A 228,305-nucleotide genomic window follows, 5' to 3' on the forward strand; every position below is an offset into this window, starting at 1 on the left:
AGCCGGCGTCGGCCCCGGTCAGCAGCGGTCGCCACACCGCCCGGGCCGAGCCGACCGAGCCGGTTGAACGGCCGGAGCGATCGGAGCCGCGTGGGCTGCGGGAGCCGGCCGGAGCGCCGGGGCGGGCCGGGCTGTCCTCGGAGAAGGTGCTGGCGCCGCCGGGGGTGGTCGGTGCGGAGAGGCCGGGCAGGATCCGGCCCCGCCGGACCAGCTCGACCGCGAACTCGGCGAGCCCGGCGAGGTGGCGCAGCGACCCGCCCCGGACCGCCGGGCCCGACCCGTCGGGTTCCCGGTCGGCAGACCGCTCCGCGGCGGTCGTCCGGCGGGCGGGCGAGGGCCGGCGGGCGGGCCGTTCCGGGCCAGCGGGCGCCCCCCGACCGCCAAGCGGCTCACTCTCGCCGAAGGCGAGCAGCACCGGCAGCGCGTGGTCGGCGTCGTACTCCAGCACCGGCACCCGCCACGGCGCCAGACCGACCGGGCCGCGGCCCGGCTCGACCGGCTCGGTCCGGACCAGCTCCGCCGAGTCGACAGGTGCGCCGGCCCGGGTGGGTAGGGCGAGCAGGGCACTGCCGGTGGTCGCCTTCGCGGCCAGTTCGCCGAGCGCACCGGCCAGCCCGGCATGTCCCGTCGCGAACGGGTGCGGCCGGTGCCGGGGCGGGCGGCCGGGCCGGCGTGGCGGCCGGACGGGCAGTGTGGAGTCCTCCCCCCACACCGCGAGCCGACCGCCGGCCAGCCACAGGGCGTGGACGACCAGCACGCACAGGTCCCTTCTCGGGCGTGGGGTCAGCGGGCGGATCCCTTTCTAGCACCCCGTCCGGCACCGCCGCCGGTCCCCGTGCCGGCATTCGGCTACGGATCGACGCCGTACAGCGGGGTGATGGCCGCCGCACACCGCTCCAGGAGTTCCCGCTCGGCCGCGCCGAACGCGGCGAGATGCTCGCTCTCCAGGTCGAGCGTGCCGAGTACGGCGCCGGTGCGCGGGTGCAGCACCGGCACGACCATCTCGGAGCGGGTGGTGCCGAACACGGTGCGGTAGCGCGGGTCAGCGGTCACGTCGTCGACCACCACGCTGCGGCCGGTCGCCACGGCCGTGCCGGTCAGCCCGCTGTCCGGGGAAAACGTCGGGTACGCCGGCTCACCCGGTCCGGAATAGCCGAGGATCCGCACCTCGGTTCCGGTCACCCGGTACACCCCGACCCACCGGTGCCCGGTCTGGCTCCGTACGGCGGCGGCGATCTGGGCACTCCGGCGCCCCGCGTCGTCGTCGGCGACCGCCGTGCCGGTGATCCCGTCGGGTCCGCCGGCACCGGTGGCGCCATCTCCGTCGGCGAGGGAGGCGACGACCGCGGTCAGTTCGTCTGGCGTCATTCCGGCAGAGTATGGGCTCGACCGCCCTGGCAGAGCGAATATCCGCGACCGCCGGGCGGTAGTTCCTGGCGATTTTCGGCCTTACCCCAGTCACGAATCGAACAGTTCCGCCCCGGCGGCCGTACTAACGGAGAAGATGACGACAGGCATGGATGCGTCGGCATCACGAGCGAGGCGGTGAGCATGGACTTCCCCATCGTGAAGCGGGCCACGCCAGGGCGCTACCTGCTGCGCGGGCTGATCTCCTGCGGGCCCTGCGACGAACTGCTGATCCCGTCCTTCTCGTCGAGCGGGCGCCGCTACTACGGCTGCCCCCGGCGGCAGTGCCCCCGCCCCTGGATCCCGGCTGAGCAGGCCGAGCAGGCCGTCTGGGCGCACGTCGCGGCGACGTACGGGGACGCGGCCCGGGACCTGCCGCAGGACCGGCGGCAGGCGCTGCTGACCGCCGTACTGGCCCGGGTCAGCATCGGGGTGCGGGTCGCTGACCTGCACTACCAGTGGCGGTGACCGGCCGGGTACGCCGATCCGCTGCGCCGGGGCGGCTCCGGCGGCAGGATGACCACATGGAGGCCACCACGGAGATCCCGCTGGTCGGCGGCGTGGGTGACGGCGGCAGCGTGATCGTCGACCTCGACGTGCACGGCCGCCCGCCGCTCACCCACCACCACCTGATCGACGGCGGACTCGCCCGGGCCGAGATCTACGAACTGGAGGCGGTAGTCGGCGAGGGGCCGCCCTGGCTGTACCGGTGGCGCGGGCCGGCCCCGTCCTGAGCCGGTTCCGGCCCGCCGAGGACGCTTCCGGCCCCGCCGAGGACGCTTCCGGCCCCGCCGAGGACGGTCCCGACCCCGCCCGCGTCGGCGAGTCCGCTACTTGCCCCGGAACACCCGGACCGTGGCGATGCCGCCCAGGGCCAGCGCACCGAGCAGGACCGCCCAGATGACCGTGGTGTTCAGGCCGGTGCCGAACTCCGCGTTCGCCTTCGCGTTGGCGGCCAGCGAGTTGTCCTGCGGGACGGGCACCACCACCGGGGGAAGCTCGGCGTAGCGCACCAGGCCGGTGCTCTCCAGCAGGGTCATGTGGGTCTGCACGAAGCCGTTGGCCTGCTCGGCGAGCGTGCGTACGGTCTCGTTCCGGGTCCCGGCCCGAACCGCCCCGATGACCGGGAAGATCGCGCCGTGCGCCGCCCGCAGCCGGTCCACGAAGATCCGGTCGAACCGCGCCCCGGAGGCGTTGGTCATCTCGTCGAGCCAGCCCTTCTGCTGGGCCGTCGGGTCGGTGGGCAACTGGACGCCGAGCTTGTTCGCCGCCTCGACGGTGAGCTGGTCCAGCTCCACGTGCTGCTTGGCGATCTCGGCCCCGATCTCCCGGACCCGCGCACTGTCACCCTTCTCGGCCGCCATCTGCCCGGCCGGCATCTCCCAGAGCCCGGCCAGCCGTACCCCGCTGAGCAGTGCCATGTCGGCGGCGCCGAGCTGGGTCGGCCCGGCCGGTGCGGCGATCGCCGCCCCGGGCAGCACGAGCAGCCCGACGACCAGGCCAGCCAGCAGAGCAGCCGTCCGGCGCATTGCCTTTACCGCAGATCGGGCCGTGGCCACGTACTCAACCTCCCAGAAAGCGGCGCCAGAGTGGCAATGGAGTTGTCGGCCAGGACGGTATTGCGGTGCGCGCTTATGAGTCAATCTCGGATGCCCGAGGAGAGCGAAGCTTAGGCCACATTTAAAGGAAACCTATACCGGCGGGTAGCGCCGACCCCGGTGGCGGCGGAGCCACGGGTACGAAAGGACCTGCGGTTCTGGTTCGGGAGTTCGGGACGCCGGTCGGTGCGCTCGGCGATCGGCGGCGCACCGGGATTCGGGCCGATCGCGGCACACCGGGATTCGGGCCGGTCGACCACGATCGGCGACCCGGCGTTGACAGCAGGTGAGACCTCGGGCGAGGTGGAGACGGATCGGTGGTGGGCGCGGCAGGTTTCGAACCTGCGACCCCTCGCTTGTAAGGCGAGTGCTCTCCCACTGAGCTACGCGCCCGGAGCGCCTGACGGCCTACCGGCGGCGGCAAGCTTACCCTGCCGCCCCGGCACCCGCTCCACCCAGTTCGCCGATCCGGGTGTCCGCGACGGCGGCCGCCCCGCCCCGCTCGGCTCCGGTGCCGGGCTCAGGCTCGCGCCGCGGCCAGGGCCTTGCGCCAACCCGCCTGGTCGCGCGGCTCACCGGGTCCGTTGCACTCGGCGAAGCGCACCGTACCGGTTTTGTCGATCACGAAGGTGCCCCGGTCGGCGAACCCCGCGGTCTCGTTGAAGACGCCGTACGCCTTCGCCACCGCCCCGTGCGGCCAGAAGTCGGCCAGCATCGGGAACTGGTAGCCCTCCCGGTCGGCCCAGACCTTGTGCGCGTACACCGAGTCGACGCTGACCGTCAGCACCTGCACGTCGTCGTTCTGGTATTCGTCGAGGTTGTCCCGCAGCTCGGCCAGCTCACCCTGGCAGGTGCCGGTGAACGCCAGCGGATAGAAGACGAGCAGCACGGCTCGCCGCCCCCGGAAGTCGGACAGGCGTACCTGCTGGTTGTTCTGGTCCTTCAACACGAAGTCCGGCGCTGGCGCGCCAACCTCGATCGGCATCCGGCTCCCTTCCTACTTCCTGCCCTTGGCGCCACGGCGGAGGACCAGTCGCGCGCCGCTCCAGTCCTTGCCGGCGTTGACGGTCGACGTCTGCTGGAGGCCGGCGGTGACCGCCGTCTCGCTGATCTCGCTCGGCTCGACGTGGCCGTCCCGCCCGGCCTTGGGCGTCAGCAGCCACACCACGCCGTTGTCAGCCAGCGGGCCGAGGGCGTCGACGAGCATCTCGAACAGGTCACCGTCGCCGTCCCGGTACCAGAGCAGCACCGAGTCCACGACCTCGTCGGTGTCCTCGTCTACCAGCTCTCCGCAGCGATCGGTCAGGGCGTCCCGGAGATCCTGGTCGACGTCGTCGTCGTAGCCCATCTCCATGACGACCATCCCCGGCTCGATGCCGAACCGGTCCGCCAGGCTCCGTACGCCGTCGGCGGCCTGACCAGCGGTCGCGCTCACTGTCACGTGCCTCCTCATCTCCACTGCCAGCGGCATCCGTGCGACGCCGATGACGCAAAGTCCACACAGTTGTCCCGCCGCGCGCAAGTGGCGCACCGAGTCGAAGGGAATTTACCGTGCCAGCAGCGTTCGGGCACCCTGGGTAATGGCCTCTTCGGAGACCAGTACGTGACGGGCGGCCGGACCCAACGGGACAAAGGTATCGATAGAAGCTACCCTACGGGCAGATCCGACAAAACCGGCATCGACCAGTGCCGCCACCACTCCCTCGCCGACCCCGCCGGACCGGCGTGTCTCGTCCACGACCAGCACCCGGCCGGTCGCCTGGGCCTCCCGGATGATGTCCGCCACCGGCAGCGGAGCCAGCCAGCGCAGATCCAGCACCCGGACCCCGACATCCTCCTCGGCCAGCTTCGCGGCGGCCCGCAGCGACATCCGAACACCATTACCGAACGTGATGATCGTGACGTCCTCCGCCGAGCCGACGCCGTACACCCGGCCCCGGCCGATCGGTACGTGGCTGGCCGTCCAGCCGCCCGGGCCGAGGTAGGGGGCGAGCCACTCCCCGTCGCCCTCGGCATGCAGGTCCCGGGTGTGGTAGAGCGCGATCGGCTCCAGGAAGACGCAGACGCTGCCGTCGACCGCCGCGCTGGCCAGGCAGGAGCGCAGCATCGGGGCGGCGTCGTCGGCCCGGGCCGGCACCGCGAGCACCAGCCCCGGAACGTCCCGGAGTACGGCCAGCGAGTTGTCGTTGTGGAAGTGCCCGCCGAACCCGTCCTGGTACGCCAGCCCGGCGATCCGGGCCACCATCGGATTGCGGTAGGCGCCCCGGGAGAAGTACTGCATCGTCGCCGCCTCGCCCCGGAGCTGGTCCTCGGCGTTGTGCAGGTACGCCAGGTACTGGATCTCGGGCACCGGCAGCATCCCGCTCAGCCCGGCGCCGAGACCGAGCCCGAGGATCGAGGTCTCGTCCAGCAGCGTGTCGAAGACCCGGGGGGCACCGAACCGCTCCCGCAGGCCCTTGGTGACCCCGTACACCCCGCCCTTGGCCGCCACGTCCTCGCCGAAGACCGTCATGCTCGGATAGTCGAGCAGCCCGTCGGCGAGCGCGGCGTTGATGGTCTGGGCCAGGGTGAGCGGGCCGGCCTGCTCCGGCAGCTTGCCCTCGAAGGCGGCGCCGCGGGCGGCGGCGCCCGGCCCGGCGGCCCGGCCGGCGGCGTCGGTGATCGCCCGAGCGACCCGGACCGGGCGCCTCGGCGCCAACGGCGCCACGATGTCCGCCGCGCTGTCCAGCTTGCGCTCGCCGAGCACCTCCTCGGCGACCTTGCGGACCTGCCAGCCGACCTCGTCGTAGCGGGCGATCAGCTCCTCGGGCGTGCCCAGACCGGCCTCGGCGAGCAGCCGGGCGGTGGCCACCACCGGATCCCGGGCCACGTCCCGGGCGATCTCGGCGGCGCTCCGGTACGCGATCTCGGCGTCCGCCCCGGCGTGTCCCATCAGCCGCACCGTGGACAGGTGCAGTACGGCGGGCCGGCGGTGCCGGCGTACCCAGGCGGCCGCCTCGACCGCCACGTCGTACGTCTCGACCAGGTCGCAGCCGTCCGCCGAGAAGTACCGGATCCCCGGCTTGGCCCGCAGCGCCTGCGCCACCCAGCCGTCCGGCGACTTCACGCTGATGCCGAGCCCGTTGTCCTCGCAGACGAAGAGCACCGGGATGCGCAGTCCGGTGTGGTCGCACCAGCCGGCGGTGTTGAACGCGGCGACGGCGGTGGCGTGGTTGACCGAGGCGTCGCCGAACGAGCAGACCACGATGGCGTCGCTCGGCCAGGCCGACTCGGCCTCGCCGCGCTGCCAGGTCGCGCCGCCGGCCGCCCGTCGCCCGGTCGGCCGCCCCCGGCCGTCACCGAGCCGGCGCAGCCGTTCGATGGCGAAGCCGATCCCGACCGCCCGGGGCAGGTGCGAGGCGATGGTGGAGGTGGTCGGTACCACCGCGACGGCCGCGTTGCCGAAGACCTTGTGCCGGCCACCGGCGATCGGCTCGTCGGCGGAGGCCACCACCCCGCGCAGCACGTCCCGGGCGGCGTCGAGGACCGCCTCGGGTGCGGCGGCCCCGTCGTCGTCCCCACGGTCGCCGGAGTTGCCGTTGCCGTCCTGACCGCGCATCGCCTCGGCCACCCGTTCGGCGACCCCGACCCGGTGCGCCGCACCGCCGGCCTGCTCGGCCCGCGCGGCGGAGCCCTCGGCCTCGGCCTGGGCGACCCGGGCGCAGTAGAACGCGCCGGACCGGTAGTGCAGCAGGGCCGGATCGGTCGGCCGGACCGCGAGCGCCACCGCGGCGTTGCCCTCGTGTCCGGAGGAGCCGATGGTGTAGAACCCCTCGCCGAAGCTGCGCAGCCAGCGAGCCGCGAGATCAAGATGCCGGCTGACCAGTTGGGCGTCGAACAGTTCCAGGGCCGTCCGGCCGTCGAGCGTGCCGCCGTCCCGGACCGGCTCGGCGGCCGTGCGCCCGGGCGCCGACACCTCGATGGCGCCGACCGCCTCCCGGAACCGTTCGTCGAGATCTTGGGGGGTGGTCACGTCCGACAGCATTACCGACGCCGGCCACCCGTGACCACTCAGACACGTCACAACCGCCCGTGGCATCCGCGACGCCCCGCGCGGTCCGCCGGGCGCAGCCCGCCCAGGCCGGACCCTTCCGGTACGCGGGAGACGCCCTAAACTGAAAGTTCAGAACTTCTTGAATGTTCGAACAGGATAGGCGGTATCGGTGACCGAACTCTCCCCGGAACGGCGCTATGCGGAGGAGGCGGCCGTCGTCCTCGCCGGGATGGGCCTGACCCCGGCGTACGGCAAGCTGCTCGGCTGGCTGCTGATCTGCGACCCGCCGCACCAGACCAGCGGTGAGCTGGCCGCCGCGCTCGACCTGTCGAAGGGTTCGGTGAGCACCGGGATGCGGCTGCTGGAGCGCAGCGGCTTCGTCCGGCGGGTACCGATCCCCGGGCGGCGCGGCCACGCCTACGAGGTCGCGCCGGACGCGATCATCCACACCGTCGTCCAGCCGTTGAAGTTCCGGGTGTTCCGCGAGCTGATGGACCGGGGCGTGGACCTCGCCGGTGGCCAGGACTCCCCGCGGGCCGACCGGGTCCGGATCACCCGTGACTTCTACGCCTACGTCGAGCGGGAGTTGCCCGCCCTGGTCGAACGCTTCAAGGCCGAACACCTCGGGAAAGGAGAGGCCGATGGCTGACCCGGCCATCAGCACCGAGCAACTCGTCAAGCGGTACGGCCGCAGTCGTGGCCTGGCCGGGCTGGACCTGCGGGTCGAAACCGGCGAGGTGTACGGCTTCCTCGGGCCGAACGGGTCCGGCAAGTCCACCACCATCCGGCTGCTGCTGGACCTGATCCGCCCGACCAGCGGCCGGGTGAGCGTGCTCGGCCAGGACCCGCGCCGGCACGGGGTGGCGCTGCGGCGCCGGATCGGCTACCTGGCCGGCGACTTCGTCGTCGACGGCCGGCAGACCGGCCGGGAACTCCTCGGCTACCTGGCCCAGCTGCGCGGCGGGGTGCCGCGCGGCCGGATCGAGGAGCTGGCCGAGCGGCTCGACCTCGACCTCGGCCGGCGCATCCGCAGCCTCTCCAAGGGCAACCGGCAGAAGGTCGGGGTGGTGCAGGCGTTCATGCACTCCCCCGAACTGCTGATCCTCGACGAGCCGACCAGCGGGCTCGACCCGTTCCTGCAACAGGAGTTCGTCGCGCTGGTCCGCGAGGCCCGGGCGGCCGGGCAGACCGTCTTCATGTCCTCGCACGTGATGAGCGAGGTGCAGCAGACCGCCGACCGGGTCGGCATCGTCCGCCAGGGCCGGCTGGTCACCGTCGAACGCGTGGAGGAGCTGCGCGAACGGGCGGTCCGCCGGGTCGAGATCTCCTTCGACGACCCGGTCGAGCTGGCCGAGTTCGCCGAGCTGCCCGGGGTCAGCGACGCGACCCTGGAGCGCGGCACCCTGCGCTGCCGGCTGGCCGGCCGAGCCGACGCGCTGGTCAAGGCCGCCGGTCGGCACTCGGTGCTGAGCCTGCTCTCCGAGGAACCCGACCTGGAGGAGCTGTTCTTCGACTACTACGCGACCGGGGAGGTCGAGCATGCTGCCGGGTAACCCGTTCGGCAAGGCCCTCTTCGACGCCCGGCGTTCGCTGCTCGGCTGGACCCTGCCAATCGTCGGCGTGGCCGCCATGTACGCGGCGTTCTGGCCGACCATGCAGGCCCCGGAGATGCAGGAGGCGCTGGCGGCGTACCCGGAGGGGCTGCTGGAGGCGTTCAACTACAGCGACTTGACCAGCGCGGCCGGCTATCTCGGCAGCGCCGTCTACGGGCTGCTGGTGCCGCTGCTGGTCACCGTCTTCGCCATCACCGCCGGCACCCGGGCGGTGGCCGGCGACGAGGAGGCCGGCACCCTCGACCTGGTACTCGCGCATCCGGTCGGGCGGGTCCGGCTCGCGGTGCAGCGGTTCGCCGCGCTACTGGTCGGGCTGGCGGTGATCGCCGTACTGCTCTGGCTGGCGATGCTGGCGCTGGCCGGGCCGGCCCAGCTCGACGGGGTGGGTGCGGGCGAGTTCGCCGCGGTCAACCTCCAGCTCGCCCTGCTCGGCGCCACCTTCGGCGCGCTGGCGTACGCGGTCGGCGCGGCGACCGGCCGCCGGGCCGTCGCGCTCGGCGTCAGCGCCGGGGTGGCCGTGCTGGCGTACCTGGCGAATTCCGTGTCGCCGCAGGTCGAGGGGTTGGAGTGGGGGGCCGAACTCTCCCCGTTCCACTGGTATCTGGGCGGTCAGCCGCTGGTGCACGGGGTGCAGGCCGGCGATGCGCTGCTCCTGCTCGGCACCTCGGCGCTGCTGGTCGCCGTCGGCACCTGGGCGTTCACCCGACGGGACGTCGCAGTCTGAACCGGGCAACCCGCCCCCTTCCTTCACTTCTTGTTCGACCGGGCGTTATCGGGACGATCGGCCCGATGAACCGCTGCTCGCCAGGCTGCTCAGAGCCTGTCCACCGGATCTTGGGAGATCTCGATGGCTCTGTCCCGCCGTACCCTCCTGCTCACCGGCGCCGCGGTCGGGGCCGCCGGCGCGGTGACCGGCCTGCCCAGCGCGGCCGCCGCCGCCCGGCCGCTGGCCGCCGACCCCTTCACCCTCGGCGTCGCCTCCGGCGACCCGGACTCCGACGGCTTCGTGCTCTGGACCCGGCTCGCGCCGACCCCGCTGGCCTCCGACGGCCTAGGCGGCATGCCGAACCGGGTCGTGCCGGTGCGCTGGGAACTCGCCGCCGACGAGCGGTTCCGGCACGTGGTACGCCGGGGCACGGCGGCGGCCCGCCCGCAGTCCGGGCACACCGTGCACGTCGAACTGAACGGGTTGCAGCCGGGACGCGAGTACTTCTACCGGTTCCACGCCGAGCGGCACACCTCGCCGGTCGGCCGGACCCGTACCGCCCCGGCGGCCTGGGCCCTGGGCGGCGCCCTGACGATGGCCTTCGCCTCCTGCTCGCAGTTCGAGCACGGCTACTTCACCGCCTACCGACGGCTCGCCGAGGAGCACCCGGACCTGGTCCTACACCTCGGCGACTACCAGTACGAGTACACCAAGGACAGCTACAACATCCCGGGCGGCAACCCGCGCGACCACGAGGGGCCGGAGACGGTCACCCTGGCGAACTACCGGCAGCGGCACGCGCAGTACAAGTCCGACCCGGACCTCCAGGCCGCGCACCAGGTCGCGCCCTGGGTGGTGGTCTGGGACGACCACGAGCTGGACAACAACTGGGCCGACGAGATCCACGAGCGGCCCGACATCCCGCAGCCGGACTTCCTGGCCCGCCGGGCGGCGGCGTTCCAGGCGTACTACGAGAACATGCCGCTGCGCCGCACCTCGATCCCGAACGGCATCGACATGCAGCTCTACCGGCGGATCCGCTGGGGGCGGCTGGCCAACTTCCACATGCTCGACACCCGGCAGTACCGGGACGACCAGGCCTGCGGCGACGGTACGAAGGACTGCCCGGCGGCGCTCGACCCGGCCCGCTCGATCACCGGCGCCGAGCAGGAGCGCTGGCTGATCGACGGGTTCCGCCGCTCCGACGCCCGCTGGGACGTCCTCGGCCAGCAGGTCTTCTTCGGCCAGCGGGACACCGACGCCGGCCCGGCGAAGTTCACCTCGATGGACAGTTGGGACGGGTACGTCGGCTCCCGGGACCGGATCACCCGGGGCTGGGTGGAGGCGAAGGTCCGCAACGCCGTCGTGCTCACCGGTGACGTGCATGCGCACTGGGCCACCGACCTCAAGCTCGACTACGACGACCCGACCTCGCGGACGGTCGGCAGCGAGCTGGTCTGCTCGTCGATCACCTCGGGCGGCAACGGCGCCGACTCGGTGACCGGCAGCCACCCGTACTTCCCGCACAACCCGCACCTGAAGTTCCACAACAACCAGCGCGGCTACGTGCTGACCCGGTTCACCGAGCGGGAGCTGCGGGCCGACTTCAAGGTGCTGCCGCACGTCACCACGCCGGGGGCGCCGGCGTACACCCGGGCGTCGTTCGTGGTCTCCGACCGGGTGCCGGGGCTGCACCAGACGTACGACCGGCCGGTCGACCCGGCCACCGCCACCGCCCGGTCCCTGGTCGACCAGGCGGCGGAGACCGCGGCAAGGGAGAACCTGCGGCCCTGAGGCCGCACCGCACCGCATCGACGGAGATGGTCCCGCCGGGTAGACCCGGTTCCTGGCCGGCCCGGTTCGGGTCCGGGCCGGCCAGGGCCGCCTACTCGCCGCGCCGGCCGGCCCACGTAGGTGCCGGTGCGCTACTCGCGATCCGGTGCGTGCCCGCGCGACGCGCGCGTGGCTGGCCTACTCGCGCCAGCCGAGCAGTTCGACCCCCTTGGCCAGTTCCACCCGCAGCCCGGTGACGATCTCCCGGGAGCCGCCCGGCGGCAGCTCCACCCGCCAGATCAGCTCACCGAGCGCCGCCCGCTCGTCCGGCGGCGGGTCGAGCCGCAGCTCCCGGACCGTGATCCCGTCGCTCTGCGAGACCGGAAGCTGGTCGCGCACCGTCAACCGGGCCGGCCGGGGCGTGTGGTTGGCCAGGGTGATCCGGTACTCGACCTCCCGGCGCCGGGTCGAGCCCAGGGTGGCCTTGGTGTCGCTGCGCCGCACCAGCTCCCGCTTCACCCGGATCCGGTCGTCGAGCCCGAGCGCCACCTCGACCTCCTCGCCCGGCGCCCAGGTCGGCAGCGTCGTGCCGCCGACGAAGTCGCCGCCGTGGAACACCGACGCCGGCCCGGGCAGCAGGGTGTGTTCGGAGCCGTTGACGGCGGTGGCCCGCAGGTGCACCCCGGGGGTACGCACCGGCGCGGTGACGTGGTCGAGCCGGGCCGCCAGTTCCAGTACGGCGACGACGGCCCGGTGTGCGCCCCCGTCCGCCGGTACGGCCACCGGGCGGGCCGGCTCGTAGGTGGCGGCCTGCGCCCCCTGGGTGAGGGTGGCGGTGGGCTGCGCCACCGGCGCGGGCGGGCGGGGAGCGGCGCCGAACGACTGCGCCTTGCCGGCGGCGCCCGGTGCCGGCATCGCCGCCGGGGAGAGCGGCCCGCCGGCCGCCCTCGCCCGGACCGGCCCGCCGCCCCAGCCGCCCTCCTGCTCCATCCAGACCGTCGGCTCCGCCTGGCGCAGATACCACGGCTCCAGCTCCGGCAGCTCGGTGCCGGTCGCCGGGCGGGCGGTGGAGAGCAGCAGCGCACACTCCGGCCAGTCCTCGCCGGTCCGCTGGCTGACCAGCCCGAACCAGGTGAGCGTCAGGGTCTCGTCGACCAGCCGCAGGTCGTACGAGGAGGTCCAGCCCGCGCCCTCCACCACGTACGACAGCTCAAGCTGGACCTCGGCGGACGGCTCCGGCGCGGTCGGCTCGTCGTGGCCGCCCGGCTCGATCCGCAGGCTCACCTCGGCGGCCAGCCGGTCCGGCGACCGCCGGCCGGACAGCGCGGCGATCTCCCGCTCGACCGCGGCCAGCCGTTCCCGGGCCTCCTCCTGGCGGCGGGCCAGCTCCCGCCGCCGGGCCTGGCTGGCGGCGGTCTGCTCGGCCACCGAGTCGGTGAAGCCGGCGACGTCACCCGGGGTGGCCTCGCCGGCGGCGAGCGCCCGGGCGTAGCTGGCACCGGCCCGCTGGGTGAGCAGCGCCAGGAAGTCGGCGCGCTGCCCCTCGACGGCTTCGGCGTCGGCCAGCTCGGCCAGCTCGGCGGTGATGCCGCGACGCCGCTGCGCGAGTTCGGCGGCGGTCCCCTCGGTGGCCCGGGGCAGCACCTCGGTCGACACGTCCACCCCGAGTACGGTCGCCGGCCCGCGCCCGCCAACCCGCAGCGAGTCGCGGAGCAGGCCGAGCGGCAGTGGCCCGATCCGGACCCGGTGCTCCCCGGGTGGCAGCCGCAGATCTGTTCGGCGGGTCACCCGGGCCCGGTCCGGATAGACCGTCACGGCGACGATCGGCGCGTCGATTCGGGATGGCGTCATTCGCGCGAGGTTACCGATCCGCCGCCACACCGGGGCGCCTGGAAGTGCCCTACCGGCACCCGGGGAGCTGTGGTCAGCCGGGCAGGAAGGAGAACCGGACCTGGCGGGTGCTGTTGTCGCCGTTCGGGTCGACCAGGCAGATCGACTGCCAGGTGCCGAGCGCGAGCCGGCCGTCCAGCACCGGCAGCGTGGCGTACGGCGGCAGGAAGGCGGGCAGGACGTGGTCCCGGCCGTGCCCCGGCGAACCGTGCCGGTGCCGCCAGCGGTCGTCGGTCGGGAGCAGCTCGTCCAGCGCGGTCAGCAGGTCGTCGTCGGAACCGGCTCCGGTCTCGATGATCGCCAGGCCGGCGGTGGCGTGCGGCACGAAGACGTGCAGCAGCCCGTCGCCCCGACCGGAGAGGAACTGCTCGGCCTCCCGGGTGATGTCCCGGACCACGGGGCGGGATCCGGTCCGAATGGTGATCACCTCACTCTGCATCCCCCCAGTCTTCCCGACCGCCGAACCGATCTTGAATCTCCCGGGGCGAAGAACGCCGCGTTGCCGGAAAGTTACCGCCTGGTACCTGTGTCGCGCATCGCCTCTACCGGGTCTAGACGTGACGGAGCCAGGCATGAGGGGGCAGGATGGCGCTAGAGACCTATCCCACACACAACCTAGGGAACGCCTGTGGCCACGGAACGCAAGCGCCCGGTGATCAGCGACGGCCTGCCGAGCCAGCTTCCGGACATCGACCCCGAAGAAACCAGCGAGTGGGTCGAGTCACTCGACGGTGTCATCGACGAGCGCGGCGCCAAACGCGCCCGCTACGTCATGCTGCGCCTGCTGGAGCGGGCCAGGGAGCGCCAGGTCGGGGTGCCGCCCCTGACCACCACCGACTACATCAACACCATCCCGCCGGAGCAGGAACCCTGGTTCCCGGGGGACGAGCACATCGAGCGGCGGATCCGGGCGTACATCCGGTGGAACGCCGCGATGCTGGTGCACCGGGCGCAGCGACCGGAGATCGGCGTCGGTGGGCACATCTCCACCTACGCCAGCTCGGCGTCGCTCTACGAGGTCGGGTTCAACCACTTCTTCCGGGGCAAGAACCACCCGGGCGGAGGCGACCAGATCTTCTACCAGGGCCACGGCTCCCCCGGCATGTACGCCCGGGCGTTCATGGAGGGGCGGCTGACCGAGGACCAGCTCGACGGCTTCCGGCAGGAGCTGTCGCACCCGGGCGGCGGGCTGCCGTCGTACCCGCACCCGCGGCTGATGCCGGACTTCTGGGAGTTCCCGACCGTCTCGATGGGGCTCGGCGGGATCAACGCGATCTACCAGGCCCGGTTCAACCGCTACCTGCAGCACCGGGGCATCAAGGACACCTCCGACCAGCACGTATGGGCGTTCCTCGGCGACGGTGAGATGGACGAGGTGGAGTCGCTCGGCGCGATCGGCGCGGCCGCCCGCGAGGAGCTGGACAACCTCACCTTCGTGATCAACTGCAACCTGCAGCGGCTGGACGGGCCGGTGCGGGGCAACGGCAAGGTGATCCAGGAGCTGGAGGCGTTCTTCCGGGGCGCCGGCTGGAACGTGATCAAGGTGGTCTGGGGCCGGGAGTGGGACCCGCTGCTCGCCGCGGACACCGACGGCGCGCTGGTCAACCTGATGAACACCACGCCGGACGGCGACTACCAGACCTACAAGGCGGAGTCCGGGGCGTACGTCCGGGAGCACTTCTTCGGCCGTGACCCGCGTACCCGCAAGATGGTCGAGGGGCTCTCCGACGACGAGATCTGGAACCTCAAGCGGGGCGGGCACGACTACCGCAAGCTCTACGCGGCGTACCAGGCGGCGCTGAACCACACCGGTCAGCCCACCGTGATCCTGGCCAAGACGATCAAGGGTTGGACGCTGGGGTCGAGCTTCGAGGCCCGCAACGCCACACACCAGATGAAGAAGCTCACCCTGGACGACCTGAAGAGCTTCCGCGACCGCCTCTACCTGGACATCCCCGACTCGGCGTTGGAGAGCAACCCCTACCTGCCGCCGTACTACCACCCGGGCGAAAAGTCCGAGGAGATGGAGTACCTGCGCGAGCGGCGGCAGCAGCTCGGCGGCTACCTGCCGAGCCGGCGGACGGAGTGGGCGCCGCTGCCGGTGCCGGGCAAGGAGCGGTTCGCCGACGTCAAGAAGGGCTCCGGCAAGCAGAAGATCGCCACCACCATGGCGTTCGTCCGGCTGCTCAAGGACGTGATGAAGGACCGGGAGTTCGGCAAGCGGTTCGTGCCGATCATCCCGGACGAGGCGCGGACCTTCGGGATGGACTCGCTCTTCCCGACCCAGAAGATCTACTCGCCGCACGGCCAGAAGTACACCTCGGTGGACCGGGAGCTGTTCCTGTCGTACAAGGAGGCGATCACCGGGCAGATCCTGCACGAGGGGATCAACGAGGCGGGTTCGGTGGCCTCGTTCACCGCCGCCGGTTCGTCGTACGCCACGCACGGCGAGCCGATGATCCCGCTGTACATCTTCTACTCGATGTTCGGCTTCCAGCGCACCGGCGACGCGTTCTGGGCGGCGGCCGACCAGATGGCCCGGGGCTTCGTGCTCGGCGCCACCGCCGGCCGGACCACGCTCAACGGCGAGGGCCTGCAGCACGAGGACGGCCACTCGCACCTGATCGCCGCGACCAACCCGGCCGTGGTGGCGTACGACCCGGCGTTCGCGTTCGAGATCGCGCACATCTTCGAGAACGGCCTGCACCGGATGTACGGCGAGCGGCCGGAGAACGTCTTCTACTACCTGACCGTCTACAACGAGCCGATCCTCCAGCCGGTCGAGCCGGAGAACGTCGACGTGGAGGGGCTGCTCAAGGGGATCTACCGGTACTCGCCGGCTCCCCCGGTCGGCGGCACGGACGGCGGCGACGCGCCCCGGGCCAACATCCTCGCCTCCGGCACCGGGATGCAGTGGGCGCTGAAGGCCCAGCACCTGCTGGCCCAGGACTGGGGCGTGGCGGCCGACGTCTGGTCGGTCACCTCCTGGACGGAGCTGCGCCGGGACGCGGTGGAGTGCGAGGAGTACAACCTCCTGCACCCGGGCGACGAGCCCCGGGTGCCGTACGTCCAGCGCAAGCTGGCCGACGCCGACGGACCGGTGGTGGCGGTCAGCGACTGGATGCGCGCGGTACCCGACCTGATCTCGCGGTGGATCCCCGGCGACTACACCTCGCTCGGCACCGACGGTTTCGGGCTCTCGGACACCCGGCACGCGCTGCGCCGGCACTTCCACGTGGACGCCGAGTCGGTGACCGTCGCGACGCTGCGCCAGCTGGCGCGGCGCGGCGTGGTGCCGCCGTCGGTGCCGGCCGAGGCCGCGAAGAAGTACGCGATCGACGACATCGCGGCGGCCCCGGTGGGCGAGACCGGCGGGGACTCCTGACCGTCCACCGCTGATCCGCGACCCGGAGGGGCGGGACGTCGCCACCGCGACGGCCCGCCCCTCAGCCGACCGTGGCCAACCCGGTGAGCCGGGCGAGCGAGCCCTCCAGGTCGGCACCGACCCGACGCATTCCCCAGCGCAGCAGCGCCCCGCTGACCGGGCCGGCGGGCCAGCGGACCATGATCAGGCGTACCGAGGTGCCGTCCTCCTCCGGTGCGAGTTCGACGTAGACCTCGGTGCGTGCCTCGGCCCGCGCGCCCGAGCCCTCGGCCCGCTCGCGCCACGCGATCAGGGTCGGCTCCTGATACGCGATCACCTCGGCGTCCAGCGCCCGGCCCGCCGCGTGTACCCGCTGACGGCGGCCGATCCCCTCCCCGGAGAGCACCTCCGCCTGGCGTACCCCGGCCAGCCAGCCCGGCAGGTGTTCAGCCCGCTGGACCAGGTCCCACACCGCCTCGATCGGTGCGGAGACCCGCGTGCTGCGTTCGATGAGCATCATCCTCAGTCGCCTCCATTGCGGACAACCCATGACCATTGGCAGCTTATTCACGATTACGGACGAAACCGGACGATTGGCCGCCGACACGCCGGAAGAAACTACCGCCGTGGAATTCGCCGCCTCGGGCGCACCGGGACGGACGGCGGGGAAACCTGGTGGCGGGCCGCCCCAGGGGCGTGCGTAGGCTGGAGACCGTGACGGTACGCGTACGCTTTGCCCCTTCCCCGACTGGTATGTTCCACGTCGGCGGTGCCCGCTCGGCCCTACAGAACTGGATCTTCGCGAAGCAGCAGGGCGGCGTTTTCGTGCTGCGGATCGAGGACACCGACGCGGCCCGCAACCGGCCGGAATGGACCGAGGGGATCCTCTCCGCGCTGGACTGGATCGGGATCGCCCGGGGCAGCTACGAGGGACCGTACTTCCAGTCCGCGAACGCGGGCGAGCACCGCAACGCCGCGACCCGGCTGCACACCACCGGCCGGGCGTACTACTGCGACTGCACCCGGGAGGCGATCCAGGCCCGCACCGGCTCGCAGTACCAGGGCTACGACGGCTTCTGCCGGGACCGCGGCCTGGAGCCCGGGCCGGGGCGGGCGCTGCGGTTCCGTACCCCGGACGAGGGCGAGACCGTGGTGGTCGACCTGGTCCGCGGCGAGCCCACCTTCGAGAACAAGCTGATCGAGGACTTCGTGATCGCCCGGGGCGACGGCTCGGCGGTCTTCCTGCTGGCCAACGTCGTGGACGACCTCACCATGGGCATCACACACGTGATCCGGGCCGAGGAGCACCTGCCGAACACGCCCAAGCAGCAGCTCCTCTGGGACGCGCTCGGGGTCAAGCCGCCGATCTGGGCCCACGTGCCGGTGGTGGTCAACGAGAAGCGGCAGAAGCTCTCCAAGCGGCGCGACAAGGTGGCCCTGGAGGCGTACCGGGACGAGGGCTACCTCGCCGACGCGATGCGCAACTACCTGATGCTGCTCGGCTGGGCGCCCTCCGGCGACCGGGAGATCGTGCCGTGGTCGGTGATCGAGTCCGAGTTCCGGCTGGCCGAGGTGAACCCGTCACCGGCGTTCTTCGACGAGAAGAAGCTGCGGGCCTTCAACGGCGAATACATCCGGGCGCTGCCGGTCGACGAGTTCGTCGCGGCCTGCCAGCCCTGGCTGACCGGTACCGAGACCATCGCCCCGCCGCCCTGGCAGCCGGCCGAGTTCGACCCGGCCGCGTTCGCCGCGGTGGCGCCGCTGGCCCAGACCCGGATCGCGGTACTCAGCGAGATCGTGCCGAACGTCGACTTCCTCTTCCTGGACTCGCCGCTGGTCGACGAGGCGGCCTGGGCGAAGAGCATGAAGGAGGGCTCCGCCGACCTGCTGGACGAGACGATCGCCGCCTTCGACGCCCTGCCGGAGTGGGCGGCGGAGCCGCTGAAGGCGACCCTGGAGGAGGTCGGCGCCCGCCGGGGGCTGAAGCTCGGCAAGGCGCAGGCGCCGGTCCGGGTGGCCGTGACGGGGCGCAGCGTCGGGCTGCCGCTCTTCGAGTCGCTGGCCGTACTCGGCCGGGAGCGCACCCTGACCCGACTCCGCGCGGCCCGGCTCCGACTGGTCTGACCGGCGGCCCGTTGACGCCGTCCGGACCACCGGCCGGGCACACCGCCGCGACGGTCAGTTCGCGGCACCGGATCGGCGCGAACTCCGGCGCCGGAGCAGCAGTCCGCCGGACAGCGCGGCCAGCACAAGTACGGCACCGAGGACCCACGGCCACCACGCCGGTCCACCGGAGTCGGCGGCCGGGGTAGGTGTTCCGGCCGCGGCCGGCGGCGCGGTGGCCGGCGCCGAGCTGGCCGGGGTGACCGGGGTCGGCGCGGCGGCCGACGGCGAGGCGGTCGGGGTGGCCCCCACGGTGAGGGTGAACCGGACCTCCCCCTTGACCGGGTGCCCGTCGCCGGACGCGACCTGGTACTGGACGATGTAGAGCCCGGCGGCGCCCGGCCGGATCGGTACGGTCACCCGGGAGCCGGCGAAGGAGGGCTTTCCGGCCGCCGCGTCGACGTTGTCCGGGCCGGTTACCGTGACCCGCGTGGTGCCGGGGTCGAGCTTGTTCAGGAAGGTCAGCCGCACGCTGGCCGGCGCCTTGCCGAGCCGGGCGCCGTTGCGGGGATCGCTGCCGGTCAGCGAGTTGTGCGCGGCGGCGGGACCGGCCGGCAGCAGTACGCTCAGCGCCACCAGAACGACGCTCAGCACCAGTGTTCCGACACGGGTGACCCGAGCCCCCATGATCGCCTCCATCCCGCTACGATTTCGCCCAACTGATCAATGGCTCGCCACTTGGTCGACCCTAGATCGCAGATAGTTCCAATAACTGCTCGTTCAGGTGCAACCGAGCGGCGTTCTGCGGAGTCTTTGTAGTGAGTACGGCAGGTCCATCCGGGACAGTGCCGTGCGCTCCACCGACCAACCAGCGCGTGACCTGCATCATGGCCACCATCGAGACGGGGCGAGGAGGTCGGCGATGGCCGGAGAGGTGAGTCGTCGACTTGTCGGCGTGGCCACGCTGTTGGTCGCTGCGGCGAGTTGGCTCGGGATCGCGGGCGCCGCCCAGGCGAAGCCGGCCAAGCCGACATCGGTCGTGATCACCGGCAAGGACCTGTCGGCCCCGCTGACCGTCCAGGCCCAGGACAAGCCGGAGCTCGTCGCCGCGCTCGTCGACCAGGTGGGCTTCCTGAAGACCGGCGGCGGCAACACCCGTGGGTTGAAGGCCGCCGACCTGGGTCCGAAATACACCGTCGTGGTGCACGTCGGCAACGCCGCCCAGCAGTCGTACGACCTCTACCCGCTGGCCAAGGGCGGGCCGCGGGTCTACCGACCGGCCCGGCAGCCGGACAAGAGCCGGCCCGGCGCGGCCTGGTTCTTCGGCCGGCTGACCATGGCCGAGACCCTGCTGGCGGCCGGCGCGCCGCTGCCCGAGCAGAACGTCAGCAGCCTGCACGGCGGCGGGGTCGGCGGTGGCGAACGGGTGATCCCGGACGACGCGATCGGCACCGGCAAGGACGTCGACCGGCTGCTCGGCGAGCTGCGGCAGTTGATGCTGCTCAACGGTGCCGTGCTGCTCGCCATCACACTGGGGCTCGCCGGCATCGCCCTGCTGGTCCGGCGCCGCACCCGCTGACCCGACCGGCCAGTTAGCGCCCGGGAAGCATCCGGTTCGCCACCGGCCGGCCCCGACCACCGGCAGGGCCCCGACGGGTAGCGGTCAGCACCAGCGGCGCGGCGGGCGGTCGCGCCGGACGGAGCGCCGCGACGGGCGTACCGCGCCGTGCCGGTGCGCCCCGGCCCAGCCCGGCAGATCGGTCTGGCAACCCGGGGTACGCCGGCCAGCCGGCTCGACCGGCGTCTCCGGCGAGCCGTCCGGCCTGCCCGGTGAGGTGCTGGCCTGGGCGGGCCGGTCCTGGACCTCGCCGTCCGGCTCGCCCGGGCGGGGCCGGGGAACCAGCCTCGACCGGTCGCCCAGCCGCCCCGGATCGGTCACGGAGTGCTCCGTGCCGCCCGGGTCGGACGCCAGCACGGCGCCCTCCCCGGGATCCGTGGGCCGGCACATCCCGGCCTGGTCGTCCGGTGCCGCCGGTCCGGCTGGCCGTGCCGCTGTCCTCGCCGCCGCCGGACGGGACACACCGGACGGGTCGACCGGATCCGCGGCCGACTGCGGATCGTCGAGGCTGTCCGGGAGCCCGGCGACCAGCGGCTCGGCGCCGGGCCGGCCGGGCGCCGACCCGTCGAGCGGACCCGCCGGAAGCCCCGCACTGGCACCGCAGACCCAGCGGAACCGGCCGACCGGGCCAAGCGGGGGTAACGGGGGCAGCGGCCCACGATCGCCAAGCAACGAGTCCGGCTCGTCCTCCGAACAGCCACGCTCGGCGTCATGCGCCATCCAGGCCTCCTCACACTCGCCGCCGGGTGGGCGGTCGCCCCGGGGTGCGGTGGCCACCCACACGGTTGACGGTGAGCAAGTGCGGGAAAGCGCATCACCGGGACCATGTCACCGTACTGGTCTCCGACGAGGAGTTCGACGCCGCCGTGGCGAGAAACTGCAGCATTCCGTTCTGCGGAAGATCCAGGTCACGAACCGGTTAACCTCCGGCCGGCGGGACACCGCCGGTGGTCACTCCTGCCCGGCGGGCTTCGGAAAGACGGTCGCCCAGAGCGGGAAGGCGACGAGCCAGATCACGATCGCCACGGTCAACCGCGCGATCCAGGCCAGCAGTTCGGCGGTGCGGTCCGGGTCGCCGACCATGAGAATGCCGAGGCCGAGCAGCCCGCAGGCGATGAACCAGCCCAGCAGCCCCTTTGCCCACTCCCGCCACTCGTACCGGGCCCGGGCCCAACCGCCGCTCGGCGGCTTGGTGGGCGGCGGCCCGCCCGCGAACCGGTACGCGAACCGCTGGTCGGCCCAGCGAATCATGCTGTGCCCGAAGGCGACCGAGAAGCCGAGGTACGCCGCCGCCAGCCCGTGCGTGAAGTCGGCGGTGGCACCCCGACGCAGGTCGAGTACGGTGGCGGCCAGGATCACGAGATCGATCAACGGGGTACCGAGCAGCAGCACCGCGCCGAGCCGGGGCATCCGGAGCGGATAGCGGGCGATCAGTCCGGCGCCGAGCAGCACCCAGAACCCGATCTCGCCTGCGGCGATCACCGCCAGCATCCCGTACCCCCGATCCTCCGCCCGGCCACCCGGGTCTGTTCCGGCGCGGCGGCGCTGCCTGGAGCCCGTCGCCCGGTCACTACCACCAGTCTCGGCGGGCCGACCGGCTGTGCCCTCGGCACCGGTACCGAGATCCGGGTCCGCCGAAAGAGGTACGCCTACACCCTTCGACGGACCCTGACCGGGGCGGCCTCGTCGTCGGGGCCGACGGGAAGGGCCCGCCGGTGTGATGGGATCGAGGGGTGACCGCACGGCTGAGCCTGGAGCGCGGGTCCCTCGCCCGGGACATCGCGCTGGCGTCCGCGTCCCTGGCGGGCGGGCTGCTGATGATGGTGCTCGGGGTCTACCACCCGCTCAATCCCGGCCTGCTGGACGCCCCGCCGGTGCTCTTCGTCGGCACCCTCGCCCTCGCCTGCCTGGCCGTGGCGCTGCGCCGGGTGGCGACCCGGCTCGGCCTGGCGCTGGGTACCGTCGCCATCGTCGTCGACCTCGCCTACGGATCGTCGCTGGCCACCAGCCTGGTCTACACCCAGGTGCTCTTCGACTCCTGCGTCTACGGGTCGGCGCGGCTCTGGCGTCGGCTGCTCCGGGTCAACCTGGCGCTGACCGGGGTCGCCGCGCTGACCGGTGTCTTCCTGGCGTCCCCGGCCTGGCAGGGCATCGGGCTGGCAATTCCGGTGGTACTGATCGGCGTACTGCCGGTGGTCAGCGGCATCAGCGTCCGGCAGTACCGCGACCAGGCCGCCGCCGAGCGGGCCCGGGCCGAGCAGACCGCCCGGCTGGCCGAACTCGACCGGCGCCAGGCGGTGGCGGCGGAGCGGAGCCGGATGGCCCGGGAACTGCACGACGTGATCGCCAACCACCTGAGCGCGGTCGCCATCCACGCCACCGCGGCGCTCTCGGTCTCCGGGCTGGACCGGGCCCAACTCGACCAGGCGCTGCGGGTGATCCGGGAGAACAGCGTGCAGGGGCTCGCCGAGATGCGACAGATGATCGGCCTGCTCCGGGAACCGGCCGACCCCGGGGCCGTACCGCCACCGACCGAAACCGAGCCCGTGCCGCCCGGGGTCGACCCGCACCGGCCCGCCACCCCGGACCGGTCGCCGGACAGCCCGGGTGGGGGTGGAAGTTCCGCGTGGGGCAACCCGCCCGGCACCGGATCGGCGCCGGGCGCAGTACCGGGGCGCGGCAGCCTCCCCGCCGCCGGACCGACCCGGCTGGGCACGGTCGACGGTCCGGTCCGGGCCCGGCTCGCCGAGGTGGGCCGGCTGGTCGGCCAGGCCCGGGACGCCGGCCTGGCGGTACGGTTCTCCACGACCGGCGAGGTACGCCCACTGCCGGTCGGCGTGGACCTGGCCGCGTACCGGATCGTCCAGGAGTCGCTCACCAACGCGCTCAAGCACGGCGCCGGCCCGACCACCCTGACCATCTGCCACGAGCGCCGGTCGGTCAGCCTCACCATCGAGAACCCGCTCGCCCGCTCCGGCGAGCCCCGGGGCGCCGGGGCCGGCCTGCCCGGTGCGGGCGCCGGACTGATCGGGATGCGGGAACGGACCGCCCTGCTGGGCGGCCGGTTCGAGGCCGGCCCGAGCGGATCGAGCTGGCGGGTGCACGCGGAACTGCCGACCGCCGAGTCCCCCGGCCCGCCGACCCGGCCGGCAGCCGAGCCCGCCGCGCCGCCCGGCTCCGCCGGGGCGGCTGGCCGGCCGGCGGTGCCGCCGACGGTCCGGCCGTGACCGGGCCGGACGACCACCTGGCCGGCGGCGTCACCGCCGTCGGCGCCCTGGCCAGCGGCGACCGGCCCGGTGGTGCCGGATCGGGGGCGGGCCGGGTGATCCGGGTGGTGGTCGCCGACGACCAGGACGCGGTCCGGGCCGGTCTGGTGCTGATCCTCGCCGGTACGCCAGGGCTGGACGTGGTCGGCGAGGCGGCCGACGGCGAGGAGGCGGTAGCACTGTGCCGGCGGCTCCGGCCGGACGTGGCGGTGCTCGACGTCCGGATGCCCCGGCTCGACGGTGTCTCGGCGACCGCCGAGATCGTCGCCGAGCGGTTGGCCGATGTCCTGGTGCTGACCACGTTCGACCTCGACGAGTACGTCTTCGGCGCGCTCCGGGCCGGCGCGTCCGGGTTCCTGCTCAAGGACACCGACGCCAACGGGCTTGTCGACGCGGTGCGTACCGTCGCCCGGGGCGAGGGGATCATCGCACCGGCGGTGACCCGTCGGTTGATCACCGCCTTCGCCGCCGCCACGCCGACCACCCCGGCAACCGCCCGGACCGCGGTGGCCGACCTGACACCCCGGGAGCGGGACGTGCTGGCCTGTCTCGGGCTGGGGCTGTCCAACCAGCAGATCGCCGAGCGGTTGGCGATGGCGGAGAGCACCACCAAGACCCACGTGAGCCGGATCCTCGGCAAGCTCGGCCTGCGCAGCCGGGTGCAGGCCGCGATCCTGGCGCAGGAACTGGGTCTGCCGCCGCCCTGACCGGTCCATCCCGGTCCGCCGCGGACGGTCGCCGTCCGACTCGGGCCGACCTGGTGCGCCGGCCTGCTGCGGGTCCACCGGTCCGCCACCGGACCCACCCGGTCCGCCACCGGTCGCGCTGGCGGCCACCACCGGTCGGGCTGGCGGCCACCACCGGTCGGGCTGGCCGCCACCACCGGTCGCGCTGGCGGCCGAGCCGTCGACGACCGGAGCGGGAGGCGCTACCGGACGGCCTGGTCCGGCCGGCGGTCGGGAGCCGGCAGACTGCCGGCCGGGGGCGGCGCCGCCCGGGCGGCCAGCGGGACGACGGCGAGCGCGAGCAGCCAGCCGCCGAGCACGTCGGTCGGCCAGTGCGCCAGCAGGGCCAGCCGGGTCAGCCCGACGAAGGCCGCGAAGGCCACGGCCAGCGCGACGATGAGCACCCGGGCCGGGCTGCCGAGCCGGTGCCAGAGCAGGAGTACGGCGACCAGCGCCGCCGCCGCCGCGTTGCTGGTGTGCCCGCTCGGAAACCCGTTGCTGGTGATCACGACGAAGCCGTCCTCCGGCCGGGGATGGTGCACCAGCCAGTGCATCAGCCCCCAGAGCACCGGTATCAGCACCGTCACCACGGCGCAGAGCGCGGCCGCCCGGCGCCCGCCCCGGACAGCCAGCCCCACCGTGACGGCCAGGCCGGCGACCAGGAACGGCACCGTGGCGGCGACGTCGGTGGCGATCCGCAGCACGTCGACCACCCGGGGGCTGGTGTCGCCGTACCCCCGGAAGGTGTCGCTGACGGCGGTGTCGAACCGGTCCAGCGGCGCCCAGCCGGCCACGGTCAGTGCGAGCAGCACCAGGAAACCGGCGAGCGCGAGCAGCGGGACCACCAGCGGCGGGCGGGCGACCATCGGGCCATGATGCCACGGCCGATGGTGGTGTCCGGGATTCCGCGTGGCACGCTGGGCCGATGGCGAGCAAGGCGGGCGACGGCGAACTGGCGGCCACGCTGCGCAAGATCGAGCGGGCGGCGGGCAGCCTGGCCAGCGCCAGCGTCACCCGGATGGACGAGACGCTGCCCTGGTTCCGCGACCTGCCGGCCGAGCAGCGGTCCTGGGTGATGCTGGTCGCCCAGGCCGGCGTCCGGTCACTGGTCGAGTGGCTGCGGTCGCGGCCGGACGCCGACGACCGCAGCGGCGCCGACGCGCTGGCGGACAGTCCGGACGAGGTCTTCGCCGCCGCGCCCCGGGCGCTGGCCCGGTCGATCAGCCTCCAGCAGACGGTGGCCCTGATCAAGGTGACCATCGACGTGGTGGAGGAGCAGGTACCGCACCTCGCGGCGCCCGGCGAGGAGCGGCTGCTGCACGAGGCCGTACTCAAGTTCTCCCGGGAGATCGCCTTCGCGGCCGCCCGGGTGTACGCGCGGGCCGCCGAGTCGCGCGGCTCCTGGGACGCCCGCCTCCAGGCGCTACTGGTGGACGCGCTGCTCCGGGGCGACTCCCCGGACGTGCTGGCCAGCCGGGCAGCGGCGCTGGGCTGGTCGGACGCCCCACCGGTGGCGGTGGCGGTGGGCCGGTCCCCGGGCGGCGAGGTCGCCGCCGTGCTGCACACCATCTACCGGGTCACCCGGCGGCTCGGCCTGGAGATGATCGGCGGGGTGCACGGTGACCGCCTCGTCCTGGTGCTCGGCGGCGCGACCGACCCGCTGGCCGCCACCGCGAAGATGCTCGCCGGGTTCGGCCCCGGTCCGGTGGTGGTCGGGCCGGCCGTGCCGAGTTTGGACGCGGCGACGGACTCGGCCCGGGCGGCGCTGGCCGGCTTCCGGGCCGCACCGGCCTGGCCGGCCGCGCCCCGCCCGGTGGCCGCCGCGGACCTGCTCCCCGAGCGGGCCCTGGCCGGTGACCCGGAGGCCCGGCGGGCGCTGCGCCAGGACGTCTACGCCGCGCTGGTCCGGGCCGGCGGCGAGCTGCTGGAGACCCTGGACGCGTTCTTCGCGGCCGGCGGTGTGCTGGAGAGTGCCGCCCGGACGCTCTTCGTGCACCCGAACACGGTGCGGTACCGGCTGCGTCGGGTCGCGGATGTGACGGGATTCTCCCCACTCACCGCCCGGGACTCCTTCGCGTTGCGGATGGCGTTGACGATCGGACGGCTGGATCCGTCCGCCCCGGTCGGACCAGGGACGGGACAGTAGCCCCGGATCGGACAGACGGAACGAGAAGTCCGTGATCGCCATGGATCTTTGTAGGGTCCTCACAAAGCTGGTAGTGCGGATTGGTACATCACGGCAACCACGCTGGGACGGATGATCCAGGAGAGTCGTAAGCGTGCTCGCCGTACTCTCGCCCGGCCAGGGTTCCCAGAAGCCCGGCTTCCTGACCCCGTGGCTCCAGGTCCCCGGCACAGCCGCCCGGCTGCGCTGGTGGTCGGTGCTGGCCGGCGTCGACCTCGTCCGGCTCGGCACCGAGGGTGACGCCGACGAGATCCGGGACACCGCGCGTACCCAGCCACTGCTGGTCGCCGCCGCCCTGCTCGCCGCGGAACAGCTTCCGATGCACGACGTGACGGTAACCGCCGGGCACAGCGTCGGTGAACTGGCCGCGGCGGCGCTGGCCGGCGTACTGACCCCGGAGACGGCGGTCACCCTGGCCGGCGTACGGGGTCGGGAGATGGCCGCCGCCTGCGCACTCGAACCGACCGGAATGTCGGCAGTGATGGGCGGCGACCGGGACGAGGTGCTGGCCGCCCTCGCCGCGCACGACCTGCACCCGGCCAACTTCAACGGCGCCGGCCAGATCGTGGTGGCCGGCGCGGTCGACCGGCTGGCGAAGTTCGCCGCCGACGCGCCCGCCGGCACCAAGGTGATCGCCCTCAAGGTCGCCGGGGCTTTCCACACCCCCTACATGGCACCGGCCGAGCAGGCCCTCGCCAGCATCGCGGCCGGGATCATCCCGACCGACCCGACCCGGATCCTGCTCTCCAACGCCGACGGCGCCGCCGTCGACCACGGGCGGGAGATGCTGCACCGCCTGGTCCGCCAGGTGACCGCCCCGGTCCGCTGGGACGTCTGTGTCCGCCGCCTCGTCGACCTCGGTGTGACCGCGGTGATCGAGCTTCCTCCGGCCGGCACCCTCGCCGGGCTGATCAAGCGGGAACTCAAGGGCACCGGCCAGGTCCCCGAGATCGTCACCCTGAACACCCCGGACGACCTGGCCGCGGCCCGCGACCTGATCGCCCGGCACGGCGCACCGTCCGGGCACCGCCCGGCCACGCGGTTCCGGGTGGTGGTGGCCGGCACCGCTGGCACCTTCGCACCGGTCGAGGGCCTGGCCGAGGGCACCGCCATCGAGTCCGGGCAGGTCGTCGGCCACGTCGCCACCCGGCAGGGCGCGGTCGAGGTCACCGCGCACGGCACCGGCGTACTCACCGAATGGCTCGCCCACCACGACGACCCGGTCGCCCCGGGCCAGCCCCTCGCCCGCATCGGAGGACAGCTTTCATGACCGGTCACCGGGAGAACCCGGATCACCGCCCGGCGGTGGTCCGGTGAGCAGGATGATCGCGCTCGGCCACTATCAGCCGTCGCGGGTACTCACCAACGACGACCTGGCCCAGCTCGTCGACACCAACGACACCTGGATCCGCGAGCGGGTCGGCATCGCCACCCGGCGGATCGCCGACACCGAGACCGTCGCCGACATGGCCGCCGCCGCGGCCGACAAGGCTCTGGCCAACTCGGGGCTGGCCGCCTCCGACATCGACCTGGTCGTGGTGGCCACCTGCTCGGCCGTGGACCGCAGCCCGAACACCGCCTGCCGGGTCGCCGCCAAGCTCGGCATCGACGCACCAGGCGCCTTCGACATCAACACCGCCTGCTCCGGCTTCTCCTACGCGCTCGGCACCGCCGACCACGCGCTCCGGGCCGGCGCCGCCCGCAACGCGATCGTGATCGGTGCGGAGAAGCTCTCCGACTTCACCGACTGGACCGACCGGTCGACCTGCATCCTCTTCGGCGACGCCGCCGGGGCGGCCGTACTCACCGCCACCGGGGACGACGAGCCGGACGGCATCGGGCCGGTGGTCTGGGGCTCGGTTCCGGAGCGCAGCGAGGCGGTCCGGATCGAGGGCTGGCGCCCGTACATCCAGCAGGAGGGGCAGTCCGTCTTCCGCTGGGCCACCACCGCACTGGCCCCGCTCGCCCTGAAGGCGTGCGAGCGGGCCGGCGTCGCCCCGTCGGAGATCGCGGCGTTCGTGCCGCACCAGGCCAACCTGCGGATCATCGAGGGCATCGCCAAGCGGCTCGACATGCCGCAGGCGGTGATCGCCAAGGACATCGTCGAGTCCGGCAACACCTCGGCGGCGAGCGTGCCGCTGGCCCTCTCCAAGCTGGTCGAACGCCGGGAGGTGCCGTCCGGCGCCCCGGTGCTGCTGTTCGGCTTCGGCGGCGGCCTCACCTACGCCGGACAGGTCGTCCGGTGCCCCTGATCCGGTGCTCCGGGGCCGGCACGACGCAGCCGCCGGCCCGGCTCCACCAACATCCACCGGTCGGACGCTGACCAGCGGTGGCGGACGGATCCGCCACCGCAGATATCCATCCATGGAGAGGAAAGAACCACAATGACCCGTGACGAGATCACCGCCGGCCTCGCCGAGATCCTCGAAGAGGTTGCCGGAGTGAGCCCGGACGACGTCGCCGAGGAGAAGTCGTTCACCGACGACCTCGACGTCGACTCGCTCTCCATGGTCGAGGTCGTGGTGGCCGCCGAGGAGAAGTTCGGCGTCAAGATCCCGGACAACGACGTCCAGAACCTCAAGACCGTCGGCGACGCCGTCGCCTACATCGAGGCGCAGTCCTGACCATGAGTCGTCCCGACGTCGTCGTCACCGGGCTCGGCGCGACGACCCCGCTCGGCGGGGACGTCGCGTCGACCTGGGAGGCCATGCTGGCAGGCCGCTCCGGGGTGGGTCCGCTCACCCAGGAGTGGGCCGGGCAGCTCCCGGTACGCATCGCCGCCCAGCTCGCGGTCGAACCGACCGAGAAACTGGACCGGGTCAAGCTGCGCCGGCTCGACCGGTCGGAGGCGATCGCGCTGATCGCCGCACACGAGGCCTGGGCGGACGCCGGCCTCGCCGACTCGCCGCCGGATCCGGAGCGGCTCGCGGTGAGCGTCGGCTCCGGCATCGGCGGGGCGCAGACCCTGCTCGCCCAGGACGACATCCTGGAGGCCTCCGGGCCGCGGCGGGTCTCCCCGCACACGGTCCCGATGCTGATGCCGAACGGCCCGGCCGCGTGGGTCGGGCTGGAACTGGGTGCGCAGGCGGGAGTCCACTCGGTGGCCAGCGCCTGCGCCACCGGGGCCGAGGCGATCGCGCTCGGACTCGACATGATCCGCTCCGGCCGCGCCGACGTGGTGCTGGCCGGCGGTACCGAGGCGGTCGTGCACCCGCTGCCGATCGCCGGGTTCGCCTCGATGCGGGCGATGTCGACCCGCAACGACGACCCGGAGCGCGCCTCCCGGCCGTGGGACAAGGGCCGGGACGGCTTCGTACTCGGTGAGGGGGCCGGCGCGGTCGTCCTGGAGCGGGCCGACCACGCCGCCGCGCGCGGGGCCCGGGTCTACGCCCGACTGGCCGGCGCCGCGCTCACCTCCGACGGGTACGACATCGTGCAGCCGCACCCCGAGGGGCGCGGCGTGATCCGGGCGATCAACATGGCGATCGCCGACGCCGGCATCGACCGCTCGGACATCGTGCACGTCAACGCGCACGCCACCTCCACCCCGGTCGGTGACATCGCCGAGATCGTCGCCCTGCGGTCCGCGCTCGGTACCCACCCGGTGCTGACCGCGACCAAGTCGATGACCGGGCACCTGCTGGGTGCCGCCGGCGCGCTGGAGTCGATCGCCACCATCCTGGCCATCCGGGACGGGGTGATCCCGCCGACGATCAACCTCGACGACCCCGACGACGCCCTCGACCTGGACGTCGCCGTGCACAAGGCCCGGCAGATGGACGTGCCGGCGGCGCTGAACAACGGATTCGGATTCGGTGGCCACAACGCGGTCCTCGTCTTCGCCCGGGCCTGACCGTCCGACGGATGTCCCGCTCCACCACCGGCGGTGCCGGCCGGGTACGCCCGGAGCGCGTACCCGGCCGGCACCGTCCGGTCGGCGGCCGATGGTAGATTTCGGTCGTTCTGGCGCCTGCCGCGCCACCGGTTGCGGCGGGCGCCGTTTCGCAGGACGGCGAGCCGAGGAGAGGCGCGGATGCTGGCGGCGTTGAAGGGGTTGCTCGGGCACGAGGCGCTGTACGTGGCCCTGCAGAAGGGCCTGGGCGCGGACCGGCTCCGCTACCGCTGCCTGGACGAACTCGCGCTGGTCGACGGCGACACGATCATCGACGTCGGCTGCGGCCCGGCCTACTACTTCGGGCGGCTGCCGAAGGTCCGCTACTACGGCTTCGACACCAGCGAGAAATACATCGCGCACGCCCGCAAGCGCTGGGGCGGTGACGGCGTCGAGTTCCGCTGCGAGGTCTTCGGCGAGCAGCACCTGGCCCAGATCCCGCCGGCCAACGCGATCCTGCTGCTCGGGCTGCTGCACCACCTCTCCGACGACGAATGCCGGCACCTGTTGCGGGTCTCGGCCAAGGCGCTCGCCCCGGGCGGCCGGGTGATCGCCGTCGACCCCACCCTGGTGCCGGGCCAGCATCCGGTCTCCCGGTGGATGTCGCGCAACGACCGCGGCGAGTACGTCCGCACCCCCGAGGCGTTCATGGCACTCGGCCGGGCGACCTTCGCGGACGTCGACGGCGAGGTGGTGGACGACGCCACCCGGATACCGACCAGCCACTGGATGATGCGGATGCGAACTCCGGCGCTCGTTCCCGACGCCAACTGACGGCCGCGATGACCACCCCGCTGCGCAACTGGGCCGGCAACGTCGACTTCCGGGCGCGCCGGCTGCACCGGCCGGGCTCGCTCGCCGAGCTGCGCTCGCTGGTCGCCGGCAGCGACCGGATCCGCGCCCTCGGCACCGGGCACTCCTTCAACCGGATCGCCGACACCACCGGCGACCTCGTCTCGGTCGCCGGCCTGCCGCCGGTGCTGGAGATCGATCGGGCGGCCCGCACCGTCACCGTCTCGGCGGCGCTCCGCTACGGCGACCTGGTCGACGAGCTGCACCGGGCCGGCTTCGCCCTGCACAACCTCGGCTCGCTGCCGCACATCTCGGTGGCCGGCGCCTGCGCCACCGGCACCCACGGTTCCGGCCCGGGCAACGGCAACCTCGCCACCGCTGTCGCCGCGCTGGACGTGGTCACCTCCGACGGCGGCCTGGTGACGCTGCGCCGCGGCGCCGACGACGACTTCCCCGGCGCCGTGGTCGGGCTCGGCGCGCTCGGCGTGGTCACCCGGCTCACCCTCGATCTCGTCCCCACCTTCGAGATCGCCCAGTACGTCTACGACGCCCTGCCCCGCGACCAGCTCGACGCACACGCCGCCGAGATCCTGGGCGGCGGCTACAGCGTCAGCCTCTTCACCGACTGGACCGGTCCCCGGATCAACCAGGTGTGGGTGAAGCGCCGGGTGGACGCGGCCGGCGGGGGTGCCGCCGAGCCGCACTGGTACGGCGCCACCCTGGCGGCCGAGCCCCGGCACCCGGTGCCGGGGATGTCGGCGGTGCACTGCACCGGGCAGCTCGGCGTGCCGGGGCCCTGGCACGCCCGGCTGCCGCACTTCCGGCTCGAATTCACGCCGAGCAGCGGCGAGGAACTCCAGTCGGAATACTTCGTGCCGCGTGAACACCTGGTCGCGGCGCTGGCCGCGCTGGACGGCATCGCCGACCGGATCGCCGCCGTGCTGCAGATCTCGGAGATCCGCACCATCGCCGCCGACGAGCTGTGGCTGAGCCCGAGCTACCGGCGGGACAGCGCCGCTCTGCACTTCACCTGGGTCAAGGACACCGAGGCGGTGCTCCCGGTGCTGGCGGCGGTCGAGGAGCGGCTGGCGCCGTACGCGCCCCGGCCGCACTGGGGCAAGCTCTTCGTCACCCCGCCGGAGCAGCTCCGCGACCGCTACGACCGGTACGCCGACTTCGCCAAGCTGGTCCGCCGGTACGATCCGAGCGGCAAGTTCCGCAACGAGATGCTGGACCGCTACTTCCCCGCCGCCGGCTGAGCGCGGCCGTCGGCTGCTCAGCGAATCTGGTAGGACAACTCAGGGAATCTGGTAGACGGCCATCCGGCCGTTCTCGTAGCGCAGCCGGGCCAGTCGGCCCAGCTCCGGGGACTCCGTACCCACCGACCGGTCCACCACCAGCCAGCGCACGGCGTGCCGGTCCCGCAGTTCACGCAGCCCGGCCTCGGTCGGCTCGGTGAACGCCGCGTCGTTGCGCCGCAACAGCTCCTGGTCCCAGAACGGGGTGTACGGGCCCGACGCCGCCACCCGGGGCGCGAATCCCCAGCCCTCGACGAGTACCCGGCGCTCGGCGTAGGCGCTGAGCCAGAACGAGCGGGCGTCGCACCAGCCGTTCACCACCGCCAGGCAGTGCACGTTGGTCGCCAGCACGTCGCCGGGTTCACTGTGCTCCCGGGCCCACCGGGCGGCGTCGATCCGGCTCTTCGGCAGCGCGATTTTGGTGTACGCGCCGCCGTTCGGGGAGCGTTCCGACTTGCGCATGTCCATCAGCAGGCCGGGCGCTCCGACCACCAGCACGGCGGTGAGCAGCGCGATCGCGCCGCGCTTGTGCAGCGCGGCGATGCCGAGGCTGGCCGGCAGCCAGATCCCGGCGGCGATCACCGCCAGCACCGCGAGACCCGACGACCACCAGAGCAGTGGCCGCAGCCAGTCGAACATGGCCTGCCCGGCGACCGGCTGGGCGTACCGGAACTGGAACGCGACCAGCGCGGCAGCCACGGCGAGCGCGCAGAGCCCGAGCACCGTGCCGGAGCGCCGGGTCAGCTTGGCCCGCTCGGCGACCATCACGTACCCCCAGGCGGAGAGGACCACCGCGAAGGTGAACCCGGCCCGGGTGAAGTACTGGTTCGCCCCGCCGGGCTGGCGCAGCAGCAGGTAGAGCACCGGGCCGGCCAGCGCGCCACCGAGCAGGAACCACTGCACCGGTTCGAGCCGGCCCCGGCGTAGCCAGAGCAGCGGGCCGATGCCCACCACCCGGAGCTGCATGTTCACTCCGAAGGCGGCGACGACGGCGAGATACACCAGCGGGGTGGGCCAGCCTCCCGGCGGCGGTGTCCAGTACGGCTCCAGGCTGTTGGCCAGCGGATCGACCTCCATCCCGTACGCCTTGAACCGGTAGAGCACGGCGGTGGCGAAGAGTTGCGCGGCGGCGGTGGCCAGCCCTGCCCCGACCACCGTCCACGGGATCCGCCGGGTGGCGACCAGCAGCGCGACCGCGGTGAACGCCAGCGCCAGCCCGACCACCGGCAGCGAGCTGGCCTTCGCCCCGCTGGAGGCGAGCATCAGCAGCGGGGCGAGCACGAACGCGCCCCGGCCGATCGCGGCCACCGGCCGGTCCGGGCGCCGGTCCACCACGTCGGCGAGGACCGCGATCAGCGCGATCAGCAGCACCCAGCTATAGATCATCGACATGCCGTGCCAGATCACGAACGACGCCTGGGTGCCGAACGGCATCGTCACCGGATCGGTGAAGTTGGTCTCGCCGATCACGAAGAAGAGCACCGCGGCGATCGCGCCGACCGCCGGCCGCCCGCTGACCCGCCAGCCCAGTACGGCGGTGAGCACGATCGCCGCCGCGCACAGCGCCGGGATGGTCAGCCGGAGCGCCACCACCGGCAGGTCGATCCCGCCGATCAGGCTGGTCGCGGCCATGTGCACGTAGCCGAACCAGTGGTAGTCGAGCGGTTCGGCGGCGACCTGGGGCAGGTGGATCGGGAACTGGTGCTTCGCCTCGCCGGCCAGGGAAAGCTGGTAGGCGAGGTCCAGGTATTGGCGGGTCCCCTCGGAGGTGGGCAGGATCGGGTTACGTTCCAGGAAGGTGCTGGAGAGATAGGTGGTGAAGAACGCCACCGCCCCGGCCACCGACCACGACCAGCCGACCGGGGTGGGCCGGTAGTCCCGGACCAGCCAGTGCCGGCGCAGCCGGGGCACCGCCAGAAAGAGCGCGACGATCGCCGCCGGCCAGGTCCAGAGCCAGTCGGCAAGGCCGAGCCAGGCGTACAGCGCCCAGGCCGGCAACTCCAGCACCAGCCCGACGGCGGCGCCCATCGCCACGTCCTCAACCAGCGTGTGCGGCCGGCGGCGCAGCGCCCGGTAGACCAGGGTGCCCGGCAGGATCAGGGCCAGCAGCAGGTAGCCGGCGTACCGGGCGAGGTCGGCGGGATCGGTGTCGGCAGCCAGCAGTACCACGGCGACGTGGCCGGCGCCGACCAGCAGCGGTGCCCAGCGGAGCAGTGCGGGTGCCGGTGGCGGTGCGGCCGGGGCGGCAGAGTCGGCCACCGCTACTTCGGTAGCGGTCACCGTCCCGCCCGAACGCCGTCGTTGCGGCGGGCAGGGCCTTCGGAGTCCCGTCTGGCCGGGGCCGCCACCGGCTGTTCGGCGGCGCCCCGCCCGGCCGGGGCGCTCGGGGCGGGCTCGTCGCGCTCGGGCAGGTCGGGCGCGACCGCGGCCGACGTACCGGTGGGTGCCTCGGTGGCCGGGGGCGGCTCCTCGACCACATCGGCGGTGTCCGAGCCGACGAAGTAGGCCGGTCGGCCCTGCACCGCCGCGTAGATCCGGGCGATGTACTCGCCGAGCAGCCCGAGGCAGAGCAACTGGACGGCGCCGAGGAAGAGCACCGCGACGTAGAGCGAGGCCCAGCCGGTGACGGTCGAGTCGCGGAAGTACTCGACGACCGCGAAGACCACCATGACCAGGCAGAGCAGCATGCCGCCGGCACCGAGCCAGGTCGCCACCCGCAGCGGCGCCGCGGAGAAGCTGGTGATGCTGTCGGTGGCCAGCCGGAACATCCGGGACAGTGAATATTTGGTGCTGCCCGCGGCTCGTGCCTCGCGGACGTAGCTCACCTCGCCGCTGGGGAAGCCCAGCCAGGGCACCACCAGCCGAAGCACCGGGCGGCGTTCGGGCAACTCGCGCAGCGCCTCGACGGTCGCCCGGCTGAGCAGCCGGAAGTCACCCGCCTGGGCTGGTACGGAGTTGCCGACCAGCCGGCGCACCAGCCGGTAGTAGAGGCCCGCGGTGGAGCGCTTGAACCTGGTGTCGGTGGAGCGGTCCGCGCGTACCCCGTAGACGATGTCCAGGCCCTCGTCCCGGGCCAGCCGCAGCATCTCGACCAGGACCTCCGGCGGATCCTGGAGGTCGGCGTCGATGCTGGCGACGTAGCCGCCCCGGGCCCGGAACAGCCCCGCGAGCAGCGCCGCCTGGTGACCACTGTTGCGGCGCAGCCGGATGACCCGCAGGTGCGGCCAGCCGCGTCGCATCCCGACCAGGATCGCCGGGGTGGCGTCGCTGCTGCCGTCGTCGACCGCGACCACCTCGTACGGCTCGCCGAGCCCGTCGAGCACCGGCCGCAGCCGTTCGACCAGCAACCGGAGGACACTCTCCTCGTTGTAGATCGGTACGACCACGGAGAGGGTCGGCTCCCGGCTCGTCACCGCCCGCACACCCCCCGTCTCCAGCTCACCGGACAGCCGAACGCTACCAGCCAGCCCAGTGACTGATCTCACCAGCGGCCGGGCTCCCCGGCCCCGGTCAGGAGCAGCTCGTCCTGGGCAGCCCGCCCACCGGCACCGGGGACCGCCCGGTCGGTCGGGCCCGGCCGGCCAGCACCTCCGCGAGCGCGGTCAACGAGGCCGAATTCGACGAGTACGTCGCCAGCAGGACCTTGGAGCCGGCCCGGCCGAGCAGGTACGGGGTGTCCATCGCCACCGTCACGGCCGCGTCGCCGCGCAGGTCGGCGGCGGCGTCGCCGTACCCGACGAGGTGCACCACGGCCCCGCCGGACGGTGTCACCTCGACCCCGGCGGCGCGCAGCGCCTGGCTGAGCCGGTCCCGGCTCCGCTCCCGGCCGCTCGCCGCGGTCACCGTCACCGGCCCGGTCAGCAGCGGCCCGCCGCAGCGACCGCGCAGCATGGTGATCGCCGATGCCGCCGCCCGGCGGGCGGCCTCCTGGTGGCCGGCGCTGTTCAGCGTGCCCATCTCCGGCCTGGGCCGCTCGGCCAGCCGGAACTTGAGCGTCAGCACCCGGGTCACCGCCTCCACCAGCCGGGCCCGGGGCAGCGAGCCGTCCCGCAGCGCGGCCAGCACCCCGTTGTACGCCTCGGTCACGTTCGGCGGCATCAGCACCAGGTCGTTGCCGGCGTTCAGCGCCCGGACCGCGGTCGTACCCGGCGACTGCTTCGCCACCGCCGCCATGTCCATCGCGTCCGTCACCAGCACACCGGTGAAGCCGAGTTGCCCGCGGAGCAGGTCGGTGAGGAGCTTGCGGGAGAAGGTGGCCGGCACCTCCGGGTCGACCGCCCGTACGTCGAGGTGCCCGGCCATCACCAGCCAGGCCCCGGCGGCGATCCCGGCCGAGAACGGCGGCAGGGCGGTGGACTCCAGCTTCTTCCGGTCGGCGGTGACCACCGGCAGGCCCTTGTGCGAGTCGGCGGCGGTCTGCCCATGCCCCGGGAAGTGCTTGAGGGTGGCGGCGACGCCCGCGCCCTGCAATCCCCGCACGGCGGCGCCGACCTGCGCCCCGGCGGCCTTCGGGTCCGACCCGTACGAGCGGGAGCCGATCACCTTGCTGTCCGCCTCCAGTACGTCGGCGCTGGGGGCGAAGTCGACGTTCACCCCGAGCGCGGCGAGTTCGGTGCCGGCGGCCCGCCAGGCCGACTCGGTGATCGCCGGGTCACCGGCCGCGCCGAAGGCCATCGGGCTGGGCAGGTTGGTCACCCCGTCGGAGATCCTGGTGACCACGCCGAACTCCTGGTCGATGCCGATCAGCGCGCCGGCGGCACCGGCCGGCAGTTTTCCGGCCGCGGCCTGTAGCCCGGCGGTCAGCTCGCGTACCTGCGCCGGGTTGTCGACGTTGGTGGTCGGCTGGGTGTCGCTGGTCGGGTCGTCGGCGGAGAAGCCGACCAGGATCAGCCCGCCCAGCCGGTACTTGGCGATCATCTCGGCCGGGGTCTCCACCCCGGCCAGCTTCCGGTTGCCGGCCGCCGAACCGCCGGACACCTTGGTTGCCGAGTTGCCGTAGGCGTACGGCATCAGCACCTGGCCGACCAGGTCCTCGTCGGCCAGGGTGCCGACCAACTGGGCGGCCCGGGTCGCCGGGTCCGGCGTCGGGGCGGCGCCGGTCGACGAGGGCGACGGCGACGCGGCCCCGGGGGCCGCCTCCGGTTCCCGCGAGCCGGCGCAGCCGGAGACGATCAAGGCGGTGACGAGGGGAAGCACGACCAGAGCGCGCCGGAGGGGAGACGACACGCCCGCTATCCCACCAGCCCGGCACCACCCGGGCAACTTGACCAAGGGCCCGGAACGCGGGGTCCGGACGTCGTCCGACCGGCGCCGTCGACCCGACGGCGCCGCCCGGACGACGTGACCGATCCCACGGGTACGCCGGACCGAGCGAACGGGCTCCGGGCCGAGCGAACGGCCTCCGGGCCGAGCGAACGGCCCCCGGGCCGAACGGGCGGGCGTCGCTCAGCCGACCCGGGTGAGCAGGGTGACCGGGGCACCGTCCCCGGCGTACCGGTACGGCTCGAGTTCGGCGTCCCAGGCGGTGCCCATCGCCTTGTCGAGCGCGTGCGCGAGCGCCTCCGGCGCCCGGGCCGACTCCATGATCGATCGCAGCCGGTCCTCGCCGAGCTGGATGTCGCCGGCCGCTCCGGCGGTGGCCCGGAAGAGCCCCCGGCCGGGGACGTACATGAACCGCTCACCGTCGACGCCGGGACTCGGCTCCTCGGTGACCTCGAAGCGGATCATGGGCCACTGTCTCAGGGCAGCCGCCAGTTCCGCGCCGGTCCCAGGCCGGCCGGACCACCCGCACTCCGCCCTACGGGCGCCCGGATCGACCGGCTGGGCCGTCCAGTGCAGGGTGACCGGCGCGGTGAGGACGCGCGCGATCGCCCACTCGACGTGCTGGCACACGGCGAGTGGGGTCGAGTGGACGTATACGACGCCACGCGTTGGCACGGTGACCTCCCGGAGAGCGAGGTGCGTCTTCCCCTACGACCTCGACCTCGGCGGGCTGATCCCCCGTGCGATTACTGGAACACATGATGACTTGTGTGACGGATGGTACGCCAGGGATTCACGAAACTGGCCGGGGGGAATAGCCGTACCGGTGACGGTAGTTGGACCGCACGTCAGCGGCGGTAGCCGTCCGGCCATCACCGTTGTCGTGTAAAATTTGCCCGGCGGCGTCTGCTGCCCAGGCTGTCCCCTCGGACTACCCAGTCCTCCCGTACGTCTTCAAGGAGTACCTCCGTGGCGAGCAACACCTCCAAGACCGCGCGCGCATCCGTCCGTGCCGGCCAGGCAGGCCAGGGTGGCGCCCTGAGCGTGCTCGGTGAGTTCAAGTACCTCATCCCGCTCAACGGCGGCAAGCACGCCTACGTGCGGAACCTGACCAACGGCAAGACCTCGCACCTGCGCACCGACTCCGAGGCTTTCGTCGAGGAGATCCGGACGCTGGCCGGTGCCGGCCACGCCGTCAAGATCCGGGCCGAGCTGAACAACCTGGCCGCCACGTACCCGGCCGACGGTTGGGACACCACCGAGAAGCGGCTGGTCGAGGCCGGCGTCTTCGAGGCCTGAGCCCACCGGCACGATCAGCTTCATCACCCGTAACGCCCCGACCCGGATCGTCCCGCGTCGGGGCGTTCACGTCTGTGCCCGGCGTTTCCGCACCGCTCCCGCCGGCCCGTCCCGGCCAGGGCGGATGATTCGCCGGTACGCCGCGCGGGTATCCACCGTTGCGGCGACGCGTTCCGGCAGTGGCGTGGACGTCGGCGCCGCGCCGGCCCGACCCGTCGGCGCCGCCCCGGCCGGAGCGCCCATTCGTTACCCGTGGGTACGGCTACCCCGGCTGACGCGGAGGTGAGCATGCCCGACCCGGTCCTGGTACGCCTCTCCGACGGCGTACGGCTGCATGTCGACGTCTCCGGCCCGGACACCGCCCCGCTGACCGTGGTGCTGCTGCACGGCTGGACCCTGGACGGGCGCACCTGGCACCGGCAGCTCGCCGCGCTGCGCGAGACGTACGGCGCCACCGTCCGGGTGGTCTGCTACGACGCGCGCGGACACGGCCGGTCCGGCCCGACCACGCTGCGCTCGGCCACCCTCGCCCGGCTCGGCGACGACCTGGCCGAGGTGCTGGCCCAGGTGGCGCCGACCGGGCCGGTGGTGCTGGTCGGGCATTCGATGGGCGGCATGACGGTGATGGAGTACGCCCACCGGCACCCCGCCGACTTCGCCCGCCGGGTCGCCGGGCTCGTCTTCGTCGCCACCACCGCCGAGGGCCACACGCACACCGGGTACGGCGTACCGGCACCGCTGGCCCGGCTGATCCGGGTCACCGAGACCACCTGCGCCGGGCTACTGGCCCGGTGCGGCGGCTGGCGTACCCCGGCACCCCTGCTGCACGCGCTCCGCCCGACCCTGCGCTGGCTGCTCTTCGGCGACGTCTGCGACCCGGCCGACATCCGGCTGACCACGTCGGCGGTGGCCCGGGCCTCGCTCGTCTCGATCGGCGGGTTCCGGCCCTCCATCGGGGCGCAGCAACGGCTGGAGACGCTCGCCACCCTCGGCGACCTGCCGGTGGCGGCCCTGGTCGGCGACCGCGACCGGCTCACCCCACCGCCCTGCACGCTGTCGATCAGCGAGGCGCTGCCCTCGGCCGCGCTGACCGTCTGCCCCGGCGCCGGCCACATGCTGATGCTGGAACGCCCCGACGAGGTCACCGCCGCGCTCCGCTCGGTCGTCGACCGGGTCCGGCCGGCGACGAAGATCACCCGGAAGGCGACCGCCGCCGCCCGGGCGCGACGCGCCGTGACCATCCTCGAACAGCCCAGACGGGTCGCCGCCCGGCGCGGCGCTCCATGCCCCTGAGCCGGATCGGGGCGCTGCGCGACTGGCGCGGCCGAGCCGGGACGCGCGGGCACGGCGTACCCTCGCTTCCTGGCAATTCGGCGCGCGGCCGTCCGGACCTCCGGTGCCGGACGGCCGCGTCGCCGCAGATCGATCTCCGGGAGCAGACGCGTTGACCGACCACACCACGCTGCGGCAGGAGATCGAAGCCGAACAGCGCCACCTGGACCGGGTCTACGCCCGGCTGGCGCAGTTGCGGCACTCCGCCGTGCTGGCCGAGCGGGAGGGCTACCAACTGGCCCGGGTCGGCAACTTCGGCGCGCTGGTGGAACGGGACGCGATGGTCTTCCACGCCGCCCGGCGCCGGCACACCCTGGACGCCGAGCACGAGGGGCTGGTCTTCGGCCGGCTGGACCTGACCACCGGGCAGGTGCTGCACGTCGGGCGGCTCGGCGTACGCGGCGAGCATGCCGAACCGCTGGTGATCGACTGGCGGGCACCGGCCGCCGCCGCGTTCTACCAGGCCACCGCGGCCGATCCGCAGGGGGTCGTACGCCGCCGCGTGATCACCTCCAGCGGCGAGCGGGTGACCCGGATCTCCGACGACCTGCTCGACCCGGCGGCGGCACCGGACGGGATGCGGGTGGTCGGCGACGGCGCCATGCTCGCCACCCTGTCCCGGACCACCGGCCGGGAGATGCGCGACATCGTCGCCACCATCCAACGGGAACAGGACGAGGCGATCCGCTCTCCGGCCGGCGGGGTGACCGTGGTCTCCGGCGGTCCGGGCACCGGCAAGACGGCGGTGGCCCTGCACCGGGCCGCCTACCTGCTCTACTCCGACCGCAACCGGTTCGCCGGCGGCGGGGTGCTGGTGGTAGGCCCGTCCGCCGTCTTCGTCGACTACATCGCCTCGGTGCTCCCCTCGCTCGGCGAGAACGCCGCCACCCTGCACTCGCTCGGCTCGCTCTTCGACGGCGTGCAGGCCACCCGCACCGATCCGGTGGCGGTCGCGGCGGTCAAGGGCTCGCTGCGGATGCGCCGGGTGCTGGAGCGGGCGGTCCGGGACCAGGTGCCGGACGCCCCCACCGAGCTGCGGCTGCTCTACCGGGGCGAGCTGCTCCGGCTGCACGGCGCCGAGCTGGAGCGGATCCGGACCCGGGCGCTGCCCCCGGGCGCCCGCCGCAACGAGGTACGCCGGGCCGGCTTCGACGGCATCTTCGCCGCGCTCTGGGCACAGGCCCAGGAGCTGCGGGTCGGCCGGCTGCCCGACCAGCGGACCTTCGAGGACGACATCGCCGAGCGGCCCGAGTTCCGGGACTTCCTGCGCGCCTGGTGGCCTCGACTGCACCCCCGACACGTACTGCCCTGGCTGGCCGAGCCGGAGCGGCTGCGCCGGTACACCGCCGGGATCCTGTCCCGGGCCGAGACCCGGCTGCTCGCCGAGGCGTACCGGACGCTGGGCAGCGCGGGGCCGACCGTCGCCGACGTCGCACTCCTGGACGAACTCGACCACCTGCTGGGCCGGCCGCCCCGACCGGCGCGGCGCAACCGCGACCCGTACCAGTTGGCCGGCGGGGTCCGCGAGGTGACCACGTACGCGGACCGGCAGCGCTCGGCCCGGACCGGCCGGGACGCCACCGCCGAGCGGCCGGCCGACTACCGCGAGTACGCCCACGTGGTGGTCGACGAGTCCCAGGACGTCTCCCCGATGCAGTGGCGGATGCTGGGCCGCCGGGGCCGGCTCGCCTCCTGGACCGTGGTCGGCGACCCGGCCCAGACCGCCTGGACCGGCGACCCGGCCGAGCTGTCCCGGGCCCAGGACAAGGCGCTGGGCCGGCGCCCCCGGCACGAGTTCACCCTCACCACCAACTACCGCAACTCGGCGGAGATCTTCGCGGCGGCGGCCCGGGTGATCCGCCAGGTCTTCCCCGACCTGCCGCTGCCGGTCGCGGTGCGGGCCACCGGGATACCCCCGGTCGAGCTGGTGGTGCCGGCCGCCGAACTACCGGACGCGGTCCGGGAGGCGGTGGCGAAGCTGCTCACCGAGGTCGAGGGGACGGTCGGGGTGATCAGCGCGGTCGACCGCCGGGCCGAGGTCGCCGGCTGGCTGGAGCCGGCCGCCGACCCGCGCCTCCAGGTGGTCGACACCATGCAGGCCAAGGGCCTGGAGTACGACGGCGTCGTGCTGGTCGGCCCGACCGAGATCCGGGCGGACTCGGCCGCCGGGGTACGCACCCTCTACGTCGCGCTCTCCCGGGCCACCCAGCGGCTCACCACCGTCGACCCGGCGTGACGGCTCCCGGGCTCGGCCGCCCCCGGTCCGACGGCTTTTCGGGTTGGGCCGGTGCGAGTCGGGCGCCGGAGCGGTGTCGGTTGCCGGGTCGGGCGGCCGGGCCGCCCCCTGGCGGCGGCCTCCGAGATGGCGAAGCCCCCGGACCCGGGTCTACCCCGGGCCGAGGGCTTTGCGCCGTTCTGGGGCCGGCTGTGGCCGGTCCTGGGGCTGGTTCGTCGGTACGTCGTCGTCAGGCGTGCGTCTTCGCCAGGCTGACGAACGCCCGCCAGGCGGCCGGACCGAAGGTCAGCGTTCCGCCGTCCCGGTCCTTGGTGTCCCGGACCAGTACCCGGCCGGGGAGGTTGTCGGCAACCTCTACGCAGTTGCCGGCGTTGCTCCCAGAGCGGGACGACTTACGCCACTTCGGGGTCATGATCATCAATCGCCTTCAAAATGAGGTCGCGGGATATCTCACAGGGTAGTGCGCGCGCGTTGACCGACTCCCACGCGATGACCGCGTGCCGGACATCGCGCACCTGTGATCCGACGGTACCCTCTCGAAGCGCGTCCATGTAGACCACCGTCGCCCCATCCGGCAGGGTGGCGAGGGCAAACGCACCTGTCATCCCCGAATGAAGCCCGGCGGAGAATGGCACCACTCGGACGTGGACGTTCGGGCGGCACCCGACGTCTACAAGGTGCTCAAGCTGCGCCTTCATGACCGCACCACGGGGGCGCAGGACACCCTCTCCGATGATCGCCGTCAGAATGGCCGGATCGGGTCGGTCGAGAACCCTGGCTTGTCGCGCCAGTCGGATCCTCACGGCCTCCTCGACCTGTTCCAGGGTGTGTCCGCCGATCTCAATGATCGCCCGCGCGTACGCCTCCGTTTGGAGCAATCCGGGAATGACAGAGTGCTCGAAGGTTCGGAGCGCAATCGCGCGACTCTCGTTGTCCGCACACGGGCGCAGCCACGGTGCGACAGCCTCACCCCGGGATCGATTGGCGCTGGCCCGAAGTTCGCCGCTGGCCTGAAGTACCCCGTCCAGCCGTTCGGCCATGTCATCGCGCGGGACGCTCCGACCCGACTCGTAGTGGCCCACCTGAGAGCCACTGACGTGCACCGCAGCGCCCACGGCATCCTGAGACAGTCCTTGCTCTGTCCGAAGCTTGCGCAACAGATGACGAAACTCGTTCGTGTCGGCCAACTGCGCCCCTCCGTCCGGATGTAGGCCACGAGTGTCCTTAGTACATCTTCCGTTATCGCAACGTCACGGTCCAGGGTGGAGGGCAGACGGAAAAGCCATTACAGCGGCCCGCTTCAACAATGCCGGGGGCGTGGCCCGCAAGATCCGCCCCGGCAGTGGGTTGTCTTTCCGTCAACGGGGGCGGTTGCTCGTACGGGACACGAGCACCGCCCCCTTTCCTGTTGTTTACCGGAACGGGAGGGCAAAAGAATGGGACAGGTTCGTGGGACCAGATTCCGCCATCGTCGGGTCTGGTGGCGCTTGTGGCGCTATTGCTGGTGCGGACATCGATGGATCTGCCCCGACTCGGATCCCGGCGTGTGCTCCTACTACCCCCGGCGGGGTAGCAGGAGCACACGATCGGCGGGTGCCGACACCGCACCCGCCGAGAGTGCGTCCCTGACGGGTGCCGAGTTCCGCCGGGCGGTCCGGGCTGCCACGGTTGACGCCAGGATCGCCCGGGAAGCACAGGTCGGGCACGAGGAAGCACCGCCACCACCCTCACAGCCGGCGGAGCCACAGCGCCCGTGGATCGACTTCCCCGACTCCCGCAACGCAGGCCGGTACGACGGGTGGAACGGGCCGACCCGGGCGCACCTGGCCAACGGCCGGGCGGGCGGCCTGACTCCGGCGCAGCAGCACCGAGCCCGGCACGCCGAGCGGGTGTAGACCGTGATCGGGCCATGGGCGCGATGGGAACGGCACATCGCCCGACGGCGGGTGCGTGACCGCCAGGTGGCCGGGCAGCACCGCTGCCTCATGGTCAGTCCACAACCGTCCATGATTGATGGTGGCCGCCGGAGTAGCTATGGGTGTGCCCAAGCGGCGGGGGTCGTCCAGGTCCCACCCCAACTTCCCTTGTCAGACAAGGATGTTCAGTGAGCGACACACCGCATCTCGGTCCCCCGCCCCAGCGCATTGCCGTCGACGCGGAACAGGTGCGTCGGCTCGTCGCCGGCCAGTTCCCGCAGTGGGCCGACCTTCCGGTTCAGCCCGTAGCCAACGGTGGCTGGGACAACTGGACCTTCCACCTCGGCCCGCAGATGTTGGTGCGTCTGCCGAGCGCATCCGAGTACGCCGAGGCGGTCGACAAGGAACACAAGTGGCTTCCGGCGCTCGCCCCCCGACTCCCGCTGCCCATCCCCGCCCCACTGGCGAAAGGCGAACCTGACGAGGCTTATCCCTACCCGTGGTCGATCTACCAATGGCTCGACGGCGAACCTGCGAGCACGGACCGTATCGCCGACCCCGTCCGATTCGCGCTCGACCTGGCCGAGTTCCTGGCGGCCTTGCAGAGCGTCGATACCACTGACGGTCCCCGCCCCGGACAGCACAACTGGTACCGGGGCGGCACGCTGCGTACCTACGATGGGCAAGCGCAACGCGCGCTCACAACACTCGACGGCCATGTCGATGTCGACCTGGCCCGCGAGATCTGGAAGAGCGCACTGGACGCACGCTGGGACGGTGTGGAGAGCTGGTTCCACGGTGACGTCGCCCAGGGAAATCTCCTGCTCAACGACGGCGAGCTGGCGGCTGTCATCGACTTCGGGACATGCGGCGTCGGCGATCCGGCCTGTGACCTGGCGATCGCATGGACATTGCTGACCGCCGACGGCCGGCAGGCGTTCCGGGAGCGACTGTCCGTCGACGATGCGACATGGGCGCGCGGGCGCGGCTGGGCCCTCTGGAAGACGCTCGTCACCTGCTCCTACACCCTGGGCGATGCCGACGAGTCGGCCGCGAACGCACTGCGCGTCCTCGGCGAGATCTTCTCCGAATACGTCGGCGGCGCCGTCACCACGCCCCAAGCCATGACCAGCCGCTACGCCCGGCAAGCCCGCAGCGATCCATGATCGTAATCCCCGGCCGGAGTATTCAGTCAGGTCCGGAGCGAGCGCGACGTTGCGGAGTCCCATCCCGCCCGCGTACAGGGCGAGGGTGTGTCCGTTCTCCTCGTCGGCGGGCCGGCCGGGCGCGCGGCAGCCCGCGTACGTCGGGCCGGCGCCGAGCTGTCCGCATCTCGACAGCTCGGCGCCGCCGCGCCCCGCCTCCGGCGACACTGGCCCGATGCGCCCCGTCGAACCGGTGCACGCCGTCGCCCGCCCCGGCGGATGAACCGCCCGCTGCTCCGCCTCGCCCTGGCCGGGCTGCGCGCGCACGCCGTACGGGTGGTGCTGACCGGGTTCGCGGTGGTGGTGGCGGTCGGCTTCCTCGCCGGCACCCTGGTCTACGGCGACACCGCCCGGGCGGCGTTCTACACCGACCTGGCCCGGTCGGCCCGGAACGTGGACGTGGTGGTGGAGCCGGAGCACGGGCTGCTCACCCCGGCGACGGTACGCCGGGTGGCGGCCGTCGATGGTGTGGCGGCGGTGGACGGGCGGGTGGTGGCCTGGCTGGGCGTACTCGACCGGAACGGCAAGCTGATCACCAGCCAGGACCACATCGGGTACGCCCTGTCGGTGCCGGGTGACGCCGCGCTGGCCCCGTACGACGTGGCGGCCGGACGGCTGCCGCACAGCGCTGGCGAGATCGCCCTGGACCGGGCCACCGTGGCCGGCGCCGGTTTCGCGCTCGACGGCCCGGTGACCGTGCTGGACCGGGCCGGTACGGCGCACCGGCTGCGCCTGGTCGGCGTGCTGGACCTCGGGGTGAACCGGCTCTTCGGCGGCTCCGCCGTCGCCGCGCTGACCCCGGCCGACCTCGGCACGCTGACCGGTACCGCCGACTACGCCCAGGTGGTGGTCCGGGCCACCGAGGGCACCGACCTGGCCCGGCTGCGGGACCGGATCGCCGAGGCGGTCGGCCCGGGCACGCGCGCCCTGACCGGGGCGGCCCTGCGGGACCGGCTCGCCCGGCAGGCGGCCAAGTACGTCGACGGCTTCCTCGCCGTACTGCTCGGCTTCGGCCTGGTCTCGCTCACCGTCTCGGCGTTCGTCATCTACAACACCTTCGCCATGCTCGGCGCGCAGCGGGTCCGGGAGGTCAGCCTGCTCCGCTGCGTCGGCGCCTCCCGGGCGCAGGTGCGCGGCGCCGTACTCCTGGAGGCGGGCATCCTCGGCCTGCTCGCCTCGGTCGGCGGGCTGCTGGCCAGCCTGCTCGTCGGGTACGGGCTGATCCGGGGTCGTGAGCTGGTCGCCTCGGAGATCCCGCTGCACGCCCCGGTGGTGCGCTGGCCGACCGTGCTCGTCGCGCTCGGCTTCGGCACCCTGGTCACGGTGCTGGCCGCGCTGGTGCCGGCGGTGGAGGCGAGCCGGGTGGCGCCGCTGGCCGCACTGCGGTCCCGGGACGCCGTCGAGGCCGGCGGCGGCCGGCGCCGCCGTACCCGAATCGCCGTCGCGCTCGGCCTGGCCGGGGTCGGCGGGCTGGCCGTACTGGTCGGGCTGCCGCTGGCCTTTCCCGGGCTGCCGCTGGTGCTCGGCGGCGGCATGGTCGCCTTCCTCGGCGCGGTGGTGGCGGCCCCGCTGCTGGTCCCCCGGGCGGTCCGGCTGGTCGGCTGGCTGCCGGCCCGGGTCTTCGGGCCGGTGGTACGGCTGGCCGTGGCGAACGCCCGACGCAATCCCCGGCGGGCGGCGGCGACCAGCACGGCGCTGACCATCGGGGTGGCCCTGATGGCGATGTTCAGCGTGCTGCTGGCGACCGCCCGGGAGCAGGCCGGACGGGAGCTGGCCGAGAACTTCCCGGTGGACTTCGTACTCGACCGGGTCCGCACCGACGGCTCCCCGGCGGCGGTACGCGGCCCGCTGCCGCCCGGGCTGGCGCAGCGGCTCCGCCCCGATCCGGCGTTCGGCACCGTCGCCGAGGTACGCCTGGCCAACTCGCCGCTGGACGACCGGATCCGGGTCTGGGCGGTACCGCCCGAGCGACTGCACGGACCGATCCGCCCCGAGGTGACCGCCGGCAGCCTGGCCGGGCTGGCCCCGGGCACGGTGGCGGTGAGCCGGCAGCTCGCCGCCGACCGGGCCATCGGGGTCGGCGACCGGATCGCGCTCGGCCTCGGCCCACCGGGGCCGCTGACCGTGGTGGCGGTCTACGACGACAGCCCGGTCGACGGTGCCGCCCTGGTCCCCTGGGCGTCGTTCGTCGCCGCGTACGGCCCCGGGGAGCCGGACCGGCTGCTGGTCGACCTCGCTCCGGGGGTGTCGACGGCGGCCGGCAGGCAGGCGCTGGACGCGGCCCTGGCCGACCAACCGGCGGTCCGGGTACGCGGTCTCGCCGACCAGGCGGACGCGCTGTCCCGCACCCTCGACGAGCTGCTGGGGATCTTCGCGGCCCTGCTCGGCATGTCGGTGCTGATCGCCGTGCTGGGCATCGGCAACACGCTCGCGCTCTCGGTCGTCGAGCGCCGCCGGGAGTCGGCGACGGTCCGGGCGCTGGGCCTGTCCCGCCGGCAACTGGCGACCATGCTGCTGACCGAGGCGGGCCTGGCCGGTGCGGTCGGGGCACTGTCCGGGATCACTCTCGGGCTCGGCCTCGGCTGGACGGCGGCGATGGGCCTGATCAGCAGCTACGGGCACGGGCTGCCGGCCGTACCCGTCGGGCAGCTCGCCCTCTGCGCCGCGCTGGCCGCCTCGGCGGCGGTGCTGGCCAGCCTGCTGCCGGCCCGCCGGGCCGCCCGGGCCCCGATCGTCGCCACCCTCGGCGACGACGGGTGAGCCGGGCACGCCCGTCCGTCGTTCTCCGGTAGGGACGGGTCACCGTCGTTCTCCGGTAGGACGGGTCACCGATTCCGCACAGGACGGGTTCCCGCCGCCGCCCGCCCGGCAGTATCGACGGCGGGGGCGACGCGGCGGAAGGAGGGGGCGTTGGGGGCCGGGCACGACCACGGGGGGCAGTTGACCCGGGCGGCGGAACGGCACCGGGGACGGCTCTGGGCCGCCTTCGGGCTGCTCGCCGTCCTGATGGTGGTCGAGACGGTCGCCGCGCTGGTCACCGGCTCGCTCGCGCTGCTCTCCGACGCCGGGCACATGTTCACCGACGTGCTCGGGATCGGGATGGCGCTGGCCGCGATCACGGCGGCCCGGCGGGCGGCCGGCGACCCGCAGCGGACCTTCGGGCTCTACCGCCTGGAGGTGCTGGCCGCGCTGGCCAACGCGGTACTGCTGTTCGGGGTGGCGCTCTACGTGCTGGTCGAGGCGGTACGCCGGTTCGACGACCCGCCCCGGGTCGCGGCCGGCCCGATGCTGCTGGTGGCCGTGCTCGGCCTGCTGGCCAACGCCGCCGCGTTCGGCCTGCTCCGGGCCGGGGCGCGGGAGAGCATCAACGTGCGCGGCGCCTACCTCGAAGTGCTCGGGGACCTGCTCAACTCGGTAGGCGTGATCGTCGCCGCTGTGGTGATCATCCTGACCGGCTGGCGCTGGGCCGATCCGATCGTGGCCCTGGCGGTCGGGCTGCTCATCCTGCCCCGCACCTGGCGGCTCGGCCGGACCGCCGTACGCATCCTGGTGCAGGCCGCGCCCGAGCACCTCGACGTGGCCGCCGTACGCGCCCGGCTGGCCGGCGTACCCGGGGTCTGCGACGTACACGACCTGCACGTCTGGACCCTCACCTCCGGCATGGAGGTGGCCTCGGCGCACCTGAGGCTGGACAGCGACGCGGAGGTCGGTACCGTACTCGCCGCGGCCCGGTCGGCGTTGCGCGAGGACTTCCACATCTCGCACGCCACCCTCCAGGTCGAGCCGAACACCGCCCCCGGGGGCTGCGGGCCCACCGACTGGTGACCGGTCGCGACGCTGCGTCACAGCGCGGCCGGCCGGAAACTGTCGGAATTCCGCCTCAGCAGACGTCGAGGCTCACCGATAGTTAGCGGCATCTTAAGTTTCGACCCGGTGCTTGAGGTTTTTGTCCGGATACATCCTTGCGGAGTAGGAGAATTGCGAATCTAACTCCGGCAACGCCACGTATCCCCGGGCGGCAACTGCCGGTAGGCTCGGCTCCGGTCTCCGCCGGGCGGCGCCCTCCGGCGCCTGCGGAGGCCGTCGCCTAATCGCACACGCGAGCCGGGGAACCACGTACCAGGGGTGCATCCGCTCCAGCGGTAGGGATCTTCCGTCCCGAACCCGTCAGCTAACCCGGTCGGCGGCTGACGGAAGGACATTGTCATATGCCGTTCCTGGCACCCACCCGACAGGCTCCGGCGTCCGCGCGGAGAGCCACGAGACCGCCCCGGAAGGCCGCGACGACCGTGGCCGTCGCCCTGGGCATGGTCCTCGCGGCACTCGGCGGCGCACCCGCCGCCGCGGCACCGGAGTACGCGACCCCCGGGACGCTGGCCGCGGCACCCGGCGGGGACGACATCGACGGAGGCACCGACAGCCTGCGCGAGCAGCTCCAGGCCGCCAGCAAGGGCTACCTGACCGCCAAGAACAGGTTGGCCAACTCCGTCAAGCGGCAGAATGAACTGAACCAGCAGCTCGCCGCGCTGCGTACCGAGGTGGCGACCCGGAGCGAACGGGTCGCCGAGATGGCCGACATGGCGTACCGGACCGGTCGGCTCGGGCAGGTCTCCGCCCTGCTCAACAGCGGTTCTCCGACCAGCCTGGTGGACCGGGCCGCCGCACTCGACACCATCTCGGCGAACGAGAGCCGGGAGTTGCGCGGGTTGCGGGAGAGCCTGGACAAGGAGACCCAGGCCAAGGCGGCGCTCGACAAGGAGGTCGGCGAGCAGCGCAAGCAGGTCGAGGTGATGGAGACCCGCAAGAAGCAGGCCGAACGGGCCTTGGCGGCGGCGAACAACAGCGGCGGCGCCGGCTCGGGGATCAGCGGCAGCGGCGGCGGGTCGGCGCGACCGGCACCCCGCAATCCCGACGGCTCCTTCCCCGACGAGTCGTGCAGTCTCGACGACCCGACCACCAGCGGCTGCATCACCGCGCGGACGCTGCACGCGCTGAAGCAGGCCCAGGCGGCCGGCTTCACCCGGTTCGTCTCCTGCTTCCGCAGTGGTGGCAGCGGCGAGCATCCGAAGGGGCAGGCGTGCGACTTCGCCGCCCAGCGGAACGGGTTCGGCGGGGTGGCGACCGGCGGCGACCGGACGTACGGCAACAACCTGGCGGCGTACTTCGTGCGAAACGCCGATCGACTGGGCGTGCTGTACGTGATCTGGTTCAAGCAGATCTGGCTGCCGAGCAGCGGTTGGAAGACGTACAACGGGGGCAACGGTGACCCGTCCAGCGACCACACCAACCACGTGCACCTGTCGATGAACTGATCGACCGCACCTGAGGCACCGATCGCGGACCGCCGGCACCGCCCGCCACCCCTGGGCAGTGCCGGCGGTTCTCGGTTCGCACCCGGCCGGAACCCCGACCGGGTGCGCCGGTCAGCAGCCGATCCGGGTCGAGCCGAGCGCCACGTCGTCGAACCAGAGCGTGTCGGCGCCCTCGCCGTAGCTCTCCCAGCCCAGCCGCAGGTCGGTGAGGCTCGGCCGCCAGTTGGCCCGGTTGTACCACTGTCCGTCGACGTCGTGCGTGGGCGTACCGTCGGCGGTCAGCCCGGTCACCGCGGTCCCGTTGACCCAGGTGGAGAGCCGGCCCTGCGTGCCGTCCACCATGAACTCCAGGCAGGTCCACTGGTTGACCGGCAGCGGCGCGCTGAGCGCGACACCGTTCGGGCTCTGCTCCGGGAGGGTGGCGTCGTCCGAGGCCCGGTTCCACTGTAGGGCGGCGTTCTGGCCGCCCATCCGCAGGTCACGGTTGCCGTCGTTGGCGTCCCGCATGGCCAGGAAGGTCACGTGCGAGGTCGGCAGCGCGGTGGTGTGCCGGACCCAGAGCCGGGCGTAGCGGACCGCCCCGACGGCGCCGAGGTCCCGGGTGGAGCCGACGAAGACGTGGTTGCAGTAGCCGACGGCGCCGTTGATGCGTACCGACCGGGTGCCCTGGTGCGCGACCGAGGTGTCGATGCTGGCGGTGCCGCTGCCCGAGCAGTCCGGATAGCTGACGCTCCAGTCGCCGGAGGGCGCCGTGCCGGTCTGGTTCTCGAAGCCGTCGCAGAGCACCGCCGTACCGCAGCCGCTCGGTGGCGGGGTGACCGTCGGCGGGACGCTGGTGGGCGGAGTCGTCGGCGGCGCCGTCGTGGGCGGAGTGGTCGGCTCGGCACCGTTGCACGGCTCGCCGTTGAGGGTGACCCCGGTCGGTGCCGCCGAACTGGCGGCGTAGCTGCCCTGCACGCCGAACTCGGTGGAGCCACCGGCCGGCAGCGACCCGTTCCAGGCCACGTTCCGGGCGGTCACGGTCGCACCGGACTGGCTGACCTGGGCGTTCCAACTGTTGGTGATCCGCTGGTCGCCACCGTAGGTCCAGGTCACGGTCCAGCCGTTGACCGGGGTGTCCCCGGCGGTCACCCGGATTGCGGCGGTGAAGCCACCGGTCCACTGGTTGGCCGTGTAGTCGACCAGGCAGCCGGCGGCGGCCCGCGCGGTCGGCGTCAACCCGGTGCCGAGCACGGCGACGCTGCTCGCGGCGATCGCGGTCACCGTGGCCAGGGCCAGGGAGACGCGACGGTACGGTGCGGAGATCCGCATGGGAGTTCCTCTCGGACGACTGCCGGCCCCGTCGCCGCCTCTGGCGCGTGCCGGCAGTGCTGTTACGACGACGAGTGGCCGGCGCGCGCGGCGCGTACCGCCCTCGTTGGACTCCCGTGACCAGCTCCCATGATCATCGATCCACCACGACACCCCGGCCAGCCCGTACCGGTCGCGTGACGACGCCGACCAAGCTTAGAGACAACCATCGATACGAGCAACCGACGCGCTCGCCCGCCCGGCCGGGCTCCCCCGTCAACTCAGGCACTCCGGCCAGCGACAATGACCGAGTGACGATCGCGCGCTCGCTGCTGCTGTTCCTGCTCGCCGCCGTCGCCGAGATCGGCGGGGCGTGGCTGGTCTGGCAGGGCGTACGCGAGAATCGGGGCCTGCTCTTCGTCGCCGCCGGCATGCTGGCACTGGCCGGGTACGGCTTCGTGGCGGCGTTCCAGCCCGATCCGCACTTCGGTCGGGTGCTCGCCGCGTACGGGGGCGTCTTCGTGGCCGGCTCGCTCGGCTGGGCCGTACTGGTGGACCGGTTCCGCCCGGACCGCTACGACCTGGCCGGCGCCGCCGTCTGCCTCGTCGGGGTAGCCATCATCATGTACGCCCCCCGCGGCTGACCCACCCTCGGCGTTTCACGATCAGCGAGCCCGCACCGGGTCGATCGGTCGATCGCCTTCCGGGCGGTCGCGCGCCGGGACGCGACCGCCCGTACGTCGAGTTGCGTACCCGGGCCGTCCACATCCGCACGACGCCACGGCGCGGTTCCGCCGGCACCATCACTGGCATGACGCTCTCTCCGCCCTGGCGAAAAGCCCTCCTCACCCTGCACGTGGTCACCGCGGTCGGCTGGTTGGGGGTCGACGTGGTGCTGCTGACCCTCGGCGTGGCCGGGGCGCGCGGCTCCGACCCGGACGTGGTCTATCCGGTGATGGCCCTGGTCGGGCAGGCCGTCTTCGTGCCGCTGAGCGTGCTCGCCTGGCTGGTCGGCGTCGCCAGCGCGCTGCTCACGCCCTGGGGCCTGGTCAGGCACCGGTGGGTGCTGGTCAAGATGGTGATCACCACCGTGATGCTCGGCGCGGTGCTCTTCGCCCTGCTGCCGAACCTCCAGGCCGCCGAACTCGGTGCGGCGACTCCACCGGATGCCCGGCAGGGCCTACTCGCGGCACCGATCGTCTCCAGCACCTTGTTGGTGATCGCCACGGTGCTCTCCACCTACAAGCCGTGGGGCCGGATCGGCCGGGCCGGTGCGGTCAGGACCGGGCAGCGGCCAGCGCGGCCGGCAGCCGGGTCGCGAGGTCCAGGTGCGCGGCCCGGGCCTGCCGGAACGCGTACCGAAACAGCGGTGCGGGTGCCGACAGGGTGATCTCGACGTCGACGCGTACCAGCCCGTCGGCCTCGCGGGTCAGCCGGGTCTGGTTCCGCACCGTGGTACGCGGCCACTGCCGGGCCACCATTTCCAGCTCGTCGGCCGCCAACCGGAGCAGGTCGGCCCGGTAGGTGACCTGGAACCGGAACGGTCCCCAGCGCAGCCGGTCGGTGACCAGGTCGCTGCGCAGCACTCCGGGCCCGGCCGGACGAGGGCGCACCCGCACGATCAACGGATGCAACTCGCCCTGCCGTCGCACGTCGCCGAGCAGCCGCAGCGCGTCGGCCGGCTCGCAGCGCGCGTGCACCCGGTATCGGAAAGATCCGGTACGCGGCACCCTCTGAGTGTAGGAGCCGGGAGGACCCGGCGCACCGGGTGGCAGACGAGCACGCGCGGCGGGTGGTCCCTCGTGCGGCTGACCAGCGAGGGCCCGGAGCTGCATGGATAGCGGCCAACAGGGTACCTAACGGGCATGAGCGGACATGTCATGGTCTTTGCCCCTGATCCGCAGTTGACGGTCACCATCGACCAGCCCGCCAACGAGACCGAGCTCCACCTGCACCCCGGCGGCCAGGGGGTGTGGCAGGCCCGCATGATCAAGTGCCTGGGCGTACCCGTGGTGCTCTGCGCCGGGCTCGGCGGGGAGATCGGACAGGTGCTCGAACCGCTGCTGGCCGGCGAGGGAGTCGACCTCCGGGCGATCCACCGCGAGTCCAGCAGCGGCGGCTACGTGCACGACCGGCGGCGGGACGGCAAGCGCCACGAGATCGCCTCGGTGCCGGGCCATCCGCTCGCCCGGCACGAACTGGACGAGCTCTACAACCTCGCGCTGAGCGAGGGGCTGGGCGCCGAGGTCAGCATCCTCAGCGGTCCCGGCCACCCGTCCCTGGTCGCACCGGAGATCTACCGCCGGCTCGCCGCCGACCTCGGTCACAACGGCAGCCGGGTGGTCGCCGACCTCTCCGGTCCGCACCTGGCGGCCGTACTGGACAGCGGCGTGTCGGTCCTCAAGGTCAGCCACGAGGAACTGCTCCGGGACGGCCTGGCCGCCGACGACGGCGAGGCGGAGCTGATCCGGGTGATCCAGGCGCTGCACGCCCAGGGGGCCGAGTCGGTGGTGGTCAGCCGGGCCGAGGAGCCGGCCCTGGTACTGGTCGACGGCGAGGTGGCCCAACTCGACATGCCCCGGCTGGAGGTGGCGGACCCGCGCGGTGCCGGCGACTCGATGACCGCCGGGGTGGCGGCGGTGCTGGCCCGGGGCGGCGACATCCGGCTCGCGGTCCGGACCGGAGCGGCGGCGGGCGCGCTGAACGTCACCCGGCACGGGCTCGGCACCGGTCGGCCGGACGCGATCGCCGGCCTGGTCGACCGGGTGAAACTGGCACCGATGCGGGTGGACCGGCAGGATCGGCTGACCCCCGACGAGCTGGCGCACCGGACGACGACGTCATGACGATCCGGGTACTGGTCACCAACGACGACGGCATCGCGGCTCCCGGGCTGCGCTGGCTGGCGCGTACGGCGGTGCAGCGCGGGCTGGACGTGGTGGTGGCCGCCCCGAGCGAGGAGGCCAGCGGCGCGAGCGCCGCAATGAGCGCGGTGGAGCGGGACGGCCGGGTGGTCGTCGAGGAGCACCCGATCGAGGAGCTGCCCGGCGTCCCGGCGTACGGGGTGGCCGGCTCGCCGGCGCTGATCACGCTGATCGCCCTGCACGGGGCGTTCGGGCCGGCACCGTCGGCGGTGCTCTCCGGGATCAACCGGGGCGCGAACGCCGGCCGTGCGGTCCTGCACTCCGGCACGGTCGGTGCGGCGTTCACCGCCGCCGCGAACGGCTGCCACGGGCTGGCGGTCTCCCTGGACGTACTCTCCGTGCACGAGGCGAGCACCGGAAGCGGCGGCGCGGCAGTGGCCGTCCCCCGACCGGACCGGGACGAGCGGCGGCACTGGGCGACGGCGGCCCGGGTGGCGCTGGACCTGCTGCCCCGGTTGACCGCGGGACCGGTGGAGAGCGTGCTGAACGTGAACTCCCCCGACCTGCCGTACGAGCAGCTGCGCGGGATACGCCGAGGCACCCTGGCCGGGTTCGGGCAGGTGCAGATGACGGTCGCCGAAGCCGGCAAGGGTTTCGTGCGTACCGCCCTGGAGGAATCCGGCCAGTACGTCGAGCCGGGCACGGACGTGGCCTGGCTGGCGGAGGGTTACGCCTCGGTGACGGCGATCCGGGCGGTCACCGAGGCGTCCGATGTGGATCTGTCCGGACTGGACGATCCGCGGTAAGGGGTGGGATTCCCGGTCCGCGATGATCAGACCGCGGGCCGGGGACGGTCAGGCGCCGGGGACCTTGACCTCCTCGGCGGCGGCCGCGGCGCCCGCGAAGTAGGGCTCCGGCGCGCCGAAGAGGCCGAGGAGCCCGGTGACCCAGAGCTGCCGGTGGACGAACCGGCTCGGTTCGGTGACCACGAGCTTGACGCCGCTGACCTCCGCGGTCTGGAAGCCGGCGACCATGGCGCTGATGCCGACGGAGTCGATGAAGCTGACCAGTCGCATGTTGAGCTCGATCCTGGACGGTCGCCCCTTGGTCAGAACTCCGGCGATCGCCTCACGAACCTCGTACGCCGTATCGACGTCGATTTCTCCACGAGGGGCGATCTCCACAACTCCACCAGGCAAGACCGACTTGACGATCGACAGGCTCACGCGAGCACCTCCACTCGCCCATGTCCGGGCGCCTAATCAGTACGCGGGCCGCGACCGAGAGTATTCCTCTCACGGCCCCGATCGCCACCCTTCCGGACGGGCAATCTATTCAACGAGCCGACAAACCTACCCGGTAACGGGGCAAACTACGCTAAATTTTCCTGCGCCGCCGGCTTCCGCACTTCCACCGTCACGCCCTCAGCGTAGCCGTGCCGCAGGTCGGAGCAGGCCACCGGTGCACTGTGTCGTACCTCGCCCGGCGCCGCTGCCCGCCGGTACCCGAATCCCTGTCGCCTATGCGACAGCCCGGCGGGCTGGGCGACCGGTGGGACCGCTGGGGCTGCCGGGGCCGATGTCGCTCGGCGGGGCGGGTGTGCCGGGGAGCACCTAGCATGAGGTGATCCGTCCGTCTCGGGACGGGCGACCCAGGCTCGGGAAGGGACACCTGATGCTGAGGAAGCTGATCGGACTGGCTGGGGTCGGCGCGCTGCTGGCACTGGTACTCGCCTGCGGATTCGGCGGCGGAGGTGATGACGACGACGGTGACGACGACGATTTCGCCCAGCGCGCCCCCGTCGTCCTGCTCGGCTGACCACCTGCGGCACACCGGCACGAGATCCGACGGATTCCGGCAGACTTCGGGAGGTGATCCCGGGTTTGCCAGGAAAGACGCCTGGGCACCTCCCGAAGTAGCAACCCGCAACCGCGCCGAACAGACGCCTCTGTCCGAAGTGGCCGCTTCGTTCGGCAACCGAGGAGGTAGCACGATGCTCGGAACGAACCTGCTGAAACATCAGAGCAAGCCCGAGCGGATCGCCGACCAGGCGTGGGAACACCTGACCGGCGCGATCAACTCGGCCGGCGAATCGGTGAAGTACACCGCCCGCTCGGCGCGGCGGACCGGCTCCCACCTCACCAGCCATGCCGGCGACCGGGTGGGTGCCGTGACCGACGAGGCCCGGGTGCGGGCCAGCCGGGCGTACGACGCCCTCGCCGGCCGCCGGCCGGGACTTCCCTGGGCGTGGCTGATCGGGGCGGGCCTGGTCGGCGCTGCCCTGGCCTGGGCCGCCTCCTCCGCGTCCCGGGCCGCGCTGGCCCGGGCCGAGAAGGAACTGCCCGCCAGCGACGGACTGGAGTTCGTGGACGTCGACCGGGCCAACTCACCGGTCCGGGTCGACACCACCTGATCCCCGCGGACCCGCCCGGCCGGTCGGGCGGGTCCGCGGAAGCCGGGGCCCGGTGCGTTCCCGCGCCGGGTCCCGCACGTGCGGGCCCGGTCCCTGGTCAGTCCCACGCGGCTTGGTCAGCTCCGCGCGGCTTGGTCAGCTCCGCGCGCAGCTCACCGGCGCCGGCACGGCGTTCGCACCCGTCCAACTGCCGAGGAAGCCGAACGTGGTGGAGGCGTTCGGTGCCAGGTTGCCGTTGTACGACACGTTCCGCACCGAAACCGACGAACCGGACTGGGTGTGCGTACCTCCCCAGATCTGGCTGATCGCCTGTCCGTTCCCGAAGGTCCAGCCCACCGTCCAGCCGGTCATCGCCGACGTGCCGGTGTTCCGCACGGTCACCTCGGCCTGGAAGCCACCCTGCCACGAGCCGGTCACCCGGTAGGCGGCCGTACACGCCCCGCTCGGCGGCGGCGTGCTGCTCGGGGTGGCCGTGGGCGGGCGGGTGGTCGGAGTCGCCGTGGGCGGCCGGGTGGTCGGGGTGGCGGTGGGCGGGTGGGAGGGGCCGCCGAGCCGGTCCGCGACCAGGATGCCCCGGCCGTTGGTGCCGAGGTAGACCCGGCCGTAGACCCTCGGGTCACCGGTCAGCGCCTCGCCCATGTTGCCGTACTGGTGCTGGTCGTCGTTGATCCGCACCCAGGCGCCACCGGCGTCGTCCGACCGGTACACCCCGCGGACGCCGTCGACGGTGGCGACCGCGAAGACCGCCGGGTACGTCTGCCCCGGCGCCGCCCGGCCGAACCCGACGTTGACCGCACTGCTCACGTTCGACAACTTCGTGAAGCTCGCTCCGGAGTCGGTGGACCGGAAGATCCCGGTCTCGCCGGCCAGCCAGATGTCCCCCTCGGCCCCGGCCACCGCCTTGAACTTCGCCCCGCTGCCCGGCAACCCGGTCGCGGCGGTGGCGGCGAAGCTCTGACCGCCGTCGGTGCTGACGTAGAACCGGCCGGCCGAGTAGCCGTAGAACGTGTTCGGGTTCACCCGGTCGGCCTCGACGGTCGCGTACGCCGGGATCCCGCTGGACTGGCTCCACGAGTTGCCGTACCCGACCGAGTAGACCACCTGCGCTCCGGAGTCGCCGGGCGCCCAGACGAACCGGCTGCCGTTCGCGGCCACCGCGACGGTGCCGCCGCTGTTGATCCCGCCCGGCTCCTGGGCCTGGAACCAGTTCGCCCCGCCGTCGGTGGAGAAGGCGACGTGGCTGTCGTTCGGCCGGTCGGCGTCGGTGAAGTTGCCGGCCCGGACCATGACGCTCGGGTTCAGCTCGGCGAAGTCCAGGCTGGTGGTGCTGGTGAAGACCGGCTGGGTGAACATCGTCGCCGGTACGGCGTCCAGGCTGGTGTGCCGGAAACCGCCGACGTCGCCGAGCCCGCTGACCAGCGGGGCGCCCGACGGCGGGCTGACCAGGTCGAGCACGGCCGTCTCCTCCAGTCCCCGCACCATCGGCCGGATGGTGACTGTGCCGCCGCTGTCCCAGTTGCGCAGGTTGGTGGTGCCGTAGATGGTGGCGCCGGTGCCGTACATCAGCCGGTTGCCGTCGAACGGGTCGATCTCCACCGACTCGTTCATCCAGCCGAGCTTCGGGGTCTCCTCCGGCGGGGACGGGTTGGCGCCGAAGGTCAGCCACGGCACCGAGCTGATGTCCATGGTGTAGCGCTTGGTCCGGTTCGGGTACGCCCCGAAGTCCCAGATCCGGGTCCAGGTCGCGCCGCCGTCCGTACTCCGGAAGAAGATCGCGTCCGGCCACCAGGAGATCTGCGTCGCCACCATGATGGTGTTCGGGTTCTGCCGGTCGATGGTCAACCCGCTGTACCCGTAGTACGCGTCGGCGCTGCTGGACGGGACCGGGCTGATCTGCGTCCACGCCCCGGTGGCCCGGTTGAACTTCCAGACGTCGCCCTTGCCGCCGTCGTACGGGCCGCCGGTGTCGCTGGTGGCGATGTAGAGGAAGCCGCCGACCGGGTCGACGACACCCTTGTGCGCCAGATAGCCGGTGGGCTGGCCCGCGATCCGCTCCCAGCTCGTACCGCCGTTGGTGCTCCGGTAGACCGGGTTGGACTTGTCCGCGACCCCGACGTAGATGGTCTGGGTGGTGTTGCCGGCGGTGCCGGTGCTGGAGTCGAAGCTCACCCAGGTCACGCCCTGGTTCTGGTTCAGGTAGCCGTTCGGGTCGGACGGGTCCTGGGCGTAGTTGCCGGCGTTCGGGAAGTTGCTCACCTTCGCCCAGGTGGCGCCGTGGTCGGTGCTGCGCCAGAGCCCGTTGCCGCCCTCGGCGCCGTAGTAGACGATGCTGTTCCGGTTCGGGTCGACAGCCAGCCGCTCACCCTGGCCCCGGCCCGGCATGTTGCCGCCCACCTTGAACGGCAACTGGTACGCCTGCCAGGTGTTGCCCTTGTCCGTGGAGCGCAGGATCGCGCCGTTGTTCGGGTCCCAGTCGTTGGTGTACATCCCGACCGCCGCGTAGACCCGGTTGGTCTGTACCGGGTCGGTGGCGATGCTGAGCACGCCGTTCCAGCCCCAGCGGTCCCAGCCGACCCAGTCCAGCAATGGGGTCCAGCTCTGGCTGGACTGCTCCCAGCGGTAGGCGCCGCCGATGTCGGTGCGGGCATAGATCAGGTTCCGCTCGGTGGGGTTGAAGACGATGCCGGGGACGAAGCCGCCGCCGTCGATCCGGACGTTCTGCCACGAGTACGGCTCGGCCGCCGCGGCCGAGGCTGGTGCCGCGGAGGGGCTGACGGCGACCTGGGCCACCACGGCCACCACGCCGGCGGCCAGTACCGCCGCGAGGGTACTGGCGAGACTTCTACGCATGTACGGCTCCCTGGGTCAAAGAGCTTGCGCTGGCCGGCGCGGCCGGGGGTTGGCACGCCGGGGGGACGGACGAACCGCCGGCGCGGCGGGCGTTCCGAGGCGGACGCCGGAGACGATCCGGACCAGTGCGGTCCCGCCGATCGCGCGCACGGACGGAAGACTTCCCGAGCCGGGAGCTGCCCTTGCTCCCGTGGCGTCGTCCTGGCTCCCGTAACGGCGTCGTGCAGACGTTCACACACGGCCGGACACCGTGTCAATAGTTGGACGTCTAAACTAAGCCGGTGGTGGGCCGGGCTCAGCCAAGCCGGAACACCACCGAGCCGGAGACCTCCTCGCGGGTGATGCCCAAGCCGTCGACCGGCCGGTTCAGCACCTCCTGCCACGGCGTCCCGGGCAGGTACTCCGGCAGCACCACGACGGTACGGACGCCGAGTTGACGCAGATGGTCGACGCTGAGCCGATCGGGGAAGCTCGCCGTGATGCCGAGAGTCTGCGCCTGCGAGTCCGGGGTGAAGGCGGCGAGTCCGTTAACGATCTTCGGGAAGCCGTCGGTGGACCAGAGCATCACGCTGAACTCCAGGGTGCCGCTGCTCGGCAGCACCAGCAGCGGGCCCTCGGCCCCGCGCAACGCGGCCGGCTGCGGGATCACCGGGGCGTGCGGGGTGGTGTTGACGCCCTCGACGAGGATCAGCGCGAGCGGGATCAGTGCGACCAACCGGACCAGCGCCCTGCGGAACCCGGCGGCACGCCACCCGGGTGCCCGCCGGTCCGGCTGCTCCTCGGTGCCCGGCGGCGGCTGGTAGGCGGCCATCCGCAGCACGGGCACCGGGATGCCCGACCGCTCCCCCGCTTGCCGCGGCGGCGCGGCCTGGGCCGGACCGTCGTCCGGGCCGGGCTGTCCCGGCTCGGTGGCCGGCGCCTCCTCGTCCATGGCCGCCGGCCCCGACTCCGATCGGGGCTGGCCGGCGCCGGGCTCGGCGGCGGCCGGCGGAATGGTGGCGGTGGCCGGCGCGGTGTCGGCGGTTTCCGGTCGGGTGTCGGCGGGGGTGCCCTCCGGCGGCCGGTCACCGGACGGCTCCGTGCCGAGCCGGGTCAGCGCGGTCAGCGCACCGGCGGCCAGGATGCCGAGCAGCAGGGTCGTCCAGAGCACCAGCCGACCGGAGGTCCGGATGGCGTCGAAGCCGGGCGCGTGCAGCACCAGGGTGGCGTACCCGGGATCGCCGTCGCCGCCGAGCGTGGTGCCACTGGCCAGCCCGACGCTGACCAGCACACCGACCGTGAGCAGTATCCGGTGTCGCAGCCGCCACACCGAGAAGAACAGCCCGGCGAAGGCCAGCCCGATCAGCACGACCCCGGGCAGCAGGGTCATCTCCCCGGCGAAGCTGAGGCTCGCCCGGGCGGCAGCGTGCCGCTCGCCCCAGAGCCAGTTCTCCGGCGGCGCGACCAGGAAACCCCGCCACGGCGGCGAGAACATCTGCACGTGCGCCAGCGTCCGCCGGCCGGCCGGGTGCCGGGCCACCACCTCCAGGTAGGGCAGCGCCATCAGGATGCTGACCCCGCCGAACACCACCCCGCCGGCCAGGTCGGCCAGCAGCAGCCGTCGACCGAACGGCGGACGGGACCGGCGCCGCCACCACGACCAGGCGTAGCCGGCCCCGGCGGCCAGGCAGACCAGTGCCAGCACGTAACCGAACGGCAGCCCGATGCCGAAGCCCAGGGTCATCTGCCAGGCCGCCACCAGCCAGCCGGCGAAGGCCCAGCCGGGACGGCGCCGGTCCGGCCGGTAGCCGTGCCGCAGCGACCAGCCGTGTCCCCGGGCCAGCATTGCCAGGGCCAGCGCGATGCCGCCGATGGAGAGCACGTGCAGGTGCCCGGCCTGGGCCAGCTTCCAGGGGGCGTACCCGAAGGCGACTCCGGCCGCCGCGGCACCGATCCGGCCCGCCCCGAGCTGCCGGACCAGCGCGTACGCCCCGACGAAGGCGAGCGCGTGCACCAGGACGTACAGGATGTTGTAGCGGACCACGCCGGCCACCGGACCCTCGCCGATCATCCCGGCCGGGGCGTAGCCGAGCAGGGTGTCGGAGTAGGCGTAGGTGTAGGGCTCCGGATAGAAGGTGTTGGAGTGCCACAACTGGCTGGGGTCGGTCAGCACCGCGTGGCCGCCCCAGGCGATCTGCCACGCCTGAAGGGTCGGATCCCCGATGTCCTGCGGGATCGTACTGGTGATGTCGCGCAGGGTCGGCCAGGTCAGCACCACGGCCAGCAGCAGCCCGCCGAGCACGGCCAGCGTCCACTCGTGGCTGACCAGGCGCACCAGGAAGGGGGCCCGGGACACCCGACCCGGGCCGGACGGCGCGGCGCCGCTCTCCGGCGGTCCCGTCCGCTCGTCGGGCCCGTCGCCGGCCCGCTCGTCGCGGTCGTCGGCGGCCCGCTCGTCAGGTCCGGCCGGTGCCGTCTGCCGTTCGATCGTCATCCCTGCCCATTCCTTCCGGCCCGGGCCCTGTCCCCCGCACCACACCGGCGTCTGCCCCGGAGCACACCGGGATAGATGATTCCTGATGTTCGCCGGGACTGTCACGCCCCAGTCCGGCTCACCCCGCACGGGTGAGGGTCGCTCACCCGAGGGCGGGTCAGAGTCGAACCGCGGACGTGACCGGCGGGGCGCAGCCTACCGGTCCCCCGGACCCGTCGGAGGAGCGAGAATGGCCAGCCGCGCGACGAGCCGCAGTGACGAGGAGATCCAGCGCGACATCCTGGCGGAGTTGGCCTGGGAACCCCGGGTCCAGCCGAACGAGATCGGTGTGGCGGTGCAGGACGGCGTGGTGACGCTGCGCGGCTGGGTGGACAACTACGCCAAGAAGTGGGCCGCGGAACGGGCCGCGCAGCGGGTACACCGGGTCCGGGCGGTCGCGAACGACCTCGAGGTACGCCTGCCCTCCTCGGCCGAGCGCGACGACCCCGAGATCGCGGCGGCGGTCACCCGGGCCCTGGAGTGGGACGCTTTCGTCTGCACCTGCGATGTCGACGTGACCGTCTCCAACGGCTGGGTCGTGCTGCGCGGCGACGTCGAGTGGGAATACCAGCGACGCGCCGCCGAGCAGGCGGTACGCCGGCTCGCCGGAGTCCGCGGCCTCACCAACGGGATCTCGGTCCAACCGCGGGAACGACCGGAGCGCGACGAGATCTCCGAGCGGATCCAGAGCGCACTGGTACGCAGCGTGGAGACGGACGCGGCGGGCATCGACATCCGGATCGAGGGCGACGCCGTGGTGCTGACCGGCAAGGTCCGGTCGTGGCTCGAACGCGAGGAGGCCGAACGGGTCGCGTGGTCGGCGCCGGGCGTCACGCAGGTCGACAACCACATCACCGTACGGCTGTGAGGCTTCGGGCTCGGGTCAGATCAGGTTGAGTTCGCGGGCCCGGCGTACGGCGTCGCGGCGCCGGGTGGCGTCGAGCTTGCGGTAGATGTTCCGGACGTGCGTCTTGACGGTGTTGACCGAGAGCGAGAGTTCCGCCGCGATCTCCACATTGGACAGGATGCTCTGCAGGTAGCGGAGCACCGTCAGCTCCCGCTCGGTCAGCGGTTCGCCCAGTGGCGCCACCGCCGGGGTCGCCGCACCGCCCGTCCCGTCGACGGCGTCGAGCAGCTCGTTCACCATCGGCCAGTACGCCGTACCCGAGTCGAGGTGCGCGGCGAGCAGCTCCCGTACCGGTGGATCGGCCCGGATGAAGACCTGCCGGAAGCCCTCCGGCTCCGCCAACCGCAGCACCTGTTCCAGGACGCGGGCGGCGCGCCGGTGGTCGCCGGTCAACCGGGCCGCGCTCGCGTCGAGCAGTCCGGCCACCAGCCGCAGCGGAAGCGGCCCACCGGCCCCGGCCGGCGCCGCCCAGTCCGGCAGCGTCCGCAGGGCGGCCTGCGGGTCCCGCGCCCGCAGGTGGGCCCGGGACAGCGCCACCGCCACCGGCTCGACCGGAGCCGTTCCCCGCTCCAGTGCCGGAGTGAGCATGCCCCTGGCCAACTCGATGTCGCCGTGGTCGATCCACAGCTCCGCCTCGGCGGCGAGCAGCCAGTGCGCGAGTGGCTGCGTCTCGGCCCGGTCACCGAGCCGCCGGCGGCTGCCCGCCAGCGCCTGGTGCGCACCGGTCAGGTCACCCCGGTCACGCAGCAGCCGAGCCTGGATGATGCCGGCCAGTCCGTGCACGAGCGGTTCGTCGACGTACTCGGCGGCCCGGACGCCGAGCGCCAGATTCGCGTCCGCGTCGTCCGGCCGGTCCCGGTGCAGCGCGACGAGCGCCTGCGCGAGATAGCCGTGTACGCCGTCGGCCGGCCGGACCAGCCCGCCGAAGGGCGCCGTGCCGAGTGCCGCCCGGGCTGCCTCGTCCGCGCCGGTCAGGTCGCCGCGGATCGCCCGGACCAGCGCCAGCCGGCCCAGGCAGAGCCGACGGGCCCGGGGCAGCTCCGCCCGGGTCGCCTCGGCCAGCCCGTCGGCGATCTCCGGCTCGGCGGCGGTCGGGTCGCCCGTCCCGAACCGGATCGTCCCCGGCACCAGCCTGGCCACCGCCCTCACCTGGAGTTCGAGGTCGTTCCGGTCGGAATCCCCGCCGCCGGCCAGCGCGACACCGAGCCGCCCCAGGTCGGGCGGGTCCCCCAGACCGGAGTCCGACGGGCCGGCCCAACCCGCCGCCGCCACGTCGGCACGGCCGAGACCGAGGACGTCGGTCCGGGCAGCGTCGGGCAGGTCATGGCTGCCCGGATCGAGAAGGTCGGTCCGAGCGGAGTCGGGCAGGGTGAGCCGGCCCAGGTCGATCTGGTCGGCGTCCACGTACGCCTCGACATCGACGCCCACGACCGGGCTGCCGTCGAGGTCCAGCCGGGCGGCCGGGGCGGGGCCGAGCAGCGCGGCCGGGTCGGCGGTCACCGCCGCGACGTCGGCCTGGCCGGCCAGCGGATCCGGGCGGAGGAGGTCGGCGGCCCCGGCGCGTACCGCCGGTTCGTCTCCGGCCGACTGGGCGGCGGCGAGCCGCAGGGCCGCCGCGATCCGCCGGAACCGGTGCCGGCGGGCGGCGTCGAGCAGGTCGGTGTGCTCGGCGGCCAGCGCGAGGTAGCCGGTGGCGGCGATCGGCTCACCCCCGTCCAGCCGGTCCGCGGCACAGGCCAGACCGAGTTCCGGGTCGGCACGGACCGCCTCCGGGGACGGCGCCGGCGGCGCCGGCCGGGTCGGGGCGTACTGGCCGTAGGGGACGAGATCCGGCCAGTGCCGCAGCAGCACGCCGATCGCGTACGGCCAGTCGTGCGCGGCGAGCGCGTGCCGGAGCGCCTCGGCCGGCAGCTCGTGCGCGGTGAACCAGGTGGCGGCCCGACGGTGCAGCTCGGCCACCTGGTCAGCGGGGCGGCGGGCCAACTCGGACCGGAGCAGTTCGCCGAGCATCGGATGGCACCGGTACGCCGCCGGCCGGCCGCCGAGCGGGATCACGAACCCGCCGAGACGGTCCAGTTCGGACAGTACCCGGGCCGCGTCGGTGCGCCCGGTCAGCGTGTCCAGCAGCTCCGCGGAGAAGCCCTCGACCAGTGACGCCCGGCAGAGCGCCTCGCGGGCGTCACCGGAGAGGCCGGCGAGCAGTTCCTCGGTCAGATAGTCGCCGACGTCCGGATGTTCTCCGGTGAACTCGTCCACGAACCGGGCCGGGTCGGGGTGGCCCGGCAGGGCGAGCGCGGCGAACCGCAGACCGGCGGGCCAGCCCTCGGTGCGGTTGACCAGCCTGCGGGTCTGCTCCGGCGGCAGCGGCTCCCCGTACGCGGAGAACAGGTCGGCGACCTCGTCGGGGCGGAACGCCAGGTCGGTGGCGCGGATCTCGGTCAGCTCCCCGCTGAGCCGCCAGCGGTGCAGCGCGAGCCCTGGGTCGGTACGGCAGCCGATCACCAGTCGCAGCCGGCCGGCCGTGTGCCGGAGCAGGAACTCCAGCCCGCTGGAGACCTCGGGGTCGTCCACCTGGTGCAGATCGTCCAGAATCAGGGTCGCCGGCCCGGTACGCCGGGCCAACTGCTCGGCGAGGGACTCCAGCCCGTACCCCGGATCCGGTTCGTCCGGTTCCTGCCCGTCAACGGCCGGACGCAGCGCCGCGTACAGATATGACCAGAGCCGTGCCCCGCCGTCACCCGGCTCCAGCGAGAGCCAGCCCACCGGGCCCCGGTCCGGGCTCTTCCCGGCCCGGCCGTCCGTCGCGTTGCGAGCTCGGCACCAGGAGCTCAGCAGCACCGTCTTGCCCCAGCCGGCCGAGGCCGAGACCAGGGTCAGCGGGCCGGCCGTCCCGAGGTCGAGCAACTGGAACAGCCGGGGCCGGGGCAACAGCACCGCCCCGGAGCGCGGCGCGGCGGCCAGCTTCGCGGTGAGCAGCGGCGGCGCCAGACGCCCCGCCCCGCCGTCCGGCCCGGCGGGTGCCCTGTCGGTGGCCGGCGCGACCGTTCCGGCCAGGTCCTCGATCCGTTCCAACAATGCCCCACCTCCTGCGGTCCGTCCCGACGCGACGGCCCGAGGCGGATACCCGACCCGTCGCGGTTCACCCCTTGCGGACGACCCTGGTTCACCCGGCACCGCCGGACGATGACGGCCCAGGTAGCGGAGGAGGGCGATGGACGTACCCGACCGGCAGGCCGCCGCCCGCTCCCGGTCGTACGCGGTGACGATCGACCGCCCACCCGCCGAACTGGCACCGGACGGGCAACTCCCCGAGCCGGTGGCCAGCCTCGGTCCCGGGGTGACGGTGACGCTGCGCCCGGCGCCCGGCGGTCGCGGCACGGAACTCGTCGCGGTGCTGTGCGAGGACGAACCGCTCCCGCTCGCCAGGCTGTCGGCGCGGCTGCTCGGCGAGGACCGCCGGGCGGCGGTGCGCACCGCGCTGCGCCAGGCGAAGCAGTTGGCTGAGACCGGCGAGGTGCTGCGGTGAGAGCGCCCTGCCGGCAGGGCCCGACCAGCTCGACGTCACACGGATCCCGGATTTCCTGGATCTCCGGATCCCTGGTGTCACCGGGGTCCCTGGATCTCGGCCCGGTCGGTGGCGGCCACTCGGGCCGGGACGGGGACGGCGCAGCGGCGGTCCGGCTCGCGGAGGGCGGGCCGGACCGCCGGGCGGACCGCCTCGCCGGCCGGCCGGGGTGCCGCCTTCCCCGGCCGGCCGGCTCTGCCGGCGGTCGTGCCCGGTCGTCAGCCATTCCTGGCTGGCCCCGCCATTCCTGGCTGCTCTCGCGGTTGTCGTCCGGCGGTCAGCCTCTCCCCGGCCGCCCTCCGGTGCGCTGTCGAGGTTGACGGGTTCAGTAGACGAAGACGCTCTTCGCCGGGAAGGTGAAGGACGGGTCGCTGCCACTGAGCAGCATCGGCCGGCCGGTGCAGTCGTCGTTGACGTAGAGCAGGGCCGCCCGGCTGTTCGTGTTGATCCACGAGTGGGCCCGCTCGCCCCAGCCGTGCTCGACCAGGTCGACACAGGCCCCGACGGTCGGGTCCAACGCGGAAACGGTGAACCGTGCTCCGGCGTACGAGGTCCCTTCGAACAGGCACAGCGCCCGTAGGAACTCACAGGTACCACTGCTCGTCGCCGACGTGTCTGACAATGCCGGGGCGGCCGCCGCCGGCCCGGCGTACGCGCCGCCAATAATTGCCGCGATGGTCAGCGACAACAGCACTTGGAGACCTTTCCGATAATTGACGCGCGATTTACGCATGGTGTTTCCCCCTTTTCTGACCAACTCCGGGAACGATGGCGGAAGGCAGGGAGGGGTCCTGTCCGGTAAACCGGGTGCGGGGTGTGTCGGGGTACGGCTCGACGTCGACGCCTGGGCTGGTGGCACGGGGGGCCGGGTGTAACGCCGCAACACCCGGAACGCCTCGTACGCCCGCAGCCCGATGTGCCGACGTATCCGCAGGTGACGCCGCCCCGCCCAGCACTGGTGGCGCTCGGGAACGAAAGCGGTCGCCGGACCGCCCGATGCCGGCCCGTGACCGGCAGGCGGCGGCGCGGGCATAGCCTGCGGTGGCCGTGGCCCGCGTGGTGTCAGCGAGTCATCGATCGGGTTCTTGCCCGGCACGCCATTGTGCGGCATCGAACAGCGAAATTCTCACACTCACGCGACGCCCCCGTACGCGGTCCTCGGTGGAGAAACAGGAATTACCCCGGCCAAGCCATCAAACAGCGTCGATACCATAACACGCTGTCCCGATGGCCACAACCAACCCGCAACCCGATTCGACGCCGTTTATGTCAACCGTTCTATAACCACCAAAGGCCGACGTACGACTACGGCGGTACAGTTTCCGGCCCGTTACGTATTTCTCGTACGCCGCTGCGGCGGCCGCCCCGCCCCGCCCCGGCCGGCGACCCGGCGCGGGCCCGGCGAACTGGTCGCCGGGCCCGGGTCGGGGTCTTCGAGAACGGGGGTCGGTCAGGAGGGTAGACCGCCGACCTGGGTGTTGATCCAGGACCGGATGGCGGGCAGGTCACCGTAGATGGACGGCCCGGTCGCGCAGGTCGAGTTGTTGTTACCCGCCCGGCTGGTCGCGCCGATCAGGTTCCACCGGCCGTCGATGCTGCGCACCTGCGGGCCACCGGAGTCGCCGTAGCAGGCGCCGGCGTTCCCGTTCGTGTTGTTGGTGCAGATCTCGTACGTGCCGTTGATGCCGGAGCAGCGGTTGTCGGCCACGATCGAGGTGTCCAGCTCGTTGGCGACGGTCGGCGCCGAGCCGCAGCCCCGGACCGGGCAGGTCTGCCCCCAGCCGATGATCCGGGTCGCCGTACCGACCGCGCCAGAGGTGCTGGGAATGACGGCGGGGGCATGGCTCACCGAACTGCCGAGCTGGAAGAGCTTCACGTCGATGGAGGGGTGGTTCACCGCTCGTACCACGCTGACCACCGTGCCACCGCTGGCGCGGTTGACGCTGCCCACCCGTACCGAACTCGGTGTCGGGCAGTGCTTGGCGGTGACCACCCAGTTGGCCTTGATCAGCGAGGCCGAGCAGCCCGAGGAGTAGACCAGGAACGAGTAGTTCTCCGACGCCGGCCGGCCGTTCACCACCAGCGTGCCGACGCCGCCGTCGCCGTCGGTGGCCTCCGGTGCGGGCTCACCGGAGGCCGCCGGCACGTTCGCGTACCCGGTCGACGGCGCCGCCGAGGCGGTGGCCGGCAGGGACAGGCCGGCGGCGACCAGCGCGGCCACCAGGCACGTACGCCGGACGAGTACGCGCGCCGAGTGCGGTCGGGACATGACTGACCTCCAGGGGTGTCGGAGTCGTGGTCAGGCAGCACACTAGCGCCGAATAGATGAATGTAGATACATATCCCTTCTCCCCTACCACCGCACGATGCGCCGGGCGGGCCGGACTCGGCGGGTTGACCCTCGACCCGGTCGAGGGGGCAGAATGCCTGCTCATGGACGGGGGTGGCCGGCTTCTCGGCATCGGCGAGATGGCCCGGGCGAGCGGCCTGAGCATCAGCGCGCTGCGCTTCTACGACGGTGCCGGCGTGCTGGCACCCGCGTCGGTGGACCCCGGCACCGGTTACCGCCGGTACGCGCAGCGGCAGCTACCGGCCGCCCGGCTGCTGGCCGGCCTGCGCCGGATCGGGATGCCGCTGGCCGAGATCACCCGGGCACTGGAGCTGCGCGGCTCGGATCCGGCCGCCGTGACACGGCTGCTGGACGCACACCTGCGCCGGCTGGAGGAGGGGCTCGCCGACGCCCGCCGGGAGGTGGCCCGGCTCCGGGTACTCTGCGCCGCCGCCGAACCGTCGGCCGAGCCGGAGGTCCGGCTGACCGTATCCGGACGGGAACTGGCGGCGGCGGTCGACGCCGTCCGGTTCGCGGTCGGGACGGATCCCGGGCTGCCGATGCTCGGCGGCGTGCACTTCGAGTTCGACCGGGACGTGCTCCGGCTGGTCGCCACCGACCGGTACCGGATGGCCGTCTCCGAGATCTGCGCCGACCCGGACAACCTGAGTGGCGGCGGGGCGGCATCCGGGATGACCCGGGTGACCGTGCCCGTCGCGTTCGTCGACGCGGCCCGGGCGCTGCTGACCGGCGGCTGGCCGGCGACCCTCACCCTCGACTCCGCCGCCGTCAGCCTGCGGGTGCGGGACCGACGGGTCACCGGTACCCCGATGGAGCACGAATTTCCGGACTACCGCCGGTTGCTGCGCACCGCGACCGGCGGGCCGGACCGCCGCCGGGTGACCGTCGACGTGGCCGGGTTGCGCGAGCGGCTGACCGCCGCCGAGACCCGGATGGTGGTACGGGCGGACGACGGCGCCCGCTGCGCGGTCAGCGTCCTCGCGGTCGACGACACGAACCGGCTGACCGTCTCCCCCGCCGACACCCCGACCGCACCGACCGATCCGGTGGTACGGGTCGGAGTCGACCGCGAGTTCCTGCTCGACGCCCTGGACGCGGTCGGGGCGGGCCAACTGGTCCTCGAACTCGACGGGCCGATCCGCCCGCTGGCGGTACGCCGGCTCGACGACGACAGGGCCTTCTCCATCCTGATGCCGGTGCGGATCTGAGCGCCCCTCGGCTCGGTCGCTCCTCTTGGCTCAATCGGTCCTTCCGGTTCAGGCGGTCCTCTTGGCTCAGTTGGTCCGCTTGGCTCAGTTGGTCCGCTTGGCCCAGTTGGTCCGCTTGGCTCGGCGGCCCTCCTGGGTCAGGCGTCCTCGCCCAGCTCGGTGAAGAGGGTCAGTTGCAGGTGACCGGGCGCCGCCAGCCGCGAGTTCAACGAGTTCCAGGGCGTACGCGTCGGCTCGGCGATCACCGTCGCACCCGCGTCGGCCAGGGTCGCGGTGACCGCCGGGGCGTCGTCGACCTCGAAGGCGACCCGGATGTGCCCGGCCACCCGGCGGCCCACCTCGACCTCGTCGATGTACTCGGCGTGTCCCGGATCGGTGATCTCCAGAGTGGCCCGGCCGGCCTCCAGGATCGTGACCCGGCCGTCCGGCGAGGAGAAGGCGGCCCGCTCCGGCAGGCCCAGCACGTCACGGTAGAACCGGAGGGCCTGGTCGTAGTCGTCGGTCGTGACCACCAGCCGGAGTTGCCGGACCGGAGACGGGTCAGTCATGACCCCAGTCTGGCACGCGGCCGGCCCGCTGACGCTCCGCAGGCGCCCGTGCATCGCCAACTACCGCCGACCGCTGCCGCGACCGCACACGTGATACCCGGAACAGCCCGAATGACCGGCCGGGAGGAGTTGATCACCTACAGTAGTTGGATGGCTTTTGTCCGCTTCACCCAGATAGCCTCGGGGCGGGCACGCCGCCGGGCCGGTGCCGCGCTGGTCGTACTCGGCGGGATGCTCGTGCTGGCGATGGTGGTGGTCAACGACGCGCCCGGGCCACCGAGGACGGTCGACCGGCCACGGGCGGCGGTCCAACACCTGCCGACCCCGGTCGCCCCGGGCACGCCGCCGAGCACCGAGCCGACGCTGCCCGCGGCGCCGCCCCCGGCGCACCTGCCGGTGATCGACTACGGCCCCGCCCCGGGCGGCTTTCCCGAGGACCCGACTCCGATGTCGACGGTACGGCTCAGCGAGGGCCTCCGGCCGATCCGCCGGGTCGCCGCGTACGACGCACCGGGCGGCCGGCCCCGGGCCTTCCTCGCGCCTGCCATCAGCGGGGTGCCGGTGACCATGCCGATCGTGGCGCGCCGAGCGGGCTGGGCCGCCGTACTGCTTCCGTCGGCGAACCGGACCATCGCCTGGGTGCCGCCCGGGCCGTGGAGCACCGCGGAGCTGCGCGACCTGCTCGTGGTGGCCCGGCAGACGCACCGGCTGTACTGGTATCGGGACGACCGGCTGGTCCGGTCCTGGCCGGTCAGTGTCGGCACCTCGGCCACGCCGACCCCGCTGGGCAGGACATTCATCCTCGGCCGGTCGACCCTGCCCGGCCGGGTGTACGCGGACACCGAGGTCTTCGCGCTCGGCGCCGTACCCGACGAACCGAATTCGGTACCGTCCGGGCTGCGCGGCGCGCACATCGGCCTGCACGCCTGGTACAACGCCCGCCAGCTCGGCCGCGACAACAGCAACGGCTGTATCCGGATAGCCCGGAAGGCACAGGAACTGCTGCTCGCCGAGATGTCCGCCGGCACCGAACTGCTGGTGCTCGACCGGTTCTCCGCTCCCGAGCGGCTCGCCGGCCCCGGCCCGGTCCCCGTGGTGGCCCGCTGACCGCTTCGGGCGATACCGACCGGGCTGGCCCTCCGGCCGATCGGCCCGCCCGCCCCGGCTCAGGTCGAGAGGATCTGAGCCGGCCGCCCCTCGGTGGGCGCGGGTCGCTGCCCCCGGCCGAGGTGGTCCGAGCAACCGGCGGGGTGCTCTGGCCCGCCGATCCGGGCTACAGGTCGCGGCGCATACAGACCCGGGGCCACCGGTCCAGCCCGTGTGCCGCCTCGCGGGCCCGGATCGCGGCCAGCCCGGGGCTCAACTCCCGCTCGTCGAGGACGACGAATCCGCACCGGGAGTAGTACGGGGCGTTCCACGGCACGTCGGTGAAGGTGGTCAGGGTCAGCGCCGGTACGCCACTCGCCGCCGCGTACGCGGCGAGGTGCGCGATCAGTTGCCGGCCCACGCCCCGGCGGGCGGCCCGGGGGTGCACCGAGACCTGTTCGACGTGCAGGTTGCCGTCCACCGGCTCGGCGACCAGATAGCCGACCGGCAGGTCGTCGGCGTCGACCGCGACCCAGGCCAGGCCGGCGCGCTGATGCCGGGCCAGCTCCGCGACGGAGGGTGGTTCGTCGTCGGCGATCTCCGGCATCCCGATGTCCCGGAAGGCCCGTCCGGCGGCCCGCTCGATGTCCCGCAGCCCGGGCAGGTCCGGCTGACGGGCCGGTCGGATCCGCATCGGGTCATCCTCCCGGCCCGGCCAGCGGGCGGCCAGCGATTTCCGCCCGGGGTCACGTCCGGCTGTAGGTGACGAGGGCCGCGCCGGAGGCGAAGGTCCGGGTGTCGGTGACGGTGAACGGGACCGGCTGGAAGGCCCCGCCGAAGAGCGGGATGCCCGCGCCGATGACCAGCGGATAACGCTTGACGATCAGCTCGTCGATCTCCGGCAGCAGGGTGCCGGCCAGGCGGCCGCCGCCGCAGAGCCAGATGTCCAGTCCGGCGGTCTGCTTCAGCTCCCGGACCAGGGCCACCGGATCGGAGTCGACGATCTCCACCGTCGGGTCCGAGCCGGTCAGGGTGCGGGAGAAGACGTACTGCCGGAGGTGGGCGTACGGGCTGGTGATGCCCTCCCGCAGGGCGGGTTCGTAGCTGTGCCGACCCATCAGGACGGTGTCGAACCGCCGGTTCGGCGCGTCGGTCAGCCCGAACACCGCCCGCAGGCCCGTGGGGACGGTCTCGGGCTGTTTCTCGTTCATCACCGCCATCAGGTCCGGGTCGATCGGGAAGAAGTCGTACTCCCCGCCGGGACCGGCCAGGTAACCGTCGACGGTGCTGGCGACGTAGTACACGAGCTTTCGCATCTGTCTCCTCGACTGCTGGAAAGGGTTTCCTCCGCTGACCACTCCTGTTGGAGTACTTCAGGTGGAGTGGTTTGAATGTAGTACTACACTTGCAGTGGTGTCAACCGGGGGCGCCGCGCCTCCGGAGAGAACGAGGAGGCTCCATGCGACAGAACCCGGCCCGACGAACGGCGCTGCTCGACGCCGCGATCGAGGTACTCGCCCGCGACGGCTCGCGCGGGCTGACCTTCCGGGCCGTCGACGCGGAGGCGGGGGTGCCCACCGGCACCACCTCGAACTACTTCGCCAACCGGCAGGATCTGCTGGGCCAGGTGACGCAGCGGACCCGGGAACGCCTCACCCCGGTCGAGGCCGAGGTGGCCGAGACGATGCGGGCGCCCCGGGACCGTGCCCTGGTCACCCGGCTGATGCAGGACCTGCTCGGCCGGATGCGCCGGGACCCCAGCAGCTACCTCGCCATGCTCGAACTCCGGCTGGAGGCCACCCGGCGCCCCGAACTCCAGGCCGCGCTGACCGAGGTGTTCAGCGCGAACCTCCAGGACAGCATCGAGTTCCATCTCGGCGCCGAACTGCCCGGCGACCGGACCACGCCGCTGCTGCTGTATCTCGCGATGAGCGGGTTGCTGGTCGACGAACTCACCGTGCCCGAGGTGCTGGCGCCGTTTCCGCTCGACCAACTGATCACGGAGATGGTCGACCGGATCCTGCCGCCGGAGACCCCGACCGCCCCGTCGTCCTGACGCCACCCGCGCCCTGAACAGGTCGGCGGCCCGCCCGCCTTCATGATCAGTTCACCGGGTCGCCGGATCCGGTTCCGCCCGCCGAGCGGTTGGCCGGAGAGGGTCGGACGGTACGCCGACGGGTCGGGCAGAACGACGACTGACGAGGGCACGACGCTCGTCCTCGGCCGGTCCACGCGACCCGGGACGTACCCGAATCCCGATGGAGGAGATCATGCCGACCCGTACCCGGATCGCCGCCGGACTCGGCGCCTCGGTCGCCGCCGGCGCGGTCGCCCTGGCCGCCGGCCTCGTGCCCGCCCAGGCGTCCACACCGGCCGTCGTCGCCCCCGCGCCCGCGCCGAAGCCGGCGGTGGCCGCCGCCGAGCCGCCGGTCCTCTCGGCCACCCTGACCCGCAGTTACGACGCCTTCGACGCCCACCAGGGCGTCGCCGTCGACGACCGGTACTTCTACGTGGTCGACAACCGCAGCATCACCAAGCACGACAAGGCGACCGGCCGGCCGCTGCTCCAGTTCGCCTCGAACTCCGGCGGCCCGATCATCCACCTGGACAGCGGCGTGGTGGTCGGCAACCGGCTCTACGCCGCGCACTCCAACTACGACGAGTCGCCGATGGAAAGCTCGATCGAGGTCTTCGACACGAGGACGATGCGGCACGTCGAGACGTACAGCTTCGGGATCTTCCGGGGTTCGCTGACCTGGCTGGACCGGCACGACGGAGCGTGGTGGGCCGGGTTCGCCAACTACGACGAGATCGCCGACGGCGAGACCGAGCCGTACGGGGAGACGTACAACACCCAGGTGGTCAAGCTGGACGACAGGTTCCAGGTCGTCGAGGCGTGGACGATCCCGAAGCCGATCCTCGACCGGTTCACGCCGATGAGCAACTCCGGTGGCTCCTGGGGGCCGGACGGCCGGCTCTGGCTGACCGGCCACGACCTCGGCGAGGCGTACGTGCTGCGGCTGCCGTCCGCCGGCTCCGAACTGGAGTGGGTCGGCACGGTCACCCTGCCGGGCGTGGAGGGCCAGGGCATCGCCTGGGAGCACGCGGGCACCCGGTCGAAGCTCTGGACCATCAAGCGCTCGACGAAGCAGGCGTTCAGCTTCACCGTGCCGTTCCGGTCGATCGCCAACCCGACGACGCCGACCTGGCAGGTCCTCGGCCCCGGCAACTTCCAGCAGTGACCGCCCTCCGCTGACGGAATGCCGGAGCCACGCACCGCGATCGGCGCCAGCGGCGGTCGGCCGAGTCAGTACGGGAACGGCACCGCCTCCTCCGGACTCACCACCAAGCTGGTGAAGGTGGTGATGCGCCGAGCGGTGTGGTTGACGCACAGGTAGAGGTGGCAGCCGGCCGGGTCAAAGCGGAGCGCCACCGGCTGGCCGGCGTACCGGTCGCCGAGGTGGGTGAGCAGGGGCAGCGGGTCGTCGAGCCGCGCGGGCTCCGGTGACGACGGGACCGGGATCGGATATCTCGGGTCGGCCGGCACCGCCTCGGCCAAGGCGAGATCGAGGCAGTCGAGGCAGTCGGCGATCGCCGTCTCGACGGTGGGATGGGTCGGCAGCTCGGGTACGCCCGTTGGCAGGGCTGGTGCGTTGAGTTCGACGCGCCAGCCCTCGCCGTGCAGCCGGAGTGGATCACCCTCGTTGAGCCGATGGTTCTGCACGGTCACGGTGGCAACCAGGCCGAGGCCGAGGGCGAGCCGGATCAGGTCGGCCAGCGGCGGCACATCGGGTCGGGCGGCCCGGACAAAGCGCCGTGCGCCCGGGTGACCGCGACTGGCGTACCGGACGTAGTGGGCCAGCGGGTCGGCGTCCGGGTCGGGCAGGGTGACAATGCCGTCCCGGAGGTCCTGGTCGACGCCACCACCACCGTCCAACTCGGCGAGGTCCTCGGGGCGTACCCGGAAGGCGCCGGCCCAGCGTGCCAGACGGTAGCGGCCGGGAAGCTGGACCACCGGCTGCCCGTTCGGCTGGCTGCCGACCGGCCGCGCCGGCTGCGACTGGCCGACCTCCCAGTTGAGGTGGAGGACCTGGTCACGCAGGTTGCTGAGCGTGACGACGGCACCGAGGTAACGGCGGCGGGCACCGCCGCAGGCGTGACAGGGCAGCACCAAAGCACAGCGACCGGCGCCCTGGCACCGAGGACACCCGGGTTCGGCAGGCCGGCCGCCGAGGGTGCACTCGCAGGGCCGCAGACCGGCGGCCGGGTCGCAGTCGGGGCAGTCGGCGTACGGAATGGGGGTGCCGCGCCAGTGCGGGGCCGGCGGCTCCCAGTTGCGCCGCAACGTGCCGGCGGGCCGGGGGCTGAGCTGCCCGGTGTGCCCGTCGGCGCGCGGCTCGGGCACACCACCCGGGCGCAGCCCGGTGTACCACCAGGCGCCGTTGCGCCAAATCCCCTGCGCGCCCGGCATCTCCTCGCCGGTGGCCGGAACGACGCAGCCGCCGAGGATCCGGCGTTCGACCTGGTCGACGTCGACTCCGGAGATGACGTCGACGGTGGCCGGCCGAGCGACCCCGGCCGGGCCCGCAGAGCAGACGAAGTGTGCCGGCGCGGCGACCTGGCGGGCGGCCAGCAGCCCGACCGCCCGCTCGACGGTGGTGGCGGCGACCGCCGTGGGCAGGTCGGTGAAGGCGGCCGGCTGTTCCGGGGGTGCGGAGCCGGGCAGTTCGTAGCGGACCTCCCAGCCGAAGCCGCTGGCGGCGCCGGGTAGCCGGCGGGCCTCGACCACCAGGTCGAGGCAAAGCAGGCCGGCGACCGCGCAGAGCCGGGTGAGCTGCCGGTCCGGGTCGGGCGCCGGCCGCGCGGCGGTCCGGCCGAGGAAGACCTGCCACGGGGTACGCGTCCAGCCGGCGATCGCCGCCGCCTCCAGGTCGTGCCGCTGCTCGGCGGCCAACTCGGGCCGCCACCGGGCGGGCAGCGGCACCAGCCGTTCGCCGACCGGCTCGGTCGGGGCGGTGACGTGGTGGACGCTGCCCGCACCGACCGACGCGGCCAGGTGACGCAGCAGCGGGGTCAGCGCGAGGTGCCAGCCACCGCCGGGCGCCGGCCGGGGTTCGAGCACTCCGGGTACGACCTCTGCCGAGGCGACCGCTCCGGTGTCCAGGTTCGCCACCGTGAGGACGAGTTGAGCCCGCCGGGCCCCGTACTGGCCACAGGCGGAGCAGGCGTAGCTGGCAGTGCGGCAGTCCGGGCAGGACACCACCAGGGCTGTGGCGGTCACGGGCGCACCGCCGTGCAATCGTTCGGATGGTCGGCCCGCAATGCGCAGCGCCCCCGACCGCCGCTGAGCAGCCGGTCGCAGAAGATCCGGTGCCGCACGCCCTGGTTGTCCTCTTCGGAAAGCGTGGTCTCCGGTACGTCGAGCTGGGAGAGGAAGGCCAGCGAACGGCCGGCGGTGCGGGCGAAGAGCTTCGCCGCGTCCAGACTGGTCGCGGTGAACGGCAGATGCAGGACGAACCTCGGCTGCTCGACCCTCGGCTGCTCGGCCATCAGCGGCCATCCCGCCGATCGGCAGCGGGAGTCGAACCCTGAACGACAATGGACAACGTACTCCTTCTTTCGTCGGCGGCGTCGGGAACGCTTCGAGGATTGAAAGGGGCGGCCCGTCGGGAGGCCGATGTCGGGAAACGGGCCGCCCCTGGCGCACCTGCCACCGCAGCCAATCGGCGAGTACGGCAGCAGGGCTGCTGGAGTGAGCGCGCGCTTCACCACGCCACACGGGTGGTGGATCGGTGGCGCAATTCGTGACGGTGCGGGGTCGCGGAGCTACGCGCGCTCGTGGTAAACAATTCCGGTACGTCGTGGCGACTCAGCGGTCCAACCTGAAAGACGGCTCGATATCACCTCCTCTATAGACAGGTTGTCAGGGGCCGCAGGGCGGGAGTAACCCTTCCCGGTCGGCCTTTCCTGCCGGCCTTTTCGCGCGCCGATTCCGCAGAGGAGAAAGATCATGGTTGTGACGCAGCACCGGCCCTTCATCCGTACCCTCCGGGCACAGTGGCTCGGCCAGCGGCTCCGGGACCTGCGGGAGCAACGCGGGATGAGCCTGGAGCTGGTTGCCGAACACCTGAACCGGGACCGGTCGGCGCTCGGCCGCTACGAGCGGGCCGAGTGGCCGATCCAGCGCCACGACGTGCTCGCCCTGCTCGACCTGTACGGCTTCCACCGCGCCACCGAACGCGCCCAACTACTCACCCTCGCCGAGGAAATCTGGCGCACTGACCGGTGGGACGAGGACAGCAGAGACCCGTCAGACTCGTCGTTCATCACGATCCCCTGGTTGGAGTCTCGGGCGGCGACCATCTGCTCCTATCACGCCTCACTGATCCCCGGACTGTTCCAGTTGCCGGAATACGCCGAGCTGGTCATCCGCTGCGTGGACGGTCCAGGAACAACCGAGATGACAGTTCAACGCGGCATCGGGCTTCGGATGGAACGGCAGCGAATGCTCGACGACCCGGATGGCCCCAGGTCTGAAACGATCATCGACGAGATCGCGCTACGGCGGCAGATCGGCGGGCCGTCCCTTCTGCGTAGACAACTCCTCCACATCGGTGAAGTCGCCCAGCGACCTCACGTCGAGATTCGAGTGCTGCCCTCGCGGGTCTGGTTGCACCCAGGAGTCGACGGCTCGTTCTGGCTGTTCCGGATGCCGAAGCCGTACCCAGCAGTGGCGTACCAGGAGAACCTGGCCGGGCGCATGTACCTGGAATCTCCGAAGTCGGACCGGTTCAGCGACGCGTACGATCGCGTCCGGGAGGCCGCACTCGACCCGCGCGAGTCGGCGAAACTGATAGTGACGATCGCGGAGGGTCTGTCATGAGCGAGAACCTGTCGTCGGTGGCCTGGCACGTCAGCAGCCGGAGCGCGGACAGCGGCAGCAACTGTGTCGAGGCCGGCCCCGTGCTCGACGGCTCGGGCAGGGTGGCGCTGCGGCACAGCAAGGCACCGGACGCGGCGACCATCGTCTACACCAGAGCCGAGTGGGACGCCTTCGTTGCCGGAGTCAAGGACGGCGAGTTCGACTTCCACACCCCCGCTTGACCGGATCGATGCGGTGGCACGCTCCGGCCCCACCGGCCGAGGCGCTCGCCATTTCGCCGCACATGCCGTTGCCGGCGTCGCCTTCGAGACAGCACCTGATCGACGGGCTCCGATAGTCTGCGACAAGCAGTGGGGATCGGAATCGACTGCGAGTCGGCCTCGACAGTGGATGGTGTCGGTGGGCGTTGACGCGGTGAAGGCGACCATCAGACAGGGGACGGAAGCGGCACGTGAAGGCATCGAGAGACTACGGCAGCTCGCCACCGAATCGACCGAAACCAACGAACTCGCCCGGCGCACCACCCAGGGCAGCCGAGACGACGACGTTGTAGCGGGGCTCGCACTGCTCGGCGATGTTCAGGGCGAGGTCGAGCGAACCGTCCGGAGACTCGCGACAGCGGTCGACCACGCGGAGACGTACGCCAAGAGGCTCGGATGAGCGGTGGTCTGGAGGCTGTGGTCGCGCAGCTTCTCGACGTACGCGACCGGATCGCCAGCTCCGCAGTCACGGCGATGCGGGTGCAAGCTGATGCCGACCAGGCGCTCGCCCACTACCGCGAAGCCTCGCAGGGCAGCGACCACCCTGAGATGAAGCAGGCTATCGCGGATCTCGCAACCGCCAGCGACAAGGCCGCGAAGATCGGCCGGATCCTGGGCGAGGCGCTCGAACACTTCACGAACTACCTGGACCGCATCGCCCCTGGGTCGTCGGGCAAGGACGACAAGCCCCCGGCAGCGGACATGCCGACAGGCGAGGAGCTTGTCCGGGAAGCCGAGCGGCGAGGTCGCCGAGCCGATGTCGCGTGGCGCAAGCAGGTCCAGCGAGCGGATGACACGGAGGACAGCCTCAAGTCGGCGGAGGCGGGTGGTAAGGCCGTGCTGAACTACTTCAAGCGGCAACAGGACCCACCCGGAAGCACAGGCGCCGGCACCACCACCGCGTCACCGTCCCCTGCCCAGCAACACGCGCAGGTGGAGCATCCACTGACCGCCGTGATCATGGCGGCGAGCGCACTCGCCGTCGTCACGAGATCGGTATGGCACCATGTCAGGAATCAACGGCTTAGGAAGCGTGATCCCGATGATCGGACCTGAACTGCCCGAGTACATCCGGACGCTGGTCCGGCGCGACCGGGCGGCCAACGACCGAATCGAGGCACAACTCGACGCCTCGGGATGGAGCGGCTTTCCCAGGTTCCTCGCTGCCCTCTTTTTCCTCGCGGTAGACCGGCGTTTCGGAGAGACCAGCTCTCATGCGGACGTGATCAAGTTCGTGGCGGAACTCCGTGCGGATCTGACCAACGGCGGTCCGGGCATCAACGCCGAAGCGGCCGAAACCTTGATCAGCTCAATTCTCGACCCATCCGTCGACTACAACATCGAACAGGAAATGATCGGCAAGATCCAGGCCGCTACCGTGTACAAGGTACTGACCGAGGAACACATCTCCGACTCAGACCTCGACGCCTTCCTCACCGAGGCAGTCGAACTCGCCAGCCGTCCATAGCCGGCAACCCCAGGACATCACCAGCGCTGGCCCTCCGGCGCCCGACCTCAGTCGTCGCATCCGTAGCCGTCGCCATCACGATCCAGGTCGTATATGTCGTTGCCGATAACCCTGACGGGGCCGCTGGCGTACGCGGGACCGTTGCTGCTGCCACCCGCGCAGTCCACGTCGCTGGCGATCGGCACGCAGCCACCGTAGTTCGGATCGCACTTCCGGGTCTCCTTGGTGCCGACCGCGACAACCTGCGTCACCGGCTTCTTGGTAACCACCTCGTTGACGAGTTTCTTGCCCGTCTGCACCCCGTTGACGTATGTGACCTCGTAGGTAAGGGTTTCGAGCCCTTGACTCCGGCGGTCCGAACCTTGCGCTTGCCCTTTGCCAGCGAGGAGTCTTCCACGGTTCGCTCCCCGAACGGGGATGCTCTGAAGCAAGTACGATCATGCCATCGTCGCGAGATCAGCCGTAGAGGAGCAGCCGATGATCATCGATGCAACGCTCGCCCGCATCAACGAAGGGGTGCAGTTGCATCATCATCAAGGCCAACCCGAGGCTGCTCGCGACTTGTTCGCACAGATCTGGGATGAGATCGGCGGGGAGCGGGGCGATCCTCTGCACGTTTGCGTCCTCGCGCACGCGATGGCCGATGTGCAGGACGACGTCCACCAGGAGTTGGTCTGGGATCAGCGAGCGCTGGCGGCGGCCGACCTGCTCACCGATGCCCGGGTAGCGGAGGCTGGGGTGATGCTGCCGGTGGCCGGTTTGTATCCGTCATTGCACCTCAACCTGGGTGAGTGCTATCGCAAGCTCGGCGACCTCAGCCGTGCCCGCGAGCACCTCCAGCGGGCGCAGGCGGGGATCGGCGCGCTTGGCGATGACGAGTACGCACAGCTCATCAAGGGCGGCCTGGATCGGCTGGCGCGGCTGCTGACCTCAGAGTAGACACGCGCTGCCGAAGAGACATCCTGCCCGTCCCCACACCGGGACGCTCGTCGTCGCGGCTGCCTCGCCCCAGCCCGAACCGCTCCGACCGGACCACCCGTTCCGGCGAACCCGTCCGACGCAGGCCGATCGCCCCGATGCAGAGCCAGAGGGCGTACGACCACAGCACCACCCGCTCGGCGAGCCCGGCCGCCCGCCGAGCACCCTGGCCCCCGCCTGCCGCCGATCCCGGTCCAGCAAGGTTCCAGTCGGCATCCAGTCCCACCTGGCAGTCTCGCCGGAGTCGATAGATCGATATCTACGTCTACCGCTGAGGTTGGGTCGATCCGGTGAGCGAAGAGTCTGGCACGTTCGGCGTGTTGGTCCGGGGATACCGGACCCGGGCCGGGTTGACCCAGGCCGCTCTGGCGACCCGGGCCGGAGTGGGCGTACGGACCGTACGCGATCTGGAGCACGACCGGGTGACGCAGCCGCAGCACCGGGTGCTGACCCGGCTCGCCGCCGCCCTCGACCTCTCCGCCGCCGAGCAGGCCCGACTCCGGTCCACCATCGCTGGCCGGCCGACCAGGCCGGACCGGTCGCTCCGGATCGACGTGCTGGGTCCGCTGCGGATCCGGCACGGCGACCGGCCGGTCGACGTGGGGCCGTTGAAGCACCAGCTCCTGCTCGGTCTGCTCGCCGTCCAACCGGACCAGCCGGTGCCGATCTCGGACATCGTCGACGTGTTGTGGGATCGTCCGCCGCGTAGCTGCCGCGGCCTGATCCAGACGTACCTGACGAGGGTGCGCCGGCTCGTCGGCGCCGCGTACGCCGGCCCGGCCACCCCGGTCATCGTCCGCGACCGCCACGGGTACCGACTCGCGTTGCCGGCCGACCGGGTCGACGCGGGACGCTTCCGGGCCCTGACCGAGCGGGCCACCCGGGCGCACCGCCGGGGCCAACTGGACCGGGCGATCGAGCTCTTCTCCGCCGGGCTGGCCTGCTGGCGCGGACCGTTGCTGGCCGGCTGCGGGCCTGGGCTGCTCCGGCATCCCGCCGCGACGGCCCTGTCCCGGCACCGGTTGGACTGCGTGCTGACCCTGGCCGACCTGGCCTTCTCCACCAGCGCCGCCGGTCGGGTGACCACGCCGCTCGCCCAGGTCGCCGAGGTGGAACAGTTGCACGAAGGGCTGCACGCCCGGCTGATGCTCGCCCTGGCGGGCACCGGACAACAGGCGAGCGCGCTGCGGCTCTTCGGCCAGATGCGCGAACGGCTCGCCGACGAACTCGGGGTACTGCCCGGCGCCGAACTCCGGGCGGCGCATCTGCGGGTGCTGCGCCAGCAGGTACCCGGTGCCGACGGCCGCCCGGCGTGACGGTCAGGAGTTCGAGATCACGTACGCGTTGGGCGAGGAACTGCCCCAGTTGACGACGCAACTGCTCACGTGCACGGGTCCGTAGACGATCCGCCAGCCGCCCGGGATGGGCGAGAACTGGCACACCGTCAGGGACGAGCCGGCGGGCATTCCCTCCGCCTGCTGCACGAAGAGATAGCTGGCCCGGGTGCTCGGGTCGCAGATCCCGGCGTACGCCAGCACGACCCAGCCGGCCGGCACGCTGCCACAGGACCAGCGCTGATCACCGGGTGCCGCCTGGGCCGGCGCCGGTGGCGCGACCAGTGCGGCTCCGATGACTGCCGCGGTCAGTACGGCGAGGATCCGACGCATTCTCCTGCTCCCATCGCCCGGGGTGTGCGGTACCCCCGCAACGCTATGGGCCGGCGCAGGGCGTACCTCCGGTAGCGGGACGTGCGCCGCGCCGGCTCCGGCCCACCGCGCCTGGCCTGGGCGGACCCGGCCGCACCGCAGCGGAGACCGGCAGAACCGGCAGAACCCGGCACGCCGCCGGAAGTGCCGACGGACAGCAGAGCCACCGGACGGCAGGGCGGGCGTCAGTTCGTCCGGTCCGCCGCCCGGCGTTGGTAGCTTCCTAGGGTCAAGACGCGAGCAAGCATCAGGGGGACGCCAGTGCTCGTCATCGCCCACCTCAGCGACACACATCTCGACAGCTCTCCCCGGTCGGCCGAGCGGACCGCCCGGGTGATGGACTACCTGCACGCCCTGCCCCGACCGGTCGACGCGATCCTGGTCACCGGGGACATCGCCGACCACGGCGAGGTGGCCGAATACGAGACCGCCGCGAAGCTCCTCGCCTCGCCGCTGCCCGTGCTGACCTGCCCCGGCAACCACGACGTGCGGGACGCGTACCGGAAGGGTCTGCTCGGCGACGCGCGCGGCGGGACCGGCCCGATCAACAGCCGGCACGACGTGGCCGGTGCCGTCTTCCTGCTCGCCGACTCGTCGGTGCCCGGCCGGGACGACGGGCACCTCGACGCGGAGACCATGGGCTGGCTCGCCGACGAACTGGGCTCGACGCCGGCCGGGGCGCCGGTCTTCGTCGCCTTCCACCACCCACCGGTCGCCCTGCACCATCCGGTGATCGACCCGATGCGCCTGCTGCCGGCCGAGCCGCTGGCCGAACTGCTCGGCACCCATCCGCAGGTCGTCGCGGTGCTGACCGGGCACTTCCACACCCCCGCCGCGAGCACCTTCGCCGGCCGGCCGCTCCGGATCGCCCCCGGGGTCGTCTCCACGCTCCGGCTGCCGTGGGAGGGCGACGGGCCGCTGGTCGACCTGGCCCAGCCGCCCGGGGTGGCGTTCCACGTCTACGACGACGCGGGGCTGCTGACCACGCACTACCGGGTGGTGGTCTGAGCCGTGCACGGCATCGCCGTACTCGGCTTCCTGGCCGCCGTCGCGCCGATCACCGCGACCCCGGGCACCAGCCTGACCCTGGTCGTCTCGCGGGTCGCCGCCGGCGGGCGCCGGCAGGGCTGGTGGGTGATCCTGGGTACCCTCACCGGCCTCTACGTGCACGCCGTCCTCGCCGCCGTCGGGCTGGCCGCGCTGGTGCTCCGCTCGTCACAGGCGTTTCTGCTGGTCAAGCTGCTCGGGGCCGGCTACCTGGTCGGCCTCGGACTGTGGCTGCTCTGGTCGGCGACCCTCCGCCGTCCATCGAGCACGGTGGCCGGGCCGTCGGCGCCCCGGGCTCGGCGGCTGCCGTGGCGCGGGCACCATCCGTACCTCCAGGGGTTTCTCGGCAACGTGCTCAACCCGAAGGCGGCGGCGGTCTACCTGACCCTCGCCCCGCAGTTCCTCGACGTCGACGGTCCGGTGCTCATCCCGATGCTGGTACTCGGCACGGCGCACGCGGTAATGGCCGGCTGCTGGCTCGCCGGCTGGACCGCGATCTCGGGCGCGGCCGCCCGACTGCTGCGCACCGTACGGGTCCGCCGGGCGCTCGACCGGGCGACCGGTGCGATCCTGGTCGGCCTCGGCATCCGTACGGCGGTGAGCTGAGACCGCACCGCCCGGCGCTCGCGGCTGATCTTGACACTACGCGCCGCCCTATGTAGAGTTCCGAGCATGGGTAGTGAGGTGCGGGTGACCACCGCCGTGGCGCGGGTGCTCGCCGCGTTTCTCGAAGATGCGACGACAGACCGCTACGGCCTGGACCTGATCGGCGTGACCGGGCTGCCCAGCGGCACCCTTTATCCGATCCTGGTCCGGCTGCAACGGGCCGGTTGGGTCGACTCGGCCTGGGAGGAGATCGACCCGGTCGAGGCGGGCCGGCCCGCGCGGCGCTACTACCGGCTCACCCCGGACGGTCTGGCCCGGGCCCGCACCGAACTGGCGCTGCTGCACCAGCAGCTCGGCGGCACCGCCCGGCCGGCCAGCCCGAAACCGAGACCGGCATGAACCGGCCAGCCGACCCGGGCGACCCGGGCGAGCCGGAGACCGGCGGACAGCGGCCAGCCGGCGCAGACGAACCGGAGACCGGCGCACAGCGGCCAACCGACCCGGGCGAATCCCCGACCGGCGCAAACGAGCCGGAGACCGGCGGACAGCGGCCAGCCGACCCGGGCGAATCCCCGACCGGGGACAGGGGCGTGCCGGCAATCGCCGACGTCCTGCTCCGGATCGCCGCACGGCGGTGGCCCGCCGAGTTGCGGATGCTGCCGGAGTGGCGCGCCGAGCTGGCGGCGATCCGCGCCGATCCGGGTGCCGGCCCACTGGGCCGGGCCGTCCGGCAACTGCGGTTCGCGGTCAGCCTCGCCGGCTCGCCGCCGGCCGAGGACGGACACGGCGTACCGCGTGGCTGGCGGGAGGTGCTGCCCAGTGCCGGCAGGGCCCTGCAACCGCTGCTGGCGCTGCTCGGCGCGGTGCTGTTCTGCCAGGTGCTGATCGGTGTACTCGAGATGGTGGGCACGACCGTGTTGACGCTGACCCGGGGATACCCGGGCGGCGCCGGCCCGTCCGCCGACCTCGACTGGGCCGGCAACGTCGCCTCGGTCGCCGGTCTCGCGACCGGGGCCGCAGTCGCCGGTTGGCTCGGCGGGTGGCTGGGCCGGCGGCTGCCGGTGGACCGGGCGCGGCACAGCCGGCTCGGCGTGGCCGGCCCGGCGGTCCTGGCCCCGCTGCTGATGGCCGCCGGGGCGGTGGCCCTGCACCTGGTCGCACACTCCACTCCGGAACCGCAGCCGGGCGTCACCGTGCTGGCCTCCGAGCCGATACCGGCGCTGCTGCTCTGGGGCGTACTCGTCGCACCGCTCGCCGGGGTGGCCGCCCGGCTCGTCCATCGTGGACGCCGCCGGCTGGCGTCACTGGTCGCCGTCGGGGGCGGGCTGCTCGCGCTCGAACTGGTCGCGGTGGTCACCGGCCGGCACGCGGCGGTGGCGGAGAACCTGGATTTCGGTACCGCACCGTGGTGGTTCCCGCTCAGCCTGCTGGACCCGCACGGCAGCGGGATCCGGTTCGGCCGGGTCGAGCAGGGCTACGTGGCGTCGGAGATGGTCGTGGTGATCGTCGCGAACACCCTGCGCCCGCTGCTCGCCTGCACCGCGTTCGCGCTCTGCTACGGCATGGCGGCGGCCCGGACCCGGCGGCCCGTTCCGACGGCCGACGCAGCGGACCCGGCCAGCGCAGCCGACGCCGCCAATCCGGCAACCGCAGTCGGCTCGCCCAGCGTCCGGACGCCGATCGGCCGCCGATCGGGCTGGAGCCGGGCCGGTGCGGTGCTCCGCCGCTTCGGGGTGGCGGTCGCGGCGGTCGGGCTGGGCCTGTGGGCGTACGCGGCGACGATCCTCACGCCGGGGCTCTCCGAGGTGGCGGCGGTCGACGAGGTGCAGAGCTGGGAACTGCACCTGTGGGCCCAGGAGTTGCGCGAGGCCGGGGTCGTGCTCGCCGTACTCGGGCTGCTGGTGGTGGCCGCCGCCCGTGGCGCGGTACTGCTGCCCGGGCTGTGCACCGCCGCGCTGCTGCTCGCCGTCGACTCGGTACTCGACGCCGCCGACCTCGCCCGACCGGGTCTGCTGCCCGCGGTCTTCGGCGTCGGCGTGGCGGTGCTGTCGCTCGGCTGGTGGCTCGGCGGCGCCCTCGCCCGCCGGACCGGACAGGGTGACCGGGCGGCGGTTCCGGAGCACGTCGTACGGCGGCGGCTCGCCTGGGTGGCCGCGGTGGCCGCCTGGTGCGCACCGGCGCTGCTGTTCCGGGCGAGCTGGCCGGGCGAGCTGACCCCGCCGGGGTACCCGATCGGGACCGCACTCACCGCCGCCGCGTTCGCGGTGCTGGCCGGGACGACCGCGCTCGCCGTACGCGAGAACCGGCTGCCGGTCGCGGTCGCCGCTCCCCTGGTCGGCGTGCCGGCGCTGCTGATGGCCGCCCTCGGTGCCCTCAGCGGCGGCGCCACCGGCGACGTCGGCTCCGCCGTCGCGCTCGGACCGGCCCTGCTGACCGTCGCGCTCGCCACCATGGTCCTCCGGCGGCGCCCCGGAGCCGCCTGGCGGTGGGCCGCCCTCGGCGCCGGCGCGGTGCTGCTCGGCCTGCCGTCGGCGTACGCGCAACTCGCCCTCGCACCGCTGCTCGGCGAGCCGTTGCTGCGTGCCGCGGACTACGGTCGGCCGGTCGACGGGCTGCCCTACCTGACCGGTGCGGTGCTGCTCGCCGCCCTGCTGGCTGTAGTGCTCGCCACCCGGGTGGCGCCGGGCCCACCGACCCGAACGATTCCTGCACCCGGCCCGAACCCGCCCGACGACGATGAAGGGAGCCACGCGGAAACGGACCCCGGGAGGGTGGATGTGCGGATGGGCTGAGCGGTACGGCCAGACGGGCCACCACCGGCCAGGAGGTCGAGTTCAGCGTCGACTTCACCTGCCCCCTCGTACGCGGGTGACCGAGACGGTCCCTTCCGGACGAGTGCGGACCTTCCGCACGCCCGATCCGCAAGCTTCGGTCAAGAAACAGTGATCAACGGCACTACTCCGCCACGCCGGCCGCACAATCTAAGAACGTTCGGCCTAAGTGGACGGGGACAGGGCCATGACTCTTGATCCGAGCAACGTGACCTGGGGAATCAGCGCGTCGACCTTCCTGTCGGGCTATCTCCTCCTGGCGGTGGTGGCCTTCGGCCACGCGGCCGTACGGCGCCGGCAGATCCTTGCCGGGCCGGAGAGCGTCCGCACCTCGACGCTGACCGCCGACCAGGTCGCGTACCTGAACGGCGGCGGGCGGCTGGCGATCTACACGGCCCTGGCCGCGTTGCGCAACGCCGGTGCGGTGGCGATCGGTCCCGCCCCGGACCGGTATCTGGAGGTCGCCGGGGACCGGCCGGCCGGGGCGAGCGGTCTGGAGGCGGCGATCCACCGGTTCGCGGGGCAGCGACGGCGTCCACGGGAGCTGACGTACGACTCGGGCGTCTCGGCGGAGCTGTACCGGCTGCGTAAGGAGCTGGAGGAGGCCGGGCTGATGCCGGGCGGCGAGGCCCGCCAGGCGCTGCGCGGCTCGACCTGGTTGCTGGTCTGCGTGCTGCTGTTCGGCGTGCTCCGGTTGTTCGCCGAGGCCGCGACCGGCGCGCTCTGGCTGCCGCTGGTACTCGTCCTGGTCGGGCTGGGCGCGGCCACCGTGCTACTGGCACGCCGGCCGCCGGTGCGGACCCGAGCCGGCAACTGGGCGCTGGCCACCCTGCGCACCGAACACGCCCATCTGGCCCCGTCCCAGCAGCCGGCCTGGAGCACCTACGGCCCGACCGGCGCGGCGATGTCGGTCGCGCTCTTCGGCCCGGCGGCGCTCTGGGCGGCGGACCCGGAGTTCGCCGCCGAGGCCGAGATCCAGCAACGGCTCGGGGTCGCCTCGGCTGGCGGGTCGGGCGGTGGCAGCGGCGGCTACGCGTGCAGCGTGGGCGGGTACGGCTCCGACAGCGGTGGCGGGCACAGTTGCGGGGGCGGCGGCGGTGGAAGTAGCTGCGGGGGCGGCGGCGGTTGCGGGGGCGGCGGAGGCGGCTGATCCGCTGTGCTGACCGACCGCACAAGCCGGCCGCCGGGGTGCGGGCCCTGTCCGGCCGGGCGGGTCAGGGCAGGGCTCCGGTGAGCCGGCGCCAGAGGAAGCGCAGCATCAGCGCCCACTTGAAGGCCAGTTGCGCGTTGTCGGCTGCCGCGCCGTGCCCGCCCTCGATGTTCTCGTAGTAGGAGACGTCGTAGCCGTACCCGCGCATCCGGGCGGCCATCTTGCGGGCATGTCCCGGATGCACCCGGTCGTCCCGGGACGACGTGACGAGCAGGACCGGCGGATACGACCGCCCCGGCCGGACGTTGTGGTAGGGCGAGTACTCGCGCAGGAACGCCCAGTCCGCCTCGTCGTCCGGGTCGCCGTACTCGGCCATCCAGGAGGCGCCGGCCAGCAGCAGGTGGTAGCGGCGCATGTCGAAGAGCGGCACCCGGGCCACCACCGCGCCGAACAGCTCCGGAAACCGGGTCAGCATCACCCCCATGAGCAGCCCGCCGTTGCTGCCGCCCTCGATGCCGAGCCGCGCCGGCACGGTGATGCCGCGGTCGACCAGGTCGGTCGCCACGGCGGCGAAGTCCTCGTACGCCCGGAGCCGGTTCTCCCGCAGCGCCGCCCGGTGCCAGCGCGGGCCGTACTCGCCACCCCCCCGGATGTTGGCGACCACGTAATTGCCGCCCCTGGCCAGCCAGCCCCGGCCGATGATCCCGCTGTAGCTCGGCGTCCAGGCCATCTCGAAGCCGCCGTACCCGGTCAGCAGGGTCGGCCCGGTCGGCTCCCCCGCCGGTCCGACCAGGAAGTACGGCACCCGGGTCCCGTCGGCGGACCGGGCGTGCAGTTGCCGGACCGCCATCCCGGCCGGGTCGAAGAACGCCGGATCCCGCTTCAGCGTCTCGGCCGGTCCGCCGACCGTGCCGTAGTGCAGCGTGGTCGGTGCCAGGAAGCCGGTGCTGGCCAGCAGGTACTCGTCGCTGTGCTCCGGGTTGGTGTCGACGATGACGACGTGCCGCTCCTCACCCGGGGCGGCGGTCTCCAGCAGCGGCCGCCGGTGCCAGCCGTCCTCGCCGGGCGTGAAGACCTCGGCCCGGCTCCGCACGTCGACCAGGCTGCTCAGGATCAGGTGCCCCCGGGTCCAGGCGTGCCGGCCGGGCGCGCTGTCCGGACCGGGCGCGAAGACCACGGTCAGGTCGCGCTCACCGGCCAGGAACCGGTCCAGCCGGGTGACCAGCACGGTTCCCGCGGGGTACGTCCGGTCGGCCACCGTCCAGTCCGAGCGGAGCGCGATCAGCAGCCACTCCCGGTGTACGTCGGTCTCGGCGTCCTCCGGCACGTCGATCCGGACCAGTTCGCCGTCGACGGTGCGCAGGAACTCCTCCCGCCGGAAGAAGTCCAGCCGGCGGCCGAGGAAGTCACGGACGAATCCTGGGGTCGGGTCGTGCACCGCGTACACCGAGACGTCGTCGTCCCGGCCCTGGTAGACCACGGTGGCCTGCTCCAGTGGCGTGCCCCGGCGCCAGCGCTTGACGATCCGGGGATAGCCGGAGGCGGTCAGCGACCCGGGGCCGAAGTCGGTGCCGACGTAGATGTGGTCGGCGTCGATCCAGCCGACGTCGCTCTTCGCCTCGGGCAGGGTGAAGCCGTCGGGGACGAAGTCCCGGGTCGCCAGGTCGAACTCGCGGACCACGCTCGCGTCCGAGCCACCCCGGGCCAGCCGGATCAGGCAGCGCCGGTGCCCGGGCCGCTGCACGATCGCGCCCTGCCAGGTCCACGGCTCGCCCTCGTCGGCGGCCAACGCGTCCAGGTCGAGCAGCAGCTCCCAGCTCGGCTCCGCCCGGCGGTACTCGTCGAGGGTGGTACGCCGCCACAGCCCCCGGGGGTGGGCCTCGTCCTTCCAGAGGTTGTAGAGGTAGGTTGCGTCCCAATGCACGAACGGCACCCGGTCCGCGGCGTCCAGCACCTGGCGCAGCTCCGCGTTCAGCGTGCCGAACAACGGGTCGTCGGCCAGCGCGTCGCAGGTCTCCGCGTTGCGGGCCCGTACCCAGGCGGTCACCTCGGCGTCCGAGAGCGCCTCGAGCCAGCGGAATTCGTCGTCGAGATCCGGGGACACGCAGGGTTCCTACCACAGAACGTGAACAGAGTTCCCGCTCAGTCAGAAGGCGGATTGAACTTCCCGGCGCCGGAAAACGATCTAACTGAGGTGGGACGTTCTCGGCTCCAACCCGTACCGCTGGCTCGGCTGACCGTGCTGGGGCGCGGCGTACTGGCGGTGCTGCTGTTCGGCGCGGTGGCGGTGCTGCTCGGCCCGGCGAGACCGGCGGCGGCGCACGCCGCGGTGGTCGGCACGGTGCCGCAGCAGCAGGCCGTACTCGGCTTCTCACCGACCGAGGTCACGATCACCTTCAGCGAACCGGTGACCCTGGTGCCCGGCCGGGCCCAGGTGCTGGCCCCGGACGGCAAGCGGATCAACAGCGCGGAGGCCACCGTCCGGGACGCCACGCTGCGGATCCCGATCCGGGTCGCCGACCGGCCGCTCGGGACGTACCTGGTCAGCTACCGGGTGATCTCCGCCGACAGCCATCCGGTCGCCGGCAGCTACACCTTCGCGGTCGGCGCCGCCTCGGCCACCCCGCCCGAGCCGGCCGACGAGACGATACGCCCCGACGTGCGGCTCGCGGTGCCGGCGACCAGATACCTCGGGTACGCCGGACTCGTCCTGCTGATCGGTCCGACGCTGCTGCTCGGGCTGCTCTGGCCACGCCGGCTGCCCCGCCGGGGCGCCGTCCGGCTGGTCCGGGCCGGTCTGCTGCTGGTCGCGGCCGGCACCCTGGCCGGGTTCTGGGCACAGGCGCCCTACACCAGCGGCGCCGGGCTGCTGGACGTCTCCGGTGCCGAGCTGCGCCAGGTGCTCGACTCGGACTTCGGGCTGGCGCTCGCCGCCAGGCTGGGCATCGTGGCACTGGTCGCCGCCCTGCTGCCGCCGGTGCTGGCCGGTCGGGCCGGTCGGGTCCGGGTCGGGCTGCTGGTCGCGCTCGGGCTGGCCGGGCTGGCCACCTGGCCGCTGGCCGGGCACGCCGCCGCCTCGCCCACCCCGCTGGCCAGCGGGATCGCCGGCGTCGTACACCTGGCCGCGATGTCGGTCTGGCTCGGCGGGCTGGTGACGCTGGTCTGCTTCCCGCTGCGCGCCGCCCATCCCCGGGTGCTGGCGGTCGTCCTGCCGGTCTGGTCCCGCTGGGCGAGCATCGCGGTGCTCTGGCTGGTCGCCGGTGGGCTGGTGCAGGCGGTGATCGAGATCGGCGCACCGGGCGCACTCTTCGGCACCGGCTACGGACGGCTGGTACTGGCCAAGGTGGCGCTGCTGGCGCTGCTGCTCGGCGCCGCCGGGTACGCCCGCCGCCTGGTCCGCGGCCGCGCGACCGGCACACCCGGCACCCCGCCCGACAGCACCCGGACCGGGCGGCGGCGGTTGCGCCGGACGGTCGGCCTGGAGGTGCTGGTCGGCCTGGTGGTGCTCGGGGTCAGCGCGGTACTGGTGCAGACCACCCCGGGGCGCAACGCCGGGATCGAGGCCGAGATCGCCGCCTCGGACACCTTCGCCCAGACGCTCAGCTCACCGCTCTACACCCTCCAGTTCGACATCTATCCGGTGCAGCTCGGGCCGAACAACACCGTGCACGCCTACGTCTACACCCCGGACGGCAAGCCGCTGCCGGCGGTGGAGTGGACGCTGACCGCCGCGCTGCCGGCGCAGGGTGTCGAGCCGACCGACACCCCGATGCTGGGCATCGAGCCGCACCACGCGGTCGGGGCGGTGAGCTTCCCGATCCCCGGTGACTGGGAACTTAGGTTCACGGTACGCACCTCGGAGATCGACCAGGCGACCGTGCGGACCGTCGTACGGGTGCGCTGACCGGGGGCGGCGGGCTCAGGGCTCGACCAGGCCGGCCCGGATGGCGTACCGGGTGAGGTCGATCCGGTCCCGCATGCTCCCCGGTACCGGCCCGCCGGCCCGCACCGGCCGTGGTTCGCGGCCGGTGCGGGTGGGGGCACCTCGATCAGATGTCGTTCATGTCGGCGATGCCGAGGATGTTGCCGCCGTACTGGAAGGAGTAGAGCGAAGCCTCGACCGTCACCCAGCCCCGGAAGGCTCCCGCGTCATCGATGATCTGGAGCGCGGGCTTCATGTGGCCGGCGGCGGTGGCGTGTCCCTCGCCGATGCAGGGCCGGGAATTGACGTCGTACAACTGGTGGTTGAGGAACATCTTGCGATCGGTCCCCGAGCCGGCCATGTAGTACTTGTTGGTGTTCGTGGAGATGTTGATGCAGTTGGCGTTGCACAGCCGGTTCGGATAGTTGGCGTCGTCACGGTGAATGGTCTGGCTCACCACGCGCTCGGTGATCGTGCCGTAGTTGTTCTCGATGGTCGGCCCCTCGTAGGTGCCGTGCGCCGCGCGGATCGTCGACATCGGAATACCGGTCCGGAATCCCACCGTGCTGCCCCAGCCGAACCCGTCGGTCGCGGTCTGGTGACTGGCCAGGTCGAGCTTGGTCGTGGTCGCCAGGTTGCTGAACCTCCAGCGCTCGGTCCCCGAGCTGCCGCTTGTCCAGGTGATCGACAGATCGTTGCCCGCCACCGTCCAGGTCCCGTAGAGCTGGCCGGGAGCGTTCTGGAACCCGTCCGGGGTCCAGACCGTGCAGCTCAGCGCACAGCCCGAGGTGGTGAATCCCGACGGCATGCGGCCCTTGAGAGTCTGCGCGTTCCACGCCCAGTAGTCGGCCCGGGCGGTACCGTCGGCCCGGAGACTGTATTCGGCGAGCCGGACGAACGACTCCGTTCCGATGTTCCGCATCAGCGCCACCACGTAGTTGGCGCGGCCACCGGGCGGAACGGGCTCCGCGCTGGCGCGCGCCGGAGCGGCGACCGCCGCGACCAGGGTCAACGCCAGTGCGATCAACCCACGGGTAGCGGTCGAGACGAGGCCGACTTCTCGCGAGACTCTGGGCATAGTTCCTCCGAACAGCACAGGCAATGGGAACTTGGGGCGCCCCGAGGACAAGGACGCTACCCGAGCTTCCAGTTCCCCGCAGCCCCGGGACCGAGCCTGCTCGACGCCGTCAGTCGTCCGGGTCGCCGAGCAGCCAGCCATGCTCCTCGGCGATCCGGACCGCCTCGGCCCGAGTCCGGGCCCCGGTCTTGCCGATCGCCGCCGACAGGTGATTGCGTACCGTCCCCTCGGACAGGTGCAGCCCGCGCGCCAGATCCGCTGCCGTCCCGCCGCTGCGGGCGGCCCGTAACACCTCGGTCTCCCGCTCGGTCAACGGGCTGGTCCCGGTGGCCAGGGTCTCCGCCGCCAGCGTCGGGTCGACCACCCGCAGCCCGGCGTACACCCGGCGGACCGCGTCGGCGAGCTGCCGGGCCGGGGTGTCCTTGACCACGAAGCCGCCCGCGCCGGCCTCCATCGCCCGGCGCAGGTAACCGGGGCGACCGAAGGTGGTGACCACCAGCACCCGGCACTCCGGCAGCTCGGCCCGGAGCGCGGCGGTGACCGCGATGCCGTCCAGGCCGGGCATCTCCACGTCCAGCAGCGCCACGTCCGGCCGGGTCCGGCCCGCCGCGTCGAGCACCTCGTCGCCCCGGCCGACCTCGGCCACCACGGTCAGGTCGGGCTCCAGGGAAAGCAGTGCCGCCAGGGCTCCCCGGACCAGCGCCTGGTCGTCGGCGAGCAGCAGCCGGATCGGCGCCCTCACCGTGCCTCGGATCGGCGCGCTCACCGCACGCCCGCGCGGTAGCTGACCCGGAGCCGGAAGCCCCGGCCGTCCGGCCCACGCCCGACCAGCACCCGGGCACCCAACTGTTCGGCGCGCTCGCGGAGCCCGAGCAGCCCGTGCCCGGGATGCGGACCGCCCGGGGGCAGCGGTCCGCGCCCGTCGTCGAGCACCTCGACCTCGTCGGGGCCGACCCGGATGACGCAGTGCCGCGCCCCGCTGTGCCGTACCACGTTGGTCACCCCTTCCCGGACCGCCCAGCCGAACAGCTCGCTGCGGGCCGGCGGCAGCTCGACCTCCGGGTCGGGCAGTTCCGCCGACACCCCCGCCGCGCGCAGCGCCGTCCGGGCGCCGGCCAGCTCGGTGCCGAGGGTGACCTCACGGTACGCCCCGACGGTGGACCGCACGTCGGCCAGCGCCTCCCGGGCCAGCCGCTCCAGATCCGCCACCTCTCCGCCGGCCCGGCCCGGGTCCACCTCCAGCAGCCGCCCGGCCAGCTCCGCCTTCACCGCGATGACGGTCAGCGAGTGGCCGAGGATGTCGTGCAGGTCCCGGGCGGTCCGGGCCCGCTCCTCGGCAACCGCCAGCCGGCGGATCTCCTGCTGCGCGGCGATCAATTGGGCCTGCCGCTCCACCAGCCGGCTGAAGGCGAACACCGCGAACGCGGCGAGCAGCACCGCGAACGCCACTCCGGACTCGGGCTCCCAGGCCGGTACGAAGTGCGGGCTGACCACCGGGACCGCCGCCAGTACGACCACCAGGGCGAAGGCGGCACGGGCCGGCAGCACCAGTACCGCCGCCGCCGAGACGTAGACCAGGGTGACCAGCCAGTCCCCGCCGGCCGACGGGATGGTGGCCGTACCGATCAGGAAGAGCCCGGCCAGCGCGGCCGCCGCCTGCTGGGGCGGAATCCGCCGGCGCTGCCAGACCGCCCGGCGCAACCACACGAAGATCGCCAGGTAGCCGGCCCCGAAGAGCACCAGCGCGGCGAGCCCGAGGTCCCGGGCCAGCCCCGGCGGATGGTCCCAGACCGTGCCGAACGGTTGCCCGAGATAGACCAGCCAGACCACGGCGACCAGCCAGCCGAACCGGGAGCCGAGGCGGGTGCCCGGGCGCGCGACCGTCACACCGGACACGCTAACCGCCCCCGCCCGGCCGACCGGCCAGAACCTGCCGCCACTGTCCCGGCGTCATACCCGGGTGGTGTCCCGGCGGAAGAGCCGGCCCGCACCGAAGCCGAACGCCAGGGTCCAGAGCACGATGTTGAGCAGCGCGCCGGCGGTGTCGCCGGAACCGGTGAGCGGGCTGCGGGCGAGTTCGCCGACGCCGTACACCGGGGTGAACCGGGCGATCTGCTGCATGACGTGCGGCAGGATCTCCAGCGGTACGAAGAGCCCGCCGAACATCGCCAGGATCGCCAGGATCGGGCCCATGAACTGCATGACGTTCTCGGCCGGCGCCAGATAGCCGACGAAGAGGCCGAAAGCGGCGAAGACCAGCGAGCCGAGCCAGGCCGCCAGCCCGGCGAGCAGCCAGACGCGGATCGGCATGCTGACCCCGGAGACCGCCCCGACCGCGAACTCCACCAGGACGGCGAGCAGCCCGAGCACCATCGCGGTGATCACCTTGGTGGCGACGTACGCGGCCGGGCGCAGCGGGGTAAGCCGCAGTTGCCGGCTCCAGCCCTGGGCCCGTTCCACCGCGACCATCGCGCCGCCGCTGGTGGTGGCGACCATCGCGCCATAGACGGCAAGGCTGATCATGATGTACGCGGTCGCCTGCGCGCCGCCGTCCAGCGTCTGCCCCTGGTTCGGCAGGCCGAAGAGCAGGAAGAACACCGCCGGCATGATCAGGATGAAGACGAGGGTACGGCGGTTGCGCAGTACCCGGCGGATCTCCAACACCAGGTTCGGCAGGTTGAAGCCGCCCATCGCGGGCCGGCGCCGTACCGCCGGGTCGGTGGTCGACGCGCTGGTCGTCATCGTGTCGGTGCTCATCGCGGGCTCCCCTGGAGGTCGTCGGTGTGCGTGCCGGTGGTGAGGGCCAGGAAGGCGTCCTCAAGGTTGCGGGCGGTGATCTCCACGTCCCGGGCCGGCGTGCGGGTCAACAGGTGCCGGGCCACCGCGTCGGAGTCACTGGCCTGCACCAGCACGGTGTCGCCGCGTACGTCGACCGAGTCGGCGCCGGGCAGCCCGGCCAGCCGCACCTGGTCGGCGCCGGGCAGGGTGGCCCGGACCAGCCGGCCGGCGGCCAGGTTCTTCACCTCGGCGGTGGTGCCGTCGGCGACGATCCGCCCCTGCCGGATCAGCACGATCCGGTCGGCGTACGCGTCGGCCTCCTCCAGGTAGTGGGTGGCGAAGAGTACGGTCCGGCCGCCCCGGGCGTCCCGGCGGATCGCCGTCCAGAAGTCGCGCCGGCCCTCCACGTCCATCCCGGTGGTCGGCTCGTCCAGCACCATCAGGTCCGGGTCGGGCAGCAGCGCCATCGCGAAGCGCAGCCGCTGCTGCTGGCCGCCGGAACACTTGCCGACCCGGCGGCCGGCGATGTCGGCGATACCGGCCCGGTCCAGCACCTCGGCCACCGGACGGGCGTGCGGATAGAAGTTGGCGGTCAGCTGGACCGTCTCGGCGACGGTCATGTCCTTGAGCAGGCCGCCGGTCTGCATCACGGCGGCGATCCGGCCCAGCGCCACCGCGTCGGCCGGGGACTGGCCGTAGACCCGTACCGTGCCGGCGTCGGGTCGGGCCAACCCCAGCAGCATGTCGATGGTGGTGGTCTTGCCGGCCCCGTTCGGGCCGAGGAAGGCGACCACCTCGCCGGGTTGGATCCGGAGGTTGAGTCCGGTGACGGCGGTCACCGCGCCGTACGACTTGGTGAGGTCGGTCAGTTCGACCGCGGGGATGGTTGTCGGCATACCCGCAATGCTGCCGGCGGCAGGGTTGGACGGGCCGGCCCGCGCGTCACGACCTGACCATGACAACTGTCAGCCGTACCCGCGCCGCCGAGCCCCGCCTGCCGGGCGGTGTCCGTGCTCGGCACTGTAGAGCTGCCCCGTCTGTGCGCCCAGTCGATCATCGGCGCCGTTCCCGGGACGGACCCGGTCTCCGTAGCGCTTCGGTCTGTCCCATCGGCGCCGGAAGAACGGACCTGTTCCCCGCAGCGCTTCGGCCTGTCCCACCGGCGCCGGAAGATCGGAGACGAGGCCCCGGGCGACCCCCGGCCGACCGGTGCCGTGGTCGGTGGGTGCACGGACGGGGCAGCTCGACAGTGCGCGCGGAAGACCTGCCGCGGTCGGCCGGGCCACCGAGCGGTGGTGGCCCGGCGAGCGGTGGCGGCGACAGCCGGGGCGGCAACGGGTGTGCGCGGCGGGCGGCGGGTCAGTGCCCCCGGGCCAGCCACTCGTCGAGGTGCGGCGCCTCGGCGCCGATGGTGGTGCTCGCACCGTGCCCGGTGTGCACCACCGTCTCCGGCGGCAGGCTCAACAGCCGCCGCCTGATCGACTCGACGATCGTGCCGAAGTCGCTGAACGACCGCCCGGTCGCTCCGGGGCCGCCCTGGAACAGGGTGTCGCCGGTGAAGACCGCGCCGAGCGCGGGCGCGTACAGCGAGCAGGCCCCCGGGCTGTGGCCAGGGGTGTGCAGGACCTCCAGCGTGCTGCCGGCCACCTCGATCGACTGCCCGTCCCGCAGCTCCCCGCCCGGCGGTACCTCCGGGTGCACCATGTCCCAGAGCACCCGGTCCGCCGGGTGCAGCAGCACCTGGGCACCGGTCGCCTCGGCCAACGCCGGCGCGACCCGTACGTGGTCGTCGTGCGCGTGCGTGGCCAGGATCGCGAGCACCCGCCGGTCGCCGACCACGGCCAGGATCCTGTCCACGTCGTGCGGCGCGTCGATCACCACGCACTCGGTGTCGTCGCCGACCACCCAGACGTTGTTGTCCACATCGAAGGTCTGGCCGTCGAGCGAGAAGGTACCCGAGGTGACCGCGTGGTCGATGCGGGCCGCCATCAGAAGATCACCACCGACCGCAGCACGTCGCCGTGGTGCATCTTGTCGAACGCGTCCTCGACCTGGTCGAGGGCGATCTCCTCGGTGACGAACGCGTCCAGGTCCAGCCGACCCTGGAGGTAGAGCGAGGTCAGCATCGGGAAGTCCCGGTCCGGTAGGCAGTCGCCGTACCAGCTCGACTTGAGCGCGCCGCCCCGGCCGAAGACGTCGAGCAGCGGCAGGTCGGGCACCTTCATCTCCGGGGTGGGTACCCCGACCAGCACGACGGTGCCGGCCAGGTCACGGGCGTAGAACGCCTGCTTCCAGGTCTCCGGCCGGCCGACCGCCTCGATCACCACGTCCGCGCCGTGCCCGCCGGTCAGTTCCCGGATCGCCTCCACCGGGTCGGTTTCCCGGGCGTTGACGGTGTGCGTCGCGCCGAATCCCCTGGCCCACTCCAGCTTCCGCGGGTCGGTGTCGACCGCGATGATCGTGGTCGCGCCGGCCAGCGCCGCGCCGGCCACCGCGCCGTCGCCGACCCCACCGCAGCCGATGACCGCGACCGAGTCGCCCCGGGTGACGCCGCCGGTGTTCACCGCCGCGCCGAGTCCGGCCATCACGCCGCAGCCGAGCAGCCCGACGGCGGCCGGCCGGGCCGCCGAGTCGACCTTGGTGCACTGCCCGGCGTGTACCAGGGTCTTCTCCACGAACGCGCCGATGCCCAGCGCCGGGGAGAGTTCGGTGCCATCGGTCAGGGTCATCTTCTGCTTGGCGTTGTGGGTGGCGAAGCAGTACCACGGCTTGCCGCGCCGACAGGCCCGACAGTTGCCGCAGACGGCCCGCCAGTTGAGCACCACGAAGTCGCCCGGGGCGACGTCGGTCACCCCGGCGCCGACCTGCTCCACGATCCCGGCGGCCTCGTGTCCGAGCAGGAACGGGAAGTCGTCGTTGATGCCGCCCTCGCGGTAGTGCAGGTCGGTGTGGCAGACGCCGCACGCCTGCACCTGCACCACGGCCTCACCCGGCCCGGGATCCGGTACGACGATGGTGGTCACCTCGACCGGCGCGCCCTTGGCCCTGGCGATGACCCCGCGTACTTCCTGGCTCACGCTGCCTCCTCAAGATCTCGATCCCGATCCGCCGTAGCATGTCACGGCCGTCCCCTTCGCTGGCGCGGCTCACCCGCATGCGGAACGGCACCGATGGCGCGGCGGGCGGGAGGCCGGAGCACGGCGCCGGACCGGGGACGGGCGGAGCGCACCAGGAAGTCTGGCAGGCCGGGACGCCGTACGCACCGGCCGGGACGGCGGACATTCGACGCGCCGCCGCGATCGGCGCTCCGGGTCTGTCGTCCCGTCCGTCACCGGTGTCCGGTTTTTGGTCATGATCGAGTGGGTGGTGCGGGCGGATCGCGGAACACCGGGCCGCCGGCCACGGTTATACCTGGCGTACGTCCGCAGCAGCGGGCCCGGCCGATCCGGGCGGGTACGGATCTGTGGGCGGGCCGGTGCGTGACCCCGCCGGGGAATGGCGGGCCGCCGGTCACGGTTACATCCCCCTGGCACACCCGAGCAGGAGCATCCGCCGGGCCGGTGCCGATCCCCCCGAACCTCGTTTTCGGGTTTCTTTCCTTTCGACACACCGGGTCTTCCGGCGTTGTCGTACCCCCGGAATGGAAGGCGACCATCATGACTTTCGTCAGCCGATGGCTACCGGCCATCACCGAAACTCCGATCCGCAAGACCGCGCTGGGTATCGCCGGGCTCGCCGTCGTCGGCGGCGCGTTCGCCGGCCCCGCGATCGCGATGGACACCCCGACCACCGGCTCGCCGACCGCCGCGTCGGTGACCGCCGACATCAAGGATCTCGACAAGCGGGCACCGTCGAAGGTCCTGGACTATCAGTACAAGGCGCAGGAGAACTTCTACTACTGCGCACCCGCCGCCACGAGGATCGCGCTGTCGGCGCAGGGGCACACCCCCAGCCAGGACGACGTGGCCAAGCAGCTCGGCACGACCGAGGCCGGTACGAACTCGGCCGAGGACACCACCCGGGTGCTGAACAAGGCCGGCGGTAGCGACTACAAGACCGTGGCGATCCCGGACACCACGGCCAAGCCGGCCGAGATGGACCGGCTCCAGGTCGACGTCGTCAAGGCCATCGACGCCAAGCGTCCGGTGGTGATGAACATCAAGGGCACCGCCACCGATGTCGACGGTACCCCGCACTCCTACGAGGGTGGGCACTACCTGACCGTCGTCGGCTACGACGACCACGGCCGCAAGGTCAAGATCGCCGACCCGGCCAACCCGAACCAGAGCGAGTACTGGATGAGCACCATCACCCTCGCCAACTGGGCCGCCGAACGCGGTTACTCCGCATAACGCACCAACCCGAAAGGGCCAGCCCCCACCCGGGGCTGGCCCTTTCGTCGTCTCCGGAGCACCGGCCGTACCCGGACGTCACCGACCGTCCGTCGGATCGGCGGTAGCCAGCAGCGCTCCGAGCCGTTCGACGCCGTCCCTGATCATCTGGCCGTACGAATCGTCGCCGAGCGCCGGCAGACTCTCCCGGGCCAGGGCCAGATGCGCCCGGGCCTCGTCCGGCCGGCCGAGCTTGCGGTAGTCCTCGGCGAGGTTGAGCTGCAACGACGGCCGGAACGCCGCGACCTGGAGGCTGGCGTCGTGCCGCCGCGCCCGCTCGTCGGTCAGTGTGTCGGCGGCCGCCAACGCCCGCAGGTCCCAGCGGAGTTCCTCGGCCGGGTCGTCCTGGAGGTCGGCCAGATAGTGCGCCAGGGTGCAGCGGTGGAACGGGTCACCGCTCGGACCGATCCGCCCCCACAGCTCGGTCAGCCGCTCCCGCGCCGCGCCGGTACGCCCGGCCTGGCCCCACTCGACCGCCTCGACGATGCTCGCCATCGTGTCGTCGGTGTCCTGCTCCATCGTCCACTCCCCTGTGTCGGCCGGTTCGGCACCGCCGATGCTGGAGCCTCGACGAGGTCGAGGGTCAAGCGCACAGCCTCCGGACGCTCTCCGGCCACCCCGACGTCGGCGGCCGTGGCCACCGGGAGGAACACCAGCATGGCCACGGCGAGCAGGACGTAACTGTTCGAGCCGAAGAACCCGAGGACACCGCTGTGGTCCACCGACCACAACCAGACGACGCTGCCGCAGAGCAGCAGGTAGGCGCCGGTCCACCAGCACCACGCCCGGCGGCCGGTGCCGCGTCGGGACGCCGCGCCCCCGGCCGACCGGCGCAGCAGCGCGGAGTCGGCGAGGACCACCAGGGCCGGCACCAGCCAGACCAGGTGGTGTACCCAGGTCACGGGGCTGACCAGGCAGCCGGCCACCCCGGTCAGGGCAAAGCCCGCCCGCTCGTCGCCGCGCCGGGCCGCCTGGCGGGACCGGTACGCCCACACCACCAGGACCACCGCGACCAGCACGATCCAGACGAGCCGGTCCGGATGCTCGGGATTCCACCGCGCCACCAACCCGAGCAGCGACTGGTTGGAGACGTAGTCCAGCGCACCGACCCGGCCGGTGTCCCAGAGCGCCCGCCCGAAGTACTCCCGGCTGGCCTCCGGGGCCACCAGCCCGGCCAGCAGGGTCGCCGCCGCCCCGGTCGCCGCCGCCGTGCCCGCCGCCCGCCAGCGCCGGGTGACCACGAGATAGCCGATGAAGATCGCCGGGGTGAGTTTGACCGCCGCCGCGATGCCGGTGCCGATGCCGGCGAGCCGGTGACCCCGGTCGAGCAGCCAGGCGTCGGCGTAGACCAGCGCGAGCAGCACCAGGTTGACCTGGCCGAAGCTGACCGTGTCGCGTACCGGTCCGAGCATCGCGAACAGGCACGCGGCGAGCGCGAAGCCGAACCCCCGGTGCCAGCCCTCGCGCCGGGCGATCGGGTCGACCAGCAGCCACAGCACCAGCCCGGCGGCCAGCGCGCTGACCGCGACGTTGACCGCGATCGTCGGGTGCCAGTCCAGCCAGGCCATCGGCAGCATGCACAGCGCCGCGAACGGCGGATAGGTGAAGCCGTAGTCGGTGCCGGGCCGGACGTAGTCGTAGAGCTGGCCACGGTCGTGCAGCCAGTGGTTGACGGCCCCGTGGTAGACGCCGACGTCGAACCAGCCCCGGTGCCCGGGCAGCAGCGCGATCGCGACCGCGATCGCCCCGGCCAGCCCGAGGACCACGCTGACCCGGGCGTACCTGCCGGACGGTCCGGTGCTCATCGGGACGTTCCCTCCAGTGCCCGGCCGTTCCAGGTCGGGCCGGCCAGTGCCGCGTTGGTGCCCAGCCGGAAGCACCCGACCGCGACGATGCCGAGCACCACCCCGGTGGTGGCGAGGACGAGCTGTGCCGGATCCGGCCCGAAGCCGCTGGGCAGGGTCAGGAAGGCCACCGCCGCGGCGACCAGGGAGGCCAGCCGGCGTACCGGTCGGTCAGGTGCGGCGGCGGCGATCAGCACCAGGCCCCAGAGCAGGTACCAGGGCCGGGTGGCCGGCCCGAGTACCGCCACCGCGGCCAGGACCAGGCCCAGCGCGTACGTCGGTCCGAGCCGGTGCCGGTGCCACCAGACGACGGCCGTACCGCCGAGGGCGGCGAGCAGACCGCCCCAGGTCCAGAACTGCATCGGGGCGGTGCCGAGGTCCCACCCGGCCGCCTGGCCGAGCCGGTCCGACGCCCGCCCGAGGGCGCTGGAGACCGACCAGCTGTGCTTGTAGATCGGTGTCCGGAGCGCGGCGATCCAGCCGTACCCGAGACCGGTGGCGGCGGTGACCGCGACCGCCGTCAGCAGCGCCAGCCCGGCGGCACGCAGCGTCGCGGACCGGATCCCGTGGTGCGGCCGGGCCAGCGCCACGACCACCAGCAGCCCCGCCACCGCCGGCACCTTGACCAGCGCGGCCAGGGTCACCAGCACCGTGGCCAGCCCGAAGCGGCGCTCGAACGCGAGGCAGAGCCCGGCCACCAGCAGCCCGAGCATCACCGCCTCGTTGTGCGCCCCGGCGACCAGGTGCAGTGGCACCAACGGGTTGAGCACGCCCAGCCACACCGCCGCGCCCGGCTCGACCCCGCCGTGCCGGGCCAGTCGGGGCAGGAACACCGCCAGCAGGCCGACGCCGAGCAGGGCCACCAGGCGCAGCCCGATCACCCCGGCCGCCACCTTCGTACCGGCCGCACCGGCGACCAGCGCGGAGAGGCCGAGGAACACCGGCCCGTACGGTGCCGGCGTGTGCTGCCACATCTGGGGCACCTCGGCGGCGAACCGGCCGCCGAGCTGCGACACCCCGTGTTCGTAGACGTCGCCGCCGGCCAGCACCATCGCGCCCTGGGCGAGATAGCTGTAGACGTCGCGGCTGAACAGGGGCGGACCGAGCAGCAGCGGGCCGGACCAGAGGGCGAGGGTGGCCAGCAGGCTGCGGACCTCGACGCCGTCCGGCCGCCGGATCTCGCGCCCCACCCACCACCAGGCGGCCACCAGCATGGTGAGCCCGAGATATCCGCAGAGCAGGGCCGGTCCCGGATGGTGTCGCCAGTCGGTCAGCCACAGCTCCGCCCCGGTCTGGTCGACCGGCAGCGCCCCGGCGGCCAGCCCGGCGCAGGCCAGGATCGTCGTCCCGGCGGTGCCCAGGATGCGGTAGGCGATCACCGCGGGCAGTGAACCTTTTCCAACCTCCCTTGCGGCCCGACGGACCGCAAGGTCGGACGCGGTGGGTGGGCGCCGCGCGGTTCAGGTTGAAAAGGGTTCAGTCTCAGCACACCGGAAGGATTCCTGTGTGATATGGCCGCAAAACGACGGTTCGATGATGCGCCGGTGGCGTCGGCGTGCACGCGGACAGGGGCCACCGGTCGCAGCCCGCCGGCCGCCGCCGGGGTCGGCTGGCGGATCCGGGCACCGGACTACCGCGTTCGTGGTACGCCTCCGGGTGCCCGGCTTCGTACAGTGGCCGGATGAGGGGCGGGGCGGTGGCGGCGCTCGGCGGTGCCCGGGGGCGGCGCTGGGCGGTGGACGCCGGGATCGCGGCGGCGGCCGGCGCCATCACGGCGTACCGGATCGCGGTCGTGGCGGTGCAGCCGGGCGACCAGGCGCCGGACATCTGGGCGTACCTCCTCGGCGCGGCGATGGCGGCGGCCCTGCTCGCCCGGCGGCGCTGGCCGGCCGCGGTGCTGGCGGTGGTCGGCGGCCTGTTCCTGGCCTACCACGTCTCGCGGTATCCCGGCGGCGCACCGGCCGCCCCGGTCTGGGTCGCGCTCTACTCGGTCGCGGTGGCCCCGCGCCGCCGGCTCGGCCTGGCGCTGGCCGCGCTCTTCGTCCTGCTGGACGCGCAGGGCCGGATCGTGGTGGCCGGGGTGGAGCCGCTGGACGCGACGCTGGACAGCTCGACCGTGGTGTTCGTGGCGACGCTGCTGCTCGGCGAGACGGTGCGGAGCCGCCGGCTGCGGCTCGCCCTGCTCACCGCCGAACGGGACCGTACGGCGCAGCGGCGGGTGGTCGAGGAGCGGATCCGGATCGCCCGGGAACTGCACGACGTCACCGCACACACCCTGGCGGTGGTCGGCGTGCAGGCCGGGGTGGCCGCCGACGTGCTGGACGACGACCCGGAGCAGGCCCGGGCGGCGTTGGAGGCGGTCCGGCAGGCCGCCCGGGAAGCGCTGACCGAACTGCGGGCGGCGGTCGGGGTACTCCGGGACGGCACCCGCCCGGCCGGCCCGGAACCGCCGGCGCCCGGCCTGGACCGGCTGCCCGCACTGGCCGAGACGACCGGCGCGGTACTGCGGCACGACGGTACGCCGCGCCCGCTGCCCCGCGCGGTAGAGGCGACCGCGTACCGGATCGTGCAGGAGGCGGTGGCGAACGCGGTCCGGCACGCCGACGCCGACCGGATCGAGGTACGGGTCGGCTACCGCTCCGACGGGCTCGACCTGACCGTCTCCGACGACGGCCGGGGCCCGGCCGGTCCGCCCGGCAACGGCCTGCGCGGGATGGCGGAACGGGCCGTCGGGCTGGGCGGCTGGCTGCGCACCGGTCCAGCCGACGGTGGCGGTGGTTTCCAGGTACGGGGGTGGCTGCCGGGATGACGGTCCGGGTGTTGCTGGCCGACGACCAGACACTGGTCCGGGCCGGCTTCCGGGTGCTGCTGGAGCGGGCACCGGAGATCGAGGTGGTCGCCGAGGCCACCGACGGGGACGAGGCGATCGCGCTGACCCGGGCGCACCGGCCGGACGTCGTGCTGATGGACATCCGGATGCCGGGCACCGACGGGCTGACCGCGACCCGGCGGATCCTCGCCGACGACCGGCTGCCCGGGGTCCGGGTCGTCGTGCTGACCACCTTCGAACTCGACGAGTACGTCTACGCGGCGCTGCACGCCGGGGCGAGCGGCTTCCTGCTGAAGAACCTGGAGCCGGACGAGCTGCGCCGGGCGGTGCGGGTGGTGGCGGCCGGCGACGCGCTGCTGGCACCCGAGGTGACCCGCCGGCTGATCGCCGCGTACGCCGCCGGTCCGGAGGTGCCCGGCCTGCACACGCTGACCGCCCGGGAACGCGAGGTGGTGACGCTGGTCGCGGACGGGCTCTCCAACGCGGAGGTGGGTACCCGGCTCGGGATGAGCGCGGCGACCGCGAAGACGCACGCGAACCGGGCGATGACCAAGCTCGGCGCCCGGGACCGGGCCCAGCTCGTGGTCTTCGCCTACCGCAGCGGGCTCGCCGGGATACGACGACCGCGGTAGCCCGGCAGCGCCGTCGGGCGGATCCGACGCCGGCCGGCCGTTCGTAGCGTTTCCGGCATGTTTCTTCTTCTGGGACCGTTGCTGAACTTCGTCTCCGGCTTCTTCTGGGAGCCCGACTCGCAGGGCATCACCGCCGGCACGCTCGCCGCGCTCTCCTGCGCCTGCTGGCTGATCGGCCTGATCGGCCTCTACGACCGGCTCCGCGCCGCCGCGCCCCGCTACGTCGCGGTGGCGATGCCGCTGACTGTCTTCGCGGCCGTCGGCGGGGTGGCGTTCGGAGTGCAGAGCATCCACGAGGGGCTCTTCGACGCCTCGCACGCCGCAACGATCGAACTGCTCGACCAGCATCCGCTCGCCGCCTGGCCGCTCTACTGGGTGGCGGGTCCGCTCTTCCCGCTCGCCCTGTTCGGGCTGGGCGTGGCCCTGCTCCGGCTGCGCGCCGCACCGGTGCCGGTCGGCGTACTGGTCTGCCTGGGCGCGGTGGCGTTCCCGCTCAGCCGGATCACCCGGGACGCGACGATCGCGCACGTGGCCGATCTGCTCCTGCTGCTGCCCTTCCTCTATCTCGGCGTACGCGCGCTGACCGGGCGGCGTGACCCCGCTGCCCTGGAGACCGGAGTCGGGTCCCCGCGCCCCGGACAGCCGGTGGGAAGCGCCTGACCGGCCGCGGGAGGGCGGATGCGGGCGCTCAGGCCGAGACCAGTTGCCGGGCCTGGGCCAGGGTGACCGGCTCGCCGTGGCTGTCGACGTACCACTGGTAGTCGTCGTCGAGCAGGTCGCGCATCATCGCCAGGTCGGGGCCGTCGTCCGGGTCGCGCAGGTGTGCCGGCGGTGGGTAGAAGCAGTCGCCGAGCAGCGCGACCCGGGCGTCCGGGACGTACACCACGGTCGAGTCGGGGGCGTGCGCGCCGCCGACGTGCCGCAGCCGTACCCCGGCCGGCAGGGTCAGCTCGTCGGTGAAGGTACGGGTCGGGGGCAGGACGGTGAAGTCAGCCCAGTCGTCCATGGCCAGCGCCCGGGCCCGGAAGCTCGGGCCGAGTCGCGGATTCTCGCGTACCTGGGCGCGCAGGTAGCGGTGGCTCCACGGCCGGGCCGCCTCCTGCCGGAGCAGCTCCCGCCCCGCGACCTGCCCGACGATCTCCACGTCCGGCCAGGCGCAGGCGCCCCAGACGTGGTCCCAGTGGTGGTGGGTGTAGACCAGCCACCGGGCCGGGGGGAGCCCGGCGGCCCGCATCGCCGCCTGGACCGCCCGGGCGTGCGCGGGGCTGTGCCCGGCGTCGACCACCACGCTGCCCCGGTCGTCGGCGACGACCGCCACCGCGGCCTGGACGTTCGCCGGGTCCGGGTCGCCGGGCGAGAGCCAGACCCGGCCGGCGAGCTGCCGGATGGTGACGCCGTCGATGATCGCGTGACCTCCTCGAACGGGGCCCGGGGCGGACCGGGGTGCCGTGCCCCACACCCTATCCGCGCCATCCGGCGGCCACGGATACCGTACGGCGTACCAGGTGGAAGGGGCGACGAGGGTGATCACCCGTACCGATGTGCAGGAGGCGGCGGCCCGGATCGCCGGACACGTCCGGACGACCCCGCTGGCCCGGGTCGAACCCGACCTCGCCGGTCCGGCCGGGGCGCTCTGGCTGAAGCTGGAGTTCCTACAGCACTCCGGGTCGTTCAAGGCGCGGGGCGCGTTCAACCGGGTGCTGGCCGCCGCCGAGCGCGGCGAGCTGCCGGCCGCCGGGGTGGTCACCGCGTCCGGCGGCAACGCCGGCGCCGCCGTGGCGTACGCGGCGAGGTCTCTCGGGATACCGGCCGAGGTGTACGTGCCGACCGCCGCCCCCGCCGTCAAGGTCGGCAAGCTGCGCCAGCTCGGCGCCACCGTGGTCCGGCACGGCACCGAGTACGCCGAGGCGTACGACGCCGCGGTCAAGCGGGCCGCCGACACCGGGGCGCTGTTCTGCCACGCCTACGACCAGCCGGAGATCTGCGCCGGTCAGGGCACCCTCGGGCTGGAGCTGCTGGCGCAGACCGGTGAGCTGGACACCGTGCTGGTGGCGGTCGGCGGCGGCGGGCTGATGGCCGGGGTGGCCACCGCACTGGACGGTCGGGCCAGGGTGGTGGCGGTCGAGCCGGAGGGCGCCTCGGCGCTGCACGCGGCGCTGGCGGCGGGCGGGCCGGTCGACGTACCGGTCGCCGGGGTGGCCGCCGACTCGCTCGGCGCCCGCCGGGTCGGCGCGATCGCGTACGAGGTGGCGGTCCGGGCCGGGGTGCACAGCGTGCTGGTCACCGACGAGCAGATCGTGCAGGCGCGACTGCTGCTCTGGAGCCGCTACCGGGTCGCCGTCGAGCACGGTACCGCCGCCGCGATGGCCGCGCTCACCTCCGGGGCGTACCGGCCGGTCGCCGGGGAGCGGCTCGCCGTGCTGCTCTGCGGGGCCAACACCGACCCCGCCGACCTGGCCGGCTGATCCGCTCAGAGCTAGCGCACCACCCGCAGGGCGGCGCGGCGCCGGGCGTACCGGCCGGGCCAGTCCGCCTCCGGGCCGAGCAGGGCGGCGAGGCTGGCCGCGTCCCGCTGTGCCTGGCCCGCGCAGCAGTTGTTCAACAGGACGTGCAGCTCGTCGGTCTCGTCGGCGAGGCCGCGCAGCCGCTTCGCCCACTCGGCGAGTTCGTCGTCGCCGTACGCGTACCGGAACCGGGCCTCCTTGTCGCCGGTGGTCCACTCCGGGCTGTGGCCGTGGAACCGCATCACCGCCGGCTCGGCGGTGGCCAGCAGCAGCGGCGGGATCGAAGACTCGTGCCCCTGCGGCATGTCGACACTGACCATCGTGATGTCGTGCCGGGCGAGGAAGCCGACGGTGTCCGGCGCGTTGTCACCGTCGAACCAGGACGCGTTGCGCAGTTCGACCGCGACCCGCCAGGGCCGGGCGCGCTCGGCGGCGTCGCGGATCCGCTCCTTCGCCCGCTCACCGTGCGCCAGCCAGGGCGGGAACTGGAACAGCAGTACGCCGAGCTTGCCGGCTCCGGCGATCGGCTCGACGGCCTCCCGGAACCGCTGCCACAGCTCGTCGTAGGTCGACTCCGGCAGGTCGCGGCGGCGTACCCGACCGGTGTCCCGGCCGTCCGGCCGCAGGTCCCGGGGCAGCGCCGCCAGCTCCGCCCCGTGCCCGGTGAACAGGCCGAACGCCTTGACGTTGAAGGTGAAGTCCGGCGGGGTACGGTCCACCCAGGCCGACGTCGTCTCCGGCGCCGGTACGGCGTAGTAGGTGGTGTCCACTTCGACCAGACCGAACCGCTCGGCGTAGTAGGCCAGCCGCCCGGCCGGGGTGTTGGCCGACCGGGGGTACCAGCCGGACGCGAGCAGCGACCGGTCCGCCCAGGAGGAGGTGCCCACCTTAATCTCGCCCATGTCCACAGTCTCTCCCCACCGGCCACGGTGGTCGAAACCTACCGACCCGGGACAGACCGGAGAACTACTCGATCGTGGACGGCCCGCCCACCCTGCTGCCGTCCGCCGGGTACCCGACCTGACGCCGGCATTCCGGAGCGGGTCGCCCGCTGGCTCGATGGCTGGCCGACCCCGTTTCCAGACCGGGCCGCCGCCGTCCGGCACGTCGGCGGCGGCCGGCCGGCGGTCAGCACGGCGGAGATCCGGATGCCGGGCACGACGTACACCTGGACGGCCCGGATCGGTGGTGGGAGGTGCTCGGCGACTTGCCGGCTTCCGCGCCACGGCAGCGGACCTGACTCCGCCGCCTGGCACCTCGGGTCGGCACGGGGGCGATGAACGGCGTTATCGAGACCGACAGTTCCGACAAATCATATGCTGGTGCGGTGACGACCAGCGGCTCCGACGGCCACCGCCGGGCACACACCGGTCGGCGCCGCAACGAGGAGGCTCGGCAGGCGATCCTCGACGCGGCGCTCCGGCTGCTCACCACCCGGCACGACGGCGGGCTGACCGTGGACGTCATCGCCCACGAGGCCGGGGTCGGCAAGCAGACGATCTACCGCTGGTGGCAGTCGAAGGGCACGGTCCTGCTGGAGGCGCTGACCGAGTGGAGCGACTCGCTGGTGCCGGTCCCGGACACCGGATCACTCCGGGAGGATCTCTGCACCTACCTCGCGCACACCTTCCGCCGGGCGGGCGAGCCGGCGACGGCGGCGGTGCTGCGTACCCTGGCCGCCGAGGCGGCCCGCGACCCGGGCACCGCCGAGTTGTTCCGGCAGTTCACCCAGACCCGCCGGGACGCGCTGCACGCCATCGTCCGGCGGGGCCGGGAGCGCGGTGAACTCGGCCCGGAACTGGATCTCGACCTCCTGGTCGACCAGGCGTACGGACTGTTCTGGTACCGCTTCCTGCTCGGACACGGGCCGCTGAACCAGGAGACCGCCGTCCGGCTGACCGACGCCCTGATCTGCCAGTGAGATCACTCCAGGTTGTCGTGCAACGACCAGCGGCAACGACATCGGACATCTCGTCCGGCCGGTCGCCGGCGTGTCATGCTGGCCCGTCGGGAGCCTGCGGCTGCGATGCTCGGCCGGAGCCCCCGCCGACCGACCAGACGAGGAAGGCCAGCAGTCGAGCCAATGAGTTCCGAACACGCGCACAGCCACCTGCCCCGCCCCGGCCGGCCGACCAGCCGCGCCGCGCGTCGGCTGAGTCTGGCCCTGCTGATCCCGGCGGCGGTGCTCACCCTCGTGTCGATGGTGCTGCTGTGGCCCCGGGACACCCCGGCGCCCGGTCCGGCCGACGGTCCGATCCGGGTGCTCGGCACGGTCGTCGCCGTCGCGTCGACCCCCTGCGCCGCGCCGCCCGCCGGGGAGGAACTGCCGACCGGCGCCCCGACCGACTGCGGCACGGTCACGGTGGACCTGACCGAGGGCATCGGGGCCGGCCAGCAGGTCACCACCGACGTACCGTCCGGGCCGGGTGCGGTCCGGGTGGCCGCCGGGGACGAGGTGGTGCTGCTCTATCTGGAGGAGAGTCCGGAGCGGCAGTACTCGATCATCGACCACCAGCGGTCCACCCAGTTGTGGCTGCTCGGCGCGGTGTTCGCGCTCGCCGTACTCGCCTTCGGCCGGTGGCGCGGCCTGAGCGCCCTGGCCGGGCTCGGCGTCACCTTCGCGGTGCTGCTGATGTTCATCGTGCCGGCCATCCTCGACGGGCGCTCACCGCTGCTGGTCGCCATCGTCGGCGCCGCGGCGATCATGCTCACCGTGCTGTACCTGACGCACGGGTTCAGCATGACCACCACGATCGCGGTGGCCGGCACCCTGGCCAGCCTGACCATCACCGCAGCCCTCTCCGCGATCGCCACCGCCGCCGCCCACCTCTCCGGGATCGCCGACGAGACCTCCAACTACCTCTCCATCACTCAGGGTGAGGTCAACATGCGCGGCCTGCTGCTGGCTGGCATCGTGATCGGCTCGCTCGGGGTACTCGACGACGTCACCGTCACCCAGTCGGCCACGGTCAGCGAACTCGCCCTGGCCAATCCCGGGTACGGCTTCCGGCGGCTCTACTCGGCGGCCACCCGGATCGGTCGGGCACACATCGCATCAGTGATCAACACGATCGTGCTGGCGTACGCCGGCGCCTCCCTGCCGCTGATGCTGCTCTTCGCCGCCGACGCCGCCACCCCGATCGGCGAGCTGCTCACCAGCCAACTGATCGCCCAGGAGCTGGTACGCAGCGCGGTCGGCACCATCGGGCTGATCACCGCCGTCCCGATCACCACCGCCCTGGCGGCCCTGCTCGCCGCCCGGCGCGGCATCGAGCCGGGGGCAGGTCCGGTCCCGGCCACGCCCGCTCCGGCTCCGGCGGCCCGGCGCGACGCCGCCGAGGTCGGGGGCGGAGAGCGGCCATCGCCGTCGGTACCGTCGGGCGGGCCCGCGCCGGGGGCAGGTGGCGACGCGCCGGTGCCGGCGGCGGGTGGCGATGCCCCGGAGGCCGATCCGTGGATGGCCTTCGTCGACCGCCACCCGGACGGGAAGCGGTAACCGGGGGCCGCGACCAGGGCAACGCCCACACCGGCCGGGACGGCGGGGTACGCCGCGGGCTCGGCCCCCCGCGACGGTGCCGGCCCGGCCGCGCAGTGCCGGATCGAGGCGTTCGACGGCGAGGGCCACCGGCTGGGCAACGCCGAGAGGGTCGTCACCACCCTGCCCGTACCCCGGACCGGGTGCTGCTGCTGACCCGTGAGCCCGCCGGCCTCAGCCCGGGGTCGGTACCGGCGGGGTCGGCCGGTTGGCGTCGGCGGCGGCCCGGACGAACTCCCGGACCCGGGCGGTGGTGTTGGTGGCCAGCCAGATCGGGCCGCGTTCGATCGGCGGCGCGTCGGAGATCGGCACGTACGCGAGGTCGGGGCGGGGATAGTAGCGGCGGCTGTGCTCGCCGACCGGCAGTACGCCCCGGCCGAGCGCGACCAGCGAGAGCATCTCGGAGAAGGTGTTCCCGACCGGCCCCTTCGGCACCGGCCGGCCCGACGGGGTGTGCTCGGGCGTACGGTCGCGCTTGAACTCGGCGGAGGTGACCGCCGGATACTGCACCACCGGATGGTCCGCGAGGATCTCCAGGGAGACCGATGCCGCGCCGGCCAGCGGATGGTCGGCGGCGACCGCGAGGACCCGCCCCTCGGAGAGCAGCGCCGGCCCGTTCGCCATGCCGTCGAACGGGTACGAGGCGATCAGCACGTCCACCGAGCCGTCCAGCAGGCTCGACCGGGTGTTCGCGAGCTGCGCCTCGTGCACCTCGACCTCGCACTCGGGATGCCGCTCGGTGAAGAGGTTGACCGCCCGGAGCAGCAGCGGCGCTGTCCCCTCCCCCAGGAACGCCACCCGGAGCCGCCCGGTGACGTTGCGCCCGGCGTCGACGGCCCGGCGTACGGCCTCGTCGATCCCGGCCACCAGCGGGGTGAGGTCGGCGGCCAACTGCCGCCCGATCGGGGTGAGCCGGACGACCCGGCTGGTGCGCTCGAACAGCGGCGCCCCGACCCGGCGTTCGAGCTTCTTCACCACGTGGCTGATCCGCCCGGTGGTGACGTGGAGCCGCTCGGCGGTACGGCCGAAGTGCAGCTCCTCGGCGAGGGTCAGAAAGGTCTCGATCTCGTGTCGTTCCAGCACGTCGGCGCCCATCGTTGAATCTGGCTCAACGATCGTAGCCCGATCGCGGCTTGGTGCCGATCGCCGTGCGGCGGATCGTAAGAGGCGTCACCAGCGGGCCGGGGTTCCGGCCAGAACGCCGAGCAGCAGACGACCGGCGTGGTCCAACAGGAGGAAAACATGGGCACCACCGAGATCACCGACTACCTGCGCGGTCTCGACGCACCGCTGCGGGCGATCGGCGAGAAGCTCCGGCCGATCGTCGACGCGGCGCTGCCGGAGGCGACCAGCGGGATGTGGCACGGCCACCCGACCTGGAGCCTGGGCGGCAGGCCCGGACAGCAGCCGGTCTGCCTGGTGAAGGCGTACCGGTCGTACGTGACGTTCGGGCTGTGGCGGGGGCAGGAAGTGGCCGACCCGGGCGGCCGGCTCGTCCCGGGCGCCCGCCGGATGGCCGCGGTGAAACTGCACGCCGTCGACGAGATCGACCCGGCGCTCTTCACCGGCTGGCTGCACCGGGCCGCCGCCCTGGAGAAGAGGTGACGACGATGAAGGTCACCGCATTCGACCATCTGGTACTCACCGTGCAGGACGCGGAGCGCTCCCTCGCGTTCTACTGCGGAACCCTCGGCCTGGCACCGGTCCGGGTGGACGAGTGGCGGGCGGGCAAGGTCCCGTTCCCCTCGGTCCGGATCACCCCGGAGACCATCATCGACCTGGTGCACGGCCAGCGGGGCGAGTCGAACGTCGACCACATCTGTCTGGTCGTGGAGCCGCTGGACTGGGCCGAGGTGATCGAGTCGGGGACCTTCACCGTCCTGGAGGGGCCGGTCGGCCGGTTCGGTGCCCGTGGCAACGCGATCTCGATCTACGTCTCCGACCCGGACGGCAACACCGTCGAGCTGCGCTGGTATCCGGAGGACCGCGCGGGATAGCGCGGGCAGGCCAGGTGCGGCGGACGGGCGAGCCGTCCCGTCCGCCGCGCCCGGTAGTCCCCGCCTCGGCTACCCGGACGACCGGCGGCGGAGATCGAGGCGTTCCCGCGTCGGCTCTCCGACCGGGGATGGCCGCGAAGATCAGCGCGCAGAACGATATCGTTGAATGTCTGAGTTGCGACCGGCGCTGCGCCGAGCGCACCCACCTGCACCGAGGCGGCGATGTCATGGCCAACCTGCTCGACCGGATCGACCGGGCCACGTCTGGTCTCTGCCCCTGCGGCGCCGCCCCCGCCGCCGGCTCGGCATACTGCTCGGACGACTGTCGGCCCAGCCATGTCGGCGATGACACCGACACCCGGGAGACGGGTCACCTGGCCACGCCGATGCGGTGGCGCCCCGACCTGATCACCGAGGGCGACGACAGCGACCTGGTCGACCTCGGCGCCCAGACCTGGTACGACGGGCCCTACCGGGCCCAGATCTTCGACCGGGCCAGCCGGCCCGGCAATTGGCACCTGCGGCTGGACGACGGACACCGGTACGTCGGCTGCGACCTCGGTGACCCGGTCGAGACCGGACCGGGGCCGGTGCCCGAGCATCTCGTCGGACGGATTCGGGACGTCTGGCGGCGGCTGGAACGGGAGCTGACCGACCCCCGCCGCACGGTGCCGTACGCCGGCCCGTGGCAGGCCGCCTTTGCCACCGGCGGCAGGCCGTCATCTGCCGGCGCGGCGTTCGGGCCGGCGCAACCGCGCAGTGCCCCGACCCAGGCGTGGCAGCGGCGGTGCCGGCGCTGCGACCGGCACGGCGTACCCGTGGAGGGCCGGCGCAACGGCGAGCCCTGCCAACTGTGCCCGCACTGCCGGGCGTCGTTCCCCGGGCCGGCGCTGATCCCGACGCTCCAGTCCCACGGCCGGCACACCGTGTTGAAGCTGAGCTACGTCGCGAACGGCGAGTACTTCACCCGCAGCGCCTTCGTACCCGGGCGCGACATGATGACCGCCGAGGATCCGACGGAGCTGCTCCAGTCCGCGTGGGACCGGCTCGAATCCTTCCTGCTGGACCAGATTCCCCGGTCACCGAGCGGGTCGGACGATCCGCCCGCTGAATAGCGGGGAAACGGCCAGCTCCCGGCACCCGGCCGCGCCATCAGGACGACGGACGGTTGCCGCGCCGTGTATGCCGGGCCGGCAGGATCGACCGGAAAGTTCCCCGCGTCGGCGGATGGAGTCGGTCGATGCCTGAGCACGCCACCGGACCCGATCCCCGCACAGCCACCTCCCCCACCGGGTACGTCGCGCTACTGCGCCAGGTCCGGTGCGGGTCCGGCCTGACTTACCGGGAGATCAGCCGACGGGCCCGGGAGACCGGCGGGACGCTCCCGCCCAGCACCCTCGCCAACATGCTGGGCCGGAACACCCTGCCCCGAGCCGAGTTGGTGGTCACCTTCCTCACCGCCTGCGGAAAGCCGCCGGAGCAGGTGGCCACCTGGGTCGACGTACGGCGCCGGATCGCCGAAGACGCCGCGGCCGCCGCCGCGACGGCGGCGCCGGCACGGCCGTCCACCGTGCACCCGCCGACGGTCGCCGGCCAGGCACGGGTACGTCACTGGCGCCCCGCCCTGGCGATCGGCACCGTCGCACTGCTCGCGATCGTGGCGCTGGCCTGGCGTGGCCTCGACAGTGAACTCGCCTCGGCACACGACGGCCGCCCGCCGGCCAGTACGGCGATCCACACCCCGTCGCCGGGCGCCCCGGCCGTGCCGGCACCCGGCTACTACCTGGTCCGCGCGGCCCACTCCAGCCTGTGCCTGACCGAACGCGTCGGCACCGACGACGGGCAGCTCTTCCAGAGCGCCTGTGCCAGGGCCTTTCCGCCGAGGGCGCTCCGGCCGACCGGCGCGGGACACCGGTTCGAGACGCTGCATCCCGAGTTCGGTCCCGGCTGCATGGGCGTGATGGCGGCGAGTCGGGACGTCGGCGGGGTGGTCCAGGACGGATTCTGCGGTGCGGGACTCGCGCAGGAGTTCTGGTTGGAGCCGGTCACCACCCCGGCCAGCGGCTTCCGGATCCACGCCGTGCACAGTGGGCTCTGCATCGGAGTGGTGGACGGCTCGACCGAGGACTGGGCACCGGTCCGCCAGGTCGCCTGTGACCTCAGCACACCCGGTCAGGTCTTCACTGGTTGTCGGCGGTTTTCGCGTCCCTCGCGAATATTTCCATGATCTTTTCGGGCCGACACGCGGTACGGTCCTTACTACCGCGGCGTGCACGCGCCCCGACGCACGTCGCCACCCACGGGGCATCGTGCACGGAGGACATACGCATGACCTGTCGGTCGGATCGCACACCAGGCAGGAGACGCCGGCTCGTCGGCGTGGCGGCGGCAGCCGTACTCCTCGCCTCCCTGCTGCCGGGGACGGCGTCGGGCCAGGAACCCGCGCCGGACCCGCGGATCGGCCTCGGCGCGGGCTGGCTGGACGCGCAGAGCGCGAGCAACAACCTCGAACTGCTGGCCCACCGCGACAAGCCGGCAGGCTTCGTCAACCCGGCCAACCCGGGTGACTTCGGCTACGCCGGATCGGATCTCGCCTTCGGCGGCGATCACGCCTTCATCGGCAACTTCAACGGCTTCAACATCTACGACATCTCGCAGCCGGCCAACCCGGCACTGGTCACCAGCGTGGTGTGCCCGGGTGGGCAGGGCGACCTGAGCGTCCACGGCGATCTGCTCTTCATGTCCGTCGAGGAGACCCGTGGCCGCCTCGACTGCGGTACGGACCCGGCGGTCGGCACCCGCTTCCAGGGCGTACGCGTCTTCGACATCAGCGACGTGGCGAACCCGGTGCAGGTCGCCGCGGTGCAGACCTGCCGAGGCTCGCACACGCACACCCTGGTCACCGACCCGGACGACAGCGCGAACGTCTACGTGTACGTCTCCGGCACCGCCGGTGTCCGCCCGGCCACCACGATGGCCGGCTGCAACAACACCCCGGCGGCCGGTGACAACCCGGCCCGGTGGCGGATCGATGTCATCAAGGTGCCGGTGGCGGCCCCCGAGCAGGCGGCGATCGTCAGCGGTCCCCGGCTGTTCGCGAACCCGCAGACCGGTGCGGTCGACGGCCTGCAGAACACCCCACCGGCTCCGACCCACCCCTCGGGCGGTTCGTGGAGCCCGTCGCCGGTGACCGACGCCTGCCACGACATCACCGCCTATCCGGAACTCGGCCTGGCGGCCGGCGCCTGCGAGGGCAACGGCATCCTGATCGACATCTCGAACCCCGCCGACCCGGTACGCATCGACGAGGTCTCCGACCCGAACTTCGCGTACTGGCACTCCGCGACGCTCAGCAACGACGGCAAGAAGGTCATCTTCACCGACGAGTGGGGCGGCGGCACCGGGGCCCGGTGCCGGACCACCGACCAGCCGCAGTGGGGCGCCAACGCGATCTTCGACATCGTGGACCGGAAGATGCGGTTCGCCAGCTACTACAAGCTGCCGGTGCCGCAGACGCTCCAGGAGAACTGCGTCGCGCACAATGGCTCGCTGATCCCGGTGCCGGGGCGGGACATCCTGGCCCAGGCGTGGTACCAGGGCGGCATCTCGCTGCTGGACTTCACCGACTCGGCCAACCCGCGCGAGATCGGCTACTTCGACCGGGGGCCGATCAGCCCCACCAGCATCATGCTCGGCGGCTTCTGGTCGGCGTACTGGTACAACGGTCAGGTCTACGGCAGTGAGATCGCCCGCGGCTTCGACGTCTTCGGGCTGAAGCCGAGCCAGGACCTGAGCGCGGCGGAGATCGCGGCCGCCCGCGAGGTGCGAGTGCCGGAGTTCAACGCCCAGCACCAGACCAGGACCACCTGGACGCCGAGCCTCGCGGTGGCCCGGGCCCGCTTCGACCAGCTGGCCCGGACCTGCACCTCGACCATCTCGAAGCGGCACAACGGGCCGCTGACGGTCACCGGCGTCACCTGCCTGACCGGGGCGACCGTCTCCGGCCCGGTCACGGTCCGCCCGGGTGCCTCGCTGCTGGCGCTCGACTCGACGATCTCCGGCCCGGTGTCGGCGTCGAACGCGGCCGCGGTGCACCTCTACCAGAGCACGGTGCGCGGGCCGGTGAGCATCACCGGTACGAAGGGCAGCGCCGCCATCGTGCAGACCGAGATCTCCGGACCGGCCGTGCTGACCTCGAACCGTACCGGGACGGTCGAGCCGATCGTCGCGGACAGCACCGTACGCGGCCCGCTGAGCTGCACCGGCAACTCGCCGGCGCCGATCAACCTCGGTACGGCCAACACGGTGCAGGGGCCGGTCGCCGGCCAGTGCGCCAGCCTTGACTGACCCGCGCTAGACACCGTTGGCAGTGGGGGCGTGTCCGGTCGGGGGGTACCCGGCGGGACGCGCCCCCGGCGCGTTCCCGGGCCGGCGGCTCAGCCGGCCAGCTTGGCCAGCAGTTCCTGGAGGCTTCTGATCTCGATCGCCTGGTCGGCGTTGACCTCGCGGGCGAACCGGTCGGTCGCCGGCTCCAGCCCGCCGCCGGCCGCGTAGAGCTGCTGCACCATCGTCAACGCCCCGTTGTGGTGGCGGATCATGAGGTCGACGAAAAGCCGGTCGAACTCCCTGCCCCGGGCCTGCCGCAACTGGCTCATCTGCTCCGGAGTGAGCATTCCCGGCATCGCCGCCTCATGCGCGGCATGGTGGGTGTGCGGGCCGGGGACCGGTGCGCCGCGTTCGGTCAGCCACCGCTCCATCTGCGCCGTCTCGTCCCGCTGCGACGTCTGGATCCGGCCGGCGAGCAGTGACACCTCGGGGCTCTCCGCGCGGTCGGCGACGAGGGCGGTCATCTCCAGCGCCTGCGCATGGTGCGCGATCATCCGCTGCATGAACTGGACGTCGGCTTCGGTGTGCGCCGGAGGCGGCGGCAGCTTGGACTGCTCGACCGGGGAGAGGGCGCGGCCCGGCTGACCCGGCGCTCCGGGCTGGACGACCCGGGTGGCGGCGGCCGGTTCGTCCGGTCGGTCCCCGGTGAACCGGAGCACGGCGAACGACCCCGCGCCGAGGGCGACGACGGCGGCCGGCAGGGCGATCAGGAGACGGCGACGGGACGAGAACACTATTTGATCACCGTAGCCGACAACGTCTCCTTGGGCGAGAGCCGGCGAGGCAGATCGGCATCACCGGCTCGGTCGACCGGCCTCGACGCTCACCGGGCCCTGCCGAAAGTACGACCGCTGGCAGCGGAAACTGTCGCGCAGGCCCTCGGAGCCGGAGATGGCCGCCTGGTTGGAGTGTGATCGGAAGATCCTCGTCGACGAGGCCATGCGACACTACCGACTCAGGCCGAGCCAGGTGATCGCCCATGCGTTCATCGAGGCGCCCGCCGACTCCTACAAGCGGGCACGGTTCCGCGGCGGGCCATGGCGTTACTCGAGATACGCCTCCTGCTCTTCCTGTTGACCGATGACGGCGTACGCCAGGTGGACATCGATCCCGACTTCGAGAAGTGCCCCGCCAACCGGACGCAACGCCTGAACTACCGCTTCGACGCGGTAGCCGCCGTACGCGTGCACGGCGCCGCGAAACAGCAGCAGACGTTCGAGCTGACATTGGTCAACGGCGAGCCGATCAGCGTACGGGTGACCGAGTCGCACACCGAGGATCCTCGGCAGGACGAGGATCCGGAGATGCTGTCCCAGGTCACACTGGACGCGTCTGGCCTTCCCCGCACGCTGAACGTGCTGGAGGGCATCGCCGCCGAGGGCAAGGAGTGGATCAGGCATCAGCGTCGGCGGGCCGACGAGCGTCTCGCCGATCTGACGGCAACCGTACGCAACCTGATCGACTGACCTTTCCGGTCCGGTCCGACCGGTCCGGCGCCTCCGATCGGGCGAAACCGACCGAGCCGACGGGCCACCATAAGTTTCCATTATCTCCGGTTCAAGAAACCCGCATTTCCGCCTGCTGCGTTTGGTCTCCCGGTGGACCGGTCCCTACGGTGTGCATGCGGCGTACGGGACGGCCGCGCGGCACCGATCTCGACCTCCGGGAGTTGTCGGGTCGCGAGTCACCGGAAGACGGTCGTCCGTCACGGCAGCCGGAACCCCCACCGGCCCGAGCCGCAGCGCATGATTTCGGGAGGTTCATACACATGCGACGGTCGCACCGCGGTCGCGCCTCCACCGGTTCCGGCCAGCGCCGCCGCCTCCTCGCCGTGGCCGCCGCTCTCGCCGTGTTCGGTGGCCTGGTCGGTGTCACACAGATCTCCAACGCGGAGAGCCAGCAAGCTGCCCCCGGCTGCGAGCCAGGCTCCCCACCGCCGTCCGCCGCCGCGTCGGAGAGTCCCGGCGCCGCCGGGGACGACGCGACCGCCGAGGCGTCGCCGCCGGCGTCCACCGAGACGTGTCCGCCGTCGACCGGCCCGGCCAGGCCGTCGGGTACCCCTGGCGGAGCCACTCCGGGTGGCGGCGGCCTGAACGCCCTGGGCGACGACTGCGAGGCGAGCGAGCTTCCCGCGCACACCGGCTTCCAGGACGGCGGCCGGTGCGTGCCGACTGCCTTCGGTGAGGTGGGTGCCGCGGAGCAGAACCCGACACTGCTGATCGCCCAGGCGCCGCGGACCGTACGCGAGGGACAGCCGTTCCGGCTCGTGGTGAGCACCCGCAACCTCGTCCGCGACCGGTTCCTGCCGGCCGGGCGGGGCGGCTACTACCTGGAGTCCTCCCTGCTCAACGACGAGGGCCTGGTCCGGGGTCACTTCCACACCGCCTGCCGGATGCTCACCACCACGACCGAGGCGGCCGACCCGGCTCCGGTACCGGCGTTCTTCGTCGCGACGGAGGATGGCAAGGGCGGCGACGAACCGGACTCGGTGATCATCGAGGTACCCGGGCTGCCCGCCGGCCTCGCCCAGTGCTCGTCGTGGGCCGGTGACGGTTCACACCGCATCCCGATGATGGTGCGCGCCAACCAGATCCCCGCGCTCGACTCGGTCCGCATCCAGGTCCAGCCGGCCGAGGAGGAGCCGCCGGCCGAAGAGCCCGGCAACGAAGAGCCACCGGCCGAAGAGCCGGGTAACGAAGAGCCACCGGCGGAGGAGCCGGGCAACGAAGAGCCACCGGCGGAGGAGCCGGGTAACGAAGAGCCACCGGCCGAAGAGCCGGGCAACGAGCAACCGCCCGCCGAGCAGCCCGGCAACGAGCAACCGCCCGCCGGCAACCCCGGTGGCCAGCAGCCACCGGCGGAGCAGCCCGGTGACGACTCCCCCGAGCAGGAACCGGACCAGGAGCAGCCGGGGAACGGGCAGGAACCGGCCGGACAGAAGCCGACTCCGCAGAAGCCGACTCCGCAGAAGCCGGCGGCTGGCGCGACCACTCCGACCAGCCAAACCACCGAGCCGGTGACCGAGGAGTCGCCAGCGGGCGGGGCGAACGTGGCCCAGGGCCCGCCGGCCCGCGACAACGCCGAGACGGCGGCGTCCGGGGGTGGCGGCGGGTTGGCGCTCACCGGTACGAACACCATCACCTTCCTCGGGGTCGGCGTGGCGTTGCTGATCGCCGGCGCGGCCTTCCTCTACCTGAGCCGCCGACGCCGAACGGTACGCCGCTGACGCCGGTCGGCTGGACAGGCTGATCCAGCAGCGGACAAGCGCAGGCCCGGCTCGTCGGTGGACGAGCCGGGCCTGGCGGGTCCGGACCGCCCCGGGTGGGCCGGTCCGGAACATCAGGATCAGGCGATGTCGAACCGGTCCAGGTTCATCACCTTGACCCACGCGGCGACGAAGTCGCGGACGAACTTCTGCCGGGCGTCATCGCTGGCGTAGACCTCGGCGAGCGCCCGCAGCTCCGAGTTGGAGCCGAAGACGAGGTCCGCCCGGGTACCCGTCCACTTGACCTCGCCAGTGGCGGAGTCACGGCCCTCGAAGGTGTTCGCGTCCTCGGACGTCGCCCGCCACGTCGTGCCCAGGTCGAGCAGGTTGACGAAGAAGTCGTTGGTCAGCGATCCGGGGGTCGTGGTGAAGACGCCCAGCGGCGACTGCTGGTAGTTCGCACCCAGGACGCGCAGGCCACCGACCAGGGCGGTCATCTCCGGCGCGCTCAGGGTCAGCAGGTTGGCCCGGTCGACCAGCAGGAACTCGGCCGGCAGCCGGTGGCCCTTGCCGAGGTAGTTGCGGAACCCGTCCGCCGTCGGCTCCAGTGCCGCGAAGGACTCCACGTCGGTCTGCTCCTGCGACGCGTCCGTACGCCCCGGCGTGAACGGCACCTCGACCGTCTGGCCGGCGGTCTCGGCGGCCAGCTCGACGGCGGCGGAGCCGCCCAGCACGATCAGGTCGGCGAGCGAGATCTTCTTCCCGCCGGTCTGGGCGGCGTTGAACGCCTGCTGGATCCCCTCCAGGGTGTGCAGCACCCGGGCCAGCTCGTCGGGCTCGTTGACCTCCCAGCCGTTCTGCGGCTCCAGGCGGATGCGCGCCCCGTTGGCACCGCCGCGCTTGTCGCCGCCCCGGAACGTCGACGCCGACGCCCAGGCGGTGGAGACCAACTGGGACACCGACAGCCCCGAGGCGAGGATCTGGGCCTTGAGCGCGGCGATGTCCGCGGCGTCGACCAGTTCGTGGTCCACCGCCGGGATCGGGTCCTGCCAGATCAGCGTCTCGGTCGGGACCTCCGGGCCGAGGTAGCGCACGACCGGGCCCATGTCGCGGTGGGTCAGCTTGAACCAGGCCCGGGCGAACGCGTCCGCGAACTCGTCCGGGTGCTCCAGGAAGCGCCGCGAGATCTGCTCGTAGACGGGGTCGAACCGGAGCGCGAGGTCGCTGGTCAGCATCCGCGGCTCGCGGCGCTTCGACGGATCGTGCGCGTCCGGCACCATGTCGCTGCCCGCGCCGTTCTTGGGACGCCACTGGTGCGCGCCGGCCGGCGACTTCATCAGTTCCCACTCGTACGCGAACAGGATGTGGAAGAACTCGTTGTCCCACCGGGTCGGGTGGTAGGTCCAGGTCACCTCGAGACCGCTGGTGATCGTGTCCGCACCCTTGCCGGTACCGAAGCTGCTCTTCCAGCCCAGGCCCTGCTCCTCGATGGGGGCGCCCTCGGGCTCCGGGCCGACGTGGTCGGCGGGACCCGCACCGTGGGTCTTGCCGAAGGTGTGGCCGCCGGCGATCAGCGCCACGGTCTCCTCGTCGTTCATCCCCATCCGGCGGAACGTCTCCCGGATGTCCCGGGCCGAGGCGATCGGGTCCGGGTTGCCGTTCGGGCCCTCCGGGTTGACGTAGATCAGGCCCATCTGGACGGCGGCGAGCGGGTTCTCCAGCTCCCGCTCGCCGGTGTAGCGGTCGTCACCGAGCCAGGTGGTTTCGGGACCCCAGTAGACGTCCTCGTCGGGCTCCCACACGTCGGCGCGGCCACCGGCGAAGCCGAAGGTCTTGAAGCCCATCGACTCCAGCGCGACGTTGCCGGCGAGGACCATGAGGTCGGCCCAGGAGAGGCTCTGCCCGTACTTCTTCTTGACCGGCCAGAGCAGCCGGCGGGCCTTGTCCAGGTTCCCGTTGTCCGGCCAGCTGTTCAGCGGCGCGAAGCGCTGCATCCCGGCGCCGGCACCGCCGCGACCGTCGCTGATCCGGTACGTGCCCGCGCTGTGCCAGGCCATCCGGATCATGAACGGGCCGTAGTGCCCGTAGTCCGCCGGCCACCACTCCTGCGAGGTGGTCAGCACCTCCGCGATGTCCTGCTTCACGGCGGCCAGGTCGAGGCTCTGGAACGCCTCGGCGTAGTTGAACTCCTCGCCGAGTGGGTTGGCCACCGCCGGGTTCTTGGCGAGGATCTTCAGGTTGAGCTGGTTCGGCCACCAGCCGCGGTTGCCGCCCCCCTGGGTGGGGTGGGGGGCACGTCCGTGCGCGACGGGGCAGCGGGACTCGCTGCCCGCCTCCGCGTCGTGGACGACGGCGTCGTGGTTTTCGGACATCTGGTTCCTTCCGTGACTTCGCGGATCAGAGAATTCAGGATCGGCCTGCGGTGGAGGTTCGGGATCGGCCTGCGGTGGAGCAGTCGGGGCAGCGGCCCCAGTAGATGACCTCGGCCTCGTCGATGGCGAAGCCGTCGTCGTCGGAAGCGGTCAGGCAGGGCGCCTCGCCGACGGCGCAGTCGACGTCGGAGATGCGGCCGCACGACCGGCACACGGCGTGGTGGTGGTTGTCCCCGACCCGCGACTCGTAGCGGGCCACCGAGCCGGACGGCTGGATGCGCCGGATCAGACCCGCGCCGGTGAGCGCGTGCAGCGAGTCGTAGACAGCCTGGTGGGACACGTCGGGAAGATCGGTGCGCACGGCACCGATGATCGAATCGGTGTCGGCGTGCGGGTGTGCGTAGACCGCGTTCAGCACCGCGACCCGGGGGCGGGTCACCCGCAACGCGGCACCGCGCAGCATCTGCGGGAAGTCCAGGGTCGCAGTCACGCCCGGAAGTCTGGCCACTTTTCTGGAATCAGTCAAGAATATGGGTTCGACGTCACCCCGGGCCGGGACCACGCCGGCCCGGGACCATCCGGTCCCGGGCCGACTGCGGCATCCGCTATTTAATCAGCTTCCACGGGCCGAACGGATCACCCGGCGCCTGGTTCCGGGTGTACCAGCGGGCCCGGAAGACCTTCCCGTCGTAGGTCACCACGTCCCCGGAGTTGAAGATCCGGGACGCCGTCCAGATCGTCACGCCATCCTCGGTCATGGCCAGTTCCTGCCACGGACCGAACGGATCACCCGGCTTCTGGTTCTTGGCGTACCAGGAGGCCAGGAAGATCCTGCCCTGGTAGCTGACCCGGTCACCACTGTGGTAGACCTTCGTCGCGTCTACCATCCAGCGCTCGCCTGCTGCACCGTTGGCGACACCCTGCTGGTGGGCCTCGACCAGGGAATGCTGGCTCTGGCGATCACCGACTGACGGCGCTCAAGGCCCCCCGCGCCGTCACGGTACAGGAGGGTCGGGGTGATCGGCCCGGAAACGATCCGCCGCCTCGACGTCGATCAGCGAGTTGTCGAGCAGCCACTCGACGGCCCGGCGCAAGGCCCGCACGTCACGGAACGTGTGCCAGGCCGGGAGCAGATGGGGGTACTCCTCGTGCAACTCGGCCCTGAACCGGCGGAACGCCCCTCTACCGTCGAGCGCGCGCCCCAGCCTGCGTGCCGCCCGCTCGTCGCTGACCAACTCGGTGAAGTCGGCCATGTCCCGATACCAGACACGCGACGGCAGCGGCTCGATCGGAACCAGATCCAGTTCGTCGAGCTCGACCGGCGTCTTGCCGTCGACGCCGCCATCCGTCGTCCAGACCACGATCTCCCCGGTTTCCGGATTGATCAGCCAACGGTGCTCATAGGCGGTCTGATCTGCCAGGGCGGTCGCGAGCTCATCAAGATCTACAACATGGATCTCCAGCATCAGCCACTCCAGACGACGAAGTACACGTCGTCACGTAGCCTGCCATGTGCCGCCGTGCCGCTCAGGTTCGCTCGCACCGTCACACAACCGCAGGTTGCCGCACTTGAATCGCCGAAGGAAACTGCGAGGTCAAGAACAGTGGACGGACGGCGAGCAGGAAAAGTCGGCAATGCTCCGTGGCCCGCACAGTTGGCCCTTGCCGACGCGGACCGGAACCTGCGGCAACACTCGGGCCTGAGCGATAGCTAGATCGCCAGGCAGATCTCCGTGCGCAGGGCCGGAGTGCCGTCGACCGGGGCCGGGTCCTCGGCCGTCGGCGCCACGCCGCCCGCGGCGATCCGATCGAGGGTACCCAGACCAAGTGGCCGCACGCTGCCGAAGATCGTGTAGTTCGGCCGCAGCGCCGAGTCGGCAAAGACCAGGAAGAACTGACTGCCGTTGGTGTCCGGCCCGGCGTTGGCCATGGCGAGTACCCCGCGGGCGTAGACCTTCCGCTCGCCGGTCGGGTCGGTGGGCGCGGGCGGCAGGTCCGTCGGCAGTTCGTCCTTGTACCGGTATCCAGGGCCGCCCGAGCCCGTGCCCGACGGATCGCCGCACTGCAGCACCTTCAGCGTCGGGTAGGTGGTGAGCCGGTGGCAGATGGTCCGGTTGTAGAACCTGTGCCGTACCAGGTGCAGGAAGCTCTGCACGGTGCATGGCGCCTGCGCACGGTCGAGGGTCAGCGGGATGAGGCCGAGGTTGGTGACCAGAGTGGTCGTCACCGTGCCACGGTCGGGCGCATGCCGGGGATCGCGCGGCAGCGGCACCGGTCGTGCCGCCGGTTCGTCCGGAGTCTCGGTGTACTGGCAGGGCCCCTTCGTCACCTCCGGCGACGTGGCGGCGGCATGTGCCGGAGCGGCGCCAGCGCCGAGCAGCAGGCCGGCAGTGAGCACCGTGACAGCGATGCGACGTGGGGCCACGTTGTCCTCCATTGACCGGTAGGAGTTCCCCCGCAGGTCTAACGGACATCGATGTACTCGTCAAGCACGGAATCACCTGATGCCCCAGGCGTGCTTGCGCTCGACCCTCGGCGATCTCCTAGTACGCGAGGCAGTTCATCGCCGTGGCCGGCCGTACCGACTCGTAGGGCTTCCTCTCGGCACCGAGCACTGACAGGTCGATGAGCGGGCACACTCGCCGCGATGAGCGGCTGTCGCTCCACTGGCCGCTCACTGGTCGCGGTGGTCCCACCAGGCCCGGGGACCGGGCTCGCCCCAGCCCGACCCCCGGGGTTACCGCCTCGCGCCCTGGTTCAGGCCGATGCGTAGACCCGCGTCGTCAACCACGGTCACGCAAGTCTTGCTTGAACCTGGCGAGTCTCCCTCGATCAGACGTCGTCGGGATGTCACCCCGACCGTCAGCCTGGCGGAGCATCGCGTCCGTTTCGGCGTCGGGCATGAGCTCCCGCACCTCTTGTGCGCAGCGGCAAGCGACGGCGATCTTGGCAGCCCACGCCAGCGCCTCCTCGCGGGTGGCCACGTCGACGACCGCGAACCCGCCAATGACCTCCTTGGTCTCCGGGTAAGGGCCGTCGGTGACCGTCCCGTCCGTGGCCACGATGCTTGCCCGCTGCCTTTCGAGTCCGCCGCCGTACACCCACACCCCGGCGTTCACGGCCTCCTGGACCACCGCGTGCGAGGCCTTGCCCACGTCGGGCCAATCCTCGGCGGGGATGTGGTCCATCGCGCCGTCATTGAACGAGATCAAGTACCGCGTCATCCCATGACTCCCTTGTCCCAGCGGCCTCCTCCGGCCGCCTTTCGCCTGTTCTACGAATGACTCGTCTCGGATTCGACGCTATGCCAGCAGAATTTTTCCGGGATCTCCGCCGCTCAGCGTTCGGGGCTCGTCATGTCGCCCCTGTTCGCGGGGATACTGGCTGCTGCCGGTTCTCCATCGACAGGGGCCCGGCCAGCGACCGCTGCCCAACCCGCTGCGCCTGGCCCTCAACGACAGCCTGGCTGACCCCCGGCAGGCGATGCTCGTGCTCGGCCGGACGCACGGCGACCTCAACGTGCACAACATCCTGCTACCCGCGGACCCGACCGCTTATCGGCTGGTCGACCTCGGCGAATTCGACACCGCGGCGCCGCTCGCCCGCGATCCGATGCACCTCCTACTACCGATCGCCGCGAAGTGGATCGCCACCGTCGATCCGTCGCTGGTGGGCCACGACCTCGCGCAGGCGATCGTTCCGAGCCGGAACCATCGGCCGCCAAGGAAGGTCGGCCGCTTCGTGAAGGTCAGCCGCGAGATGCACGGCGCCCTGCAGCGGTGGGCGGCCGGCAGCGGGAACGGCGACCTTTGGGCGGAGCAGAGCCTACTGTCGCCAGTTCGAGTGCTGTGGGTGGGGCGGACGCGTCGCCGCGCAAACCGCAAATCCAGGTCGCCGGTGATCCACCGGTAGAACCCGGGGGCGTCCCGCGGCAGCCGCCCACCCCACAAGCCAAGTCGTTGATCGCGCGGCCCGAACCTGGGCGGTGCGGAACAAGGTCGAGCTCTGCCGCACCCCGACCTACGCCTCCTAGGCCAATCCGATCCAAGCCCAGGTCGACCTTTTGCCCATATTTGTGATGGAAGCGCCTGCTGCCGTGCGACCATGAGCGGCGAGTGGCCGAATCCGTCGGCGCCCCTGTGCCGGTCGACCAGCCCAGGAGGTGGAGAACTTGTCCAACGACAACAAAATCCGTCCCTTTCGCCTCGACACGCCGGAAGAAGCGATCGCCGACCTGCGTCGCCGGATCGCGGCCACGCGCTGGCCCTCCCGAGAGCTGGTCACCGATCGCTCCCAGGGCGTCCGGCTGGCGACGGTCCAGGAGCTGGCCCGCTACTGGACGACCGAGCACGACTGGCGCGCGTTCGAGGCGAAGCTGAACGCCCTGCCGCAGTACGCGACCGACATCGACGGCGTCGAGATCCACTTCATCCACGTACGGTCGCGGCACGAGAACGCCCTGCCGCTGATCATGACGCACGGCTGGCCGGGCTCGGTCGTCGAGCTGCTCGGGGTCGTCGGCCCGCTCACCGACCCGACCGCGCACGGCGGACGGGCCGAGGACGCCTTCCATCTTGTCCTACCGTCACTGCCCGGCTACGGCTTCTCCAGCGAGCCGACCGAACTCGGCTGGGATTCCAACCGTATGGCACGCGCGTGGGCCGAGCTGATGGGCCGCCTCGGCTACACGCGCTACGTCGCCCAGGGCGGCGACGTGGGCGCCAGCGTCACGGACGCGATGGGCCGCCAAGCACCCGAGGGGTTGCTCGGCATCCACGTCAACCTGCTCGCCGGGGCGATCGCTATCAAGGACCAACTGCCGGCGGAGTCCGAGCAGGAACGCGCGGCACACGACGCGCTCAACACGTTCATGATGGACGGCTTCGGCTATTTCCTGGAGCAGTCCACCCGGCCGCAGACGATCGGCTACTCCCTGCTGGATTCACCCGTCGGGCTGGCGGCCTGGATGCTCGACCACGACACGGACAGCTACTACAAGATGTCCCGCGCGTTCGTCGAGGGCGAACCCGTGGGCAACCTCACTCGGGACAGCATCGTCGACAACATCACGCTGTACTGGCTGACGGGCACCGGCGCCTCGGCCGCCCGGTGGTACTGGGAATTTGGACGGTTCCAGGCCACAGCCCGTGCGGCCGGCCAGGCTCCTCCGCCGGTCCGAGTTCCGGTCGGCTTCACGACGTTCCCCGGCGAACTCTGGGCTGCCCCGCTCAGCTGGGTCGAGGCGGTCTATCCCAACCCCTCGTACTTCAACGAGGCCGACAGCGGCGGCCACTTCGCCGCCTGGGAGGAGCCCGACCTGTTCGCGACCGAGGTGCGAGCCGCGTTCCGGCCGCTACAAAGAACCTGAACCCACTCTCGGGTTCACGCGGTCGCGCGCCTCGGTCAGCGGATGCCAGGTGACATCACGGTCGACGGGTAGTCATGGGCGAGCCTGGTCGACGTCGTCTGGTGGTGTCGCCGATGACGGCGGCGTTGGTGACGATCGCCGTGGGATTGGCAGGGAACCTGTCGACGGCAGATTCTGGGAGTCGTCGCAACACGGCTCGTTAACGACTTGCTGAAGGCAGTCGAACTGGCTGGAGCCTACCGGGACGGGCGGGTCGGGCATTGGATACGGCCCGCGCCCGGATCGCGGCAAAGTCGAATGCCCGCACGGGCTGGCAGCATGGAAGTGCGCGAGCGTTACGTGAGAATGCCAGCGCGTCTGTGATGGCATCCGGCCCAATGCTGGAGGCGAAGGTGCAGCGTCGATACGCCGAGTACCGACCATCCAAGCGGCATCGACTGGGGCGCTGCAGGCTGTTTCGTAGCGTCGAGCTCAATGCGGCCGGCTGGGCGGCTGCGGCGGCGCTGTGTCTCGCGGGTGCAGCGGCTGGATGGGCAGTTAGCCTGCTGATCGGCTGGCCGATCGTGGTTGGCCTGGTGATCGGGACCCTGCTGAGTCTTGTCGCTCTCGTCGTGGCCGACCGCAGAAGGTGGGGCAGGGTCTGGACCGAGTATTCGTGGGGCGAATCGCCGGAGATCACGGAGCGCGTTGGCAGGAGGTTGAAGCAGCTGGGGCTTCCGGTCGAGACGACGATGTACCCCGAAGGCCGGGTTGGCCTCCGCTACCGTCACCGCGATGGTAGGCGGGTCGCTACGGCCCTGGGCCGCCTCGGGATTCGCCCGCCCGCCGAGTGGTGAACGCCTTCCCGGCGTTGCGCAAGATGTGACAGGCCGCTAACTACCTTGATCAAGCGCACTTATCTCGGGCAACGAGCGGACTTGATCATCTAGTGCCTCGTCTTTGAACGTTGATCGTGTAATCCGTCGGTTCTGAGGATCTATCGGGCAGGCTGTCTCCCAGTGCGTGAGGCCGTGGGAGGTGGTGGCCGGTGGGCCGACGTCCGGAGGTGTTCGTCCGACAGGTGACGAGCGGAGCCAAAGACGCCGAGAACGACATGCACAGGGACGAGAACGAGGCATTCCAGAACCTGCGCCGGTTCTCCTTCATCAACGGCTGCATGAACCGGCCGAACGACCTGCCCGCCACGAACGCGCCCACTCTGCCGGACTCCAGCCCGACGACGTCGCCGACCCCCATGACCAGTCCGTCCTGAGCGACAGCGGCCCCGGCTCCCACCGCGGGAACCGGGGCCGCTTCGTCGTGGGCATTGGGGCCAGGAGAAGACCCCCAGCACGATCGGCTGAGCTGGTCCGGCCAACGATGCACGTCGCACCACCGGCAAGGATCGTCCCGCACGCCCCGGATCTGTCAGTCCAGCCGGGCCCGGTCGAAACGATCGATCAGGCTCGGCTTGCGGGCATGCCGCTCTCGCAGCCGGGTCATCTGCTCCGCGAACTCAGAAATCTCTCCCTCCCGGGCCGCCAGCGCCTGGAGGTCCCTCAGCAGAACGACAGCCGCGTCGTAATCCTTCGGACGCTTCGTCGAGATCAGTTCGTCCACCTGGTTCCAGGCCAGCACCGGATTCCGCGCCAACCCGTTCAGACGCCGCTCACGGGCCGCGGCAGCCGCCTCCTCACGACGCCTGCGCTCGGCAGCCTCACGCTCCCGAATCTGCTGTTGCCGCACAGACCAGCGTTTCTCGGCCGCAGCGACCAAGTCCCCCGCGGTCCGCCTCTCCCCGGCAGGCACTCCCTCCGCCACGCCGTGAAACCGCCGCAGCAGCTCCGATCGCAGCAACCCGGCATCACCACGCAGTAGCCGGACCAGCACCTCGTCCTTGTCCGTCTCCGGCAGGCCCTTCACCCATCGGCGTAAGGCGGCGGCCGAGGGCTTCTTGTGGGTGAGTGGCCGACTGGCCCCTGCCGCCGCGTGCAGCAGATCAGGGTCGAGGCGAAGGAAATCGGCTAGGGCCCGTAACGGCCCGCTCAGCTCGGCCAGCCCCGCCGGGACCGGTGGCTCTGGCTCGTCGTCATCCAGCTCCTGGTTCTGCAGACACAGCAGCCAGGCCAGATACAGCAGCCGCTGATCACCACCGGACAGCTCCGCCCGGGCCGGAGCAATCGCCGCGAGCCGCCCCTCCTCGTCCCACCATGCCTCGTCGCCGTCCTCGTCCTCGCTGCGAAGATCAATGACTACATGAGTACGGGTGGCCCAAGAGCCAGCCGACTCGCCGACGCAGAACCTCGCCGCAGTCTCCGGGGCCAGCGCCGCTCTGGGCAACCGCAGCATGATCCGCCGGGTACCCCAGTTCGCCAGGTACAAGTGCGCGTCGAAGTACCTCTCCATCCACTTGGCCGGATCGGCCTTGAGATCGCCCCACTGATACTCGTTGACGAAACTCGACGCCGTGATCCGGCCCCGGGTGGAAACCGCCCGCAGCTCGTCCTGCTGCTTCGGAGTCAGTGCCTGGTCGACCGCCACGAACTCGTAGTACTGGTACTCACTCACCGGCCGGCCCACCACTGGTATGCCTCGATCCACTGCGCACCATCAGGTGCGGGATCCGGCAACGGAAGGTCCAGGATTCCGATCGCCTGCCGCATCCGGCCGCGGTGACAGATCACCACAATCCCGGACGAGCGCAGATCCACCTTCCGGACCACCACCGGCACACCGAGAACCTCGGTGGCGAAGGGCACCGCCAAGTTGTCCTGGATCATTGTGAAAAGACCAGTGAGCTGCTCATGCTCGTCGTAGCAGTCAACGACCGCCTCGGCAACCAGAGCATCGAGCTCAGCCTCACCCAGCGAAGACACCCGCGCAGAATAGACAACGCAACCCGATGGTTCATCAGCGCCACCCAGCGCCCCCACCCGTAGCGAACCATCGACCCGACATCCGGGCCACGGTTCGCGTACTGCGACCTTGTGGGGCGGGCGGGACTCGAACCCGCGACCGAGGGATTATGAGTCCCCTGCTCTAACCTGCTGAGCTACCGCCCCCTGACGGGCGCCGGGATAGTAACCCGGCACAGCGTCGACCGGCCACCGACATGTGGCGCCCCCCGTTGAAGATCGAGTTGGCCGTGCCCGGCCCACCGGATCGTGCTCGCCGGTTCGGCACCGCCCCGGCGGTTCCGGCACGGCGAGGATACCAACCGGCATCGACATCCAGGTGACGCCGAGCGGTCGGCCGGGTCCGGTACCCACCTGACCTGGTTCGGGGCGGAGGCATGCGCGCCGGAGTCGGACTCCGGCCCACCCCCGGCGCGACCGAGGTCAACCGCCCAGGTACCGGTTGATCGCGCCGGCCGCCCGCCACCCGCTGGCCAGCGCGCCCTGCACGGACGGGGTCCCCCGGTGGTCTCCGGCCACGAAGATTCCCTCCCCAGACGCCACCGGCTTCCGCAGCCGCCCCTGCGGAGCTGGCGCGGCGGGCAGCGCCTCCGGCACCGAGACCGTGGTCAGGTGCTCCCAGTCGTCAACCGGACGGCCGTACAGCCGGGCCAGCTCGGCGCGGACCACCGGCTCCGGCGGCACCATCGGCCCGGCCACCGAGGTCGCCACCAGGTGCCACCCGGCCGGGGCGTACGTCGGTGCCGCGCGACTGACCACCACCGTGTTCGCCACCAGCTCCCGCCGGTCCCCGTCGAGCAGCAGGATCGGTTCGTTCAGCGGCGGCTCGGCCGTCGAGTGGTAGTAGGTGGTCAGGGTGTTCATGCGTACCCGGCCCAGCGGCGGCAGCAGGGCGGTCGCGGTGGCCGGGTCGGTGGCGACGAGTACGGCCCGACAGCGCACCGCGCCGGCCGAGGTGCGTACCAGTCCGGGCCGCACCGACGTGGCGGAGACGCCGAGCGCGATCAGCGACTCCGGCAGCGGGGCGGCGACCGCCTCCGGCAGGGCCGCGATCCCGGCCGCCGGCAGCCCGATCCGGCCCCGGGCGAAGGATCGGACGATCATCGCGAAGACGTGACTGGAGGTGGCCAGCTCCCGCTCGCCGAAGACGCCGGAGAGGAACGGCCGGAGGAGTTCCTCGACGATCCGGTCGGAGAGCCCGGCCCGGCGCAGCGCCGCCTCGGTGCTGGTCTCCGGGGCCGCGAGCAGCCGGTCCACCGGAAGGCTCGCACATCGGGCCGCCAGCGCGGCCAGCCGGAGCCGGTCGCTGGCCCGCCCCACACTGCTGATCCGGCGTACGTCCGCGAGCCGCCCGCCCCCGACCACGCCGCGCCCGGCGCCGTCCCCGGCGTTCGCCAGCCGCCCCACTCCGGCCGCGTCGGCGAGGCCGGTCAGCACGGTCCGGGCCGCGCCGAGCGGGTCCCGCAGCGGATGGACCATCCGGTGCAGGGTCTCGCCCCGGCGCACCAGTACGCCCTGGGTGAAGTAGCCGAGCCCCAGCGAGGTCAGGTCCACCAGGGCCGACAGCCGGGGATAGCCGGTGTTCACCACCTGGAAGCCGCGGTCGATCAGGTAGCCGTCCACCGCGTCGGTGCCGACCCGGCCACCGAGCCGGTCGACGGCCTCCACCAGCAGCCAGGGCGTGCCGGCGCGGTGCAGCCGGCGGGCGGCGGCCAGTCCGGCCAGCCCGCCGCCGACGATCACCACATCAATCTCCGCCGGCAACTCGGAGACGGCCATCATTCCCCACCCGGATGGTTGGGGATCCGGGAGAGCCGGGACGGCCACCAGACCGCCGGCCCGATGTCGTAGGTCAGCGCCGGCACCAGCAGCGACCGTACGACGATGGTGTCCAGCAGGACGCCGAGCGCGACCGCCAGCCCCAGTTCGATCAGGATCACCAGCGGCAGTACGGCCAGCGCCGAGAAGGTCGCCGCCAGCACGAAGCCCGCCGAGGTGATTACCCCACCGGTGACCACCAGCCCGCGCAGCACCCCGGACCGGGTGCCCCGGCGCACGGACTCCTCGCGTACCCGGCTCATCAGGAAGATGTTGTAGTCGATGCCGAGCGCCACCAGGAAGACGAACGCGAACAGCGGAAACGACGCGTCGACGCCGGGAAAGCCGAAGGCGTATCTGAAGAGGAACGCGCAGAGCCCGAGGGTGGCCAGGAACGACAGCACCACCGTGAGGATCAGCAGGATCGGCGCGAGCAGGGCCCGCAGCAGCAGGGCCAGGATCACCACGATCACGCCGAGCACCACCGGGATGATCACGTTCCGGTCCCGGGTGGAGGCGTCGGAGGTGTCCACGCCGATCGCGGTGCGCCCGCCGACCACCGCGTCCGCGTCCGGCACCGCGTGTACGGCGACGCGCAGCTCGCGTACCGCCTGCTCCGCCTCGGCGCTGTCGGCCGGCGCCATCAGGGTGGCCTGGAGCTGGACGCGGCCGTCCACCACCTTCGGCGGGCCGCCGGACGCACCCGGCGCGCCCGGCGCGGTTTCCGAACCGACCGCGTTGGGATCGGCGGCCGGGACGGTACGCACCTCGGCCACCCCGGGCACGGAACGGGCGGCCGCCGCCACCTGGTCGGCCGCGCCGGCCCGGGCGAAGATCGTGGCGGGGCTGCCCAGCCCGCCGGGATAGTGCCGGTCGATCACCTCCTGGGCGATCACCGAGTCGGTCCGGTTGGTGAACAGCTCGGCCTGACCGAGCCGGGTGGCGCCGAGCTGGGTCAGGCCGAAGCCGAGCGCGATCAGGGCCAGGGTGGTCAGTACCCAGACCAGCCGGGCCCGGCGGGCGATGAAGTGCGCGACCGGTTTCCACAGCCGGCCGACCGTGGCGGCGTGCTCGACGTACGGCGACCGGGGCCAGAACGCCCACCGCCCACCGAGCAGCAGCAGCGCGGGCAGGAAGGTCAGCATCACCACCAGGGTGGCGCCGATGCCGACCGCCGCGACCGGCCCGAGGGCCTGGTTGGAGCTGAGGCTGGAGAGCAGCAGGCAGAGCAGTCCGGCGATGACCGTACCGCCGGAGGCGAAGATGGCCGGGGCGGCGCCCCGCCAGGCGGCGCGCATCGCCGCGACCGTGTCGTGGTGCCGGCACAGTTCCTCTCGGTAGCGGGCGATCAGCAGCAGGGCGTAGTCGGTACCGGCCCCGAAGACCAGCACGGTGAGGATGCCCTGGGCCTGCCCGTTCAGCGTGATCACGTCGCTGCGGGCCAGGAAGTAGACGGCCAGCGCGGCGAGCGCGTACGACAGGCCGGCGGCCAGCAGCGGGATGATCCAGAGCACCGGGCTGCGGTAGACCACCAGCAGGATGACGAGTACCACGGCGAGAGTGACCAGCAGCAGCGGCCCGTCGATCGACGAGAAGACCTCGGTCAGGTCGCCGAGCAGCCCGGCCGGGCCGCCGACCACGACGACCTGGCCGGCGTCGCCGTGCTCGGCGATCCGGCGCAGGTCGCTGACCACCTCACGGGTCCGGTCGCCCTCGGCGTTGTCCACCGGCACGATCACCTGGAGCGCCTTGCCGTCGGCGCTGGGTATCGGCGGCGGCAGCGGCGGCACCACCCCGGGTACGGTGGCGAACCGGGCCGCGTCGGCGCTCACCCGCTGCCGGTCGGTGTCGGTGACACCACTGTCCCGGACGTAGACGACCAGCGCCGGAAGGGTCTGCCGCTCGACGAATCCGGCGGCGAGCCGTTCCCCACGGGTGGCCTCGGCGTCCGCCGGCAGGAACGCCGCGTTGTCGTTGGTGGCAACCTCGCTGAGCCTGCCCGGGTACGGCGTCGACAGCGCACCCACCGCCAGCCAGCCGACCGCGAGCAGGACGGCGAGCAGCATGGCGGTGCGGCGCCGCGATCCAGCCATCTCCCACCCATCCGTTCCATGCCACGCCCGCACTGCCCGGCCCACCGACTGCCCGGCCCATCGACTGCCGGCCCGCCGACCGCCCCGCCCGCCGACTGCCCGGCCACCACGCCGCCGGGCCAGCGCGGGACCCAGCCACCGCGCGGCCAGGCCACCGCACCGCCGGTGCGGGGCGCCGGGCAGCACGACGAGCGAGCGCCGCCGTGCGCTGACGGGTGCCGGAGGGCGGGTGCCGGAGGCCGGACGGGCCCCAGATATGACGATGCCCGTCGGCGGGGCCGACGGGCGGGATGTTGGGAAAGCTCCCCCGTTTGGACTCGAACCAAAAACCTGCCGGTTAACAGCCGGCTGCTCTGCCAATTGAGCTACGGGGGATCGCGTGTCCGGCACTGGATCTCTCCAGTGCCGTGCGACGGGACAAGAGTACAGGACGGGCGGGGGTAGGGGGCTACCGGGTTATCGCCGGAGGCGGTCCGGAGCAGATATCTGGACAAAACGGCACGGGGGCCACAACCAGGCATGACATCGGTGGAGGATGGGTACGGACCTGGGGACAGACGACGCAGGCGCGACACGGTCGCCCACCGGGGATACCGAGGGCGCTGACCGCGTCAGAACACGGAGAGGAGCCGTCATGCGCGGAAAGCTGTGGTTCGTCGGCGGGCTGGCTGTGGGCTTCGTCCTGGGCGCCCGCGCGGGCCGGGAGAGGTACGAAGAGCTGGTTCTCAAGGGCCGCAAGGTCCTCGACCACCCGACGGTGCAGGAGGCGGCCGGGGTGGCTCAGGCCCAGGCTTCCCGGCTGTACACGGAGGGCAAGGACCGGCTCAGCCACACCCGGCTGGCCGAGAAGCTCGCCGTGGGCAACGGCAGCTCGTCCGAGTCGGGCACCGCCGACAGCGGTCGTGCGGACGCGACCGTCGGATCGGGTACGGCGTCCGGATCGGGTACGAAGTCCTCGACGACCGCCCCCGCCTCCCGGGCGGCGTCGGGAGCGAACGGCACCAGTTTCTGAGCAGAGCACGACCTGTTCCGAACAGGCGCGCCAACCGCGTGCACGGTGCGGGGCCGACCCGGGATCGGGCCGGCCCCGCGCCGTTCGCCGTGCCCGGACCGGTTGGCTACCCGCCGATCGGCCCCGGGCCACCAGTGCGGTGGCGCCTCACTCCTTGCTGCTGAACGCGGCGTCGAAGGCCGCGCTCGGGGCGTCGAAGGCGAGCCGGCGGACGAACTGCAACGCCTCGGGCGCACCGACCAGCCGGTCCATCCCGGCGTCCTCCCACTCGATCGAGATCGGGCCGTCGTAGCCGATCGCGTTCAGCGCCCGGAACGAGTCCTCCCACGGCACGTCGCCGTGCCCGGTCGAGACGAAGTCCCAGCCCCGGCGCAGGTCCGCCCAGGGCAGGTGGGACGAGAGCCGGCCCCGCCGCCCGTCCCCGGTACGCACCTTCGCGTCCTTGCAGTCGACGTGGTAGATCCGGTCGGCGAAATCGAAGATGAAGTTCACCGGGTCCAGCTCCTGCCAGACGAAGTGCGACGGGTCCCAGTTCAACCCGAACGCCGGCCGGTGCCCGATCGCCTCCAGGGTCCGCCGGGTGGTCCAGTAGTCGTACGCGATCTCGCTCGGGTGCACCTCGTGGGCGAAGCGCACGCCCACCTCGTCGAAGACGTCGAGGATCGGGTTCCACCGATCGGCGAAGTCCTGGTAACCCCGCTCGATCATCGACGGCGGGACCGGCGGGAACATCGCCAGGGTGTGCCAGATCGACGAGCCGGTGAACCCGACGACGGTCTTGACGCCGAGCTTCGCCGCCGCCCGGGCGGTGTCCTTGATCTCCTCGGCGGCCCGCTGCCGGACCCCCTCCGGCTCACCGTCGCCCCAGATCCGGGCCGGCAGGATGTCCTGGTGGCGCTCGTCGATCGGGTGGTCGCAGACCGCCTGCCCGACCAGGTGGTTGGAGATCGTCCAGACCTTGAGGTTGTACTTGGCCAGCGTCTCCCGCTTGCGGTCGACGTACGAGTCGTCGGCGAGCGCCTTGTCGACCTCGAAGTGATCACCCCAACAGGCGATCTCCAGCCCGTCGTAGCCCCACTCCGAGGCGAGCCGGCACACCTCCTCGAAGGGTAGGTCGGCCCACTGGCCGGTGAAGAGCGTGATGGGTCGCGCCATGATCTTTCTCCCTGTTGATCGCACGCGGGATTCGCGACTGCGCCGGGAACGGCGCCGGTGGACCGGGGCGAGGGTGACCGTCCGGGACGGTGGCGGGAACTCCCCCGGCGGTGTGGTCGGCACGTGCGGAAACCGCACCTGGGCCGGGCGGGTTGCGCCTCCCGCCCGGTCACCGGCCAGCGCCGGGGATCGCCACGACCACTCTAGGCCGTGCCGGCCGGACCAAGGAAGCCCCGACCCGGCAACCGGGGCCACCGGGCCGGGCGGGCCCGGGCGGACAGAGCCCCGCCTCCCGGACCGGAGGAGTCCGGGAGGACGGGGCGAGACGGCGGGCGGCGGGGTCGCGCTGGGCGGGTGGTGGGGATGCGCGCCGCCCGCTACCCGCTCATCTCAGGGCAACGTCCACTTCTGGTTGGCGGCACCGGCGATGCAGTCCCACAGGTGTACGTCCTGGCCGTCGGCCGAGCTGTTGTTCGAGACATCCAGGCACTTGCCCGAGCCGGGGTTGCGCAGCGTGCCGTCGGCCTGGGCGGCCCAGTTCTGCGCCCCGGTGGAGTTGCAGGTCCAGAGCTGGATCTTGGTGCCGTTCGCCGTACCCGAGCCGGAGACGTCGAGGCACTTGCCCAGGGCCCGCAGGGTCTGCCCGGTCCTCGTCCAGGTCTGCCGGGCCGAGCCGGCGACGCAGGAGTTGATCTGTGCCTGGGTACCGTCGGCGGTGCCGCCGCCGTCGATCTCCAGGCACTTGCCGGCCAGCCCGACGACCGGCCCGGTCCCGGTGCCGCCGGTGGTCGACCTGACCAGGGTGAACTCGTCGACGTCGTACAGCCCGGTGCCGGATCCGGCGACGGTGAGGTAGAGGTTCTGGGTGCCGGTCGGCACCCCGGACAGCGCGGTGCTCACCTCGGCGTAGCTCTCCCAGCCGCCGGTGTTGGAGATCGTCGCGGTGCCGTGCACCGGACCGGTCTGCGAACCGGTCCGGACCTGGAGGGTGCCGCCGGCGCCGCCGGAGACCACCCGGGCCCGCAGCGAGGTGACCCCGCTCAGGTTCTGCCCGTTGTACGCCGCCCAGTCACCCGGGTCCAGGTACCCGATCGTCGACCCGCCGTTGGCGCCGGCCTTGCCGACCACCTGCACCCCGCTCTGCGCGCTGAACGCCTCGGCCTGGACCGTGGTGTTGGTGCCCGGGTCGGGGTCCGGTCCGGGACCGCCGCCGAGTTCCTTGATCCGGATGTTCCGGAACGAGACGTCGTCGCCGGTGCCGTGGTTCTGGATGCCGATGTGCCCGGCCAGCGACCGCACCGGGTTGGTGTTGGTGAAGTCGTTGATCAGCACACCGTTGAGGTAGATCCGCAGCCGCTCCCCCTCGACCAGCAGCTCGTAGCTGTTCCACTCGCCCGGCGGGTTGAGCGCGGCGTCCCGGGCCGCGATGTCGGCGGACTTGAAGGTGTAGACCGCGCCGGTGGTCCGGTCGGCCGCGTCGGTGGCGTCGATCTGGATCTCGTAGCCGTTGTCCACCGCCGACCACGGGTCGGACGACGGCGGGAAGCCGATGAAGATCCCGGAGTTGTCGTCACCGGCCATCCGCCAGTCCAGCTTCAGCGAGTACGACGCGAACTGCTTGGCGCTGTACCAGTAGAGCCCCATGCCGCCGACCGAGGTCAGCGTGGCGTCGGAGTTGGTGAAGCTGCCCGGCCCGGCCTGGGACCAGCCGGTGGTGGAGCCGTTGTAGAGGGTGGTGTAGCCGGACTCGGGCCGGCAGTCGGCCTTGGTCCGGCCGGCCGCGTACCGGATGCCGCCGAGCAGGTGCGCCCGGAACGCCGGCTCGGCGTACGACGCCTGGGTGTGCCCGCCGCCGGTGTAGAAGGAGCGGCCGCCCTCGTACGTCTTGCACCAGGCGTGCGGGTGGTCCGCCCCCATCCCGCCGCCGGAGTACGACGACTCGTCCAGCGTCGCCAGCACCCGGGCGGTGGAGCGGGCGTTGGTGCGGTAGTTGTACCACTCGTCGGTGCGGGTCCAGGTCTGCGGCAGGTGGGCCGTTGCCGCGTGCCCCCGGTCCACCGCCTTGACGTTGGCCTGCTGGATCGCCGGGTGCGAGGCGAAGTACGCCCCGACCAGGTTGCCGTAGAACGGCCAGTCGTACTCGGTGTCGGCCGCGGCGTGCACCCCGACGTACCCCTTGCCGCTGCGGATGTACGACTCGAAGGCGCTCTGCTGGCTGGCGTTGAGGGCGTCGCCGGTGGTGTTCAGGAAGACCACCACCTCGTACTGGGCGAGGTTGGCGGTGGTGAACTGGGCGGCGTCCTCGGTGGCGGTCACGGTGAAGCTGTTTGCCGCGCCGAGTTCCCGGATCGCCTGGGTGCCGGCGGCGATCGAGTCGTGCCGGAACCCGGCGGTCTTGGAGAAGACCAGCACGTCGTAGGGGGCGTCGGCGGCGCTGGCCGGGCCGGCCGGCACGGTGGTGCAGGCCAGCACCGCGAGCGTGGTGGTGGCGATGGCGAGGCTGGGACGGATCGTCTTCCGGCTTCTGCCGCGGAACAGTCGCGTCTTTCTGCTGCGGAACAGTCGCATCGTCGCTCTCCTTCGAGGGCGGTGGGGAGGGGCGCCCGCCATGCGGGGCGGGCGCCCGTCCGGCTACGTCAGGGCAGGGTCCACTTCTGGTTGGCGGCGCCGGCTATGCAGTCCCAGAGGTGCACGTTCTGCCCGTCGGCGGAGCTGTTGTTGGAGACGTCCAGGCACTTGCCCGAGCCGGGGTTGCGCAGCGAGCCGTCGGCCTGCGGGGCCCAGTTCTGGGCGGCGGTGCCGTTGCAGGTCCAGAGCTGGATCTTGGTGCCGTTCGCGGTACCGGCGCCGGAAATATCCAGACACTTGCCCAGGGTACGCAGCGTCTGGCCGTTCCTCGTCCAGGTCTGGTGCGCCGATCCGGTGCAGGTCCAGATCTGCGCCTGGCTGCCGTCGGCGGTGCCGCCGGCCTCGATCTCCAGGCACTTTCCGGCCAACCCGACGATCGGGCCGGTGCCGCCGCCCCCGCCGGAGCTGCCGGTGTTGATGGTGAAGGCGTCCACGTCGTAGAGGGCACCGGTGCCGGAGCCGGCGAAGGTCAGGTAGAGCGTGGTGGTGCCGGCCGGCGGGGTGCTGATCGTGCCGGTGACGGTGGTGAAGGTGTCCCAGCCGCCGGTGACCGGCACGGTGGCGCTGCCCAGTACGGTGCCGGTGGCCGAGCCGGCCCGGAGCGCGATGGTGCCGCCGGCACCGGCCGACGAGACCCGGGCGCTGAACGAGGTGGCGCCCACGAGTCGGTACGGCTGGAACGCGATCCAGTCCCCGTTGTTGATGTCGCCGACGGTCTGGCCGCCCTCGGCCGCGGCCTTGGCGAACTTGTTCACCCCGGACGAGCTGTTGTAGTGCTCGGCCTGCCGGTGCTTCGGCACCAGCACGTGCTGGGTGTGCGTGGTCAGCCCGCCCCGGTCGGTGTACTCGGCGTCGAAGATCGGGAAGATGTTCGCCGCGTCGTCGTGCTCACCGTCCACCGGGATGGTGATGGTGCCGGAACAGCCGGTGGCGGAGGTGATCTGGTGGCCGTGGCTGTCGTGCCCGAGTACGTAGGTCATCTTGGCCCGGGAGCAGTCGATGGTGCCGTCCTCCGGGTCGGTGATGCTGATCGAGAAGGGCACCGTGTCACCGAAGGCGACGAGCTGCCCGCTGGCCGGGGCGGTGATGGTCACCGTCGGCGCGGTGTTGCCGACCCCGATGGTGACGCTGGCGGTGCCGGTGGCGCCGGCCGGGTCGCGTACGGTCAGCGTCGCCGTGTACGTGCCGTTCGCGGTGTAGGTCTTCGTCGGGTTCGCCGCCGTCGAGGTGCTGCCGTCGCCGAACGCCCAGGAGTAGCTGAGCGCACCGCCGTCGGGGTCGGAGGAGCCGGCCGAGGAGAAGTTGACGGTCAGCGGTGCGACCCCGGAGGTCGGGTTGGCGCTGGCCACCGCGATCGGGGCCCGGTTGCCACCGCCGACGTAGTCGAACCGGTAGAGCGCCGAGTTGGCGTCCCCGTTGAAATAGCCGGTGCCGTAGTCGAGCACGTAGTACGAGCCGTCCGGCCCGAACGCCGAGTCCATCACCTGCTTGCCGACCCAGGGAAAGGTGTCGATGGTGCCGGGCGAGCCGTCGGCGTTGACGTGGATCGGCTTGATCCAGCCCCGGCCGAACTCGGTGGCGAAGAACTGGCCGTCGAAGGAGGCCGGGAACTTCGTGGTCGACGGGTTCGACGCGCTGTACCGGTAGACCGGGCCGCCCATCGGCGACTCCGAGCCGCCGCCGAACTCCGGCGGGGTGCCGGCGTCACCGGCGTACCGGATCCAGGCGGGGCGGGCCGCCGGCAGGGTGCCCTGGCCGGTGTTCCGGAACGAGTTGTTGGTCGGGCCACCGGTGCAGTTGTACTTCGCCCCACCCGGCCCGTCCGGGAAGGTCCACTCGTTGTACGTCTCGGTGCTGGTGTTCGTCCCGGTGCAGTACGGCCAGCCGTAGTTGCCGGGCGAGGTGATCCGGTTGAACTCGACCTGCCCGCTCGGGCCCCGGCTGGCGTTGGTGGAGCCGGCGTCCGGGCCGTAGTCGCCGACGTAGACGTGCCCGGTGGCCTTGTCCACGCTCATCCGGAACGGGTTGCGGAAGCCCATCGCGTAGATCTCGGGCCGGGTGTTCGCGGTACCCGGCGCGAAGAGGTTCCCGGCCGGGATCGAGTACGTCCCGTTGGCGTTCACCTTGATCCGCAGGATCTTGCCCCGCAGGTCGTTGGTGTTGCCGGCCGAGCGCTGCGCGTCGTACGCCGGGTAGCGGTTGGTCCGCTCGTCGATCGGCGCGTAGCCGGCGGACTCGAACGGGTTGGTGTCGTCCCCTGTGGAGAGATAGAGGTTGCCGGCGGCGTCGAAGTCGATGTCGCCGCCGACGTGGCAGCACATCCCCCGGTCCGCCGGTACGTCCAGCACCGTCACCTGGCTGGACATGTTAAGGGTGAAGTCGGCGTTCAGGGTGAACCGGGAGAGCCGGTTGACCCCGGCGAACGGCGCGAACTGCGCGGCCGTGCCGGTGGCCGGCGCGTCACCGGCCGGGGTGGACAGCGGCGGGGCGTAGTAGAGGTAGATCTGCCGGTTGGTGGCGAAGCCGGGGTCGACGCCGACGCCCTGCAGCCCTTCCTCGTCGTGGGTGTAGACCGGCAGCGTGCCGAGTACCGCCGTGTTGCCGGCCGCGTCGGTGCGGCGCAGCGTGCCGTTGCGGGCGGTGTGCAGCACCGAGCGGTCCGGCAGCACCGCGATGGTCATCGGCTCGCCCACCTCGGCGACGCCGCGGGCCAGGGTCACCTGCTGGAAGTCGGCGGCGTTGATCGGGTGCGCCCCGGCGGGGGCGGCCGGGGCGAGTACCGCCGGGAGGGTGGTCGCGGCCAGCAGCAGCGCCGCACCGGAAGCCCACCGCCGCTGTCTCGAAGCGGCTCGACCGGCCCGGAGGGGTCGGCTGGGCGGATGTGGATGGTCGGTGGAAGACATGGTCGTGCACTCCCGTCCTGAACAGTTGCGTACAGGCAGGGCGCTCGCCGTCGCGCCAGATGCCGTCGGGTGGATCTCCGCCCGGGGGCCGCCGTTCCCGCCAAGCCGCGACCGTGCACCGGCATGGGCACACCGGTACGCCAGTCGCTGTCGTGGGCTAACCGCGCCGTCGGTTACCTCGACGTAACAACTCTGAGCTGTGCTCGACACAGTAATTTCTATGTGTTGATGTGTCTATACCTTCTGCCACGCCAACATGAACTTTTGTCGATACGGCGAAAAGGTACGACTTCGGTGATCGGCCGGGCGCTCTCCGTACCACTGTGGACCGTCGCACCGGCCGTCCGGCTATCCGTGCCGCTGCACGGCCTCGGCCGCCAGGGTGGCGAGCACCGTGGCCGCCTCGGCGGAGACCGGCGCCTCGGCCAGCGCCGCCAGCGCGGCGTCGGTGCGTACCTTGATCATCTGCTCGATCCGGTCCAGCGCGCCGGTCGCCACGATGATCGACCGCAGCTCGGCCGCGCCGTCCGGATCCAGCTCCGGGTTGCCGAAGAGCGCCTTCAACCGCTGCGCCTGGGCCCGGTCGGCACTCCCCCGGGCCAGCGCCATCATCACCGTCGGCTTGCCCTCGCGCAGGTCGTCCAGGATGGACTTGCCGGTCAGCGCCGGGTCGCCGAAGACCCCGAGCACGTCGTCGCGGAGCTGGAACGCGTCGCCCAGCGGGTCACCGAACGCGGCCAGCGCGCCGAGCAACTCCGGCGACCCGGCCGCCAGCGCGGCACCGATCTGCAACGGCCGGGTCACCGTGTAGCGGGCCGCCTTCATCCGCACCACCGTCAACGCGCTCGCCACCGACCCGTCCCCCACCCCGGAGACCAGGTCGAGATACTGCCCCGCGATCACCTCGGTACGCATGGTCGCGAAGACGCCGTACCCCTGGTGCACCTCTTCCGGGGTCAGCCCCGACTCGTGGAAGAGCTGGTCCGCCCAGGCCGCGCAGAGGTCACCGCAGAGCAGGGCGGTACTGCGCCCGTACGAGGCCGGGTCGCCGCGCCAGGCGGACCGGGCGTGCAGGTCGGCGAAGAGCCGGTGCACCGAGGGCTCACCCCGGCGCCGGTCGCTGCCGTCCATGATGTCGTCGTGGATCAGCGCGAAGGCGTGGAACAGCTCCAGCGCGGCGGCGGCGGCCACGATCGGGGTACCGTCCGCACCCCCGGCGGCCCGCCAGCCCCAGTAGCAGAAGAGCGGACGCAGCCGCTTGCCGCCGGCCAGCACGAACCGGTGCAGGGTGGTGAAGACGCCCCGGGGCGCGCCGTCCGGCCAGTCCGGGTCCTGGCGGTCGAGGAAGGCGACGAGCTGGGCGTCGAAGCGCTTCCGTAGCTCGCCCAGATCCACCTCCGGCACGGTCGCCGTCATGGCCGCCCTCCCCCGGCAGCGCCAGCAGCGGAACCCGCAGCGGCGGCGGAATCCGCACCGCCAGCGGCGGGAGCGGTGCCGGCGAGGCGGAGCAGCAGGCTCTTGACCTCGGTGGCCTGGTAGCGGTCCCGGGCCGCCGACCGGTCCGAGCAGATCAGCACCGGGGCGTCCGCCGGATCGGCGGGCAGCCGGCCGTGCGAGCCGCGTACCGCCCGCGCGCCCGCGTCCAGCCCCACCACGCTCATCAGGTAGCGCATCCCGAGCTTCTTCCGGGCCAGCGCCACCGCCGCCCGGCGCTTCGCCGCACCCGGCGCGGCCGGGTCGAAGAAGAGCTCCGCCGGGTCGTACCCGGGTTTGCGGTGGATCTCCACCAGCCGGGCGAAGTCCGGGGCCCGGGCGTCGTCGCGCCAGTAGTAGTAGGTGAACCAGGCGTCCGGCTCGGCGACCAGCACCAACTCGCCGGCCCGCTCGTGGTCCAGCCCGTGCGCGGCCTTGCCGGCGGCGTCCAGCACCTCGGCGACCCCGGGCAGCCCGGCGCAGAGCAACGCCGCCGCCGGCACGTCGGCCGGGTCCTTGACGTAGACGTGCGCGACCTGGTGGTCGGCGACCGCGAACGCCCGGGACGTCCACGGGTCGAGATATTCCATCCCGTCCTGGGTGTAGACCCGGAGCAGCCCCTCGGCCCGGAGCAGCCGGTTCACGTCCACCGGCCGGCTCGCCTCGGTGATGCCGTACTCCGAGAGCACCACCACGGTGGCGTTCCGGGCGGCGGCCGCGTCCAGCAGCGGGCCGAGCACCTCGTCGAGTTCGGCCGCGGCGGCCGCCGCCTTCGGGGACGACGGGCCGAAGCGTTGCAGGTCGTAGTCGAGGTGCGGGACGTACACCAGGGTCAGGTCCGGGTTCTTCTCGGCCATGATCTGCTCGGCGGCCCGGCAGATCCACCGCGACGACGGCAGCCCCGCCCCCGGCCCCCAGTAGGTGAAGAGCGGAAACCCGCCCAGTTTTCCGGTCAGCTCGTCGTGCAGCTCCGGCGGGTCGGTGTAGCAGTCCGGCTCCTTGCGCCCGTCGGCGTAGTAGATCGGCCGGGGCGTCACCGTCCAGTTCACGTCGGCACCCATCGCGTACCACCAGCAAACGTTGGCCACGGTGAAGTCCGGGCGCTCCCGGCGGGCCGCCTGCCAGACCTTCTCCCCGCCCATCAGCGCGTGGTGCTGGCGCCACAGGAAGACCTCGCCCAGGTCGCGGAAATACCAGCCGTTGCCCACGATGCCGTGCTCGGCCGGCAGCGCCCCGGTGAGCAGGGTCGCCTGCGCCGAGCAGGTCACCGCCGGCAGCACGGTGCCGAGTTCGGCCTGGCAGCCGGCGTCGGCCAGGGCGCGCAGCCGGGGCATGTGGGCGAGCAGCCGGGGCGTCAGCCCGACCACGTCGACAACCACCAGTGGACTAGCCATCGTGCCTCCTCGGCGCGGGTGCGGGGGCGGCCGGGGCGCCGGAGATCCCGGTCACCTCACCGGAGACCTCGGTCAGCCCGAGCGCGACCAGTTCGTCGCGGGCGAAGGCCAGCTCGGCGGCGATCCCGCCGGCCAGCTCCGCGTCCGATCCCGGGCGCTGCGCGGCCGGCAGCACCCCCCAGGTGTACGTCTCGACGTCCAGGTGGTCGCAGCCGGCGACCGGCCCGGCGAACAACTCCCGCAGCGCGTCCCGGAGCACCGGAACGGTGGAGTCCAGCGGCGCGGCGGGTACGGCGTGCAGCGGTACGTGGTAGTGCACCCGCCAGGCGCCCGGCAGGTCGGCGTCCAGCGCCGCGTCCAGGTCGTCGGCGGCATGCGCCGGGTCGGCCGGGTCGGCGGCCCGCCCGCAGGGTTCCGCCCGGGTCTGGTGCAGGAAGCGCGGTTCGACGTACCCGCGCAGGGTCTCGGCGGCCGCGACCGGGTCGGCGGCGGCCAGCGCGGCCGAGACCTGCACCTTCACCACCGGCAGCCCGGCGGCGCGCAGCCGGCCCAGCGCCTGCGCCGGGTCCTCCCAGGCGCAGGCGAGATGGGCCAGGTCGAGGCAGATGCCGAGCCGGTCGGTGTCCACCCGGGACAGTGCGGCGACCGCCTGGCTCGTCGACTCGACCACGCAGCCCGGCTCCGGCTCGAAGCCGACCCGCACCGCCCGGCCGGTACGCCAGGCGATCTGGGTCAGCCCGGCGGCCAGCTCGTCCAGCACCCGGGCCGCCCGGTCGGCCTGCCGCTGCTCCCAGGGCTCCCGCCAGGCCAGCGGCAGGGTGGAGACCGAGCCCCGGACGGCGTCGTCGGGGAGCAGGTCGACCAGTACGGTGGCCAGGTTCAGGGTGTAGACCAGCCGCTCCCGGGTGGTCCAGTCCGGGTGGTAGACGGCCTGCTTCACCACCGGCGCGTGGAAGGACTGGTAGGGGAACCCGTTCAGGGTGACCACCTCCAGCCCGCGCGCGGTCAGCTCGGCGCGCAGCTTCCGCCGGGTCTGCGGGTCGGCGGCCAGCCCGGCCGCCACCGGCGCGGCCAGCCACAACCCCAACCCGAGTACGTCGGCACCCAGCCGTTCCCGGATCGGCACCGCGTACGTGTCGAGCTGCCCCAGCACCCCCGCCAGGTCCTCGGCCGGATGCACGTTGGTGCAGTAGCTCAGGTGCACCAGTTGCCCGTCGGCGTGCCGCAGCCGCATCAGCTACCGCCCCGCAGGATCGAGTTCCCCTCGAAGGTGCCGGGTGGCCCGTCGGCCGGCCCGCCGGCCTCGGCCGGCGCGTCCGCGTCGAGTTCCAGCCGGCCGGACTGGCCGTAGAACTCCACCGGGTTGCGCCAGAGCACCCGGTCGACGTCGTCGGTGTCGAATCCGGCCGCCAGCATCGCCTCGCCGGTGGCCCGGGTCAGCAGCGGATCCGACCGGCCCCAGTCGGCGGCCGAGTTGACCAGCATCCGCTCGGTGCCGTACTTGCGGAGCAGCTCGACCATCCGCGGCGGCGACATCTTGGTCTCCGGATAAATGGAGAAGCCGAGCCAGCAGCCGGTGTCCCGGACCAGCGGCACGGTCACCTCGTTGAGGTGGTCGATCACCACCCGGCCGGGGTCGAGGCCGGACTCGGCGACCACCGCCAGGCTGCGTTCGGTGCCCCGGGCCTTGTCCCGGTGCGGGGTGTGCACCAGCGCCGGCAGTTCGTGCTCGACCGCCAGGGCGAGCTGGGCGGCGAAGACCTCGTCCTCCTCCGGCGTCATCGAGTCGTAGCCGACCTCGCCGACCGCCACCACGCCGTCCTTGTCCAGATAGCGGGGCAGCAGGTCGAGCACCTCCCGGCAGCGCGGGTCGTTGGCCTCCTTCGGGTTCAGCGCGATGGTGGCGTGGTGCCGGATGCCGAACTGGCTGGCCCGGAACGGCTCCCAGCCGACCAGCGCGTCGAAGTAGTCGACGAAGGAGGCGGCGCTGGTCCGGGGCTGGCCGAGCCAGAACGCCGGCTCCACCAGGGCGCGTACCCCGGCGGCGGCCATCCGTTCGTAGTCGTCGGTGGTCCGCGAGGTCATGTGGATGTGCGGGTCGAAGATCCTCATCAAGAGCCGCCCGCCAAACCCCTGGCATCAGCCAGGGGGAGGAAAGGGCGGTCAGGCGTGGTGGTGGTTTTCGCCATGGCGTCGACTCCTCTGTACGGGCGGAACTGTCGGATGCGGCTGGGATGCTTGCGGGTGTGGACGAGACGGTGCGGTACACCTTCCGGTTGCGTCCCGGCGCGGCCGCGCGGGCCGTGCTGTTGGCCGAGTGGGGGCGGTGTCGCTGGCTGTGGAACGAGGCCGTCCATCAACAGCGGTCCGGGCGTAAGCCGACCTTCGGCAAGTTGTCGAAGCTGCTGACTGAGGTACGGGCGGGCTCGTCGTGGTTGCGGGACGGGTCTCAGGTAGCCCAGCAACAGACGCTGCGTACCTACGCCCTGGCCCTTCAGCACTCTTTCAAGGTGAAGGGACGGGGCCGGCCGAGGGTCAAACGACTGAAGGACACGCTGCCAAGCCTGGAATACACCACGCGTGGTTTCTCGATCCGCGACCAGCGGCTGCGGCTGCCCGGCGGCGTCAGCATCCCGATCGTCTGGTCCCGCGAGCTGCCGACCGATCCCAGCAGTGTCCGGGTTTTTCAGGACTCGCTCGGCTACTGGTACGCCTCCTTCGTCGTCCGCCGCGAAGCTTTCACCGCTCCCGGGGCCGAGGGAGCGATCGGTGTCGACTGGGGTGTCACGACGACCGCGACGACCACCAACCCCGCCTACGACCTGCCACACCACGGCCACCGCAGACGGTGCGCCGCCGAACTCGCCAAGGCCCAGCGCAGAATGAGCCGCCGTCGACGCCCCAAGGGTGTCAAACCGTCGAACGGCTACCTGCGCGCCAAACGCCAGGCGGCGAAGATCGCGAAGAAGGCGGCCCGGCAGAACACTCACGACGCCCGCATCTGGGCGAAGAAGATCGTCGACAACCACGCCACGATCGCCGTCGAGGACCTCAAGCCGACATTCCTGGCCAGGTCCCGGATGGCGCGCAAGGCCGCCGATGCGGCGATCGGTGCGGCGAAACGGGAACTGATCGACCGTGGCATGCGGGCGGGCCGGAAGGTGGTGCTGGTGCCGCCCGCCTACACCACGATGACCTGCTCGCAGTGCGGTACGAGAGCCAAGCACCGCCTCGGGCTGGGTGTCAGAGTCTTCCGGTGCGACACCTGCGGACACACCGCCTGCCGCGACCGGAACGCCGCGAGGACCATCCTCGCCACGGCAGAACGTGACCGTGCTGGCGCCGACGACGTGAGACACGCGGTCAACTCCTTCCCGGGAGGTCGGTCGGGTGCGGTCTGAGCCAGAAATCCCCCGGCTTACGGCCGTGGGGAAGCGCTAACACGCCTCCTCCGCGCCCGGCCGGGTCGGGGTCCCCGACCGGCCGAGCGCGCTCAGTCGATCCAGCAGCGCGGTAGCGTCCGCCGGCATGTCCCGGCCGGCCGCCCGGCGCTCGTCGGCGAAGCCGGCCAGCATGGCGGCCAGCTCGGCGTCGGCCCGCTCATCGAGCCCGTACACGGCGGCCAGCGGGATCCCGGTGAAGACGCACTTGAGCACCGCCTGCCGCCAGGCGGCCTGGTCGAGCCGGTCCGCGTACCGGCCGAGGGCGGCGGCGACCAGCCGGGTGTCGTTGGTGCGGATCGCGTCGTGCAGCAGCGGGACCCCGGCGTCGCCGACCGGCAGCAGCGGCAGCGCCCGGAGCACCGCCCGCTTCTCGGCCGCGTCGCCGTACCGGTAGCGGGTCTCGACCTGACCGGGCAGCTCGGTCGGGGGCAGCGCGGCCAGCAGCAGCACCCGGGCCGCGTCGTCGGCGGTCCACTCCGGCAGGTCGGGCAGGGGTGCCCGGCCACACCTGCGGCCGGCCGCCGCGAAGAGCCGGCCGATCGCGGCCGGTTCGGCCCCGACCCGGCGTAACGCCTCGGCCAGCCAGTCCCGGTCGGGCGGCCGCCCATCGGGTACGGCCAGCAGCGCCGCCCGCAGTCGTTCCAGTTCCGGTTCCGGTTCCATCCGGTCCTCCCCAGTCTTTCCGGTGTGGATGGTGGTCGCGGTCCCCCCGGTGGTGGTACGTCGTCAATCCGGTGTGCCGGTCACCGCCCCCGCTCCGGCACGGCGCCGGTCCGCGCCTCGGTGAGCCCGGCCTCGGCGGCGGCGGTGCGGAGGAAGTCGATCGAGTGCGCCGCCACCGAGGGGGCCGCGTGCGAGTGCCGGGGCAGCTCGACGGCGACCAGCCCGGCGTAACCGGCCTCGGCCAGGGCCCGCAGTACGGGCGGAAAGTCGATCTCGCCGGTGCCGAACTCCAGGTGCTCGTGCACGCCCCGGCGCATGTCGTCGATCTGCACGTTGACCAGGTGCGGAGCCACCTGCGCGACGCAGTCGGGCACCGGCTGCGGCTCCAGGCACCGGCAGTGCCCGATGTCGAGGGTGATGCCGAAGCCCGGCGGGGCGCCCAGGGCGTCCCGCAGCCGCCACCAGTCGGCGATCCCGGCCACCAGCATGCCCGGCTCCGGCTCGAAGCCGAGCGGCGTCCTGGCGGCGTCGGCGACCTCGACCAGTTCGGCACAGCCGGCGACCAGCCGGTCCCAGGCGGTCGCCGGGTCGACGTTGGCCGGGCGTACCCCGGACCAGAAGGAGACCGCCTCGGCGCCCAGGTCGGCCCCGATCGCGACGGCCCGGCGGAGGAACTCCACCCGCAGCGCGTTGTCGTCGTGCAGCAGCGTCGGCGCGTGCTTGTGCCAGGGGTCCAGCAGGTAGCGTGCCCCGGTCTCGATCACCACCCCGAGGCCGTGCGCGGCGAGGCTCCGGCCGACCGCCGCCACCCGGGTCGCGAGGTCCGGGCCGAACGGATCGAGGTGGTCGTGGTCGAGGGTCAGCGCCACGCCCCGGTAGCCGAGGTCGGCGATCACCCGCAGCGCGTCGTCCAGCCGGTGGTTGGCGAAGCCGTTGGTCCCGTACCCGAACCGCAGCCCGGGCAGGGCGGAGCCCGCAGCGGTCACCTCGACGACACCGTTCGGGCGAGCCCGCGACCGCTGGCCCGGTGCAGCGGCGCTCATGTCGGGGACACCAGTCGGGCGAGGCGGCGACCGGTGCCCCGGTGCGGCGGCGGCCCCGGCGGCGCTCATGTCGGGGACACCAGTCGGGCGAGGCGGCGACCGGTGCCCCGGTGCGGCGGCGGCCCCGGCGGCGCTCATGTCGGGGACACCAGTCGGGCGAGGCGGCGACCGATCGGGGCGGCGGCGGCCACCGCGACGCCGAGCAGCGCCGCGCCGGCCCGGGCGACCAGCGCGCCCTGTAGGGCGGGCAGGCCGGTGATGCCGGCGCCGACCGCGGCCCGGACCCGGGACGCCTGCGGGTCGGCCGCCACCCGGGCCTGCGCGGTGCCGTACTGGAGGCCGTACCAGCCGGCGAGGGCGGCCGGGACCAGGGTCTGCCAGCCGGGGCGGCGGGCCGGCTCGGCGGTGTCGGCGGGCCGGTGCCGGGCGACCGCAGCGGCGGCAACCGCGGCGGTACCGGCCAGGGTCGCCGCCGGCAGCGCCCGGGTCGCCCCGGAGACCTCCCGCCGGGAGAGTTCGGTGACCGTGTACGTGTGCGCGGCCACCGTCAGCGCCGCCGGCACCGCCCGGACCACCCGGCCCCCGCTGGCGCCGAGCAGCACGTCCAGCCCCCGGCAGGCGGCCATCACCGCCGGCCCGGCCGGAGTGCTCTTGGCCCGCAGGTCGTACGCCCAGACCACGCCGGCCAGCGGCACCGCCACGGCCAGTGCCCGGCGGCCGCCGGCCAGCCCGGCGAGCCCGATCCCGGCGGCGGTGAGCCCGGCCGAGACGCCGAGGGCGAGTCCCGGCGACACCCGTCCGCTCGGGATCGGCCGCTCCGGCCGCTCCCGCGCGTCGAGTTCGCGGTCCGCCCAGTCGTTGGCGGCCATCCCGGCCCAGTAGAGCAGCACCGACGCCCCGGCCAGCCCCGGTACCCGGCGGTCCAGCGCCTCGGCGGCGGCCGCCCCGGCCACCACGTCCCCGGGTACGGAGAGCGCGGCCGGCGCCCGGACCAGCTCGGCCAGGTCACGCAGTGACGGCATCCGCGCCTCCCGAGGTCGGCTCGGCGTCCAGCTCGCGGACGAAGGCGCGCAGCGTGGCCCACTGTTCGGCGAGGGCGTGCGGCACCTCGCCGAGCGGATCCTTGAAGAAGAACGCCAGCTCGGTCAGTGGGCCGGTCCGGCCGGCCCGGTGCGCGGCGGCGGTCAGCCGGGCCAGGTCGAGCACCAGCGGTGCGGCGAGCGACGAGTCGCAGCCGTGCCAGGTGAACTCCATCCGCATCGGGGTGCCGAGGAAGCCGGAGAAGGTGATCAGGTCCCAGGCGGTCTTGAAGTCGCCGATGTCGTCGACGTACTCGATCCGGGTGTTGCCCTGCGGGACGTAGCCCAGGGTCTCACCGAGTACCCGCTGCTTGCTGGCGGACTTGGCCGCGTTCGCCGCCGGCTCGGCCAGGTTGGCGCCGTCGCCGCCACCGAGCAGGTTGGTGCCGGACCAGCTCCGTACCCGCAGGTGCCGCATGGCGAACATCGGCGCGAGCACCGACTTCACCAGCGTCTCACCGGTCTTGCCGTCGTGCCCGGCGTACGGCAGGCCGGCCCGCTGCGCGAGTTCGGCCAGCGCGGGCAGCCGGGCCCCGGTGGACGGCGTGAAGTCCACATAGGAGCACCCGGCGGTGAAGGCGGCGTAGGCGTACGCGGAGCTGGCCGGTAGCGGGCTGCCCTCGGCGAGCGCGGCGTCCAGTTCGGCGAGCCCGGCGTACGCCGGGTGCGGGTCGGGGGCCGGCTCGGTCGAGGAGACGTTGACCACCACCACCCGGTCCAGCCGGTGCCGTTCGCGGAATCCGGTCAGGTCGGCGGCGATCGCCTCGACCACGGCCGCCTGCGGGCCGCCGGTCGGCGCCGGGCGCAGTTCGGCCTCGACCGTGCCGAGTTCCTCGGCCAGCGCCGCCACCAGCCGGGCCGGCAGCACGCCCGCCTCGGCCAGCGCCTCGGCCTTCTTCACCAGCGGGGTGGTGGCGGTGTCGTGCCCACCGAAGACCAGGTCGGCCAGGGCCGGCAGGGCGGGGGTACGCAGGGCCGGCAACTCGGTCACGCAGCCCGTCGGCTCGGCGAGCCCGGCCCGCAGGGCCAACGCCCCGACCGTGCTGGTCACCGCGACCGAACCACGGCCGCCAACCAGCCAGACACCCGTACGCATCAGTGCTCCTCCCTCCGGTGCCGGCACGGCCGTGGGCCGACCGGGGGTGTACGACGAAACCGGGCCATATGCCGGATCGACTCGCCGAGTCCGCCTATCGGGACATCTTGCCTCTTAGCTGAGAAAAGCGCCCCGCCCGCCCGACCGTCGCGGTGGAACATCCCGTGCGGCAGCGCCGGAGTCGGCGGCAACGACACTGCTCGGGTCCGTGACCGTGCGGGCGGACGGGGCTTGGTAGGCAGGGCCGGTCGGCGTCGCGGTCCTGCCTCCCCCGATCCAGGGCGACCGGGCGGCGGGGGTTGCCGGCTCCGGTCGCGGTTCCCTGTGGAGTTGTGCACCGCCGGCCACCGAACTTTTCCACCTGAACCCCGCGGCGCTCACGCACCGCGTTCGACCTTGCGGTCCGCCGGACCGCTAACGGAGGTTGGCGAAGGTTCACTGTGGAGGGCCGGGGTGAAGTCGTCGGGCGATCCGGTCGGGCCGGGTGGCCCGGACCTGGTCGCGGTTTCGGGTCCGGTCCGGGACGTCGGACCGGGGTGGTACCACCGGCCGGGGGTCGGCCGGTGCGGTTCCGGCGCCCGGTGCGGCCGGGGAATCCCGGTCCGGCCGCACCGGACGGCCGTGTCACCTGTCGCACGACCCGGCCGGAGCGGGCTCCGCCGTGCGCGTGCGCACTCCTTCCGGATCGACCTCCATCCGGTCGCGGGGCGCAACCGCGACCGGACCCTCGCCGGCCGTTCCGGAAAGCTTCTCGGGTCGGGTCAGCCGGCCCGAGCCCGGGCCGGGCCACCCGACGGGTGGACAACTACCTCCGGCGGTGCCGGCTGCGCGCCGTGGCGGCGGGCAGCCGGGGTACGCCGGTGTGCACGGTTACGCGGTGACCGGGGCGGGTACCGGCTCCACCTCGGTCCAGGACGAGCCCAGCCCCGCCGAGCGCGCCACCGCGTCCAGCACGAGCTGGACCTGGAGCGCGTCGGTGAACGACGGGACCGGGTCCGATCCGGTGGCGATCGCCGCGAGGAAGTCCCGCAGCTCGTGCGTGAACGAGTGCTCGTACCCGATGATGTGCCCCGGCGGCCACCAGGCCGCCATGTACGGGTGGTCGCCCTCGGTCACCAGGATCCGCCGGAAGCCCTGCTCGGCCCCGGGCTCGGAGGCGTCGTAGAACTCCAGCTCGTTGAGGCGTTCGAGGTCGAACGCCACCGAGCCGAGCGAGCCGTTGATCTCGACCCGCAGCGCGTTGCGCCGGCCGGTGGCGAACCGCGTCGCCTCGTAGGTGGCGAGCCCGCCGCCGTCGAGCCGGGCCACGAAGACCGCCGCGTCGTCGACGGTGACCTGGCCCATCGCGGCCCCGGCACCGTCGGCCGAGGCGGCCAGCCCGCTCGACTCAGCGGGCAACGGACGCTCCTTGACGAAGGTCTCGGTGATCGCGCTGACCCCGGTGATCCGCTGACCGGTGACGAACTGGGTCAGGTCGATGATGTGCGCCCCGATGTCGCCGAGCGCACCGGACCCGGCCTTGTCCTTCTGCAGCCGCCAGACCAGCGGGAACTGCGGGTCGGTGATCCAGTCCTGCAGGTAGACCGCGCGGACGTGCCGGATCACGCCGAGCCGGCCGGAGGCGACCAGCTCCCGCATCAGGCTGACCGCGGGAACCCGGCGGTAGTTGAACCCGCACATGGCCCGTACGCCCACCGTCTGGGCCTTGGCCGCCGCGGCGACCATGGCCCGAGCCTCCTCGACCGTGTTGGCCAGCGGCTTCTCGCACAGTACGTGCTTGCCCGCCTCCAGGGCCGCGATGGTGATCTCGGCGTGGCTGTCGCCGGGCGTACAGACGTCGACGATGTCGATGTCGTCCCGGGCGATCAGCTCGCGCCAGTCGGTGGTGTGGCCCTCCCAGCCGAGCCGGCCGGCCGCGTCGGCGACCTTGGACTCGTCCCGGCCGCAGATCAGGGCCATCCGGGCTCGTACCGGCAGGTCGAAGACGCGGTTCACGGTGCGCCACGCCTGCGAGTGCGCGGCGCCCATGAACGCGTAGCCGACCATGCCGACCCGCAGTTCTTTCTCATTCGTGGACAAGGTGGGTCTCCCCCCGGTGTGTCAGAACCCGAGCTTGCCGTACTGGCTCGCGTTCTCTTTCGTGATCGTCTCGGAGGCCAAGGTGATCTCCTTCGGCACCTGCAGCTCGACCAGGTCGGACATGCCCTTGCCCTGGCCGATGAGCCGGGCCAGCGAGATCGCCGACGAGGCCATCGACGGGCTGTAGGTGACGGTTGCCTTCAGGACGCTGTTGTCGGCCGCGATCGCGTCGATGGCGGCCTTGGAGCCGGCGCCGCCGACCATGATGAACTCGGAGCGGTTGGCCTGCTTGATCGCGGCCAGTACCCCGATGCCCTGGTCGTCGTCGTGGTTCCACAGCGCGTCCATCTTGGGCAACGCCTGGAGCAGCTGCGAGGCTTCGCTCTGGCCGGTGTCGGCGGTGAACCGGGCGGCGCGCCGGTTGGCCACCTTGAAGCCGTAGACGGCCAGTTCGGCGGCGAAGCCGGCGGACCGCTCCTTGGTCAGCTCCAGCTCGTCCATGCCGGCGATCTCGCCGATGATCGGGTTGGCGATCCCCTTGGCCTTCATCTGCTCGCCGATGTAGCGGCCCGCCGCCACGCCCATGCCGTAGTTGTCGCCCTTGATCTGGAGCCGGTACGCCAGCGCGTCCGGGAACGCCCGGTCCAGGTTGACCACCGGGATGCCGGCCTTCATCGCCTCCAGCCCGGACGCGTTCAGCTCCTTGCCGTCGTGCGGCAGCATGACGATCACGTTCGGCTTCTGCGAAATCAGCGTGGAGAGGGCGGCCCGCTGGGCGGCGGCGTCCGCACCGGCGGCCACCGTCTTGAACTCCACGTCCGAGTAGACCTTCGCCTGCGCCTCGGCGTTCTTGGTGATGGCGGCGAGCCAGCCGTGGTCGGCGGCCGGGGCGGAGAAGCCGATGACGACCCGCTGGCCCGGCGCGCTGTTCGGGTTGGCCGCGTTGTCCGCCTCCTTGACCTGCTCGTTCCCGCCGGAACCGGAGCCGGTGTCATTGCTGGTGCAGGCGGTGAGCAGGGCGCCGGCGCCCACCGCCGCCCCGCCGAGCAGCAGCCGGCGGCGGGACAGGTCGCGCACCGGCCGGAGCGGATCGTGCTGGGTCATGACGACCTCCTGGTTATTTCGACTTCGGGTGGGGTGAGGTGGGTGGAGTCCACCGGCCGGTGGCCGGGGTCGGCCATCGGCGGGCGGGCACCACCGGATTGCTGCGGTGCGTCAATTCGTCGAGCTGAGCTTGTTTCGGGCGAGGAGCTGGGTGACCGACTTGAACCGGAACTGCTGGACCAGCACGGCGGCGACGATGATGCCGCCCTTGACCATGTTCTGCGCCTCGGTGGAGAGGCCGTTGATCGCGAACAGGTTGGTGATGGTGGCGAAGATGATCACGCCGAGCAGGGAGCCGACGATGGTGCCCCGGCCGCCGCTGAGCAGCGTGCCACCGATGATCGCCGCGGCGATCGCGTCGAGTTCGTAGAGGTTCGCCATCGCCGCCTGCGCGGAGTTGGCCTGCGCGGTGAGCATGATCGCGGCGATTCCGCAGCAGAGGCCGGAGAGCGCGTAGAGCAGCATGCTGTGCCGGCGTACGTTGATGCCGGCCAGCCGGGCCGCCTCCGGGTTGCCGCCGACCGCGACCGTACGCCGGCCGAAGGTGGTGCGGTTGAGCAGTACCCAGCCGGCGGCCACCACCGCGGCGAGGATGTAGACCAGCACCGGGATGCCCAGGAAGTCGGTACTCGCGATGCCGTTGATGGTCGCGTTGTTGGAGACCTGGGTCTGCTTGTCGGAGATCTCGGCGGCGAGACCCCGGGCGGCGACCAGCATGGCCAGGGTGGCGATGAACGGCACCAGCCGGCCGTACGAGATCAGCAGTCCGTTGACCAGCCCGACGCAGACCGCCACCACGATCGCGGTGAAGATCATCCCTCCGGCGCCGTAGCTCTGGGTCGCCACCGTGGTGCTCCAGACCCCGGCCAGCGCCACGATCGCGCCGACCGAGAGGTCGATCCCACCGCCGATGATCACGAAGGTCATGCCCACCGTCACCACGCCGACCACCGAGGCCAGGGTGAGGATCGAGAAGATGTTCGCCCGCACCCAGGACGGGTCGCCGTACAGGTCGGGGCGGGTGACGATGCCGATGATGATCAGCACCACCAGTACCCCGACCAGGCCCAGGTTGCGCCGGAACGACTCGCCCGCGTCGCCGCTCCACCGGCCGTTTCCGTTCGCGGGCGCACCGGCACCCTGGTGCGCCGGCGCTCCGGCCGGCGCCGGCGACACCGGCGACGGCCCGTCGGCGGGCGGCGCCGCCCCCGCCGGCGCGGCGGTCTCGGTACGTTCGGTCACGCTGGCGCCCCCTCCATCAGCGACCCCGCCATCACGAGGTCGAGCACGGTGTCTTCGTCGAGTTCTCCGGCCGGGGCCTCGTGCACCACCCGGCCCTCCCGCATCACCAGGACGCGGTCGGCCAGGCCGAGCACCTCCGGCACCTCGCTGGAGACCAGCAGTACGCCCACTCCCCGGGCGGCCAGCGCCCGGATCACCTGGTAGAGCTCGGCTCGGGCGCCGACGTCGACGCCCCGGGTCGGCTCGTCCAGCAGCAGCAGTTTCGTGTCGCCGAGCAGCCAGCGGCCGACCACGACCTTCTGCTGGTTGCCGCCGGAGAGCGTCCGGACCGGCCGCCGGACGTCCCGGGGCCGCAGTTCCAGCCGGTCGGCGACCTCGTTCGCCTCGGCCCGCTCCCGCCGCGCGTCGGTGAAGCCCAGCCGCGCCCAGCGGGTGAAGGTGGCCAGCGTGACGTTGCGGTAGATCGGTTCGCCGAGCAGCAGCGCCTGGCTCTTGCGCTCCTCCGGGGCCATCCCCATCCCAGCCCGGACAGCGGCGCCGACACTGCCCGGCCGGACCGGCCGGCCAGCCATCGAGACCGTGCCGGAGGTGGCCCGGCGGGCACCGAAGATGGTCTCCAGCAGCTCGGAGCGGCCCGAGCCGACCAGACCGGCGATGCCGACGATCTCACCGGCCCGGACGGTCAGCGACACGTCGGCGAACTCCCCCTCCCGGGCGAGCTGCCGCACCTGGAGCAGTTCCTCAGCGGCCGGCGCGGCGGCCGGGCGGTCCGGGAAGACGTACTCGATGGTCCGGCCGGTCATCCGGCTGACCAGGTCGCGGGTCGGGGTGGACCGGGCCGGCAGGTTCGCCGCGGTGGTCCGGCCGTCCTTGAGTACGGTGACCCGGTCGCCGATCTCGCGGATCTCCTCCATCCGGTGCGAGATGTAGATGACCGCGATCCCCTGCGCGGTCAGCTCCCGGATGATCCGGAACAGGTTGCCGACCTCGTCGTGCGCCAGTACCGCGCTCGGCTCGTCCATGATGATCAGTCGCGCCTCGTGCGAGAGTGCCCGGGCCATGCTGACGATCTGCTTGCCGGCGGACGGCAGTGAGCGGACCATCCGGCGGGGCGGGATCTCCGGGTGCCCGAGCCGGGCCAGGATCTCCCGGGTCTGCCGGGCCATGTAGCCGCGCCGGACGAAGCCGAGCTGGCGGGGCTCGTGCCCGAGGAAGGCGTTCTCGGCCACCGACAGGTCCTCGACCAGGTCGAGTTCCTGGTAGATGGTGGCGATGCCGGCCTTCATCGCGGCCTGCGGGTTGCCGAACGAGACCGGCTCGCCGAGCCACTCCACCTGCCCGGAGTCGGGCTGGTGCGCGCCGGAGAGCACCTTGATCAGCGTCGACTTTCCGGCGCCGTTCTGGCCGAGCAGGCAGTGCACCTCGCCGGCCCGTACCTCCAACTGCACCCCGTCCAGGGCGCGTACCCCGGGGAAGGTCTTCACCACGTCGGTGAGCCGGAGCACGACCTCACCGGGCACCGTGTCGGCGGGCGGGGTCACCAGCGGCGGCGGGTCGCCGACCGGGCCGGTCCCGTTCGGGCTCTCCACGCTGGTCGGGGCGCTCTCGTCGGCGCCGGTCCGCTCGTCACGGCCGGGCCGCTCGTCGTGTTCGGTCATGCCGCCTCCTCGCTGCGCTCGTCAACGTCATGACCTGGTCGACTGAGCTGGCTGATGCCCTCGCTCCGCTCGGTCATGACGCCTCCACGCTGCGCTCGTCAACGTCACGACCCGGCCGACCGGGCCGGCCGAGGCTCTCGCTCCGCTCGGTCATGACGCCTCCGCGAACGCGACGTCGGTGGCGAGCACGGCGGCGCCGGTGACGCCGGCCCGGGGACCGAGTTCGGAGAGCACCACCGGCAGGTTGCCGGTGGCCAGCGGCAGCGAGCGCCGGTAGACCACGCTGCGGATCTCCGCCAGCAGGATGTGGCCGAGCTGGGCCAGCCCGCCGCCGATGACGATCATCGACGGGTTGGCGAAGCTGACCAGGCCGGCCAGTACGCCACCGACCCGCCGTCCGCCGTCGCGGATCAGCCGGATGCAGGTCACGTCCCCCTCGATGGCGCCCTCGGCGACGTCGAGCGCGGTGACCGTACCGGTGGCGGCGAGCCGCTCGGCCAGCGCCGGTGACGCGCCGCTGCGGGCCGCCACGGTGGCCTCCTTGGCCAGCGCGGCGCCGCTGAACAGCGCCTCCAGGCAGCCGATGTTGCCACACGAGCACATCGGGCCGTGCGAGTCGACCTGGATGTGCCCGATGTCGCCGGCACAGCCGTCGGTGCCCCGGTAGACCTCGCCGGAGAGGTAGATGCCGCAGCCGATGCCGGTGCCGATCTTGACGAACAGGAAGTCGTCGACCGAGTGCGCCACCCCGCCGTGCCGCTCGCCGATCGCCATGATGTTGACGTCGTTGTCCACCACCGCCGGGCAGCCGTGCTCGCGGGTCAGCAGCTCACGGACGGGGAAGCGGTCCCAGCCGGGCATGATCGGCGGCGAGACCGGTACGCCGTCCCGGAAGCTCACCGGCCCCGGTACGCCGATGCCGACGGCGTGCAGCCGCTCGTACGCCCCGTCGACCTTCGCCTTGTGTAGCAGTTCGTGCACCCGTTGCAGTATCACCTTGGGGCCGGAGCGGATGTCCGTCGTCTCGGCGTACGCGGCGACGGGTTCGAGCCGGCCGTTGACCACCTCGACGTCGATCGAGCTGGCGCCCAGGTCGACGGCGGCGAACCGCAGGTCGGGGCTGAGTTCGACCAGCGTGGAGCGGCGCCCGCCCCGGGAGGCGGCGAGTCCGGCCTCTGCCACGTAACCGAGGCCGACCAGCCGCTCCAGCTCGGCGAGCAGGCGCGGCCGAGGAATCTGCAACCGGTCCGCCAGTTCGGCCCGAGACACCGCACCCTCGTCGCGCAACAGCCTCAGCAGCCGCAGATGCAGCGCTTCCGGGGTGCGCACAGGGACTCACCTCCGTCAGGCATCGGTTCACGTCGACGCAACGCCAGCGCGTCGTGCTCGACACAGTAAGAGCCTTCCGGAGGGGATGTCTAGAGCTTCATCCGAGATAACACTAACTTTTGTCCTAACGGACGAAAGTTAGTTGTTGATCTAGGAAAGGGTGTGGCTCGCTCGGAGCGGTCCCGGGCTGCTCAGTCGCGATCCCGTTTCCTGAGCTTGCGGTCGTCGCGGAGCGAGACGTACGGCTCCCGGTCCGCCGGCCCACCCATCCGGATCGTCCGCTCTCGCTCCAGTTCCGCGCTCAACTCGGCGCCGAGCAGGACGGCGACGTTGGAAAGCCAGAGCCAGACGAGGAAGACGATCACCCCGGCCAGCGAGCCGTACGTCCGGTTGTACGAGGCGAAGTAGCTGACGTAGAGCGCGAACCCGGCGGAGACGACGGCCCAGACCAGCACGGCGAAGATGCCACCGGGGCTGATCCACCGGAACCGCTGGCGCGCGTTGGGCGCCGCCCAGTAGAGCACCGCGAAGATCAGGCTGACCAGCACTACCAGTACCGGCCACTTGCCGATGTCCCACGCCGTCACTCCGGCCTCGCCGACCCCCAGCCGCCGACCCACCTGGGCGGAGAGCCGCCCACTGAACACCAGGAGCACCAGGCTGATCAACACCAGCAACCCGATCAGGGCGGTCAGGCCGATCCGGAGCAGCAGAGTCCGGGTGAGCGGCCGCCCCTCCGGCACGTCGTAGATCGCGTTGGCGGCCCGGCTGAAGGCGCCGATGTAGCCGGAGGCCGTCCAGAATGCGCCGAGGATGCCGAGCACCGCGACCAGGCTCGCCGTTCCGGTGCTTCCCTGCACCTGGGTGATCCCGGTGAGCAGGATGTCCCGCGCGGACGGTGCGGGCACGACGTCCCGGATCACGTTCTGCACCCCGCGCACCGCCGCGTCGCCGAGCAGCCCCAGCACCGCCACCAGCACCAGCAGGGCCGGGAAGAGCGACAGCACACCGTAGTAGGTCAGCGCCGCCGCCCAGTCCGTGACGTTGTCCGCCTGCGCCTCCCGCAGGGTCCGGCGCAGCACTCCGACCCAGGCGCCGCGGGGCAGTCGCCTCGGCGACGTGGACGTCTGTTTGCCAGTCATGCCGCCCTCCTCGCCACGGCGCCGCCGGGCGACGCGCTCCAACCGGCGCTACCGGCTAACTACTTAAAGTAGTCATCCGAGGCGGTCGCGTCGGTCCAACGGCCAGGGCCGGGCCGGCGAACCTGTCCGGGCACGTCCGGCCTCACTTGCAGAGCAGTCGGCCCATCCGGCGGCCGGCGACGATCAGGCCGAGCGTGGTCAGCGCGAGCAGGTAGACGACGTCGAGGAGTTCGCCCCAGCCGCCGCCCTCCACGGTGATGCCCCGGACCAGGTGCACCGCCCGATAGAGCGGCGTCACCTCGACCACCCAGCGCAGCACCGACGGGTACGCCTCGGCCGGCACGAACGTCCCGGAGAAGAGGAAGAGGGTGAACTGGGCCGAGCCCATCAGGTCGAAGTCCTGCCAACTGCGCATGAAGGTGGAGAGCGCCATGCCCAGCGCGCCGAACGCGAATCCGACCAGTACGGCGGCCGGAAAGGCGATCAGCGCGCGTATCCCGCTGGTCAGGTCCAGCCCCACCATCACGGCCAGGAACGCCGCCGAGTAGAGACTGCCTCGCAGCATCGCCCAGCCCAACTCGCCGAGGGCGATCTCGAACGGCTGCACCGGGGTGGCGAGGATCCCGTCGTACAGCTTCATGTACTTCATCTTGCCGAAGAAATTGAACGTCGTTTCGGCCAGCGCCCCGCTCATCGCCGAGGCGGCCAGCATCGCCGGTGCCACGAACGCCGCGTACGACACCACGATGCCGGTCGGCAGGGTCAGGTCGCCGACCAGCTCCCCCACCCCGACGCCGATGGAGAGCAGATAGAGCAACGGCTCGAAGAAGCCCGAGATCAGCACCACCCAGTACGCGGACTTCAACGCCGCGACGTTGCGCTCGGCCACCGAGGCCGCGCGGCGGGGTGCGCCCTCGAAACTGATCAGCCGAGGCAGGACGATGCTGACCACGGAAGCCTCTCTCTTCTGGTCGGATCGGGCGGGAACGCGGGGCCGGCCGCCAGCGCGGCTCAGACCACCAGCCGGCGGCGGAACGCCGAGTGCGCCAGCCACCAGCCGACGGCGGCCCAGGCGGCGAGGTAGAGCAGGTGCCCCGGGACCGACCAGGCCGGCGCGACACCGAGGGTGGCGGCCCGGCACAGGTCCACGCCGTGCCAGAGCGGCGACGCGTACGCCAGCCAGCGCAGCACCACCGGCAGCGACTCGACCGGGAAGAACACTCCGGCGAAGAGGGTCATCGGGATCACCGCGAACCGGAACAGCAGCGCCAGATAGCTGTCGCTGCGCACCGAGGAACTGTAGGCGAAGACCGGCGCGGCCACCGCCGCCCCGATCAGCGCCACCAGCGGCAACGTGGCCAGCGCCCACGGCGAGTGCAGCGCGCCGAACGCCGCCGCCACGAGCAGGAAGGCGAGGCTGCTGGTCAGCACCCGGAACAGTACGAAGCCGAGCTGCCCGCCGAGGATGTCGGCGACCCGCAGCGGCGTCGCCGCCTGCGCGAAGTAGATCTTGATCCACTCGAAGTTGCCGAGCACCGGCCAGGTCGACTCGCCGATCGCGACCTGGAGCGCCGTCGAGGCGATCAACCCCGGCACGAGGAAGTCCAGGTATGGCACCCCGGCCACCGGGGCGTCGACGTACGCCCCGACGCCCACCCCGAAGCCGACCATGGTGAGCAGCGGCAGCAGGAACGACGAGAAGACGCCGGCCCGCCAGGTGCGGCGGTAGGCGACGAGGTGGTATTCGAGCACGGCCAGCGCGGGGAACCGCCCGACCAGCCCGGCCCGGGGGTGGGTGGCCGCCGTGGACTCCAGAAGCGCCATCTCAGTCCACCAGCGTCCGGCCGGTGAGATGCAGGAAGACGTCCTCCAGGCTGCTGCGCCGGACCAGCACGCTGGCCGGGGTCAGCGCCCGGGCGTGCACCTCGGCCACCGCACTGTCGCCGTCGGTGACGTAGAGCAGGATCCGGTCCGGCAGCACCTCGATCCGCTCCGCGAGCCCGTCCAGCTTGCCCGCGAAGGCTTCCTGAGTCTCGCCGGCGAAGCGCAGCTCGACCACCTCGCGGGTCGAGTAGCGCTCGATCAGCGCGCGCGGCGAGCCCTCGGCGACGATCCGGCCGCCGTCCATCACCACCAGCCGGTCGCAGAGCTGCTCGGCCTCGTCCATGTAGTGGGTGGTCAGCACCAGCGTGACCCCCTGCTGTTTGAGCCGGAACAGCCGCTCCCAGACCAGGTGCCGGGCCTGCGGGTCCAGCCCGGTGGTCGGCTCGTCGAGCAGCACGATGTCGGGCTCGTTGACCAGCGCGCGGGCGATGGTCAACCGGCGCTTCATGCCGCCGGAGAGCGGCTCCACCTTGCTGCCCGCCCGCTCGGCGAGCTGCACGAAGTCGAGCAGCTCGGCGGCGCGCTCCCGGGCCACCCGGCGCGGGATTCCGAAGTAGCGCGCATAGGTGGTCAGGTTTTCCCGGACGGTCAGCTCGGGGTCGAGGTTGTCCAACTGCGGGCAGACGCCGAGCCGGGCCCGGATCGCCGGCCCGTCCCGCCGGGGATCCATCCCCATGATCTGCAACTCGCCGCCGGTGGGCGGCGAGACACAGCCGACCATGCGCATGGTCGAACTCTTGCCGGCGCCGTTGGGCCCGAGGAAACCGAACGCCTCCCCCGCCCGCACGTCGACGTCGATCCCATCGACGGCGGTGAAATCCCCGAACCGCTTGACCAGCCCTCGCGCCTGGATGAGAACCCCGTCCTTAGCCACGGGCTCGACCATAACCGCCGGGTCCGACGCGTCCCACCGAGTTTCCGCCTCGGCGCCGCCCAGGTCAGCCCATCCGCCAGCCGTCCACCAGCCCGGGCCCGCCCGGACCCGCCCCGGGTCGGATTACCGACGGCGCTCAGCCTGCTCGACAGCCGGCCCGCTCGACAGCCGGCCCGCTCGACGGCCGGTACGGCGATGGCCGGACGGGCGGGCGGCTCAGAGGTCCGGGTCGGTGCCGGACCGGGCCGCCGCCACCAGCCGGTCGGTCTCGGCCAGCACGGCGGGGTCGTCGACCGGCGTACCGGGGTCGTAGCGGACCGTCCAGGTCAGGCCGTCGACGCCGCGTACCTGCCGGGCCGCGATTCGCAGACCTCCGTCGGGCAGCCGGTGGTGTGCCGTGTACGCCACCGACCGGGTCACCCGGGCCCGCACCTGGTGCGGCACGTCACCCGGGTCGAGCAGCAGGTACGTCCGTACCGTCCCGTCCGCCACCACCCGGTAGTCGGCCCGCTCCTCGACCAGTTCGGCCGGGGTGACCGCCAGGTCCCGACCCGACCAGACCGCCTTGTGCACGTCGTGCCAGCCCAGCCGGGCGGCGTCACCCGGCAGCCAGAGCCCACGGTCGGTGACCACCACGATCTCCTCGCCGTCGGCCACCCGGGCCCAGTCCAGCACCCGCTCACCGGACTCCAGCGCGGGCCGCTGGTCGGCGGGCAGCTTCCGGCCTCGACGGAACAGGTTGAACGCCTCCACCGGCTACAGACCCCCCATCGCCTGCTCGCGCAGGGCTCGCGCGTGCTGCTCCAGGGAGAGCAGCTCCCCGAAGAGCGCGAAGTACTCGTCCTTGTTGGCGGTCGGGTTGACCCGCTGCACCTTCGACTTCAGGTCCCGGATCCGGCTGGTCACCGAGCCCCACTCCAGCCGGGCCAGCGTGATGGAGACGTACCGGGGATCGGGCTCGGTGTCGAGCCGCAGGGGCTCCACGGCCAGCTCGCCGACCAGCGCCGCGGCGGCCAGATCGCCGCAGGCGTCCCGGACCCGCTCGATCCAGACCGCGCCGGTGGTCGCCGCCGCCGCGCCGCCGGCCGCCTCGATCGCGGCCCGCACCGCCCGGTGTACGGGATGCAGGTAGACCTCCGCGGCGAGCGCGTCGAACATCGGACCGGCCAGCACCGGCACCTGGAGGGCGAGCTTGAGCGCCTCCCGCTCGACCAGCGACTGCGGGTTGTCCAGCACCGGCTCGATAACCGGTCGCTGCGGCGGGGGCGGCCCGGCGCCGTTGCCCCGGCGCGACTGCCCGGTCCCCTGCTGGGCGGCGGCGTTCAGCACGGCCCGCTGCACCGGCTCGATCTCCATGCCGAGGTCGCCGGCGAGCTTGCGGACGTACTCCGGGCGCTTCTCCCGGTCCTTGAGCTTGGCCACCAGCGGCGCCGCCCGGCGCATCGCCTCCACCCGGCCGTCGACGGTGTCCAGGTCGTACCGGTTGAGCACCTGGCGCAGCGCGAAGTCGACCAGCGGCTCGCGGCGGGCGACCAGGTCCCGCACCGCCAGGTCGCCCTTTGCCAGCCGCAGCTCGCACGGGTCCATGTTGTCCGGGCTGATCGCGATGAAGGTACGCCCGACGAACCGCTGGTCGTCCTCGAAGGCCCGCAGCGCCGCCTTCTGCCCGGCGGCGTCGCCGTCGAAGGTGAAGATGATCTCGCCCGCCACCGCGTCGGTGTCCATCAGCATCCGGCGGAGCACCGAGATGTGGTCCGCGCCGAACGCCGTGCCGCAGGTCGCCACCGCCGTCGGTACGCCGGCCAGGTGGCAGGCCATCACGTCGGTGTAGCCCTCCACGATCACCGCCCGCCCCTGCCGGGCGATCTCCCGTTTTGCCTGGGAGATGCCGTAGAGCACGTGCGACTTCTTGTAGATCGGCGTCTCGGGGGTGTTCAGGTATTTCGGGCCGTCGTCATCGGAGAAGAGCTTGCGGGCACCGAAGCCGATCACGTCGCCGGTCAGGTCCTTGATCGGCCAGAGCAGCCGGCGCCGGAACCGGTCGATCAGCGAGCCGGAGCGCGCCTCCCGGGCCAGCCCTGCGGTAACCAGTTCCTGGCCGGTGAAGCCCTTCTGCCGCAGGTGCTTGGTGAGCAGGTCCCAGGCGTCCGGGGCGAAGCCGCAGCCGTACGTCTGGGCCGCCGTACGGTCGAAGCCGCGCTCGGCCAGGAATTCCCGGGCCGGCCGGGCGCCGGCGGTGCCGAGCTGGCCGGCGTAGAACTCGGCGGCGGCGGCGTGTGCGGCGACCAGGCGCTGCTTCTGCCCCTGCTGCGGCCGGACCGGCGCGGGCCCGGCCTCGATGTAGCGCAGTTGGATGTTGGCCCGGTCGGCGAGGCGTTCGACGGACTCGACGAAGGTCAGGTGTTCGGCGTCCATCAGGAACTTGATGGCGTCGCCGCCGGCCCCGCAGCCGTGGCAGAAGAACACGCCTCTGGCCGGGGCCACGGTGAACGACGGGGTCTTCTCGTCGTGGAACGGGCAGAGTCCCTTGAGGTTGCCGCCGCCGGCCGACCTGAGCGTGACGGTCTCGGAGATGATGTCGGCGATCGAGGTGCGCTCCCGTACCAGCGCGATGTCCTCGTCGCGGATCCGCCCGGCCACCGCCTCACCCCCTCCGGCCTACATCCTGCCCTGCCGGGCCGACCTGACCGGCGAAGGGGGTGGCGGTGCGATGCGCGGTTCAGCCGACCGTCGCCGACTCCTCGGCTTCGACCTGCCGGTTCCAGTCCGGCTTGGCGGAGCGCCAGCTCTCGTCGTCGTCGCCTCGACGCCAGTAGCCGGAGATGGAGAGCCGCTCCTTCGGCACCCGGAGTTCACCGCGGAGCATCCGGCGCAGCTCGCGGACGAAGTACGCCTCGCCGTGCACGAAGGCGTGCACCTCGCCGGGCGGGAAGGTGGCCGCGCGTACCGCCTCGACCAGGGCGTCGCCGACGACCCGGCCGGCACGGTGCACCCAGACGATCTCGGCGGACGCCTTGGTGACCAGGTGCTGCTCCTCGTCCGGCCCGGAGACCTCCACGAAGACCCGGGCCGGGACGCCGTGCGGCAGCCGCTCCAGCGCGGCACCGATCGCCGGCAGGGCGCTCTCGTCGCCGACCAGCAGGTGCCAGTCGGCCGCCGGGTCCGGGGCGTACCCGCCGCCGGGGCCCCGGAACATCACCTGGTCCCCCGGCCGGGCGCCGGCGGCCCACGGGCCGGCCAGCCCCTCGTCGCCGTGGTAGACGAAGTCCAGGGTCAGCTCCCGGGCCACCGCGTCCCAGGCCCGCACGGTGTAGGTGCGCAGCCGGGGCCACTGGTCGCGGGGCAGCTCGCGCTTGACCAGGTCGAGATCGAGCGGCACCGGATAGTCGACGCCGGCCGGCGGGAAGATCAGCTTCACGTAGTGGTCGGTGTAGGTGTCGGCCACGAACCCGGTCAGCCCGTCCCCGCCGAGCACCACACGGATCATGTGCGGCGTGAGCCACGCCGTGCGGAGTACGGTGGCGTACCTGACCCCGGTCCCGTTCGAACTTTCCGCCATTAGTTTAGGCTAGCCTAAGTCACCGAGCTCCGGGTGCCCGGGGCCGCCGATCCGCCGATCGGAGACGTAGGCTGGCGGCACGGACCACCCCCGACCGGCCGGTCGCCGACCATCGGCCCACCTGCGGGGGCGGCCACTCGGCTGGGGAGAGGTCATGGGGCAGGGCGTACACGTGCAGGAGCTGCCGGGCATCGGCAAGCGGTACGACATCGATCTCGGGCACGGCGGCACCCGCGTCTCGATCGTGGTACGCCGGGACGGCACCCGCGACCTCTACGTCTTCACCTCCCGCTCCGACGAGCCCACCGCGGTCGTCGAACTGTCCGAGGAGCAGTCCCGCAAGGTCGGCGCCGTACTCGGCGGGACCTTCTTCGCCTGACGTCCTCCGCCCGCCCGCCGCCCGCCCGTCACCTGACGCCGCCCGGCCGCCCTTCGCCTGACGCCCTTCGCCCGACGTTCGCCCGCCCTTCGCCTGACGTCGTTCGCCTGACGTCACCGGGTTCCCCGCCCGGCGCGACGCCACCCGATTGGAGACCCCATGCACGCCGATCTGATCGGGTTCGGCGCGATCGTGCTGGTCGCCGGCCTGCTGGCCCGGGCGGGCCGCCGGATCGGCCTGCCCAGCGTGCCGTTCTTCATGCTGACCGGGATCCTGCTCGGGCCGGCCACCCCCGGTCCGGTGCTGATCGAGCATCCCGAGGACCTCGCCCTGCTCGCCGCCATCGGCCTGGTGCTGCTGCTGTTCAACCTCGGGGTCGAGTTCCCGGTGCGGCAGGTGTTCGGCAGCGGAAAGCGCCTCTTCATCGCCGCCGGCTGCTCGATCGGGCTGAACGTCGGGGCCGGGCTCGCGCTCGGCTTCACCCTCGGCTGGGGCACCCCCGAGGCCTTCGTGATCGCCGGGGCGCTCGGCATCTCGTCCTCGGCGATCGCCACCAAGCTGCTCATCGAGCTGCGCCGGCTGGCCAACGCCGAGACGCCGATCATCCTCGGCATCATCGTGATCGAGGACCTCTTCCTCGCCTTCTACCTGGCCCTGCTCTCCCCGATCCTGGCCGGCGCCTCCTCCCCGGGCGAGATCGCCCTGCACATCGGGATGAGCTTCGGCTACCTGCTGCTGCTGGTGGCGGTGGCGAGGTGGGGCGCCCGGGCGGTCGGCGCTCTGATCGGCAGCCACGAGGACGAGCTGCTCGCCATCGGGATGGTCGGGCTGGTGGTGCTGGTCGCCGGGCTGTCGGCCGAGGTCGGCGTCTCCGACGCGATCGGCGCGCTCATGATCGGCCTCGTCGTCGCCCGGACCGCGGTACGGGAACGGGTGGAGCGGCTGGTCCTGCCGCTGCGGGACGTCTTCGCCGCCGTCTTCTTCGTCGCCTTCGGGTTGAGCATCGACGTCGGGGCGTTCGGCTCGGTGGCCGTACCGGTGGCGATCGCGGTCGCGGTGACGATCGTGGTGAACATCGGCTCCGGCCTGATCACCGGCTCGCTCTTCGGGTTCAACCAGCGCGGCGCGACCAACGTCGGGCTAACCGTGCTGGGCCGGGGCGAGTTCTCACTGATCCTGGCCACCCTGGCGCTGGGCGCCGGGCTCGACGACCGGATCGGACCGTTCGTCGCGCTGTACGTCCTGATCCTCGCGGTGCTCAGTCCGATGTTCGCGGCGCAGTCCCGCTACCTGGCCCGGGTCATCCCCGACCAGCTCCTCCGGTCCCGCTGGCGGTACGTCCGCGAGGAGACCATGAGCACGGCCTGCACGCACCTGGACCGGATCCAGATCACCGAGACCGACGGAGACATCTGCCGGGAGTGCGCCGACGCCGGCGAGGACTGGGTGCACCTGCGGATGTGCCTGACCTGCGGCGCGGTCGGCTGCTGCGACGACTCGCCGGGCCGGCACGCGACCGCGCACTTCTCCGAGACCGGGCATCCGCTGATCCGCTCGATCGAGCCCCGCGAGAACTGGCAGTACTGCTACGTCGACGGCGCGCTGGTCCGCGAGCCGATCGGCCCCCGGGAACCGGTCGAGTCCTGACCCACCCTGCCGCCGCTTCGGCGGGAGAACGCGTCAGGGGTTGGCCTCGGCCGGCAGCAGGTGGCTCACCTGCGGCACCCCCTCGGCGTGTTCCAGCGCCCGCAGCTCGGCGGCCTGGTCCGCCTTGGTCAGCCGGCCGCCGTGCTGGCGCAGGTGCTCGTCCCAGGAGGGCAGCTCGTAGACCTCCACGAAGAGGTCCGCCGACTCGCCCTCCCGGAACAGGCCCCAGCGCGACGCGCCGGTGCGCTGCCGGGCCGCCCGGACCTCCTCCATGGCGGCGACGAACCGCTCCCGATGCTCCTCCCGGACCGTGTACGTCAGCACCACCATCACCGGCCCGACGCTCGGGTCCGGCTCGTGCACCAGTTCGAGGTCGGGCCAGTGCGTCGCCGGGTCCCGCTCCACGGCGCGCAGGTCCGGCAGCGGCCACATCTTCACGGTCAGCGCGCCGAGGATCATCAGCAGCCCGGCGGCGACGTGCGCGAGGACCAGGCTCGCCGTGTCGGCGACGACGCCCCAGACCAGCGCGCCGATCGCCTGTCCGCCGGCGAAGGCGACCTGGTAGACGGCGAGACCGCGGGCACGTACCCAGCCGGGGAGGAAGAGCTGGATCTCGGCGTTGACGTTGGAGAGCACCGTCACCCAGGCCAGACCGGCCGGTACCAGCGCGACCAGCACGACCGCCTCGATCGGAACCAGCGCCACCACCAGCATGGCCGCCCCGTAGGTCAGCCCGGCGACCAGCAGGAAGAGGTTCGGCGAGAACTTGGCCCGGACCCAGGGCAGCACCAGCCCGCCGGCCACCGCCCCGACGCCGAGCGCGGCCAGCAGTACGCCGTACCCGCCGGCGCCGAGCCCGAGCCGCTGGTTGGCGATCAGCGGCAGCAGCGCCCAGAGTGCGCTACCGGGGACGATGAAGAGCAGCGCCCGGAGCAGCAACCGCTGCACGATCGGCGAGTGCCGGACGTACCGGCCGCCGGCCCGGAGCGCCGCGGTGAACCGTTCCGGCACCTCGACCGAGCGGGAATTCCCGGCCCGCCAGCGGATCAGGGTGAGCGCGAAGAAGAGGAAGGCCAGGGTGTTGAGGGCGAAGACCAGCGGTACGCCGGTCCAGGCGATCAGCAGGCCGGCCACCGCCGGGCCGACCGAGCGGGCCACGTTCACGCTGATCGAGCCGAGCCCGGAGGCGGACTGCAACAGGTTGCGCGGCACCAGGTCGGGGATGACCGCGGCCCAGGCCGGCAGGGTGAGCGCCTGCCCGACCCCGAAGGCGAACGTGAGGGTGAGCAGCAGCGCCGGTGGCATCCGCCCGGTCGCGGTGAGCAGGGTCAGCGCCACCCCCACCGCGACGATGAAGAACTGCACGGCGATCAGCAGCCGCCGCCGGTCGAGGGTGTCGGCCAGGGCACCGGCCGGCAGCGCGAGCAGCAGGATCGGCAGGGTACTGGCGGTCTGCACCAGGGAGACCAGGGTGGAGGCGTTCCGTTCGTCGATCAGCAGCCACTGGGCGCCGACGGTCTGCATCCAGGTACCGATGTTGGCGACCAGCATCGCCACCCAGAGGCTGCGGTAGGTCGCCACCCGCAGTGGCGCCCACGCCGAGGGTGGCGGCTCGGCGGAAGCCGGCCCGGCGCTGACCATCGCCCCGGGTTACCAACGTCCGTCGGCGCGGAGCACCCTCTGCCCCGAGACGTAGAGGTCGTCGGCGCCGAGCAGCAGCAGCCGAACGACCTCGGTCGCCACCTGCTCGGGCCGCGCGAAGATCGTGTCGAGGAAGTCGGCGCCGACCCGTTCCTGCAGCTTGGTGGGCATCGGGCCGGGGTGGATCTCCATCACCTTGATGCTGTTGGTGCCCTGCGCCTCGGCAAGCGACTCGACCAGGCTGGTGCCGAAGCTCTTCGTGGCCCGATAGAGCGGGATGCCGGGCCGGGGCACGTCGGTGGCGAGCGCGCTGACGTAGACGATGTTGCCGTACCCCTGCTCGTGCATCTGGAGCAGCGCCTCGTGCATCAGGTACGCCGTACCCAGCACGTTCACCTCGATCGCCCGGCGGATCATCTCCGGGGAGAGTTCCTCCAGCTTTCCGCCGGCCCACATCGCCGCGCAGTGTGCCAGTCCGTCGATCGGGCCGTACCGGGCGACGATCTCCGCCAGGGCGTCCCGGATCTGCTCGCTGCGGGACATGTCGCAGACGATGCCGTCGCAGCCCAGTTCGTCACGGGCCCGGGACACCTCGTCGGGGACGTTGCCGAGGATCACGACCCGGTGATCGGCGGTGAGGATCCGGGCGACCTCTTTCCCGAGCCCGCTGGTGCCGCCGTCCACCACGAATGTCCTGGCATCCATGCCCACTCCAGCTCCTCGTCAACGACGCGGTCCTATCAAGGAGCGTTCCACCTGCGGCGCGGGCGTGCGGCCATGATCGGGTAATCTGCGGCGGCGTTCTCCGCCCCGGGACCGGGATTCAGCAGGGATCGCCCGGCTGGTCGAGCTTGGCGGAGTCGAGGAACGCGGTCAGCAGACCGGCGAGTTGCCGTCGCTGAGGGCCGTCCAGCCCGCCGAAGATGCGTTCGCTGATCTCGGCCTGGAGTGTGCCGAGCCGCTCTGCCTGGGCCGTGCCCGCCTCCGTGAGCCGCAGCCGGAAGGCACGCCGGTCCACCGGGTCGACGACCCGCACCGCCAGTCCCTCGGACTCCAGTGCGTCGGTGATCGGGGTGAGCGCGCGGGCGGTGACCCCGAGCTGCGCGGCCAGGTCGCCCATCCGACTGCTCGGGGCCGTGGCCAGGGCGAGCAGCAGCCGGACCCGGGCGGCCGAGAGACCCGACTCGGCGAACTGGGCCTGTCCGAGCCGGGAGAAGGTACGCCAGGCGCTGCCGAGCAGTTGCCCGAGGCGTACGGCGTCGTCGTCGGCCGGCGGTTCGGCTCGGCTTGACATCGGTATCCCTCCCGGAAATACTTCCCACAGTAATAGTGAACAAGGTAACCATCACCTGGTTCGCTATCACCGTACCCGTAGAACTCACCGTGACGGAGGACCGCAGCCGTGCCGACGAGCCCCACTCCCGCCGGTGACCGACGGATCATCCTGGTCACCGGCGCAACCGGCAACCAGGGCGGCGCGGTGGTCGACGCGCTGCTCGACGACGGCGGCTTGGCGGTCCGCGCCCTGACCCGCGATCCCGCCGGAGCGCGTGCCCGAGCCCTCGCGGCCCGCGGCGTCGACGTCCGCGCCGGTGACCTGGCCGACGCGGGCTCGCTGCGCCCCGCGCTGGCCGGTGCGCACGGCGTGTTCGGGGTGCAGAACTCGCGCACCGCGGGCCTTGCGGGCGAGGTCCGGCAGGGCCGGACCCTGATCGACGCGGCGGTCGCGGCCGGCGTGCGGCACCTGGTCCAGGCCTCGGTGGGTGGGGTCGATCGGGTACGCGGCATCCCGCATTTCGACACCAAGTGGCGGATCGAACAGCACCTCCGGGACACCGCGCTGGACTGGACCATCCTCCGGCCGACCACCTTCACCGAGGTCTTCACGATGCGCGGTGCCAGCATCGGGCTGAGCGTGATGCTGGCCGCGCTCGGCTCCGACAAGCCGCTACAGATGGTCGCCGTACCCGACATCGGGGTCTTCGCCCGACTCGCCTTCACCCGCCCCGAGGCGTACGTCGGCCGGGCCGTCGAACTCGCCGGTGACGAACTGACCGTGCCACGGATCGCCGAGACGCTGCGTGGTTCCGGTCGCCGGGTCCGGCTGGCCCGGCCACCGAAGGCCCTGCTCCGGCTGATGGGACCGGAGGCCCGGATGCTGTTCTGGTTCGGCGAATCCGGTTACGCGGCCGACATCGCGGCGCTCCGTCGGGAGCATCCGGGGCTGCTGACCCTCCGGCAGTGGCTCGACCTGCCGGGCCGGGGCGCCCCGGCGCACCGGGTCGGCTGACGGCACTCCTCCGGCCGCCCGCCGGACCGAGGGCTCCCAGGGTGCACGGTCCACGAGGGACCGGGTGGGGCGGGCCCGCGAGCGAGGCCGCATCGCATCCGCCCGGCTCGATGCGACAGCCCGGCGTCATCTGGGGTTTCGCGACGGTGCTTGCCCCGTTAATCCGGGGGCCCCAAGGTTACCGGCCATGAGGAAGATCAATCGCCGCATCTTCGTCCTAGCTGGACTCGGTGCCGCCGGTACGGCGGCGCTACCGCTGCGGAATGCCCTGGCCGCAACCCCCTACCCGTTCAAGCTGGGCATCGCCTCCGGTGAACCGGCACCGGACAGCGTCGTGCTGTGGACCCGGCTCGCCCCGTCGCCGCTGAACGCCGACGGCCAGGGCGGAATGGCCAACGCGGACGTCACCGTCGAATGGCAGGTGTCGACCGACGAACGGTTCGGCTCGCTGGTCGCCTCCGGCGCGGTCGCCGCCCGGTACGCCGACGCGCACTCCGTGCACGTGGTCGCCGGTGGCCTCGCCCCGGACGCCGACTACTTCTACCGGTTCCGGGCCCAGGGGCACATCTCACCGGTGGGGCGTACCCGGACCGCGCCGGCGGCCGGCAGCTTCGGCCGGGACCTGGTGATGACCTTCGCCTCGTGCGCGCACTACGAGTCCGGCTACTACACCGCGTACCGGCGGATGGCCGAGGACAACCCGGGGCTGGTGCTGCACCTCGGCGACTACCTCTACGAGGACGCCACCACCACCGGCTCGGTACGCGAACACGTCGGCGCCGAGATCGTCTCGTTGGCCGACTACCGGCGCCGGTACGCCCAGTACAAGTCGGATCCGGACCTCCAGGCGGCGCACGCGGCCGCGCCGTGGCTGCTGGTACCGGACGACCACGAGGTGGAGAACAACTACGCCGGCACGGTGCGGGAGAACAACACCCCGGCGCTGACCGCCGCGCAGTGGACCGCCCGGCGCACCGCCGCCTACCGGGCGTACTACGAGAACCTGCCGCTGCGGCCCAGCTCCGCGCCGTCCGGCAACAGCATCCCGCTGTACCGCCGGATCAGGTGGGGACAGTTGGCCACCTTCCACATGCTCGACACCCGGCAGTACCGGGACGACCAGGCCTGCGGGGACGGCCGCAAGGTCTGCGCCGACGCCGACCTGCCCGGCCGTACCCTGACCGGCGCCGCCCAGGAGGCGTGGCTGCTCGACGGCCTCGGCCAGCGGTTCGGCACCTGGGACATCCTGGGTCAGCAGGTCTTCTTCGCCCGCCAGCTCGACGCGGCCGGCGCCGCCAACATGGACTCCTGGGACGGCTACCGCGCCTCCCGGTCCCGCATCCAGCAGGGCTGGGTCGAGCGCGGCGTACGCAACCCGCTGGTGCTCACCGGCGACGTGCACCAGGCGTGGGCCAACGACCTCAAGGCGGACTACGCCAACCCGGGTTCGGCGACGATCGGCACCGAGCTGGTCTGCACCTCGATCTCGTCCGGCGGCAACGGCTCCGCCGACACGGCGATCCCGAACGGCAGCGTCAACCCGCACATCAGGTTCTTCTCCAACCGGCGCGGCTACGTGCGTACCACCATCGGCCGGACCCAGCTCCGGGCCGATTTCCGGGCGGTGGCCAGCGTCACCGAGCACGGTGCTCCGGTCTCCACCGTCGGTTCGTTCGTCATCGCCGAGGGCCGCCCGGGCCTCCAGGCCGGCTGAGAGGAAGTACCCCGTTGACCCCCGTCACCTCGCTGCTCGTCACGACCCTGCTGGCGGTACCGGTACCGGCCGGACCGGGGTCCGTCCTCGACCCCGTGCCCGCCGGGAACCCGACACCGGCCGTGAGCCCGACGGCTCCGCGCCCGGCGGGCGGTTCCGCCACCCCGACCCCCGGCAGCCCGGCGACCCCGCCCCCGGGTGACCCGGCGACGCCGACCAGCCCGGCCGGACCCACCTCGGGCCGCCCGGCGACCCCGACACCGACCCCCGCCGGTACGGCCCAGCCGGTGCCGCCGGCCCGGACGGTCCCGCCGGCCCCCGGCGGCGTGGCGGTCGCGGCCGCGCCGGTCACCTGGACCACGGCGAACAGCACCGCCACCGGCGACCAGGACGTACCGGCCATCGCCGCCAACCGCAACGGCCGGGTCGCGGTGGTCTGGGAGGACGACCGTGACAGCACCGCGCCGGAGGACGACGTCCACTCCGAGATCTACCTGCGGGTGTTCAACAACGGCACCCCGGTCTACGAGCTGAAGCTCTCCGCCGGGGGCACCGCCGGGACGAACTGGAAGCACGTCACCCCGGACGTCGGCATCGACGACCGGGGCAACGTCGTGGTCGTCTGGGCGGACGACCCGGACGGCAACGGCTTCTACAACGTGCCGTACCGGGTGGTCTCGCCCACCGGCAGCGTGCTCACCTCGGGTCGGGCCAACGCCTCGGCCGACGGCCAGCAGCTCTATCCCAAGGTGGCGGTCGACCCGGACGGCGCCCCGAACAGCACCACGGCGGTCGGCTTCAGCGTGGTGTGGGAGGACGTCCAGGGCACCGCGCCGGCAACCGTCCGGGTCGCCGGCTACACCAACAACACCACCAAGGCGTACGAGGTGCCGGCCAGCCAGTCGACCGGCGAGCACCACCGCCCGGACGTGGCGGTCTCCGCCTCCGGTGACGCGCTGGTGGTCTGGGACGAGGACGGTGACGCGAACGGGTCGTACAACGTCGGCCTGGCCCGGTTCGCCCGGTCGAACGGCGCGGTGAACCTGTCCCGCCGGATCGCCAACTCGGCCAGCGGCGGCCAGCAGCGCCGGCCCGCGATCGCGGCCAACTTCACCGGTGACTTCGCCGTCGCCTGGGAGTCCGACCACACCGGCACCGCCGGGGTGTGGCTGCGCTCGTTCACCAGCGCGGCGGCGGCCCGGCACGACGACGTCCAGGTCTCCACCGCCGAGGGGGCGGTCGCGCCGACCGTCGGCCTCGACGACCAGGCCAACGCGGTGGTCGGCTGGACCGTGGCGACCGCCGCCCAGGACATCGCGGCCCGGGGCTTCAACCCGGACGGTACCGGGACCGGCCGGCTGCCCGGTCAGGTGCTCGGGCAGACCACGACCGGTCGGCAGGAGCAGGTCGCACTCACCTCGTCGCCGTGGGGCGAGGTCAGCGTCTGCTACACCGACGACAACGACGGCAACTCGTTCGACCAGATCATCCTCGGCGTGGACGGCTCCAACTCGGACTGGTGACGGCGCGACGACGGTGCCGGTCAGCCTGCGGATCGCGGCTGGCCGGCGCCTCGTTCCCGAGCCTCGCCGGTCCGGACGGCTTGCGGGCCTCTCGGGCCGGTCAGGAGGCGGTGAGTCGTCGGTGCCAGGCGACCGCTGCCGGGTCGGTCAGCGAGGCGACCTGGTCCACCACCACCCGGAGTCGGGCACCGTCGTCCGGCGCCGCCTTCCACAGCGGCGCGAAGACCGGGTCGAGTGCGTCCGGTGCCCGGGTCAGCAGCGCCGTCACCAACTCGGCCAGGATCTCCCGCTGGCGCTCGTACCAGTCCTGCGCGCCGGGGCGGCGCATCACGTAGCGCAGCGCCATCCCCTTCAGCAGCGCGCACTCGGCGCGGATCCGCCGGGGGACGACCAGTTCGGCGGCGTACCGGCGCAGCGGGCCGATACCGTAGCGCTGCTCGGTGGCCTCGACCGCCGCCGCGACGAAGCGCCCGGTCAGCACGCTGGTGCTCGCCTTCAACGCGGCCAGTGCCCGGTGACTGCCGTCGTAGTCACAGAGCGGGCCGAGCACCGGGTCGGCGAGCAGCCCGGCCAGCACCTCGGCCAGGTCGTCCGCAGACTCGGTCGAGTACCGCCCGGCGACGTCGGCGCAGAGCGCGGCCCGCTCGTCGGCGTCGGCCCGCAACTGTGCCAGCCGGAGTCGCAGGTAGCCGCCGTGGATGCCGTCCTCGACGTCGTGCACCGAGTACGCCACGTCGTCCGCCCAGTCCATCACCTGTGCCTCCAGGCAGCGGACGTCGCCGTCCGGGGCGCCCCGGCGCAGCCAGCCGAAGGTGTCGGCATCGTCGGCGTACACCCCGAACTTGCGCTGTCCAGGCCGGCGCGGCCAGGGATATTTGCAGGTGGCGTCGAGGGCCGCCCGGGTCAGGTTGAGCCCGGCGGAGGTGCCGTCCGGGCCGTACACCTTGGCTTCCAGTCGGGTCAGCACCCGCAGCGTCTGCGCGTTGCCCTCGAAGCCGCCGCAGTCGGCGGCGAGCACGTCGAGCGCGGCCTCGCCGTTGTGCCCGAACGGCGGGTGCCCGAGGTCGTGCGCGAGCCCGGCCACGTCCACGATGTCCGGGTCGCAGCCGAGCCGGCCGCCCATCTCGCGGGCGATCTGGGCGACCTCCAGCGAGTGGGTCAGCCGGGTACGGAGGAAGTCGTCGGTCCCGGCGGTGTGCACCTGGGTCTTCGCGGCCAGCCGTCGGAACGCCGCCGAGTGCAGCACCCGGGCCCGGTCCCGCTGGTACGGGCTCCGCCCGTAGCCGCTGTCCTTCGCCGGCTCGGCCACCCGGCGCTCCGCGTCAGGCTGGCTGATCACGCCACCGATCTTCACCCGGCCGACCCCGGCCCCGTCAACCCCGCTGGGCGAGTACGCAGAACTCGTTGCCCTCCGGGTCGGCCAGCACCGTCCAGGTGTCGTCCGGCGACTGCCCGACATCGACGTGCCGGGCCCCCATGTTGACCAGCCGCTCGACTTCGGCCTCCTGGTCGGTCGGGCGGAGGTCGATGTGCAGCCGGTTCTTCGTCTCCTTGCCCTCCGGCACCGGTACGAAGATCAGGCCGGGCAGCGTGTCGGGTGTGCGGCGGATCTCCACCTCGTCCGGCAGCTCGGCGACGATCTGGTAGCCGAGCGCCTCGGCCCACCAGCGCGCGAGCCGGGCCGGATCGGCGGCATCGACCACCAGGTTCTCCCACACGCTGCCCATGGGCCACACCTCCGTTGCGAGGGAAACGAAGTTCGCGTGTCGCTCAGGTTACGCCGGGGTTCCTGACTCGGGTGCGCCAACGAACGCCCGACACACCAGGCGGTTGACCTGCCCCTCCGCACGCAACCGCCAAACAGCCGAGAGTTGCCGGACGATCGCTGATGGTCATGGGACGGCGTCGCGACCTCGCTCGGTGTAGCGTGCCGGAGTCGGAAGGTTACCGGGCGGGGAACCACCGACCCCGGCGGCGGTCGGCAGCGGGCGGCGCTCCACCGGGGCGGCAGCCCCGATCCCGGGCAGCGCGGACCGCGCCGGACGGCGATCTGGCGGCGCCGCCGGGGAGTAGCCGGCGACGTCGAGCGGCAACGAACCCCATAGGGCAACGAACCCCATAGCCGGAAAGCGACGTCGAGCGGCAACGAAGCCACCGACGGAAGCGACGGCACCGAGCAAAGTCCAGCGGCACGGACCAACGCCAAGGAGAAGTCACCAGTGAACACTGATGCCGCCCTGCTGGCCGAACTGCACCGGCTGCGCCGCGCGGTGCCGGAGATATCGGGTGCCGTACTGGCCGCCGTGGACGGGTTACTGGTCGTCAGCGACCTGCCCGGCATCGACCCGCACCACATCGCCGCCCTTTCCGCGGCCGGGCTGGGGATCGGTGGCCGCTTCGCCAACCTCGTCGGACACGGGCCGCTGCGGGAGTCCGTGGTCCGGGGCGCCGAAGGCTGCGTGGTCGTCTACCCGGCCGGTGAGGACGCGATCCTGACCACCGTGGTGCACCCGGAGACCGACCTGGTCCGGCTGCACGCCGAGGCCCGCCCGACCGCCCAGCGACTCGGCGCGCTCTGGGACGCCGTCCGGCAGCCGACGGTGGCGACCGCGATCCCGCCGGCCACCGACCCGGGCGCGCCGCTGGCCACCCGTACTCCGATGGCTACCCTGCCCGCCGGCCTCTGGTCCTCCTCCGAGGACCGGCGCTCCCCCGGCCGGCAGTGACCGGCGGGCGCCCGGGACGGCGTCACATTCCGGCCGGCGCCCCGGACGGCGTCACATTCCGGCCGGCGCGCCGAGCGGCCGGTCGTCGTAACGGCTGCGGGCCAGGTCGATGTCGGCGGCGTGCCGGTCCGCCCACTCGGTGACGGCCGACAACACCGGCAGCAGGCTCCGCCCCAGCTCCGTGAGCCGGTAGCCGACCCGTACCGGGACCGCCGGCTCGACGGTCCGGGCGACCAGGCCGTCGCGTTCCAGTCCCCGCAGGGTCTGGGTGAGCATCTTCTGGCTCGCCCCCGCGACCGCCCGGGCCAGCTCGGCGGAGCGCCGGGGCCCGGCGGCGAGTTCCTTCAGCACCAGGGCGACCCACTTGTCGCCGAGCACGTCGATCACCCGCTGGGTCGGGCAGGCGGCCAGCCGCTCCCGGTGGTCGGCGCGGTCCCGCGCCCTGCGCTGCGCGGCGGTCTGTGTGGTCATCGGGCTACCTCCGCGTACCTTGGGCACCTTGAGGTGCGTACTCCCAGGTCCTGCCCGCCGAACCTAGCTTTGGCCGGGGCGGTGCGACCAGTCGCCGCCGACGGGAGGGAGCGGTACGGATGGGCACGATCGGAATTCTCGGCTCCGGCAACGTGGGCCGGGCACTGGCGACCCGGCTGCACGGGACCGGTCATCGGGTGCTGGTGGGGGTACGCGACCCGGACCGCGAGCTGTCCTGGGCCGGCGGCGGGCTCGACGGCTCGACCGACGGCCCGCGCCGGACCGGGCTGGCGGAGGCGGCCTCGGCCGGGATCGTGGTGAACGCGCTGCCGGGCGCGGTGTCGGTACGGGTGCTGCGCGGGCTGCGCCCGGCCCTCGCCGGTGCGGTACTGCTCGACGTCGCCAACGCGGTCGAGCAGGGTCCGGACGGCATCGCCACCGCCCTGCGCCATCCGGGCGGCAGCCTGGCGGTGGAGATCCAGCGGGCGCTGCCGGAGACCCGGGTGGTCAAGACGTTGAACACGGTCGGCCCGGCCGAGCTGATGACCGCGCCGACCAGCCTGTCGATGCCGTTGTCGGCGTTCCTCTCCGGTGACGACCCGGCGGCGAAGGCGGTCGCCGCCGATCTCCTCGGCTGGCTGGGCTGGCCGGCGGAGTGGATCGTCGACCTGGGCCCGCTGTCGACCGCCTGGTGGCCGGAGAGCTTCGTGCTGATGGTCCGCCCGCTGGTGGCGGCGTTCGGGCCGGTGCCCTTCGGCCTGGCGGTCGCCCGCTGACCGCGACTGGTCGTCGGCCCGGCACCGGTGGTGAGCGGCGTCGGTCACCACCGGTACCGGGCCGACAGGTGGGCAGAGATGTCGACGGGCGGGAGAGAACGGGAGTACGGAGGGTCAGCGGCTGTCGGAGCCGGTGGACTCGACCACCGCGCGGCCGGCCTCCAGCCGGGCCACCGGCACCCGGAACGGCGAGCACGAGACGTAGTCCAGTCCCACGTCGTGGAAGAAGTGCACCGAGTCCGGGTCGCCGCCGTGCTCGCCGCAGACCCCGAGCTTGAGCCCGGGCCGGGCCGCCCGGCCCTCGTCGGTGGCGATCTGGACCAGCCGGCCGACCCCGTCGGCGTCGATCGACTCGAACGGCGAGATGCCGAAGATGCCCAGCTCCAGGTAGCGCCAGAAGAAGGCGCCCTCCACGTCGTCCCGGGAGAAGCCCCAGCCCATCTGGGTCAGGTCGTTGGTGCCGAAAGAGAAGAACTCGGCGGCCTCGGCGATCTGCCCGGCGGTCAGCGCCGCCCGGGGTACCTCGATCATGGTGCCGATCAGCACCTCGACGGCCTGCTCCCGGGTCACCTCCGCGATGATCTTCTCGGCCTCGGCGCGTACCGTCTCCAGCTCCTGGACCGCACCGACCAGCGGCACCATGATCTCCGGCTTCGGGGTGCCGCCGGCCTTGGCGCACTCCACCGCCGCCTCCACGATCGCCCGGACCTGCATGGCGAACAGGCCCGGGATGACCAGCCCGAGCCGGACCCCGCGCAGGCCCAGCATCGGGTTCTGCTCGTGCATCCGGCGTACCGCGCTGAGCAGGGCCTCGTCCCGGGCCGCGTCCTCGCCACGCTCGTGCGCGACCGCGACGTGCACGGCCAGTTCCTCCAGCGAGGGCAGGAACTCGTGCAGCGGCGGGTCGATCAGCCGGACGGTGACCGGCTGGCCGTCCATCGCCCGGAAGACCTCTCCGAAGTCGGCCCGCTGCAGGGGCAGCAGCTCGGCCAGCGCCGCCTGCCGCTCGTCGTCGGTCCGGGCCAGGATCAGGCGCTCGACCAGCGTGCGCCGGTCACCGAGGAACATGTGCTCGGTCCGGCACAGGCCGATCCCCTCGGCCCCGAACCGCCGGGCCCGGGCCGCGTCCTCGCCGGTGTCGGCGTTCGCCCGGACGCCCAGCCGCCGCTGGGCGTCGGCGTGCGTCATGATCCGGTGTACGGCGGCCACCAGCGGATCGTCCGTGGTCTGGCCGTCCACGCTGCCCTCGAAGTAGCGCACCACCTCGGAGGGCCAGACCGGCACCTCGCCGAGGTAGACCTTGCCGGTGGTGCCGTCGATCGAGACCACGTCCCCCTCGGAGACCGTCTGGCCGTCCACGGTGAGCTTCCGTTGCCGGACGTCGACGTCGAGCGCGTCGGCGCCGCAGACGCAGGTCTTGCCCATCCCCCGGGCGACCACGGCGGCGTGACTGGTCTTGCCCCCGCGCGAGGTGAGGATGCCGCGCGAGGCGATCATGCCGGGCAGGTCGTCCGGGTTGGTCTCCCGGCGGACCAGGATGACGTCCTCGCCGGCGTCGGCCAGCTCGACCGCCCGCCGCCCCTCGAAGACCACCTTGCCGACGGCGGCGCCCGGCGAGGCGCCGATGCCCTGGGCCAGCGGGGTCGGGTCGGCGTCGAGCTTGAACCGGGGGAACATGAGCTGGGCGAGCTGGGCGCCGTTGACCCGGTGCAGCGCCTCGTCCAGGTCGATCAGGCCCTCGTCGACGAGTTGGGCGGCGATCACGAACGCGGCGGCGGCGGTGCGCTTGCCGACCCGGGTCTGCAACATCCACAGCTTGCCGCGCTCGATGGTGAACTCGATGTCGCAGAGGTCGCGGTAGTGCCCCTCCAGCCGGGCCATGATCGCCAGCAGTTCGTCGTACGCCGGCTTGTTCAGCTCTTCGAGCTGTTGCAGCGGTACGGTGTTGCGGATCCCGGCCACCACGTCCTCGCCCTGGGCGTTGGCCAGGTAGTCGCCGTAGATGCCCTGCGCGCCGCTGGCCGGGTCGCGGGTGAACGCCACCCCGGTGCCGGAGTCCGGCCCGAGGTTGCCGAAGACCATCGCCACGACGTTGACCGCGGTGCCCAGGTCGGCCGGGATCCGCTCCTGCCGGCGGTAGAGCACGGCCCGCTCGGCGTTCCACGACTGGAAGACCGCGTTGATGGCCAGTTCGAGCTGCTCCCGGGGCTGTTGCGGGAACTCCCGGCCGGTGTGCTTACGGAAGATCCTCTTGTACGCGTCCACCAGCGCCCGCAGGTCGGCCGCGTCGAGGTCCAGGTCGTTCTCGGTACCCTTGGCCCGCTTGGCGTCGTCGAGGGCGTGCGCGAAGTCCTCGCCCGGCACGTCGCAGACCGTCTTGCCGAACATCTGGATGAGCCGCCGGTAGGAGTCCCAGGCGAACCGCTCGTTGCCGGCGGCCTGGGCGGCCAGGCCGGTCACGCTCGCGTCGTTGAGCCCGACGTTCAGCACCGTCTCCATCATCCCGGGCATGGAGAACTTGGCCCCGGAGCGGACCGAGACCAGCAGCGGATCGGCCGGATCACCCAGCTGCTTGCCCATCCCGGTTTCCAGCGCGGACAGGTGCACGTCGATCTCGTCGGCCAGCCCGGCGGGCTGGCTCCCGGTGCTCAGGTACGCCTTGCAGGCCTCGGTGCTGATGGTGAACCCCGGCGGAACCGGCAGCCCGAGGTTGGTCATCTCGGCCAGGTTCGCGCCCTTGCCACCGAGCAGGTCCTTCAGGTCCTTGTTGCCCTCGGTGAAGTCGTAAACGTACTTGTGTCCCGCCGTCTGCTGCGCTGTCAACGGACCCTCCCACGTGCGCCGTTCGACACTGAACGAAGGTTTAGCCGCTCTGTACGTACCCAGGGGACGGTTGCCCGTACCAGCGGAAAACCGCCGGCTGCTGGTGGGCGAAGGCTAAGCGACCGACGGGCAGGTTGGGACCGTTCGGTGACAATCCGCACAGTTGCGAAGGCTGTACGTGTTCGCGAGGTTGTGTGGGAACGGTCCCACGAGCAAGATCAGTCAGCCTGGCCGCACCGAACGGCGGCGGCGGTCACCACGGCACCACGGCGAAGTTCTTCAACAGCACACCGTGCACCGGCGAACCCGCCTCGCCCCGGACGACCGGCTGGTAGATCCGGGCCGCCGCGTCCACCACGTCCAGCGGCGGCCGCCAGCCGGTGGCCGCCCGGCGGGCCCGGACCGGAGCCGGGTTCTCGTCGGTGACCCAGCCGGTGTCGACCCCGCACATGTGCACGTCGTGCCGGGCCAGGTCCGCCGCGCCGACCCTGGTCAACATGTTCAGCGCCGCCTTCGTCACGGCGGTGTGCGGATGCCCCGCCGGGCTGCCACCGCCGGCGAACCAGCCCTCCCGACCGGTGACGTTGACCACGTACCGCCGGCCCGGGCCGGGAGCGGTCAGGGCCGCGCGCAACCGATCGACCAGCAGGAACGGCGCGACGACGTTGACGAGCTGGACCTCCAGCAGCTCCACCGGGTCGATCTCGCCGAGCCGGGCCGTCCAGGAGTTGCGGGCGGCCGGGTCCAGCAGCGCCCCGGTCGGGTCGGTACGCTCCGGCACGGCCGCACCGGTGACGCCGGTCCCGTCCGGGCCGATCACGCCGGCCTGGTCCGCACCGGGCACACCGGTCTCCCCCGGGCCGGACACGCCAGGCCCGCCCGGGCCGGTGATGGCGGCGTTCCAGCCCGGCAGCACCCGACCTGGCCGGTAGCCCGACACCGACTCGACGGCGAACCGCCCGACCGGATCCCGGGCGGCCAGCGCCTCCGCCGCCACCAGCGGCTGGTACGCCCAGTCCGGCCGCCGCACGGTCTGCGCCGCGTTGTTGACCAGGATGTCGAGCCGGGGATGGCGGTCGACCAGCCGCTGCGCCAGGTCCAGCACCTGGCGCGGGTCCCGCAGGTCCGCCCCGACGACGCGCAGCGCCGAGCGCCAGTCGCCGGCGTCCGGCTCGGCGGCGTACCGCCGGGCGGCATCGGCCGGAAACCGGGTGACCACCGTCACGTCGGCACCGTCGCGGAGCAGCTTCAACGCCAACTGAAACCCGATCTTGACCCGACCACCGGTGACCACGGCGGTCCGGCCGGTCAGGTCGGTCCGGGCGTCCCGGTGCCGACGGTGCAGGTCGGCGCAGTCGGGACAAAGCGCGTGGTATCGGGCGTCGACGGTGCGGTAGCGGGCGCGGCAGGTGTAGCAGCGCCGGTCCCGGCGGGTCTGCCCCGGTGCCGACCGCTCGGCGGGCGGAGCGGCCACCGGTACGCCGTCGGCACGCTCGGGTGCGGCGGTCGCGGCGCCGGCCAGCACGGCCCGGTCGGCCGCGGCGGTACGCCGCCGCCGTTCCGCCCGGCGCTGCCGCTGCCCGTCCTTGACCAGTCCGTCGACCGCGCGCTGCACCCGCTGCCGGACCGGGTCGTCCAGCGGCAGCGCGCGTACGGCGGCGAGCACCTCGAGCGCGTCCTCGATCCGGTCGCCGTCCATCCGTCCCCCGTCCCCGTTCACCCGGACGGGCAGCTCTGTTCGCCGGATGGGCAGGACGGATTCGAACCGACGTCCTCCGCCTCGGTAAGGCGGCGCGACCACCTCTGCGCTACTGCCCATCCGAACCGGGGGGACCTGACCGGATTCGAACCGGTGTCCTCCGCCTGAGCAGGGCGGCGCGACCACCTCTGCGCTACCCGTCCCACCGACCGCACAGACTAGCGAGCGGGGACGCCGGAAGAAACCGAGATTGCCCCGGCGTTGGGCTAGGTCGACAGGTACGGAAGAAGGGCTCGTACCACAGGGTGACCAACCCTTGACACGCGGCCATTTCGAACGTACGTTTCATGAGATTTGCCCGGAAATCACCTGCGGCTCCCCCCGGAGAGATCTGCCGTGCGACCTATCACCTTCCAGTCCCGGTCCACCCTCGCGACCACCGGCGACACCCCGCCCCGGCTCACCGACGTGCTGCCCGCCCCGGCCCGGGTCGAGCCGGCCGCCGGGGTCGAGTTCATCCTGACCCCCGGCACGACGATCCGGACCACCCCCAGCCCCGAGGCGAGCGCGGTCGGCCGGCACCTTGCCGAGCTGCTGCGCCGCCCCACCGGCTATCCGCTGCCAGTGATCACCGCCGGCCAGACCGAGGTGCCGGGCGGGATCTCCCTGCTGCTGACCGGCGACGAGGCCCCGTCGGGCCGGCTCGGCAGGCCGGCGACCGGCGGCGGTTCCGCCGAGGGCTACCGGCTGGAGATCACCGCCTCCGGCGTGGTGGTCCGGGCCCGCACCGCGGCCGGGCTCTTCTACGGGGTGCAGACGCTCCGGCAGTTGCTGCCACCGAAGATCGAGTCCGCCCGGCGGCAGCCTGGCCCGTGGGCGATCCCCGGTGGCACGATCGACGACCACCCCCGGTTCGGCTACCGGGGCGCGATGCTCGACGTGGCCCGGCACTTCTTCGCCGTACCGCACGTGCTGCGCTTCATCGACCACCTGGCCCGATACAAGCTCAACCACCTGCACCTGCACCTCACCGACGACCAGGGCTGGCGGATCGCCGTCGACTCCTGGCCGCGGCTGGCCAGCGTGGGCGGGTCCACCGAGGTGGACGGCGGCCCCGGCGGCTACTACACCAAGGAGCAGTACGCCGAGATCGTCGCGTACGCGGCCGCCCGGCACATCACCGTGGTGCCCGAGATCGACCTGCCCGGGCACACCAACGCGGCACTGAACGCGTACGGGGAACTCGCTCCGGACGGTGTCGCACCGCCGGAGTACACCGGCACCGACGTCGGGTTCAGCGCGGTCGCCGTCGACAACGAGCGGACGTACCAGTTCGTCGACGACGTGCTCGGCGAGATCGCCGCGCTCACCCCGGGCCGCTACCTGCACGTCGGTGGCGACGAGGCGTTCACCCTCGGCCGGGCCGACTACACCCGGTTCATGAACCGGGTCCAGCGGATCGTCACCGGGCACGGCAAGCGGGTGCTCGGCTGGCACCAGCTCGCCGTCGCGGAGCACAGCGCCGGGCGGGTCGTCCAGTACTGGGGCACCTCGACCGAGGACCCGGTGGTGGCCGCCGCGGTCCGGGACGGCGCGAAGCTGCTGCTCTCCCCCGGCAACCGCAGCTACCTCGACATGAAGTACTCGGCGGCGACCCCGCTGGGCAAGGACTGGGCCGGGCTGGTCGAGGTCCGCGCGGCGTACGACTGGGATCCCGGCGACTATCTGGCCGGGGTGCCGGCCGACGCGGTGCTCGGGGTGGAGGCGCCGCTCTGGACGGAGACGATCCGGACGATCGGCGACATCGAGTTCATGACCTTCCCCCGGCTGCCGGCCATCGCCGAGCTGGGCTGGTCACCGGCGCAGGCCCGGAACTGGGCGGACTTCCGGCTGCGGCTGGCCGGTCAGGGCGTGCGGTGGAGCACGGCCGGGATCACCTTCCACCGCTCGCCGGAGGTGCCGTGGGCGGGCAGCCCGGTCGTACCCGAGCCCCGGTCCGCGGGATCGACGGCGGGCGCCGCCGGTACGTCGGCCGACCCGGCGCCCGGGAGCGGCCCGCCGCCCGCCGACGACCGACCGGTACCGATCGCCTGACCGGGCCGTGGCCGCGCCCGGCGGGCGCGGCCCGGTACGGCTCCGGGCGGCGCGGCTCAACCGCCGGAGTCGGCGCGGCTCAACCGCCGGAGTCGGCGAGTTCGGCGCCGGCCGGCACCTCGGCGCTGTCCCGGTCGGCCAGCCAGCCGTCCGGCAGGAAGACCTTGCCGGGCGAGTTGGTCCGGCCCCGGGGCTGGCCGAGCGTCTCCAGCGGGAAAGGCTCGGCCGGGTCGAGCTTGCCGAGCAGGTCGTCGAGTTCGGCCAGGCCGCTCACCATCGCCAGGGCCCGGCGCAGCTCGCCGCCGACCGGGAAACCCTTGAGATACCAGGCGACGTGCTTACGGAAGTCGACGCAGCCGTCCCGATCGGCGGTGTCCGGCCGGTCGCCCCCGGCGAACCAGTCGACCAGCAGTTCGGCGTGCCGGCGCATGGTCGCGGCGACCTCGCCGAGGACCGGCAGCCGGCGTCCGGGGCGGCCGTCGAAAGCCGCCGCCAGATCCGCGAAGAGCCAGGGCCGGCCGAGGCAGCCGCGGCCGACCACCACACCGTCCGCCCCGGTGTGCGCCACCATCCGGAGCGCGTCGTCGGCCTCCCAGATGTCGCCGTTGCCCAGCACCGGCACGTCCAGCGCCTGCTTCAGCGTGCCGATCGCGTCCCAGTCCGCCGTACCGGAATACCGCTGCGCGGCCGTACGCCCGTGCAGGGCGACCGCCGCCACCCCGGCCTCCTGGGCGGCCAGCCCTGCCTCCACGTACGTCAGGTGGTCGTCGTCGATGCCCTTGCGCATCTTGACCGTCACCGGCACGCCGGCCGGGGCGGCTGCCTCGACCGCCGCCCGGACGATCCGGGCGAAGAGCCGGCGGCGCCACGGCAGCGCCGCCCCACCGCCCTTGCGGGTGACCTTCGGCACCGGGCAGCCGAAGTTGAGGTCGACGTGGTCGGCCAGATCCTCCTCGACCACCATCCGGACCGCCGCCGCGGTCACCTCCGGGTCGATCCCGTAGAGCTGGAGACTGCGCGGCCGCTCGTCACCGCCGAACGCCACCATCCGCAGGGTCTTCGGGTTCCGCTCGACCAGCGCGCGGGTGGTGACCATCTCGCAGACGTAGAGGCCGCCGCCCTGTTCCCGGCAGAGGCGCCGGAAGGCGACATTCGTGATCCCGGCCATCGGGGCGAGCACGACCGGCGGCCACACCGGGTGCCCGCCCAGGTGCAGCGGGCGGGCAGCGGCCGGTGGCGCCAGGTCGGTCAGGGTCACGCGTTCGAGCATGGCACGTCCGTCCGGACTTCCGCGATCAGCCGTGGCGGCCGGACGGACGTCGCCGTCAGCAGCCGGGCAGGCGCTCGACGAGGTACCGCTCCACCTGGTCGATGGAGATCCGCTCCTGGGACATGCTGTCCCGCTCACGAACCGTCACGGCGTTGTCGTCCAAGGTCTCGAAGTCGACGGTGACGCAGAACGGGGTACCGATCTCGTCCTGCCGGCGGTAGCGGCGGCCGATCGCCTGCGAGTCGTCGAACTCGACCACCCAGCGCTTGCGCAGCGCGGCGGCCAGGTCCTTCGCCTTCGGGGAGAGCGAGGGGTTGCGGGAGAGCGGCAGCACGGCCACCTTCACCGGGGAGAGCCGCGGGTCGAAGCGGAGCACGGTCCGCTTGTCGACGCTGCCCTTGGTGTTCGGTGCCTCGTCCTCGTCGTACGCCTCCAGCAGGAAGGCGAGCACCGCCCGGGTCAGCCCGGCGGCCGGCTCGATCACGTACGGCACCCAGCGCTGCTGCTTCTCCTGGTCGAAGTACGACAGGTCGACGCCGGAGTGCTTGCTGTGCGTGGAGAGGTCGAAGTCGGTGCGGTTGGCGATGCCCTCCAGCTCGGAGAACTCGGTGCCACCGAACCGGAAGCGGTATTCGATGTCCACGGTCCGCTTCGAGTAGTGCGAGAGCTTCTCCTGCGGGTGCTCGTAGAACCGCAGGTTCTCCTCGGAGAGGCCAAGGTCGATATACCAGTTCCAGCGCTCCCGCAGCCAGTACTCGTGCCATTCCTCGTCGGTGCCCGGCTCGACGAAGAACTCCATCTCCATCTGCTCGAATTCGCGGGTCCGGAAGATGAAGTTGCCCGGGGTGATCTCGTTGCGGAACGACTTACCGACCTGGGCGATGCCGAACGGCGGCTTCTTCCGGGCCGAGGCGGCCACGTTGTTGTAGTTGACGAAGATGCCCTGTGCGGTCTCCGGCCGAAGGTAGTGCAGGCCCTCCTCGCTCTCCACCGGGCCGAGGTAAGTCTTCATCAGGCCGTTGAACATCCGAGGCTCGGTGAAGGTGCCCTTGTTGCCGCAGTTCGGGCAGTTCAGCTCGGCCAGCGAGGCCGGCGGGTGGCCGTGCTTCTCCGCGTACGCCTCTTCGAGGTGGTCGGCCCGGAACCGCTTGTGGCAGGACTGGCACTCGGTCAGCGGGTCGACGAAGGCGTCCAGGTGGCCGGAGGCGGCCCAGACGTCCCGGGCGAGGATCACCGCCGAGTCCAGGCCGACGATGTCGTCCCGCTGCTGCACCATGGTCCGCCACCACTGGCGCCGGACGTTCTCCTTCAGCTCGACGCCGAGCGGGCCGTAATCCCAGGCCGACCGGGTGCCTCCGTAGATCTCGCTGGAGGGGAAGACGAAGCCTCGACGCTTCGCGAGACTGACGACGGCGTCGATACGGTCGGCTGGCATGGTTACCTCCTACACCGGCTGGCGGCCGGCGGGGACATCTTCGGGACGTTCAAGGCCAGCAGATTACTCCACCTCGGCGGCCGTACCGCCGCCGCCCGGCGGACCGTCCACGGGTCACCTGATGTCGCAGACCCGCAATCCTCCGGTGGTCTGGTCCTGGTCCAGCAGGGCCTCGAGGTTGTCCTGCCCCCCGCTGGCATAGGTCACGTCCACCGGCACGCTCAACTCGCTTGTCAACGACACGTCGCCGATCCGGAACGAGGCGATCTCCGGCTCGGCACCGACCCGACGCTCGAACTCGGCCGGCGACTCCCGCTGCTGGGCGGATTCGCAGAGCAGGTCGTACGCCTTGCCGAAGTCCCCGTCCTCGACCGCGTCGAAGTAGTCGGTGACCACCGTCCTGGCCTGCTCGTTCAACGCCTGGGAGCCGGAGATCAGCAGGCCGACCAGCGCCGCTCCGCCACCGCCGCAGAAGAGTACGACGGCGAGGGCGGCCACCCCGAGCCCGAGCCACAACCGCGCACCGCGCCCCTCGCTGGGCGGCGCGGCGAACACCGGCTCGACGCCGGGCCCCGGTGGCGGCGCCGGCACGCTCGGCGGCACCGGACCGAACCCACCCGGCACCGGACCGAACCCACCCGGCTGCGTCCCGTACCCCACGGGAGGCGTTTCGTAGCCGCCGGGAGGCGTTCCGTAGCCGCCGGAAGGCACCGGTGGTCCCGGTTGCCCGTACCCGGGCGGCGGTGGCGGGCCGGGCGGCGGCACGGGTCCACCGGGTGGGGCCGGGTCGTCAGCCCGGACGGACTCGGGTGGGGACGACGGCCCGCCGGGCGGTCCGGGAACGGTCATGGGGAAAGGGTAGTGCCCGGGTCATCACCGGCCGGAGTCAGCGGCCCGGTCACTTGGGGTGACTTCGACCTGACCGTCCGGTTCGGCGCTGGCCAGCGTCTCGTACGCGGACGGCTCGTCGAGCGACTCGGCGAGCAACGGGGTGGCGTTGACCTTGACGTCGAAGGCGCCGAGGGCCCGCCGGTAGGTGCCGACCGACTCCCACTCGGTGATTAGGCACCAGTGCCGGGGGTCGTCGAGAGCCCGCAGCAGTTGCCCCCGGCGGTATCCCGGCCGGGCGGCAAGGGCGGCCAGCGCGGCGTGGGCCCGTTCCGGGAAGGTTTCGGCGTTCTCCTCCGCCACCACGAACCGGTTCGTCACGAGCACGTACGCCTCCTGCCGTCGGCCGCCGCCCCGGCGAGCTGGGGTGTCGCTGGCAACAGCTCACCGGCCGGGGCACCGAGATCTCGTAGAGTCTGTGGGATGCAGCGTACGCAGAGCGTTCTGCTGACCCGCCTGGCCCGGGTCAACCCCACGGGCGTGTTCCTCGCCGCACTGGTGCTGGTGCTGGTCGGCCTCTTCGCGCCGGGGATCGTCGGCGGCGCGCTGCTGCTGGCGCTCGCCGCCGGGCTGGCCGCGCTGCTGGTGACCACCTGGCCGGTGCAGAGCCCGGCGACCCGTACCCTCCGGCTGGTGATCCTGACCCTGCTGGTCGGCGCCGCGTCGATGAAGATCCTCGGATGATCGCCCACCCCGTGACGTTCCCACGCCTCCGGCCGAGCGCATGAAGCGGTTTCATGCAAGCATGCGTTTTTGACAATCATTCTCATTGTCGCGGAGAGTGGACGGCATGGTGATCCGCTCCGCCCTCCGTACCGTCGCCCTCGCCGCCACCGGCCTGCTCGCGCTGGCCGGCGCCGCCGCCTGTGGTGACGACGGCAGCGGCGCCGACCCCGACCGGGTCGACGTCGTCGCCGCCTTCTATCCCCTCCAGTTCGTCACCGAGCGGGTCGGCGGGGACGCCGTCCGGGTGACCAACCTCGCCAAGCCCGGCGCCGAGCCGCACGACCTGGAACTCAACCCCGGCCAGGTGGGCCAGGTCACCGACGCGGAACTGGTCGTCTACCTCGCCGGCTTCCAGCCGAGCGTGGACGAGGCGGTGCAGCAGCAGGCCGGCGACCGGGCCTTCGACGTCGCCACGGTGCAGCCGCTGCTGGCCGCGACCGCCGGCGGGCACGAGCACGAGGGCGAGGGGGAGCACGAGGGCGAGGGCGAGGGGGAGCACGAGGGCGAGGGCGCGGACCACGCGACCGAGGAGCCGGCTGCCGAGGAGGAGCACGCGGAGGGGTCGAACGGCAAGGACCCGCACGTCTGGCTGGACCCGACCCGGCTGGCCGGGATCGCCGACAAGCTGGCCGAGCGGCTGGGCGCGGTCGACCCGGACCGGGCCGCCGACTACACCGGCCGGGCGAAGGCGCTCCGCACCGAGCTGGAGGCCCTCGATTCCGAGTACGCCCAGGGCCTGAAGACCTGCCAGCGGCGGGAACTGGTGACCAGCCACACCGCGTTCGCCTACCTGGCGGAGCGCTACCAACTGGAGCAGATCGGCATCTCCGGCCTGACCCCGGAGGACGAACCGGCCCCGCAGCGGCTGGCCGAGGTGGCCGCCGAGGCCCGGGAGCACAAGACCACCACGATCTTCTTCGAGACCCTGGTCAGCCCGAAGGTCGCCGAGACGATCGCCCGGGAGGTCGGGGCGAAGACCGCCGTACTCGATCCGATCGAGGGCCTGCAACCCGGCAGTACCGGGGACTACCTTTCGGTGATGCGCAGCAACCTCGGGGCCCTGAAGACCGCACTGGGATGCCCATGACCGAACCTGTGAACCTTTCTCAACCTGAACCGCGCGGCGCTCACACACCGCGTCCGACCTCGCGGTCCGTGGAACCGCAAGGGGAGGTTGAAAAAGGTTCAGTCGTCGCCGTGGAGCACGGGGTGGTCGCCTACGACGACCGCCCCGTGCTCCGCGGCGTTTCCCTGCGGGTGAACCCCGGCGAGGTGGTCGCCGTGCTCGGCGCCAACGGCTCCGGCAAGTCCACCCTGATCCGGGCCATCCTCGGCCTGGTGCCGCTGGCCGCCGGTGCGGTCACCCTGTTCGGCACCCCGCAGCGCCGGTTCCGGCAGTGGGCCCGGATCGGGTACGTGCCGCAGCGGATGGGCGCCGGCAGCGGCGTACCGGCCACCGTGGCCGAGGTGGTCGCCTCCGGACGGCTGGCCCGGCGGGGTGTGTTCCGGCCGCCGGGGAGGGCCGACCGGGCGGCGGTGGCCGAGGCGCTGGCGGCAGTCGGCCTCGCCGACCGGGCCGGCGACCCGGTGGCCACCCTCTCCGGCGGCCAGCAGCAGCGCACTCTGATCGCCCGGGCGCTGGCCGGCGGGCCGGAGCTGCTGGTCCTCGACGAGCCGACCGCCGGGGTCGACTCGGCCAGCCAGGACGCCTTCGCCGAGGCGCTGCGCGGGTTCGTCGCCGACGGCGGGACGGTGCTGCTGGTCGCGCACGAACTCGGGCCCCTGGCCGGGGTGATCACCCGGGCGGTGGTCGTACACGAGGGAACGATCGCGCACGATGGCGCGGTGCCGGAGCCGGCCGGGCACCACGCGGCGCCCGGACACGAGCACGTCCACCCGCACGCGCCGGAGGAGTCGACAGGGATGTGGGGCAGTCGGCCGTGAGCCTTTTCCAGTACGACTTCATGATCAGGGCCCTGGTCGGGGCGCTGGTCATCGGGCTGACCGCCCCGGCGCTCGGCATCTATCTGGTGCAGCGCCGGATGTCGCTGATCGGCGACGGGGTCGGGCACGTCGCGCTGACCGGGGTCGGGGTCGGGCTGCTGCTCAACCAGTCCCCGGTACTGACGGCGGTGATCGTGGCGGCGGTCGCCGCGGTCGCCATCGAACTGATCCGGGAACGCGGCCGGACCTCCGGTGACGTCGCCCTGGCGATGCTCTTCTACGGCGGCATCGCCGGTGGCGTGATGCTGGTCGGGCTCTCCGGAAGCCGGAGCAACGCCAACCTGATGGCGTACCTCTTCGGCTCGCTGACCACGACGTCGCCGCAGGATCTGGTGGTGATCGTGGCCCTCGCGACGGTGGTCCTGGTGACCATGGTCGCGCTGCGCCCGGCGCTCTTCGCGATCTGCCACGACGAGGAGTACGCCCGGGTCTCCGGGCTGCCGGTCCGGGCGCTGAACATACTGCTCGCGGTGACCACGGCGGTGACCGTGACCATCGCGATGCGGGCGGTCGGGCTGCTGCTGATCAGCGCCCTGATGGTGGTGCCGGTGGCCACCGCGCAGCTCTTCACCCGGGGCTTCCTCGGCACCATGCTCGCCGCGATGGGGCTGGGGCTGCTGGCCTCCGGCTCCGGGGTGTGGCTGGCCGGCACCGCCAACACCGCGCTCGGGGCCACCATCGTGATCCTGGCGATCGGGCTGTTCCTGGTGGTGTCGGTGGGGGTGGCGATACGCCGGGCGCTGGCCCGGCGGCGCGCCGTGCCCGGGCCGGAGCCGCAGGTCGAGCCCTGCGACGTGGTGCTCGACGCCGCCCGGGGGACCGTCCCGGACCCGGCGCCGCCGGCCAAGCCGGTACCCGTTGACCTTGGAACCGCGCACCGAACGGCGGTACGCCGTTAACAACGGTTACCGTTACAGGGTGACGAGCACAAACGCCTACGAGGCCTATACGGGCGCCGGTGAGCTGCTACGAGCGCTCGCGGCACCGATCCGGCTCGCCATCGTCAGCGAACTCGCGCACGGCGAACGATGTGTGCACGAGCTGGTGGAAAGCCTCGGCGCCCCACAGCCGCTCGTCTCCCAACACCTGCGGGTGCTCCGCGGAGCCGGGGTGGTACGCGGCTCGCGACGCGGTCGGGAAATCGCCTATACCTTGGTCGACGAGCACATCGCGCATATCGTGGCGGACGCGGTGAGCCATTCGGGGGAAGCCACCTGACGGGGACGTCCGGGAGGCACCTGAGACGACGCGAGGAGGGCGAGATGGCAGCGGCGGAGAGCGGCGCGGCAGTACGCAACACCCGACAGCGCAGCGCGGTCAGCGCACTGCTCGGTGAAGTCGAAGGCTTCCACAGCGCCCAGGACCTGCACGCGATGCTGCGCAGCCGGGGCGAGCGCGTCGGGCTGACCACCGTCTATCGCACCCTGCAAGGGCTCGCCGACGCGGGCGAGATCGACGTGATGCGCCCGCCGGGCGGCGAGCACCTCTACCGGCGGTGCAGCGAGGGGCACCACCACCACCTGGTCTGCCGGGCCTGCGGCCGTACGGTCGAGGTGGAGGGGCCGGCCGTGGAGAGCTGGGCCGACCGGGTCGCCAACAAGCACGGGTTCAGGGACGTCAGCCACACCCTGGAGATCTTCGGCACCTGCCCGGAGTGCGCGGCTCGCTGACGTACGCCACGCTGACCGGCATGAAGTTCTATGCCGATCGGGTTCCGACCGCCGCCCGTCAACTCCTCACCGATCTGCTCGTCGTCGCCTGGATCTACCTCTGGATCCGGGCCGCGATGTGGTTGCACGACCTGGTGCAGAAGCTCGCCGTACCCGGACAGAAGCTGGAGGGGGCCGGCGGTGGACTGGCCGACAACCTGGCCGACGCCGGTGGCAAGATCGGTCGGGTGCCGGTGGTGGGTGACGAGCTGACCTCCCCGTTCGAGAAGGCCGCCGGGGCGGCCCGGGCGATGGCGGACGCCGGACGCGACCAGCAGGAGTTGGTCGGGGAGCTGGCGTTGGCGTTGTCGCTGACCCTGCTGGTGTTTCCGCTCGGGGTGGTGCTGTTGGGCTGGCTGCCGTTGCGGGTCAGGTGGATGCGGCGGGCCGGTGCGGCCCGGGCGTTGCGGTCCGCGCCGGCCGGGCGGGACCTGTTGGCGTTGCGGGCGCTGGCGAACCAGCCGATCCGGAAGCTGACCCGGATCGACCCGGACGTGGCGCAGGCGTGGCGGCGGGGTGACGCCGAGGCGGTGGACGCGCTGGCGGCGCTGGAACTGCGGGCGCTCGGGCTGCGGACCGCTCCGGTACGCCGCTGAGGGGCATGCTGGCCGGCGCCGCCCGAACGGACGGCACCGGCCAATGGTGCTTGAGCGCGCTGCCGGGACAGGAACCCAGCCGCTGAGGTGCTTGGCTCAGGCGCCTCGGCGGCTGACTTTCCCGGACTGGCGACGTCCTCGGTGCTGGGTCAGATCCGCGGGGCCCGGATCGCCTGTTCGTCGTAGAGATCGCGCACCCAGACGTCGGCCATCGCGCCCTGGTACAGCTGCAGATCGTCGACGCCGCCGAACCAGTATTTGCCGAAGTCACCCTGCTGAAGCGCGCGGCCCACCTGCAACGGCCCGCCGCTGGACATTGGCGTCCACGGCAACGAGGTCTGCCCGACCGGCTCACCGTCGACATACAGCCGGATCTGCTGGCGACCGGCGTCGTAGACCCCGACCAGATGGACCCAGGCGTCGGCCACCGCTGGAGTCGGCGACCGCAGCGCAAGCCGCCCGGCGCTCGCCCCGTCCTCGGCGGCCACCACGAACGACCACGTCCCGCTGGCGGCCTCGTAGCCCAGCCGGAAGGCGGACTCTTGGCTGCCTCCCTGGGACACGATGGTCTGGTCGCCGGAACCGGTCTCCTCGACCCGACCCCAGACCGAGACGGTGAACGAGTCGTCGGTACGCAGTACTCGGCTGTCCTGCCAGTCCGGGATCACCTCGTCACCGACGTTGGCCTGAGCGCTGCCGTATTCGACGGTCCGCAGTGTCTCGTATCGCGGGTCGTCCGGGTCGAACTCCCACACGTCGTTCAACAACAGCCCACTGCCCGACTGCCCGTCAACGACCATCACGCCCTGGCTGAGCGCCAGCCGGCGACCGAACGAGCCGCCGTCGGGCGCTTGGCAGAGGAACGGGTCCGGGCTCGGCTCGTAGCAGGGAATGGCGGCGCTGAAACTCCAGTTTCCGACCGGGAGCGGAGCCAACAGCCCCGGTTCGTCGAATCCGCCCGAGCCCGGGTCGCTGGCGAGCTGGCCGAGGAACTCGTGGTCGAGCAGGGCGCGACCGTAGACCCGCAGGTCGGCGATGCCGCCGTTCCACCAGTTGGCCGGAGCGCCGCCGGAGAACCCGCGACCGACGGCGAAGCGGCCGGTCGCGGCCCAGGGGGTGGCCGTACGATCCACTTCGGCGACCATGACGCCGTCGACGTACAGGCGGAGCTTGCCGGCCGTCCGGTCGTACACGCCGGCCAGATGAGTCCAGCGGCTCAGGTCGGCCGCGCTGACCGATGCCGGGGCGGCCGCTGTCCGGGTGGCGCTGGACTCTTCGACGCCCTCCTGCACAGTGAAGGCCCAGTACGGCGCCGGCGGGCTACCCAGGTGGCGGATCCCGAGCGCGAAGGCCCCCGCGTCGGTGCCCTCCTGAGTCGCCACATCCGAGTCAGTAGTCGGCAGCACACCCGGGCGGACCCAGGCCGCCACGCTGTACGACCCGGTGGTGTCAAGCACGGCCTCGGTGGTGACGGCCTGCGAACTCGATCCGTCGAACGACGCGCTTCGCGCACCGATCATCCGGGTGTCAGGCGCCCAGGTCAGGTCGGTCGCCGTCAACGGCGTGTCCGCCGGGGCGGCCGACCAGTCGGCAAGTGCCTGTTCCTCGTTGACACCTGGATAGATCTCCAACCCCCACCGGGCGACCGCCGGAGCAGGCCGGGGGACGGTCAGCTCGACACTCCCCCGCCCCTCGTTGAACGCGGCGTCGACGGCCGCGACATACAGGATGTTGAGACCGAACGTCGGCGGTACCAGGGTCACCGTGGCACTCGTCGGGTTCGTACCGCTCGGAGCCACGACGGTCCTCGGAGGATCTGTCCAGCCGTACCGGAACTCCCTGACGTCATCGTCCGCTGACTCGATGCGGAACGTCACCGGCTGCCCCGGACCGGTCGGCGTTGTCAGCGGGGTGACCGTCACCCGAGGAATGCTGATATCGGGGGTGAACTGGCACCACCTCGACCAAGGGCTCCAGCGCGGGGTTGAACCGGAGTCCACTGCCTTGACCCGGAACGCGTACGTGCCCTCGGCGGTCAGCCCACTGATCGCGGCCGTGCGGCCCCGCCCGTCGGCCGGGGCGGAAGCCGGCGGCGGCGGTGTCTGCCGTGCCGGGTACGTGGCCGTCACGGTGCCGATGCCACCAGCCGGGACCTCGATCCACTCGTAGTGCCCGGTGAGGCTCTGGGTGGAATCGGCATCCGGGTAGACCGCCGAGAACCTCGGGGTCATCGTGCCGATGGGCACCACACCGGACGCGGGGCACGCGAAGTCGGCCACCTGTAGTGCAGTAGGTGCGCCGGGCCGGGCGTTCCGGGTCGAACTGGCCTGGCCGGCGGCCAGGGCGGGATCGGCCGTCACCGGGGCTGCGCCGACGACGAGTCCGAGGGCGACCCCGACGCCGACCCAGCGGAGCCGGTTGGGCCGGAGGCGCCGAGCCTGCACTGCGGGTGTGGACACGCCCGTTGCCGGCGCCCGGCCGGCAGGGTAGGAATTCTCTTGGGACAAAACAACTCCCTCTGACCTGACGGGTGCCGGTGAACCTCGCTGGTGAGCCCCATCGCGTACCGGATGGCCTACCCTGACGGCTCGGCCCAGCTACGGCAAGGGGTTAACGTGGCCTCCACAGTAGAGCCGGGTACCAACAGGCGGCGCGGCCTGCCGCCACACCACGCCGACCCACCACCGATGCCGCAAGTCGAGGATTCCCGTGTACAGAGAACAGCAATCCCGTGACGTTCTTCCCCGCCGCCCGCTGGGCCGCACCGGGCTGCGCGTCACCCCGGTCTGCGTCGGCGGCGGCCCGCTGGGCAGCATGCCGGGCCTCTTCGGGTACGACGTCAGTGCCGAACGCGGCACCGAGACCGCGCTCGCCGCGCTGACCGGCCCGTTCAACTTCCTGGACACCGCCGCCGGCTACAGCGACGGGGAGAGCGAGCGGCGCATCGGTGCCGCGCTGCGCCGGATCGGCGGAGTGCCGGAGGGCTTCGTGCTGGCCACCAAGGTCGACCGGGACTTCACCACCGGCGACTTCTCCGGCGACCAGACGCGCCGCTCCGCCGAGGGCAGCCTGGAACGGCTCGGGCTGGACCAACTGCCGCTGGTCTATCTGCACGACCCCGAGCACATCAGCTTCGCCGCCGGCATGGCACCCGGCGGCCCGGTCGAGGCACTGCTCGAATTGCAGCGCGAGGGTGTGATCGAGCACCTCGGGGTGGCCGGCGGCCCGGTGGAGCTGATGGCGGAATACCTGCGTACCGGGCACTTCGCGGCACTGATCACGCACAACCGCTGGACCCTGGTGGACCGCTCGGCCGGTGACCTGATCGACGAGGCGGTCTCGCTCGGCGTCGGCGTGGTGAACGCCGCCCCCTTCGGCAGCGGCATCCTGGCCAAGGGTCCGGCCCGGTTCACCAAGTACGCCTACCGGCAGGCCGACGCCGCGACGCTGGACCGGATCCGGGCGATGGAGGCGGCGTGCGCGGCGTACGGCGTACCGCTCGCGGCGGCGGCACTCCAGTTCTCGCTGCGCGACCCCCGGATCACCTCCACCATCGTCGGAGTGTCCCGCCCGGAGCGGATCGCCGAGACCGCCCAACTCGCCACCTGGCAGATCCCCGACGAACTGTGGGAGACCCTCGCCCCGCTCACCGCCCCCAAGGAGTCCTGGCTGTACTGACTCACTCGCCGCCCGGCTTCGGAATCCGGCGTCGTACGTCGTCGACCGTCGACGGGCCGGGTTGCCAGGGGGCGACCCAGGGCAGGTCGGCCGGCGGAGTGACCACACCCTCTTCGAGGAACGCGTACCGGCCGGCGAGGATCCGCTTCGCCGCCGCCGTGTCGACCGAGTCGGTGTTCTCCCACAGCGCCCGGAACAGCGCCGCGATCCGCACCTTGGCCTGCCGGCAGAACAGGTCGGCCAGTTCCACGCCCTCGGGCCGGGTCTCCCGTTCGGCGTTCGCCCGTACGCAGACCGCCGACATCGCGAACAGTTCGGCCCCGATGTCCACGATCCGGCCGAGGAAGCCCTGCTTGTGCTCCAGTTTTCCCTGCCAGCGGGACATCGCCAGGAACGTCGACCGGGCCAGTTTGCGGGACGACCGCTCCACGTACCGCAGATGACCGGCGAGAGGGCCGTACTCGGCGTACCCGCCGGGGTTCTGGCCGCGACCGACCGCGAGGGTCGGCAGCCACCTGGCGTAGAACGCGCCCGCCCTGGCTCCGGCCCGGACCTTCCGGCCCAGTTCGGCGTCGGGATCGATGATGTCGCCGGCCACCGAGAGGTGGGCGTCGACCGCCTCCCGGGCGATCAGCAGGTGCATGATCTCGGTCGAACCCTCGAAGATCCGGTTGATCCGCAGGTCGCGGAGGATCTGCTCGACGGCCGCCGGGCGCTCGCCCCGGGCGGTCAGCGACTCGGCCGTCTCGTAGCCGCGCCCGCCCCGGATCTGCACCAGTTCGTCGGCGATCTTCCAGGCCATCTCGCTGGCGTAGAGCTTGACCAGCGCGGCCTCGATCCGGATGTCGTTCGTGTCGTCGTCGGCGAGCAGGCAACAGAGGTCGAGCATGGTCTCCATGCCGTAGGTGGTGGCGGCGATGAAGGCGAGCTTGCTCGCCACCGCCTCGTGCCCGCCGACCGGCCGGCCCCACTGCACCCGCTCGGCGGCCCACTCCCGGGCCACGTTCAGCGACCACTTGCCGGCGCCGACGCACATCGCCGGCAGCGAGAGCCGGCCGGTGTTCAGGGTGGTCAGCGCGATCTTCAGGCCGCGCCCCTCGCCGCCGATGACGTTCTCGGCGGGTACGAGGACGTCGGAGAACCGGGTCAGGCTGTTCTCCAGGCCGCGCAGCCCGAGGAACGCGTTACGCCGCTCGACGGTGATCCCGGGCGAGTCCGCCTCGACAACGAACGCGGTGATCCCGCCGCGCCGCCCCTCCGAGGCCGGCACCCGGGCCATCACCACCAGCAGGCTCGCCACCGTCCCGTTGGTGGCCCACAGCTTGACGCCGTTGAGCCGGTAACCGGTGCCGTCCTCGGTCGGCTCGGCGGTGGTGGCCAGCCTTGCCGGGTCGGAGCCGACATCCGGCTCGGTCAGCAGGAACGCCGACACCTCGCCAGCGGCCAGCCGGGGCAGGAAGCGCTGCTTCTGCTCGTCGGTGCCGAAGAGTTTCAGCGGTTGCGGCACCCCGATCGACTGGTGCGCCGAGAGCAGCGCGCCGATCGCCGGGCTGACTGAGCCGGCCAGCGTCAACGCCCGGCAGTAGTGCAGGTTGCTCAGCCCGAGGCCGCCGTACTTCTGGTCGATCTTCATTCCGAAGGTGCCGAGTCGGGCGAGCCCGGCGAACACCTCGTCGGGGATCCGGGCGTCCCGCTCGATCGCCGCGCCGTCCACCTCGGACCGGACGTAGCTGTCGAGCCGGTCGAGGAACTCCTGCGCCTGGGCGGCACGCTCGGGATCGGGCTGCGGCCACGGGTCGATCAGGTCCAGCCGGAGCCGGCCGAGGAAGAGTTCCTTGCCGAAGCTCGGCTTGCCCCACTCCGTCTCCCGGGCGGCCTCGGCGACCTGCCGGGCCTCCCGCTCGGAGACCTGCCCGGCCTCCTTCGGCAGCGGCCCGACTCCGTCCGACTCGCCCGCCGCCGGCCTGTTCTGCTCTGTGGTGGTCACGGCAACCCCCTCGATCGAGTACGGCGCCAAGGAGGTAACCGCGCTCATCACTCCGTGCAGCGGAGCGGGCAACCCCCTGACGTGCTGCGGCCGAATACACCGTCCACGCTACTCGGTTTTGTTACCCGCCGGTAGCACTGAATATGCGGATGTCGACATCTCCGCCGCCGGCAGCGGACCCGCCGCCCGGCGGCATCGGTGTGCGGTGGCGAGACTGTCGAGCTGCCCCGCCTGTGCACCCACGCCCCCGGGCACCTCGACGTGCCGTCGGCGCGGCCCCATTCCAGAGACGTCCAGAATCTCGCCACAGGTGCCACCAGGAACCTTCACTCTCCGGTCAGGAGCCACTACGGTGCGCCCAGGAATCAGCCGAGGGAGCTACCGGCGCCTGCGGAGTGGCGCCGGGGCGGCGGGGGGATCGTGGACGAACAGGATGGCCAGGCCCGCGACGGCCAACAGGGCGAGCGACCGGTCGAGGCCCCGCTGATCGAGTTCATCCGGGCGCAGCTCCGCCGGATGCGGGTCACCGCCGGCCTGTCCCAGGACCAGTTCGGCAGGCGGATCAACTTCTCCAACTCGCTGGTGAGCGCGGTGGGCCGAGTTGCCGAACGTCGACCTGCTGGTCGTGCCGAACGGCATCGGCATGTACGCCGGGCTGGCCGGGCCGTTCGTGCTGGCCGCGCTGGAGGGCAACAGTTGGCTCGGCTATCTGGACAATCAGCTCCGTGGTCAGATCGTCACGCTGCCCGACGAGATTGATAACCTGCAAGAGGCGTGGGAATGCGTCCGCAGCGAGGCGTTGCCGCGCCCGCACTCCCTCGACCTGCTCAAGGAAGCGGCGAAGACATGGACCTGAGCAACGCCCAGTGGCGCACCTCCACCCGCTCCTCCAACGGCGGAGCCACCTGCGTCGAGGTGGCCGACAACCTCCCCGACGCCGTACACGTCCGCGACAGCAAGGACCGTCAGGGCCCCGTCCTCACCTTCACGACCGACGCCTGGCGCACCTTCGTCCGCACCGTCAGCACCCACTGACCCCCGGCAGCCGCCGCGCGTGCGCCGACCTGGACATCAGATGCGCTACGAGGCTGCCGTAACGCATCTGATGTCCAGGTGACCACAGCGGACCGGACGGACAAGGGCGTCATCCTCCAGCAACGGCCGGGCTGACGGCCTCCACCAGCCACGGGCCGGCGGCATAGCGGCGGCGTGGCGGGCAGCGCCCTCGGTGGGCGCACACGCCATCGGGTGGGCGCCACACGCCCTCGGTGGGCGCATAAACGGGGCAGCTCGACAGTCTGCGCAACGGATACCTGCCGCCAGCGCCACGGATACCTGCCGACAGCCGAGGGATCCTGCCGACAGCCGAGCCGGCATCCCACTCACCCCGGCCCGAGCAGCGGGAGCGGCGTCAGCCGACCGGCTGGGCGGCGCCGTTCCACACCGGCGGGGCGTAGCCAGCGGGCTTGTCGCCGATGCCCAGCCCGGGGTTGACGATCCAGGACTGGTATTCCGGGGTGAACATCGAGTAGGGCCCCGGCAGCGGGACCGCGCTGGCCTCGTCGAGCCGGCGCCGCGCCTCCGCCGGGATCTCGAAGTCGAGTGCGGCCAGGTTGCTCGCCAACTGTTCCGGGCTGCTCGCGCCGATGATCGCCGACCCGACACCGGGTTGGGTGGCCACCCAGTTGATCGCCACCTGGGCCATGCTCCGGCCCAGCTCGGCCGCCACGCCCGCCAGCACCTCGATGACCTGCCACTCCCGCTCGTCGATCGGCCGCTGGTGCCCGCCGGGCGCGCCGAGCCGGCCCTCGCCGGTCACGCCGTCACCCATCCGCCGGTACTTGCCGGTGAGCAGCCCGCCGCCGATCGGGCTCCACGCGGTGAGCCCCAGCCCGAGCGACTGGGCCATCGGTACGAACTCCGGCTCGATCCCCCGGGCGATCAGCGAGTACGGCAACTGGAGGCTGATCATCGGGTTCAGCGAGTGCGCCTCGGCGAGGCTCTGTGCGCGGGCGGCGTACCAGGCGGGGACGTCGGAAAGGCCGGCGTAGCGGATCTTGCCGGCACGCACCAGGTCGTCGAAGGTACGCACCACCTCCTCGACCGGGGTGATCCGGTCCCAGGTGTGCAGCAGATAGAGATCGAGATAGTCGGTGTTGAGCCGGCGCAGCGTCGCCTCCAGGGCCCGGACGATGTGCTTGCGGCCGTTGCCGCTGGCGTTCGGGTCCGCCGGATCGATGCTGTTGGTGAACTTGCTGGTCAACACGAGCTTGTCCCGCACTCCGGCGGCGGCGATCAACCTGCCGAGGATGCGCTCGCTCTCCCCCGCCGTGTAGAAGTCCGCCGTGTCGACGAAGTTGCCGCCGGCTTCCAGATATCCCCGGAGAATCGGCTCGGCCTCCGCCTCGGTTTTGCCGTAGGCGGCATGGAAACCGGAGGTGCCGAAGTTCATCGTGCCCAGCGCCAGCCGGCTCACCCGCAGCCCGGACCGGCCGAGCAGGTAGTAGTCGTTCATGTGCACAACCCTGCTTCGAAAAAATTGGACCGGCAAGTCCAAAGAATGCGGGTCGGTCCCGGATAGAGTGGACCAGATAGTCCAGAGAATCGGATGGGCATGAATCGGACGTTAACCCAGAAAGGCACCGCCACCCGGCAACGCATCATCGAGGGCGCGGCGGCCGAGATCCGGGAGCGTGGCGTCGCCGCGACCACCCTCGACGACGTACGGGCCCGGACCGGCACCAGCAAGAGCCAGCTCTTCCACTACTTCCCGGACGGCAAGGACGAGTTGCTGTTGGCCGTCGCCCGCTACGAGGCCGACCGGGTACTCACCGACCAGCAGCCGCAGCTCGGTGACCTCACCTCCTGGCCGGCGTGGTGGGCGTGGCGGGACCGGGTGGTGGCCCGCTATCTCGGCCAGGGAATGGACTGCCCGCTCAACGGCCTCGTCGCGCACCTCGGCCGGAGCACCCCCGGCGCCCGGGCCGTGGTCACCGAACTCCTCCGCGCCTGGCAGTCGGAGATCAGCGCGGGAATCCGGCACATGCAGGAGATCGACGAGGTCGATCCCGGCCTCGATGCCGAACAGACGTCCGCTGCCCTACTCGCCGGCATCCAGGGCGGTGTCGTGGTGATGCTCGCGACCGGCCGGATCACGCACCTGGAGGCCGCGCTCGACGTGGGCATCGGCAACCTTCGGTCGAACCGGCGAGCCGACCCGGCCTGACGGCGGCGACCCGCCGGTCCGATCGTCCACATTGCCATCGCGTGATGCAGTAAATGGATACCGGCCTCAGTGTGCCGACCCACCGGCCGGCGGGATCCCGCGCAGCTCGGTCAGCGCGTACTTCGCGGCCTTCTCCACCGCCGCGATCCCCTGCTGCCGGGTCGAGTGGTGGTCGGAGAGTACGGCGATCAGCCAGTCCCGGCCCGGCTCGACGATCCGGCCGATGCTGTTCGCCAGCCACCGCCCGTTGTCGGCGTCGACGGTGGTCCAGCCGTTCTTGACGTAGCTGGCGGTGCTGGCCCGACCGGCGGCGGCGGTGATCCCCCAGTCCTGCTCCTTGTCCACCTGAGCCATCAGCCCGAGCAGGACGTCCCGGCTGCCGTCGCTGAGCGGACCGGCCGGGTCGGTGACCGCGATCAGCAGCCGGAGCTGATCGGCCGCCGTGGTCGTGGTCATCCCCCAACTGGAGTTGGGCGTCGTCTGGCGCAGTCCGAGAGTCCGGTTCGCGGCGGTCAGTCCGGTCCGGTAGCCGATCGTGGCGTAGAGGCTGCTCGCCGCGGCATTGTCGCTGACCACGATCATCGACCGGGCCAGTTGGCGCTCGTTCGCGCTGAGCTTGCGCCCCTGGTCCTGGCGGCGCAGCAGCAGCGCGGCCAGGATGTCGACCTTGACGATGCTGGCGGTCTGGTACCGCCGGGTGCCGGCGGTGACCGCCAGACCGGTGATCCGGTCCCGCACCGCCAGGGTGACCCGGCCGCCGACTCCGCGCAGGTGGCGCTCGATCCGGGTACGCGCCAGCGCTGGGTAGTCCGGGGTCGGGCTGGGCGTCGGTCGGGCCGGGCTGGCCGCCGCCCCGGGCCGCGCGCCGGCATCCGCCGAACCCGCCCACCGGTACGCCAGCCCGGTGCCGGCCGCACCCGTACCGAGCAGTGCGGCGGCGGTGGCGGCGAGCAGCTCCCGGCGCCTCGGCCCGCGCCGGCTAGCCAAGGAGGTCCGCCAACTTCTTCACCACCGTGTACGCGGTGGCCCGGTCCACCGGACCCGGAACGTTCAGTGTCGAGAGCCGGTCGTCGTGGCGTACCGCCACCAGCAGCGTGGACCGGGCGGGTGCTCCGGGAGAGTCGATCCGCCCCTGCACCACCAGCCCGTCCGCGGGTGGGAGCGAAATGTCGAGCAGCCTGAACGAGATGCTGGCGCCGTAGGCGTCGTACCGGGAGCAGGTCGTGACGACCCGGCGTACGTCGTCGAGGGCCCGCACCGCCCAGCCCGGCTCGTACGCCTCGACGACCTGCGTCGCGACCAGCTCGGACGGCTCGTGCCGGTAGCGGCGCTGCACGGCGCCGGTCCGGTGCCGCTGGGCGGGGTAGTCCCCCTCCCGGTACGCCGGGCAGTCGGCCTGGAGCCACGGCCACGGCGGCTGCTCCGGCGGGTGCGGACTCTGCCGCCATCCCGTGCCCAACCCGCTGGGTTGGAGCAGAGCCAGGTCGAGTGTTGCCGGCCGGTGGGCCGGACCGCTCGCGGTCAGCCGGGCGCCCTGGCCGGCCGGGGGCCGGCGTGCCGGATCGGCACCGCAGCCGGCGGTGAGGCTGGCGACCGCCAGCACGACCAACAGGACGGCCGTCGCGGCCAGCCACTCCCACCCGCCCGGACCGCTCCGGACCCGTCGCGCGATCGGTCTGTCGACCGCCGGTAGCGGCCTTGCTCGGGCTTCCACGCCCCTTAATGACGGTCACCGCACCCGGGACGTTGCATGGACCGCCGGTCGGCCCGGTGCCGGGCTGCCCCGCACCGAGCCGGCCGACGGTCCGTCCGGCTATCCGGTGGCGGCCCGCAGTTCCCGCTCCGGATCGACCTCCGGCTCGGCCGGCGCCACCGGCGTACGCGCCGGGCTGGTCACCGGCTTGGGCTTGCCGACCAGGTACCCCTGGGCGAAGTCCACCCCGTAGTCGCGGAGCAGATTCATGGTGGCCTCGTCCTCCACGTGCTCGGCAGCGGTCCGGATCCCCAATCCGCGGCACATCTCGACGATCGACCGCACGATGCCCCGGTTCGCCACCGAGTGCTCGATGCCGGCGATGAACTCGCCACCCACCTTCACCAGGTCCACCGGGAAGTAGGTGAGGAAGGCGAACGGAACGTGCCCGGACCCGAAGTCGTCGAGGGCGAGCTGGCAGCCGAGCTGGCGGATCCCGTACGCGAAGTTGTGCGCCTCGGTCAGGTTGCCGATCCGCGCCGTCTCGGTGATCTCGAAGGTGATCTGGCCGGGATCGACGTCGTACTGCTGGAGCCGCTGCTGTACCCGCTCCAGCAGGTGCGGGTCGCCGAGCGAACGCCCGGAGAGGTTCACCTGGTAGTGCGAGGTACGCGGGCCGCGGGCGATCAGCTCGATGGTGCGGTCGATCACCCACCGGTCGATCGGCAGGATCTCGTCCAGCCGCTCCGCGTCGCCGAGCAGGGTCGAGGCGGAGTGCGCCTGCCCGCCGTCGTTGACCACCCGGAGCAGGATCTCCTGCCGGGTGATCTGGTTGAGCCGCAGGTCGAGGATCGGCTGGGTGTAGAGGGTGAACCGGTTCTCCGCCACCGTCGCCCGTACCCGACTCCGGCACAGCTCCCGGCGCTCGTCCTCGGCCGCCGGCTGGTCCAGGGCGACCCGGGCGACGCCGGCGGCCCGGGCCCGGCGCCAGGCCGTCTCCGCGTCCACGATCAGGTCGACGCCGCGGCTGCCGTCCCGGCCCTGGTAGCGGACCAGGCCGCCCCAGGCGTCGACCAGTCGGGTCCGGCCCAGCACGAAGGACTGGGACCGGATGCCGTCGATGATGGCCTCGGCGAGCGCGGTGGCCGAACTCAGCGTGGTCCGCTGCATCAGTACCCCGAACTCGTTCGGCCCGGTCAGCCCGCAGACGTCGGAGCGGCGGGCTACCCGGCGGACGACCTGGGCGACCGCCACCGCCAGCCGCTCCTGCTCGTCGGCACCGCCGGGCTCGCCGTCGACATCGGCGTCCGGGTCGAGCGCCGGGCCGACCGGCTCGACGGCCACCACCAGCAACACGCCCGGCCCGCCCCGCTGGGCGGTGTCGATCTCGTCGGCGAACCTGGCCCGGTGGAAGAGCCCGGTGACCGGGTCCCGGCCGGCCAGCTCCGCCTGCACCGTCTCGCGACGGCGGGCCAGCCGGGCCTGCTCCTGGCGGGCGAGTTCGAGTTCGGTGATGTCCCGGGCGGTGGCGATGATGCCGTGCGGCCGGTTCTCCCCGTCGACGATGTATTCCAGGTAGCAGTGCACGTACCGGGTGACCCGGTCCGGGCGGATCACCCGGCAGGTCGTCTCCCGGACGGTACGGTCCCGCCACACCGACTCGACCACCCGGCGCACCCCGTCGACGTCGTCGGGGTGGACCAGCCGGGCCAGCGCCGCGACCGAGTGCCGCAGCGTGCCGGGCGGATAGCCGAGGATCAGGGACATCTCGTCCGACCAGGTCAGCTCTCCGCTGGCCCGGATCCAGGTCACGGTGCCGAGCTTGGCCAACTGCGCCGCCCGGGTGATCCGGGCCGCCTCGTCGGTGTCGGCGGTCAGCGGATCCCGTACCTCGATGTCGCCGGTCAGGTCGCGGCCCTCGGAGAGCGCCCGCTGATATTCCTGCTGCACCCGGCGGGTGGCCCGGCGTGCTCGGGCCCGTTCCAACTCGCTGCACGTCCGGTCCGAGGCCAACGACAGGATCTCGTCCAGGTTCATCCCCGATCCCTCCCGGACGGCGTCTCGAAGCCCGCCTGCTGGGCGAGTTCCTTCAACCGGTGCCGAGCCTCCTGCCGGTACGTCCGCACCGTGTTGTATGCGATCCCGAGGATGGCCGCGATCTCGTGGTCGGACCAGCCGTCCAGCGCCAGTACGAATACCTCGGCCTGGCGGGGCGGCAGCCTCGGCAACCAGCCGCGCAGCAGCTCCCGGGCCTCCGCCGGGTCGGCCGGTTCGGCGAGCCGCTCCGGCGGTACCTCCTCCAGACTGACCGTCACGTCCTGCCGGCGGCGCCGTTGCAGCACCAGCAGCTTGTACCGGGCGGTCTTGTACATCCAGGCCAGCGGCTTCTGGTAGTCCCGGATCTGCTCCCACTTGTCCCGGGCGGTGATGAACGCCTCCTGTACGGCGTCCTCGACCAGCCCCCGGTCCGCGGACTGGGCGAGCAGGAAGCGCTCGACCAGCACGAAGTTCCGCTGGCAGAACGCCTCGAAGCTCACCTCGGAGTCGGCCTGGCCCCGGTCCCCCAACCGGGCGGCCGACTCGGCCCGCACCACCGCGTTGTCCCCGCTCCTCATGCCGTCACTCCGCTGCGCTCCGTGCCGTCATGAGGCTCAATCACACTGAGCTGACTGATTCGCTCGCTGCGCTCGCTCATGACGGCACTCCGCTGCGCTCCGTGCCGTCATGAGGCTCAATCACACTGAGCTGACTGATTCGCTCGCTACGCTCGCTCATGCCGCCTCGCCCCCGTCTGTTCGACGAAGACCCCGCAGCTCCACGACCCGGTGCCCGTCGCGGTCCCGCTCGTCGATCCGTACGTCGGCGGAGCGGTCGCCGGCCAGCCGGATCAGGCCCATGGTGCGGGCCCGGGTCCGCGCCGACCACTCCCGCTCCGCCTGCACCCGGCTGCGGTGCCGCAGAAAGCCCCGAACCAGCAGCCCCAACCCCCCGATCAGGCCCACCAGCACTGCCACCGAACTCCCGGTCGACAGTCCCCCCAGAACCTCGCTCATCCTCGCCTCTCGCGGTCCGTAGTTGTCGTTCCGGATATAACTCTCCGTCAAGGGCCTCGGTGTAGGGGGCGACCCGCCCGGGCGAAGATGCCAATGATCAAAAATGTGGCGACTAGCTGGTGCGTTTCCTCCGATCAGCCACAGTAGACGGACTGATCAAATGAGCATATATACTGTCCAGTATGGATTACACAGAGCGACATCCCCCAGCCTGGCGGGGTGTGCTCAGTCGACCGCGTCGGGGCGGGCGGCGGCCGGCGTCTCGTCGTCGTCCTCGTCGGCCTCGCCCCAGTTGCGGCGCAGGAACGGCAGCACGGCCCAGAAGGTCAGGAACCAGGCCCCGGTCAGCGCGCTGAGTACGAACGCCACCGCTCGGGGCAGCAGGAAGTCGGTGATCAGCAGCACCGAGCTGACCATCGAGACCAGCATGAAGGCCAGCCCGCCGGTCGCCATGCCGTGCGCGAACCGGACCAGTTCCGGCTTGCGCCCCTGCCGGAAGAGCGCCCGGTGGAAGGCAACCGGCGAGATGATCAATGCGGTGGCGGCCGCCGCCGACAGCAGCGCGACGACGTAGGTGTCCTTCTGGAACGTGGTGGCTCGCGGGAAGCCGTTGCTGAAAGGCAGGGTGAGCAGGAAGGCGAACAGGATCTGCACCCCGGTCTGCGCCACCCGCAGCTCCTGCAACAGGTCGGCGAAGTTGCGCTGCCAACGCTGCTTCTCCGTCTCGACGGCCACGTGGGCCACCTCCCGTTCCGGTCGAAGTTCGCAGCAGTGTGCCCGAACCGGCCGTACGTGAAACGCGAGGAAGCCTCGACAGCGGACGCGGCGGCAGTACCGGTGGCAAACCGGGCGGCGCCGGAGGTCTGCGGTACCCGGGGGTCAGCCGCCCCGGCGGATCCGGCCGGCGTACCGGGCCTCCAGGGTGTTGTTGTGCTCGTCGCTGTCCGGAATGTTGGCCGAGAGGTAGACCGGGGCGGTCTCGCCCGCCTCGACCAGCCGGCGGACCACCTCCACCACGACCTGCTGGGCGAGCAGCGCAGCGGTGATCGACGACACCGCGCCGACCGCGCCGCCGCCGGGCAGCGGCAGCGTCGCGTCGCCGTACGGGGCGCCGTTGTCGAGCACCACGTCGGCGAGATCGCTCAGCTTGCGTCCGGACGGGTGCCGGGACGCCACCCGGGCCGAGTGCTGCTGCGAGGTGATCGCGATCAGCCCGTGGCCGTGCTCCTTGACCAGCGACGCGAACTCGACGATGGTGCCGTTCACCCCGGAGTTCGAGGCGATCACGAAGACGTCCCGGGGGTCGATCGGGGTCAGCTCGTAGAGTCGGCGGGCCACGGTCGGGTCCCGTTCCAGGGTGGGGCCGAGGATGTCGACCGGCTCGCCACCGCGCAACACCAGGTCGCGCAGCGCGATCCGGTTCGTCGGGACCAGTCCGCCGGCCCGGCCGGCGATCTCCATGGCCAGCGCCTCGGAGTGGCCGGTGCCGAACGCCTGCACCACTCCGCCGGCCCGGAGCGCGTCGGTGACCAGGTCGGCCGCCCGGCGTACGCCGTCCCGGGCGGCGGCCGCCACCCGCCCGATCGTCTCGGTGACCACGTCGAGATAGCCCTCGGGGCTGAGTGTCACGCCGCACGCGTCCCTTCGAGATGTTGATCTGGGCCATCCACCCTATCCCGTGACATCGTGGGCACCACCACATCCACCGGCTCCACCGCTGTCGGCGCAGCGGCATCCGGTGTACCGTCTGCGCAACAACAGCACATCCGACAGGGGAGCGCACAGCGCTGAGAGTGCGGGTGACACACCCGCAGACCCTCGAACCTGATCTGGGTAATGCCAGCGCAGGGAGTTCGGTCGAGTCTCCAGCCGCGCCGCAGTCCGGGCCGTCCCGGGTTGCGGCGTGCGTCTTGCCTGGTGTGCCACGCGACTGGGAGGCACGCTCATGAGTCCGTCCACCACCACCAGATGGCGCACCGTCGACATCGTCGTCGCCTCGGTCATCGCGGTCGCGTTCGGGGTCATCTTCTGGGCCTGGAACCTGGTGTGGAGCGCCACCGAGGGTGCGTTCACGTTCTTCCCGCCGGCCCAGGCGGTCATCTACGGCATCTGGCTGGTCCCGGGAGTGCTCGGTGGCCTGGTGATCCGCAAGCCGGGCGCGGCACTGTACTGCGAGTTCCTCGCCGCCTTCGTCTCGGTGTTGCTGGGCAGCCAGTGGGGCACCGTCGCGATCCTGCAGGGGCTCGCCCAGGGCGTCGGCGCGGAGGCGGCGTTCCTCGCCGTCGGGTACCGCTCGTTCCGGCTGCCGGTGGCGATCGGCTCCGGCCTGCTGGCCGGTCTCGCCGCCGCGATCTTCGACCAGGTCCGCTACTACTCCGAGTACGACTTCGACTCGTTCCGGCTGCCGGTCTTCCTGTTCACCGTGCTCAGCTCGGCGGTGCTCGCCGGTGCCGGCGGCTGGGCGCTCACCCGGGCGCTGGCCCAGACCGGCGCGCTGGACCGGTTCCCGGCCGGCCGCGAGCGTACCGCCGTGTGAGCGGCGCGACCCGGTGGTGTCGTCGTGAGCGAGCGAACCAGCCAGCTCAGTGCCGATGAGCCTCATGACGGCCCGGAGCGCAGCGGAGGGGCGGCATGAGCGAGCGGAGCGAGCGAACCAGCCAGCTCAGTGCGGATGAGCCTCATGACGCCCCGGAGCGCAGCGGAGGGGCGGCATGAGTGAGGTACGACTGCGCGGCTTCGGCTGGCGGCACGCCGGCCGACGGGCCTGGGCGGTCCGCGACATCGACCTGCGGATCGGGCACGGCGAGCGGGTACTCCTGCTCGGCGCCTCCGGTGCCGGCAAGAGCACCCTGCTGGCGGCGCTGGCCGGGCTGCTCGCCGAGGACTCCGGCGAGCAGGAGGGCACCGTCGAGATCGACGGGCTCGATCCGCGCAAGGCCCGGGAGCGGGTCGGCATCGTCTTCCAGGACCCGCAGACGCAGCTCGTGATGGCCCGGGCCGGCGACGACGTGGCGTTCGGCCTGGAGAACCGAGGTGTTCCCCCCGAGGAGATCTGGCCCCGGGTCACCGAGGCGCTGGCCCGGGTCGGCTTCCCGTACGGCCTGGACCGGTCCACCGCCGCGCTCTCCGGCGGCGAGCAGCAGCGGCTCGCCCTGGCCGGGGTGCTGGCGCTGCGGCCCGGACTGCTGCTGCTCGACGAGCCGACCGCCAACCTGGACCCGGCCGGCGCGGCCCTGGTCCGGGGCGCGGTCCGGGCGGCGGTCGACAACGACACCACCCTGATCCTGGTCGAGCACCGGGTGTCGGAGGCGCTGCCGCTGGTCGACCGGGTGGTGGTGCTCGAACCGGGTGCCGGGGTACGGGCCGACGGCCGCCCGGCGGAGGTCTTCGCGGCGCACGGTGCGGCGCTGGCCGCCGCCGGGGTCTGGGTGCCGGGGCCGCCGCCGGCACCGCGCCGGGCCGCGACCGGCCCCGGTGACGTGTTGCTCACCGCCGACCGGCTCGGCCTGCCGCCCCGGCTGGCAAGCACCGACCTGCGGGTCCGCGCCGGCGAGGCGCTCGCCGTGCTCGGTCCCAACGGTGCCGGCAAGTCCACGCTGGCGCTGCTGCTCGGCGGGCTGCTCCGGCCCGGCACCGGCCGGCTGTCGGCTTCCCCGGCGCTGGCCGGCCGGCACGCCGGCACCGCACCGCACCGGTGGCGGGCGCCGGTGCTGGCCGGCCGGATCGGCTCGGTCTTCCAGGACCCGGAGCACCAGTTCGTCCGGAGCACGGTCTTCGAGGAGCTGGCGCTCGGGCCGCGCCGGACCGGCCAGCCCGAGGCGGTGGTCCGGTCGGTGGTGGACGAGCTGCTGGTCCGGCTCCGGCTGGACCGGTTGGCGGCGGCCAACCCGTACACCCTCTCCGGCGGCCAGGCGCGGCGGCTGAGCGTGGCGACGGCGCTGGCCACCGCGCCCCGGCTGCTGGTGCTGGACGAGCCGACCTTCGGCCAGGACCGGCGTACCTGGCTCGAACTGGTCGACCTGCTCGCCGGGCTGCGGGACGGCGGGCACGGCATCGTCACCGTCACCCACGACGCCGACTTCGTCGCCGCGCTGGCCGACCGGACGATCCGGCTCGGCGGCGACGGAGCCGGGCAGCCGGTGGATCGGGCCGGCACCGGATCGGCGGGGCGGGCCGGATGATCCCGTACCAGCCGATCGCCGCCCCCGACGCACCGCTGGCCCGGCGCAACCCGGTGGCCAAGGTCGCCGCCGCGCTGGTCGTCTCCGTCGCGCTGATCGCCACGGTGGACCCGGTGGCCCCGGCGGTGGCGATCGGGTTCGAGCTCGCCGTGGTGCCGCTCTTCGGCCTCCGGTACGCGGCACTGGCCCGGCGGGCCTGGCCACTGCTGCTCAGCGCGCTGGGCATCCTCTGCACCCTGGTGCTCTTCGCCGCCGAGCGGACCGGCAGCCTGCTGTGGCAGGCCGGGCCGGTGGAGGTCACCAGCGGAGTACTGGTCACCGCGCTGGGCATGGCGCTACGGGTGATCGCGGTGGCGCTGCCCGGGGTACTCGTCTTCGCCACCACCGATCCCACCGACCTGACCGACGCGCTGGTGCAGAACGTCAAGGCACCGCCCCGGTTCGCGATCGGGGCGCTGGCCGCGTTCCGGCTGGTGCCGCTGCTCGCGCTGGAGTGGCGGATGTTGAGCCTGGCCCGGCGGGCCCGGGGCATCGATGCCGGACGGAATCCGCTGACCCGGCTGCGGCTGTTCGGCTCGACCGCGTTCGCCCTGCTGGTCGGGGCGATACGCCGGGGTACCCGGCTGGCCACCGCGATGGACGCCCGCGGCTTCGACTCGGGCTCGCCGCGTACGTCGGCGCGCCGGCAGCGCTTCACCGGTGCCGACGCCGCCCTGGTCGTCGGCGCGGCGGCGCTGGCCGGCGGAGCACTCGCGGTCAGCGTCGCGCTCGGCACCTTCCGCCCACTGGTCGGCTGAGCGGCCGGCTTCGACGGCGCGGTGGCGGTCCGACGCCGCCATGCGCACAGTCAGTCCAGGGTGGCGATCTCGACGTTTCCGAAGGCGACCCGGTGGGACGGCTCCCGGCCCTGGTCGGAGGCGGGATCGGAAAAGATGCCCAGCACCACCCGGCCGGCCACCGGAGCAGTGTCCCGCGCCGAGCCGATCTGCCGGCCGTCCTGATAGAAGCGCAGCTCCTCGCCGTCGGCGACCACACCGACCCGGATCCGGCCGTCCGGCCGCCGATCCGGCGGGTACGGGAAGTCGCCGGTCTCGCTCGCCGTGTCGGACCCGTGCCGCATCAGGTGGTACCCGTCGGCACAGACCCGCAGCACGTAACCGCCCCGCGCGTCGGTGAACCGGAACCAGATCCCGGCGCAACTGCTCGGCTCGACCAGGGTCACGTCGACGTCCACCCGTACGTCGGCCCAGGTCTCCTGCGGCCCCGGGCACCGGTACGGGCCGTCGCTCTGCTTCGACACCACCAGCCCGCCGTCGAACTCGCACCCGACCCGGTGCCGCTCGTCCGTCCTCGGCAACCACCGGCCCGACCTGGTCAGCGGGTCGGCCACCACCACCCGGGCGGACGAAGGCGTCCCGGCGGACGGGCCGGCATCGGTCGGGGTGGAACCGGCCGGCGCGGTCGGGCCACCGATCGTGGCCCCCGGCCCCGCGTTGGCCAGCGGACCCGGAGGCGTTTGGCTGGCCGCTCCCCGGTCCCCGCCCCGCGGCAACACCCCGCTGGCGTAACCGACGCTGACCCCCGCGCCGAGCAGCCCGACCAGCGCGAACAGCGCGCTGGCGAGGATGCCCCACCGGCCACCTCCCCGGCGCCCCGGCCGGGCGGGCACCACCGGCTGTCCGGGCGGCGCCGGGCGGACCGTTCCGGCCGGTACCCCGGGCGCGACCGCGGCCGCCGGAGCCACCCCGGCGGTGACGGGTCGCGAGCCGCCCTGCCCGACCAGGCTGTCCGGCCTGCCGGCGGACCGGTCCGGGGTACCGGGCGGACTCGCCGTCGTGCCGGGCGGACTCGCCGTCGTGCCGGGCGGACTCGCCGTCGTCCCGATGGCCGTCCCGGTGGCCGGGCCTGCGACCAGCGCGGTCTCGGCCAGCGGGCGCTGGTCGGTGGCGGCCTGGGCCTGCTCGACCGCGGCCAGCAGGTCAGGTTGCCCGACCAGCGTCTCGGCGGCCTGACCGGTCCGGCCCGGTCCACCGGCCAGCAGCCATTCCAGCAGGTCACGGGCGGCCGGCCGGCGGTGCGGCTCCTTGGCCAGCGCCAGCTCGACCAGTTCGCGCAGGGGTCCGGTCAACCCGTCGAGATCGGGTTCCTCGGTCATGATCCGTACTGCGGTGGCGGCCGGGGTCCCGGCGGCGAACGGGGTGCGCCCGGTGCCGGCGTACGCCACCACGGCGCCCCAGGCGAAGACGTCCGCGGCCGGGGTGAGTACGCCCTTGGTCGCCGACTCGAACCGTTCCGGCGCCATGTACGCCACCGTGCCGATCACCTGGTCGGTCCGGGTCCCGGCGGCGGTGCCGTGCATCGCGCGGGCGATCCCGAAGTCGATCACCTTCGGGCTGCCCGGCGGCAGCAGCACGTTGCTCGGCTTGAGATCGCGGTGGATCACCCCGGCGCCGTGGATCGCGGTCAGCGCGGTCGCCATCCCGATCGCCAGCCCGTGGAGGTTGCCCGGGGTGAGCGGGCCACGGTCGGCGACCACGGTGGACAGGCTGGGGCCATCGACGTACTCGACGACCAGGTAGGGCGGGTCGTGGTCCGGATCGGCGTCGAGCACCTCGGCGGTGCAGAACGGTGGCACCTGGCGGGCCCGCTTCACCTCGCCCCGGAACCGGCGCCGGAACTCGGCGTCGTGCGCCAGGTCCGGCCGGATCACCTTGACCGCGACCGTACGCCCGCCGGACAGCCGCGCCAGGTAGACGGTGCCCATGCCGCCCTCGCCCAGCCGACCGACCAACTCACACGGGCCGAGTTGGCGTGGATCGGTGGGCCGGAGCGGTCGCGCCCCGGCAGCCTCGCCCGTCATCCCGACCTCCACCGCCCCGCAAACCAGCCACCCCCGTCGCCGGAAGTCGGGTAAGTATCACATTGGAGCAACTCCATCGGCAGGCCGGTCGGGAGTGGCCCGCCCGGTCGATCCGGTCCACCGGCCCACCCATGTCCGCGTCAGCATGTTTGCACAGGTGCCCTGAACAGGTCATCTGTTGTTTCCCGAGCCAGGCGAGATTAGGCCACCTGCACTGGATCGAGAAGAGAGAGCGACCTCATGGGCCACGGCCATCCGCACCACCACCACGAGCAGCACCACGGTCACGACCACGGCACCGGCGGTGAGCTGCCCGCCGCCGTGGACCTGGGCGTACCGGACGAGGAGCTGTCGCCCGCCGACCGCTCCCGGCGGGGTTTCCTGCGCAACGCGGGCCTGCTCGGCGCCGGTGCCGCCGCGACCGTACTGGCCACCCCCGAACTGGCCCACGCGCACGGCTCGCACGGCGACCAGGGCGGACCCGGCGGCGACCGGGACCGGCAGGGCGGCTTCCAGTGGCTCGCCGGTGACCACCACATCCACACGCAGTACAGCTCGGACGCCCAGTACCGGGTGATCGACCAGGCCCGGCACGCCCGGGCGTACGGGTTGGACTGGATGGTCGTCACCGACCACGGCAGCGTGGCGCACGCGAAGATCGGCGTGGAGAAGGTCAACCCGGACATCGTCGCCGCCCGGAGCCGGCTCAAGGACCTGCTGATCTACCAGGGCCTGGAGTGGAACATCCCGGCCGCCGAGCACGCCACCGTCTTCGTCGCGCCTGGGCGCAACGAGGTGGCGGTGCTGAAGGAGTTCGAGAACGCCTTCGACGGCAGCGTGAAGGGCGCGGGCGACTCGACCCCGGCGAACGAGGCGCTGGCGATCGCCGGCATCAAGTTCCTCGGCGAGGCGGTCCGGCGCCGCCGGGTCGAGGGTGCGCTCTTCCTCGCCAACCACCCGGCCCGGCGCGGCATCGACTCGCCGCACGAGGTGCGGGGCTGGCGCGACGCCGACCCCACCGTGGCGATCGGGATGGAGGGTGCCCCCGGGCACCAGGCCGCCGGCCTGCCGAGGTTGACCGCCGGCCGGGCCCGGGGCTACTACGACAACAACCCGTCCGCCGCGTCGTTCCCCGGCTACCCGCTGGAGAGCTACCGCACCTGGGGCGGCTTCGACTGGATGACCGCCACCGTCGGCGGGCTCTGGGACAGCCTGCTCGCCGAGGGCAAGCCGTGGTGGATCAGCGCCAACTCCGACTCGCACGTCAACTACCTGGACACCTCGCAGCGCGGGCCGGGCGGGAACTTCGACGCCGACGGCCGCTACCCGGACCCGGTGTACGGGCCGCTGCTGACCGAGGCCGGTGACTACTGGCCGGGCCAGTACAGCCGGACGCATGTCGGGGCGACCTCGTTCAGCTACCGCGCGGTGATGGACGGGCTGCGCTCCGGCCGGGTCTGGGTGGACCACGGCGGCCTGATCAGCGGTCTCGACGTACGCGCCCGGGTGGCCGGGGACCGCCGGAAGGACTCCGGCACCCCGCTCGGCGGAACGCTTCGGGTCCGGCGCGGAACCCCGGTGGAGCTGACCATCGAGATCGACCTGGCGAACACACCGAACTGGTCGCAGTTCGTGCCGGTACTGGCCCGGGTCGACGTGATCACGGGCCGGGTCACCGGCCCGGTGCGCGACCGTGACGCGTTCACCGCCCCGACCGCCAAGGTGGTGAAGTCGTACGAGGTCGGCAAGGGCACCGGACGGGTCTCGTTCACCTACTCGTTCGGCCGGGTCGACGAGCCGTTCTACGTCCGGCTGCGCGGCACCGACGGCAGGCGCAGCGCGCCCGGCCTGATGGGCGCCGCCGTGGACCCGCACGGACCGGCGATCGACGTGGTCGGGGCCGCCGACCCGTGGCAGGACCTGTGGTTCTACGCCAACCCGATCTGGGTGCTGCCGAGTTGACCGGCGGGCACCCCGGCGTCACCCGGGCCGGCTCCGACGCGGGGGCCGGCCCGGTGCTCGGACTCAGCCTGGGGCACCGGACCGACCGGGAGGCCGAACACTGGCTGCGCGAGTACGTTCGGCCGCTCGGCCGTCCCGATCTGGTCGCCTGCACGCACCTGACGGCCACGCCGTACCCGCACGTCACGATCAGTGTGCGGTTGCCCGGTGCGGCGCTGCCGGAGCTGCCGGTCACCGCGCCCGAGCTGCGGGAGGCGGCCGGGCACGGCGCCGCCGAGCACCTCGCCCGGCGGTCCGGCCGGGCGGTGCGCTATCCCGGTGTCGAGCTGCTCGTCGGCATCCTCACCGTCGCCGAGCTGATCGAGGTGAGCGCCATCGAGCGGGTGACCGTGCTCGGCGGCGGGGTGCCGGACCCGGACACTCCGGTCGAGACCCGGGACTTCGTCCGTCCACAGTGGTTGGACGGGCGGCTGACCCTGGTCACCACGCCGGTCGCGGGCAACCGGATCGGGCCCTTCGAGGTACCCGACCCGACTCCCTGCTGCGCGGACCACCGGTAACCGCCGGCCACCCGCCACCGGGGACGCGCAGCAGCCGGGCGGCCGGGGAGAACGGCCGGAGACGCCGGGCGCGATCCCCGGGTACCAGCCGGAGACGCCGGGCGGCGGGTACGCGTGGGGTCGGCAGGCGCCGGCCCCACGCGTACGGCGGCCCGGGAGCGGGTCGACTCGCGGGCCGGCTCAGCTACGCCGGAAGGCGTACCGGCGGGACGAACCGGCGCCCCGACCGCGTCCGACCCCGCCCGGACCGCCGTTGCGGATGATCGGACCGGCCTTCGGCGCCGCCGGTCGCTGGGGCGCCGGGGTGCCGTCACCCGGCAGCACGATCGGGGTACCGAGTTCGATGGACTCGTCGGCCGGCCGGCCGGTCCGGGTCGGGGAGCCGGATCCGGTGGAGCCGGTGGTCTTCCTGGACTTTCGTTTGGCAGGCATACGGTGTTCTCTCCTCCTGGTCGGGACCGCTCCGCTTGCACGGCGGCAGCAGCGCGGGATGGGGATCCCGGGAGTCCGTTCGCAGAGGTGTCACCGGCAGGTGACAGGTCGCCGGAGAGGGCGGAACGGTACGGACGCCCGGAGCGCTCACACCCGCGCCGCGCGGGACAGGCGGGCGGGTGGGCTCGGATGAAGGGGCATCAGTACCGCATGCCTGGACCATAACCCGGGCGGTCCCCTGGGCGCACCCGTTTTCCGGGTCGAAGTCGCGCCAGGTTCACCGCGCCGGCGGTCAGCCGTGCGCCGGCCCGGGCGCGACCGGGTTGGGCAGGGCGCCGCCGAACCGGCGGTCCCGCTGGGCGTACAGCTCGCAGGCGTACCAGAGGTGGCGGCGGTCGAAGTCCGGCCAGAGGGTGTCCAGGTAGACCAGTTCGGCGTACGCGCTCTGCCAGAGCAGGAAGTTGGAGATGCGCTGTTCGCCGGAGGGGCGGAGGAACATGTCGACCGGCGGCACCTCGGGGTGGTAGAGGTACCGCGAGATCATCTTCTCGTTGACCTTGTTCGGGTCGACCTTGCCGGCCGCGACGTCCCGGGCGATCGCGGCGGCGGCGTCGGCGATCTCGGCCTGCCCACCGTAGTTGACGCAGAACTGGAGGGTCAGCGTCGAGTTGCCCCGGGACATCTCCTCGGCCGTCTGCAACTCCGAGATCACGCTCTTCCAGAGCCGACCGGCCCGGCCGGACCAGACCACCCGGACCCCGAGGTCCACCAACTGGTCCCGGCGGCGCCGGATGACCTCCCGGTTGAAGCCCATCAGGAAGCGCACCTCGTCCGGCGAGCGGCGCCAGTTCTCCGTCGAGAAGGCGTACGCCGAGAGGTACGGGATGCCGAGCTCGATCGCGCCCTCGATGGTGTCGAAGAGGGAGTACTCGCCCTGCTCGTGACCCTTGGTCCGGGGCAGTCCACGCTGCTTGGCCCAGCGCCCGTTGCCGTCCATCACCACCGCCACGTGCTTGGGCAGCGCCTCGACCGGCAGCGCCGGGGGCCGCGCCCCGGACGGATGCGGGTTCGGCGGCACCGGCTTCCGACGGGCTCGGTTGGTCATCGCTCGGATCACTGTGCTTCCTTCGCTACGTCCGCCGGGTCGGGGCGCGGGGCGTGTCGCGCCCGTTCCGTACGCTCGCCGGTCGAGCCCCTGTCGACCAGCGGCAACGAGCGTAACCCCCGCTCCAGATGCCATTGCAGGTGTGCCGCCACCAGCCCGCTGCACTCCCGGCGGTGCGGCGAGGAGGCGGCGTCCGCCGTCGGCCAGTCCCCGGAGGCGAGCGCGGCCATCAGGTCGAGGGTGGCCGGCGCCGGATGGGCGGCGCCGGGCGGTCGGCAGTCCGGGCAGACACACCCCCCGGCGGGTACGGAGAACGCGCCGTGCCGGCCCGGCGTACCGCAGACGGCGCAGGCGACCAGTGCGGGCGCCCAGCCGGCCAGCCCCATCCCGCGCAGCAGGTACGCGTCCAGCACCAGGGTGCTGGCGTGCTCCCCGTCGGCCAGCGCACGCAGCCCGCCCAGGGTGAGCTGGAACAGCCGCAGCGACGGCTCCCGCTCGACCGGGGTGAGCCGCTCCGCCGTCTCGGCGATCGCACTCGCCGCCGTGTAGCGGGGATAGTCGGCGACGAACGCCTTGCCGTAGAGCCGGATCCCCTCCACCTGGCTGATCGAGTGCAGCGAGCTGCCCTGCTCGCCCTTTGGGTCGCCGGCGATCTGGAGGTCGATGTGGCCGAACGGCTCCAGCCGGGCACCGAACCGCGAGGTGGTCCGGCGTACCCCCCGGGCGACCGCCCGCAGCCGACCGTGCCGGCGGGTCAGCAGGGTGATGATCCGGTCGGACTCGCCGAGTTTCTGGACGCGCAGCACCACCGCGTCGTCGCGGTAGAGCTGTCGGCGGTACCCGGGCACCCGCCCATTGTTCCCTGCCGGCGCATCCGGCCGGGCGCCCGGTCCGGGGCCGTCCAGGTCCGGGCGACCGTTCCCCGATCGGCGACCCTGAGACCGTTCTCAGGGTCGGCATCGGGGTGGGTCGGTGGCGGACCCGGATGTCCGGCGAGCCGCCGCGGCCATAGCCTTCGGCCATGCTCGTTTCCCGGACCACCGCCCTGACCGGTGGGCTCGCCCTGGTCGCCCTGATCGCCCTGGCCGGCTGCGACGGCCTCGCCGAACAGCGCCTCACCTACGACCGCACCGAGGACGTGAAGATCACCGAGATCGAGATTTCCCCCGGCGCCGGAGACGTGGTGGTACGCACCGGAGCCGTGCAGAACGTCCGGATCGAACGGGTGGTGCAGTACCGCGGCCCCGAACCGAACGACGCCACCTACCGGATCGAGGGCACGAAGCTCATCCTGGACACCGACTGCGGCCGGCACTGCGGGGTGTCGTACGACGTCCTCGCCCCGGCCGGCGTCGCGCTGCGCGGCGAGAACGGCTCCGGAGACGTCACCCTGACCGCGCTGGCCGAGGTGGACCTCAAGGTCGGCTCCGGCGACATCTCGGTGACCGATGCCAGCGGCTCGGTACGCGTCGAGACCGGCTCCGGGGACGTCACCCTCAACCGGGTGCCCGGCACCGTCTCGGCGCGGGCCGGCTCGGGGTCGATCGAGGGACGCTCGCTGGGCGCCGGAAAGGTGGCCGCCCAGACGGGTTCCGGCGACATCTCGCTGACCCTCACCGCCGCCGGCTCGGTCCAGGCCAGCGCGTCGAGCGGCTCGATCGACCTGACCGTCCCGGCCGGCGGCTACCAGGTGACCGCACACGCCGACTCGGGCAGCACCGACGTGCAGGTGCCGAACGACCCGGCCGCGACGTCCGTGCTCGACGTGCAGACCGGCAGCGGCAGCATCACCGTCCGATCGAGCTGAGGCCGGCGGGCTCGCCGGCCGGCGTACTCCGTGCGGGGTCCGCCGAGACCGGCGGTGCGGCGACGCCGGCCGGCGGTCCAGCCGGTGGCGCGGCGACGCCGGCCGGCGCCCGGGCGGTGCCGCCGGGCAGCAGGCACGGCGGGCGCCGGGCCGCCAGGTCCTCGACCCAGCCGAAGAGCGCGACCGCGACCGCCACCAGCACCGCGACGGCGGCCAGCCGGGCCGCCAGGCCCAGCGCGGAGGAATGGGCCAGCCCCAGCCCGGAGAGCAGTTCGTTGAGGGCGATCACGAGGGGCATGTGCCAGAGATAGACGGTCAGCGCCCGGCTGTTCAGCACGGTCACCGCCCGGTCGAGCAGCGCCCAGCGGTCGACCCAGGCGACGGCCGAGGGGGCCAGTCCGAAGACCAGCAGCACGAAGGCGACGGACCAGAGCGCGTTGCCCAGCGGTACGTCGTTCAGGTCGTAGCCGCGCGGCCCCTGGTGGGTGAGGATCCAGCCGAGGCCGGCCGCGCCGACCGGTACCGCGATCGCCACCAGCAACCGGCGGGGGATCCGCCGCAGCAGCCCGTCGTGCTGGGCGAAACCGAGCAGCCAGGCCCCGTAGTAGAGCCCGAAGTCGCGGAGCAGTCCCGGCGCGTCCGGATAGCCGAACTCGACGACTCCGAGCAGCAGGTACGGCGCGAGCAGCGTCGGCACCGGCCAGCGCCGGAACAGCCAGCGGGCCAGCGGCGAGACTGCGACGAACCACAGGTAGTCGCGCAGATACCAGACCACGCTCAGGGCCAGCGCGCCCCAGGAGTTGGCCGGCGGGTCGGCCAGCGGCACCACCCAGAACACCAGCCGCCAGGACGGCGCGAGTCCGGTGAGCAGCATGGCGGGTACGAAGAGCAGCGCCAGCAGCCAGAGCGACGGCAGGAGTCGACGCAGCCGACGGCCGACGGCGGCCGGGCCCCAACGGTCGAGAGAGTTGGCCATCAACGCCCCGGCCAGCGCGAACATCACCGACATGGCCGGGAACGCCAGGGTGAGGAAGGCCCAACCGGTGACGTGGTAGACGACGACACGGACGATGGCAAGACAGCGGAGCAGGTCGTAATACCGGTTTCGCATCAGCCTGACTTGGTCGACGGGAGCAGGGGCAGGTGCCTTCCTACCCCGCATCCCCGCCGCCGCAACGGATTCCGGAAAGGTGGTGAGATGAATCTTCCGGAAATTGGCGGCGAATAGCCCGGACCCGCCGTCGGGTACGCCTACCGGATCAAACGCCCAACCTCCGGCGTACCTGCTCCCGGAGCCCCTCCGGGGCCTCCTCGACGGCCAGCAGCCGGGGCAGCAGTTCCGGTTCGGACATCCAGGCCCGGAACCCCTCGGCGACGGTCACCCCGTGCTCCGGCCGGTGCAGCACCGTCACCTCGTCACCGGCCCGCACCTGGCCCGGCTGCACCACCCGGAGGTACGCCCCCGGCCGGGCCGCCCGGGTGAACTGCTTCAGCCACTGCGGCACCCCGATCTTGAGCTGGAAGGTGGCGCACGGGATCCGGCCGAAGGTGGTCTGCAGGACCAGCTCGGCACCGATCCGCCACTGCTCGCCGAGGACCGCGCCGTTCACGTCGAGCCCGACCGTGGTGAGATTCTCCCCGAAGAGCCCACCGGGCAGCGGACGCCCCAGCTGCGCCTCCCACCAGTCGTAGTCCTCCCGGGCGTACGCGTACACCGCCTGGTCGTCGCCGCCATGGTGCGCCACGTCGAAGATCTGGTCACCGACCAGGCCACTGCCCAGCCCGACGGTCTTCGGTCCGGGCGCCCGGACCAGCACGGGCCCGTCCACCGGACGCTTGTTGATGCCGGTGGTGCCGACCGCCTTGGCGCTGTTCGGTTCGGGCACGGCCAGGTTGACCGAGAGGATTTTCCCCATAGGTCCGCACCCTACCCAGTCCCGTCCTTCGACAGACACCGATTTCACCCGCCGGCCGGGGCCCTCCAGACCTCAGCGCCGCTCGCCGAGCGGGTAGCCGCAGAACTGGGCGCCGATCAGACCGGCGGTGGCGGCTTCGCCGTCGAGCGGGCGTGCCCGGTCGGCGTAGTGCTCGGCGTCGTCCTCGGGCTCGTACCCGATCTCCTGCCCCTCGGCCAGCGACCACCAGCGGCGACTGTTCCGGCTGATCCCCCAGAGCAGCCGGAAGCCGGTCGCGTCCGCCCGCAGGCAGGCGTCGACCAGCCGGGCACAGTCGTCCGGGGAGATCCAGTTCTCCAGCCCGCTCACCCCGGGCGGCTCGGGGAAGCAGGCGCCGAGCCGCAGTGCGAAGACGGTGATGCCGAAGCGGTCCGCGTAGAGGCTGCCGAGCGACTCGACGGCCGCCTTGGACCAGCCGTAGTAGGTGTCCGGGCGGGGCGGCACCGCCGCCGGCACCCCGTCCGGCCCGGTCGGTGCCGGTACGCCGGCCGGCTCCGGGCTGCTGCCGGCCCGGCGGTACCAGCCGGCCGCATGGATCGACGAGGCGAGTACCACCCGGGGTATCTGCGCCGTGCGGGCCGCCTCCAGGACGCTCCTGGTGCCCGCCACGTTCACCCGGAGCAGTTCGGCGAAGGTGTCCTCGCCGGGAATCGCGGCCAGGTGCAGTACGGCGTCGACCCCGGAACAGGCCGCCGCCAGCGCTGCCGGGTCGAAGATGTCGGCACGGACGATCTCCACCGGTTCGCCGGGCGCCGCCGGCGGCTGGTCGGCGACGTCGAGCAGCCGCAGGATCCGCTCCGGGCCGGCCAGCCGGGGCCGGAGCAGCCGCCCGACCCGCCCGGCCGAGCCGGTGACCAGTAGCCGTGCCGGCATCCGCGCCTCCCCTCCCCGGGTCGATCGGCGGGCGGGCTCAGAAGCCGAGCTTGCGGAGCTGCTTCGGATCCCGCTGCCAGTCCTTGGCGACCCGGACGTGCAGGTCGAGGTAGACCCGGGTGCCGAGCAGTTCCTCGATCTGCTGCCGGGCCCGGATGCCGACCTCCTTGAGCCGGCTGGCCCTGGCCCCGATCACGATCGCCTTCTGGCTGGAGCGTTCCACGTAGACGTCGGCGTAGATCTTCATCAACCGGTCCTCGGGGATCATCTCCTCGACCACCACCGCGATCGAGTGCGGCAGCTCGTCCCGGACCCCCTCCAGGGCCGCCTCCCGGATCAGCTCGGCGACCAGGATCTGCTCCGGCTCGTCGGTAAGCATGTCGTCGGGATAGAGCTGCGGCGACGACGGCAGATAGCGGGTCATCACGTCGACCAGGGTGTCCACCTGGTGGCCGGAGACCGCGCTGACCGGTACCACCTCGGCGAAGTCGCCCAGCTCGCTGACCGCGAGCAACTGCTCGGCCAGCCGCTTCCGGTCCACCAGGTCGGTCTTGGTCACCACCGCCAGCACCGTGGCCTTCAGCTCGGCCAGCTCGCCGGTGATGAACCGGTCGCCCCGGCCGATCGGCTCGTCCGCCGGGATGCAGAGGCCGATCACGTCGACCTCGCTCCAGGTCTGCCGGACCAGGTCGTTGAGGCGCTCGCCGAGCAGCGTACGCGGCCGGTGCAGCCCCGGGGTGTCGACCAGGACGAGCTGCGAGTCGGGCC

At 72.5% G+C, this 228,305-nt stretch carries 203 protein-coding genes, 5 tRNA genes, 6 pseudogenes and 2 riboswitches (2 of these 216 only partly in view); of the genes and pseudogenes, 96 read left to right on the top strand and 118 right to left on the bottom strand.

Annotation, left to right across the window (positions count from 1 at the left end):
* Positions 1-757, bottom strand: partial view of an SNF2-related protein gene (locus ACSMXO_RS33810; RefSeq protein WP_455415176.1) — the 5' end (the start) only. Its footprint begins 2,750 nt before the window's first position; only the first 757 of its 3,507 coding nucleotides appear in the window; the start codon lies at positions 755-757; the stop codon falls past the left edge of the window.
* A gap of 92 nt (positions 758-849) precedes the next feature.
* Positions 850-1,368, bottom strand: a complete 519-nt coding sequence (locus tag ACSMXO_RS33815) for a GAF domain-containing protein (protein WP_346261136.1) — start codon at positions 1,366-1,368, stop codon at positions 850-852.
* 183 nt (positions 1,369-1,551) lie between these two features.
* On the opposite strand from ACSMXO_RS33815, the gene ACSMXO_RS33820 reads away from it, so the two are divergent.
* Positions 1,552-1,875, top strand: coding sequence for a zinc ribbon domain-containing protein (locus ACSMXO_RS33820; RefSeq protein WP_346261137.1), 324 nt, complete (start codon positions 1,552-1,554; stop codon positions 1,873-1,875).
* A 56-nt stretch (positions 1,876-1,931) separates the two neighbouring features.
* The gene (locus ACSMXO_RS33825) at positions 1,932-2,141 is read left to right on the top strand and encodes a hypothetical protein (RefSeq protein WP_346261138.1); all 210 of its coding nucleotides are present in this window, start codon (positions 1,932-1,934) and stop codon (positions 2,139-2,141) included.
* Positions 2,142-2,237: 96 nt separating this feature from the next.
* On the opposite strand, the gene ACSMXO_RS33830 is transcribed toward ACSMXO_RS33825, so the two are convergent.
* From ACSMXO_RS33830 to ACSMXO_RS33855, 6 genes and pseudogenes are all read right to left on the bottom strand, one after another.
* On the bottom strand, positions 2,238-2,936 hold the full coding sequence (locus ACSMXO_RS33830) for a DUF4142 domain-containing protein (RefSeq protein WP_346261139.1): 699 nt from the start codon (positions 2,934-2,936) through the stop codon (positions 2,238-2,240).
* Between the two features lie 387 nt (positions 2,937-3,323).
* A tRNA-Val gene (locus ACSMXO_RS33835) sits at positions 3,324-3,398 on the bottom strand.
* Between the two features lie 127 nt (positions 3,399-3,525).
* Positions 3,526-3,990: a peroxiredoxin gene (locus ACSMXO_RS33840; protein WP_455415177.1), complete on the bottom strand. Its 465-nt coding sequence runs from the start codon at positions 3,988-3,990 to the stop codon at positions 3,526-3,528.
* A 12-nt stretch (positions 3,991-4,002) separates the two neighbouring features.
* Positions 4,003-4,440, bottom strand: a complete 438-nt coding sequence (locus ACSMXO_RS33845; protein ID WP_346261141.1) for a DUF3052 domain-containing protein — start codon at positions 4,438-4,440, stop codon at positions 4,003-4,005.
* Between the two features lie 111 nt (positions 4,441-4,551).
* A pseudogene (locus ACSMXO_RS33850) lies at positions 4,552-6,525 on the bottom strand (transketolase C-terminal domain-containing protein); the annotation flags it as partial.
* A gap of 143 nt (positions 6,526-6,668) precedes the next feature.
* Positions 6,669-7,029: pseudogene (locus tag ACSMXO_RS33855) on the bottom strand (hypothetical protein); the annotation flags it as partial.
* Positions 7,030-7,267: 238 nt separating this feature from the next.
* Between ACSMXO_RS33855 and ACSMXO_RS33860 the strand changes: the two are divergent.
* The 4 genes from ACSMXO_RS33860 (at position 7,268) to ACSMXO_RS33875 (ending at position 11,151) form a co-directional block, all read left to right on the top strand.
* Positions 7,268-7,687, top strand: coding sequence for a GbsR/MarR family transcriptional regulator (locus ACSMXO_RS33860; RefSeq protein ID WP_455419375.1), 420 nt, complete (start codon positions 7,268-7,270; stop codon positions 7,685-7,687).
* A complete protein-coding gene (locus tag ACSMXO_RS33865) occupies positions 7,680-8,591 on the top strand; it encodes an ABC transporter ATP-binding protein (RefSeq protein ID WP_346261143.1) in 912 nt (303 codons plus the stop codon). Before ACSMXO_RS33860 ends, ACSMXO_RS33865 begins: the two co-directional genes overlap by 8 nt.
* Positions 8,578-9,375: an ABC transporter permease gene (locus tag ACSMXO_RS33870; protein ID WP_455415178.1), complete on the top strand. Its 798-nt coding sequence runs from the start codon at positions 8,578-8,580 to the stop codon at positions 9,373-9,375. Before ACSMXO_RS33865 ends, ACSMXO_RS33870 begins: the two co-directional genes overlap by 14 nt.
* Before the next feature lie 123 nt (positions 9,376-9,498).
* Positions 9,499-11,151 (top strand): alkaline phosphatase D family protein, encoded by a 1,653-nt coding sequence (locus ACSMXO_RS33875; protein WP_455415179.1) that lies wholly within the window; start codon positions 9,499-9,501, stop codon positions 11,149-11,151.
* 177 nt (positions 11,152-11,328) lie between these two features.
* On the opposite strand, the gene ACSMXO_RS33880 is transcribed toward ACSMXO_RS33875, so the two are convergent.
* Positions 11,329-12,981, bottom strand: coding sequence for a mucoidy inhibitor MuiA family protein (locus tag ACSMXO_RS33880; protein WP_455415180.1), 1,653 nt, complete (start codon positions 12,979-12,981; stop codon positions 11,329-11,331).
* Positions 12,982-13,054: 73 nt separating this feature from the next.
* Positions 13,055-13,459 carry a YjbQ family protein gene (locus tag ACSMXO_RS33885; RefSeq protein WP_318394219.1) on the bottom strand — a complete coding sequence of 135 codons (405 nt, stop codon included), beginning with the start codon at positions 13,457-13,459 and terminating at the stop codon, positions 13,055-13,057.
* A gap of 189 nt (positions 13,460-13,648) precedes the next feature.
* Between ACSMXO_RS33885 and aceE the strand changes: the two genes are divergently transcribed.
* A complete protein-coding gene (gene aceE / locus ACSMXO_RS33890; protein ID WP_346261147.1) occupies positions 13,649-16,405 on the top strand; it encodes a pyruvate dehydrogenase (acetyl-transferring), homodimeric type in 2,757 nt (918 codons plus the stop codon).
* A 61-nt stretch (positions 16,406-16,466) separates the two neighbouring features.
* Here the strand turns inward: aceE and ACSMXO_RS33895 are convergent, their stop codons facing one another.
* Positions 16,467-16,904: an SRPBCC family protein gene (locus ACSMXO_RS33895; RefSeq protein WP_101367363.1), complete on the bottom strand. Its 438-nt coding sequence runs from the start codon at positions 16,902-16,904 to the stop codon at positions 16,467-16,469.
* A 194-nt stretch (positions 16,905-17,098) separates the two neighbouring features.
* Between ACSMXO_RS33895 and gltX the strand changes: the two genes are divergently transcribed.
* Positions 17,099-18,508, top strand: a complete 1,410-nt coding sequence (gene gltX / locus ACSMXO_RS33900; RefSeq protein WP_455415181.1) for a glutamate--tRNA ligase — start codon at positions 17,099-17,101, stop codon at positions 18,506-18,508.
* A 54-nt stretch (positions 18,509-18,562) separates the two neighbouring features.
* Here gltX and ACSMXO_RS33905 read toward each other — a convergent pair whose 3' ends face one another.
* Positions 18,563-19,141 (bottom strand): copper resistance CopC family protein, encoded by a 579-nt coding sequence (locus ACSMXO_RS33905; protein ID WP_455415182.1) that lies wholly within the window; start codon positions 19,139-19,141, stop codon positions 18,563-18,565.
* 268 nt (positions 19,142-19,409) lie between these two features.
* Between ACSMXO_RS33905 and ACSMXO_RS33910 the strand changes: the two genes are divergently transcribed.
* On the top strand, positions 19,410-20,066 hold the full coding sequence (locus ACSMXO_RS33910) for a hypothetical protein (RefSeq protein WP_346261150.1): 657 nt from the start codon (positions 19,410-19,412) through the stop codon (positions 20,064-20,066).
* 84 nt (positions 20,067-20,150) lie between these two features.
* Here ACSMXO_RS33910 and ACSMXO_RS33915 read toward each other — a convergent pair whose 3' ends face one another.
* Positions 20,151-20,825, bottom strand: coding sequence for a hypothetical protein (locus tag ACSMXO_RS33915; RefSeq protein ID WP_455415183.1), 675 nt, complete (start codon positions 20,823-20,825; stop codon positions 20,151-20,153).
* A gap of 231 nt (positions 20,826-21,056) precedes the next feature.
* Positions 21,057-21,596, bottom strand: a complete 540-nt coding sequence (locus ACSMXO_RS33920; RefSeq protein WP_455415184.1) for a hypothetical protein — start codon at positions 21,594-21,596, stop codon at positions 21,057-21,059.
* A 242-nt stretch (positions 21,597-21,838) separates the two neighbouring features.
* Here ACSMXO_RS33920 and ACSMXO_RS33925 point away from each other — a divergent pair, with 242 nt between their 5' ends.
* Together ACSMXO_RS33925 and ACSMXO_RS33930 are read left to right on the top strand one after the other, a co-directional pair.
* Entirely contained in the window at positions 21,839-23,332 is a 1,494-nt protein-coding gene (locus ACSMXO_RS33925) for a sensor histidine kinase (RefSeq protein ID WP_455415185.1), read from the top strand.
* Positions 23,333-23,427: 95 nt separating this feature from the next.
* Positions 23,428-24,078 carry a response regulator transcription factor gene (locus ACSMXO_RS33930; protein WP_346261211.1) on the top strand — a complete coding sequence of 217 codons (651 nt, stop codon included), beginning with the start codon at positions 23,428-23,430 and terminating at the stop codon, positions 24,076-24,078.
* A gap of 221 nt (positions 24,079-24,299) precedes the next feature.
* Here the strand turns inward: ACSMXO_RS33930 and ACSMXO_RS33935 are convergent, their stop codons facing one another.
* Complete coding sequence (locus ACSMXO_RS33935; protein WP_455415186.1) at positions 24,300-24,962, bottom strand: phosphatase PAP2 family protein; 663 nt, start codon at positions 24,960-24,962, stop codon at positions 24,300-24,302.
* Between the two features lie 59 nt (positions 24,963-25,021).
* Between ACSMXO_RS33935 and ACSMXO_RS33940 the strand changes: the two genes are divergently transcribed.
* The 7 genes from ACSMXO_RS33940 (at position 25,022) to ACSMXO_RS33970 (ending at position 32,224) form a co-directional block, all read left to right on the top strand.
* Positions 25,022-26,242, top strand: coding sequence for a PucR family transcriptional regulator (locus ACSMXO_RS33940; protein ID WP_346261154.1), 1,221 nt, complete (start codon positions 25,022-25,024; stop codon positions 26,240-26,242).
* A gap of 133 nt (positions 26,243-26,375) precedes the next feature.
* Positions 26,376-27,551, top strand: a complete 1,176-nt coding sequence (locus ACSMXO_RS33945; RefSeq protein WP_346261155.1) for an acyltransferase domain-containing protein — start codon at positions 26,376-26,378, stop codon at positions 27,549-27,551.
* Positions 27,552-27,603: 52 nt separating this feature from the next.
* Positions 27,604-28,533, top strand: coding sequence for a beta-ketoacyl-ACP synthase III (locus ACSMXO_RS33950; protein ID WP_346261212.1), 930 nt, complete (start codon positions 27,604-27,606; stop codon positions 28,531-28,533).
* A gap of 132 nt (positions 28,534-28,665) precedes the next feature.
* A complete protein-coding gene (locus ACSMXO_RS33955; RefSeq protein ID WP_107261778.1) occupies positions 28,666-28,905 on the top strand; it encodes an acyl carrier protein in 240 nt (79 codons plus the stop codon).
* A gap of 2 nt (positions 28,906-28,907) precedes the next feature.
* Complete coding sequence (fabF, locus tag ACSMXO_RS33960) at positions 28,908-30,134, top strand: beta-ketoacyl-ACP synthase II (RefSeq protein WP_455415187.1); 1,227 nt, start codon at positions 28,908-28,910, stop codon at positions 30,132-30,134.
* A 180-nt stretch (positions 30,135-30,314) separates the two neighbouring features.
* Complete coding sequence (locus ACSMXO_RS33965) at positions 30,315-30,947, top strand: SAM-dependent methyltransferase (protein WP_346261157.1); 633 nt, start codon at positions 30,315-30,317, stop codon at positions 30,945-30,947.
* An 8-nt stretch (positions 30,948-30,955) separates the two neighbouring features.
* Complete coding sequence (locus ACSMXO_RS33970) at positions 30,956-32,224, top strand: D-arabinono-1,4-lactone oxidase (protein WP_455415188.1); 1,269 nt, start codon at positions 30,956-30,958, stop codon at positions 32,222-32,224.
* A 39-nt stretch (positions 32,225-32,263) separates the two neighbouring features.
* Here ACSMXO_RS33970 and ACSMXO_RS33975 read toward each other — a convergent pair whose 3' ends face one another.
* The 4 genes from ACSMXO_RS33975 to ACSMXO_RS33990 form a co-directional block, all read right to left on the bottom strand.
* Positions 32,264-34,522 (bottom strand): hypothetical protein, encoded by a 2,259-nt coding sequence (locus ACSMXO_RS33975; protein WP_455415189.1) that lies wholly within the window; start codon positions 34,520-34,522, stop codon positions 32,264-32,266.
* Between the two features lie 17 nt (positions 34,523-34,539).
* Positions 34,540-35,676 carry a glycosyltransferase gene (locus ACSMXO_RS33980; protein ID WP_455415190.1) on the bottom strand — a complete coding sequence of 379 codons (1,137 nt, stop codon included), beginning with the start codon at positions 35,674-35,676 and terminating at the stop codon, positions 34,540-34,542.
* Between the two features lie 97 nt (positions 35,677-35,773).
* Positions 35,774-37,489, bottom strand: a complete 1,716-nt coding sequence (locus ACSMXO_RS33985; protein ID WP_346261161.1) for a glycoside hydrolase family 3 protein — start codon at positions 37,487-37,489, stop codon at positions 35,774-35,776.
* Positions 37,490-37,708: 219 nt separating this feature from the next.
* Entirely contained in the window at positions 37,709-38,200 is a 492-nt protein-coding gene (locus ACSMXO_RS33990; RefSeq protein WP_107261790.1) for a DUF3145 domain-containing protein, read from the bottom strand.
* A gap of 294 nt (positions 38,201-38,494) precedes the next feature.
* Between ACSMXO_RS33990 and ACSMXO_RS33995 the strand changes: the two genes are divergently transcribed.
* The 3 genes from ACSMXO_RS33995 to ACSMXO_RS34005 all read left to right on the top strand — a co-directional run bounded on the left by ACSMXO_RS33995 (position 38,495) and on the right by ACSMXO_RS34005 (position 42,392).
* Positions 38,495-38,824 carry a hypothetical protein gene (locus tag ACSMXO_RS33995; protein WP_101367378.1) on the top strand — a complete coding sequence of 110 codons (330 nt, stop codon included), beginning with the start codon at positions 38,495-38,497 and terminating at the stop codon, positions 38,822-38,824.
* Between the two features lie 288 nt (positions 38,825-39,112).
* Positions 39,113-40,117 (top strand): alpha/beta fold hydrolase, encoded by a 1,005-nt coding sequence (locus ACSMXO_RS34000; RefSeq protein WP_455415191.1) that lies wholly within the window; start codon positions 39,113-39,115, stop codon positions 40,115-40,117.
* A 151-nt stretch (positions 40,118-40,268) separates the two neighbouring features.
* Positions 40,269-42,392: a HelD family protein gene (locus tag ACSMXO_RS34005; RefSeq protein ID WP_455415192.1), complete on the top strand. Its 2,124-nt coding sequence runs from the start codon at positions 40,269-40,271 to the stop codon at positions 42,390-42,392.
* A gap of 229 nt (positions 42,393-42,621) precedes the next feature.
* On the opposite strand, the gene ACSMXO_RS34010 is transcribed toward ACSMXO_RS34005, so the two are convergent.
* Positions 42,622-42,804 carry a DUF397 domain-containing protein gene (locus tag ACSMXO_RS34010; RefSeq protein WP_455415193.1) on the bottom strand — a complete coding sequence of 61 codons (183 nt, stop codon included), beginning with the start codon at positions 42,802-42,804 and terminating at the stop codon, positions 42,622-42,624.
* The gene (locus tag ACSMXO_RS34015; RefSeq protein ID WP_455415194.1) at positions 42,785-43,579 is read right to left on the bottom strand and encodes a helix-turn-helix domain-containing protein; all 795 of its coding nucleotides are present in this window, start codon (positions 43,577-43,579) and stop codon (positions 42,785-42,787) included. Before ACSMXO_RS34015 ends, ACSMXO_RS34010 begins: the two co-directional genes overlap by 20 nt.
* A gap of 357 nt (positions 43,580-43,936) precedes the next feature.
* On the opposite strand from ACSMXO_RS34015, the gene ACSMXO_RS34020 reads away from it, so the two are divergent.
* The 5 genes from ACSMXO_RS34020 to ACSMXO_RS34040 all read left to right on the top strand — a co-directional run bounded on the left by ACSMXO_RS34020 (position 43,937) and on the right by ACSMXO_RS34040 (position 50,825).
* On the top strand, positions 43,937-44,287 hold the full coding sequence (locus ACSMXO_RS34020; RefSeq protein ID WP_455415195.1) for a hypothetical protein: 351 nt from the start codon (positions 43,937-43,939) through the stop codon (positions 44,285-44,287).
* Positions 44,288-44,496: 209 nt separating this feature from the next.
* The gene (locus ACSMXO_RS34025) at positions 44,497-45,474 is read left to right on the top strand and encodes an aminoglycoside phosphotransferase family protein (protein ID WP_455415196.1); all 978 of its coding nucleotides are present in this window, start codon (positions 44,497-44,499) and stop codon (positions 45,472-45,474) included.
* A 258-nt stretch (positions 45,475-45,732) separates the two neighbouring features.
* Positions 45,733-48,273, top strand: coding sequence for an ABC transporter permease (locus ACSMXO_RS34030; RefSeq protein ID WP_455415197.1), 2,541 nt, complete (start codon positions 45,733-45,735; stop codon positions 48,271-48,273).
* Positions 48,274-48,423: 150 nt separating this feature from the next.
* Positions 48,424-49,338, top strand: a complete 915-nt coding sequence (locus ACSMXO_RS34035) for a cation diffusion facilitator family transporter (RefSeq protein ID WP_455415198.1) — start codon at positions 48,424-48,426, stop codon at positions 49,336-49,338.
* Positions 49,339-49,587: 249 nt separating this feature from the next.
* Positions 49,588-49,715, top strand: a riboswitch (cyclic di-AMP (ydaO/yuaA leader).
* 6 nt (positions 49,716-49,721) lie between these two features.
* Entirely contained in the window at positions 49,722-50,825 is a 1,104-nt protein-coding gene (locus ACSMXO_RS34040) for a coiled-coil domain-containing protein (RefSeq protein WP_455415199.1), read from the top strand.
* A 111-nt stretch (positions 50,826-50,936) separates the two neighbouring features.
* On the opposite strand, the gene ACSMXO_RS34045 is transcribed toward ACSMXO_RS34040, so the two are convergent.
* Positions 50,937-52,136: a cellulose binding domain-containing protein gene (locus tag ACSMXO_RS34045; RefSeq protein ID WP_455415200.1), complete on the bottom strand. Its 1,200-nt coding sequence runs from the start codon at positions 52,134-52,136 to the stop codon at positions 50,937-50,939.
* A gap of 290 nt (positions 52,137-52,426) precedes the next feature.
* Here ACSMXO_RS34045 and ACSMXO_RS34050 point away from each other — a divergent pair, with 290 nt between their 5' ends.
* The gene (locus tag ACSMXO_RS34050; RefSeq protein WP_346261171.1) at positions 52,427-52,759 is read left to right on the top strand and encodes a YnfA family protein; all 333 of its coding nucleotides are present in this window, start codon (positions 52,427-52,429) and stop codon (positions 52,757-52,759) included.
* 167 nt (positions 52,760-52,926) lie between these two features.
* Positions 52,927-53,505, top strand: coding sequence for a hypothetical protein (locus tag ACSMXO_RS34055; RefSeq protein ID WP_346261172.1), 579 nt, complete (start codon positions 52,927-52,929; stop codon positions 53,503-53,505).
* On the opposite strand, the gene ACSMXO_RS34060 is transcribed toward ACSMXO_RS34055, so the two are convergent.
* Positions 53,393-53,845 (bottom strand): SRPBCC family protein, encoded by a 453-nt coding sequence (locus tag ACSMXO_RS34060; RefSeq protein WP_346261173.1) that lies wholly within the window; start codon positions 53,843-53,845, stop codon positions 53,393-53,395. The two genes, ACSMXO_RS34055 and ACSMXO_RS34060, sit on opposite strands and share 113 nt — an antisense overlap.
* 135 nt (positions 53,846-53,980) lie before the next feature.
* Here ACSMXO_RS34060 and ACSMXO_RS34065 point away from each other — a divergent pair, with 135 nt between their 5' ends.
* Both ACSMXO_RS34065 and surE read left to right on the top strand, forming a co-directional pair.
* Complete coding sequence (locus ACSMXO_RS34065) at positions 53,981-54,961, top strand: 1-phosphofructokinase family hexose kinase (RefSeq protein ID WP_346261174.1); 981 nt, start codon at positions 53,981-53,983, stop codon at positions 54,959-54,961.
* The gene (surE, locus tag ACSMXO_RS34070) at positions 54,958-55,785 is read left to right on the top strand and encodes a 5'/3'-nucleotidase SurE (protein ID WP_455415201.1); all 828 of its coding nucleotides are present in this window, start codon (positions 54,958-54,960) and stop codon (positions 55,783-55,785) included. The genes ACSMXO_RS34065 and surE overlap by 4 nt, the downstream gene beginning before the upstream one ends.
* 48 nt (positions 55,786-55,833) lie before the next feature.
* Here the strand turns inward: surE and ACSMXO_RS34075 are convergent, their stop codons facing one another.
* Positions 55,834-56,205 carry an STAS domain-containing protein gene (locus ACSMXO_RS34075; RefSeq protein WP_346261176.1) on the bottom strand — a complete coding sequence of 124 codons (372 nt, stop codon included), beginning with the start codon at positions 56,203-56,205 and terminating at the stop codon, positions 55,834-55,836.
* A 448-nt stretch (positions 56,206-56,653) separates the two neighbouring features.
* Between ACSMXO_RS34075 and ACSMXO_RS34080 the strand changes: the two genes are divergently transcribed.
* Together ACSMXO_RS34080 and ACSMXO_RS34085 are read left to right on the top strand one after the other, a co-directional pair.
* Complete coding sequence (locus ACSMXO_RS34080; RefSeq protein ID WP_455415202.1) at positions 56,654-56,797, top strand: hypothetical protein; 144 nt, start codon at positions 56,654-56,656, stop codon at positions 56,795-56,797.
* A 175-nt stretch (positions 56,798-56,972) separates the two neighbouring features.
* Positions 56,973-57,392, top strand: a complete 420-nt coding sequence (locus ACSMXO_RS34085; RefSeq protein ID WP_455415203.1) for a hypothetical protein — start codon at positions 56,973-56,975, stop codon at positions 57,390-57,392.
* 135 nt (positions 57,393-57,527) lie between these two features.
* On the opposite strand, the gene ACSMXO_RS34090 is transcribed toward ACSMXO_RS34085, so the two are convergent.
* On the bottom strand, positions 57,528-60,242 hold the full coding sequence (locus ACSMXO_RS34090; RefSeq protein ID WP_455415204.1) for a cellulose binding domain-containing protein: 2,715 nt from the start codon (positions 60,240-60,242) through the stop codon (positions 57,528-57,530).
* Between the two features lie 295 nt (positions 60,243-60,537).
* A complete protein-coding gene (locus tag ACSMXO_RS34095; RefSeq protein WP_455415205.1) occupies positions 60,538-62,715 on the bottom strand; it encodes a hypothetical protein in 2,178 nt (725 codons plus the stop codon).
* Positions 62,716-62,944: 229 nt separating this feature from the next.
* Here ACSMXO_RS34095 and ACSMXO_RS34100 point away from each other — a divergent pair, with 229 nt between their 5' ends.
* Positions 62,945-63,622: a BON domain-containing protein gene (locus ACSMXO_RS34100; RefSeq protein ID WP_455415206.1), complete on the top strand. Its 678-nt coding sequence runs from the start codon at positions 62,945-62,947 to the stop codon at positions 63,620-63,622.
* A gap of 15 nt (positions 63,623-63,637) precedes the next feature.
* Here the strand turns inward: ACSMXO_RS34100 and ACSMXO_RS34105 are convergent, their stop codons facing one another.
* Positions 63,638-66,733: a LuxR C-terminal-related transcriptional regulator gene (locus tag ACSMXO_RS34105; protein ID WP_455415207.1), complete on the bottom strand. Its 3,096-nt coding sequence runs from the start codon at positions 66,731-66,733 to the stop codon at positions 63,638-63,640.
* Positions 66,734-66,872: 139 nt separating this feature from the next.
* On the opposite strand from ACSMXO_RS34105, the gene ACSMXO_RS34110 reads away from it, so the two are divergent.
* Positions 66,873-67,187, top strand: a complete 315-nt coding sequence (locus ACSMXO_RS34110; RefSeq protein ID WP_346261183.1) for a hypothetical protein — start codon at positions 66,873-66,875, stop codon at positions 67,185-67,187.
* 364 nt (positions 67,188-67,551) lie between these two features.
* On the opposite strand, the gene ACSMXO_RS34115 is transcribed toward ACSMXO_RS34110, so the two are convergent.
* Positions 67,552-67,920, bottom strand: coding sequence for a peptidase inhibitor family I36 protein (locus ACSMXO_RS34115; protein WP_455415208.1), 369 nt, complete (start codon positions 67,918-67,920; stop codon positions 67,552-67,554).
* A gap of 756 nt (positions 67,921-68,676) precedes the next feature.
* Positions 68,677-69,495 carry a S1 family peptidase gene (locus tag ACSMXO_RS34120; RefSeq protein ID WP_455415209.1) on the bottom strand — a complete coding sequence of 273 codons (819 nt, stop codon included), beginning with the start codon at positions 69,493-69,495 and terminating at the stop codon, positions 68,677-68,679.
* A 164-nt stretch (positions 69,496-69,659) separates the two neighbouring features.
* On the opposite strand from ACSMXO_RS34120, the gene ACSMXO_RS34125 reads away from it, so the two are divergent.
* Positions 69,660-70,784, top strand: a complete 1,125-nt coding sequence (locus ACSMXO_RS34125; protein ID WP_455419376.1) for a DNA polymerase III subunit beta family protein — start codon at positions 69,660-69,662, stop codon at positions 70,782-70,784.
* A gap of 137 nt (positions 70,785-70,921) precedes the next feature.
* Here the strand turns inward: ACSMXO_RS34125 and ACSMXO_RS34130 are convergent, their stop codons facing one another.
* Positions 70,922-71,332 (bottom strand): VOC family protein, encoded by a 411-nt coding sequence (locus ACSMXO_RS34130; protein ID WP_455415210.1) that lies wholly within the window; start codon positions 71,330-71,332, stop codon positions 70,922-70,924.
* Between the two features lie 150 nt (positions 71,333-71,482).
* Here ACSMXO_RS34130 and ACSMXO_RS34135 point away from each other — a divergent pair, with 150 nt between their 5' ends.
* Positions 71,483-72,439 (top strand): L,D-transpeptidase, encoded by a 957-nt coding sequence (locus ACSMXO_RS34135; protein WP_455415211.1) that lies wholly within the window; start codon positions 71,483-71,485, stop codon positions 72,437-72,439.
* A 166-nt stretch (positions 72,440-72,605) separates the two neighbouring features.
* Here ACSMXO_RS34135 and ACSMXO_RS34140 read toward each other — a convergent pair whose 3' ends face one another.
* Positions 72,606-73,112, bottom strand: coding sequence for a GNAT family N-acetyltransferase (locus ACSMXO_RS34140; protein WP_455415212.1), 507 nt, complete (start codon positions 73,110-73,112; stop codon positions 72,606-72,608).
* 52 nt (positions 73,113-73,164) lie between these two features.
* Complete coding sequence (locus ACSMXO_RS34145) at positions 73,165-73,734, bottom strand: dihydrofolate reductase family protein (protein ID WP_455415213.1); 570 nt, start codon at positions 73,732-73,734, stop codon at positions 73,165-73,167.
* A gap of 143 nt (positions 73,735-73,877) precedes the next feature.
* Here ACSMXO_RS34145 and ACSMXO_RS34150 point away from each other — a divergent pair, with 143 nt between their 5' ends.
* Entirely contained in the window at positions 73,878-74,474 is a 597-nt protein-coding gene (locus ACSMXO_RS34150; RefSeq protein WP_346261190.1) for a TetR/AcrR family transcriptional regulator, read from the top strand.
* A gap of 202 nt (positions 74,475-74,676) precedes the next feature.
* On the top strand, positions 74,677-75,660 hold the full coding sequence (locus tag ACSMXO_RS34155; protein WP_455415214.1) for a hypothetical protein: 984 nt from the start codon (positions 74,677-74,679) through the stop codon (positions 75,658-75,660).
* Between the two features lie 65 nt (positions 75,661-75,725).
* Here the strand turns inward: ACSMXO_RS34155 and ACSMXO_RS34160 are convergent, their stop codons facing one another.
* Together ACSMXO_RS34160 and ACSMXO_RS34165 are read right to left on the bottom strand one after the other, a co-directional pair.
* On the bottom strand, positions 75,726-77,699 hold the full coding sequence (locus ACSMXO_RS34160; protein WP_455415215.1) for a hypothetical protein: 1,974 nt from the start codon (positions 77,697-77,699) through the stop codon (positions 75,726-75,728).
* On the bottom strand, positions 77,696-77,968 hold the full coding sequence (locus ACSMXO_RS34165) for a hypothetical protein (protein WP_455415216.1): 273 nt from the start codon (positions 77,966-77,968) through the stop codon (positions 77,696-77,698). The genes ACSMXO_RS34160 and ACSMXO_RS34165 overlap by 4 nt, the downstream gene beginning before the upstream one ends.
* Positions 77,969-78,428: 460 nt before the next feature.
* Here ACSMXO_RS34165 and ACSMXO_RS34170 point away from each other — a divergent pair, with 460 nt between their 5' ends.
* The 5 genes from ACSMXO_RS34170 (at position 78,429) to ACSMXO_RS34190 (ending at position 81,029) form a co-directional block, all read left to right on the top strand.
* Complete coding sequence (locus ACSMXO_RS34170) at positions 78,429-79,301, top strand: helix-turn-helix domain-containing protein (protein ID WP_455415217.1); 873 nt, start codon at positions 78,429-78,431, stop codon at positions 79,299-79,301.
* Positions 79,298-79,522 carry a DUF397 domain-containing protein gene (locus ACSMXO_RS34175; RefSeq protein WP_455415218.1) on the top strand — a complete coding sequence of 75 codons (225 nt, stop codon included), beginning with the start codon at positions 79,298-79,300 and terminating at the stop codon, positions 79,520-79,522. Before ACSMXO_RS34170 ends, ACSMXO_RS34175 begins: the two co-directional genes overlap by 4 nt.
* A 178-nt stretch (positions 79,523-79,700) precedes the next feature.
* Positions 79,701-79,961 carry a hypothetical protein gene (locus ACSMXO_RS34180; protein WP_455415219.1) on the top strand — a complete coding sequence of 87 codons (261 nt, stop codon included), beginning with the start codon at positions 79,701-79,703 and terminating at the stop codon, positions 79,959-79,961.
* Positions 79,958-80,617 (top strand): hypothetical protein, encoded by a 660-nt coding sequence (locus tag ACSMXO_RS34185; protein ID WP_455415220.1) that lies wholly within the window; start codon positions 79,958-79,960, stop codon positions 80,615-80,617. Before ACSMXO_RS34180 ends, ACSMXO_RS34185 begins: the two co-directional genes overlap by 4 nt.
* On the top strand, positions 80,604-81,029 hold the full coding sequence (locus tag ACSMXO_RS34190; RefSeq protein ID WP_455415221.1) for a hypothetical protein: 426 nt from the start codon (positions 80,604-80,606) through the stop codon (positions 81,027-81,029). Before ACSMXO_RS34185 ends, ACSMXO_RS34190 begins: the two co-directional genes overlap by 14 nt.
* A gap of 47 nt (positions 81,030-81,076) precedes the next feature.
* Here the strand turns inward: ACSMXO_RS34190 and ACSMXO_RS34195 are convergent.
* Positions 81,077-81,426: pseudogene (locus ACSMXO_RS34195) on the bottom strand (G5 domain-containing protein).
* 80 nt (positions 81,427-81,506) lie between these two features.
* On the opposite strand from ACSMXO_RS34195, the gene ACSMXO_RS34200 reads away from it, so the two are divergent.
* Positions 81,507-81,968: a tetratricopeptide repeat protein gene (locus tag ACSMXO_RS34200; protein WP_455415222.1), complete on the top strand. Its 462-nt coding sequence runs from the start codon at positions 81,507-81,509 to the stop codon at positions 81,966-81,968.
* Positions 81,969-82,297: 329 nt separating this feature from the next.
* Positions 82,298-83,323: a BTAD domain-containing putative transcriptional regulator gene (locus ACSMXO_RS34205; protein WP_455415223.1), complete on the top strand. Its 1,026-nt coding sequence runs from the start codon at positions 82,298-82,300 to the stop codon at positions 83,321-83,323.
* A 3-nt stretch (positions 83,324-83,326) separates the two neighbouring features.
* Here the strand turns inward: ACSMXO_RS34205 and ACSMXO_RS34210 are convergent, their stop codons facing one another.
* Complete coding sequence (locus tag ACSMXO_RS34210) at positions 83,327-83,674, bottom strand: hypothetical protein (RefSeq protein ID WP_455415224.1); 348 nt, start codon at positions 83,672-83,674, stop codon at positions 83,327-83,329.
* Positions 83,675-83,974: 300 nt separating this feature from the next.
* On the opposite strand from ACSMXO_RS34210, the gene ACSMXO_RS34215 reads away from it, so the two are divergent.
* The 5 genes from ACSMXO_RS34215 to ACSMXO_RS34235 all read left to right on the top strand — a co-directional run bounded on the left by ACSMXO_RS34215 (position 83,975) and on the right by ACSMXO_RS34235 (position 89,347).
* Complete coding sequence (locus tag ACSMXO_RS34215) at positions 83,975-84,721, top strand: metallophosphoesterase (protein WP_455415225.1); 747 nt, start codon at positions 83,975-83,977, stop codon at positions 84,719-84,721.
* Positions 84,722-84,724: 3 nt separating this feature from the next.
* Positions 84,725-85,366 carry a LysE family translocator gene (locus ACSMXO_RS34220; RefSeq protein WP_455415226.1) on the top strand — a complete coding sequence of 214 codons (642 nt, stop codon included), beginning with the start codon at positions 84,725-84,727 and terminating at the stop codon, positions 85,364-85,366.
* Positions 85,367-85,432: 66 nt separating this feature from the next.
* Positions 85,433-85,765, top strand: a complete 333-nt coding sequence (locus ACSMXO_RS34225; RefSeq protein ID WP_455415227.1) for a PadR family transcriptional regulator — start codon at positions 85,433-85,435, stop codon at positions 85,763-85,765.
* Between the two features lie 191 nt (positions 85,766-85,956).
* Positions 85,957-88,158 (top strand): hypothetical protein, encoded by a 2,202-nt coding sequence (locus ACSMXO_RS34230; RefSeq protein WP_455415228.1) that lies wholly within the window; start codon positions 85,957-85,959, stop codon positions 88,156-88,158.
* A gap of 226 nt (positions 88,159-88,384) precedes the next feature.
* Positions 88,385-89,347, top strand: coding sequence for a TIGR04222 domain-containing membrane protein (locus tag ACSMXO_RS34235; RefSeq protein WP_455415229.1), 963 nt, complete (start codon positions 88,385-88,387; stop codon positions 89,345-89,347).
* Positions 89,348-89,411: 64 nt separating this feature from the next.
* Here ACSMXO_RS34235 and ACSMXO_RS34240 read toward each other — a convergent pair whose 3' ends face one another.
* Positions 89,412-91,451 (bottom strand): prolyl oligopeptidase family serine peptidase, encoded by a 2,040-nt coding sequence (locus tag ACSMXO_RS34240; RefSeq protein ID WP_455415230.1) that lies wholly within the window; start codon positions 91,449-91,451, stop codon positions 89,412-89,414.
* A gap of 90 nt (positions 91,452-91,541) precedes the next feature.
* On the opposite strand from ACSMXO_RS34240, the gene ACSMXO_RS34245 reads away from it, so the two are divergent.
* Positions 91,542-93,251 carry a copper resistance CopC/CopD family protein gene (locus tag ACSMXO_RS34245; protein WP_455415231.1) on the top strand — a complete coding sequence of 570 codons (1,710 nt, stop codon included), beginning with the start codon at positions 91,542-91,544 and terminating at the stop codon, positions 93,249-93,251.
* 145 nt (positions 93,252-93,396) lie between these two features.
* Here the strand turns inward: ACSMXO_RS34245 and ACSMXO_RS34250 are convergent, their stop codons facing one another.
* The 7 genes from ACSMXO_RS34250 to ACSMXO_RS34280 all read right to left on the bottom strand — a co-directional run bounded on the left by ACSMXO_RS34250 (position 93,397) and on the right by ACSMXO_RS34280 (position 100,202).
* On the bottom strand, positions 93,397-94,347 hold the full coding sequence (locus tag ACSMXO_RS34250) for a hypothetical protein (protein ID WP_455415232.1): 951 nt from the start codon (positions 94,345-94,347) through the stop codon (positions 93,397-93,399).
* A gap of 109 nt (positions 94,348-94,456) precedes the next feature.
* Positions 94,457-95,089, bottom strand: coding sequence for a response regulator (locus ACSMXO_RS34255; RefSeq protein WP_455415233.1), 633 nt, complete (start codon positions 95,087-95,089; stop codon positions 94,457-94,459).
* Between the two features lie 20 nt (positions 95,090-95,109).
* On the bottom strand, positions 95,110-96,234 hold the full coding sequence (locus ACSMXO_RS34260; RefSeq protein WP_455415234.1) for a sensor histidine kinase: 1,125 nt from the start codon (positions 96,232-96,234) through the stop codon (positions 95,110-95,112).
* Positions 96,235-96,297: 63 nt separating this feature from the next.
* The gene (locus ACSMXO_RS34265) at positions 96,298-97,104 is read right to left on the bottom strand and encodes an ABC transporter permease (RefSeq protein ID WP_455415235.1); all 807 of its coding nucleotides are present in this window, start codon (positions 97,102-97,104) and stop codon (positions 96,298-96,300) included.
* Positions 97,101-98,021 carry an ABC transporter ATP-binding protein gene (locus ACSMXO_RS34270; protein ID WP_455415236.1) on the bottom strand — a complete coding sequence of 307 codons (921 nt, stop codon included), beginning with the start codon at positions 98,019-98,021 and terminating at the stop codon, positions 97,101-97,103. Before ACSMXO_RS34270 ends, ACSMXO_RS34265 begins: the two co-directional genes overlap by 4 nt.
* A 463-nt stretch (positions 98,022-98,484) precedes the next feature.
* Positions 98,485-99,114, bottom strand: coding sequence for an MBL fold metallo-hydrolase (locus ACSMXO_RS34275; RefSeq protein WP_346261208.1), 630 nt, complete (start codon positions 99,112-99,114; stop codon positions 98,485-98,487).
* Positions 99,114-100,202 (bottom strand): S-(hydroxymethyl)mycothiol dehydrogenase, encoded by a 1,089-nt coding sequence (locus ACSMXO_RS34280; protein WP_455415237.1) that lies wholly within the window; start codon positions 100,200-100,202, stop codon positions 99,114-99,116. The genes ACSMXO_RS34275 and ACSMXO_RS34280 overlap by 1 nt, the downstream gene beginning before the upstream one ends.
* Before the next feature lie 579 nt (positions 100,203-100,781).
* Here ACSMXO_RS34280 and ACSMXO_RS34285 point away from each other — a divergent pair.
* The gene (locus tag ACSMXO_RS34285) at positions 100,782-101,477 is read left to right on the top strand and encodes a C39 family peptidase (protein ID WP_455415238.1); all 696 of its coding nucleotides are present in this window, start codon (positions 100,782-100,784) and stop codon (positions 101,475-101,477) included.
* Between the two features lie 78 nt (positions 101,478-101,555).
* Here ACSMXO_RS34285 and ACSMXO_RS34290 read toward each other — a convergent pair whose 3' ends face one another.
* The 3 genes and pseudogenes from ACSMXO_RS34290 to mptB all read right to left on the bottom strand — a co-directional run.
* A complete protein-coding gene (locus ACSMXO_RS34290; protein ID WP_455415239.1) occupies positions 101,556-102,035 on the bottom strand; it encodes a hypothetical protein in 480 nt (159 codons plus the stop codon).
* Positions 101,942-103,321 carry a glycosyltransferase 87 family protein gene (locus tag ACSMXO_RS34295; protein ID WP_455415240.1) on the bottom strand — a complete coding sequence of 460 codons (1,380 nt, stop codon included), beginning with the start codon at positions 103,319-103,321 and terminating at the stop codon, positions 101,942-101,944. The genes ACSMXO_RS34290 and ACSMXO_RS34295 overlap by 94 nt, the downstream gene beginning before the upstream one ends.
* Positions 103,318-104,751 (bottom strand): annotated as a pseudogene (mptB, locus tag ACSMXO_RS34300) (polyprenol phosphomannose-dependent alpha 1,6 mannosyltransferase MptB); the annotation flags it as partial. The pseudogene mptB and the gene ACSMXO_RS34295, both read right to left, overlap by 4 nt.
* Positions 104,752-105,041: 290 nt before the next feature.
* Here mptB and ACSMXO_RS34305 point away from each other — a divergent pair.
* The 3 genes from ACSMXO_RS34305 to ACSMXO_RS34315 are packed head-to-tail and all read left to right on the top strand — an operon-like array spanning position 105,042 to position 107,482.
* Positions 105,042-106,169 carry a sensor histidine kinase gene (locus tag ACSMXO_RS34305; RefSeq protein ID WP_346262695.1) on the top strand — a complete coding sequence of 376 codons (1,128 nt, stop codon included), beginning with the start codon at positions 105,042-105,044 and terminating at the stop codon, positions 106,167-106,169.
* Entirely contained in the window at positions 106,166-106,822 is a 657-nt protein-coding gene (locus ACSMXO_RS34310; RefSeq protein WP_346262696.1) for a response regulator transcription factor, read from the top strand. The genes ACSMXO_RS34305 and ACSMXO_RS34310 overlap by 4 nt, the downstream gene beginning before the upstream one ends.
* 57 nt (positions 106,823-106,879) lie before the next feature.
* Complete coding sequence (locus ACSMXO_RS34315) at positions 106,880-107,482, top strand: hypothetical protein (RefSeq protein ID WP_346262697.1); 603 nt, start codon at positions 106,880-106,882, stop codon at positions 107,480-107,482.
* Positions 107,483-107,510: 28 nt separating this feature from the next.
* On the opposite strand, the gene ACSMXO_RS34320 is transcribed toward ACSMXO_RS34315, so the two are convergent.
* Complete coding sequence (locus ACSMXO_RS34320) at positions 107,511-108,281, bottom strand: MBL fold metallo-hydrolase (protein WP_455415241.1); 771 nt, start codon at positions 108,279-108,281, stop codon at positions 107,511-107,513.
* 46 nt (positions 108,282-108,327) lie between these two features.
* Here ACSMXO_RS34320 and ACSMXO_RS34325 point away from each other — a divergent pair, with 46 nt between their 5' ends.
* Positions 108,328-109,287 carry a threonine/serine dehydratase gene (locus ACSMXO_RS34325; RefSeq protein WP_455415242.1) on the top strand — a complete coding sequence of 320 codons (960 nt, stop codon included), beginning with the start codon at positions 108,328-108,330 and terminating at the stop codon, positions 109,285-109,287.
* Between the two features lie 11 nt (positions 109,288-109,298).
* On the opposite strand, the gene ACSMXO_RS34330 is transcribed toward ACSMXO_RS34325, so the two are convergent.
* The gene (locus ACSMXO_RS34330) at positions 109,299-110,228 is read right to left on the bottom strand and encodes a DUF72 domain-containing protein (RefSeq protein WP_455415243.1); all 930 of its coding nucleotides are present in this window, start codon (positions 110,226-110,228) and stop codon (positions 109,299-109,301) included.
* A 425-nt stretch (positions 110,229-110,653) separates the two neighbouring features.
* Here ACSMXO_RS34330 and ACSMXO_RS34335 point away from each other — a divergent pair, with 425 nt between their 5' ends.
* On the top strand, positions 110,654-111,247 hold the full coding sequence (locus tag ACSMXO_RS34335; RefSeq protein ID WP_455415244.1) for a TetR/AcrR family transcriptional regulator: 594 nt from the start codon (positions 110,654-110,656) through the stop codon (positions 111,245-111,247).
* Between the two features lie 162 nt (positions 111,248-111,409).
* Positions 111,410-112,822 (top strand): YibE/F family protein, encoded by a 1,413-nt coding sequence (locus ACSMXO_RS34340; RefSeq protein WP_455415245.1) that lies wholly within the window; start codon positions 111,410-111,412, stop codon positions 112,820-112,822.
* A gap of 213 nt (positions 112,823-113,035) precedes the next feature.
* On the opposite strand, the gene ACSMXO_RS34345 is transcribed toward ACSMXO_RS34340, so the two are convergent.
* A complete protein-coding gene (locus tag ACSMXO_RS34345) occupies positions 113,036-113,944 on the bottom strand; it encodes a LysR family transcriptional regulator (protein WP_455419377.1) in 909 nt (302 codons plus the stop codon).
* 159 nt (positions 113,945-114,103) lie between these two features.
* Here ACSMXO_RS34345 and ACSMXO_RS34350 point away from each other — a divergent pair, with 159 nt between their 5' ends.
* The 5 genes from ACSMXO_RS34350 (at position 114,104) to ACSMXO_RS34370 (ending at position 119,205) form a co-directional block, all read left to right on the top strand.
* Positions 114,104-114,466: a DUF1801 domain-containing protein gene (locus tag ACSMXO_RS34350; protein WP_455415246.1), complete on the top strand. Its 363-nt coding sequence runs from the start codon at positions 114,104-114,106 to the stop codon at positions 114,464-114,466.
* A 5-nt stretch (positions 114,467-114,471) separates the two neighbouring features.
* A complete protein-coding gene (locus ACSMXO_RS34355; protein ID WP_455415247.1) occupies positions 114,472-114,858 on the top strand; it encodes a VOC family protein in 387 nt (128 codons plus the stop codon).
* 227 nt (positions 114,859-115,085) lie between these two features.
* A complete protein-coding gene (locus tag ACSMXO_RS34360; RefSeq protein WP_455415248.1) occupies positions 115,086-115,973 on the top strand; it encodes a hypothetical protein in 888 nt (295 codons plus the stop codon).
* Positions 115,974-116,098: 125 nt separating this feature from the next.
* Complete coding sequence (locus tag ACSMXO_RS34365) at positions 116,099-117,085, top strand: RICIN domain-containing protein (protein ID WP_455415249.1); 987 nt, start codon at positions 116,099-116,101, stop codon at positions 117,083-117,085.
* A gap of 152 nt (positions 117,086-117,237) precedes the next feature.
* Positions 117,238-119,205, top strand: coding sequence for an LVIVD repeat-containing protein (locus tag ACSMXO_RS34370; RefSeq protein WP_455415250.1), 1,968 nt, complete (start codon positions 117,238-117,240; stop codon positions 119,203-119,205).
* An 89-nt stretch (positions 119,206-119,294) separates the two neighbouring features.
* Here ACSMXO_RS34370 and ACSMXO_RS34375 read toward each other — a convergent pair whose 3' ends face one another.
* Entirely contained in the window at positions 119,295-119,978 is a 684-nt protein-coding gene (locus ACSMXO_RS34375) for a DUF305 domain-containing protein (RefSeq protein ID WP_455415251.1), read from the bottom strand.
* A gap of 303 nt (positions 119,979-120,281) precedes the next feature.
* Here ACSMXO_RS34375 and ACSMXO_RS34380 point away from each other — a divergent pair, with 303 nt between their 5' ends.
* Together ACSMXO_RS34380 and ACSMXO_RS34385 are read left to right on the top strand one after the other, a co-directional pair.
* Complete coding sequence (locus ACSMXO_RS34380) at positions 120,282-120,710, top strand: hypothetical protein (protein ID WP_455415252.1); 429 nt, start codon at positions 120,282-120,284, stop codon at positions 120,708-120,710.
* A gap of 302 nt (positions 120,711-121,012) precedes the next feature.
* Positions 121,013-122,470: an LPXTG cell wall anchor domain-containing protein gene (locus ACSMXO_RS34385; protein WP_455415253.1), complete on the top strand. Its 1,458-nt coding sequence runs from the start codon at positions 121,013-121,015 to the stop codon at positions 122,468-122,470.
* 119 nt (positions 122,471-122,589) lie between these two features.
* On the opposite strand, the gene katG is transcribed toward ACSMXO_RS34385, so the two are convergent.
* From katG to ACSMXO_RS34415, 6 genes and pseudogenes are all read right to left on the bottom strand, one after another.
* Positions 122,590-124,821 (bottom strand): catalase/peroxidase HPI, encoded by a 2,232-nt coding sequence (gene katG / locus ACSMXO_RS34390; protein ID WP_455415254.1) that lies wholly within the window; start codon positions 124,819-124,821, stop codon positions 122,590-122,592.
* 34 nt (positions 124,822-124,855) lie between these two features.
* Positions 124,856-125,284: a Fur family transcriptional regulator gene (locus ACSMXO_RS34395; protein WP_346262733.1), complete on the bottom strand. Its 429-nt coding sequence runs from the start codon at positions 125,282-125,284 to the stop codon at positions 124,856-124,858.
* Between the two features lie 142 nt (positions 125,285-125,426).
* On the bottom strand, positions 125,427-125,708 hold the full coding sequence (locus ACSMXO_RS34400) for a carbohydrate-binding protein (RefSeq protein WP_455415255.1): 282 nt from the start codon (positions 125,706-125,708) through the stop codon (positions 125,427-125,429).
* 108 nt (positions 125,709-125,816) lie between these two features.
* Positions 125,817-126,287, bottom strand: a complete 471-nt coding sequence (locus tag ACSMXO_RS34405; protein ID WP_455415256.1) for a UPF0158 family protein — start codon at positions 126,285-126,287, stop codon at positions 125,817-125,819.
* Positions 126,288-126,532: 245 nt separating this feature from the next.
* The gene (locus ACSMXO_RS34410) at positions 126,533-127,246 is read right to left on the bottom strand and encodes a peptidylprolyl isomerase (protein WP_455415257.1); all 714 of its coding nucleotides are present in this window, start codon (positions 127,244-127,246) and stop codon (positions 126,533-126,535) included.
* A 439-nt stretch (positions 127,247-127,685) separates the two neighbouring features.
* A pseudogene (locus ACSMXO_RS34415) lies at positions 127,686-128,045 on the bottom strand (YciI family protein); the annotation flags it as partial.
* 259 nt (positions 128,046-128,304) lie between these two features.
* On the opposite strand from ACSMXO_RS34415, the gene ACSMXO_RS34420 reads away from it, so the two are divergent.
* The 4 genes from ACSMXO_RS34420 (at position 128,305) to ACSMXO_RS34435 (ending at position 131,441) form a co-directional block, all read left to right on the top strand.
* Positions 128,305-128,733, top strand: coding sequence for a hypothetical protein (locus ACSMXO_RS34420; RefSeq protein WP_455415258.1), 429 nt, complete (start codon positions 128,305-128,307; stop codon positions 128,731-128,733).
* A gap of 259 nt (positions 128,734-128,992) precedes the next feature.
* Positions 128,993-130,189: an epoxide hydrolase family protein gene (locus tag ACSMXO_RS34425; protein ID WP_455415259.1), complete on the top strand. Its 1,197-nt coding sequence runs from the start codon at positions 128,993-128,995 to the stop codon at positions 130,187-130,189.
* Between the two features lie 377 nt (positions 130,190-130,566).
* Positions 130,567-131,025: a hypothetical protein gene (locus ACSMXO_RS34430; protein WP_455415260.1), complete on the top strand. Its 459-nt coding sequence runs from the start codon at positions 130,567-130,569 to the stop codon at positions 131,023-131,025.
* Positions 131,026-131,216: 191 nt separating this feature from the next.
* Positions 131,217-131,441: a hypothetical protein gene (locus ACSMXO_RS34435; RefSeq protein ID WP_455415261.1), complete on the top strand. Its 225-nt coding sequence runs from the start codon at positions 131,217-131,219 to the stop codon at positions 131,439-131,441.
* 155 nt (positions 131,442-131,596) lie between these two features.
* Here the strand turns inward: ACSMXO_RS34435 and ACSMXO_RS34440 are convergent, their stop codons facing one another.
* From ACSMXO_RS34440 to ACSMXO_RS34465, 6 genes are all read right to left on the bottom strand, one after another.
* Positions 131,597-132,736, bottom strand: a complete 1,140-nt coding sequence (locus ACSMXO_RS34440) for a hypothetical protein (protein WP_455415262.1) — start codon at positions 132,734-132,736, stop codon at positions 131,597-131,599.
* Positions 132,733-133,044 carry a calcium-binding protein gene (locus ACSMXO_RS34445; RefSeq protein WP_455415263.1) on the bottom strand — a complete coding sequence of 104 codons (312 nt, stop codon included), beginning with the start codon at positions 133,042-133,044 and terminating at the stop codon, positions 132,733-132,735. Before ACSMXO_RS34445 ends, ACSMXO_RS34440 begins: the two co-directional genes overlap by 4 nt.
* Positions 133,045-133,156: 112 nt before the next feature.
* Positions 133,157-133,230 (bottom strand) — tRNA-Ile (locus ACSMXO_RS34450).
* A 276-nt stretch (positions 133,231-133,506) separates the two neighbouring features.
* Entirely contained in the window at positions 133,507-134,847 is a 1,341-nt protein-coding gene (locus ACSMXO_RS34455; protein WP_346262734.1) for an FAD-dependent oxidoreductase, read from the bottom strand.
* Positions 134,848-134,861: 14 nt separating this feature from the next.
* Positions 134,862-136,994, bottom strand: a complete 2,133-nt coding sequence (locus ACSMXO_RS34460) for an MMPL family transporter (protein WP_455415264.1) — start codon at positions 136,992-136,994, stop codon at positions 134,862-134,864.
* A 302-nt stretch (positions 136,995-137,296) separates the two neighbouring features.
* Positions 137,297-137,369 (bottom strand) — tRNA-Asn (locus tag ACSMXO_RS34465).
* Between the two features lie 259 nt (positions 137,370-137,628).
* Here ACSMXO_RS34465 and ACSMXO_RS34470 point away from each other — a divergent pair.
* On the top strand, positions 137,629-138,006 hold the full coding sequence (locus tag ACSMXO_RS34470) for a hypothetical protein (RefSeq protein WP_455415265.1): 378 nt from the start codon (positions 137,629-137,631) through the stop codon (positions 138,004-138,006).
* A 147-nt stretch (positions 138,007-138,153) separates the two neighbouring features.
* Here the strand turns inward: ACSMXO_RS34470 and ACSMXO_RS34475 are convergent, their stop codons facing one another.
* The 7 genes from ACSMXO_RS34475 to ACSMXO_RS34505 all read right to left on the bottom strand — a co-directional run bounded on the left by ACSMXO_RS34475 (position 138,154) and on the right by ACSMXO_RS34505 (position 149,671).
* Positions 138,154-139,161 carry a sugar phosphate isomerase/epimerase family protein gene (locus ACSMXO_RS34475; RefSeq protein WP_346262724.1) on the bottom strand — a complete coding sequence of 336 codons (1,008 nt, stop codon included), beginning with the start codon at positions 139,159-139,161 and terminating at the stop codon, positions 138,154-138,156.
* 390 nt (positions 139,162-139,551) lie between these two features.
* On the bottom strand, positions 139,552-141,729 hold the full coding sequence (locus tag ACSMXO_RS34480; protein WP_455415266.1) for a ThuA domain-containing protein: 2,178 nt from the start codon (positions 141,727-141,729) through the stop codon (positions 139,552-139,554).
* Positions 141,730-141,797: 68 nt separating this feature from the next.
* Positions 141,798-144,692 (bottom strand): PQQ-dependent sugar dehydrogenase, encoded by a 2,895-nt coding sequence (locus ACSMXO_RS34485; RefSeq protein ID WP_455415267.1) that lies wholly within the window; start codon positions 144,690-144,692, stop codon positions 141,798-141,800.
* A 348-nt stretch (positions 144,693-145,040) separates the two neighbouring features.
* Positions 145,041-146,108 carry a polyprenyl synthetase family protein gene (locus ACSMXO_RS34490; protein ID WP_346262727.1) on the bottom strand — a complete coding sequence of 356 codons (1,068 nt, stop codon included), beginning with the start codon at positions 146,106-146,108 and terminating at the stop codon, positions 145,041-145,043.
* Positions 146,105-147,559, bottom strand: coding sequence for an alkaline phosphatase family protein (locus ACSMXO_RS34495; protein ID WP_346262728.1), 1,455 nt, complete (start codon positions 147,557-147,559; stop codon positions 146,105-146,107). The genes ACSMXO_RS34490 and ACSMXO_RS34495 overlap by 4 nt, the downstream gene beginning before the upstream one ends.
* Positions 147,552-148,793 carry a metabolite traffic protein EboE gene (eboE, locus tag ACSMXO_RS34500; protein ID WP_455415268.1) on the bottom strand — a complete coding sequence of 414 codons (1,242 nt, stop codon included), beginning with the start codon at positions 148,791-148,793 and terminating at the stop codon, positions 147,552-147,554. The genes ACSMXO_RS34495 and eboE overlap by 8 nt, the downstream gene beginning before the upstream one ends.
* Complete coding sequence (locus tag ACSMXO_RS34505; RefSeq protein ID WP_346262730.1) at positions 148,793-149,671, bottom strand: TatD family hydrolase; 879 nt, start codon at positions 149,669-149,671, stop codon at positions 148,793-148,795. The genes eboE and ACSMXO_RS34505 overlap by 1 nt, the downstream gene beginning before the upstream one ends.
* Before the next feature lie 134 nt (positions 149,672-149,805).
* On the opposite strand from ACSMXO_RS34505, the gene ACSMXO_RS34510 reads away from it, so the two are divergent.
* Positions 149,806-150,960, top strand: a complete 1,155-nt coding sequence (locus tag ACSMXO_RS34510) for an RNA-guided endonuclease InsQ/TnpB family protein (protein WP_455415269.1) — start codon at positions 149,806-149,808, stop codon at positions 150,958-150,960.
* Positions 150,961-150,996: 36 nt separating this feature from the next.
* Here ACSMXO_RS34510 and ACSMXO_RS34515 read toward each other — a convergent pair whose 3' ends face one another.
* From ACSMXO_RS34515 to ACSMXO_RS34590, 16 genes are all read right to left on the bottom strand, one after another.
* Positions 150,997-151,665 (bottom strand): EboA domain-containing protein, encoded by a 669-nt coding sequence (locus tag ACSMXO_RS34515; protein WP_455415270.1) that lies wholly within the window; start codon positions 151,663-151,665, stop codon positions 150,997-150,999.
* An 80-nt stretch (positions 151,666-151,745) separates the two neighbouring features.
* Positions 151,746-152,651: a sugar phosphate isomerase/epimerase family protein gene (locus ACSMXO_RS34520; RefSeq protein WP_346260667.1), complete on the bottom strand. Its 906-nt coding sequence runs from the start codon at positions 152,649-152,651 to the stop codon at positions 151,746-151,748.
* A gap of 191 nt (positions 152,652-152,842) precedes the next feature.
* A complete protein-coding gene (locus ACSMXO_RS34525; protein ID WP_455415271.1) occupies positions 152,843-153,730 on the bottom strand; it encodes an SCO3242 family prenyltransferase in 888 nt (295 codons plus the stop codon).
* Positions 153,714-154,883, bottom strand: coding sequence for an inositol-3-phosphate synthase (locus tag ACSMXO_RS34530; protein ID WP_455415272.1), 1,170 nt, complete (start codon positions 154,881-154,883; stop codon positions 153,714-153,716). Before ACSMXO_RS34530 ends, ACSMXO_RS34525 begins: the two co-directional genes overlap by 17 nt.
* 870 nt (positions 154,884-155,753) lie before the next feature.
* Positions 155,754-156,929 (bottom strand): Gfo/Idh/MocA family protein, encoded by a 1,176-nt coding sequence (locus ACSMXO_RS34535; protein ID WP_455419378.1) that lies wholly within the window; start codon positions 156,927-156,929, stop codon positions 155,754-155,756.
* A 54-nt stretch (positions 156,930-156,983) separates the two neighbouring features.
* Positions 156,984-158,066 (bottom strand): substrate-binding domain-containing protein, encoded by a 1,083-nt coding sequence (locus ACSMXO_RS34540; RefSeq protein WP_346260663.1) that lies wholly within the window; start codon positions 158,064-158,066, stop codon positions 156,984-156,986.
* Positions 158,067-158,177: 111 nt separating this feature from the next.
* Positions 158,178-159,308: an ABC transporter permease gene (locus ACSMXO_RS34545; protein ID WP_346260662.1), complete on the bottom strand. Its 1,131-nt coding sequence runs from the start codon at positions 159,306-159,308 to the stop codon at positions 158,178-158,180.
* Positions 159,305-160,966, bottom strand: a complete 1,662-nt coding sequence (locus ACSMXO_RS34550; RefSeq protein ID WP_455415273.1) for a sugar ABC transporter ATP-binding protein — start codon at positions 160,964-160,966, stop codon at positions 159,305-159,307. The genes ACSMXO_RS34545 and ACSMXO_RS34550 overlap by 4 nt, the downstream gene beginning before the upstream one ends.
* A gap of 150 nt (positions 160,967-161,116) precedes the next feature.
* A complete protein-coding gene (locus ACSMXO_RS34555; protein WP_346260660.1) occupies positions 161,117-162,295 on the bottom strand; it encodes an ROK family transcriptional regulator in 1,179 nt (392 codons plus the stop codon).
* Between the two features lie 191 nt (positions 162,296-162,486).
* Positions 162,487-163,437 carry a YihY/virulence factor BrkB family protein gene (locus tag ACSMXO_RS34560; protein ID WP_455415274.1) on the bottom strand — a complete coding sequence of 317 codons (951 nt, stop codon included), beginning with the start codon at positions 163,435-163,437 and terminating at the stop codon, positions 162,487-162,489.
* 142 nt (positions 163,438-163,579) lie between these two features.
* Positions 163,580-164,389, bottom strand: a complete 810-nt coding sequence (locus ACSMXO_RS34565; RefSeq protein ID WP_455415275.1) for an ABC transporter permease — start codon at positions 164,387-164,389, stop codon at positions 163,580-163,582.
* 59 nt (positions 164,390-164,448) lie between these two features.
* The gene (locus ACSMXO_RS34570) at positions 164,449-165,252 is read right to left on the bottom strand and encodes an ABC transporter permease (RefSeq protein WP_455419379.1); all 804 of its coding nucleotides are present in this window, start codon (positions 165,250-165,252) and stop codon (positions 164,449-164,451) included.
* Positions 165,253-165,262: 10 nt separating this feature from the next.
* Positions 165,263-166,195 (bottom strand): ABC transporter ATP-binding protein, encoded by a 933-nt coding sequence (locus tag ACSMXO_RS34575; RefSeq protein WP_346260656.1) that lies wholly within the window; start codon positions 166,193-166,195, stop codon positions 165,263-165,265.
* Between the two features lie 216 nt (positions 166,196-166,411).
* Positions 166,412-166,948: a hypothetical protein gene (locus ACSMXO_RS34580; protein WP_346260655.1), complete on the bottom strand. Its 537-nt coding sequence runs from the start codon at positions 166,946-166,948 to the stop codon at positions 166,412-166,414.
* A 3-nt stretch (positions 166,949-166,951) separates the two neighbouring features.
* Positions 166,952-168,835 carry a DNA primase gene (gene dnaG / locus ACSMXO_RS34585; RefSeq protein WP_455415276.1) on the bottom strand — a complete coding sequence of 628 codons (1,884 nt, stop codon included), beginning with the start codon at positions 168,833-168,835 and terminating at the stop codon, positions 166,952-166,954.
* A 79-nt stretch (positions 168,836-168,914) separates the two neighbouring features.
* On the bottom strand, positions 168,915-169,754 hold the full coding sequence (locus ACSMXO_RS34590) for a siderophore-interacting protein (protein ID WP_346260653.1): 840 nt from the start codon (positions 169,752-169,754) through the stop codon (positions 168,915-168,917).
* Between the two features lie 154 nt (positions 169,755-169,908).
* On the opposite strand from ACSMXO_RS34590, the gene ACSMXO_RS34595 reads away from it, so the two are divergent.
* A complete protein-coding gene (locus ACSMXO_RS34595; RefSeq protein ID WP_331211013.1) occupies positions 169,909-170,133 on the top strand; it encodes a potassium transporter TrkA in 225 nt (74 codons plus the stop codon).
* A 159-nt stretch (positions 170,134-170,292) separates the two neighbouring features.
* The gene (locus ACSMXO_RS34600; protein WP_455415277.1) at positions 170,293-171,780 is read left to right on the top strand and encodes a cation:proton antiporter domain-containing protein; all 1,488 of its coding nucleotides are present in this window, start codon (positions 170,293-170,295) and stop codon (positions 171,778-171,780) included.
* 33 nt (positions 171,781-171,813) lie between these two features.
* On the opposite strand, the gene ACSMXO_RS34605 is transcribed toward ACSMXO_RS34600, so the two are convergent.
* The 3 genes from ACSMXO_RS34605 to ACSMXO_RS34615 all read right to left on the bottom strand — a co-directional run bounded on the left by ACSMXO_RS34605 (position 171,814) and on the right by ACSMXO_RS34615 (position 174,715).
* The gene (locus ACSMXO_RS34605; RefSeq protein WP_455415278.1) at positions 171,814-173,421 is read right to left on the bottom strand and encodes an MFS transporter; all 1,608 of its coding nucleotides are present in this window, start codon (positions 173,419-173,421) and stop codon (positions 171,814-171,816) included.
* Positions 173,422-173,430: 9 nt separating this feature from the next.
* Positions 173,431-174,126: an SDR family NAD(P)-dependent oxidoreductase gene (locus tag ACSMXO_RS34610; RefSeq protein WP_346260650.1), complete on the bottom strand. Its 696-nt coding sequence runs from the start codon at positions 174,124-174,126 to the stop codon at positions 173,431-173,433.
* Between the two features lie 118 nt (positions 174,127-174,244).
* Entirely contained in the window at positions 174,245-174,715 is a 471-nt protein-coding gene (locus tag ACSMXO_RS34615) for a MarR family winged helix-turn-helix transcriptional regulator (RefSeq protein ID WP_346260649.1), read from the bottom strand.
* A 108-nt stretch (positions 174,716-174,823) separates the two neighbouring features.
* On the opposite strand from ACSMXO_RS34615, the gene ACSMXO_RS34620 reads away from it, so the two are divergent.
* From ACSMXO_RS34620 to ACSMXO_RS34630, 3 genes are all read left to right on the top strand, one after another.
* Positions 174,824-175,711, top strand: a complete 888-nt coding sequence (locus ACSMXO_RS34620) for an NmrA/HSCARG family protein (protein WP_455415279.1) — start codon at positions 174,824-174,826, stop codon at positions 175,709-175,711.
* Between the two features lie 187 nt (positions 175,712-175,898).
* Complete coding sequence (locus ACSMXO_RS34625; RefSeq protein ID WP_346260647.1) at positions 175,899-177,425, top strand: alkaline phosphatase D family protein; 1,527 nt, start codon at positions 175,899-175,901, stop codon at positions 177,423-177,425.
* Positions 177,426-177,439: 14 nt separating this feature from the next.
* Positions 177,440-178,948, top strand: coding sequence for a hypothetical protein (locus tag ACSMXO_RS34630; protein WP_455415280.1), 1,509 nt, complete (start codon positions 177,440-177,442; stop codon positions 178,946-178,948).
* A 100-nt stretch (positions 178,949-179,048) separates the two neighbouring features.
* Here the strand turns inward: ACSMXO_RS34630 and ACSMXO_RS34635 are convergent, their stop codons facing one another.
* Together ACSMXO_RS34635 and ACSMXO_RS34640 are read right to left on the bottom strand one after the other, a co-directional pair.
* Entirely contained in the window at positions 179,049-180,287 is a 1,239-nt protein-coding gene (locus ACSMXO_RS34635) for a deoxyguanosinetriphosphate triphosphohydrolase (RefSeq protein WP_455415281.1), read from the bottom strand.
* A gap of 34 nt (positions 180,288-180,321) precedes the next feature.
* The gene (locus ACSMXO_RS34640) at positions 180,322-180,675 is read right to left on the bottom strand and encodes a VOC family protein (protein WP_346260645.1); all 354 of its coding nucleotides are present in this window, start codon (positions 180,673-180,675) and stop codon (positions 180,322-180,324) included.
* A gap of 492 nt (positions 180,676-181,167) precedes the next feature.
* Here ACSMXO_RS34640 and ACSMXO_RS34645 point away from each other — a divergent pair, with 492 nt between their 5' ends.
* A complete protein-coding gene (locus tag ACSMXO_RS34645; RefSeq protein WP_455415282.1) occupies positions 181,168-181,674 on the top strand; it encodes a roadblock/LC7 domain-containing protein in 507 nt (168 codons plus the stop codon).
* Between the two features lie 51 nt (positions 181,675-181,725).
* Here ACSMXO_RS34645 and ACSMXO_RS34650 read toward each other — a convergent pair whose 3' ends face one another.
* Complete coding sequence (locus tag ACSMXO_RS34650; protein ID WP_455415283.1) at positions 181,726-182,145, bottom strand: winged helix-turn-helix transcriptional regulator; 420 nt, start codon at positions 182,143-182,145, stop codon at positions 181,726-181,728.
* 119 nt (positions 182,146-182,264) lie between these two features.
* Here ACSMXO_RS34650 and ACSMXO_RS34655 point away from each other — a divergent pair, with 119 nt between their 5' ends.
* On the top strand, positions 182,265-182,921 hold the full coding sequence (locus tag ACSMXO_RS34655) for an NADPH-dependent F420 reductase (RefSeq protein WP_455415284.1): 657 nt from the start codon (positions 182,265-182,267) through the stop codon (positions 182,919-182,921).
* A 114-nt stretch (positions 182,922-183,035) separates the two neighbouring features.
* On the opposite strand, the gene ppdK is transcribed toward ACSMXO_RS34655, so the two are convergent.
* The 4 genes from ppdK to ACSMXO_RS34675 all read right to left on the bottom strand — a co-directional run bounded on the left by ppdK (position 183,036) and on the right by ACSMXO_RS34675 (position 187,647).
* The gene (gene ppdK, locus ACSMXO_RS34660; protein WP_455415285.1) at positions 183,036-185,744 is read right to left on the bottom strand and encodes a pyruvate, phosphate dikinase; all 2,709 of its coding nucleotides are present in this window, start codon (positions 185,742-185,744) and stop codon (positions 183,036-183,038) included.
* 253 nt (positions 185,745-185,997) lie between these two features.
* Positions 185,998-187,464: an SDR family NAD(P)-dependent oxidoreductase gene (locus ACSMXO_RS34665; RefSeq protein WP_455415286.1), complete on the bottom strand. Its 1,467-nt coding sequence runs from the start codon at positions 187,462-187,464 to the stop codon at positions 185,998-186,000.
* Positions 187,465-187,489: 25 nt separating this feature from the next.
* Positions 187,490-187,562: transfer RNA gene (locus ACSMXO_RS34670), tRNA-Gly, on the bottom strand.
* Positions 187,563-187,572: 10 nt separating this feature from the next.
* Positions 187,573-187,647, bottom strand: a tRNA-Ser gene (locus ACSMXO_RS34675).
* 192 nt (positions 187,648-187,839) lie between these two features.
* On the opposite strand from ACSMXO_RS34675, the gene ACSMXO_RS34680 reads away from it, so the two are divergent.
* Positions 187,840-189,537, top strand: a complete 1,698-nt coding sequence (locus ACSMXO_RS34680; protein ID WP_455415287.1) for a beta-N-acetylhexosaminidase — start codon at positions 187,840-187,842, stop codon at positions 189,535-189,537.
* Positions 189,538-189,616: 79 nt separating this feature from the next.
* Here ACSMXO_RS34680 and dusB read toward each other — a convergent pair whose 3' ends face one another.
* From dusB to ACSMXO_RS34700, 4 genes are all read right to left on the bottom strand, one after another.
* Positions 189,617-190,807 (bottom strand): tRNA dihydrouridine synthase DusB, encoded by a 1,191-nt coding sequence (gene dusB / locus ACSMXO_RS34685; protein WP_346260639.1) that lies wholly within the window; start codon positions 190,805-190,807, stop codon positions 189,617-189,619.
* Positions 190,808-190,862: 55 nt separating this feature from the next.
* Positions 190,863-192,242: a glycine--tRNA ligase gene (locus ACSMXO_RS34690; RefSeq protein ID WP_318398627.1), complete on the bottom strand. Its 1,380-nt coding sequence runs from the start codon at positions 192,240-192,242 to the stop codon at positions 190,863-190,865.
* 114 nt (positions 192,243-192,356) lie between these two features.
* Entirely contained in the window at positions 192,357-192,833 is a 477-nt protein-coding gene (locus ACSMXO_RS34695) for an Rv0361 family membrane protein (RefSeq protein WP_318398709.1), read from the bottom strand.
* A gap of 282 nt (positions 192,834-193,115) precedes the next feature.
* Positions 193,116-193,457 carry an antibiotic biosynthesis monooxygenase family protein gene (locus tag ACSMXO_RS34700; RefSeq protein WP_346260638.1) on the bottom strand — a complete coding sequence of 114 codons (342 nt, stop codon included), beginning with the start codon at positions 193,455-193,457 and terminating at the stop codon, positions 193,116-193,118.
* Between ACSMXO_RS34700 and ACSMXO_RS34705 the strand changes: the two genes are divergently transcribed.
* From ACSMXO_RS34705 to ACSMXO_RS34735, 7 genes and pseudogenes are all read left to right on the top strand, one after another.
* Positions 193,392-193,814: a DUF6703 family protein gene (locus ACSMXO_RS34705; RefSeq protein ID WP_346260637.1), complete on the top strand. Its 423-nt coding sequence runs from the start codon at positions 193,392-193,394 to the stop codon at positions 193,812-193,814. The two genes, ACSMXO_RS34700 and ACSMXO_RS34705, sit on opposite strands and share 66 nt — an antisense overlap.
* Positions 193,815-193,920: 106 nt before the next feature.
* Positions 193,921-194,943, top strand: a complete 1,023-nt coding sequence (locus tag ACSMXO_RS34710; RefSeq protein ID WP_455415288.1) for a metal ABC transporter substrate-binding protein — start codon at positions 193,921-193,923, stop codon at positions 194,941-194,943.
* A 110-nt stretch (positions 194,944-195,053) separates the two neighbouring features.
* A complete protein-coding gene (locus tag ACSMXO_RS34715) occupies positions 195,054-195,800 on the top strand; it encodes a metal ABC transporter ATP-binding protein (RefSeq protein ID WP_455415289.1) in 747 nt (248 codons plus the stop codon).
* A pseudogene (locus ACSMXO_RS34720) lies at positions 195,797-196,672 on the top strand (metal ABC transporter permease); the annotation flags it as partial. The gene ACSMXO_RS34715 and the pseudogene ACSMXO_RS34720, both read left to right, overlap by 4 nt.
* A gap of 106 nt (positions 196,673-196,778) precedes the next feature.
* Positions 196,779-197,078 carry an ArsR/SmtB family transcription factor gene (locus ACSMXO_RS34725; RefSeq protein ID WP_346260634.1) on the top strand — a complete coding sequence of 100 codons (300 nt, stop codon included), beginning with the start codon at positions 196,779-196,781 and terminating at the stop codon, positions 197,076-197,078.
* Positions 197,079-197,122: 44 nt separating this feature from the next.
* Entirely contained in the window at positions 197,123-197,530 is a 408-nt protein-coding gene (locus ACSMXO_RS34730) for a Fur family transcriptional regulator (protein WP_346260633.1), read from the top strand.
* Between the two features lie 20 nt (positions 197,531-197,550).
* The gene (locus ACSMXO_RS34735) at positions 197,551-198,165 is read left to right on the top strand and encodes a hypothetical protein (RefSeq protein ID WP_455415290.1); all 615 of its coding nucleotides are present in this window, start codon (positions 197,551-197,553) and stop codon (positions 198,163-198,165) included.
* A 149-nt stretch (positions 198,166-198,314) separates the two neighbouring features.
* Here ACSMXO_RS34735 and ACSMXO_RS34740 read toward each other — a convergent pair whose 3' ends face one another.
* Complete coding sequence (locus tag ACSMXO_RS34740; RefSeq protein WP_455415291.1) at positions 198,315-200,624, bottom strand: LamG domain-containing protein; 2,310 nt, start codon at positions 200,622-200,624, stop codon at positions 198,315-198,317.
* A 250-nt stretch (positions 200,625-200,874) separates the two neighbouring features.
* Here ACSMXO_RS34740 and ACSMXO_RS34745 point away from each other — a divergent pair, with 250 nt between their 5' ends.
* Positions 200,875-201,843 carry an aldo/keto reductase gene (locus ACSMXO_RS34745; protein ID WP_455415292.1) on the top strand — a complete coding sequence of 323 codons (969 nt, stop codon included), beginning with the start codon at positions 200,875-200,877 and terminating at the stop codon, positions 201,841-201,843.
* Position 201,844: 1 nt separating this feature from the next.
* On the opposite strand, the gene ACSMXO_RS34750 is transcribed toward ACSMXO_RS34745, so the two are convergent.
* A complete protein-coding gene (locus ACSMXO_RS34750) occupies positions 201,845-203,830 on the bottom strand; it encodes an acyl-CoA dehydrogenase family protein (RefSeq protein WP_455415293.1) in 1,986 nt (661 codons plus the stop codon).
* A gap of 601 nt (positions 203,831-204,431) precedes the next feature.
* On the opposite strand from ACSMXO_RS34750, the gene ACSMXO_RS34755 reads away from it, so the two are divergent.
* Together ACSMXO_RS34755 and ACSMXO_RS34760 are read left to right on the top strand one after the other, a co-directional pair.
* A complete protein-coding gene (locus tag ACSMXO_RS34755; protein WP_455415294.1) occupies positions 204,432-204,686 on the top strand; it encodes a Scr1 family TA system antitoxin-like transcriptional regulator in 255 nt (84 codons plus the stop codon).
* Positions 204,677-204,865 carry a DUF397 domain-containing protein gene (locus ACSMXO_RS34760; protein ID WP_455415295.1) on the top strand — a complete coding sequence of 63 codons (189 nt, stop codon included), beginning with the start codon at positions 204,677-204,679 and terminating at the stop codon, positions 204,863-204,865. The genes ACSMXO_RS34755 and ACSMXO_RS34760 overlap by 10 nt, the downstream gene beginning before the upstream one ends.
* A 376-nt stretch (positions 204,866-205,241) precedes the next feature.
* On the opposite strand, the gene ACSMXO_RS34765 is transcribed toward ACSMXO_RS34760, so the two are convergent.
* Positions 205,242-206,345, bottom strand: coding sequence for an aldo/keto reductase (locus tag ACSMXO_RS34765; protein WP_455415296.1), 1,104 nt, complete (start codon positions 206,343-206,345; stop codon positions 205,242-205,244).
* Between the two features lie 99 nt (positions 206,346-206,444).
* On the opposite strand from ACSMXO_RS34765, the gene ACSMXO_RS34770 reads away from it, so the two are divergent.
* The gene (locus ACSMXO_RS34770; protein WP_455415297.1) at positions 206,445-207,056 is read left to right on the top strand and encodes a TetR/AcrR family transcriptional regulator; all 612 of its coding nucleotides are present in this window, start codon (positions 206,445-206,447) and stop codon (positions 207,054-207,056) included.
* 66 nt (positions 207,057-207,122) lie between these two features.
* Here the strand turns inward: ACSMXO_RS34770 and ACSMXO_RS34775 are convergent, their stop codons facing one another.
* The 7 genes from ACSMXO_RS34775 to ACSMXO_RS34805 form a co-directional block, all read right to left on the bottom strand.
* Entirely contained in the window at positions 207,123-208,043 is a 921-nt protein-coding gene (locus ACSMXO_RS34775; protein ID WP_455415298.1) for a serine hydrolase, read from the bottom strand.
* On the bottom strand, positions 208,036-208,659 hold the full coding sequence (locus tag ACSMXO_RS34780; RefSeq protein ID WP_346260622.1) for a hypothetical protein: 624 nt from the start codon (positions 208,657-208,659) through the stop codon (positions 208,036-208,038). Before ACSMXO_RS34780 ends, ACSMXO_RS34775 begins: the two co-directional genes overlap by 8 nt.
* 210 nt (positions 208,660-208,869) lie before the next feature.
* On the bottom strand, positions 208,870-210,786 hold the full coding sequence (locus tag ACSMXO_RS34785; RefSeq protein WP_455415299.1) for an EAL domain-containing protein: 1,917 nt from the start codon (positions 210,784-210,786) through the stop codon (positions 208,870-208,872).
* Positions 210,783-211,364, bottom strand: coding sequence for an RNA polymerase sigma factor (locus ACSMXO_RS34790; protein WP_346260620.1), 582 nt, complete (start codon positions 211,362-211,364; stop codon positions 210,783-210,785). Before ACSMXO_RS34790 ends, ACSMXO_RS34785 begins: the two co-directional genes overlap by 4 nt.
* A 156-nt stretch (positions 211,365-211,520) precedes the next feature.
* Positions 211,521-211,802 (bottom strand): hypothetical protein, encoded by a 282-nt coding sequence (locus ACSMXO_RS34795; RefSeq protein ID WP_455415300.1) that lies wholly within the window; start codon positions 211,800-211,802, stop codon positions 211,521-211,523.
* Between the two features lie 225 nt (positions 211,803-212,027).
* Entirely contained in the window at positions 212,028-212,537 is a 510-nt protein-coding gene (locus ACSMXO_RS34800; protein ID WP_346260618.1) for a DUF6328 family protein, read from the bottom strand.
* Between the two features lie 144 nt (positions 212,538-212,681).
* Positions 212,682-213,431 (bottom strand): sugar isomerase domain-containing protein, encoded by a 750-nt coding sequence (locus ACSMXO_RS34805; protein WP_455415301.1) that lies wholly within the window; start codon positions 213,429-213,431, stop codon positions 212,682-212,684.
* A 132-nt stretch (positions 213,432-213,563) separates the two neighbouring features.
* Positions 213,564-213,671, top strand: a riboswitch (TPP riboswitch).
* A gap of 76 nt (positions 213,672-213,747) precedes the next feature.
* Here ACSMXO_RS34805 and ACSMXO_RS34810 point away from each other — a divergent pair.
* The 3 genes from ACSMXO_RS34810 to ACSMXO_RS34820 all read left to right on the top strand — a co-directional run bounded on the left by ACSMXO_RS34810 (position 213,748) and on the right by ACSMXO_RS34820 (position 216,780).
* Positions 213,748-214,338, top strand: a complete 591-nt coding sequence (locus ACSMXO_RS34810; RefSeq protein ID WP_346260616.1) for an ECF transporter S component — start codon at positions 213,748-213,750, stop codon at positions 214,336-214,338.
* A 175-nt stretch (positions 214,339-214,513) separates the two neighbouring features.
* Positions 214,514-215,983: an ABC transporter ATP-binding protein gene (locus ACSMXO_RS34815; RefSeq protein WP_455415302.1), complete on the top strand. Its 1,470-nt coding sequence runs from the start codon at positions 214,514-214,516 to the stop codon at positions 215,981-215,983.
* Positions 215,980-216,780: an energy-coupling factor transporter transmembrane component T family protein gene (locus ACSMXO_RS34820; protein ID WP_346260614.1), complete on the top strand. Its 801-nt coding sequence runs from the start codon at positions 215,980-215,982 to the stop codon at positions 216,778-216,780. The genes ACSMXO_RS34815 and ACSMXO_RS34820 overlap by 4 nt, the downstream gene beginning before the upstream one ends.
* A 50-nt stretch (positions 216,781-216,830) precedes the next feature.
* Here the strand turns inward: ACSMXO_RS34820 and ACSMXO_RS34825 are convergent, their stop codons facing one another.
* Positions 216,831-218,843: a serine/threonine protein kinase gene (locus ACSMXO_RS34825; RefSeq protein ID WP_455415303.1), complete on the bottom strand. Its 2,013-nt coding sequence runs from the start codon at positions 218,841-218,843 to the stop codon at positions 216,831-216,833.
* A 240-nt stretch (positions 218,844-219,083) separates the two neighbouring features.
* On the opposite strand from ACSMXO_RS34825, the gene ACSMXO_RS34830 reads away from it, so the two are divergent.
* Together ACSMXO_RS34830 and ACSMXO_RS34835 are read left to right on the top strand one after the other, a co-directional pair.
* Positions 219,084-220,805 carry a PHP domain-containing protein gene (locus ACSMXO_RS34830; RefSeq protein WP_346260612.1) on the top strand — a complete coding sequence of 574 codons (1,722 nt, stop codon included), beginning with the start codon at positions 219,084-219,086 and terminating at the stop codon, positions 220,803-220,805.
* Positions 220,802-221,365: a hypothetical protein gene (locus ACSMXO_RS34835; protein ID WP_455415304.1), complete on the top strand. Its 564-nt coding sequence runs from the start codon at positions 220,802-220,804 to the stop codon at positions 221,363-221,365. Before ACSMXO_RS34830 ends, ACSMXO_RS34835 begins: the two co-directional genes overlap by 4 nt.
* 180 nt (positions 221,366-221,545) lie before the next feature.
* Here the strand turns inward: ACSMXO_RS34835 and ACSMXO_RS34840 are convergent, their stop codons facing one another.
* The 3 genes from ACSMXO_RS34840 to recO form a co-directional block, all read right to left on the bottom strand.
* Entirely contained in the window at positions 221,546-221,797 is a 252-nt protein-coding gene (locus tag ACSMXO_RS34840) for a hypothetical protein (RefSeq protein WP_346260610.1), read from the bottom strand.
* Between the two features lie 292 nt (positions 221,798-222,089).
* A complete protein-coding gene (locus tag ACSMXO_RS34845) occupies positions 222,090-222,902 on the bottom strand; it encodes an isoprenyl transferase (protein ID WP_346260609.1) in 813 nt (270 codons plus the stop codon).
* Between the two features lie 8 nt (positions 222,903-222,910).
* Positions 222,911-223,750, bottom strand: a complete 840-nt coding sequence (gene recO, locus ACSMXO_RS34850) for a DNA repair protein RecO (protein ID WP_346260608.1) — start codon at positions 223,748-223,750, stop codon at positions 222,911-222,913.
* A 173-nt stretch (positions 223,751-223,923) separates the two neighbouring features.
* Between recO and ACSMXO_RS34855 the strand changes: the two genes are divergently transcribed.
* The gene (locus tag ACSMXO_RS34855; RefSeq protein ID WP_455415305.1) at positions 223,924-224,709 is read left to right on the top strand and encodes a DUF4097 family beta strand repeat-containing protein; all 786 of its coding nucleotides are present in this window, start codon (positions 223,924-223,926) and stop codon (positions 224,707-224,709) included.
* On the opposite strand, the gene ACSMXO_RS34860 is transcribed toward ACSMXO_RS34855, so the two are convergent.
* The 4 genes from ACSMXO_RS34860 to era all read right to left on the bottom strand — a co-directional run.
* On the bottom strand, positions 224,690-225,820 hold the full coding sequence (locus tag ACSMXO_RS34860; RefSeq protein WP_455415306.1) for an acyltransferase family protein: 1,131 nt from the start codon (positions 225,818-225,820) through the stop codon (positions 224,690-224,692). The genes ACSMXO_RS34855 and ACSMXO_RS34860 overlap by 20 nt on opposite strands.
* A gap of 148 nt (positions 225,821-225,968) precedes the next feature.
* Positions 225,969-226,625, bottom strand: coding sequence for an MOSC domain-containing protein (locus ACSMXO_RS34865; protein WP_455415307.1), 657 nt, complete (start codon positions 226,623-226,625; stop codon positions 225,969-225,971).
* A 72-nt stretch (positions 226,626-226,697) separates the two neighbouring features.
* Positions 226,698-227,537, bottom strand: coding sequence for an NAD-dependent epimerase/dehydratase family protein (locus ACSMXO_RS34870; protein ID WP_346260604.1), 840 nt, complete (start codon positions 227,535-227,537; stop codon positions 226,698-226,700).
* A gap of 37 nt (positions 227,538-227,574) precedes the next feature.
* Positions 227,575-228,305: the 3' portion of a GTPase Era gene (gene era / locus ACSMXO_RS34875; protein ID WP_346260603.1), read on the bottom strand. Its footprint extends 247 nt past the window's final position; 731 of the gene's 978 nt are visible here — the last part of the coding sequence; its start codon lies off the right edge, out of view; its stop codon occupies positions 227,575-227,577.

The organism is Plantactinospora sp. DSM 117369 (assembly GCF_053764795.1).

Coding starts and splice junctions, on each gene's coding strand:
- ACSMXO_RS34655 (WP_455415284.1), top strand. CDS start 182,265: ATGGGCACGATCGGAATTCTCGGCTCCGGCAACGTGGGCCGGGCACTG.
- ACSMXO_RS34550 (WP_455415273.1), bottom strand. CDS start 160,966: ATGACCGAACACGACGAGCGGCCCGGCCGTGACGAGCGGACCGGCGCC.
- ACSMXO_RS34030 (WP_455415197.1), top strand. CDS start 45,733: ATGAACCGCCCGCTGCTCCGCCTCGCCCTGGCCGGGCTGCGCGCGCAC.
- ACSMXO_RS34085 (WP_455415203.1), top strand. CDS start 56,973: ATGCTCGGAACGAACCTGCTGAAACATCAGAGCAAGCCCGAGCGGATC.
- ACSMXO_RS34000 (WP_455415191.1), top strand. CDS start 39,113: ATGCCCGACCCGGTCCTGGTACGCCTCTCCGACGGCGTACGGCTGCAT.
- ACSMXO_RS34845 (WP_346260609.1), bottom strand. CDS start 222,902: ATGACCAACCGAGCCCGTCGGAAGCCGGTGCCGCCGAACCCGCATCCG.
- ACSMXO_RS34310 (WP_346262696.1), top strand. CDS start 106,166: ATGACGGTCCGGGTGTTGCTGGCCGACGACCAGACACTGGTCCGGGCC.
- ACSMXO_RS34515 (WP_455415270.1), bottom strand. CDS start 151,665: ATGGAACCGGAACCGGAACTGGAACGACTGCGGGCGGCGCTGCTGGCC.
- ACSMXO_RS34650 (WP_455415283.1), bottom strand. CDS start 182,145: ATGACCACACAGACCGCCGCGCAGCGCAGGGCGCGGGACCGCGCCGAC.
- ACSMXO_RS34730 (WP_346260633.1), top strand. CDS start 197,123: ATGGCAGCGGCGGAGAGCGGCGCGGCAGTACGCAACACCCGACAGCGC.
- ACSMXO_RS34870 (WP_346260604.1), bottom strand. CDS start 227,537: ATGCCGGCACGGCTACTGGTCACCGGCTCGGCCGGGCGGGTCGGGCGG.
- ACSMXO_RS34270 (WP_455415236.1), bottom strand. CDS start 98,021: ATGCCGACAACCATCCCCGCGGTCGAACTGACCGACCTCACCAAGTCG.
- dusB (WP_346260639.1), bottom strand. CDS start 190,807: ATGCTCGAACGCGTGACCCTGACCGACCTGGCGCCACCGGCCGCTGCC.
- ACSMXO_RS34185 (WP_455415220.1), top strand. CDS start 79,958: ATGAGCGGTGGTCTGGAGGCTGTGGTCGCGCAGCTTCTCGACGTACGC.
- ACSMXO_RS34170 (WP_455415217.1), top strand. CDS start 78,429: ATGGTTGTGACGCAGCACCGGCCCTTCATCCGTACCCTCCGGGCACAG.
- ACSMXO_RS33830 (WP_346261139.1), bottom strand. CDS start 2,936: ATGCGCCGGACGGCTGCTCTGCTGGCTGGCCTGGTCGTCGGGCTGCTC.
- ACSMXO_RS34145 (WP_455415213.1), bottom strand. CDS start 73,734: ATGCGAAAGCTCGTGTACTACGTCGCCAGCACCGTCGACGGTTACCTG.
- ACSMXO_RS33885 (WP_318394219.1), bottom strand. CDS start 13,459: ATGCAGAGTGAGGTGATCACCATTCGGACCGGATCCCGCCCCGTGGTC.
- ACSMXO_RS34810 (WP_346260616.1), top strand. CDS start 213,748: ATGAGTCCGTCCACCACCACCAGATGGCGCACCGTCGACATCGTCGTC.
- ACSMXO_RS34770 (WP_455415297.1), top strand. CDS start 206,445: ATGAATCGGACGTTAACCCAGAAAGGCACCGCCACCCGGCAACGCATC.
- ACSMXO_RS34830 (WP_346260612.1), top strand. CDS start 219,084: ATGGGCCACGGCCATCCGCACCACCACCACGAGCAGCACCACGGTCAC.
- ACSMXO_RS34560 (WP_455415274.1), bottom strand. CDS start 163,437: ATGACTGGCAAACAGACGTCCACGTCGCCGAGGCGACTGCCCCGCGGC.
- ACSMXO_RS33815 (WP_346261136.1), bottom strand. CDS start 1,368: ATGACGCCAGACGAACTGACCGCGGTCGTCGCCTCCCTCGCCGACGGA.
- ACSMXO_RS34055 (WP_346261172.1), top strand. CDS start 52,927: ATGACGCTCTCTCCGCCCTGGCGAAAAGCCCTCCTCACCCTGCACGTG.
- ACSMXO_RS34600 (WP_455415277.1), top strand. CDS start 170,293: ATGCACGCCGATCTGATCGGGTTCGGCGCGATCGTGCTGGTCGCCGGC.
- ACSMXO_RS33870 (WP_455415178.1), top strand. CDS start 8,578: ATGCTGCCGGGTAACCCGTTCGGCAAGGCCCTCTTCGACGCCCGGCGT.
- ACSMXO_RS33865 (WP_346261143.1), top strand. CDS start 7,680: ATGGCTGACCCGGCCATCAGCACCGAGCAACTCGTCAAGCGGTACGGC.
- ACSMXO_RS33910 (WP_346261150.1), top strand. CDS start 19,410: ATGGCCGGAGAGGTGAGTCGTCGACTTGTCGGCGTGGCCACGCTGTTG.
- ACSMXO_RS34460 (WP_455415264.1), bottom strand. CDS start 136,994: ATGGCTGGATCGCGGCGCCGCACCGCCATGCTGCTCGCCGTCCTGCTC.
- surE (WP_455415201.1), top strand. CDS start 54,958: ATGACGATCCGGGTACTGGTCACCAACGACGACGGCATCGCGGCTCCC.
- ACSMXO_RS34265 (WP_455415235.1), bottom strand. CDS start 97,104: ATGAGCACCGACACGATGACGACCAGCGCGTCGACCACCGACCCGGCG.
- ACSMXO_RS34010 (WP_455415193.1), bottom strand. CDS start 42,804: ATGACCCCGAAGTGGCGTAAGTCGTCCCGCTCTGGGAGCAACGCCGGC.
- ACSMXO_RS34130 (WP_455415210.1), bottom strand. CDS start 71,332: ATGACTGACCCGTCTCCGGTCCGGCAACTCCGGCTGGTGGTCACGACC.
- ACSMXO_RS33825 (WP_346261138.1), top strand. CDS start 1,932: ATGGAGGCCACCACGGAGATCCCGCTGGTCGGCGGCGTGGGTGACGGC.
- ACSMXO_RS34865 (WP_455415307.1), bottom strand. CDS start 226,625: ATGGGGAAAATCCTCTCGGTCAACCTGGCCGTGCCCGAACCGAACAGC.
- ACSMXO_RS34610 (WP_346260650.1), bottom strand. CDS start 174,126: ATGGATGCCAGGACATTCGTGGTGGACGGCGGCACCAGCGGGCTCGGG.
- ACSMXO_RS34480 (WP_455415266.1), bottom strand. CDS start 141,729: ATGCGACTGTTCCGCAGCAGAAAGACGCGACTGTTCCGCGGCAGAAGC.
- ACSMXO_RS33860 (WP_455419375.1), top strand. CDS start 7,268: ATGGGCCTGACCCCGGCGTACGGCAAGCTGCTCGGCTGGCTGCTGATC.
- ACSMXO_RS34235 (WP_455415229.1), top strand. CDS start 88,385: ATGACTCTTGATCCGAGCAACGTGACCTGGGGAATCAGCGCGTCGACC.
- ACSMXO_RS34590 (WP_346260653.1), bottom strand. CDS start 169,754: ATGGCGGAAAGTTCGAACGGGACCGGGGTCAGGTACGCCACCGTACTC.
- ACSMXO_RS34815 (WP_455415302.1), top strand. CDS start 214,514: ATGAGTGAGGTACGACTGCGCGGCTTCGGCTGGCGGCACGCCGGCCGA.
- ACSMXO_RS33965 (WP_346261157.1), top strand. CDS start 30,315: ATGCTGGCGGCGTTGAAGGGGTTGCTCGGGCACGAGGCGCTGTACGTG.
- katG (WP_455415254.1), bottom strand. CDS start 124,821: ATGTCCGAAAACCACGACGCCGTCGTCCACGACGCGGAGGCGGGCAGC.
- ACSMXO_RS34155 (WP_455415214.1), top strand. CDS start 74,677: ATGGAGGAGATCATGCCGACCCGTACCCGGATCGCCGCCGGACTCGGC.
- ACSMXO_RS34855 (WP_455415305.1), top strand. CDS start 223,924: ATGCTCGTTTCCCGGACCACCGCCCTGACCGGTGGGCTCGCCCTGGTC.
- ACSMXO_RS34120 (WP_455415209.1), bottom strand. CDS start 69,495: ATGTCCCGACCGCACTCGGCGCGCGTACTCGTCCGGCGTACGTGCCTG.
- ACSMXO_RS34505 (WP_346262730.1), bottom strand. CDS start 149,671: ATGAGGATCTTCGACCCGCACATCCACATGACCTCGCGGACCACCGAC.
- ACSMXO_RS34290 (WP_455415239.1), bottom strand. CDS start 102,035: ATGGAGCAGGACACCGACGACACGATGGCGAGCATCGTCGAGGCGGTC.
- ACSMXO_RS34225 (WP_455415227.1), top strand. CDS start 85,433: ATGGGTAGTGAGGTGCGGGTGACCACCGCCGTGGCGCGGGTGCTCGCC.
- ACSMXO_RS34790 (WP_346260620.1), bottom strand. CDS start 211,364: ATGAGGAGCGGGGACAACGCGGTGGTGCGGGCCGAGTCGGCCGCCCGG.
- fabF (WP_455415187.1), top strand. CDS start 28,908: ATGAGTCGTCCCGACGTCGTCGTCACCGGGCTCGGCGCGACGACCCCG.
- ACSMXO_RS34490 (WP_346262727.1), bottom strand. CDS start 146,108: ATGACGGCGACCGTGCCGGAGGTGGATCTGGGCGAGCTACGGAAGCGC.
- ACSMXO_RS34150 (WP_346261190.1), top strand. CDS start 73,878: ATGCGACAGAACCCGGCCCGACGAACGGCGCTGCTCGACGCCGCGATC.
- ACSMXO_RS34330 (WP_455415243.1), bottom strand. CDS start 110,228: ATGGGCGAGATTAAGGTGGGCACCTCCTCCTGGGCGGACCGGTCGCTG.
- ACSMXO_RS34825 (WP_455415303.1), bottom strand. CDS start 218,843: ATGACGGGCGAGGCTGCCGGGGCGCGACCGCTCCGGCCCACCGATCCA.
- ACSMXO_RS34605 (WP_455415278.1), bottom strand. CDS start 173,421: ATGGTCAGCGCCGGGCCGGCTTCCGCCGAGCCGCCACCCTCGGCGTGG.
- ACSMXO_RS34200 (WP_455415222.1), top strand. CDS start 81,507: ATGATCATCGATGCAACGCTCGCCCGCATCAACGAAGGGGTGCAGTTG.
- ACSMXO_RS34190 (WP_455415221.1), top strand. CDS start 80,604: ATGATCGGACCTGAACTGCCCGAGTACATCCGGACGCTGGTCCGGCGC.
- ACSMXO_RS33875 (WP_455415179.1), top strand. CDS start 9,499: ATGGCTCTGTCCCGCCGTACCCTCCTGCTCACCGGCGCCGCGGTCGGG.
- ACSMXO_RS33970 (WP_455415188.1), top strand. CDS start 30,956: ATGACCACCCCGCTGCGCAACTGGGCCGGCAACGTCGACTTCCGGGCG.
- ACSMXO_RS34350 (WP_455415246.1), top strand. CDS start 114,104: ATGGGCACCACCGAGATCACCGACTACCTGCGCGGTCTCGACGCACCG.
- ACSMXO_RS34400 (WP_455415255.1), bottom strand. CDS start 125,708: ATGGTAGACGCGACGAAGGTCTACCACAGTGGTGACCGGGTCAGCTAC.
- ACSMXO_RS34080 (WP_455415202.1), top strand. CDS start 56,654: ATGCTGAGGAAGCTGATCGGACTGGCTGGGGTCGGCGCGCTGCTGGCA.
- ACSMXO_RS34385 (WP_455415253.1), top strand. CDS start 121,013: ATGCGACGGTCGCACCGCGGTCGCGCCTCCACCGGTTCCGGCCAGCGC.
- ACSMXO_RS33820 (WP_346261137.1), top strand. CDS start 1,552: ATGGACTTCCCCATCGTGAAGCGGGCCACGCCAGGGCGCTACCTGCTG.
- ACSMXO_RS33950 (WP_346261212.1), top strand. CDS start 27,604: ATGATCGCGCTCGGCCACTATCAGCCGTCGCGGGTACTCACCAACGAC.
- ACSMXO_RS34360 (WP_455415248.1), top strand. CDS start 115,086: ATGGCCAACCTGCTCGACCGGATCGACCGGGCCACGTCTGGTCTCTGC.
- ACSMXO_RS34735 (WP_455415290.1), top strand. CDS start 197,551: ATGAAGTTCTATGCCGATCGGGTTCCGACCGCCGCCCGTCAACTCCTC.
- ACSMXO_RS34785 (WP_455415299.1), bottom strand. CDS start 210,786: ATGAACCTGGACGAGATCCTGTCGTTGGCCTCGGACCGGACGTGCAGC.
- ACSMXO_RS34840 (WP_346260610.1), bottom strand. CDS start 221,797: ATGCCTGCCAAACGAAAGTCCAGGAAGACCACCGGCTCCACCGGATCC.
- ACSMXO_RS34355 (WP_455415247.1), top strand. CDS start 114,472: ATGAAGGTCACCGCATTCGACCATCTGGTACTCACCGTGCAGGACGCG.
- ACSMXO_RS34625 (WP_346260647.1), top strand. CDS start 175,899: ATGAGGAAGATCAATCGCCGCATCTTCGTCCTAGCTGGACTCGGTGCC.
- ACSMXO_RS34175 (WP_455415218.1), top strand. CDS start 79,298: ATGAGCGAGAACCTGTCGTCGGTGGCCTGGCACGTCAGCAGCCGGAGC.
- ACSMXO_RS33880 (WP_455415180.1), bottom strand. CDS start 12,981: ATGACGCCATCCCGAATCGACGCGCCGATCGTCGCCGTGACGGTCTAT.
- ACSMXO_RS34275 (WP_346261208.1), bottom strand. CDS start 99,114: ATGGCGGCCCGCATCGACCACGCGGTCACCTCGGGTACCTTCTCGCTC.
- ACSMXO_RS34595 (WP_331211013.1), top strand. CDS start 169,909: ATGGGGCAGGGCGTACACGTGCAGGAGCTGCCGGGCATCGGCAAGCGG.
- ACSMXO_RS34760 (WP_455415295.1), top strand. CDS start 204,677: ATGGACCTGAGCAACGCCCAGTGGCGCACCTCCACCCGCTCCTCCAAC.
- ACSMXO_RS34525 (WP_455415271.1), bottom strand. CDS start 153,730: ATGCCGTCACTGCGTGACCTGGCCGAGCTGGTCCGGGCGCCGGCCGCG.
- ACSMXO_RS33940 (WP_346261154.1), top strand. CDS start 25,022: ATGGCGAGCAAGGCGGGCGACGGCGAACTGGCGGCCACGCTGCGCAAG.
- ACSMXO_RS34315 (WP_346262697.1), top strand. CDS start 106,880: ATGTTTCTTCTTCTGGGACCGTTGCTGAACTTCGTCTCCGGCTTCTTC.
- ACSMXO_RS34535 (WP_455419378.1), bottom strand. CDS start 156,929: ATGGTCGGCTACGCGTTCATGGGCGCCGCGCACTCGCAGGCGTGGCGC.
- ACSMXO_RS34040 (WP_455415199.1), top strand. CDS start 49,722: ATGCCGTTCCTGGCACCCACCCGACAGGCTCCGGCGTCCGCGCGGAGA.
- ACSMXO_RS34135 (WP_455415211.1), top strand. CDS start 71,483: ATGGCTTTTGTCCGCTTCACCCAGATAGCCTCGGGGCGGGCACGCCGC.
- ACSMXO_RS34340 (WP_455415245.1), top strand. CDS start 111,410: ATGAGTTCCGAACACGCGCACAGCCACCTGCCCCGCCCCGGCCGGCCG.
- ACSMXO_RS34110 (WP_346261183.1), top strand. CDS start 66,873: ATGGACGTACCCGACCGGCAGGCCGCCGCCCGCTCCCGGTCGTACGCG.
- ACSMXO_RS34405 (WP_455415256.1), bottom strand. CDS start 126,287: ATGCTGGAGATCCATGTTGTAGATCTTGATGAGCTCGCGACCGCCCTG.
- ACSMXO_RS34090 (WP_455415204.1), bottom strand. CDS start 60,242: ATGCGTAGAAGTCTCGCCAGTACCCTCGCGGCGGTACTGGCCGCCGGC.
- ACSMXO_RS34365 (WP_455415249.1), top strand. CDS start 116,099: ATGCCTGAGCACGCCACCGGACCCGATCCCCGCACAGCCACCTCCCCC.
- ACSMXO_RS34395 (WP_346262733.1), bottom strand. CDS start 125,284: ATGCTGCGCGGTGCCGCGTTGCGGGTGACCCGCCCCCGGGTCGCGGTG.
- ACSMXO_RS34380 (WP_455415252.1), top strand. CDS start 120,282: ATGGCGTTACTCGAGATACGCCTCCTGCTCTTCCTGTTGACCGATGAC.
- ACSMXO_RS34045 (WP_455415200.1), bottom strand. CDS start 52,136: ATGCGGATCTCCGCACCGTACCGTCGCGTCTCCCTGGCCCTGGCCACG.
- eboE (WP_455415268.1), bottom strand. CDS start 148,793: ATGCGGCTGCGGCACGCCGACGGGCAACTGGTGCACCTGAGCTACTGC.
- ACSMXO_RS34540 (WP_346260663.1), bottom strand. CDS start 158,066: ATGACCCAGCACGATCCGCTCCGGCCGGTGCGCGACCTGTCCCGCCGC.
- ACSMXO_RS33955 (WP_107261778.1), top strand. CDS start 28,666: ATGACCCGTGACGAGATCACCGCCGGCCTCGCCGAGATCCTCGAAGAG.
- ACSMXO_RS34420 (WP_455415258.1), top strand. CDS start 128,305: ATGCTCGTGCTCGGCCGGACGCACGGCGACCTCAACGTGCACAACATC.
- ACSMXO_RS34475 (WP_346262724.1), bottom strand. CDS start 139,161: ATGGCGCGACCCATCACGCTCTTCACCGGCCAGTGGGCCGACCTACCC.
- ACSMXO_RS34470 (WP_455415265.1), top strand. CDS start 137,629: ATGCGCGGAAAGCTGTGGTTCGTCGGCGGGCTGGCTGTGGGCTTCGTC.
- ACSMXO_RS33915 (WP_455415183.1), bottom strand. CDS start 20,825: ATGGCGCATGACGCCGAGCGTGGCTGTTCGGAGGACGAGCCGGACTCG.
- ACSMXO_RS33935 (WP_455415186.1), bottom strand. CDS start 24,962: ATGGTCGCCCGCCCGCCGCTGGTGGTCCCGCTGCTCGCGCTCGCCGGT.
- ACSMXO_RS34530 (WP_455415272.1), bottom strand. CDS start 154,883: ATGCGTACGGGTGTCTGGCTGGTTGGCGGCCGTGGTTCGGTCGCGGTG.
- ACSMXO_RS34285 (WP_455415238.1), top strand. CDS start 100,782: ATGACTTTCGTCAGCCGATGGCTACCGGCCATCACCGAAACTCCGATC.
- ACSMXO_RS33895 (WP_101367363.1), bottom strand. CDS start 16,904: ATGATGCTCATCGAACGCAGCACGCGGGTCTCCGCACCGATCGAGGCG.
- ACSMXO_RS34305 (WP_346262695.1), top strand. CDS start 105,042: ATGAGGGGCGGGGCGGTGGCGGCGCTCGGCGGTGCCCGGGGGCGGCGC.
- ACSMXO_RS34295 (WP_455415240.1), bottom strand. CDS start 103,321: ATGAGCACCGGACCGTCCGGCAGGTACGCCCGGGTCAGCGTGGTCCTC.
- ACSMXO_RS34495 (WP_346262728.1), bottom strand. CDS start 147,559: ATGGCTAGTCCACTGGTGGTTGTCGACGTGGTCGGGCTGACGCCCCGG.
- ACSMXO_RS34095 (WP_455415205.1), bottom strand. CDS start 62,715: ATGACGATCGAACGGCAGACGGCACCGGCCGGACCTGACGAGCGGGCC.
- ACSMXO_RS34210 (WP_455415224.1), bottom strand. CDS start 83,674: ATGCGTCGGATCCTCGCCGTACTGACCGCGGCAGTCATCGGAGCCGCA.
- ACSMXO_RS34140 (WP_455415212.1), bottom strand. CDS start 73,112: ATGCGGATCCGACCGGCCCGTCAGCCGGACCTGCCCGGGCTGCGGGAC.
- ACSMXO_RS34250 (WP_455415232.1), bottom strand. CDS start 94,347: ATGCCCAGAGTCTCGCGAGAAGTCGGCCTCGTCTCGACCGCTACCCGT.
- ACSMXO_RS34710 (WP_455415288.1), top strand. CDS start 193,921: ATGGTGATCCGCTCCGCCCTCCGTACCGTCGCCCTCGCCGCCACCGGC.
- ACSMXO_RS34485 (WP_455415267.1), bottom strand. CDS start 144,692: ATGTCTTCCACCGACCATCCACATCCGCCCAGCCGACCCCTCCGGGCC.
- ACSMXO_RS34795 (WP_455415300.1), bottom strand. CDS start 211,802: ATGAGCGAGGTTCTGGGGGGACTGTCGACCGGGAGTTCGGTGGCAGTG.
- ACSMXO_RS34765 (WP_455415296.1), bottom strand. CDS start 206,345: ATGAACGACTACTACCTGCTCGGCCGGTCCGGGCTGCGGGTGAGCCGG.
- ACSMXO_RS34065 (WP_346261174.1), top strand. CDS start 53,981: ATGAGCGGACATGTCATGGTCTTTGCCCCTGATCCGCAGTTGACGGTC.
- ACSMXO_RS34165 (WP_455415216.1), bottom strand. CDS start 77,968: ATGGCCGAGCAGCCGAGGGTCGAGCAGCCGAGGTTCGTCCTGCATCTG.
- ACSMXO_RS34640 (WP_346260645.1), bottom strand. CDS start 180,675: ATGGGCAGCGTGTGGGAGAACCTGGTGGTCGATGCCGCCGATCCGGCC.
- ACSMXO_RS34100 (WP_455415206.1), top strand. CDS start 62,945: ATGGCCAGCCGCGCGACGAGCCGCAGTGACGAGGAGATCCAGCGCGAC.
- ACSMXO_RS34820 (WP_346260614.1), top strand. CDS start 215,980: ATGATCCCGTACCAGCCGATCGCCGCCCCCGACGCACCGCTGGCCCGG.
- ACSMXO_RS34860 (WP_455415306.1), bottom strand. CDS start 225,820: ATGCGAAACCGGTATTACGACCTGCTCCGCTGTCTTGCCATCGTCCGT.
- ACSMXO_RS34430 (WP_455415260.1), top strand. CDS start 130,567: ATGCTGGAGGCGAAGGTGCAGCGTCGATACGCCGAGTACCGACCATCC.
- ACSMXO_RS33840 (WP_455415177.1), bottom strand. CDS start 3,990: ATGCCGATCGAGGTTGGCGCGCCAGCGCCGGACTTCGTGTTGAAGGAC.
- ACSMXO_RS34690 (WP_318398627.1), bottom strand. CDS start 192,242: ATGCCAGCCGACCGTATCGACGCCGTCGTCAGTCTCGCGAAGCGTCGA.
- ACSMXO_RS33920 (WP_455415184.1), bottom strand. CDS start 21,596: ATGCTGGCGGTGATCGCCGCAGGCGAGATCGGGTTCTGGGTGCTGCTC.
- ACSMXO_RS34125 (WP_455419376.1), top strand. CDS start 69,660: ATGGACGGGGGTGGCCGGCTTCTCGGCATCGGCGAGATGGCCCGGGCG.
- ACSMXO_RS34615 (WP_346260649.1), bottom strand. CDS start 174,715: ATGTCAAGCCGAGCCGAACCGCCGGCCGACGACGACGCCGTACGCCTC.